Annotated in this window: 154 protein-coding genes and 1 pseudogene (1 of these 155 cut by a window edge); 81 read left to right on the forward strand and 74 right to left on the reverse strand. The window is 61.1% G+C overall.

Going from position 1 to position 168,354, the window contains the following annotated elements; genetic code table 11:
- A protein-coding gene (locus tag EEQ99_RS17165; protein WP_097543388.1) for an RNA polymerase sigma factor crosses the window boundary here: on the forward strand, positions 1–139 show its final stretch. It extends 572 nt beyond the left edge of the window; the window shows 139 of its 711 coding nt (coding positions 573–711); its start codon lies beyond the left edge, outside the window; it ends in the stop codon at positions 137–139.
- Between the two features lie 163 nt (positions 140–302).
- Here the strand turns inward: EEQ99_RS17165 and EEQ99_RS17170 are convergent, their stop codons facing one another.
- The 3 genes from EEQ99_RS17170 to EEQ99_RS17180 form a co-directional block, all read right to left on the reverse strand.
- Positions 303–509: a hypothetical protein gene (locus EEQ99_RS17170; protein ID WP_244604813.1), complete on the reverse strand. Its 207-nt coding sequence runs from the start codon at positions 507–509 to the stop codon at positions 303–305.
- 373 nt (positions 510–882) lie between these two features.
- Positions 883–1,926, reverse strand: a complete 1,044-nt coding sequence (locus EEQ99_RS17175; RefSeq protein ID WP_097543387.1) for an AraC family transcriptional regulator — start codon at positions 1,924–1,926, stop codon at positions 883–885.
- 76 nt (positions 1,927–2,002) lie between these two features.
- Entirely contained in the window at positions 2,003–2,431 is a 429-nt protein-coding gene (locus tag EEQ99_RS17180) for a DoxX family protein (protein ID WP_097543386.1), read from the reverse strand.
- Between the two features lie 110 nt (positions 2,432–2,541).
- Between EEQ99_RS17180 and EEQ99_RS17185 the strand changes: the two genes are divergently transcribed.
- Entirely contained in the window at positions 2,542–3,501 is a 960-nt protein-coding gene (locus EEQ99_RS17185) for a LysR family transcriptional regulator (RefSeq protein ID WP_097543385.1), read from the forward strand.
- Positions 3,502–3,599: 98 nt separating this feature from the next.
- Here EEQ99_RS17185 and EEQ99_RS17190 read toward each other — a convergent pair whose 3' ends face one another.
- Positions 3,600–6,155, reverse strand: coding sequence for a sensor domain-containing protein (locus tag EEQ99_RS17190; RefSeq protein WP_097543384.1), 2,556 nt, complete (start codon positions 6,153–6,155; stop codon positions 3,600–3,602).
- Between the two features lie 957 nt (positions 6,156–7,112).
- Between EEQ99_RS17190 and EEQ99_RS17195 the strand changes: the two genes are divergently transcribed.
- A complete protein-coding gene (locus EEQ99_RS17195) occupies positions 7,113–9,224 on the forward strand; it encodes a putative bifunctional diguanylate cyclase/phosphodiesterase (protein WP_063474116.1) in 2,112 nt (703 codons plus the stop codon).
- Between the two features lie 57 nt (positions 9,225–9,281).
- Entirely contained in the window at positions 9,282–10,532 is a 1,251-nt protein-coding gene (locus tag EEQ99_RS17200) for an ABC transporter substrate-binding protein (RefSeq protein WP_097543383.1), read from the forward strand.
- 101 nt (positions 10,533–10,633) lie between these two features.
- Here the strand turns inward: EEQ99_RS17200 and EEQ99_RS17205 are convergent, their stop codons facing one another.
- Positions 10,634–11,536, reverse strand: a complete 903-nt coding sequence (locus EEQ99_RS17205) for an NADP-dependent oxidoreductase (RefSeq protein ID WP_097543382.1) — start codon at positions 11,534–11,536, stop codon at positions 10,634–10,636.
- Positions 11,537–11,628: 92 nt separating this feature from the next.
- On the opposite strand from EEQ99_RS17205, the gene EEQ99_RS17210 reads away from it, so the two are divergent.
- The 6 genes from EEQ99_RS17210 (at position 11,629) to EEQ99_RS34645 (ending at position 15,794) form a co-directional block, all read left to right on the forward strand.
- The gene (locus EEQ99_RS17210) at positions 11,629–12,279 is read left to right on the forward strand and encodes a TetR/AcrR family transcriptional regulator (RefSeq protein ID WP_097543381.1); all 651 of its coding nucleotides are present in this window, start codon (positions 11,629–11,631) and stop codon (positions 12,277–12,279) included.
- A 209-nt stretch (positions 12,280–12,488) separates the two neighbouring features.
- Positions 12,489–13,850, forward strand: a complete 1,362-nt coding sequence (locus tag EEQ99_RS17215) for a TadE/TadG family type IV pilus assembly protein (protein ID WP_047616909.1) — start codon at positions 12,489–12,491, stop codon at positions 13,848–13,850.
- On the forward strand, positions 13,847–14,377 hold the full coding sequence (locus EEQ99_RS17220) for a TadE/TadG family type IV pilus assembly protein (RefSeq protein WP_047616910.1): 531 nt from the start codon (positions 13,847–13,849) through the stop codon (positions 14,375–14,377). Before EEQ99_RS17215 ends, EEQ99_RS17220 begins: the two co-directional genes overlap by 4 nt.
- Positions 14,374–14,958, forward strand: a complete 585-nt coding sequence (locus EEQ99_RS17225; RefSeq protein WP_063474111.1) for a TadE/TadG family type IV pilus assembly protein — start codon at positions 14,374–14,376, stop codon at positions 14,956–14,958. The genes EEQ99_RS17220 and EEQ99_RS17225 overlap by 4 nt, the downstream gene beginning before the upstream one ends.
- A 111-nt stretch (positions 14,959–15,069) precedes the next feature.
- Positions 15,070–15,588 carry a hypothetical protein gene (locus tag EEQ99_RS17230; protein ID WP_244604814.1) on the forward strand — a complete coding sequence of 173 codons (519 nt, stop codon included), beginning with the start codon at positions 15,070–15,072 and terminating at the stop codon, positions 15,586–15,588.
- A 62-nt stretch (positions 15,589–15,650) separates the two neighbouring features.
- On the forward strand, positions 15,651–15,794 hold the full coding sequence (locus EEQ99_RS34645) for a hypothetical protein (protein WP_164735942.1): 144 nt from the start codon (positions 15,651–15,653) through the stop codon (positions 15,792–15,794).
- On the opposite strand, the gene EEQ99_RS17235 is transcribed toward EEQ99_RS34645, so the two are convergent.
- The 10 genes from EEQ99_RS17235 to EEQ99_RS17280 all read right to left on the reverse strand — a co-directional run bounded on the left by EEQ99_RS17235 (position 15,769) and on the right by EEQ99_RS17280 (position 25,095).
- Positions 15,769–16,524 carry an SDR family NAD(P)-dependent oxidoreductase gene (locus tag EEQ99_RS17235; RefSeq protein ID WP_097543379.1) on the reverse strand — a complete coding sequence of 252 codons (756 nt, stop codon included), beginning with the start codon at positions 16,522–16,524 and terminating at the stop codon, positions 15,769–15,771. The two genes, EEQ99_RS34645 and EEQ99_RS17235, sit on opposite strands and share 26 nt — an antisense overlap.
- A gap of 11 nt (positions 16,525–16,535) precedes the next feature.
- A complete protein-coding gene (locus EEQ99_RS17240) occupies positions 16,536–17,300 on the reverse strand; it encodes an SDR family NAD(P)-dependent oxidoreductase (protein WP_097543378.1) in 765 nt (254 codons plus the stop codon).
- Positions 17,301–17,309: 9 nt separating this feature from the next.
- Positions 17,310–18,344 (reverse strand): proline racemase family protein, encoded by a 1,035-nt coding sequence (locus EEQ99_RS17245; protein ID WP_097543377.1) that lies wholly within the window; start codon positions 18,342–18,344, stop codon positions 17,310–17,312.
- On the reverse strand, positions 18,341–19,831 hold the full coding sequence (locus EEQ99_RS17250; RefSeq protein WP_097543425.1) for an aldehyde dehydrogenase family protein: 1,491 nt from the start codon (positions 19,829–19,831) through the stop codon (positions 18,341–18,343). The genes EEQ99_RS17245 and EEQ99_RS17250 overlap by 4 nt, the downstream gene beginning before the upstream one ends.
- A gap of 34 nt (positions 19,832–19,865) precedes the next feature.
- Complete coding sequence (locus EEQ99_RS17255; protein ID WP_097543376.1) at positions 19,866–21,104, reverse strand: NAD(P)/FAD-dependent oxidoreductase; 1,239 nt, start codon at positions 21,102–21,104, stop codon at positions 19,866–19,868.
- A gap of 54 nt (positions 21,105–21,158) precedes the next feature.
- Complete coding sequence (locus EEQ99_RS17260) at positions 21,159–22,037, reverse strand: dihydrodipicolinate synthase family protein (RefSeq protein WP_047616849.1); 879 nt, start codon at positions 22,035–22,037, stop codon at positions 21,159–21,161.
- A gap of 29 nt (positions 22,038–22,066) precedes the next feature.
- Positions 22,067–22,732 carry an amino acid ABC transporter permease gene (locus tag EEQ99_RS17265; RefSeq protein WP_047616847.1) on the reverse strand — a complete coding sequence of 222 codons (666 nt, stop codon included), beginning with the start codon at positions 22,730–22,732 and terminating at the stop codon, positions 22,067–22,069.
- A gap of 9 nt (positions 22,733–22,741) precedes the next feature.
- Positions 22,742–23,404, reverse strand: coding sequence for an amino acid ABC transporter permease (locus EEQ99_RS17270; RefSeq protein WP_047616844.1), 663 nt, complete (start codon positions 23,402–23,404; stop codon positions 22,742–22,744).
- A gap of 12 nt (positions 23,405–23,416) precedes the next feature.
- Positions 23,417–24,199 (reverse strand): amino acid ABC transporter ATP-binding protein, encoded by a 783-nt coding sequence (locus EEQ99_RS17275; protein WP_047616842.1) that lies wholly within the window; start codon positions 24,197–24,199, stop codon positions 23,417–23,419.
- A 62-nt stretch (positions 24,200–24,261) separates the two neighbouring features.
- A complete protein-coding gene (locus tag EEQ99_RS17280; protein WP_127430792.1) occupies positions 24,262–25,095 on the reverse strand; it encodes a substrate-binding periplasmic protein in 834 nt (277 codons plus the stop codon).
- 199 nt (positions 25,096–25,294) lie between these two features.
- Here EEQ99_RS17280 and EEQ99_RS17285 point away from each other — a divergent pair, with 199 nt between their 5' ends.
- Positions 25,295–26,014 (forward strand): GntR family transcriptional regulator, encoded by a 720-nt coding sequence (locus EEQ99_RS17285; protein ID WP_097543375.1) that lies wholly within the window; start codon positions 25,295–25,297, stop codon positions 26,012–26,014.
- Positions 25,980–26,801, forward strand: coding sequence for a pyrroline-5-carboxylate reductase (locus EEQ99_RS17290; protein WP_373289092.1), 822 nt, complete (start codon positions 25,980–25,982; stop codon positions 26,799–26,801). The genes EEQ99_RS17285 and EEQ99_RS17290 overlap by 35 nt, the downstream gene beginning before the upstream one ends.
- On the opposite strand, the gene EEQ99_RS17295 is transcribed toward EEQ99_RS17290, so the two are convergent.
- Complete coding sequence (locus EEQ99_RS17295; RefSeq protein WP_063474180.1) at positions 26,798–27,346, reverse strand: cupin domain-containing protein; 549 nt, start codon at positions 27,344–27,346, stop codon at positions 26,798–26,800. The genes EEQ99_RS17290 and EEQ99_RS17295 overlap by 4 nt on opposite strands.
- 139 nt (positions 27,347–27,485) lie before the next feature.
- On the opposite strand from EEQ99_RS17295, the gene aptA reads away from it, so the two are divergent.
- Positions 27,486–28,820 (forward strand): omega-aminotransferase AptA, encoded by a 1,335-nt coding sequence (gene aptA, locus EEQ99_RS17300; RefSeq protein WP_097543373.1) that lies wholly within the window; start codon positions 27,486–27,488, stop codon positions 28,818–28,820.
- 40 nt (positions 28,821–28,860) lie between these two features.
- Here aptA and EEQ99_RS17305 read toward each other — a convergent pair whose 3' ends face one another.
- The gene (locus EEQ99_RS17305; RefSeq protein WP_047616969.1) at positions 28,861–29,343 is read right to left on the reverse strand and encodes an Lrp/AsnC family transcriptional regulator; all 483 of its coding nucleotides are present in this window, start codon (positions 29,341–29,343) and stop codon (positions 28,861–28,863) included.
- A 104-nt stretch (positions 29,344–29,447) separates the two neighbouring features.
- Between EEQ99_RS17305 and EEQ99_RS17310 the strand changes: the two genes are divergently transcribed.
- From EEQ99_RS17310 to EEQ99_RS17320, 3 genes are read left to right on the forward strand one after another with little or no spacing between them, the layout of a single operon-like run.
- Positions 29,448–30,659, forward strand: a complete 1,212-nt coding sequence (locus EEQ99_RS17310) for a diaminopropionate ammonia-lyase (protein WP_047616837.1) — start codon at positions 29,448–29,450, stop codon at positions 30,657–30,659.
- Positions 30,656–31,903, forward strand: coding sequence for a Zn-dependent hydrolase (locus tag EEQ99_RS17315; RefSeq protein WP_097543371.1), 1,248 nt, complete (start codon positions 30,656–30,658; stop codon positions 31,901–31,903). The genes EEQ99_RS17310 and EEQ99_RS17315 overlap by 4 nt, the downstream gene beginning before the upstream one ends.
- Positions 31,900–33,060 carry a M20 aminoacylase family protein gene (locus EEQ99_RS17320; protein ID WP_097543370.1) on the forward strand — a complete coding sequence of 387 codons (1,161 nt, stop codon included), beginning with the start codon at positions 31,900–31,902 and terminating at the stop codon, positions 33,058–33,060. The genes EEQ99_RS17315 and EEQ99_RS17320 overlap by 4 nt, the downstream gene beginning before the upstream one ends.
- Before the next feature lie 21 nt (positions 33,061–33,081).
- Here EEQ99_RS17320 and EEQ99_RS17325 read toward each other — a convergent pair whose 3' ends face one another.
- The 3 genes from EEQ99_RS17325 to alr form a co-directional block, all read right to left on the reverse strand.
- Positions 33,082–34,104: a helix-turn-helix transcriptional regulator gene (locus EEQ99_RS17325; protein ID WP_097543369.1), complete on the reverse strand. Its 1,023-nt coding sequence runs from the start codon at positions 34,102–34,104 to the stop codon at positions 33,082–33,084.
- Positions 34,105–34,191: 87 nt separating this feature from the next.
- Positions 34,192–35,442 (reverse strand): D-amino acid dehydrogenase, encoded by a 1,251-nt coding sequence (locus EEQ99_RS17330; RefSeq protein ID WP_097543368.1) that lies wholly within the window; start codon positions 35,440–35,442, stop codon positions 34,192–34,194.
- A gap of 29 nt (positions 35,443–35,471) precedes the next feature.
- Entirely contained in the window at positions 35,472–36,605 is a 1,134-nt protein-coding gene (gene alr / locus EEQ99_RS17335; protein WP_097543367.1) for an alanine racemase, read from the reverse strand.
- Between the two features lie 126 nt (positions 36,606–36,731).
- Here alr and EEQ99_RS17340 point away from each other — a divergent pair, with 126 nt between their 5' ends.
- Positions 36,732–37,196, forward strand: a complete 465-nt coding sequence (locus tag EEQ99_RS17340) for an Lrp/AsnC family transcriptional regulator (RefSeq protein ID WP_097543366.1) — start codon at positions 36,732–36,734, stop codon at positions 37,194–37,196.
- A gap of 73 nt (positions 37,197–37,269) precedes the next feature.
- Here EEQ99_RS17340 and EEQ99_RS17345 read toward each other — a convergent pair whose 3' ends face one another.
- Both EEQ99_RS17345 and EEQ99_RS17350 read right to left on the reverse strand, forming a co-directional pair.
- Entirely contained in the window at positions 37,270–37,995 is a 726-nt protein-coding gene (locus EEQ99_RS17345) for a helix-turn-helix transcriptional regulator (RefSeq protein ID WP_047616826.1), read from the reverse strand.
- Between the two features lie 148 nt (positions 37,996–38,143).
- Positions 38,144–38,779: an acyl-homoserine-lactone synthase gene (locus tag EEQ99_RS17350; protein ID WP_063474099.1), complete on the reverse strand. Its 636-nt coding sequence runs from the start codon at positions 38,777–38,779 to the stop codon at positions 38,144–38,146.
- Between the two features lie 181 nt (positions 38,780–38,960).
- On the opposite strand from EEQ99_RS17350, the gene EEQ99_RS17355 reads away from it, so the two are divergent.
- The 10 genes from EEQ99_RS17355 to EEQ99_RS17400 all read left to right on the forward strand — a co-directional run bounded on the left by EEQ99_RS17355 (position 38,961) and on the right by EEQ99_RS17400 (position 50,386).
- Positions 38,961–39,305 (forward strand): helix-turn-helix domain-containing protein, encoded by a 345-nt coding sequence (locus EEQ99_RS17355; protein WP_018245423.1) that lies wholly within the window; start codon positions 38,961–38,963, stop codon positions 39,303–39,305.
- A 306-nt stretch (positions 39,306–39,611) separates the two neighbouring features.
- Positions 39,612–41,042: a glycoside hydrolase family 15 protein gene (locus tag EEQ99_RS17360; RefSeq protein WP_047616822.1), complete on the forward strand. Its 1,431-nt coding sequence runs from the start codon at positions 39,612–39,614 to the stop codon at positions 41,040–41,042.
- A 96-nt stretch (positions 41,043–41,138) separates the two neighbouring features.
- A complete protein-coding gene (locus EEQ99_RS17365) occupies positions 41,139–43,010 on the forward strand; it encodes a GMC oxidoreductase (RefSeq protein WP_127430793.1) in 1,872 nt (623 codons plus the stop codon).
- Positions 43,011–43,106: 96 nt separating this feature from the next.
- Positions 43,107–44,225, forward strand: coding sequence for a ferritin-like domain-containing protein (locus tag EEQ99_RS17370; protein WP_097543364.1), 1,119 nt, complete (start codon positions 43,107–43,109; stop codon positions 44,223–44,225).
- Positions 44,222–44,710 (forward strand): hypothetical protein, encoded by a 489-nt coding sequence (locus EEQ99_RS17375; protein WP_097543363.1) that lies wholly within the window; start codon positions 44,222–44,224, stop codon positions 44,708–44,710. The genes EEQ99_RS17370 and EEQ99_RS17375 overlap by 4 nt, the downstream gene beginning before the upstream one ends.
- A 38-nt stretch (positions 44,711–44,748) precedes the next feature.
- The gene (iolE, locus tag EEQ99_RS17380; protein ID WP_063474096.1) at positions 44,749–45,687 is read left to right on the forward strand and encodes a myo-inosose-2 dehydratase; all 939 of its coding nucleotides are present in this window, start codon (positions 44,749–44,751) and stop codon (positions 45,685–45,687) included.
- A 128-nt stretch (positions 45,688–45,815) separates the two neighbouring features.
- On the forward strand, positions 45,816–46,832 hold the full coding sequence (locus EEQ99_RS17385) for a sugar phosphate isomerase/epimerase family protein (protein ID WP_174824464.1): 1,017 nt from the start codon (positions 45,816–45,818) through the stop codon (positions 46,830–46,832).
- An 88-nt stretch (positions 46,833–46,920) separates the two neighbouring features.
- Positions 46,921–47,745 (forward strand): MBL fold metallo-hydrolase, encoded by an 825-nt coding sequence (locus EEQ99_RS17390; protein WP_028757363.1) that lies wholly within the window; start codon positions 46,921–46,923, stop codon positions 47,743–47,745.
- A gap of 142 nt (positions 47,746–47,887) precedes the next feature.
- Complete coding sequence (locus EEQ99_RS17395; RefSeq protein WP_127430794.1) at positions 47,888–49,543, forward strand: alpha-keto acid decarboxylase family protein; 1,656 nt, start codon at positions 47,888–47,890, stop codon at positions 49,541–49,543.
- 162 nt (positions 49,544–49,705) lie between these two features.
- Positions 49,706–50,386 (forward strand): redoxin domain-containing protein, encoded by a 681-nt coding sequence (locus tag EEQ99_RS17400; protein ID WP_127430795.1) that lies wholly within the window; start codon positions 49,706–49,708, stop codon positions 50,384–50,386.
- Between the two features lie 68 nt (positions 50,387–50,454).
- Here the strand turns inward: EEQ99_RS17400 and EEQ99_RS17405 are convergent, their stop codons facing one another.
- The 14 genes from EEQ99_RS17405 to EEQ99_RS17470 form a co-directional block, all read right to left on the reverse strand.
- On the reverse strand, positions 50,455–51,156 hold the full coding sequence (locus tag EEQ99_RS17405) for an HpcH/HpaI aldolase family protein (RefSeq protein ID WP_127430796.1): 702 nt from the start codon (positions 51,154–51,156) through the stop codon (positions 50,455–50,457).
- A gap of 16 nt (positions 51,157–51,172) precedes the next feature.
- Positions 51,173–51,976, reverse strand: a complete 804-nt coding sequence (locus EEQ99_RS17410) for an SDR family NAD(P)-dependent oxidoreductase (protein ID WP_127430797.1) — start codon at positions 51,974–51,976, stop codon at positions 51,173–51,175.
- Positions 51,977–51,985: 9 nt separating this feature from the next.
- On the reverse strand, positions 51,986–53,662 hold the full coding sequence (locus tag EEQ99_RS17415; protein ID WP_127430798.1) for a hydantoinase B/oxoprolinase family protein: 1,677 nt from the start codon (positions 53,660–53,662) through the stop codon (positions 51,986–51,988).
- 11 nt (positions 53,663–53,673) lie between these two features.
- Positions 53,674–55,737, reverse strand: a complete 2,064-nt coding sequence (locus EEQ99_RS17420) for a hydantoinase/oxoprolinase family protein (RefSeq protein WP_127430799.1) — start codon at positions 55,735–55,737, stop codon at positions 53,674–53,676.
- Between the two features lie 191 nt (positions 55,738–55,928).
- Positions 55,929–56,867 (reverse strand): nitrogen assimilation transcriptional regulator NAC, encoded by a 939-nt coding sequence (gene nac, locus EEQ99_RS17425; RefSeq protein ID WP_047616805.1) that lies wholly within the window; start codon positions 56,865–56,867, stop codon positions 55,929–55,931.
- A gap of 89 nt (positions 56,868–56,956) precedes the next feature.
- Positions 56,957–58,165 (reverse strand): aspartate transaminase, encoded by a 1,209-nt coding sequence (locus EEQ99_RS17430; RefSeq protein ID WP_097595385.1) that lies wholly within the window; start codon positions 58,163–58,165, stop codon positions 56,957–56,959.
- Between the two features lie 42 nt (positions 58,166–58,207).
- The gene (locus EEQ99_RS17435; RefSeq protein ID WP_047616801.1) at positions 58,208–58,951 is read right to left on the reverse strand and encodes a branched-chain amino acid ABC transporter ATP-binding protein; all 744 of its coding nucleotides are present in this window, start codon (positions 58,949–58,951) and stop codon (positions 58,208–58,210) included.
- Complete coding sequence (locus EEQ99_RS17440) at positions 58,941–59,714, reverse strand: ABC transporter ATP-binding protein (protein WP_127430800.1); 774 nt, start codon at positions 59,712–59,714, stop codon at positions 58,941–58,943. The genes EEQ99_RS17435 and EEQ99_RS17440 overlap by 11 nt, the downstream gene beginning before the upstream one ends.
- Positions 59,711–60,697, reverse strand: coding sequence for a branched-chain amino acid ABC transporter permease (locus EEQ99_RS17445; protein ID WP_097543352.1), 987 nt, complete (start codon positions 60,695–60,697; stop codon positions 59,711–59,713). The genes EEQ99_RS17440 and EEQ99_RS17445 overlap by 4 nt, the downstream gene beginning before the upstream one ends.
- Before the next feature lie 43 nt (positions 60,698–60,740).
- Positions 60,741–61,613 (reverse strand): branched-chain amino acid ABC transporter permease, encoded by an 873-nt coding sequence (locus EEQ99_RS17450; protein WP_127430801.1) that lies wholly within the window; start codon positions 61,611–61,613, stop codon positions 60,741–60,743.
- A gap of 21 nt (positions 61,614–61,634) precedes the next feature.
- Complete coding sequence (locus EEQ99_RS17455) at positions 61,635–62,828, reverse strand: ABC transporter substrate-binding protein (RefSeq protein ID WP_127430802.1); 1,194 nt, start codon at positions 62,826–62,828, stop codon at positions 61,635–61,637.
- A gap of 417 nt (positions 62,829–63,245) precedes the next feature.
- Positions 63,246–64,592, reverse strand: a complete 1,347-nt coding sequence (locus tag EEQ99_RS17460) for an NAD(P)/FAD-dependent oxidoreductase (RefSeq protein WP_127430803.1) — start codon at positions 64,590–64,592, stop codon at positions 63,246–63,248.
- 1 nt (position 64,593) lies between these two features.
- Positions 64,594–65,481 carry a dihydrodipicolinate synthase family protein gene (locus EEQ99_RS17465; protein ID WP_097543349.1) on the reverse strand — a complete coding sequence of 296 codons (888 nt, stop codon included), beginning with the start codon at positions 65,479–65,481 and terminating at the stop codon, positions 64,594–64,596.
- A 134-nt stretch (positions 65,482–65,615) separates the two neighbouring features.
- Positions 65,616–66,263 (reverse strand): GntR family transcriptional regulator, encoded by a 648-nt coding sequence (locus tag EEQ99_RS17470; RefSeq protein ID WP_097543422.1) that lies wholly within the window; start codon positions 66,261–66,263, stop codon positions 65,616–65,618.
- A 379-nt stretch (positions 66,264–66,642) separates the two neighbouring features.
- On the opposite strand from EEQ99_RS17470, the pseudogene EEQ99_RS17475 reads away from it, so the two are divergent.
- Positions 66,643–67,652: pseudogene (locus EEQ99_RS17475) on the forward strand (helix-turn-helix transcriptional regulator).
- A gap of 76 nt (positions 67,653–67,728) precedes the next feature.
- Here EEQ99_RS17475 and EEQ99_RS17480 read toward each other — a convergent pair.
- From EEQ99_RS17480 to EEQ99_RS17525, 10 genes are all read right to left on the reverse strand, one after another.
- Entirely contained in the window at positions 67,729–68,622 is an 894-nt protein-coding gene (locus EEQ99_RS17480; RefSeq protein ID WP_127430804.1) for an amidohydrolase family protein, read from the reverse strand.
- A gap of 64 nt (positions 68,623–68,686) precedes the next feature.
- Positions 68,687–69,649 carry a substrate-binding domain-containing protein gene (locus EEQ99_RS17485; RefSeq protein WP_373289101.1) on the reverse strand — a complete coding sequence of 321 codons (963 nt, stop codon included), beginning with the start codon at positions 69,647–69,649 and terminating at the stop codon, positions 68,687–68,689.
- A 66-nt stretch (positions 69,650–69,715) separates the two neighbouring features.
- Positions 69,716–70,729, reverse strand: coding sequence for an ABC transporter permease (locus EEQ99_RS17490; RefSeq protein ID WP_127430806.1), 1,014 nt, complete (start codon positions 70,727–70,729; stop codon positions 69,716–69,718).
- Positions 70,726–72,216: an ATP-binding cassette domain-containing protein gene (locus EEQ99_RS17495; RefSeq protein ID WP_127430807.1), complete on the reverse strand. Its 1,491-nt coding sequence runs from the start codon at positions 72,214–72,216 to the stop codon at positions 70,726–70,728. The genes EEQ99_RS17490 and EEQ99_RS17495 overlap by 4 nt, the downstream gene beginning before the upstream one ends.
- 10 nt (positions 72,217–72,226) lie before the next feature.
- Positions 72,227–73,486: a TRAP transporter large permease subunit gene (locus EEQ99_RS17500; protein WP_028756905.1), complete on the reverse strand. Its 1,260-nt coding sequence runs from the start codon at positions 73,484–73,486 to the stop codon at positions 72,227–72,229.
- Positions 73,483–74,013 carry a TRAP transporter small permease gene (locus EEQ99_RS17505; protein ID WP_028756906.1) on the reverse strand — a complete coding sequence of 177 codons (531 nt, stop codon included), beginning with the start codon at positions 74,011–74,013 and terminating at the stop codon, positions 73,483–73,485. Before EEQ99_RS17505 ends, EEQ99_RS17500 begins: the two co-directional genes overlap by 4 nt.
- Positions 74,014–74,042: 29 nt before the next feature.
- Entirely contained in the window at positions 74,043–75,047 is a 1,005-nt protein-coding gene (locus EEQ99_RS17510) for a TRAP transporter substrate-binding protein (protein ID WP_028756907.1), read from the reverse strand.
- Positions 75,048–75,112: 65 nt separating this feature from the next.
- Entirely contained in the window at positions 75,113–76,150 is a 1,038-nt protein-coding gene (locus EEQ99_RS17515; protein ID WP_028756908.1) for a transketolase family protein, read from the reverse strand.
- The gene (locus tag EEQ99_RS17520) at positions 76,147–76,986 is read right to left on the reverse strand and encodes a transketolase (protein ID WP_028756909.1); all 840 of its coding nucleotides are present in this window, start codon (positions 76,984–76,986) and stop codon (positions 76,147–76,149) included. Before EEQ99_RS17520 ends, EEQ99_RS17515 begins: the two co-directional genes overlap by 4 nt.
- Before the next feature lie 44 nt (positions 76,987–77,030).
- Positions 77,031–77,792 (reverse strand): SDR family NAD(P)-dependent oxidoreductase, encoded by a 762-nt coding sequence (locus EEQ99_RS17525; protein ID WP_028756910.1) that lies wholly within the window; start codon positions 77,790–77,792, stop codon positions 77,031–77,033.
- A 143-nt stretch (positions 77,793–77,935) separates the two neighbouring features.
- On the opposite strand from EEQ99_RS17525, the gene EEQ99_RS17530 reads away from it, so the two are divergent.
- Entirely contained in the window at positions 77,936–78,838 is a 903-nt protein-coding gene (locus EEQ99_RS17530) for a LysR substrate-binding domain-containing protein (protein WP_028756911.1), read from the forward strand.
- Between the two features lie 57 nt (positions 78,839–78,895).
- Here EEQ99_RS17530 and EEQ99_RS17535 read toward each other — a convergent pair whose 3' ends face one another.
- The 7 genes from EEQ99_RS17535 to EEQ99_RS17565 all read right to left on the reverse strand — a co-directional run bounded on the left by EEQ99_RS17535 (position 78,896) and on the right by EEQ99_RS17565 (position 85,151).
- Entirely contained in the window at positions 78,896–79,930 is a 1,035-nt protein-coding gene (locus EEQ99_RS17535; RefSeq protein ID WP_127430808.1) for an L-idonate 5-dehydrogenase, read from the reverse strand.
- A 9-nt stretch (positions 79,931–79,939) separates the two neighbouring features.
- Complete coding sequence (locus EEQ99_RS17540) at positions 79,940–81,346, reverse strand: TRAP transporter large permease (RefSeq protein WP_028756913.1); 1,407 nt, start codon at positions 81,344–81,346, stop codon at positions 79,940–79,942.
- 4 nt (positions 81,347–81,350) lie between these two features.
- Positions 81,351–81,923 (reverse strand): TRAP transporter small permease, encoded by a 573-nt coding sequence (locus tag EEQ99_RS17545; RefSeq protein WP_028756914.1) that lies wholly within the window; start codon positions 81,921–81,923, stop codon positions 81,351–81,353.
- Positions 81,924–81,985: 62 nt separating this feature from the next.
- Positions 81,986–82,960 carry a sialic acid TRAP transporter substrate-binding protein SiaP gene (locus tag EEQ99_RS17550; RefSeq protein WP_028756915.1) on the reverse strand — a complete coding sequence of 325 codons (975 nt, stop codon included), beginning with the start codon at positions 82,958–82,960 and terminating at the stop codon, positions 81,986–81,988.
- A gap of 21 nt (positions 82,961–82,981) precedes the next feature.
- Complete coding sequence (locus EEQ99_RS17555; protein ID WP_063474078.1) at positions 82,982–83,740, reverse strand: FadR/GntR family transcriptional regulator; 759 nt, start codon at positions 83,738–83,740, stop codon at positions 82,982–82,984.
- Positions 83,741–83,928: 188 nt separating this feature from the next.
- On the reverse strand, positions 83,929–84,249 hold the full coding sequence (locus tag EEQ99_RS17560; protein WP_097543341.1) for a hypothetical protein: 321 nt from the start codon (positions 84,247–84,249) through the stop codon (positions 83,929–83,931).
- 197 nt (positions 84,250–84,446) lie between these two features.
- Positions 84,447–85,151 carry a transcriptional regulator NanR gene (locus EEQ99_RS17565; RefSeq protein ID WP_028756917.1) on the reverse strand — a complete coding sequence of 235 codons (705 nt, stop codon included), beginning with the start codon at positions 85,149–85,151 and terminating at the stop codon, positions 84,447–84,449.
- 177 nt (positions 85,152–85,328) lie between these two features.
- On the opposite strand from EEQ99_RS17565, the gene oiaX reads away from it, so the two are divergent.
- The 19 genes from oiaX to EEQ99_RS17660 all read left to right on the forward strand — a co-directional run bounded on the left by oiaX (position 85,329) and on the right by EEQ99_RS17660 (position 105,488).
- Positions 85,329–86,585 (forward strand): 3-oxo-isoapionate-4-phosphate decarboxylase OiaX, encoded by a 1,257-nt coding sequence (gene oiaX / locus EEQ99_RS17570; RefSeq protein WP_127430809.1) that lies wholly within the window; start codon positions 85,329–85,331, stop codon positions 86,583–86,585.
- Between the two features lie 5 nt (positions 86,586–86,590).
- A complete protein-coding gene (locus tag EEQ99_RS17575; protein ID WP_127430810.1) occupies positions 86,591–87,928 on the forward strand; it encodes a four-carbon acid sugar kinase family protein in 1,338 nt (445 codons plus the stop codon).
- The gene (locus EEQ99_RS17580) at positions 87,929–88,693 is read left to right on the forward strand and encodes a triose-phosphate isomerase (protein ID WP_127430811.1); all 765 of its coding nucleotides are present in this window, start codon (positions 87,929–87,931) and stop codon (positions 88,691–88,693) included.
- Positions 88,694–88,728: 35 nt separating this feature from the next.
- Positions 88,729–89,169 (forward strand): D-erythrulose-4-phosphate isomerase, encoded by a 441-nt coding sequence (derI, locus tag EEQ99_RS17585; protein ID WP_127430812.1) that lies wholly within the window; start codon positions 88,729–88,731, stop codon positions 89,167–89,169.
- An 82-nt stretch (positions 89,170–89,251) separates the two neighbouring features.
- The gene (locus EEQ99_RS17590; RefSeq protein WP_127430813.1) at positions 89,252–90,079 is read left to right on the forward strand and encodes a phosphogluconate dehydrogenase C-terminal domain-containing protein; all 828 of its coding nucleotides are present in this window, start codon (positions 89,252–89,254) and stop codon (positions 90,077–90,079) included.
- Positions 90,080–90,178: 99 nt separating this feature from the next.
- Complete coding sequence (locus EEQ99_RS17595; protein WP_028757644.1) at positions 90,179–91,120, forward strand: D-ribose ABC transporter substrate-binding protein; 942 nt, start codon at positions 90,179–90,181, stop codon at positions 91,118–91,120.
- Between the two features lie 73 nt (positions 91,121–91,193).
- Entirely contained in the window at positions 91,194–91,838 is a 645-nt protein-coding gene (locus tag EEQ99_RS17600) for a DUF2291 family protein (RefSeq protein WP_028757643.1), read from the forward strand.
- Positions 91,835–93,385 carry a sugar ABC transporter ATP-binding protein gene (locus EEQ99_RS17605; RefSeq protein ID WP_063474075.1) on the forward strand — a complete coding sequence of 517 codons (1,551 nt, stop codon included), beginning with the start codon at positions 91,835–91,837 and terminating at the stop codon, positions 93,383–93,385. Before EEQ99_RS17600 ends, EEQ99_RS17605 begins: the two co-directional genes overlap by 4 nt.
- Positions 93,382–94,446: an ABC transporter permease gene (locus EEQ99_RS17610; protein WP_028757638.1), complete on the forward strand. Its 1,065-nt coding sequence runs from the start codon at positions 93,382–93,384 to the stop codon at positions 94,444–94,446. Before EEQ99_RS17605 ends, EEQ99_RS17610 begins: the two co-directional genes overlap by 4 nt.
- 1 nt (position 94,447) lies before the next feature.
- The gene (locus tag EEQ99_RS17615; RefSeq protein ID WP_127430814.1) at positions 94,448–95,482 is read left to right on the forward strand and encodes a Gfo/Idh/MocA family protein; all 1,035 of its coding nucleotides are present in this window, start codon (positions 94,448–94,450) and stop codon (positions 95,480–95,482) included.
- On the forward strand, positions 95,479–97,326 hold the full coding sequence (apnL, locus tag EEQ99_RS17620) for a D-apionate lactonase (RefSeq protein WP_063474073.1): 1,848 nt from the start codon (positions 95,479–95,481) through the stop codon (positions 97,324–97,326). Before EEQ99_RS17615 ends, apnL begins: the two co-directional genes overlap by 4 nt.
- Before the next feature lie 54 nt (positions 97,327–97,380).
- On the forward strand, positions 97,381–98,385 hold the full coding sequence (locus EEQ99_RS17625; RefSeq protein ID WP_063474072.1) for a dihydroxyacetone kinase subunit DhaK: 1,005 nt from the start codon (positions 97,381–97,383) through the stop codon (positions 98,383–98,385).
- Between the two features lie 2 nt (positions 98,386–98,387).
- Positions 98,388–99,032 carry a dihydroxyacetone kinase subunit DhaL gene (gene dhaL, locus EEQ99_RS17630; RefSeq protein ID WP_127430815.1) on the forward strand — a complete coding sequence of 215 codons (645 nt, stop codon included), beginning with the start codon at positions 98,388–98,390 and terminating at the stop codon, positions 99,030–99,032.
- A 70-nt stretch (positions 99,033–99,102) separates the two neighbouring features.
- Complete coding sequence (locus EEQ99_RS17635) at positions 99,103–100,356, forward strand: ABC transporter substrate-binding protein (RefSeq protein WP_127430816.1); 1,254 nt, start codon at positions 99,103–99,105, stop codon at positions 100,354–100,356.
- A gap of 94 nt (positions 100,357–100,450) precedes the next feature.
- Positions 100,451–101,350 (forward strand): carbohydrate ABC transporter permease, encoded by a 900-nt coding sequence (locus tag EEQ99_RS17640; RefSeq protein ID WP_127430817.1) that lies wholly within the window; start codon positions 100,451–100,453, stop codon positions 101,348–101,350.
- Positions 101,347–102,231: a carbohydrate ABC transporter permease gene (locus tag EEQ99_RS17645; protein WP_174824465.1), complete on the forward strand. Its 885-nt coding sequence runs from the start codon at positions 101,347–101,349 to the stop codon at positions 102,229–102,231. The genes EEQ99_RS17640 and EEQ99_RS17645 overlap by 4 nt, the downstream gene beginning before the upstream one ends.
- A 30-nt stretch (positions 102,232–102,261) precedes the next feature.
- A complete protein-coding gene (locus EEQ99_RS17650) occupies positions 102,262–103,782 on the forward strand; it encodes a DUF5060 domain-containing protein (RefSeq protein ID WP_063474068.1) in 1,521 nt (506 codons plus the stop codon).
- Positions 103,783–103,797: 15 nt separating this feature from the next.
- Positions 103,798–104,868 carry an ABC transporter ATP-binding protein gene (locus EEQ99_RS17655; RefSeq protein ID WP_028756740.1) on the forward strand — a complete coding sequence of 357 codons (1,071 nt, stop codon included), beginning with the start codon at positions 103,798–103,800 and terminating at the stop codon, positions 104,866–104,868.
- Positions 104,869–104,978: 110 nt separating this feature from the next.
- Complete coding sequence (locus EEQ99_RS17660) at positions 104,979–105,488, forward strand: GNAT family N-acetyltransferase (RefSeq protein WP_127430818.1); 510 nt, start codon at positions 104,979–104,981, stop codon at positions 105,486–105,488.
- Between the two features lie 168 nt (positions 105,489–105,656).
- Here the strand turns inward: EEQ99_RS17660 and EEQ99_RS17665 are convergent, their stop codons facing one another.
- The 3 genes from EEQ99_RS17665 to EEQ99_RS17675 are packed head-to-tail and all read right to left on the reverse strand — an operon-like array spanning position 105,657 to position 108,099.
- Positions 105,657–106,124: a cyclophilin-like fold protein gene (locus EEQ99_RS17665; RefSeq protein ID WP_127430819.1), complete on the reverse strand. Its 468-nt coding sequence runs from the start codon at positions 106,122–106,124 to the stop codon at positions 105,657–105,659.
- A gap of 12 nt (positions 106,125–106,136) precedes the next feature.
- Positions 106,137–106,883 carry an SDR family oxidoreductase gene (locus EEQ99_RS17670; protein ID WP_028756737.1) on the reverse strand — a complete coding sequence of 249 codons (747 nt, stop codon included), beginning with the start codon at positions 106,881–106,883 and terminating at the stop codon, positions 106,137–106,139.
- A gap of 28 nt (positions 106,884–106,911) precedes the next feature.
- A complete protein-coding gene (locus tag EEQ99_RS17675; protein WP_127430820.1) occupies positions 106,912–108,099 on the reverse strand; it encodes an MFS transporter in 1,188 nt (395 codons plus the stop codon).
- A gap of 96 nt (positions 108,100–108,195) precedes the next feature.
- Here EEQ99_RS17675 and EEQ99_RS17680 point away from each other — a divergent pair, with 96 nt between their 5' ends.
- Together EEQ99_RS17680 and EEQ99_RS17685 are read left to right on the forward strand one after the other, a co-directional pair.
- Positions 108,196–109,092, forward strand: a complete 897-nt coding sequence (locus EEQ99_RS17680; RefSeq protein WP_127430821.1) for a LysR family transcriptional regulator — start codon at positions 108,196–108,198, stop codon at positions 109,090–109,092.
- A 137-nt stretch (positions 109,093–109,229) separates the two neighbouring features.
- A complete protein-coding gene (locus EEQ99_RS17685; protein ID WP_047616739.1) occupies positions 109,230–110,027 on the forward strand; it encodes a creatininase family protein in 798 nt (265 codons plus the stop codon).
- Here EEQ99_RS17685 and EEQ99_RS17690 read toward each other — a convergent pair.
- Positions 109,990–110,979 (reverse strand): LysR family transcriptional regulator, encoded by a 990-nt coding sequence (locus tag EEQ99_RS17690; protein ID WP_028756733.1) that lies wholly within the window; start codon positions 110,977–110,979, stop codon positions 109,990–109,992. The two genes, EEQ99_RS17685 and EEQ99_RS17690, sit on opposite strands and share 38 nt — an antisense overlap.
- Before the next feature lie 183 nt (positions 110,980–111,162).
- On the opposite strand from EEQ99_RS17690, the gene EEQ99_RS17695 reads away from it, so the two are divergent.
- The 6 genes from EEQ99_RS17695 to EEQ99_RS17720 all read left to right on the forward strand — a co-directional run bounded on the left by EEQ99_RS17695 (position 111,163) and on the right by EEQ99_RS17720 (position 117,227).
- The gene (locus tag EEQ99_RS17695) at positions 111,163–112,179 is read left to right on the forward strand and encodes an ABC transporter substrate-binding protein (protein ID WP_047616737.1); all 1,017 of its coding nucleotides are present in this window, start codon (positions 111,163–111,165) and stop codon (positions 112,177–112,179) included.
- Positions 112,180–112,246: 67 nt separating this feature from the next.
- Positions 112,247–113,071 carry an ABC transporter ATP-binding protein gene (locus EEQ99_RS17700; protein ID WP_127430822.1) on the forward strand — a complete coding sequence of 275 codons (825 nt, stop codon included), beginning with the start codon at positions 112,247–112,249 and terminating at the stop codon, positions 113,069–113,071.
- Positions 113,071–113,925 carry an ABC transporter permease gene (locus EEQ99_RS17705; protein WP_047616733.1) on the forward strand — a complete coding sequence of 285 codons (855 nt, stop codon included), beginning with the start codon at positions 113,071–113,073 and terminating at the stop codon, positions 113,923–113,925. The genes EEQ99_RS17700 and EEQ99_RS17705 overlap by 1 nt, the downstream gene beginning before the upstream one ends.
- Complete coding sequence (locus EEQ99_RS17710; protein ID WP_127430823.1) at positions 113,925–115,238, forward strand: cytosine deaminase; 1,314 nt, start codon at positions 113,925–113,927, stop codon at positions 115,236–115,238. The genes EEQ99_RS17705 and EEQ99_RS17710 overlap by 1 nt, the downstream gene beginning before the upstream one ends.
- 1 nt (position 115,239) lies before the next feature.
- A complete protein-coding gene (locus EEQ99_RS17715; RefSeq protein WP_127430824.1) occupies positions 115,240–116,649 on the forward strand; it encodes an FAD-binding oxidoreductase in 1,410 nt (469 codons plus the stop codon).
- Positions 116,646–117,227 carry an NAD(P)H-dependent oxidoreductase gene (locus EEQ99_RS17720; protein ID WP_028756728.1) on the forward strand — a complete coding sequence of 194 codons (582 nt, stop codon included), beginning with the start codon at positions 116,646–116,648 and terminating at the stop codon, positions 117,225–117,227. Before EEQ99_RS17715 ends, EEQ99_RS17720 begins: the two co-directional genes overlap by 4 nt.
- On the opposite strand, the gene EEQ99_RS17725 is transcribed toward EEQ99_RS17720, so the two are convergent.
- From EEQ99_RS17725 to EEQ99_RS17750, 6 genes are all read right to left on the reverse strand, one after another.
- Positions 117,224–117,613 (reverse strand): RidA family protein, encoded by a 390-nt coding sequence (locus EEQ99_RS17725; protein ID WP_028756727.1) that lies wholly within the window; start codon positions 117,611–117,613, stop codon positions 117,224–117,226. The genes EEQ99_RS17720 and EEQ99_RS17725 overlap by 4 nt on opposite strands.
- A 126-nt stretch (positions 117,614–117,739) precedes the next feature.
- Positions 117,740–118,561, reverse strand: a complete 822-nt coding sequence (locus EEQ99_RS17730) for a carbohydrate ABC transporter permease (protein ID WP_028756726.1) — start codon at positions 118,559–118,561, stop codon at positions 117,740–117,742.
- A 3-nt stretch (positions 118,562–118,564) separates the two neighbouring features.
- Positions 118,565–119,431 (reverse strand): carbohydrate ABC transporter permease, encoded by an 867-nt coding sequence (locus tag EEQ99_RS17735; protein ID WP_028756725.1) that lies wholly within the window; start codon positions 119,429–119,431, stop codon positions 118,565–118,567.
- Positions 119,432–119,487: 56 nt separating this feature from the next.
- Positions 119,488–120,819 (reverse strand): extracellular solute-binding protein, encoded by a 1,332-nt coding sequence (locus tag EEQ99_RS17740; protein ID WP_047616729.1) that lies wholly within the window; start codon positions 120,817–120,819, stop codon positions 119,488–119,490.
- Positions 120,820–120,872: 53 nt separating this feature from the next.
- Entirely contained in the window at positions 120,873–122,390 is a 1,518-nt protein-coding gene (locus tag EEQ99_RS17745; protein WP_127430825.1) for a putative N-acetylmannosamine-6-phosphate 2-epimerase, read from the reverse strand.
- A 68-nt stretch (positions 122,391–122,458) separates the two neighbouring features.
- Positions 122,459–123,208: a GntR family transcriptional regulator gene (locus tag EEQ99_RS17750; RefSeq protein WP_127430826.1), complete on the reverse strand. Its 750-nt coding sequence runs from the start codon at positions 123,206–123,208 to the stop codon at positions 122,459–122,461.
- A 203-nt stretch (positions 123,209–123,411) separates the two neighbouring features.
- Here EEQ99_RS17750 and EEQ99_RS17755 point away from each other — a divergent pair, with 203 nt between their 5' ends.
- The 10 genes from EEQ99_RS17755 (at position 123,412) to EEQ99_RS17800 (ending at position 133,025) form a co-directional block, all read left to right on the forward strand.
- A complete protein-coding gene (locus EEQ99_RS17755; RefSeq protein ID WP_127430827.1) occupies positions 123,412–124,155 on the forward strand; it encodes a FadR/GntR family transcriptional regulator in 744 nt (247 codons plus the stop codon).
- Complete coding sequence (locus EEQ99_RS17760; protein WP_127430828.1) at positions 124,139–125,737, forward strand: ABC transporter substrate-binding protein; 1,599 nt, start codon at positions 124,139–124,141, stop codon at positions 125,735–125,737. Before EEQ99_RS17755 ends, EEQ99_RS17760 begins: the two co-directional genes overlap by 17 nt.
- Before the next feature lie 70 nt (positions 125,738–125,807).
- A complete protein-coding gene (locus EEQ99_RS17765; protein ID WP_097543324.1) occupies positions 125,808–126,767 on the forward strand; it encodes an ABC transporter permease in 960 nt (319 codons plus the stop codon).
- A 2-nt stretch (positions 126,768–126,769) separates the two neighbouring features.
- Complete coding sequence (locus tag EEQ99_RS17770) at positions 126,770–127,648, forward strand: ABC transporter permease (protein ID WP_097543323.1); 879 nt, start codon at positions 126,770–126,772, stop codon at positions 127,646–127,648.
- Between the two features lie 18 nt (positions 127,649–127,666).
- A complete protein-coding gene (locus EEQ99_RS17775) occupies positions 127,667–128,584 on the forward strand; it encodes a dihydrodipicolinate synthase family protein (protein ID WP_097543322.1) in 918 nt (305 codons plus the stop codon).
- Between the two features lie 8 nt (positions 128,585–128,592).
- The gene (locus EEQ99_RS17780; protein WP_127430829.1) at positions 128,593–129,609 is read left to right on the forward strand and encodes an ABC transporter ATP-binding protein; all 1,017 of its coding nucleotides are present in this window, start codon (positions 128,593–128,595) and stop codon (positions 129,607–129,609) included.
- Positions 129,610–130,563, forward strand: a complete 954-nt coding sequence (locus EEQ99_RS17785; protein ID WP_127430830.1) for an ABC transporter ATP-binding protein — start codon at positions 129,610–129,612, stop codon at positions 130,561–130,563.
- Between the two features lie 24 nt (positions 130,564–130,587).
- Positions 130,588–131,523, forward strand: a complete 936-nt coding sequence (locus EEQ99_RS17790) for a dihydrodipicolinate synthase family protein (RefSeq protein WP_127430831.1) — start codon at positions 130,588–130,590, stop codon at positions 131,521–131,523.
- A 115-nt stretch (positions 131,524–131,638) separates the two neighbouring features.
- Entirely contained in the window at positions 131,639–132,208 is a 570-nt protein-coding gene (locus EEQ99_RS17795; protein WP_047616932.1) for a nucleoside 2-deoxyribosyltransferase, read from the forward strand.
- A gap of 100 nt (positions 132,209–132,308) precedes the next feature.
- Complete coding sequence (locus EEQ99_RS17800; protein WP_097543319.1) at positions 132,309–133,025, forward strand: 4'-phosphopantetheinyl transferase family protein; 717 nt, start codon at positions 132,309–132,311, stop codon at positions 133,023–133,025.
- Here EEQ99_RS17800 and EEQ99_RS17805 read toward each other — a convergent pair.
- The 3 genes from EEQ99_RS17805 to EEQ99_RS17815 are packed head-to-tail and all read right to left on the reverse strand — an operon-like array spanning position 132,998 to position 138,582.
- A complete protein-coding gene (locus tag EEQ99_RS17805) occupies positions 132,998–134,356 on the reverse strand; it encodes a lysine N(6)-hydroxylase/L-ornithine N(5)-oxygenase family protein (protein ID WP_127430832.1) in 1,359 nt (452 codons plus the stop codon). The genes EEQ99_RS17800 and EEQ99_RS17805 overlap by 28 nt on opposite strands.
- Positions 134,353–138,345 (reverse strand): non-ribosomal peptide synthetase, encoded by a 3,993-nt coding sequence (locus EEQ99_RS17810; protein ID WP_127430833.1) that lies wholly within the window; start codon positions 138,343–138,345, stop codon positions 134,353–134,355. The genes EEQ99_RS17805 and EEQ99_RS17810 overlap by 4 nt, the downstream gene beginning before the upstream one ends.
- Before the next feature lie 18 nt (positions 138,346–138,363).
- Positions 138,364–138,582 carry an MbtH family protein gene (locus EEQ99_RS17815; protein WP_028759240.1) on the reverse strand — a complete coding sequence of 73 codons (219 nt, stop codon included), beginning with the start codon at positions 138,580–138,582 and terminating at the stop codon, positions 138,364–138,366.
- Between the two features lie 194 nt (positions 138,583–138,776).
- On the opposite strand from EEQ99_RS17815, the gene EEQ99_RS17820 reads away from it, so the two are divergent.
- Genes EEQ99_RS17820 through EEQ99_RS17830 form a run of 3 tightly spaced genes read left to right on the forward strand, consistent with a single transcriptional unit; the run spans position 138,777 to position 142,382 of the window.
- Complete coding sequence (locus EEQ99_RS17820; RefSeq protein ID WP_097543318.1) at positions 138,777–139,766, forward strand: GNAT family N-acetyltransferase; 990 nt, start codon at positions 138,777–138,779, stop codon at positions 139,764–139,766.
- The gene (locus EEQ99_RS17825) at positions 139,763–141,184 is read left to right on the forward strand and encodes an MATE family efflux transporter (protein WP_097543317.1); all 1,422 of its coding nucleotides are present in this window, start codon (positions 139,763–139,765) and stop codon (positions 141,182–141,184) included. Before EEQ99_RS17820 ends, EEQ99_RS17825 begins: the two co-directional genes overlap by 4 nt.
- A gap of 10 nt (positions 141,185–141,194) precedes the next feature.
- Positions 141,195–142,382 carry a PLP-dependent transferase gene (locus EEQ99_RS17830; RefSeq protein ID WP_063474049.1) on the forward strand — a complete coding sequence of 396 codons (1,188 nt, stop codon included), beginning with the start codon at positions 141,195–141,197 and terminating at the stop codon, positions 142,380–142,382.
- Here the strand turns inward: EEQ99_RS17830 and EEQ99_RS17835 are convergent.
- Positions 142,273–142,932 carry a sigma-70 family RNA polymerase sigma factor gene (locus EEQ99_RS17835; RefSeq protein WP_097543316.1) on the reverse strand — a complete coding sequence of 220 codons (660 nt, stop codon included), beginning with the start codon at positions 142,930–142,932 and terminating at the stop codon, positions 142,273–142,275. The genes EEQ99_RS17830 and EEQ99_RS17835 overlap by 110 nt on opposite strands.
- A 163-nt stretch (positions 142,933–143,095) precedes the next feature.
- On the opposite strand from EEQ99_RS17835, the gene EEQ99_RS17840 reads away from it, so the two are divergent.
- Positions 143,096–143,587: a GNAT family N-acetyltransferase gene (locus EEQ99_RS17840; RefSeq protein ID WP_097543315.1), complete on the forward strand. Its 492-nt coding sequence runs from the start codon at positions 143,096–143,098 to the stop codon at positions 143,585–143,587.
- 136 nt (positions 143,588–143,723) lie between these two features.
- On the opposite strand, the gene fhuF is transcribed toward EEQ99_RS17840, so the two are convergent.
- Together fhuF and EEQ99_RS17850 are read right to left on the reverse strand one after the other, a co-directional pair.
- The gene (fhuF, locus tag EEQ99_RS17845) at positions 143,724–144,512 is read right to left on the reverse strand and encodes a siderophore-iron reductase FhuF (protein ID WP_097543314.1); all 789 of its coding nucleotides are present in this window, start codon (positions 144,510–144,512) and stop codon (positions 143,724–143,726) included.
- Between the two features lie 2 nt (positions 144,513–144,514).
- A complete protein-coding gene (locus EEQ99_RS17850) occupies positions 144,515–146,698 on the reverse strand; it encodes a TonB-dependent siderophore receptor (RefSeq protein ID WP_097543313.1) in 2,184 nt (727 codons plus the stop codon).
- 424 nt (positions 146,699–147,122) lie between these two features.
- On the opposite strand from EEQ99_RS17850, the gene EEQ99_RS17855 reads away from it, so the two are divergent.
- Both EEQ99_RS17855 and EEQ99_RS17860 read left to right on the forward strand, forming a co-directional pair.
- Complete coding sequence (locus tag EEQ99_RS17855; RefSeq protein ID WP_047616699.1) at positions 147,123–147,797, forward strand: L,D-transpeptidase; 675 nt, start codon at positions 147,123–147,125, stop codon at positions 147,795–147,797.
- Positions 147,798–147,810: 13 nt separating this feature from the next.
- Positions 147,811–148,347: an OmpA family protein gene (locus tag EEQ99_RS17860; RefSeq protein WP_063474043.1), complete on the forward strand. Its 537-nt coding sequence runs from the start codon at positions 147,811–147,813 to the stop codon at positions 148,345–148,347.
- A 100-nt stretch (positions 148,348–148,447) separates the two neighbouring features.
- On the opposite strand, the gene EEQ99_RS17865 is transcribed toward EEQ99_RS17860, so the two are convergent.
- Positions 148,448–150,910, reverse strand: a complete 2,463-nt coding sequence (locus EEQ99_RS17865; protein WP_127430834.1) for a glycoside hydrolase family 3 C-terminal domain-containing protein — start codon at positions 150,908–150,910, stop codon at positions 148,448–148,450.
- A gap of 164 nt (positions 150,911–151,074) precedes the next feature.
- Here EEQ99_RS17865 and EEQ99_RS17870 point away from each other — a divergent pair, with 164 nt between their 5' ends.
- A complete protein-coding gene (locus tag EEQ99_RS17870; protein ID WP_127430835.1) occupies positions 151,075–151,713 on the forward strand; it encodes a TetR/AcrR family transcriptional regulator in 639 nt (212 codons plus the stop codon).
- 62 nt (positions 151,714–151,775) lie between these two features.
- Here the strand turns inward: EEQ99_RS17870 and EEQ99_RS17875 are convergent, their stop codons facing one another.
- Positions 151,776–152,603, reverse strand: coding sequence for an alpha/beta hydrolase (locus EEQ99_RS17875; RefSeq protein ID WP_127430836.1), 828 nt, complete (start codon positions 152,601–152,603; stop codon positions 151,776–151,778).
- A gap of 124 nt (positions 152,604–152,727) precedes the next feature.
- Here EEQ99_RS17875 and EEQ99_RS17880 point away from each other — a divergent pair, with 124 nt between their 5' ends.
- Positions 152,728–153,690, forward strand: a complete 963-nt coding sequence (locus tag EEQ99_RS17880; RefSeq protein ID WP_063474172.1) for a LysR family transcriptional regulator — start codon at positions 152,728–152,730, stop codon at positions 153,688–153,690.
- On the opposite strand, the gene EEQ99_RS17885 is transcribed toward EEQ99_RS17880, so the two are convergent.
- Together EEQ99_RS17885 and EEQ99_RS17890 are read right to left on the reverse strand one after the other, a co-directional pair.
- A complete protein-coding gene (locus EEQ99_RS17885; RefSeq protein WP_127430837.1) occupies positions 153,660–155,654 on the reverse strand; it encodes a methyl-accepting chemotaxis protein in 1,995 nt (664 codons plus the stop codon). The genes EEQ99_RS17880 and EEQ99_RS17885 overlap by 31 nt on opposite strands.
- A 338-nt stretch (positions 155,655–155,992) precedes the next feature.
- Positions 155,993–159,019 (reverse strand): alpha-mannosidase, encoded by a 3,027-nt coding sequence (locus EEQ99_RS17890; protein WP_097543308.1) that lies wholly within the window; start codon positions 159,017–159,019, stop codon positions 155,993–155,995.
- 219 nt (positions 159,020–159,238) lie between these two features.
- Between EEQ99_RS17890 and EEQ99_RS17895 the strand changes: the two genes are divergently transcribed.
- The gene (locus EEQ99_RS17895; protein WP_047616687.1) at positions 159,239–160,378 is read left to right on the forward strand and encodes an ROK family transcriptional regulator; all 1,140 of its coding nucleotides are present in this window, start codon (positions 159,239–159,241) and stop codon (positions 160,376–160,378) included.
- 8 nt (positions 160,379–160,386) lie between these two features.
- Here EEQ99_RS17895 and EEQ99_RS17900 read toward each other — a convergent pair whose 3' ends face one another.
- Positions 160,387–161,433 (reverse strand): Gfo/Idh/MocA family protein, encoded by a 1,047-nt coding sequence (locus EEQ99_RS17900; protein WP_127430838.1) that lies wholly within the window; start codon positions 161,431–161,433, stop codon positions 160,387–160,389.
- A gap of 394 nt (positions 161,434–161,827) precedes the next feature.
- Between EEQ99_RS17900 and EEQ99_RS17905 the strand changes: the two genes are divergently transcribed.
- The 6 genes from EEQ99_RS17905 (at position 161,828) to EEQ99_RS17930 (ending at position 168,247) form a co-directional block, all read left to right on the forward strand.
- Entirely contained in the window at positions 161,828–163,126 is a 1,299-nt protein-coding gene (locus EEQ99_RS17905) for an extracellular solute-binding protein (RefSeq protein WP_127430839.1), read from the forward strand.
- Between the two features lie 85 nt (positions 163,127–163,211).
- The gene (locus tag EEQ99_RS17910; RefSeq protein WP_047616681.1) at positions 163,212–164,141 is read left to right on the forward strand and encodes a carbohydrate ABC transporter permease; all 930 of its coding nucleotides are present in this window, start codon (positions 163,212–163,214) and stop codon (positions 164,139–164,141) included.
- A complete protein-coding gene (locus tag EEQ99_RS17915; protein WP_127430840.1) occupies positions 164,138–164,980 on the forward strand; it encodes a carbohydrate ABC transporter permease in 843 nt (280 codons plus the stop codon). Before EEQ99_RS17910 ends, EEQ99_RS17915 begins: the two co-directional genes overlap by 4 nt.
- 41 nt (positions 164,981–165,021) lie before the next feature.
- Positions 165,022–166,260 carry an ROK family transcriptional regulator gene (locus EEQ99_RS17920; protein ID WP_047616977.1) on the forward strand — a complete coding sequence of 413 codons (1,239 nt, stop codon included), beginning with the start codon at positions 165,022–165,024 and terminating at the stop codon, positions 166,258–166,260.
- A 48-nt stretch (positions 166,261–166,308) separates the two neighbouring features.
- A complete protein-coding gene (locus EEQ99_RS17925) occupies positions 166,309–167,163 on the forward strand; it encodes a sugar phosphate isomerase/epimerase family protein (RefSeq protein WP_127430841.1) in 855 nt (284 codons plus the stop codon).
- 22 nt (positions 167,164–167,185) lie between these two features.
- Complete coding sequence (locus EEQ99_RS17930) at positions 167,186–168,247, forward strand: ABC transporter ATP-binding protein (RefSeq protein ID WP_127430842.1); 1,062 nt, start codon at positions 167,186–167,188, stop codon at positions 168,245–168,247.
- The last annotated feature ends 107 nt before the right edge of the window (positions 168,248–168,354 follow it).

Below are 168,354 nucleotides of genomic sequence, written 5' to 3' on the forward strand. Positions count from 1 at the left end.
CCGGGCGCGAAAGCTGATGCGGCAGTCGATCGAAAACCAGCTCTCCGGTGCATTCTCGGCGCTGTTTCCGTTCGATGGCGCGCGGTGCGCTTTCATGGCCGATCGTGTGATCGCTGCCCTTCGTCACAAGACGCCATGATGTCAGGCAGCCTGTAGAGCTGCACCTTGGTCGAGGTGGTTCAGCGCTTAACGTGAGGCAGCAGCCCGTATATCTTCTCGATATCGAGCATCAGGGTTGCGGCGAGAATGCCGCGTTGCATCCCGCTCCGTCTTGCCGAGAAATCGTCCGAGTGAAAGGGCGGTTACCCTGCGGCGCCTGTCGATGCAGAACCGGTCTGCAGCGCTCCGCTTAATCTGTCGAGTTCATCCAGAACCTTTTGGATCCGGGCACGCGCCTGGAGCATTTGGTCCATATCCGGATCTCCGGACGATACGCCTGCGACGTTGAGGTCGTGAATCTCGATCGAGGTGTTGGGGGCCGGGTTTGGAAATGGGATGATTTCAGCCATGAGCATTCGCTATTCTTGACAATCTGGGAGGATCGGAAACTCTCATGTCTCCAAGTCCGACGGCTCGAGGATCCGGCATGCTTCATTCGCCGATCAACCGGAACATCTTCGCTATTCATTTCAGTGAGTTGCGCCTGTTCGTATGGCTAGTAAACGCCGTGTCAGCCTTAACAAACTCTTACTTTAGCGCGCACAGCGGCGCGCTTGCCGGCTTTGCTGCGTCAAACGGACAGAGATGCGACAATCGGATACCGCAACCAAAGATTTTATAAATATCATAGGTTGTGATTTTTTCACATTTGTAGATTGCAAATTCTACCACTGCATATCGAGGACAGCGGCAAGCCAGATCAAAAGGAGAAGGCCGGCTCCTTTATCCTTTGGCAAGCGCCCTTGGTCGGGAGCGGCCTGAATCCGCCGTCCCGACATCGGCTGGAATTTCGACAATCCTGCGAAGGGTTTGCGATGGCAGTTCGCCGAAGCGCTTTCGATATTGGCCTGAGAACCGGCCAACATGGGCAAAGCCCCATTTTTGCGCAATGACTCTCACCGATTGCTCGGGATCGGCCGATGAAAGTTCCTGGCGAACGACATCAAGACGCATATGCTCCAGATAGGCCATCGGCGTCGTCATGCGAAATTTTCGAAAGCCATCCTGCAGGGTCCGGGCACTGACGCCGCATGCTTCAGCAATTTCCTTGAGAGTCATCGCCCGGGAAATATTGCCATGCATGTAGTGGATCGCGCGCTTAACGTGCCATGGAACAGGAGCCTCCCTGTCGCGGGAAAACTCCTGGGAATAGTTGTGCGGTAGGGCGTCGATGAGAAGCTCGAGCATTGCTCCCAGGACATGACCAAGCGCCGCAGGCGATTTATGGAGGGTTTCACCCGCCAGGCCGTGATGGATGGCCATAGCGAGCCGTGCTAGGTCCAATCCAGGCCCTTGCGACAGATCGATCTCGGTTGCGAATTGGAGACGCTCCCTCAACGAGGCATTCAACCGGGCTTCGATACGCCGGGTCAGTTCGAAGTGGGGCAGCCTAAGGCAAAGATGCGTTCTGGGGCCCGCAATGCGCAGCTGATTGTCAGACAGCCGATCGACGAAGACGCCCTTGTTTTGGATGGACGGCAAATTACGGTCGGCTACCGCGACCATCGCGCTCCCGGTCAGCGGAATGAGAACCATGGCTGTGTCGATCGATGCGGGAAAGTGGATCGAGAAATCGCCGTCATAGCGGCTCGCGATGACCGAGATCCCCCGCGTGCGAACCATATTGACCTGATATTTCGTATTCCGCTGACTTTCCGATCTCACTTGGATTCCGCTGTGCAAACGGGAAAGCGACGTTGAGAATTCCTGCAGATCCGCCCCGGCAAACGACAGATGGTCGAAGGTGTTCCAACTTACGTCCGGCACTCCCGGTTACCTCTGGCCAATGATGAATGTCTGCGTTTGCTGAGAGCCGAGGGGGCTCCCCGCTCGGCCGCCATCCTCATCGGCGTGGCGCGATCGGCGCCCGCCTGCCGCGGCCCCACAGGATGAACGCCGAAAGAGCAAGCAGGATGACGTTGAGCGGCACGGCGGGGGCTTCGCCGCGGGAGAGATGAAAGATCATCGCGGCGATTTGCAGCAGCACGCAGCCGAGCGCCGCCAGCACCGTCAGGCGAGGCTGGATGCGGGTCAACGCAGGCAGCAGCACGCCCACTCCGCCCGCAAAATCGATAATACCCATCAGACGCAAAAACCACACGGGAACGTCGCCGGGCCATACCCACATCGCCGCCAATTGATCGACCGGCATGAAAAATTTCATGCAGCCGAACAGGGTGAAGGCGGCAAAGATCAGCACCTGCGCGGCCCACAGCCCAATCTGGAGCCATTTTCCGGCAGGTGCAGGCAAGACAGTCGTGGTGTTGGGCATGCGAACCTCTGGAGCAAAATGCGGTGCGTCGCGCGGGATAGATAAAGCTGGAAGCTCATCGCGAAAACCGCTAAACTTTCGAGAAAAGTTATCGATAGGATCGATGAGATATGCAGCCCCACCCGACTTTGGATCAGCTTCAGGTGTTCCTGACCGTGGTGGAGAAAGGCAGCTTCTCCGCTGCATCCCGCGCCCTTAACCGAACGCAATCGGTCGTCAGCTATACGATCGCCAACCTGGAGGCGCAGCTGCGGGTGGCGCTTTTCAGCCGTTCCGGCACCAGACGACCGGAGCTGACAGATGCCGGCAGATCCGTCGTCGAGGATGCTCGCCGCTTGCTTGGCGATCTCGATCTGATGCGGGCTCGCGTGCAGGCCTTGAGCGACGGCCTGGAGGCAGAGCTCAACGTTGCGATGAGCTCCATTGTCCCCTCGGACGTCGTCGTCGAGGTGCTGCGTGCCTTCCGCAACCACTATCCCACCGTCTCCTTGAAAGTAACGGCGGGGACACCTGTGATCGTCATGGACGAGGTAATTCATGGCAGGGCCGTCGTCGGCTTTGGCGGCACTATGGCAGTCAAAAACGATCAGATCGTTTTCGAGCGGATCGGCCAGACGGCGATGGTCCCCGTTGCAGCCCCGGATCATCTTCTTGCCACGCTGCGCCGGCCATTGACCCTTGCCGACGTGCGAGACGAAACCCAGTTGGTGGTCTTCGATGCTTCGGGAACGGCGAAGGGCCGGGATTTCAATGTATTCTCTCTCAAGACCTGGCGGGTCAGCGACAACGCGACGAAACATCTGTTCATCCTCGGCGGATTGGGATGGGGCGGCCTTCCCGCATCCGTGGTCAAGGACGATCTCGCTGCAGGCCGCCTCGTCCGTCTCCAGTTTTCTGCCTTCGACCAGGGCGAGCTTCCCATCCATGCGGTCCGCAATGTTGCAAACCCGCCGGGCCCCGCTGCGAGATGGCTGACGGCGGCGTTCCAGGCGAGGCTTTCAGGCGGGGTTGGAAGCCGAGAGCCGTCGGAGGAGGATGTCGAACCCGGCCTCATGGAAGCCGATAGCTGACGGCAACATGGATGTTACCCGCGTCAGGGCGGCGTCGCCTGGAGACGGGTGATCGCCACGTTGCACTCAGTTCGACGATGTTCCCTGCGTGATGGAATTCAAATGCAAGGCCGCTCCTCGCGTGGGGAGCAGCCGTTGGCCAGGGAACGCAGCCACAGAGCGATGATTTCCGTCTTGGGCAGAGCTTTGCTGTAAAGGAAGCCTTGCGCCGAACCGCATCCATTTGCCACCAGGAAGGCTGCCTGCTCGGCGGTCTCGACGCCTTCCGCCACCACATTCTGTCCGAGACAACGGGCGATGGACAGGATTGCCTTCACAAGTTCCTCGTTGCGTTTATCCGCGCTGTTGATGAAAGACCGGTCGATCTTCAGCGTGTCGATCGGAAAGCGCGCGAGATAGTTCAGCGCCGAATAGCCGGTGCCGAAATCATCGATGGCGATCGAAAATCCCATGTTTCGAAGTTCAGAAAGCATCTGCAGCGTTTCGTCTTTCTGATCCAGCAGCAGGCTTTCCGTTATTTCGATTTCAACCCATTCCGCGCGGCAGCCGGTCTCCTCGAGAATCTCGGCGATCGACCTTACCAGGCCGGCGGACTGGAACTGTTTGACCGAGAGGTTGATCGCCACCTTGTGCGGTGACCGGCTATCGGCGTTGAATTCGGCCGCTGTCTGGCAAGCCTCGCGCAGCACCCATCGTCCGAGCTCCACGATCAGCCCTGTCTCTTCGGCAACCGGAATGAAGCTCGAGGGAGGGATCATGCCCATTTCGGGGTGACGCCATCTTAACAAGGCCTCGCAGCCGACTATGGCGCCGCTGTCCAAAAGCACCTTGGGCTGGTAGTGCAATTCCAACTCTCCGCGCTCGATCGCGCGGCGCAATTCCGATTCCAGCCGCATGCGCTCTTCGGCGCTCGCCGTCAGGTCCTTCGAGTAGAAGCGAAAACTGTTTCGCCCCGAGCGTTTGGCGAGATACATCGCCGAGTCGGCGTATTTCACGAGGTCGTTGGCGTCAGCGCTGTCATCGGGATAGAGCGCGATGCCGACGCTGCAAGAAATAAACAGCTCCTGGCCGTCCAGCAGGAAACGTTCCTTGAACTTTTCAAGGATCGTGTTGGCCATCCGGCCGAGATCGTCACCTTGCCGGATATCCGGCAACAGGATCGCGAATTCATCGCCGCCGAGGCGCGCAACGGTGTCATAGTCGCGAACGCTTTCGTTCAGCCGCGCGGCGGCCTGGCAGAGCAACTGATCACCGACGGGATGTCCCATCGTATCATTGACCGCCTTGAAATGATCGATGTCGATCAGCATCACGCCGGCGCGTTGGCCACGCGATACGGCAGCGGTGATCATCTGCCGCAGTCGATCGCTGAACAGCGATCGGTTCGGCAGCGAGGTCAGAGGATCGTAGAAGGCCATCTGGTGGATTTTTTGGCGCGAGACATTCAACTCAGTCACATCCCGCGACACACCGAGAACCCCGACGACGTCTCCTCCCGCGCCCAGCACCGGAACCTTGCGTGTCTCAAGAAGAACGGATTGACCGTTTTCCTGGGAGATGACCCATTCCTCGGAGGCCAGAGTACCTCCGGCCTGGATCGCGGCTTTGTCCGACTCCAGAAAGACCTGAGCCCTTTCAGCACCAAACAGTTCGAGATCCGATTTGCCGACAACCTCGGACTCCGCCTTACCTGTCAGTCGTTCGAACGCGTGGTTGCATAACAGATAGACGCCGCCCATATCCTTCACCCAGACCATATCAGGAATGGTCTGAAGCACGCTGAGCAGCTGCGTCCGCATGGAATTGACGGCTTCCTCCGCCTGTTTTCGCTCGGTAATGTCACGCGAAAGTGCGAGGAGCGTGGTGATCGTCGGATCGGCGCTCGGCCGTTTGGCGACGGAGAGTTCGAACCATCGGGTCTCGCCGTTTGGCAAGGAGATCCGAATGCATCGGCCATAGGCAACACCCTCTTTGCCGGCAGCCGCGAGAGCCTCCATCGCGATGGCCGCCTGGTCAGGCGCGAGAACCTCGTTGACCGTCTTGCCGAGCAGCATCTCCTTCTGCTGAGCCAGAAGTTCTGGGTTTCTTGTCCAGACCTGAAGGTAGCGGCCGTCCTCGTCCACCTCGAAGAGGACATCGGGAATGGCGGTGATGATCCCCTCTGCGAATTCAAGCGCTTTCTTGAGCTCCCGCTCGGCCTGCTTGTGCTCTGTAATGTCCACGATGGCGCCGATCACCCCGGCCGGATCGCCGTTGTGCCCGGTGAACACCGCCTTGTTGACGACGACATCCCGCACCGTCTGGCTCGCGGCAGTCATCTTCTTCTCGAAGCCTCGGCCTCCGCGCCCTTCGAGAAATCTCTCATCCCACGTGAACTGGAGTTCAGCCGGGTGCTCCGGATTGAGATCGAACTCGGTTTTCCCGATGATCTCCTCGCGCCTGTGGCCAAGCAAGTCTTCGAAAGCCTTGTTGCAGCCGGCGTAGCGCCCCTCGGAGTTCTTATAGAAAACCGGCAGGGGAAATGCGCCGAGCAACGCTTCGAGAAGGGCTTCCCGGTCGACGGCGGCGTCCTGATGCTGCGATCCGTCTCGCCTCTGCTCGTCCCCTTCCGTGAAAAGGGCCGGCTGCCGAAGCGATTGAGACAACGTCATCATGGATCTTCCTCACCATGGGCAACCGAATGCATCATCCATCCAGTCGAGAATTCTTCCAAGAAGGCCGCCCAAGTCATTTGAGGCGAAAACGAAGGCCCGAAGTTTCCGATCGCAAAGGCATCGGCCGCTGCGACCGAGCATGTCGGCTTGGCCTGAATATTGCGGTCAGAAAATTAAGAGATCGCTGCCCTCTCTTGCGCCGCGGCAACTTTCAACGCGCGAAACGGATCGGGCCGCGCAATATGGACATCCTCGCCTCTCGCGCAGATCCCAACCTGCGCGTCCTTTGGCTTTCATCGCCCAGCCGACGCTGCCGATGTCCAAACCAGGCACACTGACAAGCCAAAGCCAATCGATCGGAAAAGCAAGGGTGGGCGCCTTATCCGAAATCCGAATCCCATGGCCAAATCACGACGATTTTGTACCGAATTCTTCGCAAGGAACTGGTTTTATTGCCTTTTCACAAAAGTGTTTACGCTTCTTCAACCAGGTGGTCCACAATTTCGAGTCATTCGAATGAGGTGCTGCTTGTACTTCTCCGCCATGATGACGGGTTCAGGGACGAGCCAAAAATCCGCGCTGTCGTCAATCGATCGCGTCTATCAGAGGTGGGAATGTTCAATAATCGGCATGCATATGACGGCCTCTATTCCAAGTGCAGCGCAGATGGCGCGATCGCGCCGGCTCTGAAACTCCGGAGCATTCCGGGTAGCAGTTGTTGATGAGCAAAGCCGCACCGGCGTTGGTTCGCTGAAAGCCTCCCCTTGGCAGTGTTGACAGCAAATCCGATCGCGACAGCGGTCCGGGGAGCGCACGACGTGACCCTTCTATTTCCGGCGCCAGTGCTCGAGGCGCGGACAGGGCCATGATGGCCGATCTCTAAATAAATGATCGTGATGCAACCGTCCGCATGCCGGCGGCTGCTCAGCCGGCTTGTATCTTTCTGATGGAGCGCGAATGGTGGTGGGATCGGATTTGAAAAACACGGTGATGCCGCCCGGCGAGTCCCATTCCTCCGTGGCGAAATATATCCGCTCCATCGGGCGACACTACATCGTCGCCGTCGTCGTGATGACGGTGCTGATCGGGGCAACCTTCCTGACGGTCAAGGTGGCGCTTGATCGCCATTCCCTGCAGCAGAACATCAGCTATCTGATCGGGCGCCAGTTCATTCGCTTCCAGCAGCTTGCCAATCAGACGCGAGCGATCATGCGCGCTTCGGCCGATCCGAATATGCCGGAATATATCGTCAGGCCAATGGTCGAAGACGTTCAAAAAGCGATTAACGACATCCGCGCCATGAGCGCAGAGTTGAACGCGTTGAATATCGAGGTCGAAGCAAATCTTCTCGAAAAGCTGAACGGGCGGGATGCCGCATCTGAAAAATTACGGCTGGAACTCGACGGGCGGCTGGAGGATTTTCTTGAAAGAGCTGAACGCGTCGTGTCCGCGAAATTGCTGGATCGGCGGGAGCGTTACAGCTTCTGGGGACCAATCGACTTCGCCGTTTCCTCCGACAGCATGCTCATGCGTCAGTTCAGCGCCCTGATCGAGAGCGCGCATGACCGAAGCGATGTGAGCATCGATCATACCCGCCTGATCAGCGCCGTGCTCCTCAGCCTCACCGCAGCCACGCTGATACTGGCGACCCTCATCCTTTTCATACCGCTGCTGATAAAACTGCGCACCGAGCACCGCCGGACTCTCGATTTCGAGATCAAACTGACGCATCTGGCGCATACCGACACGCTGACAGGCCTTGGCAACCGATCTTCGTTCAATGAGGCCCTAAACGGGCTGTTCGGTTCGCTCGATCGGACAGGCTCAGGTTTTTCCATGCTGCTGGTCGATCTCGACCACTTCAAGGCCACCAACGACAGCTTTGGCCATCCTGCCGGCGATGCGGTTTTGAGCCATGTCGCGAGTGCGCTGCAGAAGACCTTCCGCACCGGCGACGTCGTCGCAAGGCTTGGTGGCGACGAGTTTGCCGCTCTCCTTCCTGGAATTTCAGATGCGGCAACGCTGGAAGGAATTGCCGGGCGCGCGGTGGCAGCCATTGCAGCGGAATGTCATTTCGAGGGCCGGTTGCTACCGGTTTCGGCGAGCATCGGCGGCGCGGTCGTGCCCGGCCACGCGTCAGATGAGGCGACGCTCATGCGCATCGCCGATCTGGCACTCTATGCCGCCAAGGCCAAGCGCAACACAGCCGTCATCTTCGATGAAGCATCCTTTGCCCAACGTCTGGAACAGAACCGGCTTGCTGCGGCCCTCGCCGTCGCGGCCGATCGCGACGAGTTTGTCGTCTACTACCAGCAGAAGGTCAATCTGCAGACCGGCAAGCATCTCGGTTTCGAGGCACTGGTGCGCTGGCGCCATCCTCAGCTCGGCATCCTTCCGCCCGGCCGCTTCCTGCCGCTCATGGAAGGCCATATCATACAAGGCATGACGCGCTGTATCGTCAATATCGTCGCGCGTGATCTGAGGACCTGGAAAGCAGCAGGGCTCAGGGTGGGGTCGATTGCCATCAATCTGCCGGAGGCCCTGTTGGTCGGCGACGACGGTTACGCCCTCATCGCTGCGGCGGTCGAAGCAAACCATCTCGACTGGCTCGATTTTTCCATCGAGGTCACGGAAGACGTCTTCCTCAATCGCGGCGCCAATCAGATTATCGAAACCATTTCCCGTTTTCGCAAACATGGCGTGTCGGTCTCGCTCGATGATTTCGGCACCGGTTTTGCGTCGCTTGTGCATCTGCGCGACTTCCCCTTCGATGAGCTGAAGATCGACCGCAGCTTCGTTGCCGAGATCGGCAAGGATATCCGCTCGGAACAGATCATCAGGGCAATCATCGATCTGGCCCGCAACCTCGGCAAACGGTGCGTCGCGGAAGGCATCGAGGACGAGAGCCAGCGTGATTTCCTTTTGAACGCCGGCTGCGAGATCGGCCAAGGTTATTTCTATGCCAAGCCGGAACCGGCGGCCGTAGCGGTCGACCGATTGGCTCGCCGGGCGGTTCTGCGCGGGATATCAGGCCGGTCGCGCAAATTGCGGGTTGAAACTGTCTCCTGAGAGAGGCGCCGCACAAGGGACGGTGCGGCAGAGTTTATCAAAGAAAGAGGGGAACGAATGAAACGGGGAATCATATGCACATGGCTCGCCGCGGCTCTGGCGGCCGCAGGTCCTGCGACACAGGTTTTGGCGGGGCAGGACATGGCCGTCGACGTCGTGCATTTCTGGGTGTCGAAAAGCGAGTCTGCCGCACTCGATGTTTTCCGCCGGGCCTGGGCAGCCGCCGGCAACCAGTGGGTGGACATGCCGGCAGAGAACAAGGTCGCCGTCCAGCGCGTGGTGAGTGATCGTATTGCCAATGGATACGCGCCGGCGGTGATGCAATGGAATGCAAACGAGGGATCGCGCGAACTGCCGGAAATGGGCATCGTGCAAGATATAGATGATGTCGCGCAGGCGGATCATTGGCAGGACGTCATCCCGGCAACGGTTCTCAACCGGATCTCCTACAAGGGGAAAGTCTACTTTGCGCCGACCAATATCCATGCCGAAAACTGGCTGTGGACAAGCGCAGCGGCCTTGGCCGAAGCGGGTGTGAAGACGCCACAGACCTGGGACGAACTTTTCGACGCGGCCGAAAAAATCAAGGCGACGGGGCGTCTGCCGATTGCGCTTGGCGGGGCGCGATGGGAAGTGTCGCTCATTTTCAACGACATCATCTATCACAAGTTCGGCCCGGAAGGTTATGCCCGTCTCATGAGCGGCGATGCCGACTTGGTGCAGGACCCGCGGATGATCGAAGCCCTGGATATGCTGTCGCGCCTGGCCAATTATGTGGAACCGATCGAACAGCGAAAGGACAAGACATGGGCTGATGCCACGGTGGCCGTGGGCCAGGGCAAGGCCGGCATGCAGTTCATGGGCGACTGGGCCAAGGGCGAGCTTGCGGCGCGCGGCTACAGCGTCGACAAGGATTTCAATTGCAGCCTCGTTCCGGGCACATCCATCGCATACTTCATGGTGATCGATGCCTTTGCCTTTCCGCTGACCAATCGGGAAGGCACGGCAGAGGCGCAGCAGGCCTTCGCGCGCATGGTGCTCGATCGCGACAATCAGGTTGCCTTCAGCCGGATCAAGGGGTCGTTGCCCGTCCGCACCGATGTCGATCCGTCCGGGCTTGATCGTTGCGGCAAGCTTGGATTGGAGATGATCAAGGCGAGGAAGGGCGAAGTCAGCGCCCAATCCCAGGCCATGCCGACCCAGATGTCTGAGGGCTGGATTGCCGTGGTTGGCGACTTCTTCAACAATCGAAACATGACTGCACAATACGTTCAAAAACGCCTGCATGATCTCCTGATGCAGCGCTGAAGGCGGGATTAAGTCAGATTCCCTGTGGCGGGAGGGCTCCTGCCGGCAGGCGATTGCGGGACGGCGCAACTGGCCCCTCCACAATCGCCTGCTCCGCTCGTTCAATGTTTCAAGACGACCTTGCCCTGGATACCGGCAGCGACGGCGCTGTGGGCCGCACCGATCTCACTCAGCGGGAAAGTCTTGGCGATCGGAACGATCAAAACGCCACGCGAGGCAGCGTCGGCCACGGCTTCGAGCGTGGCCGCATCGGCGCGGTGATAGAGTTCGTGGATGATCACCCGATTGCCGATATTGGCACCCTCCGGTACGGGAACGATGCTGGCGACTTGGCCGCCGTCCCTGACATGCCCGATGAGATTGGCCGCGACAGGGGCAGCAGCACTGATCGCGTAATCGAAGGTCGTGGCAGCCGGAGGCTCGGCAATGTCGAGTGCTTCTCCCGCAAGCCGGGCCGCCTCGTCGAGCCGATCCGCCCGGACGCCGGCCACCGGATTGGCGCCGATCTCCTGAAGATATTGGATGGCGGCACGGCCGACAGCCCCGAGACCGCCTGACACCAGCACGCGGTCACCCGCCTTGACGCCAAGAGCGTCGACCGATTGCCGGCCGGTAAGACCCGCCTTGGGCAGAGCAGCGCCCTGCTCGAAGCTGAGATTGGCGGGGAGTTTGGCAATCGCCGAGACCGGAACGACGCCGTACTCCGCATGCGCGCCTTTACCGTTCGGTGCGAAATCGGCGATAACGCGATCGCCGATCGCAAATCCGGTCACACTGGAGCCGATCTCGACGATGCTTCCGGCAGCGTCACCGCCCAGCACCGCGGGAAGTTCCAGGGGAATGTATTGAGCCACATAGCCCTGGCGGATCATGAGATCGAAGTGGTTGACGGCGGAAGCCTCGATCTTGATCAGGACTTCACCGGCCTGAGGCGTGGGCCTGCCGACGTCATCGATTGTGAACTGGTCAATGTCGCCATAGGATTTGAGACGGGCAGCTTTCATGTGTCGGCACCTTTGTATAACCTGATGTAGAGATACGATAACGTTCACTATCGTTGATACGATATGATTGACTATCGCATGGAGTCAAGCGCATGAAATCATGGTCATCAGACCATCCGAAAGCGAAGTTGATGGCGAGCAAGCGGGCCGACATCCTCGCGGCGGCCAAAGCATCATTCCTCGATACCGGTTACGAGGGAACGAGCATGGAAAGCATCGCCAAGTCGGCAAACGTCTCGATCATGACGCTCTACCGGCATGCTGAGAGCAAGGATGACCTGTTTTCAGCCGTGATCTCCAATGCCTGCGACCCGGACGACGAGGCCGAGCGGGCGCAGATGGAGGCGCTCCTTGAAAAACCTCTGAGAGACGTCCTGCTCTGGGCCGGGATGACGGCGCAAAGCCGCCTGATGGATCCCGACACGATCGCCCTCATGCGCACCGTGATCGCCGGGACCAGCCGGTTTCCCGGTCTGGCGGAGATGGCTCATACCAGCCTCGTCGGCAATCTCGAAGGCATGGTTGCCTTCATGCTCGGGCTCAAACAGGAGACTCTCGGCATCAGCGCCGAGCGCCGAAGCGAACTCGCCGTGCAATTCATCGACCGGCTGCTTGGCACCCATATGCTCGGCGTGCTGATGGGACTTCCCGGTCCTTCGACACAACAGCAGCAGGAAAGAGCAGAAATTGCTGCCGACGCGCTGATCGCCGCGCTTGGTCAGCCCCTGTCAGCCGAACGCTGACACCCCACGGATGTGGGTCCTCTCGACGTGAAAGACGACGATATGCCATCCCGCGGATATCCATAATTCGCAAACATGTACAATCTGCGCAGCAAATAGCGCGTCGGCAGCCTGCTTCATGTCGAAAAGTGCAGGAATTAACAAAGACTTAAGCACCTTGGATACATCTCGCACATGAGTAATTTTCATGACTTATGTGATGGTGGTTTTTGCGCTCGGGTCTTTCCTGTTCATTTGCTCGGCTCTTCAAAGCCCTCCGCGGTCTCGGCAGAGATAGGAGCGGCAATGTCGCGATTGTCGTTGCCCTCACCCTGGTGCCGATGATCGTCGCGGTCGGCGCGAGCTTTGACTATATTCGCGCTTACAATGTCAGGCAGCGGATGCAGAGCGACCTTGACGCGGCCCTGATCGCCGCCGTCAAGCAGATCGACACCTCGGACAAGGACGCCCTCGAGGAAAAGGTTTCCGACTGGTTCCACGCACAAGTGGAAAACAGCTATACGCTTGGCGACATCGACATCGATACGTCAAACCACAAGATCACCGCGACGGCCAGCGGCACGGTTCCGACGACCTTGATGAAGATCGCCAATATCGACACAGTCGACGTCAGCGTGGCAAGCGCCGTCAAGGGACCAACCACGTCCTATCTCAATGTCTATATCGTCATCGACACATCCCCATCGATGCTGCTGGCGGCAACGACGTCGGGGCAGTCGACCATGTATGCCGGCATCGGATGCCAATTCGCCTGCCACACGGGCGATTCACACAAAATCGGCAACAAGACATACAGCAACAACTATGAATACAGCACGGCCAAGAACATAAAGCTGCGCGCCGATGTCGCCGGCGACGCCGTCGAAGAAGTGCTCGACATGATCGACACGTCCGACAGCAGTCATGAACGGATCAAGGTCGGATTGTATAGCCTGGGCGACACCCTGACAGAAGTTCTAAGCCCGACGCTCAGCACGGACACGGCGCGCACCCGCCTCGCGGACGCAAGTTACGGCCTCACCAGCGCGACCTCGAAGGCAGCCACCTATTTCGACGTCTCCTTGGCGACGCTCAAGCAAAAGGTCGGCGCCGGAGGGGACGGAACCTCCTCGGGTTCACCGCTCAAGCTGGTTCTCCTGTTGACGGACGGCGTCCAGTCGAAGCGCGAATGGGTGACTGACAAGGTCACATGGAGCAACAAACAGGCGATCTCCGGGGCATATTGGAACAAAGTCGCGCCGCTCAATCCGGACTGGTGCGGCTATCTGAAAGATCAATCCGACACCATGGCCGTGCTTTACACGGAATATCTGCCGATCACCACGGACTGGGGTTACAACGCCACCGTCGGCGCGACAATGGCAAGCGCCAACTGGAAGAGCACCTGGGGCGGCACCATGGATAGCGGCGTGTCGACCAGCATCACGAGGCGCGACTACATCCCCTATGCGCTTTCGGACTGCGCATCGTCCACAAGCCTGTTTATATCAGCGTCATCATCGGCCGAGATCACGGCCGGCCTGTCGGCGCTCTTTACCCAGTATCTTGCATCCGTTCGGCTGACCCAATGAGCCGCAGGAAATTCTTTGCATCGCCGCGCCGCCTGCTCGCCGATCGAGACGGCGTGGCTGCGATCGAATTTGCGATCCTGGCTCTGCCGCTCTTCATCATGATATTCGGCATTATCGAAGTGTCGCTGATGTTTTTCGTCAACTCTTCCCTGGATGCTTCGGTGCACAAGATCTCCCGGATGATCCGCACCGGCGAGGTCGCGTCCTCCAATATGACTTTGGCCGATTTCAAGGCCAAAATTTGCAGCGACATGCTTCTCTCGTTCAATTGTTCCAGCGATCTCCTGGTCAAGGTGAACGTGCTCTCCGACATCTCGTCCGCCGCCAGCGCCGACCCCATCGACGACAGCGGCAATCTCACCGTCACCGAGAGCTTTGATGTCGGCAAGGGCAGCGACTACATCCTGGTTCAGACGTTCCTGCCCTGGACGGCCGTCGTCAATTTCTTCAGCCTGTCGAGCGCCAAGCTTTCCGATGGCCGCTACCTGCTCGGCTCTGCCGTTCTGTTCCGCAACGAGCCTTTCTGACCATGAAACGGAGCCTGTCCTTTTTCCGGTGTACCCTATCCGCGATCCGCCGCCTCACGCACGACCGGTCGGCTGCCTCGGGCGTGGAATTCGCGCTCGTTCTGCCGATCCTGGTGATGCTGCTGTTCGGCACCGTCGATCTCGGCCACGCGCTCACGGTCAGCCGAAAGATCGATGAGATCGCCTCCTCCACAGGCGATATGATTTCACAGCAAAGTTCCTGGACAAAGTCCGACGTTGCCAAGCTTCTCACCGGCGCGAGCTTCATCCTACAGCCCTATGACACGACGGGGCTGACGATCACGCTTACGGTCAACGATGTCAGCAGCAGCGGCAGCGCGACCGTCAACTGGTCCGCCGCACTCAACACCACCGCGCTCAACTCAGGCACCGCGAGCGCGATCGCGATACCTTCAGAGATACAGGAAACGGACGTGCAGGTCGTGCTGACCCGGGTGCAATACACATTGACGACACCGGTCTCGGCGTTCTTTTCGAACTTTACCGGAATGAATGGCTACAGCTTCGATCACCATTTCTTCAATCGCCCGCGGGTTACCGACAAGATCACCTATAATTGAGCCGTAAGGTCTGCCGCAATCGGCTGGGAGGTCCGCCGGATTGTCAACCAATAAGCCATGACAACGGCGATTGCGGACGATATGGAAGGTCCTTCAACAAGGGGCGACATCATGGCAAGACGAGTTTTCGGCGGCATAGGGCGGCTGCCGGTTATCGTCCCGATTGCCCTGGTGGTGATTTTGTATTCGAATGGCACTGGCGGGGCAGCACCGACCGATCTTCATTGGTCCCAGGATCCAGGCACTCATTGCAAATTCGTCGCGCCAGCGTCCTTGACCAGCGGCCCCACCTTCTGGATCGGCTCCTGTATCGACGGCAAGGCGTCCGGAGAAGGGATGCTGCGTCGCCGGGATGGCGGCCAGGCCGGGCCTGCCTTCTTCGGCCGGATGAAGGAGGGGATTCCTGAGATCGGTGTCATCGATCTGGCCGAGGGATACAGAGCCGGCAGTTTCCGCGACGGCGATATCGGCGGGCAAGCTGAGCCTGAGCCGCAGAATCGGATAGATGCCTTTCGTATTGCGGCCGAGGCCGCGCGGTCGGTCAGCGCCCATTATGCCGCCGAGAACAATGCGGGATCTGCCCACATTTATGAAGAGCTTGCCAAGACACTGGAACAGCAGACGGATTGAGCATGAGCGAGAGGCTGCAACGGCGATCCTTTCTGGCGGGCCTATGGGCAGGACTGTCGGCCATGTCTAGCGCCAGCACGCCCGCGGCGGCGGCGAACCAACCGCCGCAGAGCGCCGAAGGCCACCAGGGCAGGACTGGCATCCACCCCTGGCTCGGTGTCGGCGCACTCGGCCGTCCTTTCACGCCACGGCTTGCGCGCCGGTGATTTCAACCAGCGAGCCGCACATGAAGGCCGCTTCATCCGATGCCAGGAAGGCAACGAGCGCTGCCACCTCCTCAGGCTTGCCGATGCGGCCGTAGGGGACGAGCTTGTCGAGATCGGCGATCGTCCGGCCGGCGCGCGTAACGCCGGCTTCGAGCATCGGCGTATGGATCTCGCCGGGGCAGACGGCATTGACCCGGACCTTGTCGGGCGCATAGTCGCGAGCCAGATTCTGGGTGAAGGCGGCAACCGCCGCCTTTGTCGTGTTATAGGCGATATGGTTCGGCGCGGGGTAAAGGCCCCATTGCGAGGCGGTGTTGACGATCGCGCCGCCGCCCGCCGCAATCATGTGCGGCAGGACCGCGCGGCAGAGATGGAACATCGAATCCAGGTTGACTGCGAAACTCAGCTGCCAGTCTTCATCCGAAAGCGACAGCAGGTTTCCGCGCCGGTTGATGCCGGCATTGTTGACCAGCACATCCAGCTGCCCCTTGATCGCGAAGGCTTTCTCGATCAGGTCGACGCATTCCGATTTCCGGGAGATGTCGGCCCCGATGGCGATCGCCGATCCGCCCGCCGCCTCGATGAGCGAGGCGACGTCGCCTGCAGCCTGTGCATTGGCATCGGTCACCACCACCAGGGCGCCTTCGTCGGCCAACCTCTTCGAGATGGCCGACCCTATACCGCCGCCACCGCCCGTGACCACCGCGACCTTACCCACAAATCTTTTCATATCGAACCTCCCTATCTGATGTAGCTGCCGCCGTTGACGTCGAACGTCGCGCCATTGACCGAGACCTGCGAAGGGCGCAGCAGGAAGGCTACCAGCTCGGCGATCTCCGCCGTCTCGGCCATCTCGCCGATCGGGATATCGCCGACCGCCGCATCCTTGCCATGCTTCGCCACGAAATCCTCGGCCATGTCGGTGCGCACCCATCCCGGCGCGATGGAGACGGCGACGACGCCGTCGCGCCCGAAGCTACGCGCAATCGACTTTGTGAGATTGATCAGCGCCGCCTTCGTCGCCCCGTAGGGCATGGCATCGGCCGCGTAACCGCGCTGGCCCGCCCGGCTTGCCATGTTGACGATCCGCCCTCCGCCATGTTGCCTGAAATGCACCAGAGCCTCCTTGCAGAGGTCCGCTGCCGCGAAGAAGTTCACCTGAAACTCCTTCTGCCAGGCGGCCCGCCAATCGGACGGATCGGCGTCGATCGAAATCTCGTTGCGGATACCGGCATTGTTGACGACGGCATGGATCCGCCCCGCCGCCGCGAGCGCGTCGCGCCAGAGTGCAAAGGCGCCGTCCGGACCGGAGAGATCGGCCTGGACGATCAGGCCGTCGCCACCGAGCCTGCGATGCAGGGCTTCCGCCCCTTCCCTGTCGCGCCCGTATTGGATGACAGGCCGCGCACCTTCGGCAGACAGGCGCTCGGCGATGGCTGCGCCGATGCCGCCCGACGCCCCGGTGATGAGGACCGTCTGGCCGGCCAGTGGTGTAACGTGAGACATCTTTGGCTCCTAACCGAGCAGGCCGACCTGGGGACCCCAGGTGTCGGACAGGGCAAATCCTGCTGCGAAGGGATCGTCGTCGGAGATACGCAACTGCTCCCGGCCATAGACGTAGGCCCGGCCGGTTATTCTCGGTAGAACGGCGCGGCGGCCGCCCACCTCGGTCTCGCCGATCGCCTCCGCGAGAAACTCACCGCCGATGATCGACCGGGACGTCCTGCGGTCGCCGACGGCGACCTCGCCGCGCGCATGCAGCACGGCAAGATTCGCCGAGCTGCCGGTCCCGCACGGCGAACGATCGACGCGGCCGGGCCGCAGCGTCGTGCAGGTCCGCACCGCGCCGTCGGCTTCGCATCCGCGAAACATCACATAGGCGATCTCGTCGATACCGCTGAGGACAGGATGAGCGACCGAGACCTGGCCTGATAGAAGCAACTTCAGCTCGATGCCGGCTTCCGCCAGCAGCCGCGCATTGGCAGGCGCAATATCGAAGCCGAACTGCTCGACATCCACCAGCGCATAGTAGACGCCGCCGAAGGCGACGTCGATCTTGATGCGGCCCCATTTCGGCGTGTCCACCTCCCTGTCCAGCGCTTCGGCAAAGCTCGGCACGTTGTCGAGGCTGACGGACAGGCAGCGGCCGTCGCGGCAGGCGGCGCGCGCGACGATGAGGCCGGCCGGCGTATCCAGGCGGACGATCGTCTCCGGTTCCGACATCGCCACCTGCCCGCTTTCGAGAAGTGCGGTGACCACGCAGATACAGTTGCTGCCGGACATGGCGTGGGCGCGATCGGCCTGGAGGACGATGAAGCCGGCGTCCGCATCGCTGCGTGTCGGCTCGACCAGCAGGTTGACCGACATGGCGACATTGGCGCGTGGCTCGAAGGTGACGAAGCGGCGCAGGCTGTCGTCGACCGTGTTGATGTGGTCCATTTTGTCGAGCATCGTGGCGCCGGGTATTTCAGGCGCTCCCGACATAATGACCTTGCCGATCTCGCCCTGGCAGTGGACCTGCAGCAGATCGAGGGTCCGGTTCCAGTTCATTCGGCCGCCTCCGGCTTGATGTACCAGCCCCAGGAATCCTCGCTGGCGAAGCGGGTGATCTGCTTGGTCTCGAGATAGTTGTCGAGACCCCAGCGTCCGAGTTCGCGGCCGATGCCGGATTCCTTGTAGCCGCCCCAGGGCGCCTCGGTGAATGTCGGCTGCGAGCAGTTGATCCAGACGATCCCGGCGCGGAAGGCGGCCGCGACGCGCTCAGCCCGGATGTCGTCCTTCGACATGACGGCGGCCGCCAGACCGAAGCGGGAATCATTGGCGAGTTCGACCGCCTCCGCTTCTGACTTGAACGGCCGGATGCAGACGACGGGTCCGAAGATCTCTTCCACCCAAGCGGCGCTGTCGAGCGGAACGTCGGTCAGAACGGTCGGCTGGAGGTAGTAACCCTTGTCGAATCCTTCGGGGCGGACGCCGCCGCAGGCGACGGTCGCGCCGGCCCGCCGCGCCTCCTCGATCGCCGCGACGACCTGCTCGTGCTGACGCTTGGAAACCAGCGGCCCAAGCAGCACGCCCTCGTCCAGGCCATTGCCGATCTTGATCTTGTTGGTTTCCTCGACCAGACGCGCGAGCAAACCTTCGTAGATGGTGTCCTGCACGAGGACTCTTGACGTCGCCGAGCAGACCTGACCCTGGTTCCAGAAGATGCCGAACATGATCCATTCGACGGCCTTGTCGATATCGGCGTCCTCGAAGACGACGAAGGGCGACTTGCCGCCGAGCTCCAGGCTGACGCGCTTGATATCGCGGGCGGCGGCCGCCATGATTTTCGAGCCGACCGGGCCGGAGCCGGTAAAGGCGAGTTTATCCACTTGCTTGTGATCGATGATCGCCTGGCCGGCGACCGATCCGGCGCCGGTTACGATGTTGAGGACACCTGGAGGCAACCCGGCTTGATCGGCGACATCAGCCAGTTCGAGCGCCGTCAGCGATGTCAGTTCGGCGGGCTTCAGCACCACGGTGCAGCCGGCGGCGAGTGCGGGGGCAACCTTCCATGCCGCCATCAGCAGCGGGTAGTTCCAGGGAATGATGGCGCCGGCCACGCCGATCGGTTCGCGCACCGCCTTGGAGGTGAAGCGCTGGTCGGGAAGCGCGATCGCCTCCTCGGGATTGTTGTCGAGCTGTTCGGCCAGACCCGCATAGAAATCGAAGCAGCCGGCCGCGTCGGCGATGTCCCAGTCGGCCTCCGGAAACGGCTTGCCGTTGTCAAGAACTTCGAGGCGGGCGATCTCGGCCTGACGGGCGCGGATTCCGTTGGCAATCGCGCGAAGATATCCGGCGCGCTGGGCGCCCGTCAGCTTCGGCCAGCCGCCCTTGTCGAAGGCCCGGCGAGCCGCTTTGACGGCGAGATCGACATCTTCGGCTGTTGCGGCTCCGATCGTCTGGATCACCTCCTCCGTCGCGGGGTTGGTCACCTCGCAGGCGCCGCCCTTGACCGGCTTCACCCATTTTCCGTCGATATAGAGTTCGCTTCGCATGTTCACTCCCTTTCTCCTTGCGACGGCACCGCTCTCAGAAGCGATCGACGCGATAGGGTTGCATATCCACGGGCGGCTGAACGCCGGTGATGAGGTCGGCCATCAGACGGCCGGTCGTGGCCGCATAGGTAAGGCCGAGATGTCCGTGGCCGGTTGCGTACCAGACGTTGCGGCGCTTGGCTGATGGACCCATGACCGGAACGGTGTCAGGCAGCGCCGGGCGATGCCCCATCCACTCCGTCGCCTGCCGGACCTGCAGATCCGGCAATGCCTCCTGAGCCCGCTTCACCAGGATCTTCGCGCGCCGATAATCCGGGGACGCGTCGAGGCCGGCCATCTCGACCGTGCCGCCGACGCGGATGCCGCCCGCCGTCGGCGTGACCATGAAGGCGCGCGCCGGCCAGATGATGGAATGGCGCATCGAGATACCGGGCTCCATGATCTGCGTGTGGTAGCCGCGCTCGGTTTCGAGCGGGATATGTTCGCGCAGCAGAGCGGAAAGCCGGGCGGTGAAGGCGCCGGCAGCCAGCACGACCTTCTCGGTCGTAAGACTGCGCCCGTCCGCCAGCCGGAGAGCGGAAACACCGGCCTCGCCCTGCTCTAAGCCGGCGATCTCACCACGGACGGTCCTGCCGCCGAGCGCCTCGAACCTTTCGGCAAGGGCGGTGACAAGCCTGTAGGGGTCGATGATCGACCGGTTGTCGGGAAAGAGCACCGCGTTGCCGATCTTCGTCGTCAAAAAAGGCTCGAGCTCCCGGATGGCGTTGCCGCCGAGAATTTCATACCTGAAGCCGAACCGTTCCAGGATTTCGATATGCTCGCGATCGGCCTTGAATTCGGCCTCGTCAGTATAGAGGCTGAGGCAGCCCTCGGCAGTCAGCATGTGCGTCAGGCCGGTTTCCTTCAGCAGCGCGTCCAGATCGTCGTAGACGCGGCCGCAGAGCGCGGCGCCGGCCGCCTCCAGCGCCCTCAGCTTGGAAGGACGGCTGGCGGCCAGGAACCTGAGGAACCAGGGCACCAGCTTCGGCAGGTAGCCAGGCCGGATGCGTACCGGCCCCTCCGGATCGAGCAGCCATTTCGGCATCTGCGCCCAGATGCCGGGCCGCGAGGCCGGCATGAACTCGGTGACGGCGATACTTGCCATGTTGCCGTAGGAAGCGCCGCGGCCCGGCGCGTCGCGATCGACAAGCGTCACGGAAAGGCCGCGGCGCTGGAGTTCATAGGCGATGGTGACGCCGATAATGCCGGCGCCGACGACCACGATGGATGACACGGCGAACCTCACGATTTCAGTGGTCCCTGGCGCGGCTTGGCCGCTCCAGATCTGTTACCAATTCAGGATCGGCTGCATCGCGGCCTTGAATTCGGCCTTTTCCTCCGGTGTCAGTTCGCCGAGCGGCGCGCGGCATATACCCACGGGCAAGCCCTGAAGCTCGCAGCCATACTTGATCTTCTGCACGAACTTGCCGCTTTCGAGGATGTTCATCGCCCGGTAGAGCGTTTTCATCTGCTTGCGCGCCTTATCCAGATCGCCGGATCGGAACGTGCGGTCGAGGTCACAGCAGGCCTTGGCCATGCAGTTCGACGGTCCGCAGATCCAGCTTTCGGCGCCCCAGAACATGAAGTCGAGCGCGATATCGTCAGAGCCGCTGACAAGCTGGATCTTGCCGTCATAGCGGCTGGCGATGTCGACCGCGCGCTGCAGCACGCCCGAGCTTTCCTTGATCCCGATCACGCGCGGATTATCGGCAAATTGATCCATCAGCTCGAAACTGATGTCCGAACCATCCTTGGCCGGATAGGAATAGAGGACGAGGCTCACATCGACGGCGCCGAGGACGGCCTCATAGTGCTTGATGAGCTCCGCTTGTGTCGGACGGGTATAAAATGGCGGCGCCAGCAGGACCGTGTCATAACCGATATCTCTCGCCATCGCCGTCTGCTCGATCACCTCGCGGGTGGCGGGCGCGTTGGTGCCGGCGATCAGAATTTCGCCCGGCCTGGCGAAATCCTTGACGAACTGCAGCACGTCGCGGCGCTCTTCCCTGGATTGGCTGAAATACTCTCCGGTCGAGCCGTTTGGAACCCAGCCGGTGACGCCTGCCTCGCGCAGATGCGTCAGAAGCCTTTCGAACGCCTTGAAGTCGATCCTGTTGTTCGCGTCGAAGGGAGTGATGAGCGCGGGCATGACGCCGGAAAGTTTCATGGGATTTCTCCTGTCCTGGGAAAGACTGATTAGATTGCGAGCTTCTTGAGAATGCGCCCCTCGATGAGGGAGACGGCCCGCGTGAGTGGGAAGGCGATGACGAAGTAGATGAGGGCGACGACCGTCAGCACTTCGACGGGACGGGCGGTGTTGTTGGAGATGTTCTGGCCGACGAACATCAGGTCCGCCATGCCGACGGCCGAGACCAGGGCGCTCTCCTTGAAGAGGCTGACGCAGTTCGACAACAGCGTTGGGATTGCGCGCAGCACCGCCTGCGGCAGCACGACGTTGACGACCTGGGCCCTTTTCGGAAGACCGAGGGCGACGCAGGCGTCCAGCTGCTCCCGGCCGATCGACTTGAGGCTCGCCCGAAAGGTCTCGCTGGTGATCGCCCCCATATAGAGCGTCAGCGCGATGACGCCGGACGCCAGGTTCGAGAGCTCGACGCCGAGGAGCAGCGGCAGGCAGAAGAAGATCCAGAAGAGCTGGATAAGCACCGGCGTGCCGCGGAAGAATTCGACATAGGCGCCCGAGACCGCGCGAAGCGCGAGGTTGCGCGACGTCCTCATCAGGCCGACGAGAAAGCCGAGGGTGCATCCGAGCACGATGCAGATGACCGTCAGCTTGATCGTCATCCACAGGCCGAGCAGAAGGGCGTTTTCGAAACGCAGCAGGATCGAGAAGTCGAGAGTCATCCGGGCCTCCTAGCTGACGAGGATCTGGCGGCGGCGTTCAAGCAGGCCGACGATCTGGGTTATCGGGAAGGACACGGCGAAATAAATGAGAGCGACGACGGTGAAGGTCTCGATCGGGCGATAGGTCTCGGTGGCCAGCGTCTTGCCCTGGTACATCAGGTCCTGGATCGCCACGATCGCAACCAGCGCGCTCTGCTGGAAGATGACGATGCCGTTGGTCAGAAGCACCGGGATCGAGGCGCGGAAGGCCGTCGGGAAGACGATGTGGAGCACGCGCTGCAGCGGATTGAGGCCGAGCGCGATGCCGGCGTCGAGCTGTTCGCGCGGCACCGCCTGGATGGACGCCCGGTACGCCTCGGCGTTGAACGCCATCAGATTGAGGCCGAGCGCCATGATGCCCATCGTCACCGGGTCGAGGAAGACGTCGAACAGCATCGGTACGCAATAGAATATCCAGACGATCTGGACGATGGCCGGCGTGCAGCGGAAGAATTCGACGAACAGCATGAACGGCAGCCGGACGATCCGGTAAGGGCTCATGATCAGCAAAGCGAGCGCGAAGCCGAAGACGATACCGATGACATTTGCCGCAGCCGTCAGTTCCAGCGAAACCCACAACCCCTGCAGAAGCGGCGCCAGCGAAACCGCGTTGAAGTCGAACGTGTAGTTCATGGGTGCCCCTCCCTACTGCTTGATATGGAAGACGCGGTCGATGAATTCCTTGGTGCGCTCCTCGCGCGGGGCGCCGAGCACCTGCTCGGGAGGGCCGTCCTCGACGACCACGCCACCGGCGCAGAAGATCACGCGGGAGGCGATGTTTTTGGCGAACCACATGTCATGGGTGACGATCATCATCGGCATGTCCTGGGCGGCGAGTTGCAGGATCACCTGCTCCACCTCGCTGACGAGCTCGGGGTCGAGGGCCGACGTGACTTCGTCGAAAAGCATCAGCTTCGGGTCGAGCATGAGTGCGCGGGCGATGGCGACACGCTGCTTCTGGCCGCCAGAAAGCTGGGCCGGATAGGCCTTGGACTTGGCGCCGAGCCCGAACCGCTCGAGCAGCGCCTGAGCGCGGGCCGCGGCCTTCGCCTTGGCTTCTCCACGCACTTTGCAGGGAGCGAGGATCAGGTTCTGAAGGACGTTGAGATGCGGAAACAGCGTGTAATGCTGAAAGACCATGCCGATCGACCGGCGGACATTGGTGTCGATCTGGGTCTTCCTCCCCGCACCGTCGGAAGAAATATAAGGCTTTCCATCGAAATTGACCGAACCGCTGTCGATCTGCTCCAGCCCCATCATCACTCTCAGCAGCGTGCTCTTGCCGCCGCCGCTCGGACCGATGACGACGACACGTTCGCCGGGCTTCATTTCGATGTCGATGCCTTTCAGCACCTGAATGGCTCCGTTGCCATAGCTTTTGTGGAGCGCCTGCATTTTCACGAGGGGAAGGCTGAAGGACGTGGTCATGCCAATCTCCGATGATCGAAGCTGGAGAGGGCCGGCGCGATCTTCGCACCGGCCCGGCGAGATTACTTTGCGCCCTTGAGGACTTCGTCGACCGCCTTCTTGATCAGCTCGTCGACGTGACCGGTCGCGACCTTCTCTTCGAGGAAGATATCGACCACTTCGACGTCGGCAGCCGAAAGATTATGCGGCAGGCCGAAGGCGACGCCCTGCTTGGCGAGCGCCGGCGTCGGGTTGAGCGCCACCGCCCAATCCGGGTTCGACTGGGTGAAGAGCTGGTTGGTGTCGGAGGCGTCGACCAGGATGTCGGCGCGCTTCGAGGTCACCGCCAGGCGGGTCTCGTCATTGCCGGGAAGACGCATGATCGTGGCGTTCTTCACCGCCGCGGAAATGGCCTTGTCCTGCGCAGTGCCGGACATGACGGCGAGCGTCACGCCTGCTGTGTCGATATCGGCGACCGAGGCAGCACCAGCCGTAATTTTCGGATTGTTTTTGTTATAGGCGAGCGAGATCTGGTACTCCATCGCCGGGATCGAGAACTGCACCGCCATGGCGCGCGTCGGCGTCCGGTTCAGCGCCAGCGACAGATCCCATTTGCCCGCCTGCAGGCCGGCGACGATATTGTCCCAGGTCGTATCGACGAATTCGGGCTTCACCTTCAGGACATCGGCGAATTCCTTGCAGAGATCGGCGAAGAAGCCGGAATATTCGCCGGTCGCCGGATCGCGCATGACATAGGGCGGCGCGACAGCCGCACCGCAGCGCAGCACACCCGCCTTCTGCACGCCCTGCCAATATCCCTCGGCGGTCTCAGCCCGTGCGGCGGTTGCGGAAAGGCCTCCCATCAGGGCGAGCGCGGGCAGCGCCCGCAAGGCGGACGTCATCAACTTCGAAAGCATCGGCATTCCTCTTTTGCTGTGCGCGAAGCGCGCGGTTCCACTCGTCGGCTGTAGCCGTTTCTGTTATTTTCTTGTCGGCTCCGTGTCGACTGGCAATATTAAGTCAACAGCGTGTCGACAAAGTCAAGTGGAAAAATTACATTGCCGACACGCTGTTTTTCTGGCCCAATGGCATCCGCGTCGAGAGAAAGGGACCTAAGTGTCTGATGAATCGGAAGTGAAACGAATCCGCGGGACCGGCTGGAAGAACGTCTACGAAACGCTTCGCAACGAGATCCTGGCACTCACTTTGCCGCCCGGTCAGCTTCTCGATGAGATGACGCTTGCCGAGCGTTTCGACATGTCGCGCTCGCCGGTCCGCGAGGCCCTGATCCGGCTCGGCGCCGACGAACTGGTGGTGACGCTTTCGAACCGAAGCACGATCGTGGCGCCGATCGAAGTGGCGACGTTTCCGAAATATGTGGAAGCGCTCGACATCGCGCAGCGCATGAATACGCGGCTTGCCGCAGCATTGAGGACCGATGCCGACCTGAAGATCATCACCAAGCGGCTGAAGTCGTTCGAAGCGGCTGTTAAAACCGGCAATCATCTGGCCATGTCGGAAGCTAACAAGGAATTCCACATGGCGATCGCCCATGCCGGAAAAAACCAGTATCTGGCCTCGTTCTACGAGAAACTGCTGTCGCAGGGGCAGCGCATGCTCCACCTGCATTTCGAATATCTGGAGCGGACCCACGAGGGCTACCTCCTGACCGACGAGCACTCACTCATGCTGAATGCCATCAGGGACAAGGACGTGGAGCTCGCCGACGAACTCGCCCATGCCCATACCCGCCAGTTCCAGGACAATTTCATCAATTTCATGCGCGAGAACTACACGACGGATGTCGCGTTGGGCCCGCTGCGGGCCGCGGAGTAATCACGTGACAGTCAAGGCTATTGGATTCGTCGGCACCGGCGCGATTACCGAAGCGATGGTTCGCGGGCTTCTCGCAGAACCGGCCTATGCCTCCGAGATTCACGTCTCTCCACGAAGCGCTCACATCGCCGCGACGCTCGTCGACGAATTCGCCGCCGTCAGAATTGCCAAGGACAACCAGGACGTCGTCGATCACAGCGACATGGTGTTCCTGGCGATACGGCCGCAGGTCGCCGAGGAGGTCGTGCAGGCGCTGTCGTTCAGGGATGGCCAGATGGTCGTCAGCCTCGTTGCGGCGACGGAGCGCCAAGCCCTCTCCGAATGGATCGGCGCCGACGTGCATCTCGTGCAGGCGATCCCCCTGCCCTTCGTCGCCGACCGGCAAGGCGTCACCGCCATCTATCCGCCTGATACCGCCGTCGCCGCGCTTTTCGATATGCTCGGAACGGCTGTGCAATGCCAGTCGAGGAAGGAATACGATCTTCTCGCGGCAGCGAGCGCAATGATGTCGACCTATTTCGGCATCATGGAGCAGGTTGCCGTCTGGCTGGAAAGATGCGGCCTCGAAAAGGCGAAGGGACAGGCCTATATCGCCCCGCTCTTTGCAAGCCTCGCGCAGAAAGCGAACAGCCCCGGCAACGAACCGTTCAGCGCGCTGAGCCGCGAATTCGCGACCAAGGGCGGACTGAACGAGCAGGTTTTTTCCGACTTCGAGAAGAAGGGCGGCCTTGCCGCTCTGACCGCCGCACTCGACGGCGTGCTTGCCCGCATCGAGGGCAGGAACTAAAAGGTCGGCGGCGTGCAGGCGCTGATAACCTCGCAGGGCACGGGCCCGACGCAGCGGAAACGGTGCGGGCGCCTGCTTTCGAAATAGTAGGCGTCACCCGGTCCAAGGATGCGCCGCTCGTCGTCGACCGTGACCTCGAGCCTTCCCGAGAGCACGATCCCGCCCTCCTCCCCCTCGTGAACAAGGGGAACCTTTCCGGTGTCGGCGCCCGGCTGGTAGCATTCCTTGAGGATTTGCAGGCTGCGTCCGAACAGGTTTTCCCCAACCTGCCTGTAGGAGATGGGACCCTTGCCGATCTCCACCAGTTCCTCGGCCGCATAAAAAGCCTTCTTTGGACGTTCGGGCTCGAAGGCGAAGAATTCCGCCAGACCGATGGGAATGCCGTCGAGAATCCGCTTCAAGGCCCCGACCGACGGATTGGAGGCGTTCGATTCGATCAGCGAGATCGTCGAATTGGGAACGCCGGTGCGTTTGGCGAGCTCGCGCTGGGAAAGCTTATGGGCGATGCGGAGATGGCGAAGGCGGCTGCCGATATCGACGGACATGATGAGTTCGTTTGTCTTGTTCAGAATATCGAAAACATATCCTTTCATTCCTTATATTTCAATTGGTTACAACGATAAAGAAAAGGACTTGTTTGAAAAGGAGAAATCGCCATTCTCGGCGCATTCCAAGGAGACCAGGATGGACCAGCTCAACAAGACGAACGCGCCCGTACTCGAAAATTTCTGGATGCCGTTCACCGCCAACCGGCAGTTCAAGGCGACGCCGCGGCTTCTCGCGGCCGCAGAGGGCATGTACTACACCGACGTTGATGGACATCAGGTGCTTGATGGCACGGCCGGCCTCTGGTGCTGCAATGCCGGCCACGGCCGCAAGAAGATCGCGCAAGCGGTCGAGCGGCAGCTTGCAACGCTCGACTATGCGCCGACCTTTCAGATGGGGCATCCGATCGCCTTCGACTTCGCCGCGAAATTGGCCGCGAATGCGCCGGGCGGTCCGCAAGCCAAACTCGACAGGGTGTTCTTCACCGGCTCGGGTTCGGAATCGGTCGATACGGCGCTGAAGATCGCCATCGCCTACCAGCGCGCCATCGGCCAGGGCACCCGCACGCGGATCATCGGGCGCGAAAAGGGCTATCACGGCGTCGGCTTCGGCGGCATTTCCGTCGGCGGCCTGGTCAACAATCGCCGGGTTTTCCCGCAAATACCGGCCGACCATATGCGCCATACGCTCGACATCGAGCGCAACGCATTTTCGAAGGGCCTTCCCGCTCATGGCGTCGAACTGGCGGATGATCTCGAGCGGCTGGTGCAACTGCACGGCGCCGAAACCATCGCCGCCGTCATCGTCGAGCCGATGTCGGGATCGGCGGGCGTGGTCCTGCCTGCGAAGGGTTATCTGGAAAAGCTGCGCGCGACTGCCGACAAGCACGGAATCCTACTAATCTTCGACGAGGTCATCACCGGCTTCGGGCGTCTCGGCGCTCCTTTCGCGACCGACTATTTCGGCGTCGCGCCCGACCTGATCACCACGGCAAAGGGCATCACCAACGGCACGATCCCGATGGGCGCGGTCTTTGCCAGCCGCGAGGTCTATGACGGCCTGATGGTAGGACCTGATAATGCGATCGAACTCTTCCACGGCTACACCTATTCCGGCCATCCGGTCGCCTGCGCAGCCGGGCTCGCGACGCTCGAGATCTACGAGGAAGAGGGCCTGCTGACCCGCGCGTCCGAGCTCGCCGAATACTGGCAGGAAGCTCTCCATTCGCTGAGAGGCTCGCCCAACGTGGTGGACATCCGCAATCTCGGCCTGGTCGGCGCGGTGGAATTGGCGCCGAGAGCCGCGGCGCCAGGAACCCGCGCCTACGACGTCTTCGTCGACTGCTTCAACAAGGGCCTGCTGATCCGCGTGACCGGCGACATCATCGCCCTCTCGCCGCCGCTGATCATCGAGAAGGCTCAGATCGACACGATCGTCTCGACGCTCAGCGATGCGTTGAAGCGCGCCGCATGACCTTCTCCCGATGCGGCGGCAAACGGGCCGCCGCATCCTGCTATCCCACCGGCACCCCAAGCCCGACCTTGACCCGATCCATTGCGACGAAGGTCCGGAAGCGTTTGACGTTGTTGTTGCCGAAGAAGAGCCTGCGCGTCAGAGCCTCGTAGTCGGCCATCGACGGCACGATGATGACCAGGATGAAATCCGCTTCGCCGGTGACGTAGTAGCATTGCTGGATCTCGGCCGCGGCCGTGAATTCACGCTTTGCCTGCTCGATCTGCTCGGCGGTTTCGCTGATGACCTCCACTTCGACGAAGATCGTGATGGATTGTCCGACCGCGTCCGGCTCGACGACCGAGACATCCGCCCGGATGACGCCCTCCTCCCGCATTCGCTTGATCCGACGCTGAACGGCCGGTGCGGAAAGGTTCACCGCATCGCCGATCGTTCGCTGCGGGGTCATATTGTCCCGCTGAAGAATGGCGAGGATTTTCCGGTCGAAATCGTCGAGATGCGGCGGATGAACGGGGTTGCGCAAACCGATGCTCCAATGAAACAAAATTGCAAATGAACGGCCAAATATCAGCGCCTTTTTCGTGTTCGCTGCAATAGAGTTCAACGAAACCCACATAAAGGTGCGCGATGTTTCTTTTGAACAGCACGGCAGACTATCGTCTGGCACTTGACCCGAGAGATGAGAAAACGCTCGACGCCTCCGCCGCCGTGGAGGTGGAACGCCACCTGGCTTTCCGGAAGGACCATGCGGTAACGCCGCTCGTGGCTTTGCCCGGATTGGCGAGCGAAATCGGCGTCGCCGCAATCCACGTCAAGGACGAAGGCCACCGCCTCGGGCTTGGAAGTTTCAAGGCGCTCGGGGGAGCCTATGCGGTGATCCGCCTCGTCCTCAAACAGGCCGAGCAGCAGCTTGGCCGCGTCGTCGATATGGCGGAGCTGCATTCGTCCGAGGTTCGCGCCATTGCGCAGACGATGACGGTCGCCTGTGCGACCGATGGCAATCATGGCCGTTCGGTTGCCCAGGGTGCGCAGTTGGTCGGTGCGCGCGCCGCAATCTTCGTCCACGCAGGCGTCAGCGGCGAACGCATCGCCGCCATCGCCCGCTTCGGCGCGGAGATGATCCGCGTCGAGGGAACCTATGACGACGCCGTCCGCGAAGCGGCCCGCGTGGCCGAGGCGAACGGCTGGATCATCGTTTCGGATACGTCCTGGCCGGGCTATGAGCGGATCCCCGGTCTGGTGATGCAAGGCTATACCGCCCTCGTCAGGGAAGCGCTCCGACAGATGCAGGAACCGCCGACTCATGTGTTTATCCAGTCCGGCGTCGGGGGAATTGCCGCAGCGGTCGCCGGCCATCTGGCCATCGAGTTCGGCAAAAATCGTCCCGTCTTTACGGTCGTCGATCCCGCCCGCGCGGCATGCCTGTTCGAGACGGCGCGGGCCGGGCGTCCGGTGACGGTCGCCCATGGCGAACCGACCGTCATGGCGATGCTCGAATGCTACGAACCCTCCCTTGTCGCCTGGCGGATTCTTGCCCGCGCCGCCGACGCCTTCATGACGGTGGATGAGGCGGATGCGACCGACATCATGAAGCGTCTTGCCAACCCGGTCTCCGGCGACCCCGCCGTCGTTGCCGGCGAAAGCGGCGGTGTCGGCCTCGCAGGCGCCATCAAGGCCGTCGCCGACCCGGCGCTCAGGGCAGCGCTCTCGATCGACGGCCGCTCCCGTATCTTCGTGGTGAATACGGAAGGCGCAACCGATCCCGGCAAATATCAAGAGATCGTCGGACTGTCGCCCGCAGCAGTCGCCGCCAGGAACCGTGAAGGAGCCCTGACATGACCGGACAATCGATCGATGCCGCGCGTCTCCTCGGCCGGATCCGGACGCTCGGCGAGATCGGCCAGGATGCCGACGGCCGACTGATCCGGCTGGCGGCCTCCGATACGGAGAAACTCGGCCGCGACCGGTTCGTCGCCTGGATCGAGGGCGCGGGACTTCAAGTCGCCGTCGATCGCATCGGCAATATCTTCGGCATCTGGAAGCCCGATAGCGTGACCGACAACGCACCCCTCATGCTAGGCTCGCATATCGACACGGTCATCGGTGCCGGCATTTACGACGGCTGCTACGGCACGCTTTCCGGGCTTGAAGTGATCGAAACGCTGAGGGCAGAAGGCTTGACGCCGTCTCGTCCGATTGTCGTCGCGGCCTTCACCAACGAGGAAGGCGTGCGCTACGCGCCCGATATGATGGGGTCGCTGGTCTATGCCGGCGGCCTGGATGTCGATACGGCGCTTGCCACCATCGGCACCGATGGAACGATCCTCGGCGACGAACTCGAGCGGATCGGCTATGCCGGAGAGCATCAACCAGGATTCCCTAGGCCGCATGCCTATATCGAACTCCACATCGAGCAAGGGCCGGTGCTTGAGCGCGAGGGCATTCGCCTCGGTGCCGTGGAACATCTGCAAGGCATCTCCTGGCAGAAAGTTGTTATCACGGGAGACGCCAATCACGCGGGAACGACACCGATCTCCATGCGCCGCGACGCGGGTCATGCGGCCGCACGGGTCGTGACCTTCCTGCGCGACCGGGCGCAGGCATCGAACACGCCGACGGTCGCCACCGTCGGCTGCATGCGGTTCGAACCGGATGTCATCAACGTGATCCCGTCGCGGGCGACGTTCACGGTCGATCTCCGTGACCCGGACGAAGAACGGTTGAGAGAAGAGGAAGCCGCGCTCGCGACCCTCCTGGACAGGCTATCGGCCGAGGAGCAGGTCGGCGTATCGGTGGAGAGGCTTGCCCGGTTCGAACCAGTCAAGTTCGATCAGAACATCGTGAGGCTGATCGAAGAGGCGGCGCGGGAACGGGGCCTCGCCTGCCGGCGGATGACCTCCGGTGCCGGCCACGATGCGCAGATGATCGCCAGGATCGCCCCGTCGGCGATGATCTTCGTGCCAAGCATCGGCGGTATCAGCCATAATCCGAAGGAATATACCGACGACGAGGATCTCGTCGCAGGCGCAAACATCCTGCTCGATGTCGTTCGCCGGCTTGCCACGGAAGGATTGCCGGCATGACCACCGACAAGGACGCTTTACATGCAGAGATGACGGCGTGGAGACACAATCTTCACACGTACCCCGAATTCGGCTTCGAGGAGCAGCGGACCTCCGCCTTCGTCGCCGCAAAGCTGCGGGAATTCGGATTCGACGAGATCGTCGAGGGCGTCGGCGGCACAGGAGTCGTCGCAACGCTGAAGCGCGGCAGCGGCAACCGCGCCATCGCGCTGCGCGCCGACATGGATGCACTCAGGATCAGCGAACAGACGACCGTCCCGCACCGATCTCAAAACCCGGGCGTCATGCATGCCTGCGGTCACGACGGCCACACCACGATGCTGCTCGGCGCCGCAAAGATCCTGGCTGGTGAAGGCGGCTTCGACGGCACCGTGCGCTTCATCTTCCAACCGGCCGAAGAATGGGGCAAGGGGGCGCTGGCGATGATCGCCGACGGGCTCTTCGAAAGATTTCCCTTCGACGAGATCTACGGCATCCACAACATGCCGGGGATCGGCGTCGGCAGCTTCCAAACGCGCCCTGACGCGATCATGTCGGCCGAGGACAATTTCGAGATTACGCTGACGGGCATCGGCGGCCATGCCGCAAGGCCGCACTGGGGCAACGAGGTGCTCGTCGCGGCATGTGCGCTCGTGACCAATCTGCAGACCATCGTCTCCAGGCGGCTGGATCCGGCCGATATCGGCGTCGTGTCCGTCACGGAACTGATCACCGACGGCACGAGGAATGCGCTCCCCGGCCTCGCTCGCATTCTGGGCGATGCCCGCAGCTTCCGTTCGGAGATCAGCGAGACGATCGAGAAGCAGATGCGCCTGATCGCCGAGGGCACGGCCATGACCTACAACGTCAAGGCCGATGTGATCTACACCAGGGAATTCGTGCCTCTCATGAACGACCCTGTCTTGACGGAGGAAGCCCTGACCGTGGCACGTGATCTCTACGGTGTTTCGAACGTCGCCATCGCGAGTAAGCCGATGACTGGATCCGAAGACTTCGCGCAGTTCCTCGCGCGCGTGCCGGGCTGTTTCGTATTCCTGGGCAATGGCGTCCACTCGCCGCCGCTCCATAACCCGACCTATGACTTCAACGACGCCGGCCTCTCGCATGGAGCAAACTTTCACGCAGGGATTGTTCGTCGACGGCTCCACACAGGCTGATCTGTGAGACCGGGTGAGCGCTCAGCGCTTCAAGGTCTGAGACGGCAACTGGCCGAAGCGCTTCCTGTATTCGGCTGCAAATCGCCCCAGATGCGTGAAGCCCCATCTCAGCGCGATGTCCGCAATGCCCTGCCTGGCGTCGGATTCGAGCAAATCGCGATGGGCGGCAACCATCCGAAGTTCCTGCAGGTAGGCCATCGGGGTCGTATCCCTGAACTGCCGGAAACCCTGTTGCAAAGTCCGAACGCTGACCTTGGCTGCAATCGCGATGTCGTTGAGCGAAATCGGCTCGGCGATGTGTTCGTGCATGAAGTCGATCGCCCACTTCACATGGCGTGGGGCCGGTGTCGGTGCAGGGAGCGCAAGCTCGTTCGAATAGCGATTGGGACAGGCCTCCAGAAGCAGATAGATCGCGGCGTCGCAGAGCGAGCCGGCGGCCAGCGGCGACCGTTGCAGCGGTCCGTTGCCGCTGAGCCCGCGATGGAGGTTCGAGACAAGTTGCTGCAATACAAGCCCCGGACCGGTCGTCAGATCGATGTGAGGATGAAAATCGATGTCGCCGCTGATCGTTCGTTCGAACATCTGCGTGAGGTGGCTGATGATCTTCGCCTGATCGACGAACAGGCCGAAATGACGGCGAGGCCCAAACAGGCGGGCGCCTGCGGCACGACCTGCCTCAAGGATCGTACCACGCGCGGGGACCGAGTATATTTGCTCCCGCATGCCGTCGAAGAACGCGTTTCCCTCCATCGGCAGAAAAACGATCATCCTGTCGCTGGTCGCCTCCCGCCTGATCAGGATCGTGCCTTCGTAGGTGCAGTCGGCTACGGTCACCTCGTCTCCCACGGAGACGAAATTGCAGCGGTACGCTATGGGCATATTGCCTTCCGCCACAACTTTGATCGGGGAGTTTGGCGTCGACAATACTTCCGAAAGCGCGTCCGGGTCTGTTCCGCTATGCGCCGTCTCCCGAAACGACATGCTCTGCATTGCCAGCTGCCGGGTGAGGCCGGCATTGTTATATGCTTGAGAACTAATGGACATTCTGGACCTCGAAAGACGAGGCGCACAAGCGACACTGGATTTGTGCAATCATGTTCATCCCTCTTTTGTGTTGCCCCCTGGGCGCTTTCAGCCGTAGCGGCTGATTGCGAGATCCCTCGCATCGATTTCCGGCTGGCGGCCGCCGACGAGATCGCCGATGAGCCGCGCCGAACCGGTGCTCATCGTCCAGCCGAGCGTGCCGTGGCCGGTATTGAGGAAGAGGCCGGCGACCTTTGTCGCGCCGATGACCGGCGTGCCATCAGGCGTCATCGGGCGCAGGCCGGACCAGAAGGAAGCCTTGGAAATATCGCCGCCGGGGAAGAGATCGGTGACCGAGTGTTCCAGCGTGCTGCGACGGGCCAGGCCGAGGTCGTTGGTATAGCCTGAGATTTCAGCCATGCCGCCGACGCGAATGCGGTCGCCGAGCCGGGTGATCGCGATCTTGTAGGTCTCGTCCATGACGGTCGATTCCGGCGCGCGCGACGCATCGGTGATGGGGATGGTGAGCGAATAGCCCTTGACGGGATAGACCGGCAGCCGGATGCCGAGCGGCTTGAGCAGCAGCGGCGAATAGCTGCCGAGCGCGACCACCACCGCCTCCGCGCTCATCCGCTCACGATCGGTGATGACCCCGCGCACCCGGCCGGCCTCGACATCCAGCGCCTTGATCGTCGTGCCGTAAGCAAAACGGACACCGAGCGCGGCGGCTTTGGCCGCCAGCGCATTGGTGAACTTGAAGCAGTCGCCGGTCTCGTCCTTCGGCGTCAGCAGACCGCCGACGATCTTGTCGCGCACGTGCTTCAGCGCCGGTTCGAAGCGGACACAGCCGTCCCGGTCCAGCACCTCATAGGGAATGCCGTCGGCAGCCAGTGCCTTGACATCCTTTGCCGAAGCCTCGAGCTGTTGCTGCGTGCGGAACAGCTGCAGGGTTCCCTGCATGCGTTCGTCATAGGCGATGCCGGTCTCGGCGCGAAGGTCGGCCAGCGCGATGCGGCTGTAATCGGCAAGGCGCAGCATGCGGCTCTTATTGATCGCATAGCGCTCGGAGGTACAGTTCGACAGCATCCTCGCCATCCAGGCAAGCATGGCCATGTCCAATTTCGGGCGCAGGATGAGCGGCGCGTGCTTCATGAACAGCCACTTCATGGCCTTCATAGGAATGCCGGGCGCCGCCCATGGCGAGCAATAGCCAAAGGAGACTTCGCCGGCATTGGCAAAGCTCGTCTCCAGCGCCGGACCCGACTGCCGGTCGACGACCGTGACGTCATGGCCTGATTTGGCCAGTTGATAAGCGGATGTGACGCCGACGATGCCGGCTCCTAGAACGATGACCTTCATGATGTTCCCAATGATGGAGCCGCCGGCTCTCAGCGATATTGCCTGTGATAACGATCGCCCAGGCCGGTTAGGATTTCGTAAGAAATGGTGCCGGCGTCGCCGGCGATGTCCTCGAGCGTCTGATGGCGGCCGAGCACTTCGACAAGGCTGCCGAAGGTCAGCGCGCCTTCGGGCAGTGCCGTGATGTCGACGGTCGCGCTGTCCATCGACACACGGCCGACGATCGGCAGGCGTGTGCCGTTGAAATAGACGGCGCCGCGGTCGCCCAGGCACCGCGGCAGACCATCGGCATAGCCGGCGGCAATGGTGGCGAGACGCGTTTCCCGCTGCGTGACATGCGCGCCGCCATAGCCGACCTTGGCACCCGCCGGCACGGTGCGCGTCTGCACGACGGCAACATCGAGGCTGACGACCGGTTCCATCGGGTTCTTCTCGCCGGCGTTCGGAGCGCCGCCATAAAGCGCGATGCCGGGGCGGGCAAGCACGCCGTGATAGGCGTCCCCCAGGAAAACCCCGCCGGAATTGGCGAAGGAGATGTCGAAGCCGGGAAATTCGTCGGCGATGCGGGACATCTCGGCAAATTGATCGCCGTTCTGCTCGCTGTCCATGTCATCGGCCGAAGCCAGATGGCTCATGATGAACAGGATTTCGACATTGGCGCCGTCCCGGAGGGCTGCCGCCAGCTCCGCTCGCTCTTCCTGGGGAAAGCCGAGCCGCGACATGCCGGTGTCGAATTGCAGGACGGCGGGCAGGCAGCGATTCAGGATACGTGCAGCCGCCGACCATTGCCGCCACTGCGCCAGCGAATTGAGAACCGGAACGATGCCCATCTCGGCGCAGGCGATCTCGTTTCCGGGCTGCAAGCCGTTCAGCACGAAAATCTGGGCATCGTGCGCAAGGGCCGGCCGGAGCCTCAGGGCCTCGACGAACTGGGCGACGAAGAAATGCCTGCAACCTTCCCTGTAGAGCGTTCTTGAGACCCGCTCGGCGCCGAGGCCATAGGCGTCTGCCTTGACGACCGCGCCCGCGCGGACCGGTGACAGCATCGACACGAGCTTGCGATAGTTGCGGCCGAGGGCGGCAAGATCGATCGTCAGATAGCCCGTGGCTCCCTGCGCTGGAGTAACGGTGCGTGTGCGGGAAACCAAAATATCGCTATCCATGTCCACCCCTTGTCGATTTCAAGGAGTTTATGAAATAATGAGCGAAATTGCCTATCATTCAGTAGTCGATTATTGTGTGATTTGCCTATTAGCCGCATAATCAACGAATATTTGGAACGATATCTCATGCCCGCTCTTGACGTGATCGATCGCAATATCCTGAGATTGCTGCGCCTCGATGCCCGCATGAGCAATGCCAAGCTCGCCGCGGAGATCGGTCTCTCTCCATCGGCCTGTCTCAGGCGCATCAAAATCATGGAAAAATCAGGTGTGATCCGCGGCTATACGGCGCTGATCGACACTGGCAATGCGGATGAGATGATCGCCGTGATCATCAACATCACCCTGGAACGACAAACAGAGGATTATCTCGACCGCCTCGAAGCGGCGGTTCGCCGGCATCCCGAGATCCGGGAATGTTTTCTGATGACGGGCGGTTCGGACTATCTGTTGCGCGTGGAGGTCGCGAATGCCGGCGAGTTCGAGCGGATTCACAAGGAGATACTGTCGACCTTGCCGGGTGTCCTCAGGATTCATTCCAGCTTCTCGATTCGCAATGTTCTGGCGACACGCACGAGGGGCAGGCGCTGAACCGCGATCCCCACGCTTAGAGCCTTTCCGGGTTAGATTGAAGCATTCTGCCGGAGCAGGTTTTCGTCAGGCTCTAGATCAATTCGAGCGCCGTAGCCTTGGCGACCGCTTCACTCGTCGTGGCGACGGTCAGCTTCCGGCGTGCCGAGGCGAGATAGAGTTGCACCGCGCTCACCGAAATGGACAGACGGGCGCAGATCTGCTTTGCCATCAGGCCGCTGGCCGTCATTTCAAGACATTGCAGTTCGCGGCGCGACAATTGCGGAAAATCCGCCGTTTTTCTCAGGCCCGACAGAACCATGGCCCTGTCGTGGAGATGGTGGGCGAGAAACTGGAGGTCGCGCATGCTGTCCATGCGGAAATGCCGCCAGTAGGCGTCGGGGTGATTGGACGTGACCGTAAACAGCGACCGCTCCCCTTGAGGTCCCCGCACCGGCAGAGTCACGCCCTGCCGGCCGATACCGAAGGCCATGGCCTCCTTGAAGAAGCCATAAGCCCGGCCCGAATCCCATTTTGACGCCGACCATTCCACGGGCAGGAAGCCGCGCCGGCCGAGACGGACGACGGGATCGATGCTGAAGTAGTCCCGGTCAAGATATTGTTTCACCCACTCGGGCGGGTAGGTCAGCATCAGTAACGGATTGCTGGCCGCCGCCCCCGAGGAGCGGATCACATGCAAAACCATGTGCGATATCGCATAGATGTGGCGGACTTCGTCCAGCGTCGTTTCCAGATCCCGCAATGTCGGCGCTGCGGAGATCCGATCCAGACAATAGAAAAAACGAGAACTGCTCAGCATGAGATGGACTCGTGGTTGTGCGTTTCATTGACTACTCGTACCGGTAACATTTCACGGGATCGGGGAACAGCTAATTCTAATACAACCATGGGTGCGGTGAAAAATGGGTTAAGGCTTAGCGGGAGCATATCCCGCTGCTGGGCGAGCCTTACCGCATGCCGCCATCGGCAAAGGTTCTGGGACGATTGGGCGAAGCTCGCTCCAGTCGGGACAGGTTGGCCCGAAGTGCCCGGCAATTGTCCGCCGTCACATCCCATAGGCCGACATACAGCTTGCCAATCTCGGGCAGGGATCGGGCAAGCGGCGTCGGCCTCCAGCCGATCCTGCGATACACTCCGACCATGGCGCCATCATAGACGCCGACGATGCTTTCGATACCGGTGTCGAGCGCAAGGTCGCAAAGCCCTGAGAGCAGCTCCGTGGCAACTGTGCGCGATTGCTCCATGTGCCCGGCAAGCGGGTGAACGCAAAAGCGCGTACATTCCCAAGTCGTTGGGCTATCGACGTCGATAGGCTGATCGAAGAAATGCCGGAACTCGCTTTTGAGCATCGTCGCTCCCGTCGTCGGTAGCAGGCGCAGCGAACCCGTCAGTGTGCCGGAAGGTCGTTGCGTGACGAGATATACGGGATCCTCGGCCTCGTCGTATCGGTCCCTCTCCCATTGGTCCCGGACATCGACCTGCCATCCCAGCCGATCGCGAAAAACGGCGGCGCGAGCCCGAAACATTTCATCGAAAGCACGTCGATCGGTATCGAGCATGTCTTTGGTGAGTATCCGCAACATATCCGTCCCTCCTGATGTTCTGACGTTTCACAACAGGAGGCCGACCGGGAGCAATCTGGATATTTCACCAGGTTGACCGGTGCTTCGCTTTGCCTTCCCCTTTCATAAGAAGTTTCTGATGTTCGTCGATCGAAAGCTCTTGGTAATTGCCAATTTTAACGCAACCAACGGGAGGATTCTGATGACCCACGACATGGCCCGCGGCAAACGTATTCGAGAGGCGATATCCCGGGGCAAGTTCCGGAAAGTTCACGCCCTGGCGGCCGAACTGGACGTGTCTGTCGCCGCCGTCTCACGCTGGCAGAATGGCGGCCATACCTCGCTGGAAAGCGCCTGCGCGCTCGCCGACCTGCTGGATGTCTCCCTCGACTGGCTGCTGCTCGGGCGAGGCACCATGGACTGGCATAGGAACAGCGCGATCTCCGCCACGGAATTGCAAATGGTTCTGGCGTTGCGCAACCGGTCTGCGGCAACACGGTCCAATCTCGCTGGGCTGGTCGAATCCATCCCTCCGGAGCACCCGTAACGCCAAGCGCAATTCTGCGCGAATTTTTGACCTGAGGTCAACACGTTTAGGTTGATAAAAAGCAGATCGTCGACGATCTTTCTAGTTAAAGCTTCAACGGCGACACAACAGGGCGGCCAGCTCGCCCTGCCCTCGCCGCCGCAGAGACCTTGTTTTCACTCTCAATGCAGAAGGGTCGTTGGCGTCGGCTTTTGACGTGAAACCGTAAATACGCAGCCCGAAAATTATCGAAAAACCGCATCGCCACCGGTCCGGAACATTTTTGGATCTGGTCCCGGCAGTCTCAACCGATTTTGGAGTCAGTCAATGACAGTTGCGCTTTGGAGTCAGTCAATGACCGGTGCGAACCCGGCCCATATCGGCGCCAATGCGCCTACGGTCAAACCGCGGCCTGCCTTCGCGCAGACCGATCTGGTCGCATTGTCGCGCTATTTTTCTCTGCTGATGATGCGCAACATCACAAGCGATGGCTATGTCATCGAGGATCCGGCATCGCCGGGCGTCTTTTCGGCCCCGGGCTGCGTCATCGCCGCACCCTCCTATCCAGCGAACACGCCGGGTGTCGACCAGGACTATGTTTTCAACTGGGTCCGCGACGGGGCCATTACGGCCATCGAAATCGCACTTGCCGGCTTGCTGCCCGTTCCGGGCGGGGTTTTGCCGAGCCTGGTCGACTACGTGAATTTCGCCGCGCTCTGCCAGGCGAATGCGCAGAATTCCGCGACCGTCACACTTGGCCACGCCTGCTTCACCATCACCGGCGAGGTTCGTCCGTGGTCGGAGCAGAATGACGGACCGGCCATTCAGTCGATTGCGATCCTGACCTTGTTCAATCAGCTGGATGGCGCCACGCAGACGATCGCCAAACAATTGGTCGAGACCAACCTCTCTTATCTTCTCGAAGTTTACCAGAACAAGACCACCAATCTCTGGGAGGAATATGAGGGCTATTCCTTTTTCGCAAGGGCCGTACAGCTGCGCTTTTTCCGGGAAATTTCCGCAAACACGATCTCTATTGCCGTGCCTGCCGGGGTGGCCGATGCCATCTCCTGGCTGGAAAGCCAGCTGGCCACCCACTGGAACGGGCAGCTCTATGTGAGCATTCTGGATGCCGCGGAGCAAGCCGGTTACGACGCGAACATCGATATCGTCTCTGCGGTCTGCTATGGCGGGATCGAGCCGACCGATACCAAGCTGCTGGCAACGGCGGCCATCCTGCGGCGCCAGTGGGCCGATCCTTCGTCTTCGAACTATTACCCGATCAATGGCGCCGACGCGGCCAAAGGGCTCGGACCACTCTTCGGGCGCTATCCAGGCGATCATTACGATGGCGATGTGGCGGCCCCGGTGGTCGGCGGCCATCCCTGGGCTCTGTGCACGGCCAACTTCGCCGAGTTCCAATATCGGCTTGCCAATGCCATCGAGGCCAGCGGCGCCATCCCCCTCGATCAGTTCTCCGAGCCCTTCTTCACGGAACTGGGACTTGGCGCATCCAGCAGCGCCGCCGACGCCTCAGCTGCCTTGCGGGCTTCGTCTGACGTCATGCTGCGCGCCATCGTCTACCACAGCGATCACTATGAACTGAGCGAACAGTTCGATGGAACCGTTGGCTATGAGAAAAGCGTCCGGAACCTGACCTGGAGCTACGCCTCCTTTCTGTCGGCGGTCAGAGCCCGCTCCGCCGCCGCCCCCGCCGCCAAGTCCAAACCCCGAAACTCCCGCGGCCCGAGATCATGACGACGTCAGGCCGTCCGGTCTGAAATCTCGATTGAGTCCAGAACCGCATGATCCGCAAAGCCTGATGCGGCTTTCCGAGGATAATGGAGGACCAAAGTGCTTTTTCCCCTTGAATCCGCGATAAAAGCCGATGCCGAAACCGTCGCAGCGTCTGGCGACTACGATATCGTGATTGTCGGCAGTGGCATTTCCGGCGCAATCATTGCCAAGCAGGCTGCCGAAGCGGGCAAGCGTGTCCTTATCCTTGAAGCCGGAACCGGTGCCAACAGCACACTGTCAGGCTATGACAATCTGCTGACGACTTTCTATTCGGCAGCCTCCAAGGACAACCAGTCGCCCTTTCCGCTGAATGCGAACGCGGCCATGCCCCGCAGCCCGCAGCTTCGCAAGCTGCAGGCCGGGGAAACCGATAGCTCGACCTATATCGTTCAATCCGGCCCTTATGTCAGCGATACGACATATACCCGTATTTTCGGCGGAACGACCATGCACTGGGAGGCGAAAACGCCTCGCCTGCTTCGCTCGGACTTCAAGACGCGCACCATTTTCGGCCAAGGGTTGGACTGGCCGCTGAGCTTTGAGGAAATCGAGGATGATTACCGCCTGGCCGAGCGGGAAATCGGTGTATCGGCAGATGTCGAAGATCAGCAATATCTGGGGCAGACCTTCCCGGACGACTATGTCTTTCCCATGCGCGGCCTGCCGCTTTCTTATCTGGATCAGCAGGTCAACAAGGGCATCGAAGGCACCAGCGTCGAACTTTACGACAAGACCTATCCCCTGAAGGTCAGGCCCTATCCGCAGGGGCGCAACAGCATACCCAACCCGGCCTATGACGGCGGCAAGGGCTACCGTCCCATCGGCGCCGTCGATACGCATCAGGTCGAAGAGGGCGGTCGCTGCCAGGGCAACACCAACTGCGTACCGCTCTGTCCCGTGCAAGCGCGTTACCACTCGGGCAAAACGCTTGCCAAGGCGTTCGCGGTAAACGGGAAATGGGGCGAGCGGCTGGTCGAATTGTTGCCGCAGGCGGTCGCGTCGAAGGTCAACATCGATCCGGATAGCGGGAAAGTCCGCTCTCTCGAGGTGAAGATCTACAAGGACCCGGCCTCACCTGTTCACGAGACCATCACCGTGAAGGGCAAGGTTTTCGTGCTTGCGGCAGGCGCCATCGAAACGGCGCGTCTCATGCTGGCCTCCGGCCTGCGCAGCACCAGCGGTCTTGTCGGACGCAATCTGATGGACCACGCCTATCTGCTGAACTGGGCGCTGATGCCGGAAATCTGCGGCACGATGCGCGGAACCAGCTCGACGGGCGGTATCGTGGACCTGCGGGACGGGCCTTTCCGGGAAAAGCAGGCCGCCTTCGCCATCGATATCCATAATGACGGCTGGGGCTGGGCCACGGGTGCGCCGACTTCCGACCTTCTCAAACTGGTGGATGATCGCAACCTCTACGGGGCGGATCTTCGGCGCGGCATGATCGACCAGGTTTCGCGGCAGTTGCTGCTGGCATTCATGATCGAGGTCATGCCCGTCGAAAGCAACCGCATCGCGGTGGATCCGCAATATACCGATGCTCTGGGCAATATGCGGCCCATCCTGTCCTTCACGGTTCCGGAATATACCATGAAGGGTGCCGCCTATGGCCGCCAGTTTGCGCGCACCGTCTTCACGCGTCTGGGCGCGCAGGATCATACCCAATACGACCCCAGCGATTTCGGCTATGTGGCCTATGAGGGGCAAGGCTATGCGATCCGCGGCGGCAATCATCTGGCCGGGACCCATATCATGGGAACGACGAAGACCAATTCCGTCGTGGACAAGAACCAGCGCAGCTGGGACCACGAAAACCTCTATCTCGTGGGCGGCGGCAGCATGCCGACGATCGGCACGGCCAATGTCACCTTGACGCTGGCCGCCATGTGCTTCCGAAGCGGCCGCGACATTCTGAAGTCTCTGCATTGAACGAAGACCGGCATCCGCTGTGCGGAACGAACAGATGGCCTCGCAAGCGACACGAAGCCGGCCTGTGAACCCAACTTATCTTTCATGGAGCTTGAGATGTATTCCTCCAGTATTAAGACGCTCGATGAGCTGAAAGAGTTTCTCTACCGGGCGATGCAGCTCGAACATGCGACGATTCCGCCTTATCTGACGGCGCTTTACTCGATCAAGCCCGGCGTCAATCAGGATGCGACCCAGGTTCTGCGCGTGATCGTCGTGGAAGAAATGCTGCATCTGACCATCGCGGCCAATATTCTCAACGCCATCGGCGGCACGCCGGATCTTGTCAGGCCGGACTTCGTAGCCCGCTATCCCGCCGCCCTGCCGGACGGCGAGACGGATTTCAAGGTCGGCATCCAGGCTTTCGGCCGTGAGGCGCTGGCGACTTTCCTGAAAATCGAGCGGCCGGCCCAGCGTCCTGAACATCTCGTCGGCAAGGGCCTGATATATCGCAAAACTCCCCCTGATATCACCGCGCTTGCCAGCCATCCGAGCCATGAGGACCTCCACTTCTTCAGTATCGGCGAGTTCTACTCAGCCATCGCGGAAGGCATCAAATACCTGGAGGCCGAAGCGCATGGGGCGGGCACAACCATCTTTACAGGCGACAGATCGCGCCAGATCACCTCGGAATATTATTACTCCGGCGGCGGCGAGCTGTTTCCGGTGACCGATCTGAAAAGCGCGTTGGAAGCCATCGATCTCATCATCGAACAGGGCGAGGGCGACGGAGGCGGTATCTACGACGATGACGACCACGAACTGGCCCATTACTATCGTTTCGAGGAACTGGTCAAAGGCCGCTACTACCAGAAGGGCGACCAGCCCGGCCACCCCACAGGTCCTGAGTTGCAGGTCGATTGGGAAGGCGCGTATCCCATAAAAAAGAACCTGAAAGTGGAGGACATACTCGAAGGCTCGGAACTGCGTGGGGCGGCGATCGCCTTCAACACGCGCTACGGCGAATTTCTCCAGCTTTTGACGCGTGCCTATAACGGCCAGCCGACCCTGCTGCTGGAAGCCGTTCCGATGATGTTCGAATTCCGCAACATGATCCTCGAACTCATCCGCAATCCCCTGCCGCAACATCCCGGTAAGAACGGCAGCCCCACCTATGAGATCCCCGGCGCCATCAAACAGCCAGCCGCCACCCGGCAGGCGGAGGTAAACGCATGAGCAACCGTTTCGAGGCATTTCTGGGTCTTTCCGGCGAATTGACGGCCTTCTCCCACTTTGATCTCCTGGGAACGGGCCTGGCGGACCGCTATCTCGCCACGCTCGACAAGGTGGTCGGCGGCGAGATCGTCGACGCGCTGCTGGCCGCCTTCGCCGCCCTGCCATCCCCGGAAGGTGAGGTCCGCATCCAGGCGGTGCGCACGACCATTCTGGGCAATGAATTGCTCGGAGACGTGGCCCGTGCGCTGATCAAGCTCTGGTATTCCGGCACCTGGTTCGAGCTGTCCTCCGCCTGGACCGAGCGCTTTGGCCCCAGGCCTGCGAATATCACCTTCGTCGTTTCTCCCGATGCCTATGTCGAGGGTCTGCTCTGGAAGGCGATCGGAGCCCACCCTGCAGGCGCCAAGGGGCCGGGTTTCGGCTCCTGGGCCTTTCCGCCGAAAATTCCGGCTTTTTCCGGCTCTCGATTCCAAAACCTGACCTGACGCCACTTCCGTTTGTCTTCAAGAACTGGATCATTGCCATGACGACACATCTGCATCGACTGACGCCTGCCAAAGTCTGGCTCGGTGTCATCCCCACGCTCTGGTGGAATGACGATTTCATCAATATCGACATCGGCATCCCCTACGAGCAGGCTCTGAGTGAAATGGCGCTCGCCGGCTATGTCGGATGCGGCGTCGGCCACAAATATCCGACGGACCCGAAAATATTGCGGCCTGTCCTCGAACTCAGGGGATTACGGATTTCCGAGCCCTGGGTGAGCACCTACTTCACCATCAATGCGATGAAGCGTCATACGCTTGATAATGTCGATGCTCAACTCGACTTCCTCGAAGCCATGGAAGGCGGCAGCGACGATCCGCGCAGGGCCGACCTGGTCGTTTCCGAGTTTGGCGGAGCGGTCAATCCGCTTCCTGTCGCCCTGTTTCCGAATTGCCCCGATTTCTCCGATGACCAGTGGAAACGGCTGATCGAAGGCCTGCATGAGGCCGGAGAGAAAGCCAGGGCCCGTAACCGCCGGCTCTGCTATCACCCGCATCTGGGGACCGGGGTGATGAATACGGAAGCGATCCACCGGCTCATGGACGAGACGGATCCTCGCCTGGTCAACATGCTTCTCGATACCGCGCACCAGGCGGCTGCCGGTGTCGATCCGCTGGCGCTGGCCAGAAAATATGCCCACCGCATCAAGCATGTTCATCTGAAAGACATTCGCGCCGAGGTGGTTACGAAGATTCACAAAGAAGGATTGTCCTTCCAGCAAGGGATCGAGGCAGGGATCTTCACCGTCCCGGGTGACGGCTCCATAGGGACCTTTCCGGAAATCCTCGATGCATTGGCCGAGGCGGATTTCGCCGGTTGGATCTGCGTCGAGGCAGAGCAGGACCCAGCCAAGGCCAATCCGCTGCAATACGCGAAAATGGGCCGCGAATATCTGCGCAAGCTGCTCGGATGGTAGCCCGGCGCGGACCGTTTGTCTCAGCCCGATGGCGATGTGAAGGAGGCGGGCAGGGATCTCGCTTCATGACGGTGTCGGGCGGGACATCATCCTGAACCACGCATGACTGGATAGCGACAGCTGGAGCGATGAAGATGGAAGAGGCACGCAGACGAGAGATATATTTCAGCTTCTTTATGTTTACAGCCGATTTGAGGCCGAACGACGCGGGCTATACCCAGGTTCTTGTCCGGCATCTGAAAGCGCTTACCGAGATCGGCTACACCGGCTTCGATGTGCATATCGCCCCAGGACCGGCCAACGTCGGTCATCACGCTGAGGTCGAAAGCTATATCGGCCTCAAGAGGGCGTTCGATCGGGCCGGCTTCCGGGATGTGAAGTTCACAACCAATGTGGGGACCACGCGAACCTTCGATCCGACCTCGCCCTATGAGGACCAGCGCAAGCAGGCGCTGTCCTATCTCAAATCCCGCGTCGACATCACCTCGGTGCTGGGCGGGGAGAATACGATCATGTCGGGGCCGTTCCTGTACCCCTATGGCATCTTTCCACTGACGGATGACGGCGAAGGGATCTGGAGCGACGCGCTTCAGGATTGGATGAAGCCACGATACGCGGCGGCCGCCTCCATCTTCCGGGAATTGGCGCAATATTCTGCGGAGAAGCGGGTGAAGCTCGCCATCGAACCGGTCAAGAATTGGGAAACGCCCGGGCCGACCATGGTCTCGGAAGCGCTGGATTTTCTCGAAAGCGCCGACATTCCGGTCGGGGGCGTCACGATCGATACAGCCCAGGTCGTCATGGAAAGCCAGGGACCGGCGATCTTCAGGAAAAATGTCGCCCGTGCCGTTCAGCAGAGTCGGTTGAATTACGTTCACATCTCGGCGCCGGACCGGGGCGCTGTCAGAGATAGCTGGATTCCCTGGGAGATCATGCTGGACGAAATCGAGCCGGTCTATTCCGGCCCCTATCTCGTCGAAGTCTTCAACGCGATTCCACCCTTCGAGAGTTCGATGCGAATGACGCGCAGACGCTTCTGGCGGCCCGGTGAGGACGCGCCGGAGGCAGACGTCGACAGCGCCTACGACGTTGCGCGCGCGGCCCTGAAGACATTGGAGGAGAAACTCGCGTCCCGCAGTCGTTGATCTCATCCGTGATGGCGCTCGGGCGCAGATGTTGTGCCCGAGTGAACTTCAAATCTCAGCAAACGACCTTTCAATCAGGGAGATACCGATGGTCACGCAATTGCCGGATCCCATTAAAATCGTCAGGCGAGCAGGCGATGTCCGTATTCATACTTTCATTTCAGCCTTCACGGCTGACAATATCGCCAATGCAACGCACATCATCGAAAGCAGGAACAAGCTTGTTCTCGTCGATGGGCAATTCCTCGTTCCCTATGCGCTGCAATTCAGGGAATATGCCAACAGTATCGGCAAGAAGATCGACCGGATCTATCTGTCGCACAGACACCCCGACCATTGGTTCGGCCTGGGAGCCGCATTCAGCGATATTCCGATTTATGCATTGCCGAAAACGATAGAGTTCCTGCAGCAGCATGGGGAAGATTCCCTGAATGACCACTGGAAATTGGGCAATCTCGCTCCGAAGAGCTTGATCATTCCCGAAAGAGCTGTCCGCGCCGGCGAGGAAATCATCGACGGAGTCAAATACCTATTTGATGAAGTCGTCGATACGGAGATCGATTTTCTTCTCACCATAGGTCTTCCGGACGTGGGCGTTTTTATTGCGCAAGACCTGATCTACAGCGGAACGCACCTTTATCTGACGAAATACATGGAGCATTGGATTGGGATTTTGCAGGGTATGCTGCTGTCCGACTATGACCTGTTCCTTCCCGGTCACGGCTTTCCGGCTGACAAAAACGAGGTTGCCAAAAATATAGAGTATTTGTCCGTCGCCCTGGAGGCCGCCGGCAACGGACTCACCAATGACGCTTTCAAGCGCTTCCTGCTGGAAAGATTTCCCGAGCGGAAATGCCCCGGCATATTCGACATATACGTACCGCGCTTATTCGATAACGCGAGCGAGTTCTAGCGCATCGGCCCGAAAATCGGAATCGATTTTCGGAAAGAACGATGCGTAGATTCAAAGTGTTAGAGCTGTCCTTTGTGCGTCCGAAAGGACGCACGGCACTCTAATATCCGTCAATTGTCGTCAACAGGGGAGCCGTTGGAACATGGGCGACACATACACGGTTGGACAATATCTGGTCGACAGACTTCGCGAACTGGGCCTGGGGCACCTGTTTTCCGTAGCAGGCGATTATTCGATCGAATGGGTGAACAGTTATGTCGAGAAAAGCGATATAAAGGTCATCGAAGAGGCGAATGAACTGAATGCCGGTTATGCGGCTGACGGCTATGCCAGACTGAAAGGAATTGGCGCTCTGTGCGTCACCTATTCCGCAGGCTCGCTTTGCGCAACAAATGCGATCGCCGGATCCTACGTCGAGAAAGTGCCGGTCGTTCTGATCAACGGTGCGCCCAGCATCAAGAAAACGCTGACGTTCGAACAAACCGGCTACAGTTCGCATCACTTCATCAGCGGCCGGGAAACGGATCTTCAGGTATTCGAATACATCACCGCCGCTGCCGTCCGCATCGACAGCCCTCATCTTGCGCCAATGCTCATAGATTATGCGCTGACGCAGTGCATCACGGAAAGACGTCCGGTCTATATCGAGTTGCTGGAGGATATGGTGGACCTGGGATGTACGCGCCCGTCGAATGCCTTAAAAGCGGCGCCTGTTATATCCGACGAGAACAGTCTCAATCAGTCGATCGCGCAAATCAGCGAAAGATTGCAAAACGCCACCCGACCGCTGATCTGGGTCGGTGTCGAGATCGACCGGTTTGGCCTTCACGACCAGGCGGAGCGGCTCATCCGGGACCTCAAAATTCCCTACGTGACCGAGCTTTTGAGCAAGGCCATTCTATCGGAAGACGATGTACAATTTGCCGGGGTGTTCGATGGCAAATCGTCATCACCCTATGTCCAGTCTTTGGTCAAAGACTCCGACTTCGTATTGGCACTGGGCGTCTGGTTGACTGATATCAATGATTTGGGCTGGCCTATCGATCTCGATAAAACCGCATTCGCCTCCTGGGAGACCGTGAAATATGGCACGATCTTCAACGCACAGGTTTCGCTGGCGGATCTCGTCAACGGCTTGATTGACAAAAGGCTGACGTGCAAAGGCCAAAGTCTTCCGGTGAAACCGGCCCGGCAACTGCCGGTCGTCAATCCGGCAGGCGAAATTACCTATCAGGGCTTCTACGATTTCATTCAGCCGCAGATCGACGGAAATACCATCGTTGGTGCCGACGCGAGTTTGAATTATTTCGGGAGCCTGCTTCTTGAAGTGGGTGCTCGCCGCGGTTTCATCGTGCAATCATCCTATTCGGCGATCGGTTATATCGGTCCGGCCGCAACCGGGGTTTCGCTGGCGAAGCAAAATCAACAAAGGCTACTGGTCTTTGCGGGGGATGGCGGGTTTCAGATGACCGCTCAATGCCTCTCGACACAAACCCGTTTCAATCTCAACCCGATCATCTTTGTGATGGACAACGGCATTTATGGCGTGGAGCAATGGCTTGCCGACGCATCGGTTTTCCATGGCGACAAACCGTTCTACAATTCATGCATCCTGCACCGATGGAATTACAGCAAGTTGGCAGAAGTCTTTGGCTGCCAAGGCTGGAAAGTGGACACCTATGGCGAACTGAGGGAGGCCATAGACGGCGCCAAAGAAAACCTGAACAGTCCGTCCATCATCCAGGTCGTCGTGCCGCAGCGATCGATCCCCGATAATGCGAACTGGAAAGCAAATTAGAATGGGCATGGAGAGTTCAGCGCTTTAGCGGGTGGAACGGCAGATGGGCATGCCGAACCACATTCAGTAACCTCAACATCGAGCGCTGGGGCCTTCTTGCCACAAGTGGTATAGTTCAATTTCGGTCGTCCCACCTGGACGATACGACAAAGGAATTATTCCATGGGAGACCAGAAACGCCCGCTGCAACCTGGAGAAACCGCCCCCGCATTCGCGCTCGCCACGGCCAACTTCGAGGGAACGGTCTCTTTCGCCGACTTGCGCGGTCGCCCGTTCGTGATCGGGTTCTTTCGCGGGCTGCACTGCCCCTTCTGCCGGCGTCAGTTGGAACAGCTTGCCGGCGTACAGCCGACCCTGCGCGCCGCCGGGGTGGAGACCGTGGCCGTTATCAACACGCCGGTGGAACGTGCCCGCCTGTATTTCCGCCACCGGCCGACGCCAATAACACTTCTATGCGACCCGGACTGCCGCACGCATCGGGCCTACGGTGTGCCGCATGCCGAGTTCCTGCCCGATGGGAGTTGCGAGCAGCCCGAATGGCCCTATCGTACAACGATGGAACAGTTCCTGGCGGCACGCATCAACCCCACGGACGAATTGCCGGAACCGCTGCACCCGATGGAGGCCAACACGATACTCAACGCCAAGGATCGGTTTGAGCTTGACGAAGCCGACAATGAGATCTTCGCGAACCACGCGACCCAACTCGTCGGACACTTCCTGGTCAATGCGAACGGCACCATCGGCTGGGCACAAATCGAGGCGCTCGATGGACCGAACAGCCTCTCCATCTTCCCGACCGCGGCGGAGATCATCGCGGCCGCTGGCAGCCTTGGACGCTGACCTGCGGTGAACCGTCCGATAGCATCTCAGTAGCAAAAGATCGAATGGCGGAAGCCCAATTCCGCCCGCTATCGTGCAAGCGTTTGCCTGATGTCGGCAATCCCGCGGCGCAGGAAGGGATCTGTGTGGATGTAGAACAACTGGACCCCCTTCTGCAGCCAATGAGGCAATTCGTCGGCGGTGGCGAGCGTGCCTGCAATTTTGCCTGCTGCACGAATCTTGTCGACGGCGACCGCGACCTTATCCATCACTGCTTCGGGACGCGGCTCGCCGAAGGGCGGAGCCGGCGGATAACCCATATTCTGCGAGAGATCGCCGGGGCCGATGAAGAAGACGTCGATGCCGTCGACCTTCAGCATTTCATCGAGATTGTCGATGGCATCCACCGTTTCGATCATCGCCACCACCAGGCGCTTGTCGAAGTCGGACGGAAGAGCGTAACGGACGGTATCGACGATGGCGCGCGCCTGTTCGGCCGTGTCCACCATCGGGACCATGATCCCATCGGCGCCCGCATTCAGGTAGCGGATAATGATCGGGCGCTCGTGCGAATGCGGCCGAATGATCGCCGCCCCGCCGACGGAGCGGACGATCTGCGCGGTCATGCGCACATCCTCGAAACTCCAGCTTCCGTGCTCGCAGTCGACGAAGACGGAATCGGCGCCGAGTTCCACTAGCCGGGCTGCCAGGCCCGACGATACGTGATGCGGCGTATACATGGTGACTGCCTCACCGGCCAGCAGCCGCGCGCGCAACTTCGCTCCGTTCATCGATGTCCTCCCATTTCTACTTTTTCGGCATATCCGGCGTGTCGGCGGGCGCTCCGACCCAACGGGCAATTTCGATATCCGCAGACGTGTCCCGCATGAATGTCGGGCAGATGTGAAGCTCGGGGATCACGGCGCTCTTGTTCAGGCTGGCGCAGAGGACGACCGCACGGGCGACGTCATGCGGATCCATCATGGCGGCACGTTCCTCCTGCAGAGGTGGGCGCGCGCGATTGTCCATGATCGGCGTATTCGTCTCGCCGGGCAGGATCGTCGTCGCCCGGATCCCCTGATTGCGATAGGTGTTGTGCAGGAAGGTCATGAAGTTCTTCACGCCGGCCTTGGCCGCACCATAGGCCGCGCCGCCGAGCAGGTTGGGGTTGATCACGGCAAGCGACGAGACCGTGATGATCGTCCCCTCGCCCTTAGCGATCATGTCCGGAAGGACCGCCTGGGTCAGGTTGAAGACGGCCGTCAGATTGACGTTGATGGTGGAGGTCCACTCGGCCTCGCTCAAGAACCGCGCGTTCAGCACCTTGCTTGCGCTGCCGGCATTGTTCACCAGGATGTCGACCGGTCCGACGCTGTCCTTGATCTGCTTCACGGCCGCAAAGATCTCTTCACGCGTCTCGATATCGAGCGCGTGCGCGACGGCCTTGCCACCCGCCTCTTCGATCAAGGCCGCCACCTCGCGCAGCGGTTCGATCCGCCGCCCGGTCAGCACGACGGTGGCCCCGTCCTTGGCCAGCAGCAGGGCGGTCTCGCGACCGATCCCGGAGCCGGCTCCCGTTACCAGAGCGATTTTTCCTTGAAGACGTCCCATATCTTTCCCCTATTCGGCCGCAGCAGCGATCGGGCCAGAATAGCCGTAAATTTCCCGCGCAGCCTTCGCCGTGATCAGGTTCTCGGCAAGATCCTGCTCGATCAGGGCGCGCGAACGATCGCTGGCCAGTCCCCAACCGCCGCCGCCAGGGGTCTCGACCTCGAGGCGCTGGCCCGTCTTCAGGACTACCTTGCCCTTCGGGAACTGAGGCTTGCCGTCCTTCATGACCTTTCCGGCCGATCCGCTCTGCCCTTCGACGACGCCGAAGCAGGGATGGCGGACACGCTCGGAGGCCAGATAGATGTTCATCGGGCTCTTGCCGAGGTTGCGGAGCACGACACGCTGGCCGAGACCGCCGCGATGTTTGCCTGCGCCGCCGGAGTCGGCGATCAGTTCCTTCCGCTCGGTCAGGACCGGCACGGCAACCTCGAACATCTCGATGGCCGTTACCTTGCAGTTCGACGGGAAGCTCAGCGTATCCAGACCATCGAGCTCTGCGCGCGCGCCCTGGCCGCCATGGAAATTCTGAACGGATCCATATTGCGTACCGTCATTGCGCTGACCGACGCAATTGGCAGCCCAGATCGGAGCGCCGCCGCTGTCGCCCATCACCTTCTCGGGCACGACGCCTTCGAGCGCCTTGAAGATCAGCGAGGGAATGACGTGCCCGATCAGGTTTCGCGAATTGCCCGCCGTCCATTGCTGCGGATTGAGGATGCAGCCGAGCGGAGCCTCGTCGGTGATCGGGACGATGCAGCCCTCGTTGTTCGGCGTCTCGGGATCGAGCAGGCACTTCAGAGCATAGACGGAATGGGCGTAGCGATAGTTCGTCCGGCAGTTGATCGAGTGCAGAACCTGGTCTGACGTGCCGGTGTAGTCGACATGAACAGAGTCGTCCTTGATGATGACCGAAGCCTTCAGCGTCACGTCGACATCGTAACCGTCGAGCAGAACCTCGGCGGCATAAGTGCCGTTCGGCCATTCGCGGATCGCCTTGCGGGTCTGTGCTTCGGAGCGCGAATGAATGGCGGCGGCCAGGCCTTCGACATCGTCGAGCCCGTATTCGTCCAGGAATTTGACGAGTTCGCGGCCCATGACGTTGTTGGCGGCGATCATCGATTCAAGGTCGCCCCGCACTTCTGTCGGAAGGCGGACCGAGGCTTCGATAATATCGAAGACGTCCTGGTTCGGAACGCCTGCCTTCAGCAGCTTGACGATCGGAAAGCGGATACCTTCCTCATAAATGTCGCTCGCTTCGGAATGCAGAGGCGCGCCGCCGATATCGGGAAGATGGGCGATGGAGCCGGCATAGGCGACGACCTTGCCGTTCTTGAAGATCGGCGTGATCATCGTGACATCGGGAAGATGGCCGGTGCCGATCTCCGGATCGTTGGTCGCCAGCACGTCGCCCTCTTCGAGCCTGTCTGCCGGAAATTTCGGCAGGAAATAGTTCTGGGCGGCAGCCGGGAGCGAGGTGATGAAGACCGGGATCGACCAGGTGCATTGCGCCAGCGCCCGTCCCTTGCTGTCGAGGAGCACGGTGACGTAATCGTGGTTCTCGCGGACGATCGGCGAGAATGCCGTCTTGCCGAGAACGTTGTCGGCCTGGTCCGCGATGAAGATCAGGCGGTTCCACATGACCTGAAGGTTGATCGGGTCGTTGAAATCGGTGGCGGGTTTCGACATCTGAGTACCCCTTAGTGAATGTTGATCACGAGGTTGCCATGGGCATCCACACGGAAGACGCCGCTCGGGCCGACGACTGCAGTCGATTCACGCTGCTCGACGATTGCCGGACCCTTGACCTCTTCGCCGACGGGAAGCTTGTAGTGGTCGTAGACCGCGGTCTCGGCAAAGCCGCCGATCTCCTGGAAATAGACCTTGCGGCTGCCCTTCTTGGCGTCGGCAACGACGGTCTCGTGCGGGCGCGTGACCTGATCCTTTTCGCCGCCGGCGCGCAGCCGCCAGGTGATGACCTCCAGCGGAGCGGCAACGGTACGGCCGAACAATTCGCGGTAGAGCTTGAAGAAATTGCCGCGGAGTTCGCTGAGGAATTCCTCCTTCGGCAGGGTCCGATCGGGCAGAACCACGGTGATTTCATGGCCCTGGCCAACATGGCGCATATCGACGGTGTAGCGGTTGCTGATCGTATCCTTCGGGACGCCGGCAGCCGACACGACTTCGGCGCCCTGGGCCGAAAGCTCGTCCAGCAGGCGGTTCATGGCGCCGACATCCCAGGCGTCGAGCACCATCGGATGGCTTGCGGAAAGATCGACCGCCACCGGCGCGATCAACAGGCCGATTGCCGAACTCACGCCTGCACCGGTCGGGCAGATGATGCGGGAAATGCCGAGCTTGCGGGCGATGCCATAGGCGTGCACCGGGCCGGCGCCACCGAAGGCGACCATCGGCAGCGAACGGGGATCGACGCCGAGATCGGTCGCATGCATGGCGGCCGCCTTGCTCATGGATTCGTTGACGAGGTCATGGATGCCCCATGCGCAGCGCTCGACCGAGACCTCGAGCGAGGCGGCAAGTTTGGCCATCGCCTCGTGAGCTGCTTCTCTGGAAACCTTGAACGACCCGCCGACGAAGGATTCGGTGCCCATATATCCAAGCAGGATGTCGGCATCCGTGACGGTCGGCTGGGTGCCGCCGCGCTGGTAGGCGGCCGGTCCAGGCATGGCGCCTGCGGAGTGAGGGCCGACATCGAGCAGGCCGAGAGGGTTCTTGGCCGCGATCGAGCCGCCACCCGCGCCGATCTCGATCATCTGGATTGACTGGATCTTCAGCGGGAAACCGGATCCCTTGCGGAAACGCTGATAATGGGCGACCTCGAGATCGGTCCCGACATTTGGCTCACCGTCCGGGATCAGGCAGAGCTTTGCGGTCGTGCCGCCCATGTCGAAGGACAGGACGCTCGCCTCGCCTGCCGTGCGGCCGAACTCTGCGGCAGCCACCGCACCCGCCGCCGGGCCTGACTCGATCAGGCGCACCGGCAGTTCCGCGGCACGCCGGCTCGGCACCAGTCCGCCCGAGGATGTCATCCACAGGACCTGGCGGTCGATGCCCTTCGCTGCGAATTCACGCTGCAGATGGGCGACGTGGCCGGCCATTTGCGGCCTCGTATAGGCATTGACGACAGTCGTCGACGCGCGGTCGAACTCGCGCATTTCAGGGCAGACTTCGGAGGAGAGCGAGACGAAGATATCGGGGTCTTCTTCGCGCAGCAGCGCTGCGACGCGCTGCTCGTGCTGCGGATATTTATAGGCATGGAGAAGGCAGACGGCGACGGAGCGAATGCCCTTCTCCTTCAGGCGACCGGCAATCTCGCGCACCGTCTCTTCCTTGAGTTCGGTCATGACGGAACCGTCGGCGGCGATCCGCTCCTTGGCGCCGAAGCTGTTTGCGCGGGTGACCAGCGGGTCGGGATATTTGATGTTCAGGTCGTAGAGGTCGTAGCGCCCTTCGTTACGGATTCGCAGCATGTCCTGGAAACCGTCGGTGGTGACGAAGCCGGTCTCGACGCCCTTGCGCTCGAGCACGGCGTTGGTGACGACGGTGGTGGCGCCCAGCACCTGCAGTTGGTCGATGGCGATGGTGCCGGCGAATTTTTCCAGCAATTCGGACACACCCTGCACGACGGCTTCAGCCGGGTTCTTCGGCGTGCTCAGGACCTTGTGAAGGTGGAGGTCGCCCCTGTCATCCAGGAGCGCGAAGTCGGTAAAGGTACCACCCGTGTCGAAAGCCAGTTTTGCCATGTTGTCCTCGAAGCGACTGTTCGGCGCGGCAGGCGCCGCTATGCGGATCCGATGCCCGGACCCGATGTCTGCTTGAAGGTTAGGGGAATGCCCGGCGCGTTGGCTAACACAACTACAGTCTGCCGCTATAGGGTTTGCTTATGGCGGGCGGCGGTCAGCCGTCGGACTGCCGCTGCGAGGAGCAGCTCGGGCTAGGCGGGCTTGATTCCCTGGTGATGACTGCTCATCAGTTTGCCGACGACATCAAGCAGAACCGACCGTGCGGCGATGGCGGGCTCCGACAAGGGAAGATGATCTGCGACGCAGAGCGACACGGTCGCGTCGATCACCGGCTTGGTCAGTGCCCGCACCTGCGCGCCTGAGAAGATCGCCGTCTCCGTCACCACCGAAGCCGGGAGAATGGTCGATCCAAGCCCTTCGAGCACAGCCGCGCTGAGGGCCGGAACGGACTCGATTTCCGAGACGACCTCAGGTGTCGCTCTGGCTCTCGCCAGCGCGTCGTCGATCAGCCGGCGCAGCAGATGGGCCTTGCTGGGAAGAAGCAGCGGGATCTCCTGGAGGGCGGCAAGCGGAAGCGGCGCGCTGCTATCCCCGGGGAGTTCGATGCCCGGCGGCGAGACGAGGAACATTTCCTCGCGGAACAATGGCTGCAGGGTAACGCCTTTGATCGGCGCAGCAGCATAGATCAGCGCCATATCCATCTTGCCCGTCATGATCAGTTCGCTGAGGATCTGGCCGAAACTGTCATTGATGTGGACGACGATATGGGGATGCCTCGCCTTCATCTCCTTGAGGATCGGCAGCGACAAGGCGCTTGACGAGGAATAGGTCGCAAGGCCGATCGAGACGCGGCCCGCCACCGATTTGGCGGACTGATCGATGTCGACCTGAGCCTGCTCGATCTGCTTCAACATCAGTTGCGCATGCCGATAGAGGATGAGCCCTGCCTCCGTCGGCGCAATGCCGACATTGCTGCGGATGAGAAGCTTGTGCTTGAAGTGCGCCTCCAGAGCGGCGATCTGCTGCGACAACGCCGGCTGGGCCGTCCTCAGAAGGCTTGCCGCGCGCGATACGCTGCCCGTATCGACGATCTTTACGAAGCTCTTCAGTTTGCGGAAATCGACGCTCATGGTCACCGGCTTGTTGTTTCATGCAAAACGTAAAGCCTGCAGCCGGAGGGACGCAAGTCCCAGTCACAAGTCCCACTGGCCTTTCGCGGTTAACGCAGCTCGGCAACAGCCCGTTCGATGCGGTCGCATGCTTGGGTGATCGTCTCCATCGACGTCGCAATCGACAGGCGGAAATGCGGCGATACGCCGTAGGCAGCCCCCTGCAGCGCCGCGACCCCGACGCCGTCGAGCAGATAGAGCACAAAATCGAGATCCGTCTCGATCGTCTTGCCTTCAGGAGTCTTCTTGCCGATGACGCCGGCGCAGTTCGGAAACAGATAGAAGGCCCCGTCCGGCACGAGGCAGGAGAGGCCGGGCACGGCATTCAGCCGTGCGCACGCATAATCCCGGCGTTCCTTATAGACCTTGACGCTTTCGGCGACGAATGCCTGGTCCGAAGACAGCGCATAGGCGGCGGCCGCCTGACTGACCGACGACGGGCAGGACGACATCTGCGACTGCAGCTTGTTGATGGCGGCGATCAATGCGGCCGGACCCGCCCCGTAGCCGATACGCCATCCGGTCATGGCGTAGGACTTGGAGACGCCGTTGGTGAGCAGAACACGCTCCTTCAGTTCCGGGACGGCGGCAACCAGCGTCGTCATCGGCTCGTCCTTGAACCAGACCTGGTCGTAGATATCGTCTGACAGCACGAAGACATGGGGATGGCGCAGCAGCACCTCGCCGAGGGCTTCGAGTTCGCGCCGGTCATAGGCGGCACCCGTCGGATTGGACGGCGCGTTGAGGACCAGCCATAGGGTCTTCGGCGTGATCGCCTTTTCCAAAGCTTCGGGCGTCAGCTTGAAGCCGGTTTCCTGCGGGCATTCGACGATGACCGGTTTGCCTTCGTTGGCGATGACCATATCGGGATAGGAAACCCAGTAGGGTGCGGGAATGATCACCTCGGCGTCGTTTTCGACGCTCGCCATCAGCGCGAGAAACAGAATCTGCTTGGCGCCGCCGCCGACGCAAATTTCGTCGTCGGCATAGCTGAGGCCGAGCCGGCGCTTGAAATCGCCAATGATTGCCTTGCGCAGCGCCGGCGTGCCGTTGACGGCGGTGTATTTCGTTTCGCCCCTGTCGATGGCGGCGTGCGCTGCGGCCTTGATGTTGTCAGGCGTGTCGAAGTCCGGCTCGCCGACCGTCAGGTCGACGATGTCGCGACCCGCCGCCTTCAGCTCGCGCGCCCGGGCGGCCGCAGCCGTGCTTGGCGAAACCTTGATTCTGGACACACGTGATGCAGGCACAAAGGTGCTCATGGGAATTTCCTCGCTTATTTTATAAGAGGCAAGAGATCGCCTTCAGTGAACGGCCTCGGTTTCGCCGCGCATTTTCCCGGTCAGGAAAAGTTCGCCGAGTTCGTCATGGGTGATGTCTTTCGGCAGGCCGTCCCAGATGACTTTGCCAAGTCTCAGGATGACTGCGCGCTGGGCGACTTCCATGGCCTTCTTGGTGTTCTGCTCGACGAGCAGGATCGTCATGCCGTCGGCGTGAAGGCGAAGAAGCTCGTCGAAGACGATGCCGATCGCCGCCGGCGACAGCCCGACGGACGGCTCGTCGACCAGCAGCACCTTCGGCCGCTGCAGCACCGCCATCGCCACTTCGAGCAGTTGTTGCTCGCCGCCGGACATGTTGCCGGCCAGTGTCGCGCGGCGTTTCTTGAGGATCGGAAAGAGGTCGTAGACGTAGTCGCGGTCAGCCTTCACCTTGACGTCGCGGATTGTATAGGCCGCCATCTGAAGATTTTCGTCGACGGTCATGACGGGGAAGTTGCAGCGTCCCTGCGGCACGAAGGAAATCCCCTCGCCCAGAATGGCCCGCGACGTGTTACCGGCAATATTCTTGCCGCGCCAGTCGATGTTTCCCTGCTTGATGGTCGTCATGCCGTAGAGCGTCTTGAGAAGCGTTGATTTGCCCGCCCCGTTCGGCCCCATGAGCGCCACGAACTGTCCCGCCGGCACGTCGAGATCGACGCCGTTGAGGATGTCCAGATTGCCGTAACCTGCGCGCAGGTCACGGATCGAAAGGTTCGAATTACCCGCCAAGATAGGCCTCCCTGACGCGCTGATCCTGAATGATGTCGCCCGGCAAGCCTTCGACGAGCTTGGCTCCCTGGTCGAGCACGATGACGCGCTGGCAGATGCTGGTGACGACATCGATATTGTGTTCGATCACCAGGAAGCTCACGCCGAGCGACTTGTTGGCATACAGGATGGTATCGACGACGCGTTCGATGATCTTCGGATTGATCCCGGCCATCGGCTCGTCCAGCAGGATGAGCTTCGGTTCGGGCATCAGCATGGATGCGAACTGGATGAGCTTCTGCTGTCCGCCCGACAGATTGCCCGCCGGCTGGTGGCGCACATCCCAAAGACCCGCCATCTTGATCAGCTCGCGGGCTCTCTCCCTGAGACCATCGATGCGCTGACGCGACATCTTTCCCAAGCCGAAGGTCGATGCAATGGACGGGAAGGTGAACATCTGACCGGCGATGACCAGGTTCTCCTCGACATCGAGCGACTTGAAAGTGACGGTCTTCTGGAAAGAGCGCAGCATGCGGCCTTCCCTGGCGATGCGGTTCAGGGACCAGCCGGTGATGTCCTGTCCGTCGAGGACAACCGTGCCGGTGTCCGGCTTCGCAAGGCCTGTGCTGCAATCGAAGAAGGTCGATTTGCCCGAGCCGTTCGGTCCGATCAGGCCCGCGATCTCACCCCGATCGATGTGAATGCTGACATCGTTGACGGCCTTCACCGCGCCGTAGGACTTGCTGAGGTTCTTGATCGCGAGAAGCGGAAGATGACCGGTCATTTCGCACCTCCGATCGCATTCCAGAAGCGATTGATCAGCGGCGCAAACCCGTTCTTGAACCAGAAGACCAGGACGAGAAGGCAGAAGCCGTAGGCGATCATGCGCAATTCGGGGGTGATGCGCAGCGCCTCGGTCAGCCCGACGAAAAGCAGGCTTCCGAAGACGGTGCCGGAAATCATGCCCGCCCCGCCGCCCAGCACGATGATCAGCATCGTCGTCGAATAATACATTTGGAAGGTCAGCGGACTGACGACCGTCAGGTAATAAGCGTAAAGGCAGCCGCCGATGCCGGCAAACACCGCGCTGATCATGAAGACGATCAGCTTGTAGTGCCAGGTGGGAACGCCGAGAGATTCGGCAAGCGTTTCGTTCTCACGGATCGCTACCATGTTGCGGCCGGCGGGCGAGCGGACGATCGCCCAGGCGGCGAAGGTGGCGAGGACCCCGATGATCAAGGCGAGATAGTAGAAGTTCGTCGTGCCGGACACCGTGAACGACAGCGGGCCTAGTTCGAAATAGGGTTTGGGAATGCCCGAAAGCCCCATATCACCGCGGGTCAGCGAGATCCAGTTCTTGGCGATCGCCTGACCGATGATCACGAAACCGAGCGTACACATCACGAAGGACGTCGAGCGCAGACGCAGGGCGGGAATGCCGAGCGGAAGAGCAAGGGCTCCGGAGACGGCGCCCGCAGCGATGAGATTGACGTAGAACGGCGTGCCGTAGGTGACGGCGAGAAGACCTGCCGTATAGGCGCCGATGCCGAAAAACGCGGCCTGGGCCAGTGACAGCAGACCGGTGTAGCCGACAAGCAGATTGAGCCCATGTGCCGGCAGCATGAAAATCAGGGCGATGATCAGGGAATGGGTGATGTAACGGCTGCCGATGAACGGCGCGGCGAGCGCGACGACGATCAGGACTGCGGCAAGCGGTATGCGAAGATCGCGCCTGCGTACCTGTTGAGCGGTTTCCGTCAGAGACATGTCGTGTCCTCGGTCGTTCGAGAAGGGTCGGCGGGCGCTGCTGCTAGAAGCGCGCCTGCGTCGAAAAGAGACCATGCGGCCGCCACATCAGTATCAGGATCAGCGTGGCGAAGCCGACGGTGTCGCGGAATTGCAGGCCGACATAGGTGGCGACCAGGCTCTCGGCCACGCCAAGGATCATCGCCGCGACGAAAGTGCCGCGCACATTGCCCAAACCGCCCATGATGATGATCGGCAGCGTCTTGAAGGTGATCAGCTCGCCCATGCCGCCATAGACGCTGACATTGACCGGCGCCGTCAGAACCCCGGAGAGTGCGGCCAGCGCCGCCCCCAGCATGAAGGTTCGAAGCACCACCTGCGGCACATCGATGCCGACGACGCTGCAGCACTCGACGTTCTGGGAAACGGCGCGCATTGCCATTCCCAAGCGGGTGTAGCTGACCATCAGTTCGAGGCCGATGAACACCAGCAAGCAGACGACGAGAATGAGAATGCGCTGTTGGGCCAGGCTGAAGCCGAGGATGGAAACCGGCTCGATATAGCCTCCGGCGAAGAACTTGTAGCCTCCGCCGAAGACGAGAATGATGGTGTTCTGCAGGATCAGCGCGATGCCGAGGGTGGCAAGCACGCCCGATTCCGCGGGCGCGCCGACCATCCGGCGCATGACGAGTTGCCCGACCACATAGGCAACGGCAATCGTTGCAAGAACCCCCACGACAATCGACGCTTCGTAGGACAGTCCGAGATAGTCGATCGCAAACCAGGCCCCGAACGTGCCGAGCATGTAGTATTCGCCGTGAGCAAAGTTGATGGCTCTCAGCACGCCGAAAATCATGGTCATGCCGACGGCGACGATTGCGTAAACAGAACCAGTGACGATTCCATTCACAGTTTGCTCAACTATGGTCGAGAGCATGGGCGTATTCCTCCCGGCAGATTACTTGGCAGGATATTGAATGTCCGCCGTATAGGCACCCTTGATGCTCGGCTTGCCGTTCTCGATCTGCAGCAGGATCATCGGCAGGCGGGCCTGGTTGTGGTCGTCGAACGTGACCTCGCCAACCGGGCTCTTGTACTTGATTTTGGAGAGTGCGTCGCGAACCTTCACCTTGTCGGCGCTGCCGGCCTGCTTGATCGCCGCTGCGAGGAGATTGACGGTGTCCCAGTGAACATAGGCGTGGTTGTTCGGGGCTTCGTCATAGGTGGCCGTGAACTTGTCGACGAAAGCCTTGCTTTCGGGCGAGTCGAACTGCGGCAGCCATGCGGCGGCTTCAACGGCGCCTTCGAGCGCCGACGGGGCTGATTTGACGGTCTTTTCCGTGTTGAACTCGCCATTGCCGATCAGCGTCACCTTGCCGGCTATTCCGAGTTCGATCATCTGGCGGGCGATGATGGGTGTCGTATCGGCGAGGCCGTACATGATGATGGCCTGGGCGCCATTGTCGCGTATCTTGGCGAGAACGCTGCGGAAGTCGACTTCGCCTTCCTTGTAATAGTCCTCGCTGAGAATCTCGCCCTTGAAGTCAGGCAGGTATTTCTTCGTGAATGTAATCGCCGAGCGGCCATAATCGCTGTCGACGGAGAGCACGGCAAACTTGGTAAAGCCGCGCTGCTCTGCTGCATATTTGGCGACGATCAGCGCCCGGTTCTCATCTGTCGGATAGTTGCGATAGGTCCATTTGAACCCGCCGACACCGGCCTGGTAGGTGATTTTCGGATTGGACGACGCCGCATTCAGCAGAAGCACTTCAGCGTCTTCAGCGACGGGCTGGATGGCGAGCGTCACCGAACTGGAAACGTCGCCGATGATGAAGTCGACGCCATCCTGGTCGATCAGGCGGCGGGCGGCCGAAACACCTTCGACGGGCGTACCCTGGCTGTCGGCATTGAGGAGTTCGATTTTCATCCCATTGACGCCGCCGGCATCATTGATGTCTTTGACGGCGAGTTCGGCGCCGTGCATCGAAAATGCGCCGTAGCGCGCATTCGGGCCGCTCATCGGCGCAACGAGTCCGAGTTTGATCGTCCCGTCCGCGGCCAGCGCGCCGGCCGGCAGGCCGGAAACGGCAACCGCCAGCGAAAGGACTGCGGTAGAAAGGAAAAATGCTCTGCGGCTTACGGTAAGTTTCATGTTCCCACTCCATGTTCTCGGGTGCAAACGCTTGGGCTTATGGCCCAGCGTACTCCTGACCGCTTTCCGCGGTTCTTATGGCGTCAGCCCAGCGCCGACACCGTCACAGTAGGTTCAGGAAAGCGTCGCTGGCCAACACAACTCCATTCTGCCGCTATAGCGTTTATTTATAGCGAACCGATCTATTCGGCATTGCGGGTGTTGTTCGCCTTCCTCGCCGGACAGGCCATCGGCCATATCGATGCCGTCGCCCCTCGCCGCGGCGCGGGCTCTCTTTGCCGAGGCGAAATTTCGAGATCGATGGCGGCATTCGCTGACGGATGTAGCGGCGCGTCATAAAACGGAGCGAGGCCGCCAGATGGTCGGCCTCGCCGTGTCGTCAACTGTGCCGCTGGCGCAGATTGGAGATCGCTTGCATCACTCGGGTCCGGCACTCCACTCGCGATAGGCGAGATGCATTTTGGCTCCGATCGTCGTGAAAGGCTGCGGCGGCAATGCCGTCGGAACAGCCAGGCGCGCATAGATACGGCCGAGTTCGGAACTGTGACCGAGCGCCAGTTCCGCAGCTGCGATCCCTGAGGCCGTCGCGTTCGACGCTCCAAGGCCATTGCAGCCGCATGCAGCGAACACGCCGCGCTCGATCTCACCGAATGCCGGAACATGATTGCGGGTGAGCGCCATCGCGCCGGCCCAGCGATACTGCATCCCGACGCCGCTGAGCATGGGAAAACGTTTGGAGAATTTGCCGTCGTGCAGGCGGCCGGCCCGCCGGATCGCGGCGTCGCTGATTTCGATGCCTGGATTGTAGCTGTAACGGGAGCGCACCAGGATTCGATCGCCGCCGGCCGTGCCGATGCGGCGAACGGTTGTTCCCATCGGCAGGGCCGGAGTGGCGGCCCACTTCCGCTCTCCATCGAGGCGCGAGGGGTCGAACTCCTCGGTGAGGGAGGCGTAGGTGAAGACATGGAGCAGGCGCCCGCGGAAGAAGCCGAAGCTTTCGGCATGTCCATTGTTCGCCATGATGATCTTTGCCGCCTGCACCGACCCCTGCGGCGTCTTGACGAGCCATCCCGTGCCGAGGCGCTCGAACGAGAGTGCCGGCGTCCGCTCGTAAAGGGCGACCGGCTCCTTCAGGCAGTCGGCGACCGCGCGTATGTAGGCGGCGGGCTGCACGATGATCGTACCCGGCATGAACAGACCGGAGGTATAGACCGGCGACCCCGTCACCGCCGCGATCTCCCTGCCGTTCAGGAGCCGGTGGGCTTCGCCCATTTTCGTGAGCTGTTGCGCATAGTCCTCGAGATGTCTGTCGCCTTCCGCGCTGATGGCGACGCTGTATCGGCCACAGGGATCGAACACTTCTTTGCCCCAGCCGTTTTCCGCGGCCATCTCGCTCGCCAGAGCGATGGCCGAGCGCTGTATGAGGACAGACTGCCTGAACCTCGCCTCCGACTCTCCGCTGAAATCGTCTGACGCGACTTCGTGCGGCAGGTCGATGATGAAACCGGAATTCGCGCCCGCCGGCCCCTCGCCGACGACACCCGCTTCCAGGATGGCGACCCGCACGCTCGGATCCAGCCGGGAGATGCGCCGGGCCGCGGAAAGACCGGCGAAACCACCGCCGATAATCGCAAGGTCGGCAACGACCAGTCCGTTCAACACAGGCCGCGGCGTGCGCGGCGCAAGCGTGGCCACCCAGCCCGAAACGCCTGCGCGTTTCGGAAGCCTGGATGCGACGAAGACGTTCTTTCCGGCCTGGGTCACGTCAGATCGCTTCCCGCTCCATGAGCGTCTCGAGGGAGCGGCGGATGGCCGGAAGCTTTTCCGGGGCAAGCGCGCGCAGCGGCTTGCGCGGCGCGCCGGCGCCATAGCCCACCAGATCCGCCGCCGCATAGACGGATTGCACGTAATCGCCTTCCCAGATCAGCCCCATCGACGGCTCCAGGATTTTCCAGAGCGCGCGAACCTCCTCCCACTTGTGCCCGGCGGCAGCCTCGACGAGGGCGACGCAGGTTTTCGGAGCGAAGTTCGCCCCACCCCAGATCAGGCCATCGCATCCGGCATAGAGTGCATAGGGAACGAGCGGGTCGGCGCCGTTCATGACGAAGTGGCCGGTGCGGATAAGCGCGGCCTGCTTGGCAAGATCTCCGCCGCTGTCCTTGACGGCACAGAAGCCGGGGATTTCGCTCAGCTTGTCCAGAAGTTCGGGCGTGACGGCGACGCCGACCGCCTGGGGAACGTTATAGCCGATCACCGGAAGACCGGCCTTCGCGACCTCGCTGTAAAAATCGAGGATGCCCTGGTCGTCGGTCGGCCCTTCGAAGAAGGGCGGAAGCACCATGACGCCCTCGGCGCCGGCGTCTCGCGCCCGGACAGTGCGCTCGACGACGTCTTCCACCAGAAGTGCGGAGGTCTGTGCGATCACCTTCGCCCGTCCGTTGACGATCCGGGCTCCGCGCCGGATCAGTTCCTCGGATTCCTCCTTGGAAAGGTAGACATGCATGCCGGTGCCGGAACTGAACAGAAAACTTCTGACGCCTGCGGCTAGGTAACGCTCGACATTGTCTTCGAGCCTTGCGTAGTCGATGCGTCCGGCATCGTCGAACGGCGTGGCGATAGCAAGATTCAGGCCTGGAAACTGGAAGTCAGACATTCGTTTGGTGTCCCGCGTTAGGCTGCCGAAAGGTTGAGCCAGATGGTTTTGATCTGGGTGTATTCCTGCTTGCTCAGACGTTCGCCCGTTGTCCCGCCAGCAGTGGTTCGATGTGTTCTTCGAAACGCCAGGCCTTAAAGGGTCGGCGTTTCCAGACCCTCCGGGGCCGCGTACATGGCCATGTTTCGTCGTGAAAGTTCGAGGTGAAGCCGCGCCAGTTCTCCGCATGCATCGACATCCCGTTTCTCGATAGCTTCGATCATCTCGTCATGCTGTTGCGCGGCGAGCTCGAGCTCTTCCTGCATGCGCGGCGTGTTCGGGTGCTTGTAGAAAACCTTGCCGATGCGCGCATGATCTATCTGCAGACGCCGAAGGCTTGGAACCAGATAGACGTTGTGCGCCATCTCGCCGATCTGGCGGTGGAACTGGTCGTTGTGGAAGACGCGTCCCTCGACATCGCAGTGGTCGACGGCCTTGCGAAATGACTGCTGAACCTGCTTCAGCACGTCGAGCTGCCCGCGAGTTCCGTTCTCGGCCGCCAGCCTGTTGGCGGTGATATAGATCATCGGCGCAAGAAGGAAGAAGTCGCGCAACGACTGGTAGCTCATGGAGCTGACCCGCGCTGCGCGGTTGGCTTCCAGCTCGATGTAGCCTTCGCCGGCCATCTGGCGCATCAGCTCGCGAACTGGCGGACGGGACAGCCCGAACTCTTCACTCAGCGCCACTTCGTCCAGCACCGCCCCCGGCTGCAGTTCCATCGTCAGGATGCGTCTGCGGAGCATAAGGCCAAGCTTGGCTTTGCGGTCGGGATTGACGTCAGTATCCAAAATCGGCGCCTCATATTTTTAGAAGACATTATGTAGACATTTGATAGACGTCAAGGATTCCTTGAGACGTCCACATCGAATCCACCTGCCCGGGTGGGCGATAGAGCAGTTTCAGGTCAGGAAGGATTGCTGACGCCGTGGTGGAGGTTAAGCCGACGATCTTCTTCAGATTCGGCAGCTCACGGCGATGCGCAAGAGTGGGTCAGACAGCCGCGCCGATAGCTTGGCGTCCGCGGCACAAATTTTGCTTCTCGAATTCCCGGAAGACGGCCGGGACAAATCCATGCCGTTTCTTTCTGCATTTGCTCAATATTTGATCGGCCACTGATTTCGAATGCCAGAGAATACGCCAGTAGATTTTTCACCGAGCTTTGAGGGTTCAACGTTCGAATATATGGTCGAAGCCTTCACCGGGAGCTTCGGTCCCTTTGATGCATGGCGTACCGGTCGGGAGCAGGCTATCAGCTGGAAGACGGGCTTCTGGACCGATGGCACGCTATCCCTTGTCAGTGGCCAATATTCGTACGAATGGAGCGTAAAAGCGGCCCCCGAAACGGCGGAATGGCTGTCGGTCATCCTTGTGCGCTCCGGAGCTATCGATTTGGCGCTTGGCCGGACCGTCATCGAAGGAACAGCTGGGCGCTTGCTGTTGGTGAATAATCGCGAGGCCGACCGCTTTTCCGTCCGGGGAACGCCGCATCAGTCCGACGTGCTTCGCCTGGATTGGAAAGTGATTGCGCAGACCGCCGCCGCAATATTGGAGACGCCGCTGATCGGGACATTGCGGTTGGCGCCGACCATCGATCTTTCGACGCCGGCCGGCCAACTCGTCAGAGGACTGGCTCAAACGATCATCAACGGGGTGCGGAACAACGGGCCGCTCATTCATTCTCCGATTGCCGTGTCGCACCTGACCCAAGCCTTTGCCAATCTGGTCTTGCGCTCTATCCCGCATCGGTTCTCACATCTGCTCGAGAGGAAAGTGCATTTGCCCGCGCCGCGGCATATACGCTGCGCCGTTGAATTCATGCATGCGAACGTCGGCGAGCCCATTACCATGCAGAATGTAGCCGAGGCCTCAGGCGTCTCTCCATTCGTGCGCTTGAGGGAGGGTTTCGTACGTTCAAGGGAACGACCCCGTCAGCCTACTTGCGCGCGATGCGCTTGCGAGCGGCCCGAGAAGATCTTCTCGACCCTTCCAACCGACAATTGCTGCGGGACATATGCCTGAAATGGGGTTTCTTTCATTTCGGCCGATTTGCTGCCAGCTACAGGACCGCTTTCGGGGAAACACCATCGGAAACGAGAAGGCGATCCAATGGTGAGCGCATGTCAGGCCTCTGAGACCTTAGAGCCGCAAGACGGCACGAGACTTCAAGGACGAATGAGCAGGATCGAGAAGTGCGCTCTCGGGCTGAATTCAGATCCGATAAAAGCGCGCAGCATTGTCGTGAAAGACAGCGCGGCGCTCCCCTTCCGTATAAGTCCTTGTGATTTCCTTGAACGCATTCCAGATCCTCTCATAGCTTGAAAACAGCTTGTCGACCGGAAAGTTCGACGCGAACATGCATCGATCTGTTCCGAACAAAGTGATCGCCTCCTCCACATAGGGTCGGATCGAGCTGGTCGTCCAGGTCCAGTCCCCCATCCCAAGTCCAGAGATCTTGCATGCGATGTTCGGCGCCTGAGACAAGGCCTTCATCCCCTTCCGCCAGCCCTCGAAGTGATCAGGTCCGTCTACCTGCATGCCTGTGTGATTGAGGATGATCTGAACATCAGGAAAGTCGCGGGCAAGTTCGAGGAACTCCTCCATCTGCCAATAGTAAAGCTGCAGATCGAAGCTGAGTTCCCGTCGTGCCAGTTCCTTGAATCCTCGCCGCCATTCCGGGGTGCGGCTTACTTCCGGCACGGTCAAATAGGTCTTGGCGGGATCGTCGTGGAAGTTCATCGACTGTCGAATGCCTCGGAAATTGGCAAACTGCATGTGCTCGTCGAGCAGCCTGCCAACGTCGGGTTTGCGCAGGTCCGCATATCCGACAATGCCATGGGGAAAGCCGTGTTGGTCCGCAACGCCCTGAAGCCAGCGCGTTTCACCAGCCGGATCCCTGGGGTCGTAGCCGACGTCGAGATGCACCGCTTTCACGAGGTTCTGGTTCTTGGCGTCGGCGAGATAGTCGCCGATCAGATAAGTCTGGTTGATTGCCGTATAGTCGCCGAAGGCCGAGGGCTTCACACCGTCGGACAGCCATGGATAGTAGTTGTTTTTCAGGTCCCACAGATGGAAGTGGGGATCGATGATGGGAAGGTCGTCCATTCGTTCGTTTCCATGGTCGCTGGAGATTGGCGCAGGAGTGTCGCCGGGGCGGCACTCCGTCTGGTCAGTTGCTCGGCGGGAAGACGCGCGCGATGACGGCCTTGGCTTCCGGAGAGTCCATCTTGTCGGCCGTCACAAGCGGCATGACCAGCGCAAGGTCCTTGGATACCGGTGCACCGGTCAGCGCGTTGTAGACCTGCTGGGTCCCGTCGATGCCCTGCCCCACCGCTTCCTGGAAGAAGATGCCCTGGATGGCGTTGGACTTCAGCAGCGCGATCGTGGTCGGACTCCCGTCGGCGACGGCGATGCCGACCTTGCCGGTCTGTCCGCGGGTTTGAAGAACCTTCGCAGCACCCGTCCCGGCCTCGTCATACATGCCGTAGATCGCCTTGATGTCGGGATGGGCCGTCAGCATATCGTTCGCCTGCGTGACGGCCTCATTGACCGTCAGGCCGCGGGTTTCCAGCATCTGCGCAAGTTCGCAACCGTCGGCCTTGAAGGACTCCTCGGCACCTTTCAGGTACTTCTGAGCATTCTCTCGGTCCTGCGGCAGCGACAGCACTCCCACCTGGTTTCCCCCTCGCTCCTTTGCAAGCTTGCACACGAAGCTGCCCTGCGCCTTGCCGGTCTCATAGTTGTTCGCCGTGACTGCAGAGGTGTAGTCGGTCTGGCCGGGCTGAGGCCCGATACCGGCAAACGAAACGGGAATGTTCTGGGACTTCAGATAGGCGAGCAGCGGCGGCGTGCTGGTCGAGCTCACCGGGCCGATGACGACCGCGCTGACGCCCTTGGTGACGGCGGTGCGCGCATTGTCCATCTGCTTGGCCGGGGAGTTCTCGGACGTGTACTCGACGTAGTCCATCCCGAGCTCCTTGGCCTTCTCCTTCACGCCATAACCGACCCACTGCCAATAGGAGATATCAAGCGACGGCGCGAGATAGGCGACGGTCTTCTTATCCTGCGCGTGGACAGAACCCGCCAGTCCGATGCCGACGGCGACCAGACCGAACACCAGGGTGCGGCTCATTTCAGATATTGATTTCATGTCTTTCCCTCCTCCTCATTGAGCCGGTATACAACCGGCTGCTGGTTGTCAGCCCGCACTGCGCCGGGCCTTGCCGAAGCGGTCGATGAGGACCGCGATCAGGATGGCAAGGCCGGTGACGGAGCCCTGCCAGAAACTGTTGATGCCGATGAGATTGACGCCGTTCTGGATCACCGTGATCATCAGTGCGCCGAGGACGGCGCCGACCGCGGTTCCCGTGCCGCCGAGAAGGCTCGCCCCGCCGATCACCACGGCCGCGATCGCCTGAAGCATCAGACTGGCGCCGGCCGTCGATTCCGCGTTCAGGATATAGGAAATCGTCAGCAGTCCCGAAAAGGACGACAGAAGGGACGAAGCGACATAGGCGAAGAACTTTGTGCGTTTGACCGGGATGCCCAGCAGATAGGCGGCCGCAGCGCTGCTGCCCACGGCGTAGAACCAGCGCCCGGCGACGACCTTCTTCAGGAAGATCTCGATGGTGACCAGCAGGACGACACAGAACAGGATGTAGTTCGGCATGCCAGGCACGATGCTGCCGGCATTGAGCAGCCAGTAATCGGGATCCGGGATCGGCATGGAGCGGCCATTGGTGACGATGAAGGCGAGCGACCCCGCGACGGCGAAGGTGATCAGGGTGACCACGAACGGCGCAAGGCCCGCGACCGTGACCAGTAAGCCGTTGATGGAGCCGAAGAGGAGTCCGACGGCGAGACCGGCGAGGCTGGAGGTGATCCCGCCGCAGCCGCTTGCCATGACCTGCGCCGTCACCATGCCGGTCAGCGAAAAGACCGAGCCGACGGACAGATCGATGCCACCGGTTATGACCACCAGGAGGACACCGAGCGACATGATGATCAGCGGCGCACCCGCCTGGGTGATGTTCGAAAAATTCCCCCAGCTCAGCGCCTGGGGAACCTGCGACGCGACGGCAAGACCTAGGATGACCATTGCCACTGCGATCGCGATTTCCGTCCGGTATGCACTGAGGAGACTGTCGCGATTTCTGGTGGCCTGTGGAGACGGCTCCACTGCGCGTGCCTCTTCTGTCGATGTTGGAATCATGTCGCCATTCCTGTCAGTTCTGCGAGCCTGTCCTCGCTCATGTCCTGCCGTTCGATGATGCCGGAGGCGCAACCCTCGGTGTCGAATGCAACGATCCGGTCGCATACTTCGAGGAGCTCGGCATTCTCGGTCGACCACCACACGATGATCGTTCCCGTCGACGCCATCTGCCGGATAAGCTGGTAGATTTCCTTCTTGGTGCGGATATCGACACCCCGCGTCGGCTCTTCGAGCACAAGCAGGCTCGACGGCAAGCCGAGCCACCGTGCCAGAAGCAACTTCTGCTGGGTACCGCCGCTCAGCGTTGCGGGTAGATCCCAGATCGAGGCGGCTTTCACACTGAGAGCCTGCAGCAAGTCCACGCATTCCAGGCGTTCGCGACCTGAGATGAACGTGGCACCCCGGACAACCCGGCGCGACGCCAGCACGTTGTCAACGATCGGAAGGCTGTGAAGAATACCCTTGTGGGTCCGGTCGCCAGTGACAAAACCGGCGCCGGCCGCAGCCGCCCTCCTAGGAGAGGCGAAGCGCTCTGGCCAACCCGCGCGCGACACCGTCCAACGCTTCGCCTGAGCGGCTCCGACCAGGGCCGAGATCAGCGTCGCGGGACCGGCGGGCGCGCCCGCCACTCCAAGGATCGTCCCGGGAGAAAGCGTGATCTCGAGATCCGCCTCCCGGATCGACAGCGGCTCTCCCTTCATTCCGTTCCGGTCCACGGCCGCGCTCGACGCAGAATGCGACGCAGCGACCTGCCCCATCTTCTCGATGATCGCGACATCGGAAAGTTCGGAAAGCGCCAAGCGGTCGACGATGGTGCGGCCATCGCGGATGATCGTGCAGACGTCCGCGATCTGACGGATTTCCTTCATCCGGTGCGACACGAAGACGACGGACAGCCCTGTCTCGCGGGTCAAACGGCGGAGCACGGAAAACAAGCGGCTCGTCTCGGCGGCCGTCAAGTTCGCCGTCGGCTCGTCGAGAAGAATGAGTTCGGCGCCTGACGAAAGCGCTCGGGCAATCTCGACCATCTGGCCCTCGTGAAGGCTGAGGTCTTCCACGAGCCGGTGCAGGGATCTGGCTGCGAACTCCGGATCGATCATCGCCAAAGCTTCGAACGCCTTCTCGATCGACAGCCTTTTTTTCACCGCCGCGAAACCCCTGCGGTAGTGCGGTAAGGTGATGTTCTCGGCGACGCTAAGGTGGGGAAGAAGGGCAAGCTCCTGATGGACGACCGCTACCCTGGCGCGGCCCTCGGCATCGGTGCGCGGCGCCCCACTCGGATCGAAGAAGCTAATGTCGCCGTCCCCTTTCGAGGCCGACCCCGTGATGATGTGGATCATCGTCGACTTGCCGGCACCGTTACCCCCGAGCAGAGCGTGGATCTCGCCACGCGCCACGGAGAAGTCGACGCCCTTGAGAACCGACGTCGCCCCATACGACTTCGTCAGTCCCTTGACGCTGACAACCGGATTTCGCGTCTCGACCATGATCCCGCCCTCAGTAGATCGTCAGAGCCGGGATGAAGCTGACGGCGAGCAGCAGCAGCATCGCCATCCCGAAATACGGCCACAGCTCGCTGGTCGTCGCCCCAAGCGGCGCCTTGGCGATCGACGACGAGATAAAGAGCGTCGTGCCGATGGGCGGGGTGTAGAGCCCGATGCCGAGATTGATCACCATCATCAGGCCGAGTTGCACCCGGTCGAGACCGATCGCATCGGCAAGGGGCACGAAGATCGGCCCCAGCAGCAGTATGGCAGGCGGCATGTCCAAAGGCATCCCGACGATCAGCATCAGAATGTTCATCATCAGGATGATGACGACGGGACTGGAAATGTGGGTCGCCACCCACTCGGCCATCTGCTGCGGCGCCTGGTCGAAGGTCAGCACCCAGCCGACGGCCGCACTTCCCATGATGACGAGCATGACCACGCCGGTCGCGACCCCGGCTTCCACCATGTTGTCGCAGAAGCGCTTCCAGGTGAGGTCCCGGTAGAACAGCAGGCTGAGCAGCAGCGAGTAGACCACTGAAAGGACCGAGACCTCCGTCGGCGTTGCAAAACCGAAACGCAGGAGGACAACAATCAGAATGGGTAGGACCACCGCCGGGAAGCTCTGAACGGCAAGCTTGGCCAGGTCCCGCTTCCGAACCTTGACGGCCTGCGCTTCGTAGCCCCGCCGCACGGAGATGAACCAGCAGACGAAAATGAAGCTGAGCGCCATGATCAACCCGGGCAGGATTCCGGAGATGAACAGGTCGCCGATGCTGACGCCGCTGATCAGGGCATAAAGGATCATCGGGATCGACGGTGGGATGAGGACGTCGATGACCGCGGAGGTTGCGTTGTTGGCCGCGCAAAGGGCCGGCGGAAAGCCTTGGCGCTTCTGCCAGGGAATGAGGACGGATCCGAGAGCGCTCGCATTGGCCACCGCCGAACCGGACACCCCACCGAAGACGACGGAGGAGACGACGGTGGTCGAAAGTGGCCCGCCGCGCCAGCGCTGCATGGCGCGGGACGCCAGTTCGAGAAGCTGGCGGCCGAGCTCGCCGCCGAGCATCAGGGTTCCAGCGAGCATGAAGAACGGCAGCGCAAGCATCGGAAAGGATTGCGTCTGGTCGTAGACCTGTTGCGCCACCACCGACAAAGGGACGTAGCCGTTGAACAGCACTCCAAGGCCGGCCGCGATGATCAGGGCATAGCCGACCGGAACGGCCAGCACCATGAGAACGCAGAAGGAGATGATCATGACAAGGGTCATAGCGGCATCTCCCCGGATCCGATCACCGTCCGGTGCCCCCAGCCGAGGCGCAAGACACGTAGCGTTGCCGAAACGGTCACGATCGACACCAGAAGCGCACCGATAGCGAGCGCGTAATATCCGATACTGTTGGGCAGCTGCAGGACCGGGCTGTGCTCGACGCCTGCGATCTCGGCGACCACGACGGCCTGATAGCCGAGCACGAGGAAGGCTGCCACGCTGATGGCGTTCGCGATCACGAAGGCGGCGATCCGCGAGCGCCCCTCAAGCTGGTCGTACAGCCACTCGACCGCCATGTGTCCACCCGCCTGCGCGGCGATGACGATTCCCGCCAGGATGAAGAGCGGGAAGATCAGCAGCGGCAGTTCCTGGGCGAAAGAGAAGCCGCCGCTCTGCAGCGTGTAGCGGGCAAGCACATTGGCAGTCGTCACCACGGTCAGCGCAATGCCGCTGGCAATGATGATGAAACGGGACAGCGCAACGATGGCGCCGGCCGTCGTGTCGACGGCCTTCAGCACGTTTTCCATAGATGACTCCGCGTCATGGCAAAGGCCGGTCAGGCCTTTGCCTCCGCTTCAACCTTGCTGACGAAATCGCCGAAGGGCTTTTTCTTCCAGCTCTCGGCGACAGCGGCGGTCGCCTTCACGAAGGCTTCCCGATCCACGTCCACGACTTCGATCGCCGTGTTCTTCCTGAAGGCGCCGAGAACTTCGGACGCCTTCTCATTCGACAGCGTCCGCTGCAGCGCTCCCGCCTCCTTCGCCGCCGCCTTGACGGCGTCGAGGTCGGCGCCGAGCCGGGCCTCGGCGATCTTCGACATCAGGAAGGGCGTCGACTCCCACTTATGTGCCGTCAGGCTGATGAACCTGTTGACCTCGTGGAGCTTCGAGCTCTCGATGTTGGCGAGCGGGTTTTCCTGTCCGTCGACCACGCCTTGCTGCAGGGCGATATACAACTCGCCGAACGCGATCTGTTCCGTGCCGGCTCCAAGAGCTTGGAAGATGTCGATCGTCATCGGATCCGCGGGCGTGCGTATCTTCAGGCCGGCGAGATCGTTCGGGGCGGCGACCTTGCGTTTGGAATTCGTCAGGTGGCGAATTCCGTTGTCCCACCAGTCCAACGGTACGACGCCGACGGCTTCGAAACGCTTGTTCAGATCCTCACCGACCGGACCGCCGAGAACTTGGATCGCTTTCTCGGTATCGCCGAAAAGAAACGGCAGACCAAGCGCGGCAAGCTCCGGCACGATTGCCGAGGTGGCGCCCTGGCTGTTTGCAGTAAAATCCAGTGCACCGGTGCGCAGGCTGGTAAGCATCGCCGAGTCGCTGCCGAGCGTCTCAGCACCCGCGACGTTGATCTTCACACGGCCGTCGGTCTTCTGAGCCACGAGCTCGGCGAATTTGGCGGCGGCGACTGTCCGGGGATTGCCTGGAGCAGCGCCGTGACCCAATGTCAGTGCCGTGCCTGCCTGCGCCGGACGCACGGTCGTAAGAAGTGCGGGGGCAGCCAGGGCTGCCGCCGTCGCTACCAGAAATCTGCGTCTGTTGGTCTGCAAGCTCATCTTCTCCTCCATTATGTGCTCCCATCAGAACTCGGCTCTCCTCCTGAAAGAACCGAGTCCCGTCCCTATGTTCCCAGCCAGGACTTGATCGACGACGTCACGCGACTGGTCGCCAGACCGTATTGGTCGTGGAGCGTCGGCAGCGCGCCGGCCTCCAGGAATTGGTCCGGCAATGCGATCTGCCGGAATGCGGCAGGCGCGACGCCGGCACGCAGCAGCGTGCCCGCCACGGCCTCTCCTAGGCCCCCGATGACAGTGTGGTTCTCCGCCACGACGACCAGGCGGCCGCTCTTGCGGCACTCCGTCAGAATGGCTTCCTCGTCCAAAGGCTTGATGGTCGGCACGTGAAGCACCGCCGCGTCGACGCCGTCCTTGCGAAGCTCCTTTGCCGCCTCGAGGGCGCGCATCGTCATCAGCCCCGACGATATGATCAGGGTGTCGCGGCCATCCCGCAGGAGTTTCGCCTTTCCGAGTTCGAACTTGTAATCATATTCGTCCAGCACGAGGGGAACGTTGCCGCGCAGGAGCCGCATATAGACAGGCCCCTTGTAGGCGGAGATCGCCGGCACCGCCTGCTCGATCTCGAGCGCGTCGCAGGGGTCGATGATCGTCAGGTTCGGCATGCCGCGGAACATGGCGATGTCTTCGGTGGCTTGATGGCTTGGCCCGTAGCCCGTGGTCAAGCCAGGCAATGCGCAGACGATCTTGACGTCGAGCATCTCCTCGGCGATCGCCAGGCAGATGAAGTCATATGCGCGCCGGGAAGCGAAGACCGCATAGGTAGTGACCCATGGCTGAAAGCCTTCACGCGCCATGCCCGCGGCCGACATCATCAGCAGCTGTTCGGCCATTCCCATCTGGTAGAAGCGGTCGGGATGCGCCGCTCGGAAGACATGAAGATCGGTGTATTTTGCGAGGTCCGCCGACATGCCGACGATCCGCTCATCCTTTTCCGCGAGCGCCGCCAGCGTCTTTCCAAATGGAGCCGGCTTCGTCGGCTGGTCGGCGCTCGCGATCGAGGCGATCATCGCCGAGGTCGTCAGCCGCGGCCGGTCGCTTCCCTGCGAAAGATGAGTTGGGCGTATGTATTTCGAGCGCCTCATGCTTCAACTCCCGCATCGATGATCCTGATTGCCTCGGCCCACTCGTCTGCCTCTACCCGGAGGAAGTGATTGCGCTCGCGAGCCTCGAGGAACGGGACACCTTTCGCCATTTTCGTGTCGCATATGATGATGCGCGGCTCCGGCCCGGCGTGAGTGCGCGCGGCGTCGAATGCCTTGACCAGCGCGCTGATATCGTTGCCGTCGATCCGTTGGACGAACCAACCGAAGGCTTCGAACTTCGGAGCGAGCGGCTCGAAATTCAGGACGCCGAGCGAAGGGCCGTCCGCCTGCATCTGGTTGACGTCGACGATCCCGATAAGGTTGTCGAGCTTGTAAGAGCCGGCCGACATCGCCGCCTCCCAGGTCGAGCCTTCGTCGAGCTCGCCGTCGGAAAAGAGGTTGTATACGAAGGATTGCGACTTCTTGCGTTTGAGGGCGAGGCACATGCCGACGGCGATGCCGAGCCCGTGCCCAAGAGAGCCGCCGGTGATTTCCATGCCCGGCGTGTAGGCGGCCATTCCAGACATCGGCAGCCTGCTTTCGTCGGTGCCGTATGTCTCCAATTCGTCCTCGGGGATGATCTTCGCCTCAATAAGGGCGGCATAGAGCGCGATCGCGTAATGTCCGATCGAAAGCAGGAACCTGTCGCGGCCCTCCCATTCCGGGTCCTCCGACCGGTAGTTTGTGGCGTGGAAGTAGGCAACGGCGAGCACATCAGCCACGCCGAGGGCTTGGGCGATGTAACCCTGGCCTTGGACTTCGCCCATCCGCAGGGCGTTGCGGCGAATTCGTCGCGCGCGCTCGGTAAGGCTGATGTTATGACCAATCTGGCTCATTCTTGAAAAACGCCTTTCAAAGACACCGGAATTCCATTCGCCGATCAGTGGATCAGCATGCCGCCATTGACGTCGATCACGGCGCCGGTGACATAGGCGGACAGGTCGGATGCCAGGAACAGATAGATGTTGGCGACGTCGCTCGCTTCACCGAGCCGGCTCAAAGGAATGCCCTTGATGATATCAACCCGCATCTGGTCAGTAAGCTTTCCGCCGGTGATATCGGTCTGGATCAGTCCCGGTGTGACAGAGTTCACGCGGATGCCCGCAGGGCCGAATTCGCGAGCCATTGCCTTCGCGAGCCCGAGAACACCGGCCTTGGCCGCCGAATAATGTGGCCCGCCAAAAATCCCGCCGCCGCGTTGGGCCGAAACGGAAGACATGCATGCAATCGAGCCGCCGCCTTGGTCGCGCATCTGCGGAATGAAGGCCTGGCTGAGAAAGAGTACGCCGGTCATGTTCACCGCGACGATGCGATGCCAATCCGCTTCGGAAATTTCCAGCGTCGCGACAGGCTGCGTTATACCGGCATTGTTGATCAGAGCGTCGACGCGTCCGAACGTTGCAACCACCGCGTCGGCGGAAGCCTGGCAGGACGCCTTGTCGGCCACATCGCAACGCAGACCGATGTGGTCACCGCCGGCAACGGTCGGCAGGGTGGCGGCAGCTTCCTTGGCTGCGCCAGCGTCGATGTCGAGGATTGCCACTCTGGCCCCGTGTTCGGCGAAAAGCTGCGCGGTTGCACGGCCGATACCGCGCCTGCTTGCCGCGCCCGAAATGACCGCGGTCTTTCCTTCCAAAAGCATATGATCTCCTCCTGACGCTCTCCCGGCGTCCGGTTCTCTTCCCCGCAGCGATCGTCACTGCGACGGCCATAGTTCTGGCCGAACGGAGAGGAGTCATCAAACGCCAAGTTTACATCAGTAGGTGAATCTGTTTCACTAATCGCATGCTCAATACGATCTCGCTTTCCGCCATGCGAATATTCGAAGCAGCCGCCAGGCTCGGTTCGTTTCGCCGTGCGGCAGAGGAGCTGAACCTGTCTCCGAGCGCTGTCAGCCATGCTATCGTGCGGTTGGAAAGCGATCTGGGGGCGAGTCTTTTCGAACGCAACACAAGAAGCATTGCACTGACGCTTGCAGGTCAGACGCTGCTGCTGCACGCGTCGAACGCCTTCGAAGAGCTGCGGCGCGGTGTTGAACTCATTTCATCCAAAAAGGCTCAACTCCTGCGACTGCACTGTGCGCCGAGCTTCGCCGCACAAGTCCTTTCGCCGCGTCTGCCGGGTTTTCTCAAGGAGAATCCCGGCATCGAAGTAAGGGTGGCCGCCAGTACTAACTATGCCCGTTTCGTCGACAATCTGTTCGACGCGGACATCGTCTATGGCGAGCCGCAAAACCGCGACGATCTCATCGTGATCCCGTTGGGTGAGGAGCTTGTCTTTCCAATGTGCTCGCCGGAGGTAGCGCAGCGCCTCAAGTCTCCGCGCGACCTGCTGCGCCATCCCCTGATCAGAAGCGACCTGAAAAGGATACAGTGGATCGACTGGTTCGAAGCCAATCAGATCGGCTCTCCGCCACCGCCCGCGATGAGTTTCGACAGAAGCTTTCTTGCCCTGGACGCTGCCGTGAACAGCCTGGGCGTGGCGCTCGAATCCAACATCCTCGCCGCTCGCGAGCTCGAAAGTGGAAAGCTCGTGCGGCCCTTTTCGGCAGGGTCCCGCGACAACAGGTACATAGGACATTACCTTGCCTATCCGAAGACCGGCACGCAGCGGCGACTGGCCCGAATTTTCGCAGATTGGCTCATACAGAACATGCACCGTTCGACCGCAGCCGCAACAACCTTGTGAGGTTCGGCGGCTCGGCTTCGATCGAGATCGTCGTCCGCGACGGACGCCGTGCCGCGCTTAAAAGGTGAGCTGCACCTTGCAGGCGGACGCGCGGTCGCCGGCGAGGATGAAGGCTGCGGTGGCTTGTTCGAGCGGCAGGCTGTGGCTGATGATCGGCCGGACATCGATCTTGCGGCTGGAGATCAGATCGACGGCGGTTGCAAATTCCTCGTGGAAACGCTGGGTTCCGTGGAGTTGAAGCTCCTTGCCGACGATGGCATTGAGAGGGATCGGGACGTCTCCCGAGACGCCGACCTGCACGATCGTTCCGCGCGGCCTGATGGTGGCAATCGCGCTGCGGATTGCCGGGGCGGCGGCCGAGCATTCGAAGACGAGATCGAAATAGCCCTTTCCCGCCTCGAATCCGGCAAGCGCCTGGGCATCCTTGGCAACATTGTACGTGCGGCTGGCGCCCATCGCCTTGGCCCTGGTGAGCGCCGCATCCGCGAGATCGGTGACCACAACCTCGCTCGCACCATGATAACAGGCGACGGCAACCATCAGGGCGCCGATCGGGCCGGCTCCGGTGATCAGGACGCGTTTGCCGGCGATATCTCCTGCACGCGATGCGGCGTGCAGGCAGACGGAGAGCGGCTCGCTACAGGCCGCCTCTGCGGCAGTTGTCGCAACTCCGACCGCAAAGCACTGCCTGGCCGGCACCACCAGCCATTCCCGGAACATGCCCTGCTCATGCGGTAGGCGCATTGCGCTGCCCATGAAGCGCATTTCCAGGCAGTGGATCGGCATTGCCTTGTGGCAATATTCGCAATGTCCGCAAGGTTGGCTGGGATTGACCGCCACCAGCGTACCGGCTTTCAGATCGACGCCTTCGCCTGCTTGGCTCACCGTTCCCGCTGCCTCGTGGCCCGGGATGATCGGCTCGCGAACCCTGACCGGCCCGAAGCCGCCGTCCTGATAGTAGTGCAGGTCGGAACCGCAGATGCCTGCGGCCGCCATTTTGAGGAGCACCTCGCCGGGACCGAGAGCTGCAACCGCGGCGGTCTCGATTCTGAGATCGCCCTTTTGGTAGAGCCGAGCCACACGTGTCCGCATCTTCCACTCCTATCTCAGCAGTCCAAGCTGCTGCGGCAGCCACAGCGATATGGCCGGGACGAAGGTGATCAGGATCAGCGCCAGGAAGAGCGGCACCAGCCAGGGCAAGATCGCCATGGTCGTGCGTTCGACGGATAGTTTCGCGACCCTCGACAGCACGAAAAGCACCATGCCGAGCGGCGGATGCAGCAGACCGATCATCAGGTTCAACGTCATGATGAGACCGAACTGGACGGGATCGATCCCGAATTTCAGGACGATCGGCAGAAGGATCGGCACGAGGATGGTGATGGCCGCGATCGTGTCCAGGAAGCAGCCGACGAAGAGCATCAAGAGGTTCACCAAGATCAGGAAAACCCATTTGTTGTCGGTGATCGACAGGATCGCATCGGACAGCAGCTGGGCCGCCTGGCTCACCGTCAGCAGCCACGCAAAGACCGATGCCGCAGTGACGATGAAGAGAACGGAAGCCGTCGTCTCGATCGTATCGAAGCTTGCCTTGGCGAGCGTCGAGGGTGTCATCGTACGGTAGCGCACCAGACCGAGGAACAAAGACCAAAGGACGGCTGCGACGGCGGCCTCCGTCGGCGTGAACCAGCCCATCGTCATGCCGCCGATCAGGATGACGGGCGTCATCAGCGCCATGACGGCGGAAAAGCGGAAATACCAGTCGAGGGCGAGAAGCAGAGCAAGGGCAATGCCCGCCGCAACATTCATCGATACGCCCGCCCGCATCAGCAGATAGATGGCCAACGGCACCGCCAGGACGACGACGATTTCCATCCCCGCCGACAGGAGCTGCTTCACATCGAACGGCGCGTCGGAGCCCCACCGCTTCCAATAGGCAAAAGCGGCGACAGTGATCATCATCAGCAGCGTCATGACGATGCCGGGCAGGATGCCCGCCATGAAAAGAGCGCCGATCGAGACGTTCGCCATCATGCCGTAGATCACGAAAGGCAGCGACGGCGGGAAGATCGGGCCGAGCGTTGCCGAAGCCGCCGTCACGCCAACTGCGGCCTCGACCGGATAGCCATGATCCTTCATCGCCTTGATCTCGATCGTGCCGATCCCCGCCGCATCGGCGAGCGCAGTGCCGGACATGCCGGAGAAGATCACGGAACCGATGATGTTGACCTGCGCGAGACCACCTTTCATCCAGCCGACGAGAGCGACGGCGAAGGAATAGATGCGGCCGGTGACGCCCGCCGAGTTCATCAGGTTGCCCGCAAGGATGAAGAACGGGACAGCGAGCAGCGGGAAGCTTTCAACGCCAGCGATCATGCGCTGGGCGACGATGATGTCGGGTGCGATGCCGTAGAGGACGATGTAAAGCACCGATGCGACGGCCATCGAGATGGCAACGGGCACCCCGACCAGCATCAGCACCAGAAACGAGCCAAGAAGCAGTAGCATCGGATCAATCCTCGATGGTCTGGAATTCTTCGGGGCGCTCCAGAACGGAGTAGCCGCGGCGGATGTTGGCGATGAAGACGATGACCGCGCGGATCAACATCAGCACGAAAGCGATGAGAACGCTGTAGAAGACGATGTTGCGCGGCAGGTCGATGGTGACCATCTGCTCGTCGGCGACGATATCGACGTAGCGCCACATCAGGTGGCAGCCATAGGCGAAAAAGCCGATGCGGACGATATCGACGAAGGTGGCAAGCACGCGCGCCAGACCCGCAGGCATATAGTGATAGAACACATCGACCTGGATATGCCGCGAGGTGCGCACGCACATGACGGAACCCAGAAAGACGACGCCGATCAGGCAGTTGATGGCGATTTCCTCGGTCCATGCGTAGCTGTCGTTCAGCACATAACGCGTGAAGAACTGAAGGAAGACGCAACCCGCCATCAGCCAGAAGACGATCAGCGTGATCCAGTCTTCAATGGCATAGTCCGAGATGTTTGCAGTCGGCGCGTGCCCTTCGAACTCGTGACCGATTTCTTCGGCCGTGATTTGCGTATGGATTTCTTGCGACATGATCGGCCTTGTTCCAGTCGGAATGAAGGAACGCGGCGCCTTACGGCGCCGCGCCGCGAGTTTTACTGGATCGCGCGGATTGCTTCCCAATCGGCCTTCTCGTAGCCGAAATCCTCGAACTTGACCTTTTCCATCACGGTCTTTTCGAAATCGGTCTTGTCGACTTCAGCGACATTCAGGCCCTTTTCCTTGAAGGTCGCGATGAGGCTGTTTTCCTTGCCGGCGATCGTCTTGCTCGTGCGCTCGGCGGCCTCCTGCATGACCTCGCCGAAGATCTTCTTGTCCTCGTCGGAAAGGCTCGCCCACCGCGTCTTCGAGACCACGGTGTTGAGGTGATCGACGATGTGGCCGGTGAGGATGATGTTCTTCTGGACTTCGTAGAACTTCTTCGCCTCGATCGTCGTCAGCGGGTTTTCCTGCGCCTCGACCGTGCCGTTCTGTAGAGCGAGATAGACTTCGGCAAAGGCGATCGGCGTGGTGTTGGCGCCGCAGGCGCGCGGCATGGCGAGATAGGCCGGAACATCAGGCACGCGGATCTTCAAGCCCGCCATATCGGCGCATTTGGCAATCGGCTTGTTTGAAGTCGTATGGCGCGTGCCGTAATAGCTGACGGCGGCGATGTGGTTGCCGGTCTTGTCTTCATAGCCTTTGGCAAGACGCTTGAAGACATCGCTCTTGGTATAGGCGATCAGGTGATCGGGACCGCGGAAGATATAGGGGAAGTAGGTTACGCCGATCGGCTTGTAGTCGCGTGCCGCAAAGCTCGATCCCGAGATGATGATGTCGACCGTCCCGAGCTTGAGGCCCTGGTTGATGTCGGCTTCCTTGCCGAGCTGCGAGGCCGGGTAGACCTCGATCTTATAACGCCCGTCGGTTCGCTTGTTGATCTCTTCCGCAGCCCACACGGAATCGGTGTGGAAGGGCTCGGACGTTTCATAGACATGCGCCCATTTCAGCACTGTCTGGGCATGCGCAATCGCGCTGCTCGCCATGATCGCCGCTGCGGTGCAAAGTATCGTTGCCAGTCTCTTCTTCATCGCTCTCTCCTCCGAGCTCGGTTAAATCTTGGTCGTTCCTTTCGCGGGGCCTTTGCTGCGGCCGCGCTCCTCCTCTCCCGAAAGCTCCTCCCCGAAACTCTCGGAAAACCTCTTCTGCGACATGGTGAGATGGGCGCGCATGGCCGCCTTGGCGCCCGCCGCATCGCCGGCGGCGATGGCGTCGCGAATGGCCCGATGCTCGTCCACGGCGCTGCGCCACGTTCCCGGCCCCTCGAAATGGCTCGCGAGCCTCGCGAAGTAAGGGGTCATGCGCATGTCGAACATTTCGCCCGTCACGCGGATCAATGTCGCATTGCCGACGATGGCGGCAATGCCGGTGTGGAAGGCGCGATCGGCAGAAAGCACCGCGCTCGCATCATTGACCACGCCGCTCATCCGCAGCAGCGTTTCATCGAGCAGAGCGATATCCGCCGGCTTGGCGCGGCCTGCGGCTTCTTCGGCAATGGCGCATTCGATGAGGGCGCGCGCCTGCAGCAGCTCGAAAGGCCCTTCCACCGGTTCCCGCTCGGCGCCAGTGACGGTCGCGGCATGCTGGCGCACGACATAGATGCCGGATCCCATGCGAATATTGACGAAGCCTTCGACCTCCAGGACGATCAGCGCTTCGCGGACGGTCGGACGTGAGACCGACAATTGCTCCGCCAGGTCGCGCTCCGCCGGCAGCCGCTGACCGACGGCGAGCTCGCCGCTCGCGATCATCAAGCGAATCTGATCCGCGACCTGCCGATAAAGACGGCGGGATTCAACAGGCGAAAACATCGTGGCCTCCTCCGGCGGCTTCTCCTCAAGCGCGCAGCTGGTCAATTGGCCTGACCAATTCGGCATAGATATCACCGCTGGAGTTGTGCGTCAATCCGCCGCATAAACTCAAAAGGAGAGTTCAGGGCATAGGCCGAGCAGGCATACAAAAAACCCCGCCGAAGCGGGGTTCTTTGCGAAAGGAATAATCAGTTGTTATGCGCGGCGCAGGCCTCATCCATCGGCGTGGCGTTGCTCGTACCGCCCTGCGTCTGAAGATTGTCGGAGTTGTTGACCGGATTGGGGCACTTGGGCCTGTTGGTTTTCATAGTGCCGGTGGTCGTGGAGCCGGTCGTGGTGGTATCGGTCACCATCGGCTTTTTGGCCTTCATTTCGCCGCTTGCACCGCCACCTTGATCGGCCTGGTTTTTATCGATCGTGGCGCCGGCTGGTGCCGGATTGGACTGTGCGAAAGCAGACGTGGCCATGCCGATGGCGACAAGCGAAGCTGCTATGAGTTTCATACGCATCCTGATGTCCTCCTTGGGATCTTTGCGTGATCAGGCAGAACCTCGCCCACAGCTCATTGTTCCGCATTTCCTGCTTACAAACATCCCATAAGCTCTGGAGCCCGGTCGCGACCAAGGATCAAGGGCGAGGGTGAGACAGAGTCAGGAAGTGAGTGATGGCCAGGCGTGCCGGCCAGCGGCGACCGCGTTCGTGAAGGTTACTTCGCGTAAAGCGCACGCGAGCGCTCGAGATGCTTGAGGAGGGTCGTTTCCGAGCCATCCACGTCGTTTGCTTCAAGGCGGTCGACAATCTCGTCGTGTTCGACCAGCGTGAATTTTTCCTTGCCGGTCCAGATCAGCATCTCGGTATGATATTCCTTCAGCCAGGCAAGCATCGCTTCGCTGACGGCGACGTAGATCGGATTGCCTGAGATCTGGGCGATGCGGGTGTGGAATTCCATGTCCGCGTCAATGAACTCTTCCGCCCGCCCAAGCGACATGCGCTGACGTTCGATGATGTTCCTGAGATCAGCGATATCGCTGGCAGAGGCGCGCTGCGCGGCCTCGCGCGCCATGCCTCGTTCGAAGAAGATGCGGGCACTCTTGAGATGCTCCAGCGAATCCGCCGATTGCGACAGCATGATCTTGGCGGTGAGATCAACCTGGCGGAATATCGATTTCGCCGTCAGCCTGAGAACCTTCGCCCGCTCGCCGTGCGAAATGCTGACAAGACCCTTGCTGGCAAGCGACTGCATGGCCTCCCTGATCGCCGGCCGGCCGACGCCGAAGCGTTCCATCAACACGCGTTCAGATGGCATTTCGTCGCCAGGCTGAAGCTCGCCCGAGGTGATCATTCGCTCAAGTCGATCAAACACTTCGTCAGAGAGTTTGCGGCGGACGATTTGTTCGAGGGGCTGGGTCATCACATCTCGCTGGCTCAAAATGTTTCCTCCTAGCAGTTTCCATGTCGAGAACAAAGCTGTCGACGAAAATTTGCGCATCCGAAAATTCTGCTTTTCATTAGTTGGAATACTCATTATACCAGATCACAAGTTGACGCCATGGCAATCTGCGTGGCGAGAGGAGCAACCGTCCGTTTCATGATGATTACCCTGACCTACCGCATCGAAACGCCCGGAAGCGTCGAGGCGATGGCGGACAAGATCGCGAGCGACCAGTCGACCGGAACCTTCGTGCCCGTTCCCGGTGAAACCGAAGAGCTGAAGTCGCGGGTCGCCGCCCGCGTCCTGGCGATCCGCCCGCTCGAAGATGCACGTCATCCGACCTGGCCCGAGGTCGCCCCCGGCACGCTGCTCCATCGCGCCGATATCGACATCGCCTTTCCCCTCGAGGCGATCGGGACCGACCTCTCGGCTTTGATGACCATTGCAATCGGCGGCGTCTACTCCATCAAGGGCATGACCGGCATCCGCATCGTCGACATGAAGCTGCCAGGCGCCTTCAGAAGCGCGCATCCAGGACCACAGTTCGGCATCCCGGGAAGCCGCCGCCTCACCGGCGTCGAAGGTCGCCCCATCATCGGAACGATCGTCAAGCCGGCGCTCGGGCTGAGACCCCAGGAGACGGCCGCGCTCGTCGGCGAACTGATCGCATCGGGTGTCGACTTCATCAAAGACGACGAGAAGCTGATGAGCCCGGCCTATTCGCCGCTCAAGGATCGCGTCGCGGCGATCATGCCGCGCATTCTCGATCACGAACAAAAGAGCGGCAAGAAGGTGATGTATGCCTTCGGCATCTCGCATGCCGACCCCGACGAGATGATGCGCAATCACGATATCGTCGCCGCGGCCGGGGGCAACTGCGCCGTCGTCAACATCAACTCGATCGGCTTCGGCGGCATGAGCTTTCTGCGCAAGCGCTCCAATCTGGTGCTGCATGCGCATCGAAACGGCTGGGACGTGCTGACCCGCGATCCGGGCGCCGGCATGGATTTCAAGGTCTATCAGCAATTCTGGCGGCTGTTGGGGGTCGATCAGTTCCAGATCAACGGCATCAGGGTCAAATATTGGGAGCCGGACGACAGCTTCGTCTCGTCCTTCAAGGCCGTCAGCGCGCCGCTGTTTGATGCCGCCGATTGCCCGCTTCCGGTTGCCGGCTCCGGCCAGTGGGGCGGACAGGCACCGGAGACCTACCAGCGGACCGGCCGCACCGTCGATCTTCTCTATCTCTGCGGCGGCGGCATCGTCAGTCACCCCCATGGTCCGGCGGCCGGCGTTCGGGCCGTGCAGCAGGCGTGGCAGGCAGCCGTCGCCGGCATACCACTGGAGATCTATGCGAGAGAACATCCGGAGCTCGCCGCCTCGATTGCAAAATTCAGCGACGGCAAGGGCGCGTGATTGCGATGGATGGACTTCTCGTCAGCTATTACGGCGATGACTTTACCGGTTCCACCGATGTCATGGAGGCCCTGGCATCGAACGGTGTCTCGACCGCGCTCTTCCTCGACGTTCCCACGCCGCAACTGCTCGCGCGTTTTAGCGATTGCCGCGCCATCGGCCTTGCCGGGACGAGCCGCAGCGAGACGCCGGCATGGATGCAGGTGCACCTTGCCCGCGCTTTCGAATGGCTGAATTCGCTTGGTGCCGCGATCTGCCACTACAAGGTCTGCTCGACCTTCGATTCCAGCCCAGGGATCGGCAGCATCGGCAAGGCGATCGAAATCGGCCGCGCGGTGTTCGGCCACTCCGTCGTTCCCGTCATCGTCGGCGCGCCGCAACTGAAACGCTACACAGCCTTCGGCAATCTCTTTGCCGCCTATCAGGGCCGGATCTTCCGCATCGACCGCCACCCCGTCATGAGCCGCCACCCGGTGACGCCGATGGACGAGGCGGATCTTGCGGTGCATCTCTCAAAGCAGACCCGTCTACCCGTCCTGGTCGCCGATCTCGTGGCGATCACCGCGGCGGACGCCGATCAACGGATCGACGAGCTGGCGTCGGGTTCCGAAGGCATCCTGCTCATCGATGTCGACTCCGAAGCGACACAGCAGGCCGCAGGTCGGCAGCTGCTCCGTGTCACCGGCCGTTCGGCAAGCTTTGTCGCCGGCTCGTCGGGGATCGAATATGCCCTGCTCAGCGCATGGCGGCGGAGCGGTTTCATCGACGACAGCAGGACCGAATTTCCCGATATCGGCCCCGTCGACCGCCTCGCCGTCGTGTCGGGCAGCGTCTCGCCGACCACCGAGCGCCAGATCCGCACCGCTGTCGAGAACGGCTTCGAGAGCATGGCGCTCGACCCACTCGCCCTGGTCGGAGAGCATGGCCAAGCCACGGTGGATGCAGCGGTCAAGGCCGGTGTCCAGAAGCTTCGGCAAGGCAGGAGCGTCATCCTCCACACCGCACTTGGGCCGTCCGCGGACCGTGGCGCCGACATCGACAGGTTTCCGGGCGCGCGTCACCGGCTTGGGAGTGCGCTCGGCACGATCTTGCTTCGCTTGATCGAAAGCGAAGGGCTGTCACGTGCCGTCGTTGCCGGCGGCGACACGTCCAGTCACGCCCTCAAGCAGTTGAAGGTCGACGCGCTGACGACGCTTCTGCCGTTGCCGCAAACTCCGGGTTCGCCGCTTTGCCTCGCCCATGGCGACTATCCGCCGACCAACGGCCTGCAGATCGCCCTCAAAGGCGGCCAGGTCGGCACCGACGGCTATTTCGCCCAGATCCGTGACGGGAGGAAGAGCTGAATGGTCCTTTGGGTCGGCACCAGCTTCAAGATGAACAAGACCGTGGAAGAAGCGCTCGCCTTCGCGCGCCGCCTCGCCCATGCAGACCGTGAACGCGACGTCCACGTGCAGCGCTTCGTCATTCCCTCCTTTACCTCAGTGCGCGAGGTCAAGCGCGCGCTTGCCGATACGTCGGTGAAGGTCGGCGCCCAGAACATGCACTGGGAGGACGCTGGCGCCTGGACTGGCGAGATTTCACCTCTCATGCTGAAGGACTGTGAGCTCGACATGGTCGAGCTCGGCCATTCCGAACGGCGCGAGCATTTCGGGGAGACCGATGAAACCGTCGGCCTCAAGGTTTCGGCCGCCATCCGCCATGGCCTCACCCCGCTGATCTGCATCGGCGAGACATTGCAGGAGCGCCGGGAAGGTCAGGCCGACGCCGTGCTGCGGCGCCAGGTCGAGGCAGCCTTGAGGGGCATCGATACCGGCGCCGAACAGGCTACGGTCCTGCTCGCCTACGAACCCGTCTGGGCGATCGGCGTCAACGGTATTCCGGCAACCGCCGACTATGCCTCGGAGCGGCATGGAAGGATCGCCGAAGTGGCCAAAGCCATTCTTGGCCGTTCCGTGCCGGTGCTCTACGGCGGCAGCGTCAATCCGCAAAATTGCGAGGAACTGATCACCGAGCCGCATATCGACGGCCTGTTCATCGGCCGCTCCGCCTGGTTCGTCGACGGTTACCTCGACATTCTTCGCCGCGTCAGCGCGGCGATCAAAGCGTGATTTCCATGCCTGAAGGCGAGCGAAAGGAAACTGCTATGAAGATCGCAATCGGCGCGGACAGCGCAGGCAAACCGCTGCTGGATGTCATTGCCGCCCATCTCGCGCACAAGACCGACCTGGAAGTTCATGATCTCAGCCAGTCCGGCTTCTACGCCGACCTGTCGCAGCGCCTCGCGCAGACGATCGTCAACGGCGAACATCAACGCGGCATCCTGATCTGCGGAACCGGCATCGGCGTCTGCATTTCCGCCAACAAGGTTCCGGGCATCCGTGCCGCGCTGACGCACGACACCTATTCGGCGGAGCGCGCGGTAAAATCGAACAACGCCCAGATCATCACGATGGGGGCGCGCGTCATCGGACCGGAGCTGGCGAAATCGATCGTCGATGTCTGGCTTGCATCGGAATTCGACCCTGACGGCCCCTCGGCCGGAAATGTGCAGGCGATCGACCGGCTCGACGCCGAAAAACATTGATGGCGACAGATTAAGCAGTGATATGGTGATTGACTCATCATACCAGTATATGATCCTATCCAAACGGAAAAGGTGAGGAAACATGACTCAGATTGCCCTCTTCGGCGCAGGCGGAAAAATGGGATATCGGCTTGCCAAAAATCTCAAAGGCTCACGATTCCAAGTGCGCCATGTCGAGGTGAGCGACGCGGGCAAGGCCCGCTTGAAGAACGATCTCGGTCTTGATTGCGTGCCAGTCGATGCCGCACTCGATGGCGCCGATGTGGTGATCCTTGCCGTGCCGGACACGGCGATCGGCAAAGTCGCGGCAGGCATCGTCGACAAGCTCAGGTCAGGCACCATGGTGATCGCGCTGGATGCTGCGGCTCCCTTTGCCGGCCACCTGCCGAAGCGTGACGACCTCACCTATTTCGTCACTCATCCCTGCCATCCGCCGATCTTCAACGACGAGACCGACATGCAGGCCAAGAAGGACCATTTCGGCGGCCTGTTCGCCAAGCAGCACATCGTTTCGGCGCTGATGCAGGGTCCCGAAAGCGCCTATGCGCTTGGCGAGGAAATCGCCAAGCTCATCTGGGCTCCGGTCATGCGCTCGCACCGCGTCACGGTCGACCAACTCGCCATGCTCGAACCCGGCCTGTCGGAAACTGTCTGCGCATCGCTGCTCGTCATCATGCGCCAGGCCATGGACGAATGCGTGGCCCGCGGCGTGCCGGAACAGGCCGCCCGCGACTTCCTGCTCGGCCATATGAACGTGCTCGGCGCCGTCATCTTCAAGGAAGTCGACGGGGTGTTCTCGGATGCCTGCAACAAGGCGATCGAGTTCGGCATCCCGGCGTTGATGCGCGACGACTGGAAGAAAGTATTCGAACCGCAGGAGATCGCCGAAAGCATCCGGCGCATCACCTGAATTCGGCTTGGAGGAGGCAAGCCCTCCTCCTCAACTGCTCCGGGAGACCGGGCAACCGCTCCGAGGAGACGGAGCTTCATTCACAACAGGGAGGAAAAAATGAAACTGACGCGCAGACTGACACTTGCGGCTTTCGCCGGCGCCCTGGCGCTGGGAACGGCCATGCCGGCCTTTGCGGCCGATCTCATCGCCATCATCACACCGGCGCATGACAATCCCTTCTTCAAGGCCGAAGCCGTCGGCGCCGAAGCCAAGGCGAAGGAACTCGGCTACGAGACGCTGCTCATGACCCATGATGACGACGCCAACAAGCAGTCGGAAATGATCGACACGGCAATCGGGCGCGGCGCCAAGGCGATCATCCTCGACAATGCCGGAGCCGACGCCTCCGTCGCGGCCGTCAAGAAGGCCAAGGATGCCGGCATCCCCTCCTTCCTGATCGACCGCGAAATCAATGCGACGGGCGTGGCCGTCGCCCAGATCGTCTCGAACAACTATCAAGGCGCGCAGCTCGGGGCGCAGGAATTCGTCAAGCTGATGGGCGAGAAGGGCAATTACGTCGAGCTGGTCGGCAAGGAGTCCGACACCAATGCCGGCATCCGCTCGCAAGGCTACCACGACGTCATCGACGACTACCCGGACCTGAAGTCCGTCGCCAAGCAGTCGGCCAACTGGAGCCAGACGGAAGCCTATTCGAAGATGGAAACCATCCTCCAGGCCAATCCCGACATCAAGGGCGTCATTTCGGGCAACGACACCATGGCCATGGGTGCGATCGCAGCACTGCAGGCGGCCGGCCGCAAGGACGTGATCGTCGTCGGCTTCGACGGCTCCAACGACGTGCGGGACTCCATCAAGTCGGGCGGCATCAAGGCGACGGTGCTGCAGCCCGCCTATGCCCAGGCCCAGCTCGCGGTCGAACAAGCAGACGCCTACATCAAGACCAAGACGGCGCCAAAGGAAGAGAAGCAGTTGATGGATTGCGTTCTCATCAACGCCGACAACTCCGGCAAGCTCGAGACCTTCGCGCTGACGAACTGATCAGCCGCGAGATGCAGAGGGTGCGCGGCCGCGCCCTCTGCAATGCATTTCGCAAGACGTCGAGGTTCACAGCATGTTGAGAATGAAGGGCGCCCTCATCGCTGCCGTCGTGGCGGCGGCCTTGCCCGGTTGCAAGATCATCAAAACGCCGACGCCGGAGGAAAAGGCGGCGGCAGCGGCCAAGACCGCCTTCGACCCGAATGCAAAGGTCGAGGCGATCTGGCAGCCCGAGGTCGTGCCTTATTTCGAAAAGCGCGCCGGCGACCTGAAAGACGTCATGCAACTGGCTGCCTCCAGCCCTGATGCCGCGGGCGAGAAATACGGCAATCCCCGCAAGCAGAGCAGTTCGCCATGGACCTATGCGGTGAAGATCACCGGCAAGGTCGTGGCGGCCGATACGGCTTCGCGCGCGGCAACGCTCGATGTCGACGCCGATGGCGACGGCAAGGCCGATGCAAAGGTCCAGATCGGGCCGGCGCTCCGCGGCACGGCGCTCCGCGACACGCTGGACTTCGTCAATTTCAACGAATTCAAGAACCAGATCGAATGGGCGCAGTTCGGCAAGGCGTTCAACGAGAAGGCCAACTCGGCCTTCCTGTCGGCCGTCCCGCGCGAGGACCTCGCCGGTAAGACGGTGACCGTGATCGGCGCCTTTCCGCTGCCGAAAAGCGGCGAGTTGCCGCTCGTGACACCTTCGGAATTGAGGGTGGGCTCATGACGGCTCCAGAGGCACAAAAGGATGATGTCATCCTGCGCCTTGACGACGTGTCGAAGGTCTATTCGGGCATCGTCGCCGTCAAGCGCGCCAATCTGGAACTGCGCCGCGGTGCGGTGAACGTGCTCGTCGGCGAAAACGGCGCGGGCAAGTCGACGCTGATGAAGATCATCGCCGGCGTCGAGCGTCCGACGCATGGCCGCATCATCCTCGACGGTGAACCCGTCTCCTTCGACAGCCCAGCGGAAGCGCAGGCGCATGGCATCGGCATGATCTTCCAGGAGCTCAATCTCTTCGCCAACATGTCGGTCGCCGAGAACATCTTCGCCAGGCGCGAGATCACCCGCGGCCTGCTCGGCATCGACCACAAGGCGCAGGTGCAAAAGGCCGATGGCTTTCTCAAGCGCCTGGATGCCGGGATCGAGGCGGACACGATGGTCGAGGATCTGCCGATCGGCCAGCAGCAACTCGTCGAAATCGCCAAGGCGATGTCGCTGAATGCCCGGATCCTGATCATGGACGAGCCGACGTCGGCGCTTTCGGCGGCCGAAGTCGACATCCTGTTCAAGGTGATCGCGGAACTGAAGGCTCAAGGAGTTGCGATCGTCTATATCTCACATCGGCTCGAAGAGCTGATGCGGATCGGTGACTATATCACCGTGCTGCGTGACGGCCAGGTCACCGGCGAGGCGATGATGCGCGACATCGATACGCGCTGGATCGTTCGCTCGATGATCGGCTCGGATGCCAAGGACTTTGCAAAATCCGTCACCCATGCCGTTGGCGCCGAGGTCTTTCGCGCCGAAAACATCAGCCTTCCCAGACCGACGGGCGGGCTGTCGGTCAACGATGTCTCGCTGTCGGTCAAGGCGGGAGAAATCCTCGGCATATACGGCCTGATGGGTGCGGGACGTAGCGAATTCTTCGAGTGTGTGATCGGCCGCCACGCACACTCGACCGGCAAGATCTTCATCGAGGGCAAGCAGGTTCGCGCCCGCGACACCACCCGGCGCATCCGCCGCGGCCTTGCGCTCATTCCGGAAGACCGGCAGCGCGAGGGTCTGGTCCAGGTGCTCTCGATCGCTTCCAACCTGACGCTGGCGAGCCTTGGCCGCTTTACCCGGCTCTTCCATATCGACAGCGGTGCCGAGAAGATCGCCGTCCAAGAGGCCATCCGCGATCTTTCGATCAAGGCGCCGAACCCGGATTTCGAGGTGACCTCGATGTCGGGCGGCAACCAGCAGAAGGTCGTTATCGGTAAGGCATTAATGACCAATCCGAAAGTGCTGCTGATGGACGAGCCGAGCCGCGGCATCGATGTCGGCGCCAAGGCCGACGTCTTCCGCACCATGCGGCGGCTGGCGGCAAACGGGCTCGCCATTCTGTTTTCGACCTCCGACCTCGAGGAGGTCATGGCGCTTTCCGATCGCATCGCGGTCTTGAGCAACGGCCAGCTGGTCGCCGTCTTCGACCGGAACGAGGCGACGGAAGAAGCCATCATCGCGGCTTCGGCCAAGGGACACGGACATCAAGGGAAACTCGCGTCATGATGGCGGCTACGTCAACCACTCTTGCGCCGAAAGGCGCCAACGGCTCGGCGCTTCTGACGCTGATGAAGCTCAGGACCTTCATCGCGCTTTTCGCCGTGATCATCTTCTTTGCGATCTTCGCGCCGAACTTCACCTCGACGGCGAACATGATCCTGATGTCGAAGCATGTGGCGCTGAACGCCTTCCTGGCGATGGGCATGACCTTCGTCATCATCACCGGCGGCATCGACCTTTCCGTCGGATCGATCGTCGGGTTGTGCGGCATGGTCGCCGGCGGCCTGATCCTTTACGGTATCGAATTGCCGATCGGCTACACGATCTATTTCAACCTCTTCGAGATCGTGCTGATCACGCTGTCGATCGGTCTCGTCATCGGCCTTATCAACGGCCTGCTGATCACCAAACTCAACGTCGCGCCCTTCATCGCCACGCTCGGCACGCTCTATGTCGCCCGCGGTCTCGCCTTGCTGTCATCGGACGGCCAGACCTTTCCGAACCTCGTCGGCCGGCCCGAATATGCCACGACCGGTTTCGACTTCTTCGGCGCGGGGCGCATTCTCGGCTTGCCGGTGTCGATCTGGATCCTGATCGTGCTGGCACTCGCGGCCGCCTATGTCGCCCGCTCGACGCCGATCGGCCGTCATATCTTCGCCGTCGGCGGCAATGAGCGGGCCGCGCGCATGTCCGGTATCCGGGTCGATGTGGTGAAGATCTTCGTCTACATGTTTTCCGGACTTTGCGCCGCCATCGTCGGCGTCGTCATTTCCTCCGAACTGATGGCCGCCCATCCGGCGACCGGCGAAAGCTTCGAGCTCAATGCGATTGCCGCAGCCGTGCTCGGCGGCACCTCGATGTCGGGTGGCCGCGGCACGATCGGCGGCACGATCATCGGCGCTTTCGTCATCGGCATCCTCTCCGACGGGCTTGTCATGATGGGCGTCTCCTCCTTCTGGCAGATGGTCATCAAGGGCCTCGTCATCATCATTGCCGTCGTGGTCGATCAGGCCCAGCGGCGCCTGCAGCAGCGCGTCACCCTCATGCAGATGGCAAAGGCAGGCTGAGATGACCGAGTTCAAGGGGGCTTTGATCGGCTGCGGTTTCTTCGCGATCAACCAGATGCACGCCTGGAAAGACGTCGAAGGTGCTGACATCGTCGCGATCTGCGATCGCGATCCGGAGCGGCTGAAGGTCGTCGGCGACCAGTTCGGTATCGATCGCCGCTACCGCGATGCCGAGGCCATGTTGGCCGATGGCGGCTTCGATTTCGTCGACATCGCCACGACGGTCCAGAGTCACCGCGCTCTGGTGGAAATGGCCGCAGTGAATAAGGTGCCGGCCATCTGCCAGAAACCCTTCGCCAAGACGCTGTCGGATGCAAAGGCGATGGTCGAGGCTTGCCGCAATGCCGGCGTGGCCCTGATGGTGCACGAGAATTTTCGCTGGCAGACGCCGATCCAGGCGGTCCGCAAGGCGCTCGATGCTGGCGCCATCGGCACGCCCTTCTGGGGCCGCTTCTCCTTCCGCTCGGGTTACGACGTCTTCTCCGGCCAGCCGTATCTTGCTGAAGGCGAGCGCTTCATCATCGAAGATCTCGGCATTCATACGCTCGATATCGCCCGCTATATCCTCGGCGATATCAGATCACTCACGGCCCGCACCAAACGGGTCAATCCCAAGATCAAGGGCGAGGATGTCGCAACCATTCTGCTCGATCATGAAAACGGCGCCACCTCGGTGGTCGACGTCAGCTACGCCACCAAGCTCTCGAAAGAGCCGTTTCCCGAAACGCTGATCGAGCTCGACGGCTCCGAGGGCACGATCCGCCTGACCCAGGGCTACCGCCTTGAAATCGCCCACGGCAGGGGCACCACCACAGTGGATGTCTCTCCGAAGTTGTTGTCCTGGGCCTCGCGGCCTTGGCACAACATCCAGGAGAGCGTCTATGCGATCCAGCAGCATTGGGTCGATCAAATCAAGCGCGGCGCGGAGCACTCGACCTCGGGGGCCGATAATCTGAAGACCTTCGCCCTCGTCGAGGCCGCCTATGACAGCGCTGCCAGGGGACAGACGATCGATGTCGGAGCGATGCTGCGATGACGATCAATGCGTTCCAGCTCTACGGCACCCACCTGGTCGAGAGGCCGCCGGTTCGGCTGAGGGCCGGAAAGCTGACCGCCGACCTCGCCGATGGCAACCTCCGCGCGATCCGCTACGACGGCATCGAGGTGCTACGGGCGATTTCTTATCTCGTTCGCGACCGGGACTGGGGCACCTACAGCCCTGAAATCGTCGATCTCAGCATCGAGCAGAAGGAAGACCGTTTCGAAGTCGCTTATCAGGCCCGCTGCGAGGGACCCGGCGAAACGAGGCTCGTCATCGATGTTCGCATCGCGGCATATCAGGACCGGCTCGATTTCGAGGCCGAAGCCATGACCGAGACCGGCTTCGAGACCAACCGCTGCGGCTTCTGCATCCTGCATCCAATCGTCGGCGTGGCGGGTTCGCCGGCGAAGGTCGAGCATGTCGACGGGGAGATCGTGACGACACGGTTCCCCGATGTCATCGAACCCTGGCAACCATTCAAGGACATGCGCGCCATCACCCACCAGGTCATGCCTGACGTTCAGGCTGAATGCCGGATGGAGGGCGACACCTTTGAAATGGAAGATCAAAGAAACTGGTCGGACGCATCCTATAAGACATATGTCAGGCCGCTCGCTCTGCCCTGGCCCTACCAGATCTCTGCCAACCAACCTGTCCGGCAAAAGACGTCGCTTGTTATCAGAGACACCAGGTATTCCGCACCGCGCTTCGCGCCTGCGACCTTGGGCGGCGCGATAAAACTCAAGCTTGGAGAGCGGAATGGCATCATGCCCGATATCGGCGTGATCGTGACGCCTGAGGAGGCCGATGCGACGCTCACGGCAAAGGCCGTCCTGTCGGAGATCGCGCCTCGTGAACTCCTCTTTCATTTCGATCCGAATGCCGGGCACGCCGCCGAAGCACTGAAGACTTTTACCGCGATCGCCGCCGTCCATCGCGGTCGCTCGACGCTGGAGATCGCGCTCCCCTGCAAATCGTCGCCGGCAAGCGAGGCGGCCGAGATCGCCCACCAAATGCAGCTGGCGGCATTCAAGCCGGATGCGATCATGATCTCGCCATCCGTCGACCGGCAATCGACGCCGCCCGGCAGCCAATGGCCGGACTGCCCGCCGCTCGAAGAGATCTATGGCGTGGCCCGCGCCACGTTTCCCGGTATGCGCATCGGCGGCGGCATGCTGAGCTATTTCACCGAACTCAACCGCAAGCGCGTCCCGGATGGGCAGCTCGACTTCGTCAGCCACTGCACCAACCCCATCGTGCATGCGGCCGACGATCTCAGCGTCATGCAGACATTGGAAGCGCTGCCCTTCATCACCCGCTCCGTTCGTGCCATCTACGGCGACAAGCCCTACCGGATCGGCCCCTCGACGATCCCGATGCGGCAGAACCCCTATGGCAGCCGCACAATGGATAATCCCATGGGCGCACGCATACCCATGGCCAACCGCGACCCCCGCCACAACGGCCGTTTCGCGGAAGCTTTCGCACTCGGTTACGCAATCAGAGTGCTGGATGCCGGTCTCGAATGCCTGACGCTCTCGGCCTTGACCGGTCCGTTCGGTCTGATTGCCGGTCCGGCCGAGCCGATCGAGCAGGGTGGGCGGCGTCCGCTGTTCAATGCGGTGCGGACTTTGTCCGCCTTGGCTGGTGCATTCTGGCAGGAATGCATCTCGTCCTCGCCCTCCGAAGTGCTGTCTTTCGTTGCGCGGGACGCCGCAGGAAACAGGCTCCACGTCGTCAATCTGACGAGCGGAGAGCGAAGGGTCGATTACCGCGCATCGGGGAAGGATCTGCTGCTCGCACCCTTCGCCACCGTGGCCTTGCCGCTGGCGGATTGACCTCCGGCGCATCGGCCGCATCTATGCAATCGGAGTTCACTGGGGAGGATCGGCGTGAAGACGAAGAAGCTTATCAATTCCGGCGCAGATGCCGTCGATGAGATGCTGCAAGGGATCCTCGCGGCGCATCCACGCCATCTTTACGCAGTCGAAGACATGCCCCGCGCGATCATTGCCAGAAACGGACCGCGCAAAGGCAAGGTCGGCCTGGTCATCGGCGGCGGATCCGGGCATGAGCCGACCTTTCTGGGGTTTGTCGGCAAGGGGCTGGCGGATGCCGCCGCGATCGGCAATGTCTTCGCCTCGCCGCCGCCCGATCCGATCATCGCCTGCGCCAAGGCGGTCGACGGCGGCGCCGGCGTCCTGTTCATGTACGGCAATTATGCCGGCGACGTGATGAATTTCGACATGGCCGCCGAGATGCTGGCGCTCGACGAGATCGAGGTCCGCACCGTCCTGACCACAGATGACGTGGCGTCCGCTCCTGCCGATCAGAGGGACAGGCGACGTGGCGTGGCGGGCAACGTCTTCATCTTCAAGGCGGCCGGCGCGGCCTGCGATCTTCTCTACTCTTTCGACGATGTCGAGCGCGCCGCCCGCCATGCCAATGCACGAACCTATACGATGGGTGTGGCGCTCTCTCCCTGTTCGCTGCCCCAGACCCTCCGGCCGAACTTCCTGATCGGCGAGGACGAGATGGAGATCGGCATGGGAATCCATGGAGAGCCCGGCATGGCGCGCGAGCCGCTGAGGTCGGCCGATGCCGTGACCGACGAGCTGATGGACAGCATGCTTCGGGAGATGAAGGCGGACCCAGGCGATCGTGTCGCCCTGCTTGTCAACTCGCTGGGTTCGACTCCGCTGATGGAACTCTATATCATGATGCGGCGCGTGAAGTCCCGACTCGACGATGCCGGGCTCGTCATCCACACGTCGCTCGTCGGCAACTATTGCACCTCGCTCGAAATGGCCGGCGCCTCGATCACCGTCATGCATCTCGACGACGAGCTTCAGCGGTTGATCGACCACCCGTGCGATTGCGCGATGTTTGCGAGGTGATCATGACGATTACCACAAAAGACCTGCAACAGCTGTTTGCCGGGATTGCCGAGGATATCGCGGCAGAGCGCGACCATCTTTGCGAGCTCGACGGCGCCATCGGCGATGGCGATCACGGCCTTGCCATGGACGGAGGCTGTCAGGCTGCCGCCAAGGCGGTCGGCGCGCTCGATGTGGAAACAGCACCGACGCTGCTATTCAACGTTGCGGCAAAGGCATTCCTGAATGCGGTCGGCGCTTCGTCCGGCCCCTTATATGCCACGGCCTTCATGCGCGCCGCGGCCGCAGCCAAGGACAGGCAGACCTTGACCGATGACGATTTCGTCCGCGTTTTCGCAGCCATGGCGACGGGAATCCAGGAACGCGGAAAGGCCGAAGCCGGTGAAAAGACGATGGTCGACGCCTGGAAGCCCGCGGCCGACGCGGCACTTGATGCGTGGGGGACAGGAAAGCCGCTTCCCGAATGCCTCGTCATGGCAGTGCATGCAGCCCGCGTCGGCTGTGACGCAACCAAAGACATGACGGCAGCGAAAGGACGGGCTTCGCGATTGGGAGACCGGGCTATCGGGCACATCGATCCCGGTGCGGCATCGGCGGTCATCATCATCGCCGCGATAGCCAAATTTGCTCGACGGCACGATGGTTAGCTCATCATACCAGTTGACATGTCAATGACTATCTGCAAAAAGGGTCCCGGCTTACAAGAGGAGGACGGTAATGCTGACCCTTTCTGCGAAATTGAAGACTGCGAGCATCGTTGCGATCGCCATGGCGTCACTTTCGGCAACACCGGTTCTTGCTGAAGACATCACGCTCTGGACCCTCAACTTCGACAATAATGCTGCCAATACGGCCCTGAAGAAGGTGGCGACGGACTTCGAAGCTGCAAATCCCGGAACGCATGTCGAGATCGTTCAGCGCGCCGTCGATGAACACAAGACCGCGCTCCGCGTCGCCGCGGGCTCGGACAAAGGACCCGACATTTATTTCAGCTGGGCGGGTCTCGGCCTCGGCGGCGAGTATGTGAAGGCCGGCCTGTCGCTGCCACTCGACGAGTATTACACCGAGTATAAGTGGAACGACGAATTGCTGCCGTCGGCTGCCGCTTTCGCCGACCTCTATACCGGCGGCAAGCACGGTGTTCCCTTCACCTTCAAGGGCGAAGCCGTCTACTACAATAAGAAGCTTTTCGAACAGGTCGGCATCAAGGAAGAGCCGAAGACCTACGAGGAACTCCTTGCCGCGGCCGATAAGCTGAAGGCCGCGGGCATCCCCGCCTTCACCTTTGGCGGCACGGTCAACTGGCACGTCATGCGCCTCATGGACGTTATCCTCGAAACCAAGTGCGGCGCCGAAAAGCACGACGCGCTGAAGGCGATGACGTTGGACTGGACCAAAGAACCCTGCGCGACGGATTCCTTCGCGGAGTTTGCGAAGTGGACGAAGGACTATACGCTGCAGCCGTTCATGGGCATCGACAACAAACAGTCCTACAGCCTCTTCACGGCCGGTCGTGCAGCGATGATGCTCGAAGGCGACTGGCTGGTCAGCCAACTCAACGGCTCCGGCGCCAATCTCGACGATTACGGCATCTTCCCCTTCCCCACAAATACCGACCGTCTCTACGGCTTTGCCGAGTACAATTACATCAGCACCAAGAGCAAGAACCCCGACATAGCGGCGAAATTCCTCGACTATTTCCTGTCGACGAAGGTGCAGCAGGATCTGCTCGGCCAGTTGAGCTCGACCTCCGTCAACAAGAACGTCCAGTATGCCAATCAGAAGCCGCTCGAAGCCGAATGGCTGGGCATCTTCCAGAAATACGGCAAGGTCTACATGAACGGCGACCAGGCCTTCCCGCTCGATGTCACGACGGAATATTTCCGCGTCATCAATGATGTCGCTTCCGGCAGCACCGAACCGGCCGAGGCGGCCAAGCAGTTGCAGAGCTTCATCGCCAGCAGAAGCTGATCCCTCCCAAGCGCCAGTCGATCGGCCTCTGAGTTGATCGGCTGGCACATTCTTTCATCAGCTGGCAGCGGCTTTTCACTGCCAGGAGGAAAGCATGTCACTTCGACAATCGACACATGATCCGCGCGTGCAAGCGCTCATCCTGCTCGTGCCGGCGCTGGCGATCTATGCGGTCTTCGCGCTCTACCCGATGCTCAACGTCGTGATCCTGAGCTTCCAGAAGTGGAACGGGCTCGATCCCAATCGGCAATTCGTCGGCCTTGCGAACTATTCGGCGATTTTCACGAAAGATCCGGTCTTCTGGGTGGCGTTCCGCAACACGGTGATCTGGACCGTGATGAGCCTGATCTTTCCGCCGCTGGTCGGACTGCTGCTGGCGCTCAGCCTCAACCAGAAAATATTCGGCCGCAATGGCCTCAGGGCCATCTTCTATCTGCCTGTGATCATCGCGCCGATCGCCGTCGCCACCATGTGGAAGTGGATGTACGATCCCTTCTTCGGCCTGTTCGCCCAACTGCTGACCTCCTGGGGCATGCAGGTCTGGATCAAGGATTGGCTGGGCAATAAGGATATCGCGCTTTATTCCGTCTTCGTCGCCTATCTCTGGCAGACGGTCGGCTTCTCGATGGTTCTATTCCTGGCCGGCCTGCAGAACGTCTCTCAGACGCTCGTCGAAGCGGCGCGCATCGATGGCGCCGGCCGCTGGGCGGTGTTCAAACATGTGACATTGCCGGCGTTGCGCCCGACGATCACCATCGTCCTCGTTCTCTCCGTCATCTCGTCGCTGAAGGCTTTCGACATCGTCTACGGTTTGACGGGCGGCGGTCCGGCGCAGTCCACCCAGATGCTGGCGCTCTGGGCGTTCACGCAGGCCATGCAGATCTTCGATTTCGGACGAGGTGCGGCAATATCCGTCGTGCTGCTGCTGATCACCATGGCCGTCGTCATTCCCTATCTCAGATGGACCCAGAAGCACGAGGAGGTCGAATCGTGACAGCAGTGCCGACCGACCATGCCGCCGTGCATCTCGAAGCCCAACCATCGTCGATGAAGCGCGATCCCGTTCTGATCGGCCTCTGGACAACGCTTGTCATCGTGGCGCTCGTCTGGGTCGCGCCATTCGTCTTCATCGTCTTCACCTCGCTGAAGACGCCGGCGGCGGTGACGAGCACCGGCGCCTTCATGCCGCCGGCCGAGCTTGCCTTCGAAAACTATGGCGCCGCATGGAGCCGCGGCAATTTCGCAAACTCCTTCTTCAACAGCGTCATCATCACCGTCATCAAGGTGCCGCTCGGCCTGTTCCTGTCGGCGATGGCCGCTTATGCCCTTGCCAAGATCAAGTTGAAGATCACCAAGGCGCTGCTGCTGCTCGTCGTGTTCGGCACGATGATCCCCTTCCAGGTGATGCTTGCGCCGCTCTTCACCCTGGTCAATTCCTTCGGCCTCATCGACACATATCCGGGCGTCATCCTTCCCTACATCGCCTTCGGCGTTCCCTATCAGGTTTTCATCCTGCACGGCTTCTTCAAGGGCATTCCGAAGGAGCTATCGGAGGCAGCGCTGATCGACGGCGCCAGCCACTTCGTCATCTTCCGGCGGATCTTTCTGCCGGTATGCCTGCCCGTCCTCGCCGCACTGCTCATCCTCGACTTCGTTTCCACCTGGAACGAATTCGCCATGGCGCTGGTGCTGCTTCAGGACCAGCACATGTGGACGCTGCCGCTCGGCCTGATGTCGTTTCAGGGGCAGTTCTCCAGCAATTACGGCCAGCTCAACGCGGCGATCGTCATGACCGTGCTGCCGGCGACGATCGTCTATCTCATGTTCCAGCGCTACTTCGTCTCCGGCCTCACCTCCGGCGCCGTCAAAGGCTGATCACAAAATCATTCTACGAGGAGAGACAGAATGTCCGATGCAACAGTCGAAAAATGGGGTGTGTTCGAGGCCTCCTTCGAAGGGCCTGCCGGCGGCAATCCCTATCTCGACGTAGCATTCGATGCCGTCTTCACCCAGAAGAGCCGCGAAGTCCGCGTGCCGGGCTTCTATGATGGTAACGGCACCTACCGCATTCGCTTCATGCCCGATAGCGAAGGCGAGTGGTCGTTCCAGACGCGCTCCAAGACCGCGGCCCTCGACGGCAAGACGGGTGTTTTGGCCGCGACCGCACCTTCGGCCGGCAATCACGGCCCGGTGCGCGTGCGCAACAAATTCCATTTCGCCTATGCCGACGGCACGCCGTTCCTCTCCTTCGGAACGACCTGCTACGCCTGGACGCATCAACCGTTCGACATGCAGAAGCAGACGCTGGAGACGCTGAAGACGGCGCGCTTCAACAAGATGCGCATGGGCGTGTTTCCGAAGGATTATCCCTATAACGTCAACGAGCCGTTGCATGCCTGCTTCGAACGCGGCTCCGACGGCAAGGAAGACTTCGACCGGCCCAACCCCGCCGCCTTCCAGCACTTCGAAAAGCAGGTCGCCGCACTCTGCGACCTCGGCATCGAGGCCGATATCATCATCTTCCACCCCTATGACCGCTGGGGTTATGCGGACATGTCGGCCGCGCAGGATTTCCGCTATGTCGAATATCTGGCCGCCCGTCTTGCCGCCTACCGGAACGTCTGGTGGTCGCTCGCCAATGAATATGATTTCCTGATCGACACGAAACCGATGGAGCAGTGGGACCGCTACTTCCACATTCTGGAGGAAAACGACCCCTACCAGCATCTGCGGTCCATCCATAATGGCGACGTGACCGCCAATTTCGATCACCGCAAACCGTGGGTGACACACACCTGCATCCAGAACCCCGACGTCAAGCGGACCCAGGAATGGCGCGATGCCTATGGCAAGCCCGTCGTCAACGACGAGCCCGAGTATGAGGGCGACATCTTGCAGTCATGGGGCAATCTCCATCCGAGGGAGCTGGTGCACCGTTTCTGGATCACCATGGCGCGCGGCGGCTATGCCGGTCACGGCGAAACCTATTCTCACCCCGAGGATCTGATCTGGTGGGCCAAGGGTGGCGAATTGCGCGGCGAAGCATGGAAGCGCATCGGCTTCCTCCGGGACCTCCTGGAGGCCGACGTCAAGCACGGTCTCGAACCGCTCGGCATCATCGGCGAATGGCCGTGGTCGCGCGTCTCCGGCGCGCGTGACGGCGACGGCGATTTCCGCCTGATCTATTTCGGCGAGCATCAGCCGGTGATCTGGTCCACCGGCCTGCCGGTTGATGGCGACGACTACGATGTCGATATCATCGACACCTGGGAGATGACGATCACGCCGGCCGAGAAAGTCGAGGCTCCCGTTCCGCATCCGACGCGCCATGGCTCGGTCGTGCGCGGCGGCAAGCCGGACGCGGCCTTCGGCGTGAAAATCCCGCGCAAGCCGTACCAGGCTTTGCGTGTGCGCAGGAAGCGCTAATCGAGAGGGTCCGGGATGTCAGGTTTAAGCATCAGAAACGTCAAGAAGTCCTTCGGCACGGTCGATATCATTCACGGCGTCGACGTCGAGATCGCGGATGGCGAATTCACCATTCTCGTCGGCCCTTCCGGCTGCGGCAAGTCGACATTGCTGCGCATGATCGCCGGGCTCGAGGACATCACCGCCGGCCAGATCAGCATTGACGGCCGGGTGGTGAACAATCTGCAGCCGAAGGATCGCGATATCGCGATGGTCTTCCAGAACTACGCATTGTACCCGCAGATGACGGTCTCCCAGAACATGGGGTTTGCCCTTGAGCTCGCCGGAGCCAAGCGGCCTGAGATCGACAAGAAGGTCGGCGAGGCTGCGGCCATTCTCGGCTTGCAGCCGCTACTCGACCGCAAGCCCGCCCAGCTTTCCGGCGGGCAGCGCCAGCGCGTCGCCATGGGTCGCGCCATCGTCCGCGATCCGAAAGTCTTTCTCTTCGACGAGCCGCTCTCCAATCTGGACGCAAAACTGCGGGTGAAGATGCGGGCGGAGATCAAGGCCCTGCACCAGCGCCTGAAGACCACCATCGTCTACGTCACCCACGACCAGATCGAGGCCATGACCATGGCCGACAAGATCGTCGTGCTGCACGGCGGCCGCGTCGAACAGATCGGCAGTCCGCTCGAACTCTACGACAGACCGCGCAACATCTTCGTCGCCGGTTTCCTCGGTTCCCCGGCGATGAATTTTCTCGAGGGGACCATCGAAGATGCCGGCAACCCGGTATTGTCGCTGCCGGGCGGCTCCCGCGTGCCGCTCTCGCGGGCTCCCGTTAATTCGGCAAACAGACCGATGACGCTGGGTATTCGTCCTGAAGATATCAGCTTCGGTGGCGAGAACGGCGTGGACGCGGTGGTCAAGGTGGTCGAACCCACCGGGTCGGAAACTCATGTCGCCGTGGACCTCGACGGCAGGGAGCTGACATGGGTCGTTCGCGAACGTGTCGAACTGGCGCCCGAACAGCAGGTGAAGCTTTCCTTCGAAACATCAAAGGTTCACTTCTTCGACCGACAGACGCAACAGCGTTTGAACGCCTGAACATAAGAGGCCGGAGGAACCGTCGAACCACAATTGCCTTTGCGGACGAAATGGCGATTTGTAATCTCCAACTTCGCCAATACGCCGTCAGTCTGGAGGTCGCCAAGAACATGCATATTCGAAAGGCAGTTTCTGCCGACGCAGCGGAACTGAGCGAGCTCCTCAACGAGATCATCCGGGCTGGGGGAACAACAGCACTCGAGACACCGCTTTCGGCTGCCGAGTTCGTGGACTGGTTCATCGACGGCGAGTTTCCTCTTCTCTGCCATGTCGCGGAGCATGATCGGTCGCTTGTCGGCTTTCAGTCGCTCAGCCTATACGGCGATCCGCCGAAAGGCTTTGCCGACATCGGGACCTTCGCCCGTATGAACCCAAAGGCTCCAGGCGTCGGCAGCGCGCTCTTTCCCGCAACCCGGGCCGCAGCGGAGGAACTCGGGCTCGACTTCATCAATGCCACCATTCGGGCCGACAATGTCAGCGGTCTTGCCTATTATGCCAAGATGGGCTTCGAGACCTATGACCGGCTGGTCCAGGTTCCGCTTCAAGACGGGACGCCCGTCGACAGGATCAAGAAGCGTTTCAGGATAGATGCCAGGCATCGCGCGACACCTCACGCCTGAATGTGTCGACGGATCTGTGGGCGTGCCCTGCATCCAAGTGTCGGACCAGTTCAGGGTCAGCACGACTGGGGCGTGCCGCGACCGGTGCTGTGAAGAAGCGCAACTGGCTGAACACGTGGCCTGCCGGCGGAAGGAACTGAAACGAAGTCCTCAGCCGTGAACCCCTCGTCATATCCGTTCGATGCGGACCGGGAATTCGCCGCGTACCAGCAGCGGGTCGAAGCCGCTATCAAATCGACCGAGCCGGATCAACCCGTCCCAGCTGTAATCGGCATAAAACAGGGCAAGGTTGCCCCATGGCTTGAAGTAGCAGAGATCACCCGGCTGCTCGTTGTCGAAGGGACCGGTAGCTTCCTCGGTGAGTTTGCGCGGGAGATAGACGATCTTTTCGTTTTTGCCGTAGTCTTCGATCTTGAGATCCAGGGGAAGCATCGAAGCGAGGTCGAGCGCCGACGGATTGTCGTAGAGCGTCGCCGTCATGGTCATGCCGTTGAAGATTATCCGGATTCTGACATCGGTCGGTACTTGGCTCGCTGGATCCCGGCCTTCCTGTCCCTTGGCCGCATACGGCAGGGTTGCGGTTGCGAAGGTTGCGCCGAGGAGCGCACGGCGCGTCAGATATGAGGATGTCGACATGACTGCACTCCGTCAGACCGGCTGAGCAGTCGGCCGAAACAGGATCTCATTGATATCGACGTCGTCGGGTTCGTTCACCGCGAACGCGACGGTGCGGGCGAAGGTATCTGCACCGACCGCGATCTTGCTGACGAATTCCCTCGTGCCGGCCTGGATATCCTTCTCGCTGATATGCTCGAGCAGTTCGGTACTGACTGCGCCGGGAGAAATGATCGTCGTGCGGATATTGTAGGGCTTTACTTCCTTCCGCAGGCCTTCGGACAGGGCGCGCACGGCAAATTTGGTGGCGCAATAGACGGTGGCACCGGGGTCGACCACATGACCGTAGACGGACGAGACATTGATGATGTGCCCGGATTTCCGGGCCTTCATGTGCGGAAGCGCTGCGGCGATGCCATAAAGTACACCCTTGATGTTGACGTCGATCATACGGTCCCACTCATCGATCTTGAGCCGTTCGAGTGGTGCAAGCGGCATCAGACCGGCATTGTTCAGCATCACGTCGATGCGGCCGAACTCCTCCACCGCAGTGTCCACCAGTTTCTTGACCTGGTTCCGGTCGGTGACGTCGGTGGAAACGGCCTTGGCCTTATAGCCTCTAGCGGTCAACTCGCTCGCCAGCGCATCGATGCGCCCGCTTCGGCGCGCACCGAGGACGACGAGAGCGCCGCGCTCGGCCAGATGGCGTGCCGTGGCCTCGCCAAGCCCGCTGCTTGCGCCTGTGATGACGACGACTTTGTTTTCAATGCCCTGAGACATGCCGATCTCCTTTGTCGAATTCGGAAGGTTAAGTGCGAGGGCTCGCCAGAGCGGCGAGCAGGGCTGATCCCGCGAGCAGGAAGGCGGCGAGCAGGAAGGCGCTCCACCAGCCGGCAGTGTCGAACAGCACCCCGCCCGCAAAGGCGCCACTGGCGATGGCGAATTGGATCAATGCCACCTGCAGCCCACCGCCGGCTTCAAGTTCGCCGGGAATGATGCGTGTCATCCAGGTATTCCAGGCCACCGGAATAGGGGTGGTGAAGAACCCCCACAGCACCAGCAAGGCTGCTGTGACGGCCGTGAAGGGACCGAGGGCAATCAGCAGAAGGGCAAGCATCGCGAGCCCGCTCGGCAATCCGATCAGCAGGGCGGCAAGATGCCGCCGGAGGACGAAGCCGACAATGGATGTTCCCGCGAGGCCGCCAATGCCGAGCCCGAGAAGCATCATCGACAGTCCGTTCAATTCAACGCCCGTGACGCTTTCGAGGAATGGGCGCAGATAGATCGACAGTGCGTTCTGGCCGATGAAAGCGAGGCTGGTCGCCGCCATCCCGATCGCGAATCTGCGATTGCGCAGCAGTCCGAAGATTCTGGCAACCGAGACCGCTGCCGTTGCCGGCATCTTCGGCAGGACGGCCAATTGCCATACGAGCGCAGCCAGACCTATCGGAACCGTGATGAAGAAGGTGCCACGCCATCCGATCAGCCCGCCGAGGAAACTACCGAGGGGCGCAGCGATGACGACCGCAAATGCGGTGCCGCCCTGGAGCAAGGCGATAGCCTTGGGCAGGTCGACTCCAGAAGCCAGGCGTGCCAGGATGGCTGTCGACAGCGACCAGAAGCCGCCGATCGAAATGCCGACCAGCGCCCGCCCGACCAGAAAGACGAGGAAGTTCGGAGCAAGAGCCACGGCCAGACTGGAAGCGACCAGCACCGCCGTATAGAGCAGGACGACCGTTTTCCGGTCGAGCCTTGCCAAAAACGCGTTGCCGAAAAGACTGGTGATCACCGCAAAAAGGCCAGAGACGGCGATCGCTTGTCCGGCCTGACCTTCGGAGATGGCCAGATCCTGGGCGATCGGCGTCAGAAGGCTCACCGGCATGAACTCCAGCCCCACCAGGAGAAAGGTCAGAAGCGAGAGGCAGGTGACCGCAGCCCATGGAGTAACGGTGCTGTCGGCCGGAACAGCCTCATCCAATGTCAGTTCGATGGTCATTCCGCGTTCTCCTGTCCATTGCGGAATGAGATAGCCGGATTGGTTTTGACAGACTAGCGGCTATAATCTGCATGTTGTGATGAAGGAGATTCACCAATGCGGCGCGACGAATTCACCGAGATGCGGGCGTTTCTCGAAGTGGCCAGAGAGCGGAGCTTCACGCGCGCGGCCGCCAAGCTGGGTGTCACCCGCTCGGCCCTCAGCCATACGATCCGGGCACTGGAAGAACGGCTCGGCGTCCGCCTCCTCTCCCGTACGACACGGGATGTCGCGCCGACGGCGGCCGGGGAGCGCCTGGTGGAGAGCATCGAACCCCATTTCGAAATCATTGCCGCCGAGATCAGCGCAATCAGCGCCTTGCGCGACAAGCCCTCGGGCCATGTCCGCATCGTATGTCCCGACGACGCCATCGAGTTGGTTTTTCGTCCAAGACTCTCAGCCTTCTTGCGAGATTATCCTGATATCATCGTGGAGCTCATTATCGACAACGGATTCACGAACATCGTCGAGCGTCAGTTCGACGCCGGCGTTCGGCTGGGCGAGGCGGTTGCACGCGACATGGTGGCCGTTCGCATCGGCCCCGATGTCTCCTATGCCGTGGTCGGATCACCCGATTATTTCGCCCGCCGTTCCGTGCCGGCAAGCCCGCAAGACCTGACCCTCCACAATTGCGTCAACCTGCGGCTGCCAACCTCGGGCGCGCTCTATGCCTGGGAATTCGAGAAGGACGCACGCGAGTTCAGCGTCCGCGTCGACGGCCAGCTGATCCTAAGCCATATCGGATCGGCGATCGATGCCGCCCTCGACGGCGTCGGCCTCGCCTATTTGCCGAAGGACCTCATCCGACGATACGTTGAAACCGGTTTGCTCCGGGAGGTCCTTGCCGATTGGTGCCCGACCTTCCAAGGCTATCATCTCTACTATCCCAGCCGCCGCCATTTCTCGCCGGCCTTCAGCGCCTTCGTCGAGGCCTTCCGGTTCAGATCCCGGTAGCATCACACCGGAGGCAACTGCAGTTGGGGTATTGGCGCACTCGAAAAGGCAGCGCCATGCACACAAAATGATGCTTTTCGCGCTCATCGTTATTCCCTACTTCCTGTCAAGACAGGTGACGAAAAGGGGACGACCGGATGGCGACGCCGTTTTACTGGAACGAGCTCAACACATATGATTTTGCCGGCCTTTGCCCCGAGACCACGATTGCCGTTCTGCCTATCGCCTCGACGGAACAGCACGGCCCGCATCTGCCGATCGCAACCGATGTCGCCATCGCGACCGGCATGCTGGCGGAGCTGAAGAGGCAGCGGCCGGAGAATCTGGACATCCTGGTCCTTCCGACACAGGAGATCGGCAAGGCCAACGAACATATTTACGGCCCCGGCACGCTGTCGCTCAGTGCAGAGCTGCTCATCCCCGTCTGGACGGCGATTGGCGCAAAGGTTGCGGAAGCCGGGCTGAGGAAGATGGTGATCGTCAATTCCCACGGCGGCAATGTCGACGTCATGAGCATCGTCGCGCGTGAACTGCGCGTGCGCCATCAAATGGCGGTGGTCTCCACGCAATGGGGCCGGTTCGGCCACCCGGAAGGCATGGTCAGCGATCACGAGAGCAGATACGGCATTCACGGCGGCGATGTCGAGACATCGTTGATGCTGCACTTCCGCCCCGACTTGGTGCGTATGGACAAGGCAGAGAATTTCGCCTCGAAGGCCGAACGGATGCGGCAGCAATCCAAATATCTTCAGCCCCTGCCGCCGCATTCGCTGGCCTGGATCGCGCATGACCTCAACCCCCTCGGCGTGGTCGGCGATGCCTCGATCGCCACCGCCGAAAAGGGCGAAGCGATCTGCCGCCATCAGGTCACGGGGTTTGTTGAATTGCTTGAAGACCTCAAGGCCTATCCACTTTCGAATCTCTATGTGAAATAGGCTCGGCCGCGGATCTCGTATCAGGTGGGATATGGCCCTTGGCCTGCAATTCCTGCACCAGGCCGAGCAGTTCGGCGAGCAGATATTCGACGAAAAGGCTGGTGGCCGCGTCGAGCGGCGCCCTGGCGCGCGCAAACAGCTTCATCTGCTGGTAACGCGCATGCGGCTCGGCGATCGGACGGAAGACGAGTTCGCCGCGCCGGCATTCGGTGATGACGTCGAGCGGATTGAGCAGCGTCAGCCCGGTGCCGCATTTGACGAGTTGCTTCAGCATCTCCGATGCATTGGTTTCCAGCACCGGCTCGACAGGGATGGGCAAGCGCGCAAAGGCAAGGTTGATCACCTCGCGCAGGCTGGTGCCCGGTTGCGCCAGAACCAGTTTTTCCTGCGTGACATCGGCAAGGTTGATCGGCCCGGGACCGATCAGGTGATGGCCCGGCGGCAGCACGACACCGATCGGGATATCGAAATTTCCGAGCGTGCGGATCCCCGGCATGGCCGGGATATTGAAGCCGAGACCGATATCCACCTCGCCTGATACAACGGGGCTGGCCGTCGTGCCGCCGGTATCGTTGCGCAGCTGGACGAAGACGCGTGGATGCTCTGAAAGAAAGCGCGCGATGATTTCGGGCAGCGGCCCGGCGGCAAGGCCGACGGTCGTCACCATGCGCACCTTCCCAGCCTGCTGCATCTTGAGGCTGCGGATGCGCCCCTCCAGGCGCTCGTAATTCTTCAGCACGTCCCGGATATGTTCGATGCAGAGTTCACCGGCAGCCGTCAGCCGCAAACCGCGCGGCAGCCGCTCGAAAAGCGGCGCCCCGATCTCTTCCTCCAGCGCCAGAATCTGCCTGTTGACCGCCGATGACGCAACATTGAGGCGCGCGGCCGCCTTGCGGATCGAACCGGAACGGGCGATCTCGTTGATGTAAAGAAGGCGTCTGGAGTGCAGCATGATCTCTCCGGTGCATAAATTTTACGCAGGGCGCACAAATTATCTTCAGCTTTCCGACAGATGCCGAAAAGGCATCAATGCGCACGAATTTTGATGCTTTTCAAAGCGCAACGCAATGGCTCAAATTCCCTTAAAAGGGAGCCGACCAAGGCTTCCTTCGGTTAAAAAGGGGAACTGCCGACCATGTTGAAAGCACTGACGAAGACGCAATTCCTGAGCTGCCTCGGCCTTGCCGCGATGCTTGCCGCCGCCTCGCCGGCGCTTGCCCTCGACAAGGTGAGCTACGGGACGAACTGGCTTGCCCAAGCTGAACATGGCGGCTTCTACCAGGCCGTCGCCGACGGCACCTATGCGAAATACGGCCTCGACGTCACCATCGTCCAGGGCGGCCCGAATGCGGCAAACAGCGCGCTCCTGATCTCCGGCAAGCTCGATTTCTACATGGGCGGTCCGCAGGGAGAAATTTCCGCCGTCGAGCAGGGCATTCCGCTGGTCGATGTCGCCGCGATCTTCCAAAAGGATCCGCAGGTGCTGATCGCCCATCCGGATAACGGCGTCGACAAGTTCGAGGACCTCGCCAAGCTGAAGACGCTGTTCCTCAGCAAGGACGGCTACCTCACCTATTTCGAATGGATGAAGGCCAACTTCAAAGGCTTCAAGGACGAGCAGTACAAACCCTATAACTTCAGCCCCGCCCCCTTCCTCGCAGACAAAGACTCCGCCCAGCAGGGCTACCTGACATCGGAACCCTACGAGATCCAGAAACAGGCAGGCTTCGAGCCGAAGGTCTTCCTGCTCGCCGACAACGGCTACTCGCCCTATTCGACGATGATCACGACGACGCAGGCGATGCTCGACGGCAAGCCCGATGTGGTGCAGCGCTTTGTCGATGCCTCGATCGAAGGCTGGTACAACTACCTCTACGGCGACAACACCAAGGCGAACGAACTGATCAAGAAGGACAATCCTGAAATAACCGACGGCCAGATCGCCTATTCGATCGCCAAGATGAAGGAATACGGCATCATCGAATCCGGCGACAGCCTCGACAAGGGCATCGGCTGCATTACCGACGCCCATTACAAGAAGTTCTTCGACGAGATGACCGCCATCAAGGTGTTCAAGACCGAGACCGACTATACCAAGGCCTTTACGACGAAGTTCGTGTGCAAGGGCACCGGAATGGCGCTGAAGAAATAAGCCTCCCAGGCCAGGTCCGCCGCCTGCCTGGCGGCGGACCGCATCCCTTCGACAAACGAGCGAGAATATGTCCCTAGCCGAAACCAAGGCGGCGCCTTCCAAGGAAACGAAAAAGCGGCCGCTGGTTGTCATGCAATCGGTGTCGAAGGTCTTTTCCAGCGGCACGACAGCGCTTTCAGGCATGTCGCTGACGGTCGAAAGCGGCGAGTTCATCAGCCTCCTCGGCCCTTCCGGCTGCGGCAAGTCTACGGCGTTGCGCATCATCGCCGGCCTTGGCGACGTCACCGCGGGCAAGATCGACTGGCCGAGTTCACGCATCAATTCGAAAGGCCTGCCCGAGGGCGATATCGGCTTCGTCTTCCAGGAGCCGACGCTAATGCCGTGGAAGACCGTCTTCGGCAACGTCTACCTGCCGTTGAAATTGCGGGGGATTTCAAAGGCGGAAGCCCGTGACCGGATTGTGGAAGCGCTGGCGACCGTCGGTCTTCAAGATTTTGCCGATGCCTATCCACGAGAACTTTCCGGCGGCATGAAGATGCGCGTATCGATCGCCCGTGCGCTGGTGACGAAGCCGAAGCTGCTGCTGATGGACGAGCCTTTTGCGGCGCTCGACGAAATCACCCGCCAGAAGCTCAACGACGACGTGCTGCGGCTGTGGCAGACGACGGGTATCACTGTGATCTTCGTGACGCATTCGGTCTTCGAATCCGCTTACCTCTCCAACCGGATCGTGGTGATGAAGGCGAGACCCGGCCGCGTGCATGCCGATTTTCCGCTGATGACCAGCCTCGAGCGGGATTCGCATTATCGAACCTCGGAACAATATCGGCAGGCCTGCGAGACGGCCTCGCGTTCGTTGATCGAGGCGATCGGCGGATCGGAGGAGCACTGATGAGCGTCGAAAGCATCCAAACTGCCGAAGTCGCATCCCTGCCCGTCGCCAAACCGGCGAACGTCGGGCGGCGCGACCTGGCACTGCGCATCGCCGTGCCTTTCCTGGTCATCACCGTGCTCATCATCATCTGGGAGCTTTACGTGGTGCTCTCGGGCGTACCGCCTTACATCCTGCCCGGACCCGGCGCCGTGGCGGCAGCCTTCGTCAATGATTGGGGTACGCTTGCGCCTGCCCTCTGGGTCACGACCCAGATTACCTTCATCTCGCTGATACTGGCGCTGATCGGCGGCGTGGGGTTTGCGATCTTTCTCGTGCAATCACGCTGGATCGAGATCGCCTTCTATCCGCTCGCCGTGATCCTGCAGGTGACGCCGATCGTGGCGATCTCGCCACTGATCCTGATCTACGCTCCCTCCACGCAGGTGGCGCTGCTCATCTGCGCCTTCCTCGTCGCATTCTTCCCCATCCTGTCAAACATGGTGCAGGGCCTGAAGAGCGTCGACCATAACCTCATCAACCTCTTCGAACTCTACGGCGCCTCGCGCTGGCAGACGCTGATCCATCTGAAGATCCCAGCCGCCCAGCCCTATTTCATGACCGGTCTTCGCATCGGCGGCGGCCTTGCGCTGATCGCCGCCGTCGTCGCCGAATTTGCCGCGGGCTCCGCCGGCGCCGGCTCCGGCCTCGCTTTCCGCCTGCTGGAAGCGCAGTACCGGATGAACATACCGCGGCTCTTCGCTGCGCTCTTGATGCTCTCCATGCTTGGGGTCGCCATTTTCGGCCTTACCACCCTCATCGCCTGGCTGAGCCTCCACCGCTGGCATGAAAGCAGCATCAAACGGGAAAACTGATGACCTATTCCTTCATATCCCCGCCAAATGCGGCCCGCTTCGTGCTGAGCAATGCGACGGTGCCCGCCGTCACCGTCGAGCCTGTCGACGTGCCGGTTACGGAAGGACTCGCCACGGTCGATATCGTCATCAGCGACGGTACGATTGCCGCCATCCGGCCGGCTGGCGCCGCACCCGCCGATTATGCCAGGATCGATCTCAAGGACGGCATGGTCTGGCCCTGTTTTGCCGATATCCACACCCATCTCGACAAGGGCCATATCTGGCCGCGTCAGGCTAATCCCGACGGCAGTTTCATGGGCGCGCTCGATGCCGTCAGGGCCGACCGGGAAGCCAACTGGTCGGCCGCGGACGTGAAACGGCGCATGGAATTCTCGCTGCGCTCCGCCTATGCCCACGGCACCAGCCTGATCCGCACCCATCTGGATTCGCTGGCGCCCCAGCACCGCATCTCCTTCGAGGTCTTTGCCGAAATCCGCGATGCCTGGAAGGAGAGGATCGCGCTGCAGGCCGTCGCCCTCTTCCCGCTGGACGCCATGGCGGACAGCTCCTTTTTTACCGATCTTGTCACCGTCGTCCGGCAAACAGGCGGCCTGCTTGGCGGCGTCACGCGCATGGGGCCGGAGCTCATCTGGCAGCTCGACACGCTCTTCAGGACTGCCGCAGAGCATGGGTTGGATGTCGATCTGCATGTCGACGAGACGGATGATCGCGGCGCCGAGACGCTGAAGGCGATCGCCGAGGCCGTGCTGCGCAACGGGTTCGAGGGCAAGGTGACCGCCGGCCATTGCTGCTCGCTCGCCCGCCAGGACGAAGACACCGCCGCGCGCACGGTCGAGCTGGTCGCCAAGGCAGGCATAGCGGTCATCGCGCTGCCAATGTGCAACATGTATCTGCAGGACCGCTATGCCGGCCGCACCCCGCGCTGGCGCGGCGTCACCCTGTTCCACGAGCTGGCCGCCGCCGGTGTCGCGACCGCGGTCGCCTCCGACAATACCCGCGACCCCTTCTATGCCTATGGCGATCTCGATCCGGTGGAGGTCTTCCGCGAGGCCGTGCGGATTCTGCATCTCGACCACCCGCTCGATACCGCGGCGCGTGTCGTCACCACCTCGCCCGCCGCCATCGTCGGACGGCCGGACAAGGGCCGCATCGCCGCCGGCGATCCGGCCGATCTCGTGCTCTTCAGCGCGCGGCGTTGGAGTGAATTCCTTTCCCGTCCGCAGTCTGACCGCGTCGTGCTTCGTCGCGGCAAGGTGATCGACCGCAGCCTGCCGGATTACCGTGAACTCGATAGCGTCGTTGGAGCCTGACATGGCCGATTATCAGAAGATCAAAAAGGAACTCGAAGGCATCGCCGTCGAAGACAATCCGGCGCTCGTGCGCCAGAAGAGCCGGGATTTCTATTGGTACTCGCCGATCCTGAAGGCGCAGCTCGACAATGTTTCCGCCGATCTCGTCGTCACGCCGAAGACCGAGGAAGAGGTCATCCGGACGCTGAAGATCGCCTATGCCCACGACGTGCCGGTCACGCCGCGCGGCGCCGGCACCGGCAATTACGGCCAGGCCATGCCGCTTTCCGGCGGCATCGTGCTGAATCTTGCCGCCATGGACAAGATCAAGGAGATCCATCCCGGCCGCGTCGTCTGCGAACCCGGCATCGTGCTTGCCCAGCTCGACAAGCAGACCAAGGCCCATTCCGGCCAGGAGTTGCGCTTCCACCCCTCCACTGCCCAGACGGCGACGGTCGGCGGCTTCATCGCCGGCGGTTCGGGCGGCGTCGGCTCGATCACCTGGGGCGGCTTGCGCGACCTTGGCAACATCCTGCGCCTGCGCGTCGTCACCATGGAGGCCGAGCCACGTGTGCTCGATCTCACCGGCTGGGATCTCCAGAAAGTCAGCCACGCCTACGGCACGAACGGCATCATCACCGAGATCGAGATGCCGCTTGCGCCTGCCTATGACTGGGTCGATGTGCTGGTCGGCTATGACGACTTCATGGACGCGGTGCGCTTTTCCGACGCGCTGGCCAAATGCAACGGCATCCTCGTCAAAGAGATCGCGCCGATCGCGGCTCCCATTCCTTACGACTATTTCACCCGCCACAAGCCCTACATCCGTCAGGGCCAGTCGATCGTCGTGCTGATGATCGCGCCGCACTCCCTGGATGCCTTTCTTGCCTTCACCGCGGCGCAGAAGGGCGAGATCATGTTCCGCTCCGACACGGTGGAAAGCATGCGCGGCATTCCGCATGCCTATGAGCTGGCCTGGAACCACACGACATTGCGCGCCCTTAAGGTCGACCCGAACTTTACCTATCTTCAGGTGCAATATCCGGGACCGGACCATGTCGCCAAGGTGCGAAAGATGGTGGAGATCTTCGGCGACGAAGTGCCGGGTCATCTCGAATTCATCAAATTCGACGGCCAGATCCAGTGCTCCGGCCTGCCGCTGGTGCGCTACACCACCGAGGAGCGGCTGGAAGAGATCATCAAGATCCACCAGGACAATGGATGCCCGATCTTCAACCCGCACCGCTATACGCTTGAGGAAGGCGGCATGAAGCGCACCGACACGGTGCAGCTCGCCTTCAAGCAGGAAACCGATCCGAAAGGCCTGCTCAATCCCGGCAAGATGATTGCCTGGGAAAATCCCGATTTCGATTTCAACGCCGGCAAGAACTATCTCTTCCCCGGTCTCGCGGCCCTGATGGAGGCTTCATGAGGGTTCTCGTCCTCCACTCTCACCCGGTCGAGGAAAGTTACGGCAAGGCGCTCTACCGGCAGACCGTCGAGAGCCTTGAGAAGGCCGGGCATACGGTGGACGGCTGCGACCTTTACGAAGAGCAGTTCGATCCGGTGCTCTCACGCCGCGACCGGCTCGTCTATCACGACTATCCGGAAAATCTGAAGCTGGTGGAATCGCATGTCGAGCGGCTGAAGGCGGCCGAGGGGCTGGTGATCTGCACCCCGATCTGGAATTTCGGCTTTCCGGCAATTCTGAAGGGATATTTCGACCGCGTATGGCTGCCGGGCGTTTCCTTCGAACTGGTCAACGGCAAGGTAGAATCGCGGCTGCGCCACATCCGCAAGCTCGCCGCCGTCCTGACCTATGGCGCAACGCCCTTCCGCGCCTTTGCAGCCGGCAACCCGCCGAAGAAGATCGTCAAGAGAGTGCTGAGGGCGCAGATCAATCCGGTGAGGCCGGTGACCTTCCTCGCCCATTACGACATGAACAATTGCACGCCGGAGACGCGGGCAAAATTCCTCACCCGCGTCGGAGACGCGATGGAGCGCTTTTAAAAAATCTTCGCCGCCGTCACCTCGACCTCCACGAAGAATTCCGGCCGCGTAAAGCCGCCGACGACGATCAGAGTGGAAACCGGCTTCGGATCGAGGGTATAGCGATCCCGCACGGCCATATAGGCCGGAAAGTCTTCGCGCCGGGTGACGAACCCCGAAATGCGGATGACATCGGCAAAACTCATCTCCGCCTCTTCGAGGATCGCCTTGATCGCCTCGAAGCAGAGTTCCGCCTGCGCGGCCACGTCGCTCGGAACAGTATCGTCGAGACCGATACCTAACTGGCCCGAAGTGACCAACAGCGATGCGCCGGGCGGCACGAGCAGGCCGTGATTGTAATTCCCGAAAGGCCGGCGCACCGAGGCCGGATTGAAGGTCTTCTTCATCGATCGCTCTGAAATTTTCTCATAGGCCTGCAAATACCGCACCCTACAGGACGCGGCGGGATATGAGAATATCGCCACCGCCCATTATGTCTTGTGACAAGGCAGGATGAATGCCTTGAACGGATACTAGCCCTTGACAGCACCCGAGATCATCGAGCCGGAAATCTGCCGATACATGAGGAGGCCTAGAAAGGCTGGAGGCAGCGCGCCGAGGATCATCACGGCCGATGCCGTCCCCCATTGTACGCCGCCGCCGCTTGCCGCAAAAAAGAAGGAAGCGCCAACGGTCATCGGCACCGCCTTGTTTGTCGTCAGCATCAGACCGAAGAGGAACTCGTTCCAGGCGGTGATAAAGCCGAAGATGAAGGTCGTCACCAGTGCAGGACGCACGACCGGCCGAATGATGCGGATCATGATCTGAAACGAATTCGCGCCATCCACCTTTGCCGCTTCGTCCAGTTCGAGCGGGACGTCGGAAATCGCATTGACGAGAATGACAAGCGCCAGCGGTGTGTTGACGATGGTCAGGATCAGGCCGAGACCGAGCTGGGTATCGAGCAAACCGAGCCATTGGTACATCATGTAGAGCGGGATGGCGAAAATGATCAGCGGCACGGCGCGCAGATTGACGATGATCGGCAGCAGCGTGTGCTTGCCCGCTTCGCTCCTGGCGATCGCATAGGCCGCGGGAAAGGCGAGCATGATCGCAAGCCCCGTGCCGATCAACGAAGCGACGGTGCTGTTCCAGAGGTAGGAATAGATATTGAAACGGTCCGTCTGCGTTAAAACCCGCAGGTAGTTTTCGAGAGTCGGCTGGCTGATCCACAAACCAGGATTGACCGACAGTTCGCGCGCGCTTTTGAACGACGTGACGAGCGTGACGATGATCGGAAAATTCATCGCAAGAGCTGCGGCGGCAAAAACGATCCAGCGGAGCGTGTTCATCATCGCTCACGTCCTCCTGCGGCCGGCCAGCCAGTTGAGGCTATAGAGCACGAGCAGCGAGGCAAGGAAGAGAACAACGGAAGCCGCCACCGCCTTGCCGATCGCACCCTCCTTGAAAAATGCCTGATAGATATAGATCGACAGCGACATGGTCGAGCCGCCCGCACCGCTGCCGGTCAACGCGTAGACGTTGTCGAAAACACGAAAGCCGTCGATGAAGCGAATGAAGAAGGCGATCATGAGCGTCGGCAGCATCAGCGGCAGCTCGATAAACCAAAGCAGCTTGATTGCCGACGCGCCGTCGAGGGCGGCCGCCTCGCGCACGTCGAGCGGCACGGCGACATAGGCCATGTAAAACAGCAGAAAGGCAAACGGCGTCCATTGCAGCGTTTCGACCACGGTCAGCGTCCAGAATGCGTGAGCGACGTCGAGGAAGGCCGGGCTGTCGCCGAACCACTCGAAGAGATAATAGGGCACCGGCCCGGCAAATTCGTGCAGCACCAGGCGATACATCAGTCCGATCATGGCCGGCGCCACCATGAGCGGCAGCATGAGGGGCGCCATAAGGACCGAGCGCTTTGACAGAAGAGGCGCCAGAAAAATCGCAAGAAACAGGCCGAGCAGGCATTCGATAAGCGCCGTCAAGATGCCGAAGCGCAGCGAAAAGAAAATGGCGCGCCAGAAATCCCGATCGGCAAGCACCGCCAGGTAATTGCCGAAGCCGCTCAGCGTCGGACTTCGCAGTGTCTGGAAATCGACCGTCGAGACGGAATAGATGATGTTGATGACTGCGGGAAATCCGAGGAACAGCAGCAGGAAACCCACGAGCGGCGTGAGATAGGCTCTTCCCTCGGCACGTCTTACTATGGCCATTTCGATCCGCCGGCTGGGGCCGGATGCCCTGCAAAAGACAGGGCGTCCGGCGAATATCACTTCTTCAGGAGGTCCTGCATGCCAGCCTTCGCATGAGCCAGCGCGTCATCAAGGCTCTGCTGGCCCGACCAGTAGCCGGTGAACTCTTTCGCCTGCAATTCGTAGACGGAGAGTGCGTTAGCCGAAGTCGCACCGTTCATCACGTAGCCGTACCTGCTGGCAAACTCGCCGAGTTTGACGAGATCAGGACGTTCCTTGGCGACTTTCGCCACCACGTCGGGCGCAAGAGCCGGAGAGCCGCCGCTTCGTGCATAGAGCAGGGCCGCATCCTCGGTCGCCAGCCACTTCAGGAATTTGACGGCGCCGTCCTTGTTCTTGGCGTTCTTGTTGAGGCCGAGACCAAGACCGTGAATATGGTCGGCGCGTCCGTTCGGCCCGGCCGGCGGTGCCACAATACCGGTGACGTCGGCAACTGCGGGGGTTTTCTCGGCATTGGTGAGATCCGCCGCAGCGGCATTCCACTGAAGTGCCGTGGCAGCCTGCCCGGCACCGTAGGCGGCATTGGTCTCGGCATATTCATAGCTCAGCGAATCCTTAGGCGAAGCGCCGGCGTCGTAAAGCTTCTTGTAGAGTTCAAGGCCAGTCTTGTAGGCATCGGAATCAACGGTGACATTGCCGTCCTTGTCGGTCCAGTCTGCGCCATAGGAGCGCGGCAGCGACTGGAACACCATCATGTTGAAGAGCAGGTTCTTCATCTGCAATACGGTGCCATAACGCACGGGGCTTTCGGAATTCACCTGCTTCGAGAAGTAGAGAGCCGTTGCCGCCCAGTCGTCCCAGGTCCAGTTATCCGGGTCCTTCGGCTGCAATTCCTTGCCGAGATACTGCTTGGAGATTTCAGCATATTTCGCCTTTGCCGCATCGTCCTTCATCAGCGCATCGATCAGATCCTTGCGATAATACATGAAGTGCAGCGACAGATCTGTCGGCACTCCATATTGCTTGCCGTCGAACTGCATGGTCTTCAGCACGGATTCGCCAAACGTCTTTGCGGCATCGCTACCGAGGTCGACTGGCTCCATGTACGGTGCATAACGGCCGATCGAGTAGGTGGCAACGAGGTTGATGTCAAAGGCAGTCGACCCCGCTGCCATGTCGGCCTGCAGCTTGTCGTAGAAGCCCTCCCGGTTGAAGAATAAGAGTTCGACCTTGTCGGCGTCGCTGATGCCCGCAGTGGCGTTGTAGGCTTCGACGGTCGCACGAAGCGCCGTTTCTTCCGAACCACCCGGCCAGCCAAGAACGGTCACTGTCGCATTCGAGGTGCCCGGCAAAGCAACGCTTGCGAGAAGCAGGGCAAGGGCTGATAAGGACGTTCTGTTCAATGTCATCGTAGTTCCCTTTCTCTTATTGTTACGTCTGAATCCATGTTTTCTGGAATTATTCAGTCACGTCGCACTGCCAGGCTCGCCACGCCGACGATGCCGGCACGGCTGCCGAGCCTGGCGGGTACGAGAACGGGCGTCAGCCGGGCGTCGATACCCGCAAGGCAATCACGAATCCGGTCGAGGTAGGCCACTGCAAGGCCGATGCCGCCACCGATGACGATATGCTTGGGATCGAGCATCATTTGGATATCGCAGCAGAGCGTCGCTGCGCGGAATGCCGATTGCGAGATGATCGCCTCGGCCCAGGCCTCACCGCTGTTGGCATGCTCGAAAACCTCGGCGGCGGTCGCCTGATGCCCGGCCTTTGCAGCCTCGGCCGCTATCCAGCGGCCCGACGTCTGGTCTTCCAAAGGCGACTGCCCGGCGGACGGACCACGGATCAGCCCGAAATGACCGGCAAGCCCGGCAAGTGGGCGCCCGTTGACAATGATGCCGCCGCCGATGCCGGTCGAGATGGTGAGGAACACCAGATCGCCGCCATCGCCGGCACCAAACCTGTATTCTCCCCAGGCGGCCGCCTGCGCATCGTTGACGGCAAAAACCGGTTTACCGAAGGTCGCCGTCGCCTTATCGACCAGCGGATAGCGATCGGGAATGCCGAGCGTCGCCGGATTGAGCGCCGACCAGCATCCATCCTGAATGAAGCCCGTCACCGCGATGCCGACACGCGAATAGCGATCCGTCCATGATCGGATAGAGTCGGCGATCATGGCAAGCCAGGCATCGGGGCCCATATCCCGCACCGTCGGCACCGTAATTTCAGCCAGCACTTCGCCGCCCCTGACCAGAGCCACCATCGTCTTCGTGCCGCCGATATCGATTGCAAGCGCCGTTTGGGTATCGTCGGCATCATAGGCCGCAGCGACGGCGTCGCGAAACCACGACGTCACGTGCTCGGTGCGCGTGATCGCCGAGCCTACGACGACGGCAAAAGCCCCGGCCTTGGCTGCGGCGGCAGCCTGCTCCACCGTGCGGATACGACCCTCGGCTATGACATAAGGCGTCAGCGTGTGCATGGCTGTGATCAGGCCGATATCCGGATCGACAGGCTCAGGCCCGCCGACATAGCCGGACAGCGTGGTGCCGACGAAATCGACGCCGGCCGCCAGGGCGTTGCGCGCATCTTCGAGGTTCGAACAGTCGGCCATCGTCAGCTTGCCCCTTGTCTTAATCGCCTGCACCAGATTCTGGACGGAGACGGGACGCAGGCGATCCGTGGCGTCGAAGGCGACGATATCGGCGCCCGCATCGACCAGCGCTTCGGCATCGGCAACGAACGGCGTGATGCGCACCGGACTGTCATCGAGATCGCGTTTGACGATGCCGATGATCGGCACGTTCACGGCCGGACGAACGGCCTTCACATAGGCGATGGATTCGATCCGCAACGCTTTTGCACCGGCATCGACGGCGGCCTTGGCGAACCCCGTCACGAATTCAGCCGTGTCCGTAGGACCGCCCGGAACCGGCTGGCAGGAAACGATAAGGCTCTTTTTGATGTCGTCGCGCTGCAATCGTGACACTCCATTTCGGCATCACGATAGTTAGAAAATACCAGATTACAACCAGTTTATAACTGGTATTATCGCCTCAGTTCGAAGACGAAGTCGTAAACGTCGCCCTTATAGCGGCTCTCGCAGTATTCGACGATCTGGCCGTCGCCGAGGAAACAACGGCGCTCTGTCATCAGCAACGGCGCTCCGGCATCGCAGTGGAGATGCTGCGCATCCTCCACCGAGGCCGCGCGTGAACGCATGCGCTGCACGGCGCGCTGCGGCAGGAAGCCCCGCGTTTCCAGCGTCTCGTAGAGAGAGTCGCCGACCATATTTGCCAAAGGTATGAAGTGAACCGGCACCGTTGAGGTCTCGACCGCAATGGGCACACCATCGGCGGTGCGGATACGCTTCATGCGCAGGATATTGCTATTTCCAGCAATGCCGAGCGCCATCATCTCGGTCGGAGACGGGCGGCTTATCTGCTTGGAAAGCCATATACATCCTGGAACGAGCCCCCGCGCGAGGATGTCTTCCGAAAAGCTGGTGAGCGTGGAAAGGGATTTTTCGACGCGCGATCCGACTTCCGTCTTGAAGCCGTGGCGGCGATTGAGGAAACCCTCTTCCTCGAGCAGCGCCAGCGCCTTGCGTATTGTCACCCGGGAAAGCGACAGCGTCTCGGCCAGAACACGCTCTCCGGGCAGAACGGCGCCGGCCTTAAGCGTATTCGAAAGGATCGCGGTTTCGATCGCCGCTTTCAGCCGCTTGTAGAGCGGCAGACCGGATGCTGACACCTGCAATTCCTTACCAATCGCTTCGATCAGTTCATCTGTCGCCATGATTTCTCCCGATACCGTCCGCGGCACATTCAGTTTTTTCTGTGGAATGCACCTGGATCTATACTGGTATTAGAATGAAAGGGCAATCGCCAGGCAGCGGACCAGTTCCGCGCTGCGATGCAAACTTGCCCATTTGACAGATATCCTACAAGTGGATATGTAGATTTCATCATATGGGCGAAACCAGAAGAAGACCGGGGTAAATGACATTGAAATCGATGAAGCCGCTGACGCGCGCCCCGCTGTTGCACGTATCGGTCCAGGAAAGCCTGCGCGCCTATATCGATGATAATGGCCTGGCGCCCGGAACCCTGCTTCCGGCCGAAGGAGAGCTCGCCACCCAGCTCGGCGTCAGCCGCAATTCGCTGAGGGAAGGCATCAAGGCGCTGGAATCGGTCGGCGTGCTGGAGACGCGGCGCGGCGTCGGCATCTTCGTCAAGGCCTTTTCCTTCGAGCCGCTTCTCGACAATCTCGCTTACGGCCTCGGCGGCGCCCTGCGGCAGATCGAGGAGGTCCTCGAAATCCGGCGGACCTTGGAAGTGGGGTTGATCGGCAAGACGATCGAGGTGATCGCAGAGGAGGACATCGCCGAACTGCGCGCCACCGTCAACCGCATGCGCGCCCATGCCGAGCGCGGTGAAACCTTTGCGACAGACGACCAGCTGTTCCACCGACTGCTGTTTCGCTGCCAGGACAATGAGACGCTCGTGCGGCTGATCGATGTCTTCTGGCTCGCCTTCTACAAGGCATCGGATTTCGTCAACCTTGAAAATACCGATCCGATGGCGACGTGGCGCGATCACGCCGCGATCGTCGATGCGATCGAGGCAAGGGATCTGGAGGAGGCGCGCAGACGCCTGGATCGTCACTACGAGGGCATTGCCCGGGTGATTGCCAACAACAAGGCAAGTTCAAACATGGGAGGAACACATGAAAAGACTGTCTAGATTATCCGCCATCGCGCTTGGCGCCATGCTGTCGACGGTTGCCGTGCCGGCTCTTGTCGTCTCGGGCGCTGCAACAGAGGCTCAGGCCGCCACCCTGTCCGGCGGTTTCGATGTCGGCCCCGGCGGCTTCCAGGGCAATTTCAATCCGCTTGCCGCGACCGCCGGCTTCACCTGGCTCAGCATCTACTACGAACCGCTGGTCAGCTATGACGAGACGCTGCAGAAGGTGGTTGGCGCACTGGCAAGCTCCTACGAGGTCAGCCCGGATCAGATGACCTACACGTTCAAGCTCGCCGATGCCAAATGGCATGACGGCAAGCCCTTCACCGCCAAGGACGCCAAGTTCACCATCGGCCGTGCGATGGATGTGAAATCCGGCTCGGTGCTCGCCGCCCGACTGAAGGGCATATCGTCCGTCGAGGCGCCGGACGATCACACCGTCGTCATCAAGCTCAGCGCACCCAGCAGCAGTCTTCTCGACACGATGACCAAGGTGATGATGCTGCCCGAGCATGCGCTCTCCTCCATACCGGCCGACCAGCTGGCGAAGAACACCTGGTGGTCCACCACCCCGATCGGCACCGGCCCGTTCAAATTCACCAAATACGTCTCGGACCAGTATGTCGAACTTGCCGCAAACACCGATTATCGTGGTGGCAAGCCCGCCCTGGAACGCGTCATCAATCGCTATTTCGCCAACCCGGCCGCAGCGATCGCAGCGCTGAGATCCGGTGAAATCCAGTTCACTTACGTCGATTCCAACGATGTGCCGACCTTCAAGGACAACAAGGACTTCAAGGTCATCGAAGGTGACTCTTTCGTCGTCAACTATCTCGGCTTCAACCACGATTCCCCGCTCTGGAAGGACGTGCGTGTCCGCAAGGCGGTGATGCACGCGATCAATCGCGATGCCATCATCCAGAGCCTCTACGGCGGCGCGGCAAAGCCCGCCAACTGCGCCTATGTCGCCGAACAGCTGATACCGCCTGATATCGACACCTACGCCTATGATCCGGAGAAGGCCAAGCAGCTGCTGACGGACGCCGGCTGGGATCAGATCAACGGCGCCAAGCCGATCACGCTTCTGACCTATTACACCACCCCGCTGGCGACCAACGTCCTTGCGGCAGTCCAGGCAATGCTTGCCCAGGTCGGCATCAACATCGTCCCGCGCGCCGTCGATGCCCCGACCTATAACAGCATCGTGCTCAATGCGACGCCGGATATCGCCCAGTTCCAGATGGTCTATGCCGGGCTGCAGAACGGGCCGGATGCCGGCAGCATCAACGTCGGCCTCAACGAGAAGCAGATCCCTCCGGCCGGACCGAACGTTGCCAGGGTTCGCATGCCCGACCTCACCAAAGCACTCGATAGCGCGCTTGCCGAGCCTGACAGCGCCAAGCGGAATACGGCCTACCAGGACGTCTGCAAGGTGATGAACACGAACCTTCCCTGGGCGACGCTCTGGGTGGCAAACCGCTACGGCATCGTCTCGACCAAGGTGAAGGATTTCGTCTGGACGCCGGCTCCGGGCGGCGGCCCCTACCAGGCCGACCCGCAGAAATGGTCGATCGCCGAATAGGCGTTTTCCGCAAAGCCTTGAGGGTGGCTTCGGCCACCCTGACAAGACGGCCTGACAATACGGATTGCCGATGCTCCGATACAGTCTCAGACGCCTGATCATGGGAATGGGCATGCTCGTCGCCCTGAGCATGCTGATCTTCCTGCTGCTGCGCCTGACGCCAGGCGATCCGATCGATGCCTATATCGATCCGAACCTGCCGATGTCACCGTCGGATCTTGCCGATTTGCGCAGAAGCCTCGGGCTCGATCAACCCTTGCCCGTCCAGTATCTGGGCTGGCTGCAGCAGGCGGTGACGGGCAATCTCGGCTATTCGATCAAGCGTCTCGACCAGCCGGTTCTGGGCCTGGTGCTATCGCGGATCGGGCCGACAGTGCTGTTGATGGGCACAGCCCTTGTCTTCGCCATCGTCGTCGGCATCGCCTGCGGGGTGATCGGCGCCGTCCGCCGCAATTCGCTCGCCGACCTCTCCCTATCGGTGGCTGCGCTTGCCGGCATTTCGAGCCCGGCATTCCTCAGCGCACTGCTCGGCCTTTATCTTTTCTCCGTCCGCCTGCACTGGATGCCGTCTGGCGGCATGCTAACGCCGGGCGAGGCGTTCTCGGTGGGCGACCTCCTCCATCATCTGATCCTGCCGGCGGCACTTCTATCCGTCGCGCAAGCTGCATTGATCATGCGCTACATGCGCGCTTCGCTGCTCGAAGTCCTGAACCAGGATTACGTGCGCACGGCCCGCGCCAAGGGCGTGCGCGAATTCTGGGTCATCACCAAACACGCGTTGCGCAATGCGCTGCTTCCGATCGTCACCCTGATCGGCTCCACCGTCGGGCTTGCCATCGGCGGCGCCATCTTCATCGAGAGCGTCTTCAACTGGCCGGGCATGGGTCTTTTGCTCGTCGATGCCGTGCAGACCCGCGACTACCCCGTCATCATGGGGGCGACGCTCGTCATCGGTACTTGCGTTATCGTCGTCAATCTTCTGACCGACATCACCTATGCGGTCGTCGATCCGCGCATCAAGGTGGGCTAAGCATGCTGGCACGCTCCCCGCAACGCCGCAGCCCGGGGCCACTTGCCCGCGCTTTCGACCGTTTTCTGCTCAACCGCGCCGCCGTTGCCGGCGTCGGCATTGCTCTTCCGATGCTGCTGCTGATCCTCTCCTATCCGCTGTGGTGGGCTTTCCAGCCGAACGACATCGATCTTCTGGCGATGAACAGCGGCCCGACGGCAAAGCACTGGTTCGGAACCGACGGCGTCGGTCGCGATGTCTTTGCGCGCGTGCTCGAAGGCGGTCGGATTTCGCTTCTGGTCGCCGTCGCATCGACCACGCTTTCCGCGATCATCGGCTTTCTCTTCGGGGCCATCTCGGCGCTTGCAGGACGTTGGGCGGATGCCGTCTCGATGCGCTTCGTCGATCTGGTGATGACGCTGCCGCCTGTCATCTTCCTGCTTGTGCTCGCCTCGATTGCCGGCACCGGCATCTGGCCGACCGTACTCGTCATCTCGCTGCTCTCCTGGCCGCTGCTTGCGCGCATGATCCGCTCCCGGCTGCTGGAATTGCGTGAGCGCGACTTCGTCATGGCCGCCCGCGGCATGGGCGCCGGCATCGGACATCTGCTCTTCCGCCACGGCCTGCCGAACTCGATCGATATCCTCGTGGTCTATGCGACGCTGCAGATCGCCAATGCCATCCTGCTAGAGGCGGGCCTGTCCTTCCTCGGCCTCGGCATCGCTCCGCCGGCGGCTAGCTGGGGCAACATGCTGAACGCGGCCCGATCAACGGCCGTGCTCGAACAATATCCGTGGCAATGGCTCTTCCCCGGCACCGCACTGATCCTTGCCGTGCTTGCGATCAACTTCATTGGCGATGGCCTCAGAGACGCCTTCGACCCGCGTGCCGAACTGAACTGACAATCGAAAGAAGCGAAAATGACCAAATTCAAGGGGGTCGTCCCTCCCGTCGTAACACCGCTCAATCCGGATTTTACCGTCGACTATCCTTCCTATACACGCGTGCTCGAACATCTGATCGGTGCCGGCTGCCATGGCGTATTCGTCCTCGGCTCGACGAGCGAGGTGATCTTCCATGACGAGAAGACCCGGCGCGAAATCATCGAACATTCGGCCAAGGTGGTGAATGGCCGCGTGCCGCTGATCGTCGGCGTCATCGATCCGACCACGGATCGCGTCATCGCCCATGCAAAAGTCGCAAAGGCCGCCGGCGCCGACGCGGTGGTGGTGACGGCACCATTTTATACCGTCACCAGCCAGTCCGAGATCGTCGATCATTTCCGTTATGTCAGAGACGCGGTGGACGTTCCGCTGGTCGCCTACGACATTCCCGTTTGCGTTCACGTCAAGCTGCAGCGCCAGACCGTCGTCACGCTTGCCAGGGAAGGCGCCATCATCGGCCTCAAGGATTCCAGCGGCGACGACGGCAACTTCCGCTATGCGCTTCTCGACCTTGCCGAACACAAGGACGTCTTCCTGATGACCGGTTCCGAGATCGTCGTCGACAACGCCCTGCTGATGGGCGCCCACGGCGTCGTTCCCGGCATCGCCAATGTCGATCCGCACGGCTATGTCCGCCTTTGGGATGCCGCGCAGCGCGGCGACTGGGTCGCCGCGAGGAAGGAGCAGGAGCGTCTCTGCCGCCTCTTCGAAATCGTTTGGGTTGCACAGAGCCGCGTCAGCGGCGGCGCCGCCGGCATCGGCGCCTTCAAGGCTGCCATGCGCAGCCTCGGCATCATCGACACCGCCGTCATGCCGCGGCCGCGTGCCTCCCTGAACGATGCCGAAACGGCGCGGATCGACGAGATCCTGCGTGCGACCGGCTTGCTGAACTGAGACGGCTGATGGAACAGACCGCCGAACCCGTACTCGACATCAGGGGATTGCGAACGATCTTCCGCGTCCGCGGCGGCGAGATCACGGCGGTCAACGATATTGACCTCAGCATTGCCGCCGGCGAGACGCTGGCACTCGTCGGCGAATCCGGCTCCGGCAAGTCTGTCACCAGCCTGTCGGTCATGCGGCTGCTCACCCGCGGCATCGGTGCGATCGCAGCGGGTAGTATCCGCCTGACGACGCGCGGCGGCGCGGCCCAGGATCTTGTTGGCCTCGACGAAGAGAGCATGCGCAGGATCAGGGGCGACGACATCGGCATGGTGTTCCAGGAGCCTATGTCGAGCCTCAATCCCGTTTTCACGATCGGCGACCAGATCGCCGAGCCGCTCCGCGTCCATCGCGGGGCGGACCGCAAGAAGGCGATGGACGCAGCCGTCGCGCTCCTTGAAAGCGTCGGCATTCCGGACGCGCGACGCCGTGCCGGCCAATATCCGCACGAACTCTCGGGCGGCATGCGGCAACGCGCCACCATCGCCATGGCGCTCGCCTGCGATCCGGCGCTGCTGATCGCCGATGAGCCGACCACGGCGCTCGACGTGACGATCCAGGCGCAGATTCTCGATCTGCTTCTCAAATTGCAGCGTGAGCGCGGCATGGCCATGCTCTTCGTCACCCACAATCTCGGCGTCGTCGCCGAAATCGCCCATCGCGTCGCGGTGATGTACGCCGGCCGGATCGTCGAAGAAGGGCCGGTCGGCGAGGTTTTCCGCAATCCGAGGCATCCCTATACCATGGGTCTTCTCGCCTCCATGCCTCGCCTCGGCGACGCCGCGCGGATGAAACAGGCCGGCGAAAAGCTCGCCGCCATTCCTGGCATGGTCCCGAGCCTGATGAACATGCCGAGCGGCTGCGCCTTTTCCCCGCGCTGCACATTCGCGATCGACGCCTGTCGCGCCGTCGTGCCTGGGCTCGAACAGGTCAATCCGCAGCACCGCAGCCGCTGCATCAGGTGGCAGGAGATCTAGATGAGCGCACCGCTGCTCTCCGTCCGCGACCTTTCGAAACACTATACCTCCCGCGGCACGCGACCGAACATTCTTCAGGGTATTTCCTTCGACATCGGCAAGGGTGAAGTCGTCGGGCTTGTCGGCGAATCCGGCAGCGGAAAGACCACGATCGGGCGTTCCGTCCTGCGGCTCGTCGAACCGTCTTCCGGCAGCGTCCGCTTTGACGGAACGGAACTCACTACGCTTTCGGCCTCGGCGCTCAGACGGCAAAGGCCGCGCATGCAGTATATTTTCCAGGACCCCTTCGCCAGCCTGTCGCCGCGCATGACGATCGGCGAAATCCTGACGGAGGGACTGAAAATCCAGGGGATCGGCAGCGTCGGCGACAGGCTCGATCGGGCGCTGTCGGCCTTGGCCCAGGTCGACTTGCCTGCCGAGGCGATCAATCGGTACGCGCATGAATTTTCCGGTGGTCAGCGCCAGCGCATCGGGATCGCCCGCGCTTTGACCTTGTCGCCCGAATTCATCGTCGCCGACGAGCCGGTTTCGGCGCTCGACGTGTCGATCCAGGCGCAGGTGATCAACCTGCTGCGCGACCTGCAGCAGCGGCTTGGCCTTACAATGCTGTTCATCTCGCATGACCTCGCCGTCGTCGAATATATCTGTGACCGGGTGATCGTACTCTATCTCGGCCGTATCATGGAGATCGCGCCGAGCGCCGATCTCTATGCGAGACCACAGCATCCCTATACGCGCGCCCTGCTCTCGGCGATCCCATCGCCCGATCCGGATGCCCGTCGCGACAGGCAGATCCTGAAAGGCGATATTCCAAGTCCGGCCAATCCGCCGAGCGGGTGCGTCTTTCGCACGCGCTGTGCGAGTGCTCTCGAGGCCTGCGCCGGCGCCGTTCCGCAATTGCGTGAGGTCGCGCCCGGCCACTTCAAGGCCTGCATCCGCGACGACCTCGATTGATCCGTCATTCATTGGGGAAAACAGATGAACGCAAAGATGCCGCGTGCCGCCATCGGCGGAAACTGGGCGAGCCTGCTTCTGCCGATTGCGGCCGACGACAGCATCGAATTCGACAAGCTCGCCGCGGAGATCGACATCCTCACCGAGGCCGGCGTCGACGGCATCTATTCCAACGGCACGGCAGGAGAATTCCACAATCAGACGGAGGAGGAATTCGACAGGATCCAGGAGATGCTGGCTGGACGCTGCAAAGCATCTTCAACCCCCTTCGTGATCGGGGCCTGCCAACCGGACCCATCGATCATGCTCAACCGCATCCGCCGTGCCGCCGCGCTCGATCCCCGCGCCATCCAGGTCATATTGCCGGACTGGTGGCCGCTCACCAATGCCGAAGCGATCGACTTCTTGAATCGCGCTGCCAATGCTGCCGACGGAATTCCGCTCATCCTCTACAATCCGCCGCATGCGAAACGCGTGCTGACGCCAAAGGAACTCGGCGCGGTCTGTGCGGCCGCCCCTGACGTGATCGGCATCAAGCTCGCCGACGGCGACGGCCTCTGGTACGCAGAGGCGCGCCGGCATCTTTCCGGTCTGTCGCTTTTCGTTCCCGGTCATCATCTCGCAACCGGCATCAAAGAGGGCGTCGCGGCCGGTTCCTTTTCCAATGTCGCCTGCCTTAGCTCCCGCGGTGCGCAGAGCTGGACGACATCGATGCAAACCAATATCGATGCCGCACTCGATCTGGAACGGCGCATCCGCGCGTTCATGGACGTGCATATCGTCCCCTTCCGCCAGGAATTCGGCTATTCGAACGCCGCTCTCGACAAATTGTTGTCTGCCATCGGCAATTGGGGACCCGTGGGCACCCGTCTACGGTCTCCTTATCGCTCGATAGACATGGCGGAAGCGATCAGGCTGCGGGACATTGCACGCTCGGAACTTCCCGATCTTTTCCGCTGAGTGTGCTTAAGCAACCGGGCATGGGCGGTTTCGCCCACTGGATTGAAATCCTTCTTCGCGCTACAGCGGGGAAGATATTTTGGTTGCCGAGCCCATCCCTTTCAGGTGCAATTTCATGACGAAAAAAGTCTATCTCGCCGGTCCGGAAGTCTTCCTTCCCAATGCCCGTGAAATCCTCGACCGCAAAGCGGCACTTGCCCGTGAGGCGGGACTTCTCCCGCTCTCGCCCGGCGATCTGGAAATCCCGCAGACGAACTCGAAGCGCGAGCGGGCCGCGGCGATCAACGCGGTGGACGAGAAGATGATGATGCAGGCTGATGCGATCATCGCCAATCTGACGCCCTTTCGCGGCGTTGCCGCCGATACGGGGACGGCCTTCGAACTCGGCTTTATGTGCGCAAGCGGTAAGCCGGTCTTCGCCTACACGAATGTGGCCCGCGACCACAGCGGACGCGTGAGCGATCTTTATGGCGGCGCCGTCGCCTATGATGCGGAAGGCCGATTGCGAGACCCGAACGGGATTGCGATCGAGGATTTCGGCCTGGCCGACAATCTGATGCTGCATGCCGGAATTGAGCGGCGCGGCGGTGTCCTCGTCATCGGAGACGCGCCGCCGGATGCACTCTATACGGACCTTGCCGCGTTCAAGACATGTCTTGCCATCGCCGTTGAGAAGCTGCGCTAAAGTCTTCAGTTCGGGCAGTTGAGGGATTGGCGAACCGCGGGGCAACGTCGGCAAGCACCTGACTGCTTGTCAATCGGTCCGGGGGACAGATATTGGAGCCATGCAGCAATCAGAAAACCAACCTGCCGGCATCGAAATCACGCTCTGGCCGTATTCCAGGAATGAAGGCGACTGGAACCGCTGGCTGCAGTCGCTTTCGCAGGATGAACAGGAGCGCGCAGCAACCTACCGGTTCGAGCGGGATCGCGCCTCGTTCATTGCCGGCCGCTATCTCTTGCGGCGGCTATTGAGCGTGCATACCGGGACAGCGCCGGGCAAGGTCGCATTGTCTCCGGACAAACACGGCAAGCTGAGAATTGAGAGGCGTGATAGCCCGCAATTCAGCCTTGCCAATGCCGACGGGCTGGTGACGGTCGCTGTCGCGTCAGGATGTGATTACGTCGGAATAGACTGCGAGCGTGCCGACGCCGAGATCGAAGAGGCGGCATGGGATAGCTATTGCAGCGCAGACGAACGGCGCTGGCTCGCGCAATTGCCTGCGCACGAACGCGCGCGCGGGGCCATTGCACTTTGGACGCTCAAGGAGAGCCATCTGAAGGCACTCGGCGTCGGGCTGCGCGAGGATCCCTGCAACATCGCCTTTTCCTGGAAAGATGGCATCCCTGTCATAACAGGCGGCGATCGCGATCGGCGATGGCAGCACCGTCTGATCGAAAGCGGCAGCCAGCACGTCGTCGCGCTGGCTGCCTGCTCTCAATCCGGCCTCCCTGGCATTTCTACACGGCTATTTCAGGACGATAGCAGGCCATCTGAATAACCGGCCCGGAACTGATGAGGCATTGCGGAAGCGGTCTCCGTCGCCCAGGCCAGTTGCGCATTGTCGGGTTCCGCATCGAAATGCTGCCGGCCGAGAAGCGTATTGACGATCATTGCACTGCGCCAGGCCATGAGGCTGAGCTGGGAGTCGGCGATACCGTGCGAGTACCGGCCCGCATTCTGCGCGAACAGCCGGTTGCCCCTCGGCCCCGTCCACTGCATCGTGTAGTCGTCGTTGAGAATGGGATAGCCGTTTCTGTCGAGCACTATCCGTTCACCCAGCGAACCGAGAGCCTCCGGCAACCGGAACCGGTAGCCGGTTGCCAGAACCACCGCATCTGCATGCAGCACCTCGATTCCGCCGTCGAATTGGTTCCTGACGATGAGCCGGTAGGCATTGCCGTTCCTCTCCATCTGGATCACATCGCGATTGGGCGCCAGAGATGCGTTGAGCGTGCCCGGCTCGAGATAGCGCAACGCATAGAGGCGGCGGTAGATCGAATGAATCGTCGAAATCGACAGGCCATCGCTGGTCAGGATCGAGTTCTTCAAGGCTGCCTGCTTCTGCTCGCCGCCGAGCTTCAGATAGGCCTGCACGTATTCCGGCGAGAAAACCTGGTTCGAAAACGGGGTGTCGTTGATCGGCTCGAAATTATGACGCCGGCTGATCCATGTCAGCTCATTCATGGAACCGGGATCGGCAAGCAAGGCTTCGACGACCTCGCCGCCGCTTTGACCGCCGCCGACCACGACGATACGGGCAGCAGCGAGACCACTGAGACGCGATTTGGCCTCGCTGTTGTGAAAGCAATCGGCGCCCAGAAACGGTTTTGCCCAGTCGGGCACGAAGGGCGAAGATCCGGTGCCGATCACGAGATTGCGGGCTTCTTCCTGCCCATTGTCGAACCGCAGGAAGAAGCGGTCGTCGCGGTGCTCGACGTCGCGAATCTCGGTTCCAAAGCGCAGGCCGTCCAGGCCGTTGGCGACCCAGGCGAGATAACGTGCAAATTCCTGCCGGGGAACGGCGTCATAGTTGGCGTTGAGGAAGGCGTAGAGCCTCTTGTGCGCCACCAGATAGGAGACGAACGACCAGCGGCTGGTCGGCAGGACCGGGGTGACGAGGTCCTTCAGAAAGGACGATTGCAGCTCGACGCCCGGCATCATCATGCCGGGATGCCAGTCGAAGGAGTCGCGCCGTTCGAAGAAGCGGCTCCTGATCTCCGGCACCGCCTCGAACAGGCAGGCGAGGCTCAGATTGGAAGGGCCGATGCCAATGCCGGCGATATCGAGCGGCTCGTTTATGGCATCCCTGCGGGCAAAAGCGACGGTCATGCGATATCCTTCTCTGTTTCCTTGAGACGCAGGGCAAGCCTTGAGTGGAAGGCGGGAGACCCGATCATATGCAGATGGTTGGTGCCGGTAATGATTTCGGCGGCACGCGCCCGTGGCGACAGGCGGCGCCAGTCGATCAGGTTGAGGCCGCGGTTGAGGCTGTCGTCGGCAGCCCAAGGATAGATCGGCACATCGTGGGGAACGAGCCGGTGCTTGCGGAAGATCAGGGCATTGTCGATCAGCACCCAGAACGTATGTTCGCGGCTACTGATGTCAGGCCCGTCGTTCGGAAGCGGATCCTTTTCGTCGCCGACGAAGCGCAGGAACTGATCGTAGGTATCCGCATCCATCGTCGACAGCAGCCGGTCCCATTCGGGACGCATCGCGGTTCGTCCAAGCCACGCCTGCACATCTTTATGAAGCGCGTCGCGCTCGCCCGGCCGGAAGCGCGGCTTGGCGCCGATCGCAAATTCCGATCCGAGGTCGCAAACGTCGACCATCGCCATCATCCTGACGTCGACCTCGTTGCCGAGGGTGCGGGCGGCCTCGTAGGCCAGAAGCCCGCCCCACGACCAGCCGAGGAAATAGCAGGGCGCGCCTTTGTTATGCGTCCTGATATAATCGACGTAGCTCTCGATAATCTCTTCGATCGGAGCGCCGACTTCCTTCTTCTCGGACAACGAGTGGCAAATGAAGCCGGTCGCCGGTTGATCGGCGCCGAGATAATCGACGAGCTTCACATATTCGCGGGTGCTGACGAGAAGCCCCGGGAAGCAATAAAGCCGCGGCTTGGCGCCGGAAGCGCGCAGCACGATCACCTCAGACAGATCCCGCTGATCCCCCTGCTCCATCACGCCGGCAAAGGAGCGAATGGTCGGGTTGTTGAAGATATCGGCGACGATGAGCGGGGTTTTCGGCCGGCGCTGCCGGAGCAGCGAAAGGATGCGGATCGCCCCGAGCGAATTGCCGCCGATCGCGAAAAAATTGTCCTCGACGCTGATCGCTTCCAGCTTGAGAACCTGACGCCACACATCCAGCACCTCCTCTTCGAGAGCCGATGCCGGTTCCACGATGGCGCGCTTGATCGGTTGCGGCGCCGGCAGCGCAAAGCGGTCGAGCTTGCTGTTCGGATTGGTCGGCATTTTTTCCAGTTCGACCACCGCGGCCGGCACCATATAGGAGGGCAGGCTGCGTTCGAGGCCGGCGCGGACCATCTCGACGTCAAGCGTCTCGTCCTTCTTCGGGACGACGTAGGCAACGAGCGCCTTTTCGCCGCCGGCATCGTCATCGCGCAGAACCACAAGGGCCTCGCCGACGCCGGGTTGCTGCAGGAGCGCCGCTTCGATCTCGCCGAGCTCGATCCGGTAGCCGCGAAGCTTGACCTGATGGTCGACGCGACCGACGAATTCGACGGTTCCGTCATCACGCCAACGCGTCAGATCGCCGGAACGATAAAGCCGGCCGCCCTCCGAGGAGAACGGGTCGGGAATGAAACGGTCCGCCGTCGTGTCCGGCTTGCCGAGATAACCGCGGGCGACGCCCTCGCCGCCGATATAGAGCTCGCCGGTGACGCCGATCGGGCACGGATTGAGGTCGGGGTCGAGCACATAGACCCGCCTTAGCCCGACGGCACGGCCGAGCGGAGCATAGACCCCCTGGAATTTCGTGCCGGCCCTCACCTTCCAGACCATCGGCGTCATGATCGTTTCGGTCGGCCCGTAGCCGTTGATCAGCCATTCCGATTTCAGCGCCCGCGACAATAGATCGAAGGTTGGCTGCGCCAGCCCTTCGCCGCCGAAGGAGTAAAGCCGCATCGGCGGCGCCCCATCTGTTATATCGGCCCACTCCGCCAGCTGCTGCAGATAGGTTGTGGGAATGCTGGCATTGTTGGCGCCATGCTTGCGCATGGCCGTCAACGTCTCTTCCGGCGTCCACAACGGCTGATCGGGAAGAATGATACTGCCGCCTTCCATCAGCGGGTTCATCCATCGCTCGTGCCCGCCATCCGAACTGAAAGGCAGGAACGGCAGCTCGCGGGACGCCGAGCTCATGCCATAGACACGTGAGGTGTTTTGCAGATGGTGCGTCAGCGGCCCGTGCTCGACGGCCACGCCCTTCGGCAATCCCGTCGATCCGGAGGTGTACATGACATAGGCGAGTTGATCCTTGTGGATCGGCACATCAAGCGGTGTATCCGGCTCGCCGTCGAGATCGATCTTGTCGAGTTCGAGGATAATGGTGTCGAGCTCTTCCGGCAGCCGATGGCGAAGCCAGCTGTGGGTCAGAACGATCTTGACGCCGCCGTCGCGCAGAATGTGATGGTTGCGCACCGGCGGGTGGTCGGGCTCGACCGGGATATAGGCGCCGCCCGCCTTCAGCGTCGCGAGAATCCCGACGATGGCCTCCGGCGAGCGTTTGATGAAGATGGCGACCGTCACCTCGGCTCGAACGCCGAGATGCCGCAGCCGATGTGCGAGACGGTTGGTGCTGGCTTCCAGCCAGCCATGGCTCCATTCCTCGTCGCCGTAGACGATCGCCGTCTTGTCAGGCGTCTGGCGCGAATGGGCTGCGATCAACTCGTAGACCGGCCTGTCATCGTTGATGACGTCGTCTTCGTAGGGCGCAGACAACCAGTCGAGCTCGCCGCTGCCGACGAGTTCGATATCCTTGATCCGCACATTGTCCCGCGCGACGATCTGCTCGAGCACAAGGCCGAAATGCCGGGAGACACGGGCAATCAGGGAGCTGTCATAGAGATCCTGCGCATAATCGATCAGCCCGGATGCGGCCCCATTCAGATCTGCCTCGATCACCAGGGAAAGCTCGCTGTCGGCGCGCGCACCCAGTGGCTCCAGATTTGTTGCGTGCGCGGGGATCGGATACGGCTCGCGGAATTCGAACAGGGCCTTGACCACGGCTTCCTGGGCAGCCGCTTCGTCGACCACCAATTCCTGCGTGATGCGCTCCAGCGGCACGAGCCGGCGAAGCCCCTCCTCGGTCGCCGATGAGATCGCAGCAATGACATCGTCGAGAGAATTTCTCGACGTCAGCGACAGGATGAGGGGAAGGACCTGTTCGGCACGGCCACGGTCGGCAAGGTGCTCCATCTGGGGCCGCGCGATGAGCAGCCCGGTCAGCAAGGCATAGTTGCCGCTATAGCGTGCCAACAGGGCGCAAAAGGCGGCATGAAGCACGCGCTCGACCGGATATCCCTTTTGCTGCGCATGCTGCTCGAGCTTTTCCCAGAGATCGGGCTCGATCGAAAATTCGTGCTGAGCACGTGCCACGCCTGCCAGTCCACCACTGTTGAAGCGGGTGGGAAAGGTCGAGGCTGCGTAATCGAGACCGATCGTATCCCGCCAATAGGAGAGGGATTGCTGCGCCTCTTCCGTCTGCAGCCACTCAGCCTCCCGCGTTCCGGCCAAGATTTCTGCCGGCTGCGTCTCACCGGCGGGCCTGCCATCGAGAATTCGCGTCAGGGAGCCGGCAAGAACCGACTTCTCGCGGTCGTCTGCGATAATCGGATGAAGCACGATCGTCAGAAGCGATTGGCCGCCGGCCAGCAGGGCAATCTGAACACGCGCCGGCGGACCGGCAAGAAGATCGAAGCGTCTGTCGCGAAAGGCTTTCTGTGCGGCCAGTGCATCCGGCTCGTCAAGAACAGCACCTTCGCCGACAATCTCGATCGGCACAGCATTTGGTGTGCCGCGGTACTGCTCGACGCGGCCGCCCGCAAGCCGCCGGAAGCGGATGGCGAGAGACGGATGTTGCGCCGCGAGCGCCCGGCAGGCGCCGGCAATCGTCTTGACGTCGACCGCAGGGCTCAATCGCAGCCCAATGAGCTGATCGGGAAAGACCGTGTAGTTGCCGATCTGCTCCAGTGACCAGATACGCTTCTGTGCGATCGTCAGTGGAAAGCTCTCGAAGACCGCGTCCGTTGCCGCATCGGTCGGGTGGGCATCTGCAAAGTTTGTGATCTGCTTGTTCATCCGTGCCATCCAGCCGTTTCAGAGACGCGCATCTGCTGATATCGCCAAGCGCAAGGAGAGCGGACGCGGATCCGCCCAGACCTCACGGATATGCGCCAGGCATTGCTGGCGCGAACCGGCAAAACCCGCGGGCTCCCAGCCGATGGGAATCCGCTTGTCCTGCGGCCAGACCGAGTAGCGACGCTCGGTGTCGATAACGGCGATCCAGAGATCGTCGTGGGGCTCAAGATTATTCATTCGCAGCTCCTGCGGTGATGATGGTCATGCGCAAATGACGGATCCGGCAGGCCGCAGTTTAGAAAATTGATGAGAATTTTTTTCTTCGCTTATCCCTAAATTCGGCGGGAGATGGATCGTCATTCTACCAAATCGGCGCAAGAGCTCGCTTCATGCTCACAGCGCCAAAGGCCCGACTCGGCAAGGAGAACATCATGGATTTCGACGCCGCCAAACAAAGGCGCGCTCTGCAGTCGCGCAGCTACGTCAGTCTCGCGCCCAATCTCATTCACCTCAAGACCGCCTATGGCCACCACGAAGCCGCATTCGAGGTGGAGGCCGGCGTAGCGTCGGTGACCTTCTACCATGGGGATCCGGTTCAATCGCCGGAGCTTCTGATGGCGGCGGCCGAAGCGGTGACGGCAGAAGATCGCTCGATCACCTCAGTCGTCTTCGAAGGGCATCAGACAAGCCTTCCCGGACACATTGCGGACGCAGGCGGAGGGCTCGATTCGGCGATCCTGTGGCAGTGGCCCTCGCTCTGGCTGCCGCAGCTATCCTATCCCCTGCCGCCCGTGCAGGAGATGACTGCGGGCCGCTATCATCCGCGCCGGCCGGCAAAGCTGAAGGGCACCATCTACAGGCGGTTCATCCCCTGGCTGGAGCGGGATATCACCTTCACGGTGGCCGATCCCGAGACCGATCTTGCAGTCTTTCATCGCTGGATGAACGACGAACAGGTCAACACGATCTGGGAGGATGCCGGCTCGATCGACAAACATCGGGAGATCCTGGAAGAGAGGATCGCCGATCCACATGTCCTGCCGCTGATCGGCAGTTTCGCAGATATCCCCTTCGGCTATTTCGAAGTCTACTGGGCCAAGGAGAACCGGCTCGGTCCCTTTTACGATGCCGACGACTATGATCGCGGTTGGCATGTCGCTATCGGCGAGCCCGATTATCGCGGCAAGAAATGGATCAGCGCCTGGCTTCCCTCGCTGATGCATTTCATCTTCCTCGACGATCCGCGCACCAAGCGCATCGTCGGCGAGCCGCGCGCCAGTCACGAGCAGCAGATCCGCAACCTCGATCGCTCCGGTTTTGCCAAGGTCAAGCATTTCGATTTTCCGCACAAGCGGGCGCTGCTCGTGATGCTCGGCCGCGAGCGTTTCTTCGGTGACCGTCTCTGGGTGCCTGCATCATGAACGACATGAGCGACGCAAGCGGCAGCTTCCGGAGACGGCAACGCCTCGCACCGGAGGACCTTGCCAGTCCCCAGCTTTTCAGGCTGCTGCTTCGGCTCGGACTGCCGGCCATGTTCGGCCTGTCGATCAACGCCGCCCATCATACGATAAACATGGTCTTCGTCGGAATGATCGGGGAAGACCAGATCGCGGCGATCATGATCGTCCTGCCGATCCTGATGCTCATCGCCGCCTTCGGCGAAGGGATCGGCGTCGGTGTCGCAACAGAGGTCGGGCGGATGCTCGGCGCCGGCAACCGATCCCGGGCCGGCATCATCGCCTCGATCAGCCTTGCGGCCGGTGTCGTCTTCGGCGCGGCCAGCGCTATTGCGATCGTCGCATTTCCGGATTTGCTGCTGTTCGGTGCCACGCCTGCCCTTCAGCCGCTCGCGCAGCATTATCTGATGATCATTGCGATCTCGGTGCCGCTGACGATGGCGCAGATCATTCTCGATTTCCTGGCGATCGCAGAGGGCAATGCCCGCTTCAGCATGTGGACGCTGGTCGCCTGCTTTGCGCTGAACATGATCCTCGACCCGATCATGATCTTCGGCTTCGGTCTCGGCCTGCAGGGCGTTGCAATCGCAACCATCCTGTCCCAGCTCGTCGCGCTTTGCATCTATGGCGCCTACCACGCCAGGCGGCTTGGAACGGTCAGGCTGACGCTTGGCTGGCGGTGGAGAGATATCGGCTCTCTCAGAGCGGTTCTTGCCGTGGGCGCGCCGACGACGCTGACCAGTCTCGCAACCGCAGGCGCGATTGCGGCAATGGTGTCGCTCGCCGGTACCTATCACGGAGAAGCCGGCATCGCCGGCGTTGGCATTGCCTTGCGGCTGCTTGCCGTGGGAACGCTCCCCGTCATCGGCATTTCACTCGGGGCCCAGTCGATCCTGAGCTTTGCCTGGGGTCGAGGCGATATGGCCCGGGTGCTGTCGGCAACGCGCATCCTGACAGTGGTCACCAGTGCAGTGAGTGGCGCCTATGGGCTCACAGCGCTCGCCTTCTCCGAACAGCTTGCCTCATTCTTCACCGACGATCCCACGGTGATTGATATTGCGGGGCAAGCGATCATCTCAACCCATCTTCCGCTTCTGCTGTTCGGTCTGCGGCAAACGGTGCTGATCCTCTTCCAGGCTCAGGGCAGACCGAAAGCGGCGGTTGCCATCGGCCTGGCGCAGAATGGGTATCTGCTTTTTCCGCTGATGGCGCTCCTGCCGCCCTTTTTCGGCTTTTCAGGTCTGCTGGCAGCCATATTCCTGGCCTCGGCCCTGACCGGCTTGCTGTCGGCCATCTGCCTGATGAGCGCACTTCGAGCGCTGCGGCAGCGCTCCGCCGACCATCTGACCTCCATCCGTCCATATCCCAGCTTTTGTCCATGAGAGGATGACCATGAACCAGTCGATCAACCCGCACGACCTTGGCGCCCATGCGACCGCCGACGATCTCTTTACGCCTGTCGATCCGGCAGCATTCAACGCCGTGTCTCCGCCGATCTTCCAGACGTCCCTCTTCACCTACGACAGTTACGAGGCGATGGAGGATGTCTTCGCCGGTCGTACCCGCAACTATATCTATTCGCGCGGCGACAATCCGACGGTCCGCGAATTCGAACTCCTGGTCGCCCGCCTCGAGGGCGCAGAGGACGGACGTGCCTTCTCGAGCGGAACGGCCGCCATCACATCGACAATTCTGAGCCTCGTGCAGGCGGGCGACCGGGTCGTTGCGGTCCGTCACCTCTACAACGATGTTTACCGCCTTCTGGTGAAGCTGCTCGGCAGGCTCGGGGTCGCGGTGGACTTCGTGGATCCTGCCGACCACGACGAGGTCCGCAAGGCGCTGTCGGGCGCCAAGCTGCTCTACCTCGAAAACCCCACATCCTTCGTCTTCGAGCTTCAGGACATTGCGGCGCTGTCGGCCATGGCAAAGGAGGCCGGCGTTACCACCGTCATCGACAATTCCTGGGCAACGCCGCTGTTTCAGAAACCGATCCAGCATGGCGTCGACATCGTCATTCACGCCGCCTCGAAATATCTCGGCGGTCACAGCGATACGGTCGCCGGCATCGTCGTCGGCTCGAAGGAGGCCATCGCCAGGATCAATGCCACGTCCTACCCCTATGTCGGCGCCAAGCTTTCACCGTTCGAGGCCTGGCTGCTGCTGCGCGGCATGCGCACGCTGCGCGTGCGTCTCAAAGAGCACGAGCGCAGCGGGCTTTTGCTGGCCGGGCGACTGAAGGAGCATTCCGCGATCGCACGCGTTCGTCATCCGGTGTTCCAGGACCATCCCGGCCGGGCAACACTCACGGGTTATGCGGGGCTGTTCGCCTTCGATCTCAATCCCGATATCGATGTTGCACGCTTCGTAAACAGCCTTCGCGACATCCGCCTCGGCGTCAGCTGGGGGGGACCGGAAACGCTGGTGGTCCCTGCCAAGGTCGCGCTGCAGATCCCCGACCGGATGACCTCTTTCATCCGGTTCGGCGTGAGCGAGCAGACGGTTCGTTTCGCCGTTGGCCTGGAAGAGCCGGAACTGCTGTGGAGCGATTTGCAGCAGGCGCTGCACGCAGCGAAACGGTAGGATCCTGTCGGCTCGCATGATCAGGGCGGGAGGCAGGTTCTATGATTGCCAGATGGCAATGTTCCTCCGCCGCCTTGATCATGAAGTTGACGAGGGTCCTTGAGACGCCGAGTTCGGCTGCGATGTCCTTCTGCGGCACGCCGTTGAGGCGATGACGAATGAAGGCGTCATTGGTTCGCTTCGGCAGCGCCTCGAGCGAGGCAAGCACATTGCGCAAGGTCTCGGCGGCGACCAGTTGGTCGAGCACGGTGGGGATGGGAGCCGTGATCTCCTGAACCTGGTCTATCGACCTATAGTTGTTCATCTGCTGGCGTCGGCGGCGGCTTTCGTCGAGTGCGAGATTATAGACCATCCGGAAGGCGTAACCGATCGGGCAGCGAATGCCGTCGGTCTTGACCCCATAGGCTTTAATGACTCCGTCCTGAAAGATATCCTCCGAATATGACTTTGATTTGACAACACTTTCAATCGTTCTAAGGAGCTTGTCCTTGTTTTCGATCATGGCGTTGACAACGGCATTTCCGTTCACATCACGATGCAATGCTTGCATTGTCCTGTACCCTTTTACAAATGGAAAATCAGGCTCTGTCGTTGCTGGTCGGGTGCGGTCTTGGCGGGCCTCTTCGAGAGAAACTACACGATTTGATTGCAGTGTCTATTTTAAGGTGATAACAAGAGTCAAGTTTAAATCGACCTGATGAAAGCGAGAAAAAATGGGAAGGACAGTGGAGATCCTGACGGGCAAGGCGGAGCTCTGCCGATCGATCATGGGGGCTTTGCCCGACTGGTTTTCAGAACCTGAGGTTATCGAAGCGAGCGCCCGGGCGGTCGAAGACCTGCCGGTGTTCGGCTATATCGAAGGAGATGTCGTGACGGCGTTGATGGCGCTTAAGCCGCACCCGCCCGGCGCCGTCGAGATCGCGCTGATTGCGACACGACCCGAACACCACGGTCGCGGCGCCGGACGACATCTCATCGATGCGGCTGAACGCTTCGGCCATGAATCGGGCGCCCGGTTGCTGACAGTCAAGACGCTCGCCCCCCGCGGCTGCGACGAGCCGCAATTCGAGGCGACGCGGCGTTTCTATGACCGGAACGGCTTCGTGCGCGCGGAGGTCTTTGCAAAGCTCTGGCACGAGGACCATCCGTGCCTGTTCATGGTCAAGCCGCTCGCCGACGTCCCGGAAGGTGCGGCTATGCGTTGAGACGACGAGGGCGGCCGAAGGAGGCAAAGGCTTTTCTGCCTGCCCTGGTCGGAGCCCCGATGCGGCTGATCAAGCACAATAGGAGGATTGAAAGTGTTGGAGCGTCCTTTGTGCGCCCAAAAGTGCGCGCGGCGCTCTAATGGCGCCCGTCCGGCAGCGGGCAGGCTTCACCGCAGCCACCGACTCCCGGGAGGTTATAGCGCAGGCAGCAGACTTTCCGGCGGGCGAATTCGAGGCCGCATTGCTGTCGTGCGATGCGGATCATGCCGAACATCGGATTGCGCCCACCGCACGGCCATGTAGCCTCTTCCATCAGGGCCATCCCGCCTTCGACGAGGCCGGGCTCGTGGCGATGGGCGATCTCCTTGAGAATCCAGGAGAGATAAGCCGCAACATTGTTCCAGAGAAGCTTCGGAGCGACGGCGGCATTGGCGGCGATCGCCGCGATTACCGGCTCGACATGGCCGCGCATCAGCCAGTGAAGCTCAGCGGCCGGATCGGTGGTCGCCTCAGGCCTTTCGGACATCACGAATGCCTCCGGCTCGCCCGTATGTTCGTTGCAGACGAGGGAAAGCCGATCGATCTCCAGCGGCAGCCCGATCCGATGCACGAACATGTGGACGCTGGGAGCGATCGTCAGCATGCTGAAATAGTAGAGCGTCCACATGGAGACGATCGCGCGGCGGTCGCTGCCGGGAAACTTTTGCGCATAACGGCCAATGACCTCGTCAAAGATCGCCCGGTCGCAAAGATCCCTGCAGGGAACGACGATGCCTGTCTGCGGTGGCGCGCTGAGCAACTTACCGCGGCAATAGGAGAACGGACTGTCGCCCACCAGGCCATCGAGGTCGACGGCCTGGTGGGCGACAGAATGACCGGCGATCGAATTCCGGCGCCGAGATGCCCCGTTCGTCGCTGCCGCCACGCCTACCACCGATACTTCAAGGTGGCTGTCATGTTGCGGCCCTGGCCGAGATAGCAGAAGCCCTCGTTGCAGACCGTGTCGCGGTGGTCGGCAATGTTGCGGATATTGAAGGCAGCCGTCAGGCCCTCGTATTTCTTGTCGACCGCTCCGAAATCATAGGCGGCGGATGCATCGACATAGAAGCTCGACGGGTTCTTGGACGTGTTGGCCGTGTCCGTCCAGTTGTTGCTGATGTAGCGGACACCTGCGCCGAGCGAGAGGCCGTTGAAGGGATTGGTTTCCTGGAAAGTATAGTTGGCCCAGAGGCTTGCGACATGCGCGGGCGTGAAGGCCGGCGTGTTGCCCTCATTGTCGCCTCCGGTCACCTCGGAATGGTTGTAGGTGTAGGCCGCAATGATGTCGAGGCCGTCGGCAACTGCCGCACGCGCTTCAAGCTCGATGCCTTTTCCCGTCACTTCGCCGAGCGAATCATAGGCAAGGGTCAGCGGATTGACCAGCACAGGCTTGTTTTTTTCGACGATGTGATAGGCGACCGCCGACAGCAGGATGTCGGTGCCGGGCGGCTGGTACTTCACGCCGACCTCGTACTGTTCGCCCTCCGTCGGCTCCAGGATCTTGCCGGATGTCGACCGGTTGGTCACCGGATCGAACGAGGTCGCGTAGGAAACGAAGGGCGCAATGCCGTTGTCGAAGAGGTAAAGCGCACCGGCCTGCCAGGAGAAGGCATTCTTGTTGACGTCTTCCGAGTCGTTCAAGCCGAAAGAGGGGTAGGTCGTGTCGCGCGTCTGGTTCACCCAGGTCTGGCGGCCGCCGAGGTTGAAGCGCCAGTTTCCAGCCTCGATCTGGTCCAGGGCGTAAATGCCGACTTGGCGCATATCGGCATCGGCAACAATGAAGTTATAGTCCGGTGTAGCGCCCGAAACACCATAGGTCGGGTTGGCAATATCGAAATCGAATGCCGAGTTCACCGCCCCGATGCCGTAGCCCCAGTTCGACTGGAGATTGGTGTAGTCGAGCCCGAACAGCATCGTATGCGCAAGGGGACCCGTATCGAACTTTGCCTCGAGCTGGTTGTCGACCTGGAAGACGTTCATCTCGTCCCGGATCGAACTGGCGTTACGATGGGCGACAGTACCGGTCCAGCTGGAAACGCCGAGGTAACGAGCCCTAAGATCGAGATGCGAATAGCGCAGGTTCTGGCGGAACGTCAGGCCGTTGTCGAATTCGTGCTCGAACTGATAACCGACCTGCTGCTGCTTGACCTTCTGGTAGTCGTAATCGGGATCGCTCTGCCTTATGTCGAGAATCTTGCCGTCGACGGTCGTGATCGCGCCGACATTGGCATCGGTCTCGTCGGACTGCGCCAGGCCGTACAGCGTGAAGGACGTGCCTTCGTCGGGCTTCCAGGTGAAGGACGGCGCCAGGAAATACCGGTCGTCGGCAATATCGAAATTGTTGTCGCCGTGGCGTGCAAGGCCGACGATGCGATAGAGAAAATCGTCGTTCCCTTCGCTGATCGGCCCACCGAAATCGAACATCGCCTGAGCCCGATCCTTGGTGCTGTAGGAGATACCGACTTCGTGGATCGGCTCTTCGGTTGGAAGCTTCGATATCTTGTTCACCAAACCGCCCGGCGATCCCGATCCGTAGAGAACGGATACCGGCCCCTTGATCACCTCGACGCGCTGCAGTTGATATGGATCGGTGCGGAACATACCGTAATTGATATAAGGCTGGCGCAAGCTGTCGCGATAGTCACCGACCGTCGTGATGTTGAAGCCGCGAATGAAGATCTGATCGAAGCGCGGATCGAAGCCGTTCGGTCCGGTCGTCACGCCGGCCGAATAACGCACGGCCTCGATGATGCTCTGCGCGCCGCGCTGCTCGATTTCCTTCTCGGTGGTCACCGAGACCGAACGCGGCGTTTCGATGAGCGGCGTGTTGATTTTGGTCGCAGCCGAGCTGTTCTTGGCGGCAACGGAGGTCCGGTCGGTCTTGCTATCAGAGGATGCGCCGCCTTCAATGACGATCGGATCCAGCGCTGTCGCATTGGCATCGGCAGAAGTGCTCTGGGCTGCGGCCGGCGATGCTGCAATGCCGATCAGGACGATCGCTGTCGTGACAAATAGGCTATCTCTATAAATTCTCGATACGTTATTAGAAACATTCAAAAAAACACGCGCCATTGCTTGGTCCCTACCTCTCGGATGCGGGCGGAAACTATGGAGCGAAAGAGACCTTGTCAACATAAGATGATTATTTTAGTCACCTTTTAGTCGATAAAATCTACGCCTTCGACACTCCCGAAGAGGTTGCACGCAGATATCGGGCCAGCACGCTCTGCGCAGAGGTGAATTGCCATCGGAATCGGTTCTGTTGTGCGGGGCGCCTGGAGTGGGGGGCCTGGGCGACTGTCAACTGTCTGTCCGTTTGAGGGATCCGTATGTTTGTCTGGCGTACGATCGTCCGGGGTAACGACCATAGCAATACAGACCCATGAAACCGGAAAGGCGATCTCGGTCTTTATGGAAGAGAAGAATTTTCTGTTGTCGCAAATGAAAAATCTGATTTACTAATATTCCGCTGCTGGCTTTAAGGGGGATATTGCCGATGGTGGGGACCCGCAGGGATATTTTGCTTGGTGGTTTGGCGTTACTTGGCGTGGGTGCGATCCAGAAACCCGCCTTTGCCGTCGCGTCTTCCAATTTTGCCGGCACCGCCGTCGACAATGGCGTGACCTTCCAAAAGACCAACTTCGCCAAGATCGACAGGAAGTGGCACCGCCAAGTCGTCAAATATTTCAGCAGCGAGCCGATCGGCACCGTCGTCGTCGATACACGGCACCATTTTCTCTACGTCATCATGGAGAACAAGACCGCCATTCGCTACGGCGTCGGCGTCGGCCGCGAGGGCTTCAAATGGTTTGGCCGGGCCACGATCGATGCTAAATCGCTTTGGCCGCGCTGGACGCCGCCGCCGGAGATGCGCAAGCGCCATCCCGAACTGCCGGAATTCGTGGCCGGAGGCTCGCCAAAGAACCCACTCGGGCCCCGCGCCATGTACCTGCATCGCGACGGCGTTGACACCGGCTATCGCTTCCATGGCACATTGGAGCCGTGGAGCATCGGCAAGGATGCCTCCAGCGGATGTATCCGCATGTTCAACGAAGACGCCATCGATCTTTACCAGCGTTGCCCCATCGGCACCGCTGTACAGGTTCTGCCGCATATTGCCGATCAGGCTGAAAGTGCAGCTCAGGTCAGTCAAGCAACTCCGGTCCAATAAGGAATATCCCCTGATGTCTGCGATGACCGGATATACGAGGCGCCTTCTCGCCGCGGCCATGCTCCTGGCGCTTGCCGCCTGCTCCACCACCAAGATCGCCTCCCTGGAAGAACCAACGGCTGCGCCGATGACCGGCCAGACCAACGATCCCGCGCCCGGTTTCGAAAATGTCGCGGCTGGCAGCGAGGAGGATTTCATCCTCAATGTCGGCCGACGGATCTACTTCACGCAAGATTCCGCCACGCTCGATTCCGTCGCCATGGCAACGTTGGATAACCAGGCCATCTGGCTCAACAAGAACCCGACCTGGCTGCTCAAGCTGCAAGGATTTGCCGACGATTCCGGCTCCGCATCGAAAATGCAGACGCTGTCGCAGAAGCGCGCCGATGCGGCGATGGCCTATCTCGTCTCGAAGGGCGTGGACGCCAGGCGCATGTGGGCCAAGGGCTACGGCAACGACCGCGAAGTCCGCGACTGCACGGAGCGCTCCTGCAGGGTGCAGAACCGGCGCGTCGTCACCAATCTGCGCACTCAGCCCGACGCGGCCTGATCCAGCTCCAGCCACTCAACGCCTGGCGCGGAGGCGTCAACCGCTATCGACCGTATCGGCTAGGCCCAGCTCAAATACGACATGGGCCGCCAGCCTGCCGTTAATACGAAGCCGGCAGCCGATACTCGAGTGGTGACGGCAGGTCGATGACGAACCTGATATCCGCGGCATTCGCCGCCACGACCAGTTGGTAGCCGCCCGCTTCGGCGCGGAAGACGCCGGCCTCGACGTCGAAATAGGCGAGGTCGCGCGGCAGGATCTTCAGGTCGGCCGTGCCAGTCTCACCAGGGAGCAACGAAAGCTTTGCGAAAGCGCGCAGCTCTTTGTCCGGCCGCTCTACCTTGGACTTTGGCGAGCGCACATAGAGTTGGATCAGTTCCGATCCGGCGCGGTCGCCGACATTGGTCACATCGATGCTGACAGTCAGGCCTTCGGGACCCATTTCGTTGGCCGAGAGCCGCGGCTCGCCCCAGTTGAAGCGGGTATAGCCAAGGCCGAAACCGAAGGGGAAGAGCGGTTCGACAGCGCGTGTATCGTGATGACGATAACCGACGAAGACGCCTTCGGCGTAGCGCACGTGGCCATCCTTACCCGGATAGACGGCTGGATCGCCTGTGATTGCGGAATTGTCGGCAAGCGCCTTGGGGAATGTCTGCGGCAGGCGTCCGCCGGGCTCGGCATCGCCGAACAGGACATCGGCGACGGCGTTGCCCAGCTCCTGACCGGGATACCAGATCTGCAGCACGGCGCGGACCTTGCCGAGCCAGGGCATTTCCACCGGACCGCCCGTCTGCAGCACGACGACGGTGTTGGCATTGGCAGCCGCAACCCGCGCGATCAGTTCCTCCTGCCGACCCGGAAGCCGCATGTCGGGCAGGTCCAAACCTTCGGTATCCCATTCGCCGTCGCGGCCGACGAAGAGGAGCGCGACATCGGCGTTCAGCGCCATCTCGACAGCTTCCTGGATATCGGCCTCACCCAAGGGCTTTTCGACGCCGAACCGAATGGCCGTGAGATTGATCCCCTGCCCGTTCGCCAGCGGCGGGTCATACTCGACGGTGACGGCATGGGCTCGGCCCGCATCGAGCGTAACCATGCTGCGCTGTTCGTCATTGGCCGTGCCGAAATAATTCTCCCCGCGGGTCCAGCCGTCATGGCCGTCAACCGTCAGCCTGCCATCGACGAAGAGCCGCGCCAGTCCGGCATTGGTCATGCCGAAGACATGATCGCCGCTCTCCTCCGGCACGAATTGCATCGTCATCCGGGCCGAGAAATCGGCGGGGTCGAGCTCGCCCGAAGGCAGCTCGAACCAGAAGAACTCGCCCTTGTCGACGGTCTCGACGTGAATGGGCGTGCCCTGGCAGCCTCGTCCCTTGAAATATTCGACGGTGATCTTTCCCTTGAACACTTCGATCAGACGGTTATGGCGGCAACCGACGGCGTGGCTGACGCTATTGGCGTTGGCAAGGGCCGCGCGGATTCCTTCGAGCGGACTGATCGTATAATGCGCCGCGATCTGCGCGCTGCCGCCGCCCATGACCCGCGCGCTCGCAGCGTTGGGTCCGATGACAGCAAGCCGGTCGAGCGAAGTCTTGGCAAGTGGCAGGATGCCGTCGTTCTTCAGAAGGACTGCGCCTTCTGCGCCGATGCGCCGGATCAGCGCCCGGTCCTCCGGCAGGTCGACCGCCTGCTCCGTGAGATCGGGCGCCGTCTCGAAGGCGCCCACCCGCTCGAGCAGACGCAGGATACGCCGCGCCGCCGCCCGCACGGTGGCCGCTTCGACCTTCCCCTCGCGGACGGCCGCAACCAGTTTCTCGCCGCGATCACGGGCCGGACCCGGCATTTCGAGATCAAGACCGGCATTGATCGTCTCGGCCGTCGAATGCGAACCGAACCAGTCGGACATGACGATACCGTCGAAGCCCCATTCCTGGCGCAGCACCTTGGTCAACAGCCACTCGTGCTCACTCGTATAGGTGCCGTTGAGGCGGTTATAGGAGGACATGACGGCCATCACGCCGGCGCGCCTGACAGCCTGTTCGAAGGGCGGAAAGTAGATTTCGCGCAGCGCCCGCTCGTCGATATCGGAAGACATGGTCTGCCGCTCGATCTCGGATTCGTTGCCGGCGAAGTGCTTGATCGTCGCCGCGATCCCCTGGCTCTGCACGCCCTTGATGTAGGCAACGGCGAGTTCCGCGGTCAGCATCGGATCCTCGGAATAACATTCGAAATTCCGCCCGTTGAGACCGGAACGATGGATATTCACCGTGGGCGCTAGCAGCACCGCGGCCCCCTTGCTCTTTGCCTGATGGGCAAGCGCCACGCCCATGCGCCCGACGAGATCGGGATTCCAGGTGGCGCCGAGCGCGATGGCAGTGGGAAAGCAGGTCGCCTTGACGCCGCCGACCAGCGAACCCGCGCCGCGCGCGCCATTCGGTCCGTCCGTCACCTTGATTTTCGGCACACCAAGACGCTCGACGGGAACCGTCGTCCAGAAATCGGCGCCTGATAACAGCGAGACTTGCTCCTCGAGCGTCATCTTGTCGAGAATGGAATCGATCATGCAAACCTCCCCTTGAACTGGAATTCGGGCGCTGCGCGGCGGCGCCAGGCGTGCGCGACTGCTCCGCGCCATGCAATTCTTAAACCTACCGATTACTCGGTATTTTTAAGATGTCAACCGCCTAAGCCTGATGTATGGATTGAGAGTGCCGAAGAGGAGAGACGATGGCAGAGTTTGCCGAATTGAAGTCTGGACAGGAGGAAAAGCGACGACGCAGATCCCGCAAGGGCGAGGCGCGCCGCGCGGAGATCCTGACGGCCGCGATGCGGCGCTTCGCCGAAGACGGCTACCAGAATGCCGCCATCGGCGATGTGGCCCGCGACGTCGGCCTGTCGCTGCCCGGCCTGCTGCACCACTTCCCGACCAAAGTCGATCTGCTGCTCGCCATTCTGGACAAGCGCGATCTCGAAAGCGAAAGCTTCATCGGCATCCATCGTGCCGACCTGCGTGGCCTTCTCAAAGGTATGGTCGAGGTCTTCCGCCGTAACGCCGAAATGGTCGAGGTCATCAGGGCCTTCGCTATCCTGAATGCCGAGAGCCTGATGAAGGACCACCCGGCCAAGGCATGGTTTCTCAATCGCGCCACCCAGTTGCAGAACGATATCGTCGCGACCGTCGACCGGGCTGTCGCCGATGGCTCGATAGACGGCAGGATCGATGGCAAGGCGATAGCGGCCGAGCTGATTGCGGTGATGGATGGCCTGCAAATGCTCTGGCTGCGCGATCCCGCGCGTTTCGATATGGTCGGCGGGTTGGAAGCCTATGTCAGCCGCCTGCTGGCGAGCCTTGGTCTGGAGGATTGAGCTTCGGCTTGCGGCTCTGTGCTCGGGAGCCGGTCGAGGATGACGCCCGATCGGCAGATCTATCATCCATCAAAGCGCGCCAACCAGTCGATAATTCGGCTTACCGCTTCGGAATACCTCTGTCCGACAAGCAGACCCGTATGTGTCGTACCCCGGAGCCCGCCGCCGATGTGGCGAGCCGTCGCCCGGCCTCGATGATCATCGGATTCATCGTTGACGGCGCAAATGACGAGGCTGGGACAGGTGATCCTCTCGCCTTCGACGGAAATCCCCTCCGCGCCGAAATGAAAGGAAAATGCGCCGAATGCCTTTGCAGATTCCATGGACAGGTACTTCCGCTGGAATGCGATATCCTCGAATGTTTCATCGATACTGATTTGCTCGTCGCGTGCGGGCGCGGGGACCACGAGGCCGGGCATTCTTAACGCGAGATCGCGATAGGGCACTTCGGCATGTACTTCCCTGCAAATGCTGGAATCGATCAGCACCAGTCCGGCAATCCCCACGCTTTCCGCCAGCTTTTGGCTCAGGATTCCTCCCATGCTGAATCCGATCACGATGGGAGGAGTTCCACATTCTTCGACGATTTCGGAGATCACCAGCCGGATGTCTTCCAGGTAATCTTCAAACAGGATTTTTGTGAAATCCGCCGACCTGCTTTTGTAGTGGCCTCGCAGGTTGATGCAATAAGAGTTCCATCCCGCCGATATGAAATGCGGAATGTACTTGCTCCACATCCAGCTCCCGGTAAAGGCGCCGTGGACGAAGAGCAAAGGCGGCCGAACGGACTGCCTTGAATCACCGCGCCCATGAAATATTTCCAGAAATAAGTCATTCTCTCCGATGTATTTTTCCGTGTGCTCGGGTCGTTCTTTTGCATAGTCCGGCATATCGCTCACTCCTTTGATATTGGCTGGCCACGAATTCAGACAGAGGATATTTCCTATGCAATATTGATCAATTACCGCTCCTGGACTTACATAAAGGACAAAATGTCTTCAATTGGGTGTTGATGTGGAGAGTCTCGCAGGCGTTGTCGCCTTCGTTTACGCCGCCGAACAACAGAGCTATGTCGCAGCCGCCAGGGTTGCCGGAGTTTCGCCGTCGGCGATCGGAAAAGCCGTGGCGCGCCTCGAAAGCCGGCTGGGCGTGCGGCTCTTCAACCGGACGACGCGCAGTATCAGCCTGACCGAGGAAGGAGCCGTTCTCTACGAGCGCTACAAACGCATCCTCGACGACATGGATGACGCAGAGGCTACAGTCTCACGAAGCCGGGAACGCCCAAGGGGACGCCTGCGTGTCAGCGTGCCGCATATCGTCGGACATCACCTTCTTATGCCGATCCTGCCGATCTTTGCCGAGCGATTTCCGGAGATCGAGCTGGACATCGATTTCGAAGACAGGGTCATAGACCTGGTCGCAGAGGGCCTGGATGTCGTCGTGCGCAGCGGTGAGCTTGCCGATGCACGATTGATTGCCCGCCATCTCGGCGATCAACATTTCGTCGTTTGCGGAAGTCCCGATTATCTCAAGCGCCATGGGCGACCGGAGACCCCGGATGATCTCTCCCGACATGCCTGCATTCACTTCAAATACCCGTCCAGCGGTCGTGTCGCGCCGTGGGCATTCCGCCCGCCATGCGAGCGGCTGCTTTTGCCGAGAAGCCTGACATTCAACAACACGGATGCAGGTCTGCGAGCAGCACGGGACGGTTTGGGCCTTGCGCATCTGCCCGTCTACGTCGCAGAGCCCGATATGCGAACCGGAAATTTGGTCCCCGTCCTCACCTCCTTCATGGTGCCGTACGGTTCGCTCTCGCTCGTCTGGCCATCCAATCGTCAGCTTTCACCAAAAGTCCGCGCTTTCGTGGATTTTGTGGTTGCGAACTTTGCCGCCCGCCCTGACGCTTTTCGACCGGCGGCAATCACGGCAGCCGCCACGGCAACTTATCTGCCAAATGCGCCTGCCAGCCTCTGACCGAGCGCGCGCGCAGGAGAGATCGCCGGTCTGCTTTCCGACGTGACGGCGCGTGGGGCTACTTGAGCGGCATCCAGTTTGAAGCGGGCGATCAATCGGGCGAGATTCGCCGCCTCGTCCGCCAGCCGGTTCGTGGCTGCGGTCGATTCCTCCACCATCGCCGCATTCTGCTGCGTCACCTGATCCATCTGATTGACGGCAGTACTGACCTCGGAGAGGCCGGTCGACTGCTCCCTTGCCGCCGTGGCGATCGAGCGCACATGCTCGTCGATCTTGACCACCTGGCCCTGGATATCGCCAAGCGCCTCACCCGTCGCCGTCACCAGCTTCACCCCGGAATGGACTTCGCTGCTGGAGCGGTTGATCAGCACCTTGATGTCCTTGGCCGCATTGGCCGAGCGTTGCGCCAGTTCGCGCACCTCTTGTGCGACGACGGCAAAGCCCTTGCCGGCCTCACCGGCGCGTGCCGCCTCGACCCCGGCATTGAGCGCCAGAAGATTGGTCTGGAAGGCGATCTCGTCGATAACGTTGATAATCTGGACGATTTCGCCGGAGGCCTGCTCGATCCGCCCCATGGCCGAAACGGCCTGGCTGACGACGGCGCTCGACTGCCCGGTGCCTTTCTTCGCCTCATCCACCATGTAGCTGGCTTCCAGTGCCCGCTCGGTCGAGTTCTTCACTGCGACGGTGATCTCCTCCAGGGCAGAGGAGGTTTCCTCCAGCGACGCCGCCTGCTGCTCGGTGCGTTTCGACAGATCTCCAGAGGCAATCCGCATTTCGCCGGCGCCGCCGTTGATGATGTCGACAGCGGCGCGCACCTCGCCGAGAACGGAGCGCAGGCTGACCATCGTCGCGTTGACGTTTTCCTTGAGCTCGCCAAAGGCGCCCTGGAATTCGCCCCTCATGTTCTCGGTCAGGTCGCCGTCGGCGAGCGCAGCAACCACGCGACAGGTCTCGGCGATTCCGCGGTTGACTGCCGCAACGAGGTCATTCACGCCCGATGCGAATTGGTTCAGGTCCTGATAGCCATATTCCACGATGGCGCGACGCGTGAAGTCTCCGGCAACCGCTGCGGTGATGACCGCGTCGATGTTCATCTGCATTTCAATGACCTTCGCCCGCTTATCCGCACCGGCAGTGTCCAACTCACGCACCTTGATGCCGTTTAGCTTGAAGATCTCGACGGCGCGGGCCATCTGGCCGATTTCGTCGCGCCGATTGGCGAAGGGGATCTCGGCAGCGAGATTGCCCTCTGCAAGCTTGCTCATGCTTGCGGTAATCCGGCCGATCGGCTTTGCAATCACGCGAGCGCCAAAGACCGCAGCGCCGATCAGCGTGGCGATGGTCAGCAGGCCGATGCCAAGATTGAGGCTTAGAACGAGAAGAGCGCCGGCATCCGCCTCTTCCTCAGCCTTTGTCGCCATCGCCTTTGCGGCGTCCACCCCTTCATCGATCAGCTTGGCTGTCTCGTCTGAAATTGCCAACAATTTTACCTGAACGTCCTTCTCCTTTGCGTTAAGCGAAGGATCGCCGGCCTTGAGGGCAAGCTTTGCCTTGACGATTTCGGCCATGTCGTCGGTGGCGGCATAAAGCCTGTCGCCCAACGCCTTGAGCTTCACGATCCGGTCCCTGTTGACCTGCAATCGCAACCCCTCCATGGCATCGTCCAGATATTTTATAACCGAGTGATGGCGTGCGGCGATGTAGTCGGCTGCCTTGGCAATCTCATCCGTGGAAGTGGCGAGACGCAGATCACGCACGCCGACCTGCAGGCCGCGCAACGACGCCTTGGCATCGACCAGATCGCGCGAGACGATCAACTGCTCGTCCCGGTATTTCGCGCGCTGAGCGACATGCTGGCCTCCCTGCCAGACGGTAAGGAGCATAACCGCAACCAGCAAAATGCCGATGGCGGAAAGCATGGCCAGTTTGGTGCTGATGCGCGAAAAGATACTTGCGGGCATGTGTCAGTTCCTGCTTAGCGCAAACAGGAGTCCTCATATCCCCTGCCGGCTACGGAATGGGTGATCGACTTCATTCGATCGCCACCTATGCGACCGACGTTCCGAGATCACCTTCGCTTCCGAGGGGAGTCTTTTTGTCGTGGCCACAGCCGACTAACAGCCGATAAGAAACTAATAAAAAGTTCCATTTTCGCCGCGCTTGGGACTTGTCTGCGCGATCGGGATAATGAATGCCGAAAGCGGACATCGCTGGCGACCAGCCCGGTTGCACGGGCTGCGCCCGGTAACTGCTCCGCCGCAATCGAAGCGGCGGAGCGTGATCTCCCAGGCAAGCGGCGTCAGGCTTTTTGCAGCCTCCAGGTCCTGACTTCGAACGGCATGATGTCGGCAGGTCCAATCCGCTCCATCGGCTCTTCGAGAATGTTCAGCGGCTGCGATGCCGCCCATCCGGAAGGCAGGCCGAGGGAGAGCCGGCCGCGCCGGCCGGCCGGTTCATAGAGGCGCAGGATGAGGCCATCGCCTTCTTCCGCCGGCTTCAAGCCCGAAAAAGCGACGGGTGTGCCGTTGACGGTAAGCGGCGCGAAAGTGCCGGCGGAGAGGCCGTTGGCTTCGGCCGCGACGAGCGGCTGATTGAGATCGATCGCCTCGTCGAGAACACCGCCTTCATGCCAGGCACCCTCATGCGGCATCAGCGCATAGGTAAAGCTCTGCTCACCTTCATCGGCCAGCGGATCCGGATAGATCGGCCCGCGCACCAGGCTCATGCCGATCACATTGCCGCGGGCGCTATGGCCATATTTGGCATTGTTGAGCAGCGCGACGCCGAAGCCCGGCTCGCTGATATCGACGAAGCGATGGGCGACAGCCTCGAACATCGCCTGTTCCCAGGAGGTGTTCGTATGGGTTGCCCGCTCGACGACGCCGAAAGCGCATTCGAACGTCGCCTTCCGGGCCTGGACGGCGACCGGGTTCAGCGTACGCAGAAGGGTGCGGCGGTCGTGCCAGTCGATCGTCGTTTCGATGTCGAGCCGCCGGGCGTTGGCCGTCAGCACATAGGTCTGCGTGACGCTTGAATTCCGGTAGCGGTAAATGACGCGGATCGCTGCGCGGTGCGGGCCTTCTTCGACGAGGGCGATGCTCTCCGGCGCATCGAGGCGAATGGCCTTTTCGGCATAATCGGCATCGATGTCCCAGGCGTCCCAATTGCGCGGCTTGTCGGCCGGATAGACCCAGAGCTGATTTGCCGAGCCGTCGATCGCTTCCCGGCCCGTTGCCTTGTGGATGAGACTGACAACCGCGCCGTCCCCGCCGATGGCGACGGAGATGTGGTCGTTTTCGAGACGGTCGGAGCCTGCCCTCAGCCCGCCCGCCGGCTTGAGCGCACGCTTGTCGAAGACCGCGACGGACAAGGGGGCGACGAGATCGGCGGCCGCGACGACCGTGCCATCGGAGAGCGTTGTGCTGAGCGGCCTGGCCGCAAGAGACGGATTGACGACGACGAGGGCGTCTCCAACCCCGCCCTTCGGCAGATTGGCCGACAGCGCCTGCAATGACTTTGCCTGCTCGGCTTTGGCATGGTCGATGACCCCACCCAGTTCCTGCTCGGCATCCTGATAGACCTCACGGATGCTCGAGCCCGGCAGAATGTCGTGAAATTCGTTCTTCAACACCACGCGCCAATCGGCTTCGAGGCTTTGGGGCCTGCCTGCTCCGAGCATATGCGCCAGCGAAGCGATGGTTTCCGCGGTGATCAGCGCACGTTCGGCCTGGCGATGCTTGCGCTTGACGCCGCTTTGCGACGTCAGCGTGGCGCGGTGCAGTTCGAGATAGATTTCACCGTCCCACACGGGAAGGGTCTTTTCCCCAGCAGTGCGGTGCGCCTGCTCGTAATAGCTTTTGACGGTGCCCCAGCGTGCCTGCGGGATCGCCGGGAAATCGCGCAGCTGCACTTCGCGCTCGACCATTTCCGGCGTGACGCCGCCGCCGCCGTCGCCGTAGCCGACGGCCAGAAGCGACGTATGGTGCTGCGTCTTGCCGCGGAAATTCTTCCATGTCGGCACGAAGCAATCGGGCTGCACGAAGCCGTTGTAACCCTGCATCGGATTGTCGAACGTATGGGTCAGCACCCGGCTGCCGTCGAGCCCCTTCCACCAGAAGAGATCGGAGGGAATATGGTTGGTCTCGCTCCAATTGACCTTGATCGTGAAGAAGCTGTCGATGCCGCCCTGTCTCAGGATCTGCGGCAGCGCGCCGGAGAAGCCGAAGCAATCCGGCAACCAGCAAACCGTATGGCGCGTGCCGAAGGTCTTCTCGAAATAACGCTGGCCGTAGAGAACCTGACGGGCGAGACTTTCACCGGTCGGCATGTTCGTATCGGGTTCCACCCACATGCCGCCGACGGTTTCCCACTTACCTTCGGCGACCTTCTGCTTGATGCGCTCGAGAAGGTCCGGGTCTTCCTCCTCCATCTGCGCGTAATAATGGGCGGTCGATTGATTGAAACGAAAATCATCGGAGCGCTCCATCAGCGACAGCGCCGTATTGAAGGTGCGTCGCATTTTCCGCCGCGTCTCGCGATAGGGCCAGAGCCAGGCGAGATCGATATGCGCATGCCCCGTGAGCAGCAGTTCTCCATTCGGCGGAAAGCGCTTCTGCAGCTCCTTCAGCCGCGCCGTCAGAGCCTCGAAGGCCGTAGCTGCCGAAGCGCTTTGCTCGTCCGTGAGGCCCGCCGGATTAGCTTCAAGCTCCGGCAGTTCCCAGATTTTCTGCTGCATGACCGCGCCTGACGTGCGGGAGATGTAAGCCGCCGTATCCGACGGCCAGTCGAGGCTGCGCAGCGCATGTTCGGCGGCATCCATCAGATGCGGCACGACTTCATGCTCGCCGAGCGCCTCGATCGCCTCGGCAACCTGCTTCAACAGAAGATGCAGACGGTGAGCGGGACCGTCGAGCCAGATAAACCGGGCCTTGTTGAGCCGCGGTGCGCGATTGGGCTCGCCGAACGGAAAACGGGCGACGGTTTCCGTTGCGATTGAAAAGCGGCGGCCCTTCAGCGGGAATTCCTGATGATAGGGATCGAGACCGAATGTTTCCGTCTCGCCGTCGGGATAGCTCAGCGTAATCAGGCTCTCGCCACCGAGATCGAGCTGCAGGCGAATACCGTCGAGAGGCCACGCTTCGGGTGCCTCGGCGGTTGCAGCAAAATGCACCACCCCCTGGCGGTGCGGCCAATCCTGGTGATGTGCGATCGGCTCGCCCTCGAAGGTCCAGCCGTCGATCGCAGCACTGTGTCGATCCCGCCAATGAGCGAGCTCGGCAATGCGGACTTTCAGACGATCGAGACGCTGGGCAATGGTCAGAGGCATGGCTTATCCTATTGAAAATCGACGGCGACAATCCGTGGTCATAGTTTTGGGAGATGAAGATGGTGCGACCGGCATCGCGATTTGCCCGGTCTCCTCCTCCAAGCAATTCCGAGAGCTTTAGATTAAGTAACTTTGATTTCCCGTCAAGCCCGTAAGAAATTCATTGCGGTGGACGCAGGCGTGATACACAAGCGTCTTGTAGCTCTAAGGACGGCGACCATGCGGTATCTTCGATCAGGGCCGCGTCGGCTTCAAACCCAGGACACGGGCGCCCCGCGTGCCAAAACAGTCGGTCTGCGATCCGGTGAAATCGCCGATCGAAACATTCGCGTCATCCTGGAAGCCATCCGCCGCCATGGTCCGCTGACGCGAATGGAGCTTGGCCGCCATTGCGGCCTGACCGGCCCGGGCATTACCAATATTCTCCGCCGATTGGCCGAGGAGAAGCTCGTCACCTCCAACCGCCGCAACGGCTCGGGCGGCGGTGCGACGGCGACCGAATTTGCCCTGCGCCCGGAAGGCGCTTTCTCGATCGGCGTCAAGCTTCGCCAGAGGCGCGGCGAGATGGTGCTCATCGATCTCAGCGGCCAGGTGCATGACCGGGTCTATTTCGGCCTGGAGCCAGCAGACAAGGTCAAGCTGGTGCACGCGGCCGTCAGGGACATGGTCGATCGCCACGCGATGTTGCCGATCATCGGCCTAGGCATCGCCGCCAACGACTGGACGGACGAACAAAGCGATCAAATCGCCGCCATGTCGACGATTGCGCGTCCCTATGTCGAGAACGAATGCACGGCGAGCCTTCTCGCCGAACGCACGATCGGCAGCTCCGCCAGGGAAGGCGGACTGGCGATGATCATCATCGATGACGACATCCAGGCCGGTTTTCTCATCCGCGGCATTCCTTATTCCGGCGTGCATGGCAGGGCGGGCAGCATCGGCGAAATGTTGACCGGCCCGGACAATGTTCAGCTGAACACCGTCGTCGGTTTCGAGTCACTGCGATCGCGGATCGGCGACCAGGACTTCACCCGCCTGCTGAAGGGCGAGGAAATCTCCTCGCCATCGCTGTCGCAATGGATACGGGAGGCCGCCGGCCATCTGCTCGATCCGATCATCGCCATGGCCGGCTTCCTTGCCCCGAGCGTCGTCATGATCGGCAGCGATCTGCCGCAGGGCGTGATCGAAGCGCTGATCCATCAGCTTTCGATCGAGCGCCGCGACACCTCCACGAGACCGTTGCTGACACCCTGGATTTCGCCGATGAAACCGGCGAGCTTCAGCGGCGGCGGCGTTGCGCTGGGGGCTGCCCTCCTGCCCTTCCTCAACACTTTACTGCTGCCGCCGGCTTCCGCTTGAGAGCCGGCTCAGCCGAGCGCTTCATCGGTGTGGCTAAGATCGGAGGCCAGCGCCTTATCCAGGACTTTCTGGATATTGGCGGCGCGGCGGAAGGACGGTTCCTGCGTCCTGCCCGCCCGCACGGCTTGGACGAAACGCTGGTAATTCGTCTCGACCGGATCGAACGGCACGTCGCGCCAGGTCGCCGTGTGCACGTCTTCGCCGAGGCAGGCGCGAAGCGTCGACTTTCCGGTATCGTAAATCATCTCGATCGAGCCGGTTTCGCCATAGACCCGGAGACGCAGCTGATCCATCTGTCCGGCCGCCGTGCGCGTCGCCTGGATCGTCCCGATCGCGCCATTGGCGAAATCGACATTCATCGTGAAGCTGTCATTGGCATCTAGATCATATTCGCCGATCTTGTGCCCCGGCGCCTTGTCGAAGGTTTTCAGCCGCGCGAAGACATGGGCAACGTCGAGGCCGGAACCGTAGGAGGCGAAATCGACGATATGGATGCCGATATCGCCGAGCGCGCCGTTCGATCCATGCTTCTTGCTCAGCCGCCACAGCCATTTGCTTTCGCTCTTCCAATCGCCCCAGTGACGGCCGACCAGCCAGCTTTGCAGATGGGACGCCTCGACGTGGCGCACGTCTCCTATTTCGCCGGCGAGCACCATCTGCCGGCCTTTCTGGAGGGCGGGCGAGTTGCGATAGGTGAAATTGACCATGCCGACCTTGCCCGATCGTTCGATCGCCTCGGTCATCTCCATGGCCTTGACCGCATCGGTGGCGAGCGGTTTTTCGCAGAAGACATGCTTGCCGGCGGCGATCGCCTGAAGCGTCGTCGGGTGGTGGATGCTATCAGGCGTGACGTTCGCCACCGCATCGAACTCGCCCCAGGCGAGCGCCTCTCCGAGAGACGTGAAATGGTTGGCGATGCCATGTTCGGTGCAGAAGGCCGCGAGCCTTTCCGGGACGACGTCGACGCCGCCCAGGACGCTGACGCCTTCGATCGCCTTGAAGTTGGCGGCATGCTGGTTGGCCATGCCGCCGGTACCGAGAATGAGTAAACGCATCTTATCCTCCCTTGGCGCGTCCTATCGGACGCGGGTGTGTCAGAGCTGATTCCGGCAGCGCAGCCGGACAAAATCGCACTCCTGCCATCGCGGCCATCCGCGGTCGCCTCGTCCTCTTCTTCAGGAAAATTTCGGTTGATGCCCCACGCGCCCGACAACACGCTCCATCGCTTTAATGGCGCGGATCCTTTTCCAGAAATCGATCTCGATTTTCGGAAATTATGCGCTAGCTGCTGTTGATTGTCGCCAGCATCTCAACCTCCCAGGCTCTGGCCTTCCAAGCTGTGGCTTGACATCAAATCAAAGTAACTTAATCTAATTAATGCAGCACGGAATTGAGGAGAGGTCAACCGACCGCCAGGCTGTATTCGTTCAAATGGGGAGGAGACCCATCATGAAGAGCGCCACCGTCAGCGCATTTGCGCTGAGCACAATGTTATTTTCAGCATCCACGTCATTTGCCCAGGAACTTGCCACCAAGGACAGGATCGGCCTTGCCGATGCGCCAAAATCCCTCGTCGTCCGCCTGACGAACGATAGTCCGAACAATTCGGATCCGGCCATCGCCGAGGGCTATCAGCAGCTCTTCGTCGATTTCATCAAGAAGCATCCCGACTGGAAATTGCAGATGCAGTTCATGTCGTCGGATATCGGCACGGAACAGGCCAAGATGCTGGAGCAGGCCAAGGCCGGCAACGCGCCCGACTGCGCCGCGGTCGACTCCTTCGTGCTCTCGCAGTTCATGGTCAATCACGTGCTGGCGGACTTCACGCCGTATTTTTCGAAGGAGGAAGTGGACGACCTCTTCCCCTTCATCCGCAGCGGCATCACCGATAAGGACCAGACGGTCCGCGCGTGGTGGTGGGATACCGATCTTCGTGTGCTCTACCGCAACAAGTCGATTGTATCAGATGCGCCGCAGACCTGGGACGACCTGAAAAAGGCTGCGCTCGCCTCCACCAAGGAAGGCATGGAAGGCGTTCTGTTCAACGGCGGACGCTGGGAAGGTACGACCTTTGACTGGCTGGCGAACTATTGGGCGCTGGGCGGCAAGCTCGTCGACGATAGCGGCAAGCCTGTGTTCGGCGAAGGCGAGAACAAGGAGAAATTCCTGAAGGCGCTGAATTATTTCAAGGATCTCGTCGATTCCGGCGCCGCGCCCAAACGCGTCACCACGATCGCGAATTATGACGACATGAATGCTGCGGCGGCAGCGGGAACGACGGCACTCTTCATCGGCGGCAACTGGCAATATGCGCAGCTGAAGACGACGCTTGAAGAAGACGAGTTCAAGAATTGGACCTTCTCACCGATCCCCGGCCCCGCGGCCGATCAACTCTCGACCGGCACGGGCGGCTGGACGATCGCCTCCTTCAGCAAGGACAAGGACAAGATCGAGATGTGCGCAAACCTTGCACGCGAGGTCTATATGGGGCCGGCAAATGCGCTGCAGCAGCAGCTGCCGACCAGAAAGTCGCTCTTCGACAAGTATGAGGTCTTCTCCACCGAAGCCAACAAGACCTTCGCCAAGGCTCTGGTCGACGGCCAGGCGCGCCCCGGCGTACCGATCTATCCCGAGATCTCCAACCAGATCCAGATCATGATGGGCGACGTGCTCTCGGGGACCAAGACACCGGAAGACGCCTTAAATGCCGCCTTCAACGCCGCATTGGAGGCCTACAAGCGGCTGTAGTGCCGGGCGTCCGTGACGCTTCCAATCGCGACGGCGCCTGCTCTCAGGCGCCGTCGACATTGCCAACCCCGGACAGAGAGGCCCAATGAGCCCCATTGCCATCGAGGCTGACAGCCCGCCTCAAAGCAGAACGTTCATGCGTCGTTTCGCCGGCGCGCCCCTGCCCTGGATCATGCCCGTGATCGTCGTCATCGGCATCTTCTACCTCTATCCCGTCATCGACGTTTTCCGACTCTCCTTCACCAATGCGACGCTGATCGGCGACAATCAGGAATATACGCTTGGGTCGATCACCAATGCGCTGAGCTCGCCGCAACTGCCCGACATTCTCTGGGCAACCCTGATCTTCGTCGGCGGCAGCGTGATCGGCCAGCAGATCCTGGGCCTGGCGGTCGCCGTCACGGTCATTCGCGGCGAAAAGCGCGGCCTGTTCGGCACCACCATCCTGAGGACGACAGCGCTCGTCGCCTGGGTCGTGCCGGGCATTGCCGGCGGCATCATCTGGCAGATGCTCTTTTCCGAAGCGCCTTACGGCGCGCTGAACAGCATATTGCGGCTGATGCATCTGCCTGTTGTCGCCTGGCTTTCCGATCCGGCCATGGCGCCATGGTCGACGCTGATATCGAACATCTGGCGCGGCACGGCCTTTTCGATGGTCGTCATGTATGCGGCACTGAAGGCGATCGATCCCTCGCTCTACGAAGCGGCGGAGGTGGACGGCGCAACCGCATCGCAGCAGTTCTTCTTCGTCACGCTTCCGCAGCTGCGCGCCGCAATCCTCGTCAACATGATCCTCATCACCATCCAGACCGTGAATACTTTCGATGCGATCATCACGCTGACGGGCGGCGGACCGGGGCGCGCGACCGAGGTGATCTCGCTCTACGTCTTCAATATCGTCTTCAGAAACTACGACCTCTCCGGCGGCAGCGTGCTTTCCGTGCTTATGTTGATCATCAGCCTCGGACTTGCCTTCGTCTACGCGTCATTCCTGCCGAAGGAGGAAGAGCAATGAGCGGACGGACAGGAACGCGGCTCGGCGATTTCTTCAGCTATCTGTTCATGCTGGCGATGTTCGTATTCTTCGCCGGCCCCCTCACCTATCTCCTGTCGATGGCGATGCGTGACAAGCGCGAGATCTATCGCGGCGTGGCGCGGTATATTCCGAACAATCCCACCATCGACAATTTCATCACCGTTCTGAACAACAGCTATTTTCCGGTCTATCTCTGGAACGGCCTCAAGCTTGCGGCCTTGAGCGGCTTCGGCGTGCTGATCGTCGCATTGCCCGCAGCCTACGCCTTTTCCCGGTTTCAATTCCGCGGCAAAGGCCTGTCGATGATGGCGCTGCTTCTCTTCCAGATGATCTCGCCGCTTGTCATCATGGTGCCACTCTACCGCTACATGAACCGGCTCGGTCTGCTGGATACGCATTTTGCCGTCGTCATGGTCTATATCGCGCTCGGCGTTCCGCTGGCGACCTGGCTTTTGAAGAGCACGGTCGACGGCATCCCGCGCAGCCTCGACGAAGCGGCCATGATCGACGGCTGCAACCGGTTTTCGGTATTCTGGCGCATCATCCTGCCATTGTCGGCGCCGGGCATTGCCTCGGTCTTCATCATCACGGTGATTGCCGGCTGGTCGCAATTCCTGGTGCCTTTCCTGCTGCTCACGAAAAATGACCTGATGCCGATCGGCGTCGGAATCTTTAACTTCCGCGGCATGCAAACCGACTCGTCCATTCAACTGCTTGCCGCCGCCTGCCTGATCTCGGTCGTTCCGGCGATCGTGGCCTTTCTGTCGCTGCAGCGGCTGATCCTCGGCGCGATGACCAGCGGCGCCGTCAAGGGATGAGGGTCGGTTCGGTCTCCATGCGCGATGAAGGATTTGACCCGATGAACCAGACACTCGGCGCCAGGCTGTCCCCGGATCTGACCGGCGCCAATGTCGAAGATGCAGGCGAGCATAACAGGGCGGTCGTCCTGCGCTGCATCCATCGCCAGGCGCCGATTTCGCGCGCCGAAATCGCCAGGCGGACGGGTTTTACCAAACCGGCGATCGCCCGGATCGTCGATCGCCTGCTGGACGAAGGCCTGATCATGGAAGCCCGCCGGCGACACGGGCTGCGGGGCCAGCCGGCGATCGAACTCGAGATCAATCCGGATGCCTGTTTTGCGATCGGCATCAACATCGATCGCGACCATCTGACGATCCTGGCCGTCGATGCCGTCGGCAATGTCCGTGCCCGCGTGCATCACGAAAAGCGCTTCATCCTGCCGGCGGAATTCCTGCAGCTCACCGCCGATGCGATTTCGCATTTCCAGCGCAGCCGCCTGATCGACGACGCGCGCCTGGCCGGTATCGGTCTCGCCATGCCGGATTGGCTCGGCGAGATTTCGCTCCTCGGCAAGCCCGACACCTATCAGGAATGGACTTCATTCGATGTGCGCGCTGCTTTGGAGAACCTGACGCAGCATCCTGTCTTCATCGAAAACGAAGCCAATGCCGCGGCCCTTGCCGAACTCGATTACGGATTGGGTGCCGAAAGCAGCAGCTTCTTCTACATCGCCATCAATGCCTGCCCGGGCGGAGGCCTGGTGCTTGACGGCAACGGTCATCGCGGCGCCATGGGCCTCAGCGGCGAGATCGGCTGGCTCCCAATTGCCGATGACCGGGACGAGAAGGCACACAAGGTCCAGCTTCTCGGCGAGATATTCTCGCTGTTTTTCCTCTATGATTTTCTTGCCCGGCACGGCGTCGAGGTCAGCGTTCCCCACGATCTGCTGACGCTGGATGCACAGGGCAGGCGCCTGGTTTCACAGTGGCTGAAGGAAATGAGCGCGCATCTGGCCGTCGCCGTCAAGCATATCGGCATGATCGTCGATCCCGATGCCGTCCTTGTCGGCGGCCGGCTGCCGATCCGTATCGTCGACGAGCTGCTTCGGTATGTGCACGAGCATCTCGACGCCGAGGACACCAACCTCCCCTCGCTTCACCGTGCCTCGCTCGGAGAGGATGCTTCGGCCATGGGGGCGGCGGTCATGCCGATGGCGGCGGCCCTGATGCTCGCATCGGCCGATGCTGCTCAACGCACACGTTCGCCACTCAAGAATATGGATCGCCTGAACAATTGAAACGGCCAGCTAGGCCCCAGGGATTTTGGTGAAGATCGGAGAACTTTGGTGAAGATCGGCTTTTACACCTCGACATTCAATGATCGTCCCCTGGAGGAAGTGGTGGAATTCGCCGCGTCGGCCGGTTTCGACGCAATCGAGATCGATGTCGGCGGCCATATCAAGACACCCGATCAGGTGACGGGCGCCGTCGCGCTTGCACGCGGCCCCGGCCTCTTCGTGTCGTCGATCACCTATTTCGGCAACCAGCTCGATGCCGACCCGACAAGACGCCAGGAACTTCGAGCAAAGACCGCCGAATTTGCCAGTGCGATTGGAGAAGCGGACGTTCCGATCTTCGTGATCTTCCCGGGCCGGGACGACACGGCCAGCGACGAAGCCAATTATGATGACTTCGCCGAATTCGCAAACCGGCTGATTGCGCAGACGCAATCGAGCGGCCTCACCTTCGCGATCGAGAACTGGCCGGGTCCGAAGGACAATTTCATCGGCACGACACCGAAAGGGTGGCAGGAGCTTTTTCGGCGGATCGACAATCCCCGCTTCGGCCTGGAATTCGATCCCTCGCACCTCATCCGCATCGGCGTCGATCCCTATCAGGCGATGGAGGCGGTGAAGGACCGCATTGCCATCCTTCATGCCAAGGACACGGCCATCGATCCGGAGATACTGCAGGCTGTCGGCTATCACGGCAAAGGCTGGTGGCAATACAAGCTGCCCGGGCTCGGCCTCATCGATTGGCCGAGGTTCCTGCGCCAGGCGCGTGGCTCCGGCTTCGATGGCACGCTGTCCATAGAACACGAGGATGCCGCCTATGGCTGGCCAGGCAAGGACTTAGCCGCGCGAAAAGAGGGCGAGCGCTTCGGGCTCGATTATTTGAGAAATGTCCTGAACGGACTTTGACGGCAATTTCTGGAGGACTGTTATGGCCCATGTTTCGGTCAACAATGCGCGCAAGGACTACGGTGCGTTCAAAGCCATCAAAGGCGTATCGGTCGACATCGGCGACGGCGAGTTCGTCGTGCTGGTCGGCCCGTCGGGCTGCGGCAAATCCACGCTTCTGCGAATGATCGCAGGTCTCGAGGGCATCACTTCAGGGCAGATTCAGATCGGCAAGCATATCGTCAACGAGCTTGCGCCCAAGGATCGGGATATCGCCATGGTGTTCCAGAATTACGCGCTCTACCCGCACATGACCGTCGCGAAGAACATGGGCTTTTCGTTGCGGCTGAAACGAATGCCAAGGACGGAGATCGACCAGCGGGTCGGCAATGCCGCCAAGATCCTCGGTCTCGAGAGCCTTCTGGAAAGATATCCGAAACAGCTGTCCGGCGGCCAGAGGCAGCGGGTGGCGATGGGGCGGGCAATCGTGCGGGATCCGGCCGTCTTCCTGTTCGACGAGCCTTTGTCGAACCTCGACGCCAAACTCAGGGTGCAGATGCGCTCGGAGATCAAGGAACTGCATCAACGGCTGCAGACGACGACCATCTATGTCACCCATGATCAGATCGAAGCCATGACCATGGCCGACAAGATCGTCGTCATGAAGGATGGGCTGATCGAGCAGTCAGGCTCTCCGCTGGAATTGTACGATCGTCCGAACAACCTTTTCGTTGCCGGCTTCATCGGCTCCCCGGCGATGAATTTCATCGCGGGCAAGATGACGGAAGACGGGTTTCGAACTGCCGACGGCCTGCTGCTGCCGAGCGAGCGACGTCCGCCCGCAGCCGTGACCTACGGCATTCGTCCCGAGCATATCCAGTTGGACCCCGGCGGGATCGAGGTCACGACGGTGGTCGTCGAGCCTACGGGTTCTGAGACGCTGGTCATCGTCCGGCTGGGAACGCAGACGCTGACCTGCGTCTTCCGGGAACGGATCAGGGCGGCACCCGGCGAGGTGCTGAGGATTGCGCCGATCCACGATGCGGTTCACTTGTTCGCCGCAGACGAACAGCGGATCACGTCAGGCGAAGCCGCGCTGAACTGACCCGGCCGATTGCCCCCTCCCCTTCGGCCGGGCTTCGGTCGGGGGGGGGGGGGGGGGGGCCCCCCCCCCCCCCACGCGCCCGCAGCGGAGGGCGGGGGTGGGGGGGG

It is taken from the genome of Rhizobium anhuiense, assembly GCF_003985145.1.
GTDB classification, from domain to species: Bacteria; Pseudomonadota; Alphaproteobacteria; order Rhizobiales; family Rhizobiaceae; genus Rhizobium; species Rhizobium anhuiense.

Excerpts from the sequence above, each read along its gene's own strand:
- EEQ99_RS17170 (WP_244604813.1), bottom strand. The coding sequence starts at position 509 with ATGGCTGAAATCATCCCATTTCCAAACCCGGCCCCCAACACCTCGATC.
- EEQ99_RS17180 (WP_097543386.1), bottom strand. The coding sequence starts at position 2,431 with ATGCCCAACACCACGACTGTCTTGCCTGCACCTGCCGGAAAATGGCTC.
- EEQ99_RS17185 (WP_097543385.1), top strand. The coding sequence starts at position 2,542 with ATGCAGCCCCACCCGACTTTGGATCAGCTTCAGGTGTTCCTGACCGTG.
- EEQ99_RS17190 (WP_097543384.1), bottom strand. The coding sequence starts at position 6,155 with ATGATGACGTTGTCTCAATCGCTTCGGCAGCCGGCCCTTTTCACGGAA.
- EEQ99_RS17195 (WP_063474116.1), top strand. The coding sequence starts at position 7,113 with ATGGTGGTGGGATCGGATTTGAAAAACACGGTGATGCCGCCCGGCGAG.
- EEQ99_RS17200 (WP_097543383.1), top strand. The coding sequence starts at position 9,282 with ATGAAACGGGGAATCATATGCACATGGCTCGCCGCGGCTCTGGCGGCC.
- EEQ99_RS17205 (WP_097543382.1), bottom strand. The coding sequence starts at position 11,536 with ATGAAAGCTGCCCGTCTCAAATCCTATGGCGACATTGACCAGTTCACA.
- EEQ99_RS17210 (WP_097543381.1), top strand. The coding sequence starts at position 11,629 with ATGAAATCATGGTCATCAGACCATCCGAAAGCGAAGTTGATGGCGAGC.
- EEQ99_RS17220 (WP_047616910.1), top strand. The coding sequence starts at position 13,847 with ATGAGCCGCAGGAAATTCTTTGCATCGCCGCGCCGCCTGCTCGCCGAT.
- EEQ99_RS17230 (WP_244604814.1), top strand. The coding sequence starts at position 15,070 with ATGGCAAGACGAGTTTTCGGCGGCATAGGGCGGCTGCCGGTTATCGTC.
- EEQ99_RS34645 (WP_164735942.1), top strand. The coding sequence starts at position 15,651 with ATGTCTAGCGCCAGCACGCCCGCGGCGGCGGCGAACCAACCGCCGCAG.
- EEQ99_RS17235 (WP_097543379.1), bottom strand. The coding sequence starts at position 16,524 with ATGAAAAGATTTGTGGGTAAGGTCGCGGTGGTCACGGGCGGTGGCGGC.
- EEQ99_RS17240 (WP_097543378.1), bottom strand. The coding sequence starts at position 17,300 with ATGTCTCACGTTACACCACTGGCCGGCCAGACGGTCCTCATCACCGGG.
- EEQ99_RS17245 (WP_097543377.1), bottom strand. The coding sequence starts at position 18,344 with ATGAACTGGAACCGGACCCTCGATCTGCTGCAGGTCCACTGCCAGGGC.
- EEQ99_RS17250 (WP_097543425.1), bottom strand. The coding sequence starts at position 19,831 with ATGCGAAGCGAACTCTATATCGACGGAAAATGGGTGAAGCCGGTCAAG.
- EEQ99_RS17260 (WP_047616849.1), bottom strand. The coding sequence starts at position 22,037 with ATGAAACTTTCCGGCGTCATGCCCGCGCTCATCACTCCCTTCGACGCG.
- EEQ99_RS17265 (WP_047616847.1), bottom strand. The coding sequence starts at position 22,732 with ATGACTCTCGACTTCTCGATCCTGCTGCGTTTCGAAAACGCCCTTCTG.
- EEQ99_RS17270 (WP_047616844.1), bottom strand. The coding sequence starts at position 23,404 with ATGAACTACACGTTCGACTTCAACGCGGTTTCGCTGGCGCCGCTTCTG.
- EEQ99_RS17275 (WP_047616842.1), bottom strand. The coding sequence starts at position 24,199 with ATGACCACGTCCTTCAGCCTTCCCCTCGTGAAAATGCAGGCGCTCCAC.
- EEQ99_RS17280 (WP_127430792.1), bottom strand. The coding sequence starts at position 25,095 with ATGCTTTCGAAGTTGATGACGTCCGCCTTGCGGGCGCTGCCCGCGCTC.
- EEQ99_RS17290 (WP_373289092.1), top strand. The coding sequence starts at position 25,980 with ATGTCGCGTTGGGCCCGCTGCGGGCCGCGGAGTAATCACGTGACAGTC.
- EEQ99_RS17295 (WP_063474180.1), bottom strand. The coding sequence starts at position 27,346 with ATGTCCGTCGATATCGGCAGCCGCCTTCGCCATCTCCGCATCGCCCAT.
- aptA (WP_097543373.1), top strand. The coding sequence starts at position 27,486 with ATGGACCAGCTCAACAAGACGAACGCGCCCGTACTCGAAAATTTCTGG.
- EEQ99_RS17310 (WP_047616837.1), top strand. The coding sequence starts at position 29,448 with ATGTTTCTTTTGAACAGCACGGCAGACTATCGTCTGGCACTTGACCCG.
- EEQ99_RS17315 (WP_097543371.1), top strand. The coding sequence starts at position 30,656 with ATGACCGGACAATCGATCGATGCCGCGCGTCTCCTCGGCCGGATCCGG.
- EEQ99_RS17320 (WP_097543370.1), top strand. The coding sequence starts at position 31,900 with ATGACCACCGACAAGGACGCTTTACATGCAGAGATGACGGCGTGGAGA.
- EEQ99_RS17325 (WP_097543369.1), bottom strand. The coding sequence starts at position 34,104 with ATGTCCATTAGTTCTCAAGCATATAACAATGCCGGCCTCACCCGGCAG.
- EEQ99_RS17330 (WP_097543368.1), bottom strand. The coding sequence starts at position 35,442 with ATGAAGGTCATCGTTCTAGGAGCCGGCATCGTCGGCGTCACATCCGCT.
- alr (WP_097543367.1), bottom strand. The coding sequence starts at position 36,605 with ATGGATAGCGATATTTTGGTTTCCCGCACACGCACCGTTACTCCAGCG.
- EEQ99_RS17340 (WP_097543366.1), top strand. The coding sequence starts at position 36,732 with ATGCCCGCTCTTGACGTGATCGATCGCAATATCCTGAGATTGCTGCGC.
- EEQ99_RS17345 (WP_047616826.1), bottom strand. The coding sequence starts at position 37,995 with ATGCTGAGCAGTTCTCGTTTTTTCTATTGTCTGGATCGGATCTCCGCA.
- EEQ99_RS17350 (WP_063474099.1), bottom strand. The coding sequence starts at position 38,779 with ATGTTGCGGATACTCACCAAAGACATGCTCGATACCGATCGACGTGCT.
- EEQ99_RS17355 (WP_018245423.1), top strand. The coding sequence starts at position 38,961 with ATGACCCACGACATGGCCCGCGGCAAACGTATTCGAGAGGCGATATCC.
- EEQ99_RS17360 (WP_047616822.1), top strand. The coding sequence starts at position 39,612 with ATGACAGTTGCGCTTTGGAGTCAGTCAATGACCGGTGCGAACCCGGCC.
- EEQ99_RS17370 (WP_097543364.1), top strand. The coding sequence starts at position 43,107 with ATGTATTCCTCCAGTATTAAGACGCTCGATGAGCTGAAAGAGTTTCTC.
- EEQ99_RS17375 (WP_097543363.1), top strand. The coding sequence starts at position 44,222 with ATGAGCAACCGTTTCGAGGCATTTCTGGGTCTTTCCGGCGAATTGACG.
- iolE (WP_063474096.1), top strand. The coding sequence starts at position 44,749 with ATGACGACACATCTGCATCGACTGACGCCTGCCAAAGTCTGGCTCGGT.
- EEQ99_RS17385 (WP_174824464.1), top strand. The coding sequence starts at position 45,816 with ATGAAGATGGAAGAGGCACGCAGACGAGAGATATATTTCAGCTTCTTT.
- EEQ99_RS17390 (WP_028757363.1), top strand. The coding sequence starts at position 46,921 with ATGGTCACGCAATTGCCGGATCCCATTAAAATCGTCAGGCGAGCAGGC.
- EEQ99_RS17395 (WP_127430794.1), top strand. The coding sequence starts at position 47,888 with ATGGGCGACACATACACGGTTGGACAATATCTGGTCGACAGACTTCGC.
- EEQ99_RS17400 (WP_127430795.1), top strand. The coding sequence starts at position 49,706 with ATGGGAGACCAGAAACGCCCGCTGCAACCTGGAGAAACCGCCCCCGCA.
- EEQ99_RS17405 (WP_127430796.1), bottom strand. The coding sequence starts at position 51,156 with ATGAACGGAGCGAAGTTGCGCGCGCGGCTGCTGGCCGGTGAGGCAGTC.
- EEQ99_RS17410 (WP_127430797.1), bottom strand. The coding sequence starts at position 51,976 with ATGGGACGTCTTCAAGGAAAAATCGCTCTGGTAACGGGAGCCGGCTCC.
- EEQ99_RS17415 (WP_127430798.1), bottom strand. The coding sequence starts at position 53,662 with ATGTCGAAACCCGCCACCGATTTCAACGACCCGATCAACCTTCAGGTC.
- EEQ99_RS17420 (WP_127430799.1), bottom strand. The coding sequence starts at position 55,737 with ATGGCAAAACTGGCTTTCGACACGGGTGGTACCTTTACCGACTTCGCG.
- nac (WP_047616805.1), bottom strand. The coding sequence starts at position 56,867 with ATGAGCGTCGATTTCCGCAAACTGAAGAGCTTCGTAAAGATCGTCGAT.
- EEQ99_RS17430 (WP_097595385.1), bottom strand. The coding sequence starts at position 58,165 with ATGAGCACCTTTGTGCCTGCATCACGTGTGTCCAGAATCAAGGTTTCG.
- EEQ99_RS17440 (WP_127430800.1), bottom strand. The coding sequence starts at position 59,714 with ATGACCGGTCATCTTCCGCTTCTCGCGATCAAGAACCTCAGCAAGTCC.
- EEQ99_RS17445 (WP_097543352.1), bottom strand. The coding sequence starts at position 60,697 with ATGTCTCTGACGGAAACCGCTCAACAGGTACGCAGGCGCGATCTTCGC.
- EEQ99_RS17450 (WP_127430801.1), bottom strand. The coding sequence starts at position 61,613 with ATGCTCTCGACCATAGTTGAGCAAACTGTGAATGGAATCGTCACTGGT.
- EEQ99_RS17455 (WP_127430802.1), bottom strand. The coding sequence starts at position 62,828 with ATGAAACTTACCGTAAGCCGCAGAGCATTTTTCCTTTCTACCGCAGTC.
- EEQ99_RS17465 (WP_097543349.1), bottom strand. The coding sequence starts at position 65,481 with ATGTCTGACTTCCAGTTTCCAGGCCTGAATCTTGCTATCGCCACGCCG.
- EEQ99_RS17470 (WP_097543422.1), bottom strand. The coding sequence starts at position 66,263 with ATGCTCCGCAGACGCATCCTGACGATGGAACTGCAGCCGGGGGCGGTG.
- EEQ99_RS17480 (WP_127430804.1), bottom strand. The coding sequence starts at position 68,622 with ATGGACGACCTTCCCATCATCGATCCCCACTTCCATCTGTGGGACCTG.
- EEQ99_RS17485 (WP_373289101.1), bottom strand. The coding sequence starts at position 69,649 with ATGAGCCGCACCCTGGTGTTCGGTCTGGTCGCCGTCGGCATCGGACTG.
- EEQ99_RS17490 (WP_127430806.1), bottom strand. The coding sequence starts at position 70,729 with ATGATTCCAACATCGACAGAAGAGGCACGCGCAGTGGAGCCGTCTCCA.
- EEQ99_RS17495 (WP_127430807.1), bottom strand. The coding sequence starts at position 72,216 with ATGGTCGAGACGCGAAATCCGGTTGTCAGCGTCAAGGGACTGACGAAG.
- EEQ99_RS17500 (WP_028756905.1), bottom strand. The coding sequence starts at position 73,486 with ATGACCCTTGTCATGATCATCTCCTTCTGCGTTCTCATGGTGCTGGCC.
- EEQ99_RS17505 (WP_028756906.1), bottom strand. The coding sequence starts at position 74,013 with ATGGAAAACGTGCTGAAGGCCGTCGACACGACGGCCGGCGCCATCGTT.
- EEQ99_RS17510 (WP_028756907.1), bottom strand. The coding sequence starts at position 75,047 with ATGAGCTTGCAGACCAACAGACGCAGATTTCTGGTAGCGACGGCGGCA.
- EEQ99_RS17515 (WP_028756908.1), bottom strand. The coding sequence starts at position 76,150 with ATGAGGCGCTCGAAATACATACGCCCAACTCATCTTTCGCAGGGAAGC.
- EEQ99_RS17520 (WP_028756909.1), bottom strand. The coding sequence starts at position 76,986 with ATGAGCCAGATTGGTCATAACATCAGCCTTACCGAGCGCGCGCGACGA.
- EEQ99_RS17525 (WP_028756910.1), bottom strand. The coding sequence starts at position 77,792 with ATGCTTTTGGAAGGAAAGACCGCGGTCATTTCGGGCGCGGCAAGCAGG.
- EEQ99_RS17530 (WP_028756911.1), top strand. The coding sequence starts at position 77,936 with ATGCTCAATACGATCTCGCTTTCCGCCATGCGAATATTCGAAGCAGCC.
- EEQ99_RS17535 (WP_127430808.1), bottom strand. The coding sequence starts at position 79,930 with ATGCGGACACGTGTGGCTCGGCTCTACCAAAAGGGCGATCTCAGAATC.
- EEQ99_RS17540 (WP_028756913.1), bottom strand. The coding sequence starts at position 81,346 with ATGCTACTGCTTCTTGGCTCGTTTCTGGTGCTGATGCTGGTCGGGGTG.
- EEQ99_RS17545 (WP_028756914.1), bottom strand. The coding sequence starts at position 81,923 with ATGTCGCAAGAAATCCATACGCAAATCACGGCCGAAGAAATCGGTCAC.
- EEQ99_RS17550 (WP_028756915.1), bottom strand. The coding sequence starts at position 82,960 with ATGAAGAAGAGACTGGCAACGATACTTTGCACCGCAGCGGCGATCATG.
- EEQ99_RS17555 (WP_063474078.1), bottom strand. The coding sequence starts at position 83,740 with ATGTTTTCGCCTGTTGAATCCCGCCGTCTTTATCGGCAGGTCGCGGAT.
- EEQ99_RS17560 (WP_097543341.1), bottom strand. The coding sequence starts at position 84,249 with ATGCGTATGAAACTCATAGCAGCTTCGCTTGTCGCCATCGGCATGGCC.
- EEQ99_RS17565 (WP_028756917.1), bottom strand. The coding sequence starts at position 85,151 with ATGACCCAGCCCCTCGAACAAATCGTCCGCCGCAAACTCTCTGACGAA.
- oiaX (WP_127430809.1), top strand. The coding sequence starts at position 85,329 with ATGATGATTACCCTGACCTACCGCATCGAAACGCCCGGAAGCGTCGAG.
- EEQ99_RS17575 (WP_127430810.1), top strand. The coding sequence starts at position 86,591 with ATGGATGGACTTCTCGTCAGCTATTACGGCGATGACTTTACCGGTTCC.
- EEQ99_RS17580 (WP_127430811.1), top strand. The coding sequence starts at position 87,929 with ATGGTCCTTTGGGTCGGCACCAGCTTCAAGATGAACAAGACCGTGGAA.
- derI (WP_127430812.1), top strand. The coding sequence starts at position 88,729 with ATGAAGATCGCAATCGGCGCGGACAGCGCAGGCAAACCGCTGCTGGAT.
- EEQ99_RS17590 (WP_127430813.1), top strand. The coding sequence starts at position 89,252 with ATGACTCAGATTGCCCTCTTCGGCGCAGGCGGAAAAATGGGATATCGG.
- EEQ99_RS17595 (WP_028757644.1), top strand. The coding sequence starts at position 90,179 with ATGAAACTGACGCGCAGACTGACACTTGCGGCTTTCGCCGGCGCCCTG.
- EEQ99_RS17600 (WP_028757643.1), top strand. The coding sequence starts at position 91,194 with ATGTTGAGAATGAAGGGCGCCCTCATCGCTGCCGTCGTGGCGGCGGCC.
- EEQ99_RS17605 (WP_063474075.1), top strand. The coding sequence starts at position 91,835 with ATGACGGCTCCAGAGGCACAAAAGGATGATGTCATCCTGCGCCTTGAC.
- EEQ99_RS17610 (WP_028757638.1), top strand. The coding sequence starts at position 93,382 with ATGATGGCGGCTACGTCAACCACTCTTGCGCCGAAAGGCGCCAACGGC.
- EEQ99_RS17615 (WP_127430814.1), top strand. The coding sequence starts at position 94,448 with ATGACCGAGTTCAAGGGGGCTTTGATCGGCTGCGGTTTCTTCGCGATC.
- apnL (WP_063474073.1), top strand. The coding sequence starts at position 95,479 with ATGACGATCAATGCGTTCCAGCTCTACGGCACCCACCTGGTCGAGAGG.
- dhaL (WP_127430815.1), top strand. The coding sequence starts at position 98,388 with ATGACGATTACCACAAAAGACCTGCAACAGCTGTTTGCCGGGATTGCC.
- EEQ99_RS17635 (WP_127430816.1), top strand. The coding sequence starts at position 99,103 with ATGCTGACCCTTTCTGCGAAATTGAAGACTGCGAGCATCGTTGCGATC.
- EEQ99_RS17640 (WP_127430817.1), top strand. The coding sequence starts at position 100,451 with ATGTCACTTCGACAATCGACACATGATCCGCGCGTGCAAGCGCTCATC.
- EEQ99_RS17650 (WP_063474068.1), top strand. The coding sequence starts at position 102,262 with ATGTCCGATGCAACAGTCGAAAAATGGGGTGTGTTCGAGGCCTCCTTC.
- EEQ99_RS17655 (WP_028756740.1), top strand. The coding sequence starts at position 103,798 with ATGTCAGGTTTAAGCATCAGAAACGTCAAGAAGTCCTTCGGCACGGTC.
- EEQ99_RS17660 (WP_127430818.1), top strand. The coding sequence starts at position 104,979 with ATGCATATTCGAAAGGCAGTTTCTGCCGACGCAGCGGAACTGAGCGAG.
- EEQ99_RS17665 (WP_127430819.1), bottom strand. The coding sequence starts at position 106,124 with ATGTCGACATCCTCATATCTGACGCGCCGTGCGCTCCTCGGCGCAACC.
- EEQ99_RS17670 (WP_028756737.1), bottom strand. The coding sequence starts at position 106,883 with ATGTCTCAGGGCATTGAAAACAAAGTCGTCGTCATCACAGGCGCAAGC.
- EEQ99_RS17675 (WP_127430820.1), bottom strand. The coding sequence starts at position 108,099 with ATGACCATCGAACTGACATTGGATGAGGCTGTTCCGGCCGACAGCACC.
- EEQ99_RS17680 (WP_127430821.1), top strand. The coding sequence starts at position 108,196 with ATGCGGCGCGACGAATTCACCGAGATGCGGGCGTTTCTCGAAGTGGCC.
- EEQ99_RS17685 (WP_047616739.1), top strand. The coding sequence starts at position 109,230 with ATGGCGACGCCGTTTTACTGGAACGAGCTCAACACATATGATTTTGCC.
- EEQ99_RS17690 (WP_028756733.1), bottom strand. The coding sequence starts at position 110,979 with ATGCTGCACTCCAGACGCCTTCTTTACATCAACGAGATCGCCCGTTCC.
- EEQ99_RS17695 (WP_047616737.1), top strand. The coding sequence starts at position 111,163 with ATGTTGAAAGCACTGACGAAGACGCAATTCCTGAGCTGCCTCGGCCTT.
- EEQ99_RS17700 (WP_127430822.1), top strand. The coding sequence starts at position 112,247 with ATGTCCCTAGCCGAAACCAAGGCGGCGCCTTCCAAGGAAACGAAAAAG.
- EEQ99_RS17705 (WP_047616733.1), top strand. The coding sequence starts at position 113,071 with ATGAGCGTCGAAAGCATCCAAACTGCCGAAGTCGCATCCCTGCCCGTC.
- EEQ99_RS17710 (WP_127430823.1), top strand. The coding sequence starts at position 113,925 with ATGACCTATTCCTTCATATCCCCGCCAAATGCGGCCCGCTTCGTGCTG.
- EEQ99_RS17715 (WP_127430824.1), top strand. The coding sequence starts at position 115,240 with ATGGCCGATTATCAGAAGATCAAAAAGGAACTCGAAGGCATCGCCGTC.
- EEQ99_RS17720 (WP_028756728.1), top strand. The coding sequence starts at position 116,646 with ATGAGGGTTCTCGTCCTCCACTCTCACCCGGTCGAGGAAAGTTACGGC.
- EEQ99_RS17725 (WP_028756727.1), bottom strand. The coding sequence starts at position 117,613 with ATGAAGAAGACCTTCAATCCGGCCTCGGTGCGCCGGCCTTTCGGGAAT.
- EEQ99_RS17730 (WP_028756726.1), bottom strand. The coding sequence starts at position 118,561 with ATGATGAACACGCTCCGCTGGATCGTTTTTGCCGCCGCAGCTCTTGCG.
- EEQ99_RS17735 (WP_028756725.1), bottom strand. The coding sequence starts at position 119,431 with ATGGCCATAGTAAGACGTGCCGAGGGAAGAGCCTATCTCACGCCGCTC.
- EEQ99_RS17740 (WP_047616729.1), bottom strand. The coding sequence starts at position 120,819 with ATGACATTGAACAGAACGTCCTTATCAGCCCTTGCCCTGCTTCTCGCA.
- EEQ99_RS17750 (WP_127430826.1), bottom strand. The coding sequence starts at position 123,208 with ATGGCGACAGATGAACTGATCGAAGCGATTGGTAAGGAATTGCAGGTG.
- EEQ99_RS17755 (WP_127430827.1), top strand. The coding sequence starts at position 123,412 with ATGACATTGAAATCGATGAAGCCGCTGACGCGCGCCCCGCTGTTGCAC.
- EEQ99_RS17760 (WP_127430828.1), top strand. The coding sequence starts at position 124,139 with ATGAAAAGACTGTCTAGATTATCCGCCATCGCGCTTGGCGCCATGCTG.
- EEQ99_RS17765 (WP_097543324.1), top strand. The coding sequence starts at position 125,808 with ATGCTCCGATACAGTCTCAGACGCCTGATCATGGGAATGGGCATGCTC.
- EEQ99_RS17770 (WP_097543323.1), top strand. The coding sequence starts at position 126,770 with ATGCTGGCACGCTCCCCGCAACGCCGCAGCCCGGGGCCACTTGCCCGC.
- EEQ99_RS17775 (WP_097543322.1), top strand. The coding sequence starts at position 127,667 with ATGACCAAATTCAAGGGGGTCGTCCCTCCCGTCGTAACACCGCTCAAT.
- EEQ99_RS17780 (WP_127430829.1), top strand. The coding sequence starts at position 128,593 with ATGGAACAGACCGCCGAACCCGTACTCGACATCAGGGGATTGCGAACG.
- EEQ99_RS17785 (WP_127430830.1), top strand. The coding sequence starts at position 129,610 with ATGAGCGCACCGCTGCTCTCCGTCCGCGACCTTTCGAAACACTATACC.
- EEQ99_RS17790 (WP_127430831.1), top strand. The coding sequence starts at position 130,588 with ATGAACGCAAAGATGCCGCGTGCCGCCATCGGCGGAAACTGGGCGAGC.
- EEQ99_RS17795 (WP_047616932.1), top strand. The coding sequence starts at position 131,639 with ATGACGAAAAAAGTCTATCTCGCCGGTCCGGAAGTCTTCCTTCCCAAT.
- EEQ99_RS17800 (WP_097543319.1), top strand. The coding sequence starts at position 132,309 with ATGCAGCAATCAGAAAACCAACCTGCCGGCATCGAAATCACGCTCTGG.
- EEQ99_RS17805 (WP_127430832.1), bottom strand. The coding sequence starts at position 134,356 with ATGACCGTCGCTTTTGCCCGCAGGGATGCCATAAACGAGCCGCTCGAT.
- EEQ99_RS17810 (WP_127430833.1), bottom strand. The coding sequence starts at position 138,345 with ATGAACAAGCAGATCACAAACTTTGCAGATGCCCACCCGACCGATGCG.
- EEQ99_RS17815 (WP_028759240.1), bottom strand. The coding sequence starts at position 138,582 with ATGAATAATCTTGAGCCCCACGACGATCTCTGGATCGCCGTTATCGAC.
- EEQ99_RS17820 (WP_097543318.1), top strand. The coding sequence starts at position 138,777 with ATGGATTTCGACGCCGCCAAACAAAGGCGCGCTCTGCAGTCGCGCAGC.
- EEQ99_RS17825 (WP_097543317.1), top strand. The coding sequence starts at position 139,763 with ATGAACGACATGAGCGACGCAAGCGGCAGCTTCCGGAGACGGCAACGC.
- EEQ99_RS17830 (WP_063474049.1), top strand. The coding sequence starts at position 141,195 with ATGAACCAGTCGATCAACCCGCACGACCTTGGCGCCCATGCGACCGCC.
- EEQ99_RS17835 (WP_097543316.1), bottom strand. The coding sequence starts at position 142,932 with ATGCAAGCATTGCATCGTGATGTGAACGGAAATGCCGTTGTCAACGCC.
- EEQ99_RS17840 (WP_097543315.1), top strand. The coding sequence starts at position 143,096 with ATGGGAAGGACAGTGGAGATCCTGACGGGCAAGGCGGAGCTCTGCCGA.
- EEQ99_RS17850 (WP_097543313.1), bottom strand. The coding sequence starts at position 146,698 with ATGGCGCGTGTTTTTTTGAATGTTTCTAATAACGTATCGAGAATTTAT.
- EEQ99_RS17855 (WP_047616699.1), top strand. The coding sequence starts at position 147,123 with ATGGTGGGGACCCGCAGGGATATTTTGCTTGGTGGTTTGGCGTTACTT.
- EEQ99_RS17860 (WP_063474043.1), top strand. The coding sequence starts at position 147,811 with ATGTCTGCGATGACCGGATATACGAGGCGCCTTCTCGCCGCGGCCATG.
- EEQ99_RS17865 (WP_127430834.1), bottom strand. The coding sequence starts at position 150,910 with ATGATCGATTCCATTCTCGACAAGATGACGCTCGAGGAGCAAGTCTCG.
- EEQ99_RS17870 (WP_127430835.1), top strand. The coding sequence starts at position 151,075 with ATGGCAGAGTTTGCCGAATTGAAGTCTGGACAGGAGGAAAAGCGACGA.
- EEQ99_RS17875 (WP_127430836.1), bottom strand. The coding sequence starts at position 152,603 with ATGCCGGACTATGCAAAAGAACGACCCGAGCACACGGAAAAATACATC.
- EEQ99_RS17885 (WP_127430837.1), bottom strand. The coding sequence starts at position 155,654 with ATGCCCGCAAGTATCTTTTCGCGCATCAGCACCAAACTGGCCATGCTT.
- EEQ99_RS17890 (WP_097543308.1), bottom strand. The coding sequence starts at position 159,019 with ATGCCTCTGACCATTGCCCAGCGTCTCGATCGTCTGAAAGTCCGCATT.
- EEQ99_RS17895 (WP_047616687.1), top strand. The coding sequence starts at position 159,239 with ATGCGGTATCTTCGATCAGGGCCGCGTCGGCTTCAAACCCAGGACACG.
- EEQ99_RS17900 (WP_127430838.1), bottom strand. The coding sequence starts at position 161,433 with ATGCGTTTACTCATTCTCGGTACCGGCGGCATGGCCAACCAGCATGCC.
- EEQ99_RS17905 (WP_127430839.1), top strand. The coding sequence starts at position 161,828 with ATGAAGAGCGCCACCGTCAGCGCATTTGCGCTGAGCACAATGTTATTT.
- EEQ99_RS17910 (WP_047616681.1), top strand. The coding sequence starts at position 163,212 with ATGAGCCCCATTGCCATCGAGGCTGACAGCCCGCCTCAAAGCAGAACG.
- EEQ99_RS17915 (WP_127430840.1), top strand. The coding sequence starts at position 164,138 with ATGAGCGGACGGACAGGAACGCGGCTCGGCGATTTCTTCAGCTATCTG.
- EEQ99_RS17920 (WP_047616977.1), top strand. The coding sequence starts at position 165,022 with ATGAACCAGACACTCGGCGCCAGGCTGTCCCCGGATCTGACCGGCGCC.
- EEQ99_RS17930 (WP_127430842.1), top strand. The coding sequence starts at position 167,186 with ATGGCCCATGTTTCGGTCAACAATGCGCGCAAGGACTACGGTGCGTTC.